Here is a 230,686-nt window from a genome sequence, read left to right as displayed (position 1 = left end):
TTGCTGAAGGTCACGCCACTGAGCAGCACATCCTTGTTGCTGCCGGCATTCTTGTCGGCAAAGCTGGCCGTCGCACCACTAGTGGACAGCGGCGACATACCGCCAGGCAGGGACGCGACCGTACTCACTGAACTGATGGTGGCGCCCAGAGTGCCGTCATAGGTCTTGCTGGCGATGCTGGCCGCAACATTCACGGCCATGTAGCTGGTCAATTGTGTGAGCTGGTTGTAGCCGATCAGGTAGGGCGTAAAGTCTTGCGGCGCGCTGTAGGAAGTCGGGGTGTAATAAATCTTCGCGGTCGTGGCTGCATCGCCCAGGCCGATATAAGTCCAGCCGTTGTTATCATCGAAGACGACGGTGCCTGATCCCTTGGCACTATTGTCTGCCTGCAGAATGGTCTTGGTGCCATGGCCCAAGGACATATCGACAGCCCCGCCGCTAGACTGGCTAGTGCCCGCGCCGACCGAAACGTAGTTCGGGGTAAACACGAAGCGCACGTTGTTGTAGGCACTCAGCGTGAGGGTATAGCTATTCGAATCCCAGTTGACGTAAGTGGCCGTGTGATTGGCGTCGTAGGAAGCGACTGCGACACCGATCGGGTCCAGCACGAGGATGTCGCCACTGCTGCCACTACCACTGCCGCAGGCGACGCCGCAGGAGGGGCCGCTGCGGGAAGTCTTGATGGTCACGTTGCCATTGTTGAGTGCGGCAGTGAGCACGGCCGAATCGACGTCGATACCGTAGTTGCTGCCCCAGAAGGCGATGGAGCCGATCTTGATGTCGGCAGGATCGAGCAACCAGTTGCCGGCACTGCCGCGCGGCGCCAGGGTATTGACCGAGGCGGTGGAGCCGATCTTCAGTTTCAACCCCGAGGTTTCCACTGCCCCGCCATTGCCGGACGCAGCCCCACCACGCGCCGTGATGCTGCCGTCAAAACGGGTCGTGCCATCGGACCACAGGGCCACACGGCCACCGTTGCCGCTGTTGACGGCGCTGGCATCGATGCTGCTTCCGGCCTCCACCGTGGTGGTGGTGGCGTTCTGTTCGGGACCGGCGCCCAGGAAGTTACCACCCACATAGGCCGTGCCGCCGCCGGCATCACCGGCCACGTCGATCCTGCCGCCGCTAGTCTGGGCCACGGTGCCACCCAGCAGCTTGACCGTTCCGCCGGTTTCACCGGCGTTCCGGCCGGAGGCGTCCAGGGTGCCGCTGTTGGTGGCGGTGCCATGGCTGCCGGCTTCCAAGACAATGGTGCCATTGACGTTCTGCACGCTGCGCGCCTGGATGATACCGGTGTTGTTAACCACGCTGGCCAGCACCGTATCGCGAGCCCCTGCCGACAACAATACGGTACCGCCATCGGCCTGGATCAGACCACCGTTGCCCGACAGGCTATCGAGCGTGCTCTGGTTCACGCGCAAGCTCACCAGGCTATTGCCGGCAAAGGAGAGCGTCACGTCGCTGCCGGCAGCCAGGGCGGTGGTACCGGCGGTGGTGGTGATGCTGCCCTGGTTGGCAACCTGCTTGCCGAGGAAGGCCACGTAGCCGCCATTGGCGCTGTTGATGCTGCCCTGGTTGACGATACTGCCGCTGCCCATGCCGCTGAAATTGCGCGTACTGCTGCCCAGCGCGGCATCGTTGATGTCCAGGGTCGAGGCCACCAGGCCACCGACGTTGACCTGTGCGCCGGCACCGAAGAGGATGCCGTTGGGATTGATCAGATAGACCTGGCCATTGGCATTCAACTGCCCCATGAACTGGGTGGCATTGACGTCCTGGATCCGGTTGACCGCAATCGCACTGGTCGAGGGCTGGACGAAATTGACCTTCTCAGCGCTGGTGGTGTTGAATGATTGCCAGTTCACCGACAGGTTCTGGCTGCCTTGCGTGATGGTGGTGGTATTGCCGGACTGACTGATGCTGCCGCTGCCGGCCGTGACCGCCCCTCCACTGGGACCGGCCATGGCCAGTGCGCTTGCCACCGACAAGGCAGCGGCGGCAGCCAGTCTTCGCGACACTTTCTTGCCCTGCCCACGCGTGCGTTCCGAGACGATGACCCAGGCCTGTTGCACGTGGCTCCAGACCAAGCGATAGATTCTGTTCATGGACGCATGGCGCATGATGTGTTCCCCCTGATGGCCGCGTTGCGCCGGATCGTCGAGTGGCGACCAAGCGCTGATGACGCGGTGACTACGGTCTATTGATATTGAATGTGGCCAGATGCTCGGCCACCCGACGATCCAGTTCGGGACGCCAGGCCGGCGGCATCACCGCCAGCACCAGTTGCGCGATACGCTCGATCTGGGCCTGCTGGTCCGCATCCTTGGTGGTAGCCTTGGCAGCGCTGTTCCACATGTAGATCCGAGCCAACTGGTCGGCGCTCAAGGCGCCGGTGGCAGGATCGGGCGCAGCGTTGGCATACAGGACGGCCACCGGCAGATAAGCCGGCGCATAACCTTCGGAGGCTGCCCGTTCCAGCCAGAACAAGGCCAGGCGCGGATCAGCTTGTCCCCCCTCCCCCTGACTCAACATAAGGCCCAGGTGAAACTGCGCCGCCAGGTTGTGGCGTTCAGCTGCTTGCTGATACCAGTAACGAGCGCGCTCCAGATCTTGTGGCACCTGCCTGCCCTCGCGGAAGTAATCGCCCAGCCGCAACATGGCCGGCGACGAATCGGCTTGCGCCGCCCGCACACACAGCGCGAGGCCTTGCTCAAGGTTGCGCGGCAGCAGACGTCCCTCGATGTAGATCTCTCCAGCCGAACACCAGGCATAGGCGATGCCGGATTGGGCCGCCTTGACGTACCAGCGGATAGCCGCTGCGCCATCGGCGGCGCGACCAACGCCACCTGCGTAGCAGTCTCCCAGGAATTGCTGTGCGGCCGGAATATTGGCCTGTGCAGCCTTCTCGAACCAGCGGCAGGCGGCGACCGGGTCCGATGGGCGCCCCCAGCCTTCGCGTTCGAACAAGCCAAGGTTGAACTGCGCCAGGGGATTATCCGCAGCAGCGCGGCTATAGAGCGCATGGGCAGAAGCGTAGTCCTTGGCGGCCAAGGCCTGATCGGCACCGACCAAGGCTTGGCCCAGATCACGCGTGGCAGACCACGCGTGGCAAGAGCAACCCAGTGCGACAAGCCACGCAAGGGCGCGAAAGAAATGCACGATGAAATTTCCTCAATCGATGAGCAGTGGGCAGCCCAGGCTGCGCACTGCTCATACCAACAACAACAGCGTGAACTTCAAGAATTGATGTAAGTTGCTTATTGATTACTTAATTGTCACGCGACGGATAGATGCCGTTGTTCGCAGCAATGTAATAAGTCATTGGCAGATAAGGCGGCAGCAAGTCAATGACGGCGCCAGAACCCAGCGTATTGGTCGTGGCCGGATTCGTGACACTGCTGCCACCAATGGTGGTATTGGCGTTGCCGGTCACAGTGACCGGTGCGGTGCTGCCGGCAGCTACCGTGAGCGTCATCGTGCCACCAAGGGCATTGTTGTTGAGGTTGCTGTCAGGCGTACCGTTGGCGTACAGGTTCGCTGTGGCGGCAGGAGGCTTGCCCAGGTAGTTCCCGGATGGCGTGCCTTGGCCGCCGCTGCCGGAGACGGTCTTGATCACCAGACCGGTGGGTGGACCGGAGACGGTGATGCCGGCCAGGTCGGCCGTCGCCGACAGGCTGCTGAGGGTGGTAGTGGCCGTGATATGGGAAAGATTGACCGTAAGCGCGGGAACGATGAAGTAATGCGGTGGCAGTTGGGCCATCGTCAGATTCATGCTGGCCTGCCCACCCTTTTTGCCGGCAGGATAAGTGCCGTCGGTATTGGCCCCGATGATCACGCGACCACGCAGGTCAGGCAGATTGAAATTGGTACGTGCATCACCACCGTAGGTAACGCCGATGAGCGAATACAAGGCAGTGTACTGATTGATCGAAAGCAGCTGTCCCGTAGCAGGAACATAGGTATTGTTGAAGCTGCCAAAGGTGGCCGGCGTGGCCATGATGCACACGCTGGCCAGGACCGGCGTATCAGAACAAGCATGGCTGCTGGCACTCCAGCACACTGCTGTGGCAGCCATCAGTCCAATGGTGGACCATTTGCGATAGATCGATTTCACCCCATACCCCCGTATAGTTATCAATGGAAAGAGGAAGTGGTCTTTTGCTATTTTTCTTTGTAGACTTAAACTCCCGAATCAATTCTGAAGGTAATTTTTAGTAAAGGCAAGAAATCTCACTCGCCGTTTGACACAAATCATCCACGCATGTTTTTCGGACAAGGTGGAACGCGTCCTCGGATGTCGTCAGAACGACGCTACATTCATCACGGTCGGGGCAAGCAATCGATCGTGTCGGACGGCTTGAATGTCCGACACGCCAGGCATTAACGTAGCTTTAACACAGCTTTAACACAGCTTTAACGCGGCTTTAACGCAGCTCTGCCGTAGCCCGTACCAGACTATCCTCATTGATATCGGCAATCTTGTGCGCCCCCGTCAAGGTCATGGCCACCTGCATTTCCTTGGCAAACAAGCTCAACAGGTTTTCCACCCCGGCCTGTCCTTCGGCGGCCAATGCATAGATGAATGCACGACCCAGCATCACCGTGTCGGCACCCAGCGCCAACATGCGCACCACATCCAATCCCGAGCGCACGCCCGAGTCCACCAGGATGGCCAGTTCGCCCTTGACGGCGCTGGCGATCTCGGGCAAGGCACGGGCGGTCGAGAGCACGCCATCGAGTTGCCGGCCACCGTGATTGGAGACCACGATGCCATTGGCTCCGAAGCTGACGGCCTGGCGCGCATCGACCGGGTCCAGGATGCCCTTGAGAATCATGTTGCCCTTCCAGGCGTCGCGAATCCACTGCAGGTCGTGCCAGCCAATACTGGGGTCGAAGTTGGCGCCCAGCCAGCCCACGTAATCCTCCAGCCCGGTCTTCTTGTTCAGGTAGGCCGAGACGTTGCCCAGGTCATGCGGACGACCCAGCAGGCCCACGTCCAACGCCCAGCGCGGATGGGTCACGGCTTGCAGGTAGCGGCGCATTGCGGCATTGGGACCGGACATGCCGGAATGACGATCACGATAGCGCGCGCCGGGTACCGGCATGTCCACCGTAAACACCAGGTTACGCACACCGGCCGCCCAGGCGCGATCAAGCACGTTCTTCATGAAGCCGCGATCCTTGAGCACATAGAGCTGGAACCAGATCGGCTGCTCCACCGCGCCCTGCACCTCTTCGATGGAGCACACCGACACCGTGGACAAGGTAAAAGGAATGCCGGCCTTGGTCGCCGCCCGCGCCGCCTGCACTTCACCGCGACGGGCATACATGCCGGTCAGGCCGACCGGCGAGAGCGCAATGGGCATGGCCAGCGATTGTCCCAGCAGCGTCGTGGTCAGATCGACCTGGCCAACTTCCTTCAACACCCGCTGGCGCAAGGCCAACTGCCGCAGATCGTGCGAATTGCGCGCCAGCGTGTCCTCGGCATAGGCGCCTCCATCGATGTAATCGAACAGGAAACGCGGCAGGCGGCGGCGTGCGGCTTCGCGGTAATCGAGCGTAGAAGAAATGATCATGATATGAAGGTCCTTGTGGAAAGAGAGGGTTATACCGATGCAGCGCGACGCGCACGGGCGGGGGCTTCTTCAAGGTCCAGCAAGCGGCGCTGGACGAATTCGAGATGGGCATTGGCATGGCTGCGGGCATCCTCGGCCCGCCCGTCCAGGATGGCGTCCAGGATCTGGCGATGCTGGCGGTCGAGAGCAGCGACGATATCGGGCAGGCAATAGAGCTGGCGCAAGGTGTCGGCGATGCTGATTTCCAGCAGCCGCAACAGGCCCGACATCACCTGGCGCAACACGACATTGCGCGACGCCTGGGCAATGGCGAGGTGGAACGCGGCATCGGTACGGGCCTGGGCCGCCAGGTCATCCAGCGGCGCCGTGGAGACCTCCAGATAGGCTTGCCGCAGGCGCCGCCGGTCCTGCTCATTGGCGCGCAGGGCGGCGAAATAGGCGGCATCGCCTTCCAGCGAAGAACGGATCTCGGCCACGTCCTTCCAATAGCCGGCATCGCTGCGCGCCAATGGTGCCAGCGGCAGCAAGGCCTCGGCGATGGGGTCGGTCAGCGCGGCACTGTCTTGGCCGGCCACGAAGGTACCGCCACCATGGCGCGCCACCAGCAGCCCCTGGCTGCTCAGTACCCGGATCGCCTCCCGCAAGGAGGAGCGCGATACCCCGAACTCGGCGGCCAGCGTGCGCTCAGAGGGAAGCTTGCGTCCTGGTGGCAAGGCACGCTCTGCAATGAAATGGGCCAGGCGATCGGTCAGGGAGTTAGCATTCATCATCGGCTCACGGATATGTGGTCGGACCACTTTTTCAGCTTCTTAGGAAGAAATTGCAGTCGATTGTAGTATTCATACCTTAGGCATCTCAAATCATTCGAAAAGTGGTCCTACCACTTATTTTTCCCCAGCCATGAGCAAGTTGATTTCCCCCTCGATGCAAAGCCGCCTGGCCGCCGATGCGCGACGCATTGCCCGGCGCCTGGAATTGCGCTCCTTCCCCTTGTTGCAGGAACAATTCAGCGCCGCCGAAGGTTTGCGCGCCGGGGTCGCCATCGCACTGCCCTTGGCCGCCGCCATGTTGAGCGGCCAGCGCTGGCTGGCCTGGGCGGTGTTCTCGGCGTTCTGGACCTGCCTGTGCGATGCACCGGGCCCGCATCGCCAGCGCCGTCAGTTGCTGGCCGGCTTTGCGCTGGCCGGTACGGTCGTGGCCTTCGTCGGTTCGTGGACCTCTTCCTGGACACCCCATGCGGCGCTGCTCACGGCGCCGCTGATGGTATGGGCGACCGTCACCCTGACCGGCCTGATCCCCTACGCTGCCCTGCTGGGTACGCTGCTGGCGGTGGTAGCCGTGGTGGCGGCGGGTTTCCCCCATGGGCCGGCGCTGGCGGCGCTGCAGGCGGCCTCGTTTCTGGCTGGGGCGGCCTGGGCCTGGATATTGATCAACCTGGCCTGGCGCATCGATGAAAGCGCGGCCCTGCGCCAGGCGGCCAGTGCGGCCCTGCTGCGCATGGTCGACATGGGCAGCGCCCTGCTGGCCGCACCGGAAGGACAGCACCGCGAGCAGAACTGGCACCCCGAACATGGTGAGCACCGCCGCGCCGTGCGGCTGGCGCTGGAGCGCCTGCGCGCCATGCTACAACGCCACGCCGACGGCTCCGGCTCGGGCGCGGCGCCATCGGCGCGCCTGCTGGAATCCTGCGAAATGATCTTCAGCGCCCTCATCGCACTGGAGCACGCCGCCATCCAGCAACTGGCCACACCTCGCCAACGACGTCGTGCCGCGCGACTGGCCTGTGTGGTGCTGCTGCGCGCCCATCGACGCCTGGCGCACGCCAAAGGCGATGCAACGGGTGCGGATCACCGACACCGCTTGCCCCTGCGCCCTCCCGCGCCGCTCTGCGACCCGGTGATGGCCGGCTGCCAATGGTCGCTGCTGCAGGCCGATACCCTGCTGCTGTCGGATCCAGACTGGGCCATCCGCGAAGCGGCCATCGCCAGCGCAGAAACCGCAGACAACGTTCCGCCGCAAGCCTGGAGCGTGCGCCTGCTCAAGAGCCTGCAACAGGGAGGCCGACAGGCGGCGGGCGTGGCAGCTGTGTTCTATGCGGCCGAAGCCTTCCACCTGGGCTACCCCTATTGGGCCACCATGGCCGTGGTGGTGGTGTTGCAAGGAGCGGCGCGCCAGACCTGGACCCGCTGCGTCGAGCGCATCCTGGGCAGCCTGCTGGGCGGTGCGCTGGCGCTGACGCTATTGCAATTGACCCAAGGGCTGGAGCCGGTACTGCCCATGATCGCGGTGCTGCTGGCCGGCCTGGCCATTGCGCTGCGGCTGGTGAACTACACGGTCTTCGTGGTGTTCCTGACCATGCTCTTCATCTGCGTGACCGAAATGCTGCAGCCGGGCGTAGGCATCGCCTCGGCGCGCGCGCTGGACAACCTCATCGGCAGTGCCGCCGCCCTTCTCGCGGCGCTGGCCCTGTGGCCCGACCTGGGCGCCTCGCCGCGTCAACGCATTGCCGATGGGCTCAAGGCCAATCGCGCCTACCTGGAGGCGGTGGTGACCCACCAAGCGCCAGCAGCACTGCGGCGCCTGCAACGCCAGGCCGGCCTGGCCAGCATCGATGCCGAAACCGCCCTGCACGACCTGGGCGGACTGCGCCGCCGTCGCGACGGCCTGACCGACAGCGAGATGGCCTCGCTGCGCGAACTACGCGAACTGGCCGGACGCGCCTCGGTGGAATGGCACCGGCAGCAGGCGCATCCGCAAGCCTGCTGAACCGGCCTTAGCGCGGCGAAACAAACCCCAGCTTGTCAAGGAACTCGCCGACGATGGGTTCCCAGATCTCGGTGCCGGCCGCAAAGAGCGTATGACCATTCTTGGCGAAGGGCGGCAACAGACGATATTGGGCCGTGCCTCCGGCCTTGACGAAAGCGTCATACCAGGCCTTGCTATGGGTCGGGCTGAAGTACAGATCGTTCTCGGTGTAGATCCACAGCATGGGTGCCTTGGCCTGCTGGCCGAACTGGGCATACATCTGTTCCAGGCGCTCCGGGGCGCAGGGATTGCCGGGACGCTTTTCCGGGTCGCCACCCGAGCCACCGGCAAAATTGATCGCCCCCACCAGGCCCGCAGGATTGCGTGCGGTGGTGGCCACGGTCAGGTAACCGCCGACCGATTGGCCCACCAGCAGGACACGCTTGGCATCGACGTAGGGCTGCTGCCTGGCATAGTCCAGCACGGCCAGGATTTCCGTGCTGCCGGCCGTGGCCATGGGGGCGTAATCCTTGCTGCTGCAACTACCGCTGTCTTCAGGATCGAACTGCGTCATGGCGGCGCCATAGCCGATACGGGTCGGCTCGAACACCGCAAAGCCGCGCTCGACGAAATAACGCACCTGCTTGGTGTAACGAAAACGCGGTGGCTCGCTGCGATTGGTAGGGCTGCGACCATGACTGAGAATGAGCACCGGGAACGGCCCCGGCCCGGCCGGCTTGAATTGCGTGATGACGACCTTGGCGCTTTCTTGCTTGCCGTACATATCCTTGACGGTGACGTCGATGGAACTGACGGATTCATTGATATCCGTGGCCAGTGACTGGGCCAGCACGGCAGAAGCGGGCAAGCACAGCGCCAGCACCAGCGACAGACCGGTGCGCAAGGAGGGAAGTGAGAATCGCATGAGATGAATGATGTTGGAAACGATGATGGTCAACGTCGGGACCAACACGCTACCGCCATTGTCGAGCTTGAAGCAAGCAATTTGCCGCCCGGCATGGCGGCCATGCGACAGCTTCACCGGAGCAGGCGCTGCGATCCGATATACTGCTGCCTTTACCCTGCCTTCATCAGGCGCCGGTCGCCCATGCCGGCCCCGTATCGACCATGTCCGAGCAAGCCCCCGAACCGATCTTCCCCCATGATGCCGTAGCCGGCGCCGAGACCATCCCTGCTCCACGTGCCTGGATCGTGCTGCAGAACGTGCAGGAAGTGGAAACCTGGATCGACACCTACAACCGCGAACTGCAAGCCGTGGTATTCCGCCACAAGATGAACACCGTCAACGCCGGCCAGGGCATCTGCTTCACGCTGGAACTGGGCGGCCAGATCTACCTGCACACCACGCCGGAAGGCCAGATCCTGCTGGACGTGAGCGAAGAAGCCGCGTGGGCGGCCCCAGTCATCAGCGCCGCTGCCAACGTGGCCGCGCCCGCAGGGAGCGTGTGGGTGCTGCCGCCCGATACGCTCACGCAATTGATCCTGGGGCTGTCGGGATTGATCGCCACTTCGCAGTTCGTGCTACGCCACGAATACCGGCTGGGCAAGTCGCAGCGCGCGTATTGAAGTCATCACCGCCCCCACGACCGCCTCTGCCTGTCTCCCATCCTGGAGTGACCCCATGAAAGAACGCACCCTGATCGCCGCCGGCGCCCTGAACATGTTCATGGCCGTAGGCTGCGGCGCCTTCGGCGCCCATGGTCTGAAGAAGATGATTTCCGAAGAGATGCTGGCCATCTGGCACACCGCCGTGACCTACCAGGTCATGCACGCGCTGGGCATGATCGCCATCGCCCTGCTGATGCCGCGCATGAACGGCGCCGCCCTGCGCTGGGCCGGCGCGCTCATGCTGGCGGGCATTGTCATCTTCAGTGGCAGCCTGTACCTGCTGGCGCTGACTGGCACCCGTATCCTGGGCGCGATCACGCCGTTGGGAGGCGTGGCCTTCCTGGCGGCCTGGCTGCTGGTGGCCTGGGCGGCGCTGCAAAACCGACCAGCCGCTCTATAGCAGCATTAAGCCCGCTTAAACGCTGGCTCAACCCGCCTTAAAGCACCATTAACGGCCGGGCAAGACGCTGGCTCAAGCCGCCGCACCACTCAAGGCTTCCTTGACCAACTCATCGATTTCACCGGTGATGTTGGACAACACCCCGGCCACTACCGAAAATTCCTTGCCGGCCTGCCCCGAGCGGGCCGCCACGATGCGCGCATTGAAGGCCACCAGCTTGGCCTGCCGGGCGATGGTCTCGATATCGGTCATGATGCCGCGCAACTGCTGGCGCATCAGACGCGCGTGCTTCTTAGATTGCGCTTCGTAGACCGCCGTGATCTCGTTCAACACCGCCAGCAAGGGTGTGGTTTCCTGCACCAACTGCTCCAGCAGGGCAGGGGCGGCCTTGAGCTTGTCTTCGATGGCGTTGAGCGTGCGTTGCGCCAGATCGGCAAAGGCAGTAATGCGGGCATCCCCACGCGCACGGCCGTAATACACCTCTTCCAGTTCGGCGCAGAAGACGCCGGGCAGATCACCGGAGCGCCTGACCAAGGCCGCATGGGCCTGGACGAACAAGGACAAGGCCTCGCGTGCCGTGGTGCTGGCCCCCTGCTGCCCTTGCGCGGCCAGCACGGCATAGAGCACCATGCGCTGCGAAGTGAAACGGCGACGCCCGGACAGATTGATCAAGGCGCCGAAGACCTCGCCGGAAAGCGGGACAGTCGGCTCCTCTGCCTCCTTGGGTGCAGGGACGGTGTCGGTCACGGCCAAGCTGGACATGGGATTTCCTTCCAACGATGAAACGATAAAGCGCTCTGACGCAAGAAACTCAGGCCGCCTCGCGCGCCGGATGAGCCTGCTTGCGGTAGAGGAATTCCAGCACCGTGGTGCGGTACTGGCCATACTGCGCATCCTGGGCCAGCATCACACGATCACGCGGGCGCGCCAGGTTCACCTCCAGCACTTCGCCGATGGTGGCCGCCGGGCCATTGGTCATCATCACGATGCGATCCGACAGCAGCACCGCTTCGTCCACGTCGTGGGTCACCATCACGACCGTGGATTCGGTCTTGGCCACGATCTTGAGCAACTCATCCTGCAGGTGGGCGCGGGTGAGCGCATCGAGTGCGCCAAAGGGTTCATCCATCAGCAAGACCTTGGGTTCCATGGCCAGCGCACGGGCGATGCCTACGCGTTGCTTCATGCCGCCCGAGATTTCATTGGGTCGCTTGTTCTCGGCCGCGGTCAGGCCCACCAGCGCCAGTGCAGCGCGGGTGCGGTCACGCAACTGGGTGCGATTTTCGCTGGCACCAAAGACTCGCTCCACCCCGAGATAGATGTTTTCGTAGCAGGTCAGCCAAGGCAAGAGCGAATGGTTCTGGAACACCACCGCCCGCTCCGGTGCCGGGCCGCCGATCTCGCGATTGGCGCACAAGAGCACGCCCTCGCTAGGCTGCAGCAAGCCCGCGATCAGGTTCAGCAAGGTCGACTTGCCGCAGCCGGAGTGGCCGATGAGGGTGACGAACTGGCCCTTGGCCACCGTCAGGTTGATCTCGCGCAGCGCGTGGAAGGCGCCCTTCTTGGTGTGGAACACCATCTCCACGCCGTGGATGTCGATGAATTTGCCGTTGAGGTTGTCCATGATCTGCGCCCCTTAGTGATTGACCTGCTCGTAGGTAAAGGCCTTGGCCAGCGCCACCAGCAATTGCTCCAGGATCAGGCCGACCACCCCGATGACGACGATGGCGATGATGATGTGCGGCACGTTCAGGTTGTTCCATTCATCCCAGACCCAGAAGCCGATCCCGACGCCACCGGTCAGCATCTCGGCGGCCACGATCACCAGCCAGGCAGTGCCGATGGACAGCCGCACACCGGTCAGCATGTAGGGCAGCACCGAGGGAAAGAGGATCTTGGTCAACACCTTCCATTCCGACAGATTCAACACCCGCGCCACGTTCATGTAATCCTGCGGCACGCGCTGCACACCCACGGCAGTGTTGATGATCATCGGCCAGATCGAGCAGATGAAGATGGACCAGATCGCCGCCGGATTGGCCGACTTGAATACCAACAGGCCAATAGGCAACCAGGCCAGCGGCGAGACCGGGCGCAACAAACTGATGATGGGGCCGAACATGCGCGCCAGGAATTCCACCCGGCCAATCGCAAAGCCCAGCGGAATGCCCACCAGCGCGGCCAGTCCAAAGCCCAGGCCGACCCGCTGCAGCGATGCCAGCACGTTCCAGCCTATGCCCTGGTCATTGGGACTGTTGCGATAGAAGGGATCGGAAAACATCACGCCCGCTTCCTTCAGGGTCACCCATGGCGTGGGGAAGCTGGCGGTCTTCAAGGCGATGATCTGCCATACCAGCACCAGCAGCGCCACACCCAGCAGTGGCGGCACCACGCGCATGAAGAGCCCGCCCGCGATGATCTTCTTGCGCAGGCTGCGTGGCTTCACGCTACCGGCAGCGCTGGCCGCAGGCACCACTTGCGCTTCGTTGGCGGCGGCTGCACGCAGCGGCTCGCTGGCCGCAGTCACGCCTGCGTGGCTGTTGCCGGCGGGCTTGGCGTTGTCACCCATGATGCTTTCTGCGACTGCACTCATCATCTTCCCCTTGCTCTATCACTTCACCTTGATGGACACGGCGCCTGGCCGTACTCGCTTACACCTTGATCTTGAACGACTGCGCATAGGCCGCCGGATTCTTGCCATCCCAGACCGTGCCATCCATCAGCTTGGAACTGCGCATGACGTCCTTGGGCAGCGGTGTCTTGGTCATGGCGGCGGCGTCCTTGTAGAGGTCGATCTGGTTGACCGACTTGGCCACGGCCAGATAATCCGGGTCGCTCTTCAACAAGCCCCAGCGGCGATGCTGGGTCATGAACCACATGCCATCGGAGAGGAACGGGAAGTTGACCTGGCCCTCTTCATAGAACTTCATATAGTTGGGATCGTCCCAGGTCTTGCCCAGGCCGTTCTGATAGCGCCCGAGGATGCGCTGGTCGATCACGTCCTTGCTGGTGTTCACATAGGACTTGTCGGCGATCACCTCGGCCATCTTGTTCTTGTTCACCAGCGAGGCATCGATCCACTTGCTGGCGTCGAGGATGGCCGCCATCATGGCGCGGCAGGTGTTGGGATATTTCTGCACGAATTCGCGCGAGGTACCGAGCACCTTCTCGGGGTGGTCCTTCCAGATGTCCTGGGTGGTGATGGCGGTAATGCCCACGCCATCGACAATGGCGCGATGGCCCCAGGGTTCGCCCACGCAGAAACCATCCATGTTGCCCACCCGCATATTGGCCACCATCTGCGGCGGCGGCACAGTGATGACCTTGGCATCCTTCATCGGATGGATGCCGTTGGCGGCCAGCCAGTAATACAGCCACATGGCGTGGGTGCCGGTGGGGAAGGTCTGGGCGAAGGTGTATTCGCGCTTGTCGCTTTGCATCAGCTTGTAGAGCGAGGCGCCATCGACAGCGCCCTTGTCGGCCAGCTTCTTGGACAGGGTGATGGCCTGGCCATTGTGGTTCAGGCCCATCAGCACGGCCATGTCCTTCTTCTGTCCGCCGATGCCCAGTTGCACGCCATAGATCAGACCGTAGAGCACGTGGGCCGCATCCAGTTCGCCATTGGTGAGCTTGTCGCGCACGCCGGCCCAGGAGGCTTCCTTGCTGGGGACGATCTTGATGCCGTACTTCTTGTCAAAGCCCAGCACCGAAGCCATCACCACCGAGGCGCAATCGGTCAGGGGGATGAAGCCGATCTTCACTTCTTCCTTTTCCGGCTTGTCCGAGCCGGCCGCCCACGCGCCGCCCGTGGCCAGGCCCATCATGCCGGCCCCGGTGGCCAGCGCCGCACCTTGCAGTAGCTGGCGACGCTTGCCGTCCACCGTCGCCGCTGCATTGATCTGTTCGCCTTGCGCGAGCCCGCCCACCTTGTCCGCCTGACCCTTGGATTTCATAGCACCCTTCCCCTTGCGTTGCAAATTGACGAAAGCCACAAACGACAAAAGGCGCATTCCGCCATGGGAGACCCATCACGGAAGACGCCTTTGTCCTGGACGGCGCGACCGCCATTGGTCACACCTTCACTTCACATCTGTTGCGCACTGTTGCGCTATGCCCTCCATTCAGCAAAGAGCGTGCCAGAAGCGGTGCATCCATCGCGAAGGCGCGCCGGCTCTGGCCCATCGCAGCCAACAGGAAGTCGGCAGCACGCCAACGCCAGGCCCTCGGCGCGACCTGAACGAGCGCTCATCGCACTGCCTTTGTGCTCTGCACCAAGTTGGCAGGGATTTGTCAGCTGGCACGCGAGCGCCTACCCCGACGTGCAGGATTTTCCTACAGCACATTGCGAGGGGCGCTGATCGCAGGGCCGGGCGGGCCGCACCTATGATGACCCCAGCATCAAATGAATGATTCGAACGCCCCGGCCTTGGCTCTTCTGGCGGGCAAGAACGACTTCAATAAGAAAGGAGAACCTCCATGACCCTCGGTACCATCCTGCTCATCGTCCTGATCCTGATCCTGCTGGGCGTGATCCCCGCCTGGCCGCACAGCCGCAACTGGGGCTACGGTCCCAGCGGTATCGCCGGCACCATCGTCATCATCCTGCTGATCCTGCTCTTGCTAGGCAAGATATAAGGGGGCCGGCGGCCCCCGCTGCCTGGACATCCCCTTCCCTCCCCAAGCCTGATACCATCGCGTGGCGGAGGGCAACACGGCGCGCACGGTGCCTTGCCACCGTTCGCGCCGTCTGCTTTGCGGCTACCTCCCGGCAACGAGGAGCCAGCCCACACAGGCGGCTGGCATCCCCGTAATCGTGATGAGGCCCACCCTGATGAACAATAAATTGCTCGCATCCTCCCTGCTGGGCGCCCTGGCGGCGCTGGCGCTGCATGTCGGTACGGTTCACGCCGCCGACCAAAAGCTGGTCAACGGCGACCCGGCGCGCTGGTACCAGGCCGACGACAGCCCCAAGGCGCGCCTGCGCAATCTCAACCAGGAAACCGCAGCCGCCTACGGCCAAGCCCTGCAAGACTGCAAGGCGCTGCGCGGCAAAGAGGCGCGCGCCTGCCGCCAGCAAGCCGGTGCCGCCCGCAAGGACGATGCGGCTCGCGCCCAACGCATCTACCAGGATTACAAGGCCGCCGCCGCCAAGTCGGGCAGTTGAACCCAGGTCCGCGCTGGCAAGGCCATCATGAAAAAAGCGCCGGGCGATGTGACTCGCCCGGCGCTTTTTTGCTCTGTTCCTTGATATCTGATGTCAGAGGTTTGACCTCTGACACGCCTGGCACCCAAGGTGCCAAGCCCGCGGGATCACTTGCCGACCTGGTTACCGATCACGCCCCCCACGGCGGCGCCACCCACGGTACCGAGGCCGCTGCCCCCGGTGAGTACGGCACCACCGACCGCACCGACACCGGCGCCGATGGCGGTGTTCTTGTCGCGCTGGGACATGTTGCTGCAACCGGTCAGGGTGGCAAAGGCACAGATGGCCACGGTACTGACGGCCAGTTTTTGCAGGGTATTCATGATGACTCCTTCCTCATGGTTGGATTCGGGGGAAGATTTTCAGGCGAACCCGCCGTCGCCCCCATGCGGGGCGATCTGGATCTGAATCTGGATCAGGTCGAGGGCCGCATGATCACGCGCGGGGCGGGCGCCGGCGCATCCTGGCGATACAACGGGGTCTGCGGGCCAGCCTTGGCCGGGTCGCGTAGGGTGTCACGGGCCGGGCGATCCACACCGCCGCCATAGACCAGCACCGCATTGCGCAACGACTTGGAGCGCTTGGCCTGGGCCATGTCCATGTAACGGAATTTCTGTTGGGCCAGCTTGTGCGGGCGGGTCGTCTCCAATGGCATGTGACGATCCATCGCCGACATCGACCAGCGCGCGGCGCTGTCGGGGGCGGCAGAAGTGTGGGCATTGCTCGCCGCAGTGGAGGCAGCGAAGGCAGCGGGAGCAGCCAACGAGGCCGCGATGGTCAACATGCAGATACCGACTGTTTTTTTCATGGTGTTCCCTTTCCGGGGTCCCTTCTTGACGGTGAGCAAACATTTCATGCGGGATCGGAGAACTCTTTGGCGTTTTCCCGATCTACCGCCATCACGAAGTCATGGTCGCGGAAATTGCCATAGAACAAAATCAGCCTCTTCCGATATCTGACGTAGGAGATTTCCTACACGGATGAGCTGGCTGCCCGGCTCATGCTCCCTTTTGCTCTTGAAATGACGACCAGCAGCAGCAGCCCGTGCTCCAGCCTTGCGCCTTGCGGCGCTCAGTGCTCAGTCCTTGGCCGCTTCCTTGGCATCGCCATAGGTCTTCTGGACGTTGCCTTGCACCTGCTTGGCCGCGCCCTTGACCTGCTGCGTCGTGTTGCCGGTCAGTTCGCCCGTCTTCTGCTGCACCTTGCCTGCGACTTCCTTCAAGCTGCCTTTGATCTGGTCCTGGTTCATGATGGCTCCTTGGTTGTTAAGCAGAGGGTTGGCGCCGCCCTGGGCCCGCCCGCTGGGCGGTGAGCGACGATGAATCCATGGTAACGATGAGCCTGGCGGGCCCCTATCAGAGAGCCGTCCTTTGCGCCGTAGGAAAAAGCGAAAAACCGTGCCGGAAAAATGCCTGTATGAACAATTTCACAAGAAAAACGCCAACAAAAATGCCGAAAGCCGCCAGGGAGGCGGCTTTCTGATTTGGCAGATGGCTTGTTACAAGTGCAATAAGTGAAGTTTATTGCTCTCCAGCCGCAGGCTCCTCGGTACTGTCGCGGCTGCGCCGGCCAGCGCTGTGGTCCTGGCCATTCAAGGGCAGGCTGATGCTGATGAGCGCGCCCTTGCCGGGGGTCGAGCGGATATCGACTTCGCCGCCGAAGAAGGTGGCGCGTTCGCGCAGGCCGCGCAGGCCGCGCAGGCCATAGGTCTTGTGGTTGTCGCGCCGCTCTTCGGGGATGCCCACGCCATCGTCGCGCACGGTCAGGGCCACATGGTCTTCATCGACATCCAGGATCACGTCGACCTTGCTGGCCTTGGCGTGCTTGGTCACGTTGTTGAGCATTTCCTGCAACATGCGGTAGATGGCGATTTCCATCTCATGGCCTACCTCCACGTCTTCATCGGGCAGGCTGGCGCGGCAGATGATGCCGGTGCGCTCATGCAATTCATCGAGCTGTTCCGAGATCGCCGCCTTCAGTCCGAACAGGTCCAGGGTATTGGGCCGCAGCTCGGTCTGGATGCGCCGGGTAGTGGCCACCAGCGACTTCATCAAGCCCTGCATCCGGGTCTTGCGGTCGGCCCATTTATCGTCGGCCGGCAGGATCTGGTAGACCCCTTCCAGGTGCATCGACAAGGCCGTCAGCGAGGCGCCCATGTTGTCGTGCAGCTCGCGGGCGATCGCCCGTTTTTCTTCCTCGCGCACCGTCTCCAGGTGGTTGGTCAGTTCGCGCAGCAGTGCGGTACGCTGGACCACGGTCTTTTCCAGCTGGCTCTCGCGCTGGCGCAGTTCATCCTCGGCCTGCTTGCGTTCGGTGATATCGGTGCTGATGCCGATCACCCCCTGCACGCTGCCATCCTTGCCGAACCAGGGCACCTTGGCGGTCTGGAAGGTCACCACGCCCTCCGGCAGGTGCAGCGTCTGCTCCAGCTTCTCGGGCTTGCCCGAGGCCATCACGCGGCGGTCGTCGCGGTCGACGGCCTCGGCCTCTTCAGGCAGCAGGAACAGCTCGCGGCTGGAGCGGTACATGGTCTCTTCCCAGGTCTTGCCCAGCTTGTGCAGGGTGGCCGGGTTGGCGAAGATCATCAAGCCCTGGCGATTCTTCACGAAGATCGGGTCGCTAGTGCTTTCGCTGACCGCGTTCAAGAGCGCGCTGGTCTCGGCCAGCTTCTGGGCATTGCGGGTGCGCTCGCCGTATTCGCTGTCGAGCCGGCTGGCCGAGCCCCAGAAGATGAAGAGCACGATCACGCCATTGATCAGGGTCAGCGTCGGCAGCACCAGTTCAGGCAGGATCCAGCCGTGGCTCATGCCCCAGTTCAGCAACAGGCTGAAGGCCAGCAGCAGGAACAGCGTCTGCGGCAGCAGGTGGCGCAGCATCTGGCCACCGGGTGCGATGCGCAGGATCACCGCCATGAGCGGATGGCCAGGCCGCGCCATCAACAGTGCCGCCCCCAGCAGCGCCAGCACCAGCGAGGACAGCAAAGACACCGGCAAGAGGAATTGCAGATAGATGAACTGACTTACGTCATACAGGTAACCCACCAGCGGAATGGCCGACAGGGCCATGAGCGTGAAGGCCAGGTATTCGGCCGGATAATAGCCACCCAGCAGACGCCAGTCATGCAGCAGGAGGCTGCCAGCCATCAGCACGAAGCCCAGTGACAGCAAGGGTGAGATGGCCAGCGGCGAGATCGGATGGGTGCTATCCAGCGGCAACCAGCCCAGTGCGTACATCAAAGCGTGCACCAGCGAGCCCAGACCCAGCAGCAGCAACAACAAGGCCAAGCCCAGCCTGACCCGACGCAGCGCCGGCGGCCGCGTTGGCGAATGCATACAGCTCAGATAGAGCGCCAGCGCGCCCAGGATGAAACCAGCTGCCGACAAGGGGCGCAGCGCCAGCAGGCCCGAGAGCAGCCGGCGGTATTCCTCGCCCAGCAAACTGGTCAACAAGACCACGAGGCCCAGCAGTATCACCGCCATGGACAAGCCCATGGCCAAGGTCACCATGCTGCTGTCATGCGCATGGGAGGCCGCAAAATACTCGACCGAAGCACTGTTCTGGATATCGGCGGATGACGGACGCAAGCCGTCATTGTTTTTCTTCATCGTCGCAAATCCCTTGCTCTTGTGCGACCCGTGCGGCACCTGGCCCTGCCGGCAAGGTACTCGCCATGATCGGTTCTGATTGTCTGCTCACATCAAGGTCGCGCCGAACTGCCCTGGCGACTGATGCCTGACCGCCCATCTCATGCCGCCGGAAAACGTCTCAAATGCCCCCGGCCTGGGCCGGTCCTTGCGGTGAATTGTTGCTCGACGATGTGCGTCCGGACTTGCCCGCCTTCTGCCCTGCCAATTCTTCCAGCAGATCGCACAGCAGCGGCAGTTCGGAAGACTTGTCGAAGAAGTGCTGCACCCCGCACTGCACGCCCACGCGCCGATAGGTCGCGCTGACATGGTTGCTGAAGACCACCTTGACCTCGCTCTGACGCCGCGTATTGGAACGCGCCAGCGACTGCAGCAGGCTCATGCCATTGCCCTGCTTCAACTGGATGTCCAGGATCAGTACGTCGTAGCTGTGCAACTGCAGATGGCGCAAGGCCTCCCGTTCGCTTTCGGCATGGCCCACCAGATGCACCCCGGCGATTTCCGCCAGGCTCTCCACGATCAGGTCCCGCACGTCCTCCGAATCCTCCACCAGGAAGATCTGCAAGGGCGTCCCGTCGCTGTCGCGCTGGGGCCTGCTGTTGAGAATGTCATCCATGATGCGCCGTACCACTCTTCCTTGCCCGGCGCCGCCCGGTCCTGCTGGCTCGGCACCTAGTCCGCCCGGAACGCCAGGCCTCAATCGATCAGGTTGTTCTTGATCGCGTAATAAATGATGTCCGCATTGTTGGTCATGCTCATCTTCTGCAGCACGCGCGAACGATAGGTACTCACCGTCTTGACCGACAGGCACAGTTCATCGGCGATTTGCGTCACGCCCTGACCCTGGCCCAGCTTGTAGAAGATTTCATACTCGCGCTGCGAGAGCGTTTCATGCAGCGGCTTTTCCGAATCCACCGGTTCGCTGGTGAGCAACTCGGCCACGCCATAGCTGATGTACTTGTGCCCGCGCAGGATGGTGTTGATGGCATTGACCAGTTCGGTGGCCAGCGCTTCCTTCTGCACATAACCGGAAGCGCCGCTGCGCAGCACCTGCACCGCATAGCGGCTCTCGGGGTGCATCGACAGCATCAGCACCGGCAACTCCGGTTTTTCACGCTTGATCTGCTTCAATACTTCCACGCCACTCTTGTCGGGCATGGCGATATCGAGCAAGACGATATCCCAGTCCTGGGTACGTACCAGGCGGATGGCTTCTTCGGCCGTACTGGCTTCACCGCCGATTTCCATCGACGGGATTTCCGAAATGAAGTGCTGCACACCTGCCCGCACGACCGCATGGTCATCGACTACAAGTATTTTTGTCATGGCATTTTTGAGCGGTGAATTGAAACTCCAGCGCCGTGGGCGCTGCTTGGTACGGTTTTGTCGTTGTACTCTGGTTGTGGATGCTGCATGGCTTTTCTTCCCTGCTACCGACATCTGCGCATGTCGGTAGCCCTGCATGGTGCTGTCCTGACAGGCCGGTGGCCTGCCCCTGCACGGCGGCAACGGCCTCCAACTATACCTGACACACCCTGCCCTGTCTTCTTGCAAAATGCACCGACGAACCGATGCACTTTGCAAGAAGCCCATTAAAAGCGGCAAAGCGCGGACCGGTCAAGAGACCGGTCACGCGCCCACAAGTTCCCGCCTTTATTGCTTCAGGCGCAGGTCATTACGTACCGAGACCACGCCCTTGACACCACGCGCCAGTTCGGTGGCACGGGCGGCCGAGGTCGAGCTGGAGACGAAGCCGGAGAGCTGGACCACGCCCTTGTAGGTTTCGACGTTGATCTCGGAAGACTTCAGGTTGGGTTCGTTGAAGATGGCGGCCTTCACCTTGGTAGTGATGACGGCGTCATCGACGTATTCACCGGTGCCTTCCTTGCCCGGGCTGGAAGCGCAGCCCACCAGGGAAACCATGAACAGGGCCAGGAAGAAACCGAGGAAACGCTTGGTCAGGGACATTTTGGTGAGGGACATATTGAACTCCTTGTCGTATTGAATCGTATTGAATTAAGCAATGAGGCGATGAAGCGATGAGATAGTCATGCGGCACGAGGCAGCATGACCCGCCATTACTTTTACTTGCCGTACTTGGACTTGGCGTTGGCCACGCACTTGTCCTTGGCCTCGCCGCTCATGGCATCACACTTTTCCTTGGCGACGTCATAGTTGGCGTCGTTCTTATCCTTTTGCGCATCCTTGTCGGCTTCCACGCCCTTGCGCTTGGCCTTGGCATCGGCGATGGCCGATTCATGGTCAGCCTTGGCCTGCTTCTCGCAGACATCCTTGTCGTTGCCCTTCATGGGGCTACATTTCTTCTTGGCCGCCTTGTAGTCGGCATCAGCCTTGGACTTGTCGGCCTTGTACTGAGTAGCGGCCGGATCAGCGGCCAGCGCTGCGCCCTGCATACCGATGGCGGCAGCGCCGAAGATCATGGTTGCGATGATTTTTTTCATTGTGTCCTTCCTCATGGTTTCTTGGATGACGTGACGACCTCGGGCCGTCTTCTTATGCAGGCCGCAAACTGCCGCGGCCTGCGTGCTGCGCACTCACACACTCACCTACTCCGAATGCGCTGCGGATTGCCGCCGAGCCGTCAATGCTTACTGACGCCAATCCTTGTTGCGATCCTCCCAGTCACGAATCTGCTTTTCGGCTTCGTCCTTGCTCACGCCATAGGCTTCCTGCACGCGGCCGGCCAGTTGATCGCGCTTGCCGGCGATGACGTCGAGATCGTCGTCAGTGAGCTTGCCCCACTGTTCCTTGGCCTTGCCCTTGAATTGCTTCCAGTTGCCTTCCACGATGTCCCAGTTCATGTCACTCTCCTTGTGCTAGTTGAGGGGGAAGATGGATTCTTGCTGCATGTTTGCTGATGGCGATCAGACTCACTGAAACTTACAGCCCCAGCAGATCGCTCATGTCATCGGCGTGTTCTTCTTCCTGCGCCATGATCTGGATGAGCAGGTGCTTGGTAGTCGGATCGTCATCGCCGATGCGTTCGATCATCTGGCGATAGGCTTCGATGGCGACCCGCTCCTCGACCAGGTTGGCGCGGATCATGTCCTTGATGTCGTTCGATTCGTCGTACTGCGCATGGCTGCGCTCGGCGATGGTCTGGGGATTGAAGTCCGGCTCGCCATTGAGTTGCACGATGCGCTCGGCGATCTGGTCGGCATGACTTTGTTCTTCCTGCGCGTGCTGCAGGAACTCGCCCTTGATAGCCTCGATCTCCAGGCCCTTGGCGGTGTAGTAGTGGCGCTTGTAGCGCATCACGCACAGCAGTTCGGTGGCCAGGGCATCATTCAACATGGCCACCACTTCTTCGCGGTTGCCGCGATAGCCTTCGGTGACGGCACCGTCATCGATCTTGCTGGCCGCAGCGCGAATGGCTTCTTTGTCGAGGTGGAAGCCGGGCTTCTTGCTCTGCTCGGTCTGGGGCGGATTCTTGGTCATGGTCATTCCTTTTCTCCGGTGTCTTGACTTCAGGAGCGGTCCGCGCAGCGGCCCACGGCCAGGCCGACCAGCAGGCCGATCCCGGTGCCGATGACCACTGCGCGCCACGGGTTCGAATGGACGTAGTCGTCGGTGCTGGTGACGATCTGGCGACTGGTATCGACCACTGCGGCTTGCGCATCCTGGGCGGTATTGAGAGCCTGTTCCAACAGCGCCTGGGCACCGGCGCGCAGCTCATCGGCTTTGGCGCCGGTCGCGGTGGCGGCTTCGGCGAACATGTCCTGGGCTTGCTGCAACAGCGATTGCACGTCGCTGCGGACGGTCTTGAACTTGGTGGTTTGCATGGCTACCCTCCTTCAGTGGATTGCTTGCGGGTTTCGGGGGAGACCTCATCACGGTGAGGCCGATCGCATTCACGCCAGGAGCTGCAGCACGATCAGCATCAACAGCGGCACACCCAGAAGCCATCCGAGCACGAGCTTGTCCATGATCTCCTCCTCCGTTGTTCTTGGTCTGCCGGACGCGATCTCCGGCGTCTCGTTGCTGCTTGCTTGCGCATCCTGCACAGAGCTCTTTCCTCTTGCTTGGCCAGTCAGGTGCAAGATACCGACGCCTTGTTGCGCTTTGTATCGGCGCCAGCCCGATTGCCATGTAGGACAAAGGGCCAGCGCCGTCAGCGCTTACGCCGATCCTGCCCGTTGCCGCAGCGAACGCTTGATGAGGTCTTGCGCCTCGCCCACGGCGTGCAGGATGCGGCCATCCATCTGGCGGCGCTGGGCAGCACGTTGCAGTTGCACATTGCCCAGCATCGCACCGACACCCTGCTCAAACTTGCCCAGGGCCAACTGCAACTGGCCGGTGATCGTCTTCTTGTTCATGGTGCCTCTCCTCGTGGTCAAGGTGGATCAATCAAGATGGACTGCAGCATGGAAAAAATGATAGCGATGCCCTATTGCAGGGCTCCATAGGACGGCGGCCGATTGTCTTGTAGGACAACGCGCAAAGGCTTGTCGGTATTGGGTTTTGGCAAATGTTGCTTATCCCGGCAGCGCTCCCGAGCGCGGCTGTTTCCTACATGCGCTTGCGTGGCCGTCCGATGGCCCGGGCAGTGTGGTCCTCCTAGGATGACACCGTGCCATCCAGGGCCGGCCTGCCGGCCCTCCACCCGAGTGCAGAAGAAAGGAGCGCAACATGACCAACGACCACCTGATTTCCACCCTCAACGATTTGATCCAGATTTCCATCGATGGCGAAAAAGGTTTTCGCGCCTGTGCCGAGGATGCCCAGGAACGCTACATCCCCTACAAGGAAACCTTCATGACCCGCGCCACCGAGTGTGCCCAGACGGTGCTGGACCTGCAGAACCTGGTGCAGCGCCTGGGAGGAGAGCCGGCCAACCACAGCACACTGGGCGGCACCCTGCATCGCCAGTGGGTCAACCTCAAGAGCGCCATCACCGGACGGGATGACGAAAGCATCCTGGAAGAATGCGAACGCGGCGAGGATGCCGCCGTCAATGCCTACCGCAAGGCCTTGAGCGAAGACTTGCCCAGCGATATCCGCCTGCTCATCGAGCGCCAGTACCAGGGCGTACTGGCCAACCATGACAAGGTGCGCAGCCTGCGCAATGAGGTGCGAGCGCGCAAGTCGGCATGAAGGAAGGATGCTTCATCTCGCTGAAGAGGTAAAACAGATGTAAAAAAAGCGCAGCCTCGGCTGCGCTTCTCATGGGCGATCTGAGCAAATGATTTATATCATTTACCTTTTTCTTCACAAGACCCTCAAACCACCCTCATCCATCACCCATCAACCCTCACCCAGATAAGCCGCCTTGACCCGCGGATCATCCAGCATCTGCTTGGCCTGGCCATTCATGGTGATGAGACCGGACTCCATCACGTAACCGCGATGCGCTGCCTCCAGCGCCAGCTTGGCGTTCTGTTCCACCAGCAGGATGGTGATGCCCTGCGCCGACACATTGCGGATCACTTCAAAGATCTTCTCCACCATGATCGGCGACAGACCCATCGAAGGCTCATCCAGCAACAGCAGCTTGGGATGGCTCATCAGCGCACGCGCCATGGCCAGCATCTGCTGCTCGCCACCCGACAAGGTACCGGCCATCTGCGCAGCACGTTCCTTCAGCCGCGGGAAGACCTCGAACCAGCGGTCGATGTCGGCCGCGATCTGACCCTTGTCATTGCTGGTGTAGGCGCCCATCAGCAGGTTTTCGTGGATGCTCATGCGGGTGAAGACGCCACGGCCTTCCGGCACCATCGCCAGCTTGTCCTTGACCAGCTCGAAGGACTTCTTGCCCTTCAAGGGATGGCCCAGGTAGTAGATGTGGCCATCGACTTTACTGCTGGGCAGCGTCCCGGTGATGGCTTTCAAGGTGGTGGTCTTGCCGGCGCCGTTGGCGCCGATCAAGGTCACCAGTTCGCCTTCGTTGACTTCCAGCGCAATGCCCTTGACGGCCTGGATGCCGCCATAGGCCACGCTCAGTTGTTCGACTTTGAGGATGTTGGTTGTCATGTTCTGTGGTCTCGCTTAATGTCCGGCGCCCAGGTAGGCTTCAATCACGGCCGGGTTCTTCTGCACATCGGCCGGTACGCCTTCGGCAATGGGCTTGCCGTAGTCCAGCACGGTGATGCGATTGCACAGGCCCATCATCAGCTTCACATCGTGTTCGATCAAGAGGATGGTTTTACCTTCGGCTTGGATCTTCACCAGCAGTTCGCGCAGGGCCAATTTTTCGGTAGCGTTCATGCCGGCAGCCGGTTCGTCCAGCGCCAGCAGTTGCGGTTCAGTGGCCAGGGCGCGGGCGATTTCCAGGCGCCGCTGGTCGCCATACGAGAGATGGCGCGCAGTACGCTTGGCGAACTGGCCGATGCCCACGAAATCCAGCAACTGCTGCGACTTGGCGCGGATCGCCGCTTCTTCATCGCGGGCCGCCTTGTGGCGGAACACCGCACCGAAGACGTTCTGCTTGGTGCGCACGTGGCAACCCACCATCACGTTCTCCAGCACGGTCATTTCACCGAAGAGGCGAATGTTCTGGAAGGTGCGGGCAATGCCGGCCTTGGCCACTTCGTGCGGGGCGCTCGGGGAATAGGGCTTGCCGGCCAGTTCGAAAGTGCCGGTGTCCGGTTGATACAGGCCTGTGATGACGTTGAAGAAGGTGGTCTTGCCGGCGCCGTTGGGGCCGATCAGGCCATAGATCTGGCCGCGCTCGATGGTGATGCCCACGCCGTTCAAGGCTTGCAGGCCGCCGAAACGCTTGCTGACGTCACGGATCTTGAGCAGTGTCTGACTCATCTTTTGTTCTCCTGCTTAGGCTTTGACTTCGCCGGTGGTACCGACTTTGGTATGGTCCACTTCGGGACGGTCTTCATGGCGCGGCGAGGGCCACAGGCCGGCCGGGCGGGTCAGCATGATGACCACCATGGCCAGGCCGTAGAGCAGCTGGCGCAGCACTTCGGCATCGATCCACACACGGCCGAAGATGGCCATCTGCAGCGGTTCCACCACGTGGCGCAGCACTTCCGGCAGCGCGGCCAGGATCACGCCACCCAGCACCACGCCAGGGATGTGACCGATACCGCCCAGCACCACCATGGCCAGCACGGCGATGGATTCGGTCAGGGAGAAGGATTCCGGCGAGACGAAGCCCTGGAAGGCGCCGAACATGGCGCCGGCCACGCCACCGAAGGACGCGCCCATGGCAAAGGCCAGCAACTTGACGTTGCGGGTGTTGATGCCCATCGCCTTGGCGGCGATCTCATCTTCACGGATGGCCACCCAGGCGCGACCCAGGCGCGAGTCCTGCAGGCGCGTGGAGAAGAAGATCACGAAGATGCACAGCACCAGGAACAGGTAGTAGTAGGCATTGACCGAGGGCAGGCTCATACCCAACACCTTGACCATCGAACCGGAACCCGGTTCGCCCGCCAGCGACACGCCAAAGACGCGAATCGGGTCGATCAGGTTGATACCCTGCGGGCCGTTGGTGATGTTGACTGGCGCGTTCAGATTGTTCATGAAGATACGGATGATCTCGCCGAAGCCCAGCGTCACGATGGCCAGGTAGTCACCCCGCAGCTTCAGGGTCGGCGCACCCAGGAGCGCACCGAAGATCGCTGCCAGCACGCCCGAGATCGGCACGATCAACCACAGCGAGAGGTGGATACCGTTCTGCACGATCTGCGGACCACACAACCACACCAGGAAATTGCCGATGGAGGGATAGGTGTTGATGAAGGACTCGATCACCGCGGCGAACTGCGGCGAGGCCAGCAAGCCGGCGGTATAGGCACCGATGGCGTAGAAGGCGATATAGCCCAGGTCCAGCAGGCCGGCAAAACCCACCACCACGTTCAGGCCCAGGGCCAGCATGATGTAGAGCAGCGCCATATCCATGATGCGCACCCAGGAATTGCCGAACTGCTGGGCGACGATGGGGAAGACGATCATCAGCGCCAACAGCGCCAGCAGGCTCAGTTGTGCCTGCCGGGGATTGCGCTTCATATCGAAGGTCATGAGAGCCATAGTGTTCTCTTCCGATTTTCCAAGTTCTTGATTTCTAAGTTTCTAAGTTTCTGTCTCTAAGTTTTTAAGGTTTACACGCTTAAAAACTTAGGCACGATCCGCCACACGCTCACCCATGATCCCGGACGGGCGCAGGGTCAGCACGATGATGAGCACCACGAAGGCGAAGATGTCCTGGTAGTTGCTACCCAGGAAGTTGCCGGTCAGGTCACCGATGTAACCAGCACCGAGGCTTTCGATCAGGCCCAGCAGGATGCCGCCCAGCATGGCGCCATAGATATTGCCGATACCGCCCAGCACCGCCGCCGAGAAGGCCTTCAGGCCCGGCACGAAGCCCATGGCGAATTGCGCGGTGGAATAGTTGGCGGCCCACATCACGCCGGCAATCGCTGCCAGCGCGGCGCCGATGGCGAAGGTGACGATGATGACGCGGTTGGCATCCACGCCCATCAGGCCCGCAATGCGCGGGTTCTCGGCGGTGGCACGCATGGCGCGGCCCATCTTGGTTTTTTCCACGATCAGCACCAGGCCGATCATCGCGGCCAGGGCCAGGATCAGCAGCATGATCTGGGTCGGCGAAATGAGGGCGCCGGCGATATGCACCGGATCAGACGGCATGACCTGCGGGAACGGCAGCGGGCTGCGGCCCCAGATCATCATGGCGAAGGTCTGCAACAGGATCGACACGCCGATAGCGGTGATCAGCGGTGCCAGGCGCGGCGCATTGCGCAGCGGGCGATAGGCGATGCGCTCGATCAGCAAGCTCACCACGATACACACCGGAATGGCGCCGACGATGGCAATGACCAGCTGCACGATGCCTGGCAGGTGCGGCGCCACCTGTTGCACCACTTTGAGGAGCGACAGGCCCACCATGGCCCCCACCATCAGGATGTCGCCGTGGGCAAAGTTGATCAGGTTCAGCACCCCGTACACCATGGTGTAGCCCAGGGCGATCAGTGCGTACATGCTGCCTAGCACCAATCCGTTGATGATCTGCTGGATGAAAATGTCCATGAATAACTCTTCGATCTGAATGAAAACAAGAAAAACACGTGGGTCTGCACCAAAGCGGACACCGCGCGAAAGCATGTCGATTAGCAAAATCCGTTCCCGACCGTCGGGAGCGCGTTATCACTCTGCATAACAGTCTTCATAAAAGAGCGATCACACTCTTCGCGCAAAAGGCTTGCGGGTCTGGAGAAGGAGGAAGGAATCAGCCACTGTCGCCGCCGGGGCGGCTCTGGCAAGGGATGGGACACCAGCGGGGCTGGTGCCCGGGAGGTCTTCGCCGGATGGACCGGCGCACGCCGGTACGCAGAAGGACTTGCATGGATAGGTCTCCCGTCTCTGATGACGCCGCGTTGACGACGCCCTGCCCTCTTTGGCGAGGGCTAGCGCTCGGCCGCCTTTTGGGCGGTCCGTCGATAATGGTGCGGAATTATACGCAGAAGATTCCTACAATCGGGCACAAACAGTCGCCTGTTACAGAAGAAAGTGCGGTAAGACCAATGAATTGCACCTTCTTGTTAAGAAAGGTCAAGAAAACGAAAAAGGCCTGCATTCAGCAAGCCTTTTTGCGCAAATGACGGGGCCAAGTTCAAATGAGCCGCCCTGATGTCCTCATTTCTTCATACGGTTTCCGCCGCCGGACGGGAACCCAAGCCCTTGGGCAGGGGGAAAGTGACGTTTTCTTCAATGCCATCCAACACCCGCACGCTGCGCGCGCCGATTTCCTTGATGCGGTCGATCACCGCCTGCACCAGCACCTCCGGGGCCGAGGCGCCGGCAGTGACGCCGATGCGCTGGCGGCCGACGATCCATTGCGGGTCGATCAGGGTGGCATTGTCGACCATGAAGGCCGGCACGCCCTTCTTTTCGGCCAGTTCGCGCAGACGGTTGGAGTTGGAGCTGTTGGGGCTGCCCACCACGATCACCACCTCCACCTGCGGGGCCATGAATTTCACGGCTTCCTGGCGGTTGGTGGTGGCGTAGCAGATGTCGCCCTTCTTGGGTTCGGCAATGGCGGGGAAACGCGCGCGCAGGGCGGCGATGATGTCGGCCGTGTCATCCACCGACAGCGTGGTCTGGGAGACATAGGCCAGCAGCGCAGGATCGGCCACCTGCAGGCGCGCCACGTCCTCGACCGTCTCCACCAGATGCATCCCGGCTTCGGTCTGGCCCATGGTGCCTTCCACTTCGGGATGGCCGGCATGGCCGATCATGATGATTTCGCGGCCTTCGCGCCGCATCTTGGCCACTTCCATATGCACCTTGGTGACCAGCGGGCAGGTGGCGTCGAACACGGTCAAGCCACGCTCTGCGGCTTCGGCCTGGATCGCCTTGGAGACGCCGTGGGCCGAGAAGATGACCGTGTTGCCGGCCGGCACGTCGGCCAGTTCTTCGATGAACACCGCACCCTTGGCGCGCAGGTCGTTGACCACGTAGGCGTTGTGCACGATTTCATGGCGCACGTAGATGGGCGCGCCGAATTGCGCCAGGGCGCGCTCGACGATTTCGATGGCGCGGTCCACGCCCGCACAGAAACCACGGGGCTGGGCCAGCAGGATTTCAGATTCGGCTTTATCCATGGTCATGGTAATTCCCTTGATTCTTCAACACTCTTCCAGGACGGTCTCGACAAATGTCGAGACGTTTACAGGATTCCTATGATTTTCACTTCGAACTTCAAGGTTTGGCCGGCCAGCGGATGATTGAAGTCGAAAATTGCGCCATCATCATCGATCGCACGCAGGATGCCAGCAAAGCGACCACCACCGGGGGCGGCGAAATCGACCAGGTCACCGATGCGGTATTGCTCATCCATGGCCGAGTTTTCGTCCAGGGTGGCGCGCGAGATGCGCTGGATCAGTTCATCGCTGCGTTCGCCAAAGGCCTGCTCCGGTGCCAGCTCGAAGGTCTGGTGCGTGCCTTCGGGCAGGCCCAGCAGGCAGGCTTCCAGGAACGGGGCCAACTGGCCCTGGCCGAACTGCAGCGTGGCCGGGTTTTCGTTGAAGGTGCTGACGATGTCTTCCCCTTCCTGTGAAGCCAGGCGGTAATGCAGCGTTAGGTAGGCGTTTTCGGTGACGACGGGGACAGTTGGGCTGGACATGACAGGCAATTCTAAGGTGCAAGGAACCCGCTATTGTAAGCCACGTTGGGCCGGCGCGCCGTGGCCGGCTGCTTCGATGACGGCTGGCAAGGGCGGCTTGTGCACTGTCATTGCGGCAGCGCAAGTGGGCGGCGGACTGCCTTGTGCGTCTTTTTCTGCAGGATCAACAGGAATCTCTCGATGACAAGGAGTGCAACATCATGACCATGACCACCACATTGACCCACTGGCCCAAGGATCAGCGACCACGCGAGCGCTTGCTGCAGTTCGGGCCGGCTGCGCTGTCGGATGCGGAACTGCTGGCGATCTTTCTGCGGGTGGGGATTCCCGGCAAGAACGTGATGGAGGTCTCGCATAGCCTGCTCAAACGCTTCGGCTCGCTGGAAATGCTGTTCGACGCCGCCCACAACAAGACCGACCTGGGCGACGGCTTGGGCCCGGCCAAGTGCAGCCAGTTGCGTGCCGCGCTGGAACTGTCGCGGCGCGTGATCCATGAGCAGTTGAAGACGCATTCGGTACTCAACTCCACCCGAGCCGTGGGAGATTATCTGAAGCTGCTGTTCAAGGGCCGCGAACATGAATGTTTCGTCGCCCTCTTCATGAACGTGCGCAACCAGTTGATCGGCACGGAAGAATTGTTCCGCGGCACGCTCAATCATTCAGCGGTCTACCCGCGCGAAGTGGTCAAGGCGGCGCTGCGCCACAATGCTGCCTCGGTGATCCTGGCCCACAACCACCCTTCCGGCGACCCCGAGCCCAGCGATCAGGACCTGGACATGACCGAGGCGCTGGAAGATGCCCTGGATCTGGTGGATGTGGAATTGCTGGACCATTTCGTGGTGGCTGGAACACGCCTTTATTCCTTCGCCGACCACGGCAAGCTCTGAGCCCGGCCCCGGCATATCGGCCGCAAACCCGCATGGAACAAGGCTTTTCCGTCAATCGAAGAGGCTTGCAAACGGAAGGCTTTCACAATTGTTAAATCACTATTTCGGACCAAGACACAATTGTTTTTCGCAAGTCATTGAAATATCTAAGTTTTTTCCCTATACTCTCGTTTTTCCCAAATTCGGAAATTTTTAAGGAGTCTCACATGGCACGTGTCTGCCAAGTCACCGGGAAGGGGCCGATGGTCGGCAACAACGTTTCCCATGCAAACAACAAGACCAAGCGTCGTTTTCTGCCCAACCTGCAGAACCGCCGCATTTTCGTCGAATCCGAGAACCGCTGGGTTTCGCTGCGTTTGTCCAACGCCGGCCTGCGCGTGATCGACAAGATCGGCATTGATGCCGTTCTGGCCGATCTGCGTGCTCGTGGCGAAAAAGTCTAATTAGCAGAGTAAAGGAAATCTATCATGGCGAAATCCGGCCGCGACAAAATCAAACTGGAGTCGACCGCAGGTACTGGTCACTTCTACACCACCACCAAGAACAAGCGTACTACGCCCGAAAAGATCAGCATCATGAAGTTCGATCCCAAGGCACGTAAGCACGTCGAATACAAGGAAACCAAGATCAAGTAATTGATCCCGGTATCCCGATGAAGAACCCGCAGAGTACTCTGCGGGTTTTTTATTGCCCGTGTTTCCGGGGGACACGGTAGTGATGGTGGAAGAAATCTTCACCATCCCGTTGAAGCCCCCAAAGAAAAATCCCCACAGATCGCTCTGCGGGGATTTTTTATTCATCTCCCGGTTTTTACCGGGTCAGCCAGCCAGGATCAGGCGTAGCTGCGCAGGCGCAAGGCGAAGTCGCGCAGGGCCTTCACGCCGGACGCCTCGGCGCGGGTGCACCAGTCCTGCAGTTGCTGCAGCAGTTGCTCGCGGGTGGAGTGCGAACGCTCCCAGATGGCGCTCAGTTCGATGCGCATCTCGTGCATAGTCTGCAGCGCCTTGCTGTGGGCGAACAGTTCCGAGAGTTGCTGCTTCTGGCCATCTTCCAGGCGGCCCGGCTCACGCTGCAGCAGCTTCTTGGACGACTTCAGGAAGCGCGATTCCAGCTTGGCCTTTTCGATCAGGTGATCCAGTTCATCCTTCCAGGCGCTCTTCAGGGAACGGGCGTACTTGGCGGTCACGTCATAGCGGTTGGCGATGACCGACTGCAGGGTGTCGAAGTCGATGACGGCCTTCTGGCGGTCGAACTTGGGCACCGGCAAGACCTTCTTGACCTTGGCCAAGCCAAAGGTTTCGAGGATGCGGATATACATCCAGCCGATGTCGAATTCATACCACTTGGCCGAGAACTTGGCCGAGGTGCCGAAGGTGTGGTGGTTGTTGTGCATCTCTTCGCCACCGATCAGGATACCGATCGGGAACAGGTTGGTCGATGCATCCACGCAGTCATAGTTGCGGTAGCCCCAGAAGTGGCCCAGGCCATTGACCACGCCAGCGGCCCAGAACGGGATCCACGCCATCTGCACGGCCCACACGGTCAGGCCGATAGCGCCGAAGAGCAGCACGTCGATGATCAGCATGATGCCCACGCCCTGCCAGCCGTACTTGCTGTAGATGTTGTGTTCGAGCCAGTCGTCGGGGGTGCCGTGACCGAACTTTTCCATGGTCTCGGCATTCCTGGATTCGGAACGGTACAGCTCGGCGCCCTGCCACATCACCTTCTGGATGCCGCGGGTCTGCGGGCTGTGCGGGTCTTCTTCGGTCTCGCACTTGGCGTGGTGCTTACGGTGGATGGCGGCCCATTCCTTGGTCACCATGCCGGTGGTCATCCACAGCCACAGACGGAAGAAGTGGCTGGGGATCGCGTGCAGTTCGAGCGCGCGATGCGCCTGGCAACGATGCAGGTAGAGAGTCACGCCCACGATGGTGATGTGAGTCATCACCAGGGTGTAAATGACAATCTGCCAACCGGACGCGTGCAGCAGGCCGTTGGCAACAAAGTCGAGGATCGCATCAAGGGTCATCAGTACAACTCCAAATAGAAAACAACTATCGGACTACAAAACAGGATTATTACTTGTTCCGTGAAAATGGTTTTATTTTCTTTTAATTGCCGGGCATTGTACGCGAATTCTGCGTCCCTGGGCCATCAGGATTTTCCTGGGCGGTACTTTGCCGGAAGCTGCGCTCATCCATGATGCGAATGTCGCGCTTGGGATGGGCGACCTGGACGCCATGGCGTTTGAAGGCAGCCCAGATGGCACGATTGACTTCTGACAAGACATTCAAGCGTCCGTTTTCCGGGTCGGTGATCCAGAACCCCAGTTCCAGCTCCAGTCCATCGGCGCCGATCTTGATCAGCAAGGCTTGCGGCGCGGTCTGCTGGGAGACCCGCTGTACCCCAAGTGCGGCCTGTTCCATGATGGACAAGACCGTTTCCACATCGTCCTGGTACAGAATTGTAAGCTGTGTGGACAAACGTACAATGCGATGGGTCAAGGAATAGTTTTGTACCGGATTGGAGACAAATAGTTCATTTGGCAATACGGTTTCAATGCCGTCCAATCCTTCCAGGATGGTGTAGCGGGTATTGATCTGGGTGACCTTGCCAAAGAATTTATCCACGGCAACCATGTCACCGATGACCATGCTGCGCTCCAGCAGGATCACGAAGCCGGAGACATAGCTGCTGGCGATCTTCTGCAAGCCCAGACCGATACCCACGCCCAGCGCGCCGCCGAAGACCGACAGCACGGTCAGGTCGATGCCCACCAGCGACAGGCTGACCAGGAAGGCGATCAAGATCAGCAAGGCCCGCATCATGCGCGCCACCACGGTGCGCAGCGAGGAATGCATCCCGCTGAACTTCATGAGCCGGTTTTCCAGCACCGTCCCTATCCACAGGGCAATGATGAGCGTGACCAGCACCGAGGCCGCGCCTTGCAACATGGTCAACAGCGATACCTTGTGGCGCGCCAGCGGCAAGGTGGTGCTGTCGAGGTAATCGACGAAGTCCGGCCACAGGCCGGTGATCCACAGCACCACGCACAGCCAGACCAACAGCGCGATGAGCTTTTCCGACAGGTGCAGCAGCGCCCCCACGGTGGCGTCCTTGACGAAGATACCGCGCAGCACGTAGAACACGAAGCGCATCGCCACCTGGGCAATAACCAGGGGAAACATGATTTCCCAGAGCGTGACGGCATGGTGGCCGCGCTTCAAGATGGTATAGGCCGCCGTCAGCAGACCCAGCGCCAGCAACGGCGAGAGCACGCGGGCAAAGCTCTTGACGCCAATCTGCATCACCAGCGACTGTTCCTCGCCATCGGCCGGCAGCACAAACCGCGCCCGCAGCCAGCGCGACAGGGCGATACCGCCCAACAGCGAGAGCGCAATCACCACCAGCTGGCGCAGCAGGTCAACGGTACTGATATCGGTGAAGAGGGAAAAAAAATGATCAGTCATGACTGGCCGGTATGAAGGGTCAGATCAGGGTGCCGCTTCGGCATCCTGGCGGTGGCGCTGCCAGTTGCTGGCGTAACGCGCCGCCAGCGGCGGGTTCTTGCCCAGGATGAGCACGTTCTCGGCATTCTTGTGCTGGGCCGACCAGGTGAAATTGTAGCTGCCGGTAATCACCGTGGCCGTAGGCAAGGCGGCATCGATGACGATGACCTTGTTGTGAGCATTGCGGTACTCGGTTTCCAGCCAGACCGGGATGCCGGCGGCGCGTAGCTGGCGCAGGCGGTCGGTGGCATTCTTGTCCAGCTGGCCGGCGTCCATCAGCACGCGCACGTCGATGCCGCGCTTGCGGGCCGCCACCAGCGCATCGGTGATGGGACGGCTGGTCAGCAGGTAGGCTTGCACCAGGATCTGGCGACGGGCGCCATCGAGCTGGCCGACGATCAGGGCTTCGATATCGTCCCAGGGCGCAAAGGCGGACTGGACCGTGCCTTGCGCGGCCATTACCGGCGGTGCCGGCAGGGCTTCCCTGGCCTGCAGGTTGCCCGCAGCAAGTGCCGCCAGCAGGCCTGCGGCCAGGCAAGGCCCGACAAGCCGACGCATCATGCCGCGCGACGCTCCATCACGGCGGCGAAGAAGCCATCGGTCTGGTGCAGATGCGGCAGCAGCTTGAGATAGTCGCCGGTGTCCAGGGCAATCTTCTGCTCGGCCAGCACTTCGCTCATGGGGCGCAGCGTAAAGTCCGGGTGCGATTGCAGGAATTCGGCGATGACTTCGTCGTTTTCTTCTTCCAGGAAGCTGCAGGTGCCGTACACCAGGCGGCCGCCCGGGCGCACCAGGCGCGCGGCGCTGGCCAGGATGGAACCTTGCTTGGCGCGCATCTCGGTGAGCGTCTCCACGCTCTGGCGCCACTTCATGTCGGGATTGCGGCGCAGGGTGCCCAGGCCGCTGCAAGGGGCATCGACCAACACGCGGTCGAGCTTGCCGGCCAGGCGCTTGACCTTGGCATCGTTCTCGTGGGCGATCACCACCGGATGCACGTTGGACAGGCCGCTACGGGCCAGGCGCGGTTTGAGCTTGGCCAAGCGCTTTTCGGACACATCGAAGGCATACAGACGACCGGTATTGCGCATCAGCGCCCCCAGCGCCAGGGTCTTGCCACCGGCGCCGGCACAGAAATCGGCCACCATCTCGCCGCGCTTGGCGCCGACGATCTGGGCCAGCAGCTGGCTGCCTTCATCTTGCACTTCGATGGCGCCATCCTTGAACAGCGGCAGGTTCTGCAGGGCCGGCTTCTTGAACACGCGCAGGCCCAGCGGGGAATACGGAGTCGGCTCGCAGGCCACCGGAGCCTTGGCCAGTTCAGCGATGACGGTATCGCGGTCGGCCTTAAGGGCATTGACCCGCAGGTCCAGCGGCGCCGGGCGGTTCATGGCATCGGCCAGTTGCAGGGTGGCGTCTTCTCCCATGCGGGCCACCAGCTTTTCCCATAGCCAGGGCGGCAGGTTGCTGCGCATCTGCGGCGCCAACTGGGTGCGGTCGATCTGGGCCACGCGTTCCAGCCAGTCGGCTTCGCCTTCCTGGAGCCCGGCGATGGATTCGGCGCCGACCGCATCGGCCAGGCCCAGCAGGGCCAGGCGGCGCATCATGGGGCCGCTGCCGGATTCGGCGAAATTGGTCAGTACCGTCTTGTTGCGCAGCAGGCCGTAGACCGCCTCGGCGATCACGCCGCGCTCGCGGCTGCCTAGGCGCGGGTTGTCGCGGAAGTAGCGCGACAGGGTGACGTCGGCCGGGCCGGTAAAGCGCAGCACTTCGCGCAGCAGTTCTTCGGTATGGGGGATGATCGCGGGAGGCAATCTCATGCTAGGTCCTTCAGATTCAATTCAAGATAAGGGTGGCGCAAACGACAGGTGGCAAGCGCCTCAATGCTCGGCGGCCAGACGCACGCGGGCACCATCCAGCGCCAGGCGGCCCTGCACGAACCAGCGCACGGCGCGCGGGTAGATCACATGTTCCTGTTCCAGGACGCGCTCGGCGAGCGTCTCTTCACTATCGTCCTCCAGCACCGGCACGGCAGCCTGGGCCACGATGGGGCCGTGGTCGAGGTCGGGCGTGACGAAGTGCACGGTGGCGCCATGCAGCTTCACCCCCGCCGCCAGCGCCTGGCGGTGCGTCGCCAGGCCGGGGAAACTGGGCAGCAGCGACGGGTGGATGTTGAGCATACGGCCCTGGTAATGATTGACGAAAGGCGCCGTCAGGATCCGCATGAACCCCGCCAGCACCACCAGGTCCGGCGCGAAGGTATCGATCTGCGCGCGCAGGGCGGCATCGAACTGATCGCGCGTGGGATAGTCGCGGTTGGCAATGACGGCGGTGGCAATGCCGTGGCTGGCGGCGAATTCGAGGCCGCTGGCGTCGGCGCGGTTGCTGATGACGGCGGCAATTCTGGCAGGCCAGCGCTCGGCCTGTGCGGCGCGGACGATGGCTTCCATATTGCTGCCACGTCCGGAAATCAGGATGACAATGCTTCTCATGGTGTGCGCATTGTACCTGCTGACGGCCTCTTCGCCCCCGCTTTTCACGATGTGAAAGCTACCGCGTGGCGTAAAAGATTTATCAAAATGTGAAGAAAATTTACTGGAAGGAATAGAAGACCCGGAACGGCACCTTCTTTTCGGCCCAGTAATCGGCGGCGTCGCGGAACACGTCGAGCAGGGTTTCGCGCGCTTCCTTGTCGAATTTCTGGGTATTGGGCAGTTGTTCCAGCACCACGACGAAGCCGATCTGCTTGCCGGCCTTGTGGGTCAGGTCGGTCAGGCAATCGTGCAGGGCGTCGAAGTTCTTGCCAAAGTGTCGCGGAAAGTGGAAGGCAGTGGCGATGGTAGTGAGCACCTGCTGCTTGGTGAGGGCATCGGCACAATAGGCGTAGAGAAAATGCTGCTGCAGGTGCGCGGCCTCCTGCTGCAGCTCGTTCACGCGAAAGGCGCGGATCGACTGCACGATATTGGGCGGCACCGTTTTGAACAAACTCATTTTCCCTTCAGTATCCATAGGCGGGGCAGTGTGGCTGTCTTGGTTATAGTGGCTGACTTGGCTGACCTGATGTTTGACGCTTGCTGCGGCAGGGCTTGCGCGCCTTGCCCTGCTCCTGGGCGCGATCAATCGCGGATGCGCCGGAAGGTCTTGTAATGATCGCTGGTGTAATAGTATTCGCCGGAAGAAGCGGGCTCGCCCCCGCTGATGATGCGGCGGGCGCCGCGATTGCGGGCACGCGGCGTCTTGACCGTGTATTCGCGATAATACCCGCGCTTTTGCTTGGGTAAAACCCCTTCATAGTTGCCGAAGACGGCACCATCCTTTTCATAGGGGAAAGGGCCGCCCTGACGGATCAGCGCCATGGTCTGCTGGGCTTCGCGCGGCAACTGGTCCAGGTTGACTTCCGGCAAGCTCCCCGGCGCCGGGCCACGGGCATGAACCGGCGCGGCCAGCATGAGGGCCGTCAGCAGGACCAGCCAGTAGCGGATGAAGAAAGAGAAAATGAATCGGACTCGCATTTGCATCGTCGGCATTGATTCTTTAAATTGCAATTTTGTCAACAGAGGACAACAGCACTCGGTAGATTAACGTGTTGCTTTCGGCGAGGCAACCACGGTGGGCATGGAGTTTGACCGGCAGCAAGTCAGGTAGGGGCTTGGAGTAGCTGGGCGGTATCCGGTTCAAAAAAGGCCAGCACTTCCTCGCGCTTGGCGTAGGTATCGCTTTGGCCCAGGGCGATCAGTTCGCGGGTGAAGCTTTGTTCGAACAGCAGATAGGAGGCCAGCGCCGAGCCACGCGCCTCGGTGGCACCGATGCCGCCCAGCATGGTGCGGATGGGGCGCGGCAGGTTGAGCACGTGGCGGCTGGCGATGCTGTCGATGCGATGCGAGGGCGAGATCACCAGGGTGCGGATGGGCTTCAAGGGAGTATGGCGGCGCTGCTCTTCATTCAATACGGACAGCGTCTGGTTGACCCGGTTGATGCGTTCGATATCGGCCGAGAGACCATCGAGGAAGATGCCCGACATGGCATGACCGGCCACCTGGGCCAGGCTGGGGTAATGCGGGGTATTGGTGGGCGCCTGTTCGCCCTTCTCGCCCATGCGTCCGGCACCGATGATGAGCACCTTGGTGGCGCCCAGGTGGATGGCCGGCGAGATCGGCGCGATCTGGCGCATGGAGCCATCGCCGCAATATTCGCAGCGGCCATCGATGTATACCGGAATGGCAGGAAAGATGAAGGGAATGGCCGAGGACGCCAGCAAGTGGTCGATGCCGATCTGGTCGCGCATGGCCAGGCGCTGGGTGCGGCGCCAGGGTTCGATTTCTTCTGCACATTGATAGAAGGTGATGTGCTGGCCGCTGGTGTAGGACGACGCCGTGACCGCCAACGCGTGCAACTGGCCCTGCTCCAGCGCCGCATCCAGCCGCGGCAGGTCCAGCAGGCGATGCAGCATACTCACCAGCGGCGTGTTGTCCAGCAAGGAATTGGGTGGATTGGCGCGCCATTTGCGCAGCAGCCAGCCGAAGGAAAACAGCGACAGCCAGCGCGCGCCCGAGCGGATCACGCCCAGCGAATCGGCACGGTACACCTGCTCCACCTTGAAATTGCTCCACACCGCCATCAGCTCGCGCACCGCCTCGCCGAAGTCATCGGCGCGGCACGCCAGGGCGGTGCCATTGATGGCGCCGGCCGAGGTGCCGCAGATGATGGGGAAGGGATTGCTGTGCACCGGCCAACCGGCTTCGAGCAGGATCATCGAGATGGCGTTGAGCACGCCCACCTGGTAAGCCGCCCGGGCGCCACCGCCGGTCAGGATCAAGCCTGTTTTATGTTCCATGGTCTCCATAGGGGGAGCTTATCAGCAGCGCCCCCCTGTGGAGAAGAGAATTGGCCGGCAAATGCGGCTTATTTGGGTGGCCTGCGCAGGGTGCCACCCAAGCCGATCAACTCGGCAGCGCAGGCAACAGCGGCACCAGCAGCAGCGCCACGATGTTGATGATCTTGATCAGGGGGTTGACCGCCGGCCCGGCCGTGTCCTTGTAGGGATCGCCCACGGTGTCGCCCGTGACGGCGGCCTTGTGGGCATCCGAACCCTTGCCGCCGTGGTGGCCATCCTCGATGTATTTCTTGGCGTTGTCCCAGGCGCCGCCACCGGTGGTCATCGAAATGGCCACGAACAGACCCGTGACGATGGTGCCCATCAACAGGCCGCCCAGTGCTGACGGTCCCAGCAGCAAGCCCACCAGGATGGGCACGATCACCGGCAACAGCGAGGGCAGGATCATCTCGCGGATGGCCGAGGAAGTCAGCATGTCCACCGCACGGTCATACTCGGGCCGGCCGCTGCCATCCATGATGCCGGCGATGTCGCGGAACTGGCGGCGCACCTCCACCACCACCGCGCCGGCGGCGCGCCCGACCGCTTCCATCGCCATGGCGCCGAACAGATAGGGAATCAGCCCGCCGATAAACAGGCCGATGATCACCGCCGGACTGGACAAGTCGAAGCTGGCCGTCTTGCCCACCGATTCCAGCGCATGGGTATAGTCGGCAAACAGCACCAGCGCCGCCAGCCCGGCCGAACCGATGGCATAGCCCTTGGTGACGGCCTTGGTGGTATTGCCCACGGCATCGAGCGGGTCGGTGATGGCGCGCACCGAATCGGGCAGGCCGGACATCTCGGCGATGCCGCCGGCGTTATCGGTGATGGGGCCATAGGCATCCAGCGCCACCACGATGCCGGCCATGGACAGCATGGAGGTGGCCGCAATCGCAATCCCGTACAGCCCGGCCAGCCAATACGACGCCAGGATCGCCGCGCACACCGCCAGCACCGGATAGGCGGTCGATTTCATCGACACGCCCAGCCCGGCGATGATGTTGGTGCCATGCCCGGTGGTTGACGCCTCGGCGATGTGGCGCACGGGCTTGAAGTCGGTGCCGGTGTAGTACTCGGTGATATAGACCATCAAGCCGGTCAGCACGATGCCCACCACCGCCGCGCCCATCAGCGGCAGGCGCAATTCGGGCGGCAACAGCAGCCAGGTGACCGCTGCAAAGCCCAGCAGCGACAACCCCGCCGCCCACCACAGGCCGGTGTAGAGCGCCGCCATGATCTTCTTGCCCGGCTGCGCCTTGACCATGGCGCAGCCGACGATGGAAGCCAGGATGGAGACCCCGCCCAGTGCCAGCGGATAGAGCACGGCCAGGGTTTCCATGCCCTTCAACATCAAGCTGCCCAGCAGCATGGTGGCCACCAGCGTGACCACGTAGGTCTCGAACAGATCGGCGGCCATGCCGGCGCAGTCTCCCACGTTGTCACCGACATTGTCGGCGATCACGGCGGGGTTACGCGGATCATCCTCGGGAATGCCGGCCTCGACCTTGCCCACCAGATCGGCGCCGACGTCGGCACCCTTGGTGAAGATGCCGCCCCCCAGCCGCGCGAAGATGGAGATGAGCGAAGCGCCGAAGGCCAGCCCGATCAAGGGTTGGATGGCGTCATGCAGGCTCGCCGCACGCCCTTGCCCGTAGACGAACAAGGCCCAGAAGAACAGCGACACCCCCAGCAGACCCAGCCCCACCACCAGCATCCCGGTAATCGCCCCACCGCGGAAAGCCACGCCCAGCGCCTCGTTCATGCCGCGTGTGGCGGCCTGGGCTGTGCGCACGTTGGCGCGCACCGAGACATTCATGCCGATGAAGCCGCAGGCGCCGGACAGCACTGCCCCCAGCAGGAAGCCGATGGCAGTGAGCCACCCCAGTCCGGGAATGACGGCAATGACGATCAGCAGCACCACCCCGACCATGGCGATGGTGCGGTACTGGCGCGCCAGATAGGCCGCCGCACCCTGCTGGATGGCCAGAGCGATTTCCTGCATACGGGGATTGCCGGGGTCTTGCTTGAGAATCCAGCTACGCGATACCAGGCCATAGATCACCGCGACCAAGCCGCAGGCAATGGCAAACCACAGGGCAAGTGCCATCTTCATCTCCTTTATTATCACGACTCATCAACAATCACGAACATCGGCCGCCTCGCCCGGGCCATGCTGCCCCGGTTGGTCGCTGCCGATACTGCGCCTGCAAATTGCGTCGCCCTTTTTATTGGAATTGTTCTGCCTTGCCGGGCCGCCGGTATCGCGCCCTCGGGCGGGCGTGATGACCGGTGATCGGTTTACTTAGTTTTTGCGGTCTGCCGCGCTGGATGCATGAAGCGCGACAGCATAAAAAAAGCGGACCGAAGTCCGCTTCACTTTACTCCGCCAGGGCGGCAAATGCACGATCCCTGATTTCTTCCACCGGACCCACGCCGGCGATCTTGCGATACTTGGGCGCACCGGGCTCGCCCGATTCAGCCCACTTGCCGTAGTAGCCCAGCAGCACTTCGGTCTGGTCGTGGTAGACGGCCAGGCGCTTCTTGACGGTTTCTTCCTTGTCGTCGTCGCGCTGGATCAGCGGCTCGCCCGTGATGTCATCCTTGCCCTCGACCTTGGGCGGGTTGAACTTGACGTGATAGCTGCGGCCCGAACCCGGGTGCACGCGACGACCGCTCATGCGCTCGACGATGGCGCTGTCGGGCACGTCGATTTCCAGCACGTAGTCGATGGCTACGCCGGCTTCCTTCATCGCATCGGCTTGACGCGTGGTGCGCGGGAAGCCGTCGAACAGGTAGCCATTGGCACAGTCGGCCTGCTTCAGGCGATCCTTGACCAGGCCGATGATGATGTCGTCGGAAACCAGACCGCCTGCATCCATCACCTTCTTGGCCGCAATGCCAAGCTCGGTGCCCGCGGCCACGGCAGCGCGCAGCATGTCACCGGTGGAGATTTGCGGAATGTTGAATTTTTCCTTGATAAAAGTGGCTTGCGTGCCTTTACCGGCACCAGGCGCTCCTAAAAGGATGAGGCGCATAAGGGTTCCTAATTGAGGTTTTTGAAATATGAATGCTTGAATTCTTTTGTGACGTGATGGCAGAGGATCGCTGCCATCTGGACGGTTATGCAGCTTGTTTGCGCGCCGTTTGCATCAACTCTGGGACGAAACTTACCACAAAATCTTACCTAACCATGACAAACGCCTGATTTTTAAGCAGTCTCCGGCTTTCGATTGTGTCGTGTCAGCTTGACATGGAACTTACAGCAAGCCGATCGGTGCCACCTTGCGCCGGATCATGCCTGCGGCCCGCCCATCAAAGCGCGGAGATGGTCTGGATCAGGGGGCTGTCGGGCGGCACCTCGAAATGCTTGCGCACGCGCAACAGATCCTCGGGCGTATCGACACCGGCCTCCGGCACCAGCGAGGTGACGTGCACCGCGATGGCATGTCCATGCCAGAGCACGCGCAACTGCTCCAGCGCCTCGATACGTTCCAGCGGCGCCGGCGCCAGCGTCGGGTAGAGCTGCAGGAAGCGGTTGCTGTAGGCATACAGGCCGATATGGCGCAGCGGCACGTATTCGTTGACGTGGTCGGGGCCGGTGGCGTCCGGCAACACCGCGCGCGACTTGGCAAAGGCATCGCGATGCCAGGGAATGGTGGCGCGCGAGAAATACATGGCGCAGCCTTCCTTGTTCAACACCACCTTGACCACGTTGGGATTGAAGGCATCCTCGGCGGTCTCGATGGCGTGCGCCGCCGTGGCCATGGGCACGCCCTCCTTGATATGGGCGGCGGTGGCCGCGATCAGGCCGGGATCGATCAGCGGTTCATCGCCCTGCACGTTGACCACCACGGCATCCTCGGCCAGGCCCAGGGCGGCGGCCACTTCGGCGATGCGGTCGGTGCCGGAGGGATGGTCGGCGCGGGTCATGACCACCTCCACGCCGTGTGCCTGGCAGGCGGCATGGATGTCGTGATGGTCGGTGGCCACGATGATGCGCGCCGCACCCGACAGCGCTGCGCGCTCGGCCACGCGCACGATCATGGGCTTGCCGCCGAGGTCGGCCAAGGGCTTGTTGGGCAGGCGCGTGGAAGCCAGGCGCGCCGGGATGATGACGGTAAAGGTCATGGTATCAACCGCAGCAGGAAGGCAGAAATCGGGAATCAAGGAACAGCAGCTGGCGTCAGGCGTCAGGCGGCTGGCGCGGCCGGGGCCGCGGTCAGCTCGCGCGCTTCATCGGCCCACATGATGGGGATGCCATCGCGGATCGGATAGGCCAGCTTGTCTGCCTTGCAGATCAGTTCCTGGGCTTTCTTGTCATAGTCCAGCGGCCCCTTGCAGATGGGGCAAACGAGGATATCAAGCAGTCGGGCGTTCACGGAGTTTCTCCACTATGTGTTGAGCCAGCGCGCTGTCGATGCGCGCCGTGACAGGCACGACCCAGATGCGCGGGTCGTTTCGGATGGCCTCGATAGCCCTGCATTTTACTGCATCCTTTTCCGTGATCAGGATGACATCGGCGGCCAGGCCGGCAAAGGGATCGATGGCGAAGTCGTAATGGTCGGGCAAGGGGTGGTGGCTGACCTGCAATCCGGCCCCCTCCAGGGTCGCGAAAAAACGCCCGGGGTTACCGATGCCGGCCACCGCCGCCAGCCGCAATCCGCCCTCTCCCATCTGCGCCAGCGGCTTGCGCGCGGCTGGCGGGGCCAGTTGCAGCGCGTAGTCGGCCTGCAATTGCATGGCATACACGCCGGCCGGGGCCGCCCCCTGCTGGCCGACGCCGACGTTGAGCACCGAGAAATCGCGCCGGCGCCAAGCCGGTTCGCGCAAAGGGCCGGCCGGCAGCAGCCAGCCATTGCCCACGCCGCGCGCATCCGAGAGCACGATCTCGATGTCGCGCGCCAACGCATAGTGCTGCAAGCCATCGTCGGAAATGATCACGTCCACCTCGGGATGGGCCGCCAGCAGCGCGCGCCCGGCCTGCACCCGGCGCCGCCCTACCACCAGCGGCACGCCGGTGCGCTGGACGATCAGCAAGGGTTCGTCGCCCACCTGCGCCGCCGCCGAGCCGGAATGGACCACCAGCGTCTGTTCCACACCGCCGCCATAGCCCCGGGAAATCACGCCCGGATGAAAACCGGCCGCGCGCAGCGCTTGAATCAACCAGATCGCAAAGGGTGTCTTGCCGGTCCCGCCCACGAACACATTGCCCACCACGATTACCGGCACCGGCAGCCGTTGGGCACGCTTGATGCCCAGTGCAAAGAGCGCGCGGCGCAAGGCCGCCACGGCGCCAAAGAGCAGCGACAGCGGCCACAACAGGCAGGCCAGCGGACCACGACCTTGCCAGGCGCGGCTCAGGATGGCTTCGGCGGAGGGCCTGGATTGGGCCATGATCTTGATCCAATGAATGAAAAGGCAACACGCCCAGCCCCAGCCTGGTCGTGCCGCCATTGAACAATTGGCGATATGAAGATTTCTTGAATCTTGCTACTTGCTGCTGGACTGCGCGGCGAAGGTCACCTTGGGATAGCCGGCCATGCGCGCCGCTTCCAGCACATTGATGACGGTCTGGTGCGTGGCCAGGGCATCGGCATTGATGATGACCACCGGGTCGAGCTTGCTGCCGCTGCCCTTGACAGCCGCCTGCATCTCATCGGACAAGCCCTGCGCATCGCGCGCGGCGATACGCTTGTTGTTGATGGCGTAGCGACCGTTGGCATCGACTGCGATACTGATCTCGAACGGCTGCTCCAGCGCCTTTTGCGCATCGGCCGTGGGCAGGGTGATCTGCAGCGCCGTGAACTTGCTGTAGGTGGTGGTCACCATCAGGAAGATCACGATCACCAGCAACACATCGATAAAGGGAATCAGGTTGATTTCCAGGTCTTCGCGGGGGCGGCCCTTGCGGAAGTTCATGATCGTCTCCGGCTATCGGCGGGCATCAGCGACGCACGTCGTGGACGATGTCCACGAACTTGACGGCCTGCTGCTCCATGTCCACCACGAAGCCATCGACCAGCGCCCGGAAGTGGCGATAGAACACCAGCGCCGGCATGGCAATGGCCAGCCCGAAACCGGTGTTGTAGAGCGCAATGGAGATGCCATGCGCCAGTTGCGCCGGGTTGGTGCCGGCCGCATTTTGCGAGGCGAAGATCTCGATCATGCCCACCACCGTACCGAACAGGCCCATCAGCGGCGCCAGCGAGGCAATCGTGCCCAGCGTAGTCAGGAAGCGTTCCAGGCGGTGCGCGGCGCCCTGGCCGGCCTCCTCGATGGCTTCCTTCATCACCTCGCGCGGCGCGTCCACGTTGCGCAGGCCGGCAGCCAGCACCTGGCCCAGCGGCGAATTCTGTTCCAGCTTGTCGATCACGTCCTCGGTGACGCGCCCGCTCTGGTAGACCCGCACCACTTCGCCCAGCAGGTCGGGCGGCAGGATACGGGCGCGGCGCAGGTAGACCAGTCTTTCGATGACCAGCGCCAGGCCGATGATGGATGCAATCAGCAAGGGCCAGATCGGCCAGCCGGCGGCGAGGATGATGGCGAGCAAAACGTACTCCTAATGAAATGCGGATGAATCTGATGAACGGATAACAGCGGATGCAGCTGGAGCAGCCCGACCGAGCGCTGGCGAACGGTCGTCTGCTGCGGTGCAGAATGTAGCCGGTTGTGCGCGCCTGGGCAAGCGGAGCCGGCTTGGCTTTACAATGCGGCATTGTATCGCCCCTGGAGTGCCTACGTCCCATGCCCGCCGACAAGTTTCCCCCCTTCCCCACTGCCCGCCCGCGCCCGGAAGCCATGCCAGCGGCCACTGCCACCGATGGAGGCCCGCCCATGCTGACGGTCTCGGCCTTGAACCAGGCGGTGGCGCGCATGTTGGAGCGCAACTTCCCGCTGATCTGGGTCAAGGGCGAGATTTCCAATTTCACCCGCGCCGCCTCCGGCCACTGGTATTTCAACCTCAAGGATGACGGCGCCCAGGTGCGCGCGGTGATGTTCAAGGGCCGCGCCCAGTACGCTGGCTTCATGCCGCGCGAGGGCGATAAGGTCGAGGTGCGCACCCTGGTCACGCTCTACGCCCCGCGTGGCGACTACCAGTTGAACGTGGAAGCGATCCGCCGCTCCGGCGTGGGCGACCTGTATGCGGCCTTCGTACAACTGAAGGAGCGCCTGGAACGCGAAGGCCTGTTCGACCGTGAGCGCAAGCGCGCCCTGCCGGGCTTCCCGCGCCGCATCGGCATCGTCACCAGCCCCCAGGCAGCAGCCTTGCGCGATGTCTTGACCACCCTGCGCCGCCGCGCCCCGCATGTGGAAGTAGTGCTCTACCCCACCCCGGTGCAGGGCGAAGGCGCGGCCCAGCGCATCGCCACGGCCATCCAGACCGCCTCGGCGCGTGCCGAATGCGATGTGCTGCTGGTCTGCCGCGGCGGCGGCAGTATCGAAGACCTGTGGTCCTTCAATGAAGAGGTGGTGGCGCGCGCCATCGTGGCCGCCGCCATGCCGGTCATCTCGGGCGTGGGCCACGAAACCGATTTCACCATCGCCGACTTCGCCGCCGACCTGCGCGCCCCCACCCCCACCGCCGCCGCCGAGCTGGCCGCCACCGCCCGCGAGGATTGGCTGGCCGAGCTGCGCAGTCACGCCTTGGACCTGACCCGCGCCCTGCGCCGCAGCCTGACCGACAAAGCCCAGAGCGTGGACTGGCTGGCACGGCGCCTGGTCAATCCCGGCGCGTATATACAGCATGAGCGAGTCAAGTTGGCAGCGCTGCAAACCCGGCTCTCGCACGCCACCCGCGTACCGCTGACCCGGATGCGCCACCGCCTACAGCAACTCTCCACCCATCTGGCGCACCAGATCCCCGACACCGCCCACGCCCGACGCGACCTGCTCGACCTGGCGCGCCGCCTGCAAGGCGCCCAGGCAGCCCAGCAACTGCGCCAGCGGCAGGTGCTGGCGGGCTGGCATACCCAACTCGAACTGCTCAACCCGCAACGCACCCTGGAACGCGGCTACGCCATCGTCAGCGACCGCCAGGGCCGCGTCCTGCACGCCCCGGCCGAACTGGCCGCGCGCAGCGAGGTCACCATCCGCCTGGCCCAGGGCAGCGCCGAGGTCGGCATTGCCAGCGTCCAGCCGCGGCTGGATTGAAGGCAGATGCAGGGTCGATGGCAGCGTCTATTGACCGCTGTGGCAGACTTTTTTCGCATAAGCTTTTTCCGTGCGTGAGGCTGACCAGACGCGACATCCGGCCTGCTGGAGCCAGCCATGGCGGCGCAGATGAGCTGGAACGTCTTGCCGGTGCTGGCATCTACGGACTTGCCTCCCGATACGGCACTGTGACGCCAACAGGAACCATTCGCATTGCCGCCCTGGCGGCGGACGCCAGCCTGATTGCCGTCGCATTTGATCGAGTGCAAAGAATTGTCTTCCGCTTTAGAATCTCAGGTTCGGAAAAGACCCCTTCGTAGCAAACCAACAAGACTGAAAGGATTCATCATGGCACATACCCTTCCGGCACTGCCTTACGATCTGGACGCGCTGGCGCCCACGATTTCCAAGGAAACCCTGGAATATCACTATGGCAAGCACCATCAGACCTATGTGACCAACCTGAACAACCTGATCCCGGGTACCGAATTCGAAAACCTGTCCCTGGAAGAGATCATCAAGAAATCTTCCGGCGGCATCTTCAACAACGCCGCTCAGGTGTGGAACCACACCTTCTACTGGAACGGCCTGACCCCCAAGGGTCAAGGCGCTCCCAGCGGCGCGCTGGCTGACGCCATCAACGCCAAGTGGGGTTCCTTCGACGCCTTCAAGGCCGAGTTCACCAAGCAGGGCCTGGCCAACTTCGGTTCCGGCTGGACCTGGCTGGTCAAGAAGGCTGACGGCACTCTGGACATCGTCAACACCACCGGCGCCGGCACCCCGCTGACCACCGACAGCAAGCCGCTGTTGACGGTCGACGTGTGGGAACACGCCTACTACATCGACTACCGCAATGCACGCGCCAAGTATGTCGAAAACTACTGGGGCATCATCAACTGGGACTTCGTGGCCAAGAACTTCGCCTGATCTTCAGCATCAGCGACGGCCTTTCCGGCAAGAAAAAACCACGCGCAAGCGTGGTTTTTTTTGGCCCGCAGCCATGCATCATGAGCAGGAAAGTACAAGATCGCGCAGCACGCCTGTGCCACAATCGGCCATCCCCTCACTTTCAACGAATGGAGAACCATGGCCCACGTCACCCTGCACAACGCCGCCGGCTACGCTCAGGACATCAAGGCGCGCAGCCACCAGCTCAAGTCCGACGAACCCGAAGACAATGGCGGCAAGGACAGCGGCCCGGCCCCCTATGAATTGCTGCTGGCCGCGCTGGCTTCCTGCACCTCGCTGACCTTGCGCATGTATGCCGACCGCAAGGGCTGGGAGCTGGGCAGTATCTCGGTGGATGCCCACTTCGGACGCGACGACAGCGGTCTGGAAACCATCACCCGCAAGATCAGCTTCGGCAATACGCTCACCGCGGAGCAGTTGACCCGCCTGGCCGAGATCTGCGAAAAGACCCCGGTCACCAAGACCATCCGCCAGGGCACGGCGATTCAGACGTCGATGGCGTAACCGGCCGCGCGCCAGGCATCGATGCCCCCGGTCAGCGGCCGCACGCGCGTGTAGCCGCGCCGCATCAACTGGCGCGCCACCAGGGCCGCCGAGGCTTCGTTGGGACAGGCGCAATAGACCACCACCTCGCCCTCTACCGGGCCATCGAAGACGAAGGTCTGGATTTCCTGGTTGGAAATCGTCACGGCCCCCGGAATGCGGCCATCCTGTTGCGACAGCGGCGAGCGCACGTCGATGATGGTGGGGGCATTGCCCTCTTCCAGCAGGGTATTCAACTCATCCACCGAAATACGCGCCATCTCCAGCGACTTACGGAAACGCCGCCGCTGCCACCACTTGTTGGCCACGAAGGCGGCCAGCGCCACAGCTATCATCAACATGCCGTAATGGCCCAGCTCGGCCAGCACGTTCAAGAGGTCATCCACGGCCGAGCTGAACAGCGAGCCCAGGAAAATCCCCAGCCCTGCCCACAACGCACTGCCCGCCGCATCCCACAGCACGAAGCTAAGGCGGCGCGTACCCATGGTGCCGGACAGAGCGCTGGCAATCGAGGCAAACCCCGGAATGAACTTGGCCAGCAAGAGCGAACGCGCACCCCAGCGCAGGTAGATCGATTCGGTCTGGCGCACGCAGGAGTCCGGCGAGAGCGAAATGCGGCACAGCCGCGACATGATCTGGCGCCCATAGCGACGGCCCGCGAGATACCACACGTAGTCCGCCATCAGTGCCGCGCACACCGCCAACAACAGCAACAGCGCCGGTGAATAACGACCGCTGGCCGAGAGCGCGCCGGTGATGATGAGGGTCGGATAGGCTGGCACCGGCGCACCCAGTTGCTCGACCAGCACGTTGACGAAAACGAGGATCAGACCGTATTGCTCGATGAGGTGGTAGAGGGTATCCATGACCAGGCCGCCTTGATGTCTTGCCGCAAGGGACGCGGCGACTGTTCCGCCGTGATGGCGGATTGCAGGGTGCCATTATAGTTTTGCCGGGTCCGGTATGCTCGGCGCACACCGAAGCAGGCTAATTGTTCATCGTAATTTATGGAGAATTCCCGCCGCAATCTTGCGATTGAAGAAACAGTCATCTGCCAGCCCGTATGCTCCCAAGCGCGATATTGATACTCGCCATGACCGCTGGCCCCTGCTCAGAAGTCATGTGAGAACCCACGTCAAGGAGCCGAGATGAACCCAAAAAGAAGCAACGAAAAAAACTGGCTGCTAGTGGCCATTCACGAGACTAAACCGGTGGGCGAGCGGGAGCCGACAATCGTTCGTGTGTGTCGAGATCCGAACGATGCGATTCCGGTGGCGCAATACATCGTGGCCGAAATGAAGAAAAACCCCTTTACGCCGGAGGGCAAGAAAATAACGTCAGCGAATCTGTTTGATCCAGCAGCAGAGATAAAAAAATGGAATGCACAGGCTTGGCACGCCAAGTTGGGCGGTATGCCGGACTACTACAATATCGCGACTGGACACAAGCTGGCTGCGTACCAGATGTGGACCATGCAGGTTGCGCCCGGCCAGCCGTGGGACCATAAACCGATCATCAAAGCCATGCTGATACAAAGAGGGATATTTCGTAAGGGCTGGCAAAGATACGCTCAGTACGATTATTTTTATGATATCTGGTCAAATATTCATTACGGCTACGTAGGAACGGCTGTCGACTTCAGTAAAGACGAGCTCCTTGGAGGGGCGGGCCTTGCACAAGCCCTTAGTGATGCGAAGCGTGACCTCCAGGAAAAAAAAAGATGGCCAGTCATGCAAAGCCATCCCGAAAATGGCGCATGGCCCAATAGCGCGGACGATGTACAAGATCACATTTCAATACAGCTAGGTATCGACCTTTATAGGTCGGCTAAACCGGATACGCTGTCTGCCGAACGCCTCTTGAGCGAAATCACCTCCGTTGCGTTACCGTGGGGTTCCAGCGGTGACAATCAGGCCAAGCGACCACATCAATGCAGTCGCTGATCAATACGAGTAACCGTCTATGACTCTTCGCTTCACAAAACTGGCCCTTTGGGCCTCCGTGATGATCTTTACTGCATGGTATTTAGCGCGACCGACTATCGCAATTCACTATGCCGCTGATGCTAGCCAGCCCGTTTCCTATTTTTACAATGCAGAACACAGCATCACCCGCGACCATCTCAACCCAGGCCAGAGCGTTCGCTTCTCCACGCCCATGTTTCCCGGAAAAGATTTCTGGGTCATTGTCAGCACACCTTTTGTCAACGACGAGGGCGTAGAAATTGGCCCTCCCTTCAGCCGGGTCGATGTCTACATTGATGCGCAAGCCCACTTCCGGATAGAAAAGCATCACGGCTTTCTGGACCGGTTCTGATCTGTATATACAAAGATGCCCCGGCCTCCGGCTGTGACCAGAGGCATGATGCAAACCAGGATAGGCAGCGCCGCCTTCAGCGCACCAGGCAAGGCTTCTTGTGATCGAACTTCCAGCCCGGAATCAGGTATTGCATGGCCACGGCGTCATCGCGCGCGCCCAGCCCCATGTTGCGATAGGTCTGATGGGCTGCCTCGATCTGCGCCATGTCCACTTCCACGCCCAGGCCCGGCTTGCTCGGCACCTGCACCTTGCCGCCCACGATCTGCAGCGGTTCGCGCGTCAGACGCTGGCCCTCCTGCCAGATCCAGTGGGTATCGATGGCCGTGATCTTGCCCGGTGCGGCAGCGGCCACGTGGGTGAACATGGCCAGCGAAATGTCGAAGTGGTTGTTGGAGTGCGAACCCCAGGTCAGGCCCCACTCGTTGCACATCTGCGCTACCCGCACCGAACCCTGCATGGTCCAGAAATGCGGATCGGCCAGCGGGATATCGACCGATTGCAGCGAAATCGCATGGCCCATCTGGCGCCAGTCGGTCGCTACCATGTTGGTAGCAGTCTGCAAGCCGGTGGCGCGGCGGAATTCAGCCATCACCTCGCGCCCGGAATAACCCTCCTCGGCACCGCACGGGTCTTCCGCATAGGCCAGCACGTCATGCTGGTCACGGCACAGGCGGATCGCATCCTTGAGCAGCCAGCCGCCGTTCGGATCGAGCGTGATGCGGGCCTTGGGGAAGCGTTCGGCCAGGGCAGTGACGGCCACGATCTCTTCCTCGCCGCGCATGACGCCACCCTTGAGCTTGAAGTCATTGAAGCCATAGCGCGCATAGGCTGCCTCGGCCAGGCGCACCACGGCTTCGGGCGTCATGGCGGCTTCGTGGCGCAGGCGCAGCCAGTCGTCGGCGGCATCCGGGGCCGAGAGATAGGGTAGATCGGTCTTGTTGCGGTCCCCTACGTAGAACAGGTAACCCAGCATCTCCACCTCGCTGCGCTGCTGGCCCTCGCCCAGCAATGCCGCCACCGGCACTTCCAGGAACTGCCCCAGCAAGTCCAGCAGCGCCGCTTCCAGCGCGGTGACGGCGTGGATGGCGATGCGCAGGTCAAAGGTCTGCAAGCCGCGGCCACCGGCATCGCGATCGGCAAAGGCGCTGCGCGCACGGTTCAGGATGCCCTGGACATTGCCGATGGACTGGCCCACCACCAGTGCGCGCGCATCTTCCAGGGTCTGGCGGATGCCCTCCCCACCCGGCACTTCCCCCACGCCGGTATGGCCGGCACTGTCGGTGAGGATGACGATGTTGCGCGTGAAATACGGACCGTGGGCGCCCGACAGGTTGAGCAACATGCTGTCATGCCCGGCCACCGGGATGACGCGCATCTCGGTCACGCGCGGGGCGCCCTTGTGCAGGGCGGCGGACGAATCGGGGACAGCGGCAGCGACGGCGGGCTGGTTCATGGCTAAGCCTTCTCTTTTAGTGAAAGGGAACTGAAGTATTGTGGAGTAAGCAGATTTGATTTGGTAGCGCTACCAAATTCAACGGGCAAATGGTAGCGGTACCAAATTCAAGTGTCAATGGTCTGAAAACTGCCTTTGGGCAGGACACAGATGAAGGAAAGAGACTGCGCCTCAGGCGCTCTCGCGCTCAATGATGGAAAAGCCCACATCGATGATGCGTTCAGCCACCTCGATGCCGGCGGCGCGGTCGATGATGAAACGCGCGGCACGCTGGCCGATGCCGGTGCCGTCGATGCGCACCGTGGTCAGGCGCGGCTGCAGGTCGCGCGAGAATTCCAGGTCACCGAAACCGACCACCGCCAGTTGCCGGGGAATGGCAATGCCACGGCTTTGGGCCTCGATCATCACGCCCAGCGCCAGCAGGTCAGAGCTGCAGAAGATGGCATCGATGTCCGGCTGGCGCTGCAACAACTCGGCCAGTCCCTGGCGGCCCTGCCCCAGCGTGGTCGGCGCGCTGACGTGATGCATGGCCAGCGGAGCCGACCCCTGGTGCATCCCCAGCGCCATGGCTTGCTGCGCAAAGGCATTCATGCGCCGCTGGCTGCGCTCATCGCGCCCGCCCACCACGGCCACTCGCTGGCGACCCCGTCCATGCAGGTAACGCGCCACCTCGCGACCGATGGCTTCATGCGAGAAGCCCACCAGCATATCGATGGGCGAGGCAGTCAGATCCCAGGTCTCCACCACCGGAATGCCGCTGGCCAGCAAGCGCTTGCGCGCCTGCGGGGAGCGCATGATGCCGGTCAGCACCACGCCATCGGGACGACGCCCGATGATGGCTTCCAGCAGCGCATCCTCGCGCGAATTCTCATAACCGCTCTGGCCCAGCATGACCTGGTAGCCGGCGGCGGCCAGGGTCTCGGTGAGGGTATGGACGATCTCCTGGAACACCGGCCCGATGACAGTGGGTACCACCACCGCCACCAGCCGGCTCTTGTTGGACGCCAGGCCCCCGGCCAGCAGGTTGGGCACATAACCGGTCTTCTCCACCGCCTCGCGCACCTTCTGCAAGACCTTGGGCGAGACCGCCGCCGGGGTATTGAGCGCGCGCGACGCCGTGATGGGCGCCACCCCGGCCAGTTGCGCCACATCGCGCAGCGTGACGCCACCGGCACTCTTGCGCGGACCACGGCGGCGCGGCTCGGCGCCGTCCTCCTCGCGGAGGTCGCGGTTGGGCTCGGGGGAAGACTCGGGGGGGAAATCGCGGGGCTCTGGCATGGCCGGCATTCTAGCATCGCCGCTGGTAGCGTTACCAAATCGCCAAGGTCAACGCCACTGCCGCGTGGATTATTGAGCGTGAGTCAATGATGTTTTGTGGCTGCGCTGGTTCTTGCAAGAAAGGAAGTGGCCGATACTTGTCGCTTATCTTCATATCCGGCAGCCCGGTTGACGTTATCGGGCCCGCCGTACCACTGGAAAGGACACATTCATGCATATCGCCTCGCTCCCACCTCTCGGCCTGGGTACCTTCCGCCTCAAGGGCCAGCAAGTGATCGACTCGGTGCGTACCGGCCTGGAACTGGGCTATCGCCACATCGACACTGCCCAGATCTACGGCAACGAAGCCGAAGTCGGCCAGGCCATCGCCGACAGTGGCGTGGCACGTGATGCCCTCTTCGTGACCACCAAGATCTGGACCGAGAACCTGGCCGGCGACAAACTCATCCCCAGCCTCAAGGACAGCCTGTACAAGCTGCGCCTGGGTCAGGTCGACCTGACCCTGATCCACTGGCCCGCCGCCGATGACGCATTGCCGGTGGCCGATTACCTGCACACCCTGGCGCAGGCCAAGGCCGAGGGACTCACGCGTCAGATCGGCATTTCCAACTTCACCATCGCCCACATGGAGCAAGCCATCGCGGCCATCGGCACCGAGCAGATCGCCACCAACCAGGTCGAGATCCATCCCTTCCTGCAAAACCGCAAGCTGGTCGAGTTCGCCCGCGCCAAGGGCATCCACCTGACCGCCTACATGCCGCTGGCCTATGGCAAGGTGATGCAGGATGCCACCCTGCTGGAGATCGCCGCCCGCCACGGCGTCTCGGCCGCGCAGGTGGCGCTGGCTTGGTCACTGCAGCAAGGCTTTGCGGTGATCCCCTCGTCCACCCGGCGCGAGAACCTGGCCGCCAACCTGGCGGCACAGACGCTGCGCCTGAGTCCAGCCGAGATGCAAGCCATCGCCGGCCTTGACCGGGGCGAGCGACTGGCCAATCCAGACTTTGCGCCTGCGTGGGATTGAGCCACTCCAGCAGGGCTGGAAACGATGATGCCGTGCACGGTCCCCCGCGCACGGCATCTTCTTGTTGAACCGACTGGCCGGGTCAGGGCTTCTTGCTGACCTGGCTCTGAGTCTGCCCCTGATTCTGATTCTGCAATTGCAGATGCAATCGCTCGATGGCGCTGCCCACCGGAATGAAGAAATTCATCCCGGCCAGCCCCTTGGCCCCCAGCCCGGCCACGGTGATGCCCACCACCTGTCCCGACTTGTCCAGCAAGGGCCCACCGCTGCTGCCGGGCAGGATGGCCACGTCGCTTTGCAGGAACTCCAGATCGCGCACCATGCGCACGCCACTCAAGATGCCGCGGGTGAGGGTGGTATTGAAGGCGTCACCCAGGGGCGAGCCCAGGGCATAGACATCCTCGCCCACGCCGGGCTCGCCGTTGCGCAACGGCATGGGCCGCACCCCTGGGGTCTCGGTCTTGAGCAGGGCGATGTCGCGCGCGGCATCGGCCCGCGCGACCTGGGCCACCAGTTCGCGTCCAGTAGGCAGGCGCACCCGCACCGACTGGGCGCCGCCGATGACGTGGTAATTGGTCAGCAGCCAGCCGGAACTGCCGATGTAGAACCCGGTACCGGAGCCGCGCTCGGTCAATACCGTCACCACCGCCGAACGCAGTTCGGGCATCACCTTGGCGATATCGCTGCCGGGATGTTCGGCGGGCTGGTTATCGATCAGTACCGGGCTGCCCGGCACCGCCGGGTCGGTCGTACCCTGCGGCAGGTTGGCATTGGCAGCAGCGGCCACGCTGTCATACGGCGCCTGCACGGCCAGCGCGAACTGCGGATCGGCCAGCAGGTTGTGTACCGCCACGGCAAATGCCTCTACCGGCATGGGCGGGACCGCGCCCTCGAAGTTCTTGTCGCGGGCGCGGTAGACGCCCTCGGTGGTGGTGCGATAGATCACCTTGCGTTGCTCGGGGGCGAAGACCTGCCATTCCAGGCGAACATAGGCTTCGCCGGTCCAGGTATTAGTACCCTTGAGACAGAGATTGGTCTGCACCTGCGACACGATCACCCCCACCTGTAGATTGAAATCCTGCGGCCGGGGCTTGTCGCCCGTGCCAGGTGCATTGGCGTCGGTCTTTTCCTGGAACAAGGGTTGCGCAACCGGCATCGGGACCGGATAGCCATACTGCTGCAACTCGCGGCGGAAGCGCGCAAACATGGCATTGGTCGGCAACAGCAGCTCGGAGCTTTTCTGGTTCCAGACGATGTCGTTCTTGCGTGAGCAGAACAGCCCGCCCTGCAACTCGCCGATGATCGGGCTAGTCGCGTCGAAACGTCGCTGGGAGCGCGCCAGGTAGGCGGGTCGGGCAGTCGCGTCGGCGGAAAGCTGCAGCGGTATCTTGGCTTCCACCGCGGGCATCACCGCCTCGTTGGCCTGCACCTGGAACGGCAACATGAACACGCACAGCAACAGTGACAACCGCAGAGGCAGCGCAACGCGACGCTGTCCGAATGGCTTGGTTTTCTTGTTCATCATAGGGCCAGGGAAATTAAGACCAAGCTGCGCCTGAGGACCGGCGCGCTGGACGTGTGCGGTATTCTCGCACGCCAATTCGCGCCGCGGCGATTGCCCCTAATGCCCGATATGAAAAAAAATGCAAGTCCTTAACAAGAAATGGGGCTTTGCGCACAAGTCCCATTCATGTTTATGCAGAAACTGGTAGCGCCTGCCCCTGCCCGCCCTTGATGCGCAACACCAGCACCGCCCCGATCAAGCAAGCCACCCCCATCATGATGGAAGACAAGGTGTAATTGCCCAGCGAAGCGCGCAGGTAGCCAGCCACCGTGGTGGCGGTCGCGGCGCCCAGTTGGTGCCCGGCCACGATCCAGCCGAATACGATGGGCGCAGCCAGGCGACCGAAGACGTCATTGGCCAGGCGCACCGTGGGCGGCACCGTGGCGATCCAGTCCAGGCCATAGAAGATGGCGAAGATGGTCAGTCCGTAATACTGCAGGCCGAAGGCATAGGGCAGGAAGATCAGCGCCAGCCCGCGCAAGCCGTAATACCAGAACAACAGCACGCGTGGATTGTAGCGATCCGACAGCCATCCCGAGAGCGTGGTGCCCACCAAGTCCAGCATCCCCATGGCGGCCAGGATGGAGGCACTGCTGACTTCATTGATGCCGTAGTCATTGCACATGGCGATGAACTGGGTACCGATGTAGCCATTGGTGGAGAGCCCGCAGACGAAGAAACTCATGAACAGCAACCAGAAGTCCGGCATCCGCACCGAGGTGCGCAGCGCGCCCAGGGCGATGGACAAGGGATTGCGGCGCGACTGGTCAGGGCCTTCATCCTTGATGTCGCTGGTCTGTCCCACCATCTTCTGGCCGATGGCCGCCGGGCTTTCCGGTAGCAGCAGCCACACCAGTGGAATGGCCAGCACCGCCACCAGCGACACCAGCAACGCCACCGAACGCCAGCCATAGCTCCCCACCATGGCCGCCATCAGCGGCAGGAACACCATCTGCCCGGTGGCCGCGCTGGCGGTGAGCAAGCCCATGGCCAGGCCGCGTCGGGTCTCGAACCAGCGGCTCACGATGGTGGCCCCCAGCGTATTGGCGGCCACCCCGGTACCGGCGCCCACCAGCAGCCCCCAGGACAGCAGCATGTGCCAGGGCATATGCATCAAGGTCGATAGCGCCGTGCCGCTGGCCAGCAGCACCAGGGCCCCCAGCACCACGCGACGGATACCGAAGCGTTGCATGGCCGCCGCCGAGAAGGGGCCGATCAGGCCATACAGGGCGATGTTGACCGAGATCACCACCGAGATGGTGGAGCGGTTCCAGCCGAACTCCTGCTCCAGCGGCAGGATCATCACCGAGGGCGTGGCGCGGATACCGGCCGAGCACAACAGCACCAGGAAGATCACGCCCACCACCACCCAGGCATAGTGGAAACGGGGGGTGACGGCATTGGCCAGAGATTGGGTCAGTTTGTTCATTGCGATCCTGGGTGGAGACAGACGCGCGGTTGATGGGCGGGCGGGACGGACATAACGGGTGAATTCATGTTCATTGGATGCTCAAACCAGGCAAGCCACGGCCTCAGTCATCCTGCAGCCGGGCATAGGCATCTTCGATGAGGTCATTGAATTGGCGCGCGAGCTTGGGACCGAGCCGGCGGTCGATCTCATCTTGGGCGCGGCGCCAGCGCGGGCGGGCTTGCTCCAGCTTGGCGCGGCCCGACCTGCTCAGTTGCAGCGCGAAGGAACGCTTGTCCAGCAGTTCATCCTCGGGCAGATCCACGGTCTCGATCCAGCCTGCCGCCATCAAGGGCTTGAGCGCTCGACTGAGCGTGCTGCGATCCATGCCCATTTCCTGCGCCAGCGTGATGTTGGCAATGGGCCCCTTGCGCCCGATGCGGCTGATCAGGGAATACTGGGTGATGCTCAGTTCGCTGTCCTGCAGGTGATGGTCATAGATGATGGTGATCCGGCGCGTGAGGCGGCGCAGGGGGGCGCAGGTACAGGTTTCCTTGCTCATGGGCATTCCGCTCGGGTGAGGATGACAGTTTAACTATGCATATGCATCGATGTATGCGCATCATAGGAGGCGGAGAGTTTGAAGTCAAGCGGGAAAACGGAGTGATAAACGTGGCCCTACCTGGAATTATTCGACGCTGGTTTTAAGGGAGGGTTACCCCGGATGGTGGCTAGGGTGAAAGGGGGACGGCCCCGCATGGCGATGGTCAAGTGGCAGTGCTGCAAGTGCGTGCCGCCATCTTGAACCGCTCAGTATGCAGGGCCGTCCGCGCACGGTGGCTGTGGTGTAAATCCGTTTGGGGAAAGGGGAGCCTCGCCCTGTTCAGGATTTATGCAACAGCGCCATCCACCATCTTCACATCACACTTGTAGGTATGGGTGCCTACAGTGAATTGGCCTTGGCCAGTCCAGTCTGCGCCCAGGCCGAAGCTAGCGGAGAACGGAGCGAGGTAGGTGCCGATCGCCGGCGGGGCGACGGACACAGCAGCTTCGCCATGAACGGCGCCGACCCGTGTGATGTGGCCAAAGCCAGTGCTATGCATGGCGCCGGTCGCCGGAGCGGTAAAGGTCGGGGAGTGCTGCGTGCCTTCCAGGATGGAGCCATGTGCTTGGCCATGCAGAGCGCCGGTGGAGGCATTGACCGTTACGGCCAGCGTCATGGAGCCTGCGCCAGTCATGCCTTTTTCGGGAGTGAAACTCAGCTTAAGCAAATACAGACCTGTCTTTTCCATAAGAAAATCTCCATTGAATTCAACAGCGTTGATGTGACTTCAAATCGTCGTTCCAAGCCAAGCAGGCGCCGATCAGGTCTGCTTGGTCCAGCCGGAACAAACGATACGGACCCCTCGTGCTGCGAATCTGAATCACATCAGTCACTCGCAGAGTGGCGATGGATCAAATTTTCTCCCCGAGGGAGGAGAGGTGGTTCGCTCCCTCGCTTATCGTGATTTCTCGTGATAAACGAGAGGGCATTTCTTGAACCCCTACTTAAAATTTGCGACGGGTCGGTAGCTATTTGGGTCGAAATAGTTTGGAAAGCCCCCCAGGCATTCACTCAGATCATCTTCGTAATAATTTTTTTGCGTGACGAGGTCTGTATGAATGCTTTGAAAAGAATCCAGAATCACGCTACAGCATATTTTGTAATTATTGATTAAAAACTATGCGTAATAATGGATTACGTAGAAAGTAAAGTCAATCATCTTTTCCTCGGTAAGCCGTTCGTGAATCAACCAGGGTTCTGATGCGATTCAACGGCTCCTCAGCAATCCTGAGGACGTCTCTTGCAAAAACGGCGACCAAAAAAAAAGCCTGCTCGCGCAGGCTTGGCATGGGGATGATGGATCACACCAGCGAATCGTCGTAACCACCGCTATCGTCCAGGTCGAAATTGCTCAGATCAGCCAGGTCGCTGCTCGAACCGAAGTTGTCGCCGTTGTCGTAGGTGTTGCTGTTATCACTGAAACGATCATTGCCGGCCAGGTTGGACTTGTTGTCACCATCGCTGCCGTAGTAATTGTTGACGGTGGTGTTCTCGATGTTTTCCACCGGCGCGCTCAAGCCATTCTGATGCCCCAACCCGGAACCGCTCCCGCCATTGAACAGGTGTTCGATCCCCTGGAACAGGAAGGCGCCACCGGCCACCCCGGCTGCCGTGGCGGCTACGCTGCCCAGCACGCTACCCATGCCGCCACCGAAGAACCCAGAAGACGGTGCCGGCGCCGGGGCCGCAGCCACGGGGGCAGCAGGAGCATAGGCCGGGTTATAAGCCGGGTTGTAGGTCGGCGCCGCTGCAGCGGGTGCCACGGTAGGCCGGGCCGCTGCCGCAGGCGCATTGCCCCAGACATTGCCATCCAGAAATCCCGAAGACCGGCCAGCGCCAGCCTGCAGGCTCTGGACCTGGCTTTGCAACTGGGCCACCTGCGCCTGCGAAGTCTTGAGCGCCTGCTCCATCAGCAAGGCGCGCTGCACCAGCAGGTAGGCCGCATCAGGCTGCTGCGCCACGGCCGCGGCGATCATCGCCTCGGCCTGGGCATCCTTGGCGATGCCGCGGACCTGGGTCAGTTGATTGAGAAAATCCTGAAGGGCTTGTGTTTCTTGCGGACTCATGATGCTTGCTCCCAACGAGTGTAGACACAACGTGCACGATGACAGCAGGAAAGTTCCCTACTGCAGACAAGTCCATTATGCGCGCACTCCTTCATATGATTTGTGTCCAGGATGAGCATTTGGAAACAGCTTGTAACAAGCACCCGCCCCGGATGCGGCTTGCAGGCCGATCGGCCTTGACGGGCCTACTTGCCCACCATCGCCGGCAAGCCCAGGACTTCACGCAACTCGGCCCGGGCTGCCTCGAAGGCGCGGCGGAAGTCGTCCTGCTGCTGCAGACGCGCGGCAATGAGGGTCCCCGCGATGCGACCGGCTTCAACATCGGAGCGATAGTGGACGCCGGCCACCACGCGGTTGTTGGCGTATTCCAGGCCGCGCGCCATGATCTCGGCGCGTTTTTCCGGGACCATGTTGGCCAGCACGATGGCCGTCAAGGTGCCATTGGTGGCATGGCCCGAGGGATAGGAACCGGAATGCGAGAGCTTGGTGGCCGGCTTGACCAGGTCGCTGTAGTCATAGGGACGCGGACGTTTCCAGACATTCTTGTAGGGATCGACCACCGCCCCCTCGGTAGCCCCCACCCGTTGGAAGAAGGCATCGGTGAGCGGCAGCTTGTCCTTGACGAAGCGCTCCCCCATGACATCGCCGAAGCGCCACACGTTTTCCACGCTGTCGGCCTGGGCGCGGGCCACCATGGCCGGGGTGCGGGTCACCTGCAGGCTCAGTATCTCGGCCAGTTCGGCCTGCATCTGCGGCGAGTTGTTGGCCGGCGGCGGGGCCAGCAAGGTGAGCAGGTCCAGTTGTGCGGCGTCGATGAAGGGTTGCCCCTGGTGCGCCCAGGCCGGCAGGCTGGCCAGCAGCGAGAAGGCCAGCAAGGCGCGCGCCAGCAAGGCCACCAGGTGGCGCGAAGAAGAGGTGAGAGAGGAAGTGGGGAATACTCGGGACATAACGATTCTTTCTGCGTTCCAGGTTCTGTTCAAGTTGGTATTCAATGAAGTTTGCGTATTGTGAATGATCGGCGCGGTTCACGCGTGCAATGTTCCAGTGTTCATCGCCTCAGCCGTTGAACTCGACCCACACTTCATAGAGCAAGTCACGCCCTTGCAGTTCGCTATCCGGGTGCGGATAGCTGGCATTTTGCACCGATTGCAGGGCCGCCCGATCGATCATGCCGATACCGCTGCCCACCAGTACCCTGGCCTGGCTCGGCACACCGTCGCGCAGATGGAAGGCCACCCGCACCCGTCCGCCAAAGTGCAGCGAGGCTGCCGCGGGCGGATAGACCAGCGCCGCCTGCACCGCCGCCCGCACCTTGCCGGCATAGGCGATGTTGGGGTCCGGCTTGGCCACCGCAGGCGCGGCCGGCGCCGGTGGCGCGGAAGCGACCGGCGGCGGCACTGGCTGGCTGAAGGCGGTTGGCTGCGCCACCGTCGTCACTGGCCGGTCCTCCACCGGAGCCGCAGCGGGCGCCACTTTGGGCGCCGTCGGATGCGGGACCGGCTTGCTTACCGTCTTGGGTACGCTCTTGTGCTCGGGCGGCACCACCGGCTTGGGCGGGGCTGCCACGGGGGGAGGCGGCGGCTCGGCCAGCAGGGCCAGTGCGACCGGCTCCGACAGGCTGGAGCGGGCAGGCGGCGTCGCCACCCTGGCCAGCAGCAAGGCGGCTGCGCCCAGCAAGACCAGTTCGATCAGCAGCGCCACGCCCAGCGAGGGCAGGCTCACGCCGGTTCGCAGGCGCGCGGTGGCGACCGTCATGGCGTCACTTTCCGCGTTGCCAGGGACAGCTCGGTGACGCCGCCATTCTTGATCGCATCGATGACCGCCATCACCTGCTGCAGCGAGGTGGCCTGGTTGCCGGCGATGGTCACGGCGGTCTTGCTGTTGTCGGCCTGGCGCAGTTGCGCGGTCAATTGCTCTGGCGTCATGTGATGCTGCGCTACCGTCACCGAACCATCGCCCTCGATTTCCACCAGCAACTTGGGCGCAGGGATGGTCACCGCAGTGGAGCTGGTCGGCAATTTGGTCAAGTGACCGGAAGCGGGAATCATGCGCAAGGTCAGCATGGCAAAGAACACCAGCAGAAACAGCATGATGTCGATCATCGGGATGATCTCGATGCGGGCTTTCTTGGTTTCCAGGTAGCGCATGTCAGGCCCTCGCCGGTTGCGCCCATACCCTGACGGCGGCAGGGGGGCTGCCTGCGGTGCTGGCCTGGGCCTGGTCGTGACGCTGTTCGTGGCGCTGTTCGTGACGATTGACCAGCATGATCTTGATGGTCTCCAGTTGATGCAGCACGATGCGCACGCGGGTATGCAAGGCATTGAAGAAAGCCAGCCCGATCATGGCGATGAACAGGCCCGAAGCCGTCGCCACCAGCGCTTCGGCGATGCCACCGGTGACCTGGGAGGCGCCATTTTGCACATCGCCCAGCACATGGAAGGCATTGAACATGCCGATGATGGTGCCAAACAGACCCAGCAGCGGGGCTAGCGTGACCACGGTATCGAGCAGCCACAGCGAGCGGTCCAGGCCCGGCACCTCGTGCATGATGGCTTCTTCCAGGTGGCCATCCAGGGTGGCGCGATCGACCTGTGCCGGTTCGCGCTGCAAGACCTCGAACAGTCGTGCATGAGGCAACGTGGCCTGGCGGGCGCTCAATGCGATATCGCCCTGCTGCGGACTCAAGCGGATGGCCTCGATGAGTTCATTGCCGCCGCGTTGCATGTTGGCCAGATAGCGGGTGCGTTCGACGATGACCGTCAGGGCCACCAGCAACAGCAACAGCATCAGGTAAAGGGTTCCGCCCGAGCCATTGGCCAGGCTCAAGAGATGCGAAATGTCCATCGGTTTGCTCCAGAGACAGAATCAAAGAAAATCAAAAAACCAAAGCACTGCGCTAGCGAACCAGGAAGGCGCCCGCTCGCGCAGAACCCGGGCCCGGATCAGAAATCCAGGTTCAGCGACACCGACAGTGCGCGCGCTGGCAAGAGCGTGAGCACGTCGCCCGGTGCCGGGGCCGAGGTGGTGGTCGAGGCCGGGTTGATGCCCACCACGTTATGCTTGTCGAACAGGTTGTTGACGCCGAACTGCAGCTTGGCCTGCTTGATCATGGCCCCCGGGTTCTTGATGGTGTAGTTGGCGAACAGGTTGGAGAGCATGAACGGCGAGATCCGCACCGCCTCATGGACATTGCCATTGTCCCCATAGGTGCTGCCCACGCGCTTGTTGAGCCAGCTGATGCCCCACGGCCCCTGGCCATAGTTCAGACCCACCGCTTCGGTGTCGCCAGGGGCGCCTGCCACCCACTTGCCGCTCTGGTACTTGGCGCTGCCATAGGTGGCATTGAGGTAGAGGCTAAAGCCGGAACCCAGCAGCAGCGTCGATTCAGCCTCGATCCCCTGGGTGGTCGAGCTGCCATTGGCGAAGTAGCTGGTGAAGCCATTGTTGTCGGTGAACGAGGAATAGGCATTGTCGAACTTGATGCGATAGGCATCCACGTCCACGGTGAGATGCTCATCCTTCCACACCGAACCGGTCTGCCAGGTCTTGCTCTTGATCGACGCCGGCAGCGCACTGACGCTGGCGTTCTTGGTATCGAACACGCTGGTGGGTGGAATTTCATCGCCGGCGGCGAACTGGGCATAGACCGACCAGTTCGGTCGCAGCATGTAATGCGCATCCAGCGACGGCAGGTAAGTGTTATAGGTCGCGGCATTCTTGACGAAGGGACGGCCGCCCAGATTGCCCACAGTCTTGCCGTTGTCGGCGAACTGAGTCAGGTCCTGGCGATAGCTCGAATACTTGATCCCAGGGGTGACCTTCAGCTCCGGCGTGACCTTGAATTCGTATTCGACGAAGGGTTGGAGGATGGTGCTGGTATAGCTCTCGCGGAAATTGGGCAGGGCCGTATCGATCCAGGTCAGCGGGCTGGACGGATACTGGTGGCGATCACTGTTGGAGACTTCCAGCCACAGGCCGCTACGCAGGGTACCCAGGCTGGACTCGTGGTTCAGGCGCAGCAGGTTGCCATAGGCGCGATAGGCATTGAGCTTGTCGGTGGCGCTGGTGGCGCTGATGGTGGAACCGTTGTAGTTCTGCTGGTTGTGGTAGGCATAGGTATAGACCTTGTCATCCAGCTTCCAGCCGCCGCCCAGATTGGAGCTCAAGCCCAGGTAATCGAAATCGGAAGTGACGTGATAGAAGTTGTAGCCGAAGTAGTTGGGATCCTTGGGGTTGCCGCTCAAGAGGTAGTCATCACCGAACTGGGCGATCTGCGCGCGGGTGGCGCCCTTGGTATTGGGGGTATTGGTCTTGAGGTCGATGTAGGACGCGAACAGGGTCAGCGCGGTATTGTCGCTGATGGCGAACTGGTACTTCAGCGATATCGCATCGCGTGCCTGCTTGTTGTAGCTCTGATAGCCATCCGACTTCATTTCATGAGCATTGATAAGCAGGTTGTGCGCGCCATCGATACCGAACTGTCCGGTTTCGAATTCAGCGCCATAGATGCGGGTATTGAAGGAGCCATAGGAGCCGAACACGCTACTGCGCTGCTCCGGCTGCATCACACGCGAGAGCAGGTTGACCGAGCCACCGAAGTTGGCCTGCCCCACGGTGGCCGCCGAGCCCGGGCTGCGGTCGACCACGGTACCGCCCAGGAACTGACTGGGGAAGAAGGCCCAGGAGTGATGGCTGGAACTGTTGGTGTCCGAGAAGGGGATGCCATCGAAGGTCATCGTGTAGTCACCGTCCGAAAAACCGCGGAATGAGGTCTTGGTATCGCCCAGGCCCACGCCATTGGGACTGACGCTATACATGCCCGGCGTCATCAGCAGCACCTGGCTGTAGTCGGCCACCGGCGAGACGTAGTTGCGGATGAATTCATCGCTCACTTCCGATTGCGCCGAGCGGGCTTCCAGCGAACCTTCGGCCGGGGCTTTCTTGTAGACCGCTTCGGCTGCGCGCAGACGCTGGCCGCTGTCGGCCTGGTCAGCAGTGCCAGTGGCGCTGACGGCGCCCAGGTCGGTGGCCTGCTGGGCATGCACCACCAGCGGCGCGGCCAGGAACATGATGGTCAGCGCGTGCATGACCTGCTGCACGCTTGGCTTCAAGCAAAGATGCTTCATGGAAATCATTCCTTAGGACAGAGTGGGGTAGCGAAATGGGGACGGTCGGCAAGCGAGAAGCGAAAAACAAGAAACGCCGCCATGCAGGAAGGCCGCCGTGCAAAGTGGGCCGAAGAATAAGCGCTGAACATTAAGCGAAAATGAGCCCGCCACAGCGCCGTTGTTTTTATTGTCAGAAGCACCAAGTTCATGCGCCTGTCATATTCGCTTGATAGCCTGCTCGGCCTGTCTTGATCGGGTTGACGGTCGTCCTGCACGCACCTGCGCACCACCCTGCCGCCCCGGATCATCGTTGCCGTCTGCCATTGGCACGGCGCTCTGCGCACTCCTGGATCATGCGATTACTTCTCGTGGAAGACGACTTCATGCTGGGCGACAGCGTCCGCAAGGGCTTTTATCCCCTGGGCTTCGTGGTGGACTGGATGCGCGACGGCATCAGCGCACAGGCCGCGCTGGAAGTGGAGTCCTATGCCGCCGTGGTGCTCGACCTGGGCCTGCCCGGACGCAATGGCCTGGAGGTACTCAAGAAGCTGCGCCAGGATCGGGACAACACACCCGTCATCATCGCCTCGGCGTGCGATGCCGTGCAGCAGCGCATCGCAGGACTCAATGCCGGCGCCGACGACTACGTCAACAAACCCTTCGACCTGGAAGAACTGGCTGCCCGCATCCGCGCCCTGCTGCGACGCGTCCAGGGACGACAGTCCTCGACCATGGTGCATGGCGAGGTCGAGTTCGATCCGGCCACCCAGGTGGTGCGGCATCGCGGCCGGCGCGTAGCCTTGAGCGCACGTGAAATGCTGGTGCTGTCAGCCCTGATCGAAAAACCCGAGGCCGTGCTCTCGCGCGCGCAGCTGGTCGAACGCATCTATGGCTGGAACGAGGAAGTCGACAGCAACACCATCGAAGTCCACATCCACGCCCTGCGCAAGAAGATCGCTCCCGATGTCGTGCGCAACATCCGCGGCCTGGGCTATACCATGGCCCATTGAGAAACAGCGTGTCGATCCGCAACCGTTTGCTGTGCTGGCTACTCTCGGGGCTGGCGGTATTGAGCCTGCTCTACATGCTGGCCGACTACCAGACCGACCATGCGCTCTTGACCGACATCTATGACGACCAGATGATTCAGGTCGCCCTCAGCGTGCCGGACGAACTGATCCAGGCCCCACAACGGGCCGATGCCGAACTGCCAGGCTATGAAAGCGACGACTGCATCCTGCAGATCTGGGCCCACAATGGCGACCTGCTCTACCGCACCAACCGCGACATCGTGCTGCCGCCCTTCAGCCAGGCCGGTTTCAGCACCGTGCACTGGCACGGCGCGCCCTGGCGCATCTATGTGCGCAAGACCGGCCAGCACCTGGTACAGGTGGCGCAATCACTGGATGGCCGGCGCGAGATTGCCATCACCCATGCCCTGCATTCGTTGCCGCCCTTGCTGCTGTTCCTGTTGCTGATGGCCTTGTTCATCCGCAGGACCGTCGATCGCAGCCTGCACTCCCTACATCTGTTGTCGCATCAAGTGGCCGCGCGCAGCCCGGACAGCCTGGAGCAGATCGGCGAACACGGCCATTGCAGCGATGTCCGACCCTTGGCCAAAGCGCTCAATAGCTTGCTGGAACGCCTGGGCATTGCGCTCAAAAGCCATCGCCATTTCATCGCCGACGCTTCCCATGAATTGCGCACACCCCTGGCGGCCTTGCAGATCCAGGCACTGGTAGTGGAACAATCTTTGGGCAGCGGCCAGGAACAGGCCGCCCTCAACGACCTCAAGCGCGGCATCCAGCGCACCAGCCACCTGGTGAACCAGCTGCTGACCGTGTCGCGCCTGGAAAATGGCGCGCTGGAAGAACATCACGCAGAAATCGACCTGCACGCCCTGGTACGCCAGGCCGTGATCGACCTGCTGCCGCTGGCGCGCAGCCACGCCATCAATCTTGGCGCAGAGCAACTCGATAGCACCACCGTCGTCGCGGCGCCCGACCAGTTGGGCATCCTGGTGCGCAACCTGATCGACAATGCAGTGCGCTATACCCCGACCGGCGGCCAGGTCGATGTCTCGCTGCACGTGGTGGAGGGCCGGGCGCTCTTGGAAGTGGAAGATAGTGGGCCCGGCATTCCCGTGGAGGAACGCCAGCGGGTGTTCGAGCGCTTCTACCGGCGCCAGGTGCAGCAAAGCGAAGGCAGCGGCCTGGGCCTGGCCATCGTGCGCGAAATCGCGCGCCAGCACGGCCTGCGGCTGGGACTGGACGACAGCCCCAGGCTGGGCGGATTGCGCGTGAGCGTGGCCTTCGAGATCAGCACCCGCCCTGCCCCCCGGTCGCTGGCCGAGACCGCCAGCACAAGCATCTGTACCCCGGAAAAAACCCGAATGGCCAAAATTTAGGTATCATCCCCCTCCCATCCCTCGCTCTGGCCGCCACAAGCCCCGGAGCAGATGGAGGCCAGCGAGGGGAAGCCGGCACCGGTTTCTCCCGCCCAATACGGATGGCGAAGAGTCAAGGCAGCTCGCCGACCCATCCGCCGCATTCAGACCAGGAAACCAGCACAGCGAAGCGAGCCTGCCTGTCGTTGCACCAGGCGCCCTTCTGTCGATCCCGTTTTTATCCCTCATCAAGATCATGACCCAACATATTTCCGCCGCCGAGCAACTCCTGCGTGACGCCGCCCGCGAATACCACCGCACCCCGACCCGCGGCAAGATCGAAGTCCGTGCCACCAAGCCGCTGTCGAACCAGCGTGACCTGTCGCTGGCCTACTCGCCGGGCGTGGCCTATCCCTGTCTGGACATCGAAGCCGATCCGCTCAAGGCCTTCGACTACACCTCGCGCGGCAACCTGGTGGCCGTCATCAGCAACGGCACCGCCGTGCTGGGCCTGGGCAACATCGGTCCGCTGGCTTCCAAGCCGGTGATGGAAGGCAAGGGTTGCCTGTTCAAGAAGTTTGCCGGCGTGGACGTGTTCGACATCGAACTGGCCGAGAACGACCCGGACAAGCTGGTGGAAATCATCGCCGCGCTGGAACCGACCCTGGGCGGCATCAACCTGGAAGACATCAAGGCCCCGGAATGCTTCTACATCGAACAGAAGCTCTCGGCCCGCATGAACATTCCGGTCTTCCACGATGACCAGCACGGCACCGCCATCATCTCTTCGGCGGCCCTGTTGAACGGCCTGGAACTGGTCGGCAAGGACATCGGCGCAGTCAAGATCGCCGTCTCCGGCGCGGGTGCCGCCGCCATCGCTTGCGTGGAAGTGATGATCGGACTGGGTGTGAAGCGCGAGAACGTCTACATGGTCGACAGCAAGGGCGTCATCTATGAAGGCCGCCCCGGTGGCCTGGACGCCTCCAAGCAACGCTACGCCATCAAGACCGAAGCCCGCACCCTGGCCGACGTGGTCAATGGTGCCGATGTCTTCCTGGGCTGCTCCGCCCCGGGCGTGCTGACCGCCGAGATGGTCAAGACCATGGCCGACAAGCCCATCATCCTGGCGCTGGCCAACCCGGAACCGGAAATCCGCCCTGAGCTGGCCAAGTCGGTGCGTCCAGACTGCATCATCGCCACCGGCCGTTCGGACTATCCGAACCAGGTCAACAACGTGCTGTGCTTCCCCTACATCTTCCGTGGCGCGCTGGACTGCGGCGCCACCAAGATCACCGAAGCCATGAAGCTGGCCTGCGTGCGCGAGATCGCCGACCTGGCCAAGGCCGAGACCAGCGCCGAAGTCAGCGCCGCCTATCCCGGCAAGGAACTGGTGTTCGGTGCCGACTACCTGATCCCGACCCCGTTCGATTCGCGCCTGATCTTGAAGATCGCCCCGGCCGTGGCCAAGGCCGCTGCCGAGTCCGGCGTGGCAACCCGCCCCATCACCGACTACGATGCCTACCGCGCCGAGCTGACCCGCTTCATCTACCAGACCGGCATGTTCATGCAGCCCGTCTTCAACACCGCCAAGCGCGCAGCGCAGCGCGTGGTCTATGCCGACGGCGAAGATGAGCGCGTACTGCGCGCGGTGCAGTTCGTGGCCGACGAAGGCTTGGCCGCACCGATCCTGGTGGGTCGCGCCGCAGCCATCGAAGCCGGCATCAAGAAGGCCGGCCTGCGCCTGAAGATCGGCCAGAATCTGCAAGTGATCGACCCAGCCTCGGATGACCGCGTAGCCCAGTATGCCGCCCAATACCAGGGTGGTAGCGAAGCTGACGTGCGCGCCAGCAGCAGCCTGCTGGCGGCATTGATGGTCAAGGCCGGCCACGCCGACGCCATGCTGTGCGGCCTGGATGGCAACTACGATGGCCACCTGGCGCATGTGGAAAAGGTGATCGGCTTAAAGGACGGCGCGCAGGAATTCGCGGCACTGAACGCCGTGCTGCTGCCCGAGCAGACCCTCTTCATCACCGACACCTACGTCAACGACACGCCGGATGCCGAGCAACTGGCCCGCATCGCCAAGGCCGCGGCCGAAGAAGTGGCGCGTTTTGGCGTGCCACCCAAGGTCGCCTTCCTGTCGCACTCCAACCATGGCAGTTCCTCGCGCCCCTCGGCGCGCAAGATGGCTGCGGCCCATGAAGCCTTCAAGAAGCTGGCCCCGGAAGTCGAATCCGCCGGTGAGCTGCACGGCGACGCCGCCCTGTCGGAAAAGATCCGCCACAATGCCGGCCTGACCGATAGCGGCCTGACGGGTGCCGCCAACGTGCTGGTCTGCCCCAACCTGGATGCCGCCAACATCCTCTTCAACGTCTTGAAGACCAGCAGCGGCCAGGGCACCACCATCGGGCCCATCCTGCTGGGTGCGGCGGCGCCGGTGCACGTACTGACCCCGTCGAGCACGGTACGCCGCGTCATCAACATGACCGCGCTGGCAGCGGCCAAGGCACAGGACGGCAAGTCCAAGGCCTGAGCCCGGTTGGCCCCATGAGCAACGCCCCGCTGTCGTGAGATGGCGGGGCGTTGTCACATCCGGGGGGCATCGGCGCCCAAGTGCAATACGAAACGACACAGCCCCTTGAGCCATGCATGAGCGCCATGTTTCGCCGGATAGGGCAAAAAAGGCTAGCAAGTGAATTTGATGCACATCTTATTACCGTAGCGGGCCGTCCTAAAGTAGTCATATGAATAATCTTGTATGACATCACGACCACGATCGATATCAATTAGCGCATTGCCTGCATGATTAATTTCATTGGCCGGAAGTCTTGCCGGTCATTAAGATCAAGTCCGATCCAGCCATGCGACCATCGAACAAGCAAGCGCCGGCGGCAAAGGGATGCCGTTGACAACAAGAGAGACAGGATGGGCAGGAAGCCTAGGCTTCGTGACGGCATGACAGCATGACTTCACCAGCACTTCATTGCTCCCGCGACCACGCTCCCTCGGTCGGTCGCAGCTCTTGATGCCCGCACGCCAAACGGGCAGCCTCGCTTGGACCGCATCGACCGGATCCGACACTGAAAACGATATAAATCGAATGCGAGGAAGACATGATCTGGTTCTACAACCTCAACATCGCCAAGAAACTGGCCCTGTCCTTTGCCGTGGTGATCGCGCTGACCCTGTTGCAGGGCCTGTTCGCCATCAAGGAACTCAAGCAGGTCAACAAGGCGTCCGGCGAAATCGTCAGCAAGTGGATGCCCACCATGGATGCCGCGCGCGAACTGCAGGGCTCGCTGCCGCCGCTACGCTTGAACGAACTGGAACTGGTCACCGCCGTCACGCCCCAGGAACGCAGCGCCGCCAACCAGGCCATCAAGGCCAGGCTCGATGCGCTGGCCAAACAGCGTACCGTGTTCGAACAGCGCATGTCGGAACCGGAAGAAAAAGAGCAATACGCCCAGTTCGGCAAGAACCTGGCGGCCTACATCAAGGTCGATGAGCAACTGGCCGAAATGGCGGCCAACCAGCAATACGATGAGACGCGTGCGCTCTTCAAGGGTGAGTCGGCCAAGCTCTATGCCGCCATGGTGGCCAATCTGAACGCCATCGTAAAGATCAACACCAGCGGCAGTGCCCAGGCCGATGCAGAAGCCTCGGGCGTGTTCCGCGGCGCACAGCGCTGGATCGTCGGCCTGCTGGCGGCCACGGTCGCCATCGGTTCGCTGCTGGCTTTCGTGGTGGCAGCCAATGTCTCGCGCCCGCTCAAGGAGGCGGTAGAGATCGCCCAGCGCGTGGCCCGGGGCGACCTCACCCTGCGCATCCGCCCGGCCGGCCGTGACGAAACCGGACGCCTCATGGAAGCCCTGCGCGCCATGAACGACAGCCTGCGCGACATCGTCAGCGAAGTGCGCCAGGGGACCGACACCATCGCCACCGCCTCCAACGAAATCGCCCGCGGCAACCTGGACCTGTCCAACCGCACGGAACAGCAGGCCGGTTCGCTGGAAGAAACCGCCTCGGCCATGGAACAGTTGACCTCCACCGTCACCCAGAACGCCGACAACGCGCGCCAGGCCAACCAGCTGGCGGCCACCGCCTCGGACATCGCCAGCCACGGCGGCGACGTGGTGGGACAGGTGGTGCAGACCATGGAAGGCATCACCGAAAGTTCGCGCCGCATTGCCGACATCATCAGCGTGATCGATGGCATCGCCTTCCAGACCAATATCCTGGCCTTGAACGCTGCGGTGGAAGCGGCCCGTGCCGGTGAACAGGGACGCGGCTTTGCCGTGGTGGCCTCCGAAGTGCGCTCGCTGGCGCAGCGCTCGGCGGGTGCAGCCAAGGAGATCAAGGAATTGATCGACGATTCGGTACAGAAGGTCAGCGCCGGCAGCGAACTGGTGGAACGGGCCGGTAGCACCATGACCGAAGTGGTGGCCAGCGTGCGCCGCGTGACCGATGTGGTGGCCGAGATCAGCGCCGCCACCCAGGAGCAGAGTGGCGGCATCAACGAAGTCAACCTGGCCATCACCCAGATGGATGAAACCACGCAGCAGAATGCGGCATTGGTGGAACAAGCCGCTGCCGCAGCCGATTCGCTCAAGGGACAGGCGGGCAACCTGGCGGCGGTGGTGGGAAAGTTCAAGCTGGAGTGAAGATCCAAGGCCATCATCACGTCATCTGCGGCTTGATGATGGCCTCCTGGCTCACTCTGGAGAGTGAGCATCCTGTACCGGGAAGCGGGAGCCAATCCCGCGTGCATCCTGACTGTCACCGTTGAGAACGAACGGAATTTGACTCGCACCGATCCCAAGGTCATTCAACTCGCGTGGCCCCATGCCATGCATTTCCCCCGCTGCGCCTTGCGCTGAACTTCCATGATCCCCGGTCACACGCGCGAGGATATGCCTGAACCTGTCCCACATGATGTTCTCCCTGGCTCCACTCGAATGGGAGCCATCATCGGGTATTCCTGCTTATTGGTAAAATTGAGTTTCATGAACCCAACTATCAGGAAAGCTGATGAGAGAACTGAGCCTGGACCAGTTGCGCACACTGGTGAGCATCGTCGACCTGGGAACATTTTCTGCCGCAGCCAACGCGCTGCATCTGGCGCAGCCGACAATCAGCCTGCATGTGAGCGAGCTGGAAGCACGCATCGGCGCGCCCTTGCTCATGCGCGGCAGTCGCCGGGCCCAGCCGACGGCACTGGGGACGATACTGATAGAACGCGCCAGACGCCTGTTGCGCGACGTCGATGATCTGCTCGACGTCGCCCAGAAACATGTGGAAGGCAAGGTCGGTCGCGTGCGACTGGGCACCTCCACCGGCGTGGTGGTTCACCTGCTGCCCCGCGTGTTGAAGAAGCTGGAGAGCGCGTTTCCGGGAATCGACGTCGAAGTCAACATCCTGGGCTCGGTAGAAACCATGGACCGGCTGCAACAAGGCACGCTCGACATCGGCCTGGTCTCCACCCCCATCCAGAAGACCAAGGAAATACGGATTAGCCACTGGCGTAGCGACAAGATGATGGCTTATCTTCCGGCCTCCTGGGATTGCCCTGCCACGATAAGACCGGCCTGGCTGGCGGACAAGCCGATGATCTTCAACGATGCGACCACCCAGATGTACCGCCTCACGATGGAATGGTTTGCCGCCGCCGGAGAAAATCCCCGCGCCCGGATCGAATTGAACTACACGGAAGCCATGAAAAGCCTGGTATCGGCCGGCTATGGAGCAGCCGTACTGCCGCTGGAACAACCGTTGGCGGCCGAGCTGGGCCGGCACAAGGACATCAGGATCGTGCCGCTCTCGCCCGTCCTGCGGCGCCACGTAGGCGTCGCGCATCGTGCCCTGGCCACCTTGGATCAAGCCACGGCCAACGTTTTGGAGACGATTCGGCAGTTTGATCAAACCTAAACCTGTGCAGGCGACAGCGACACCTTAAACCACGCTTAATGCTGGATTTATCCGGCATTAAGCACAGCTTGAGGCCAATCTCCTATAGTCAGTGCTCCGTACAGCGCAATCTTCAGGAGTTCAGCATGAATCTGGCATCCCTGCCTACCCCCGCCGCCTTGATCGACATCACCCGCATGGAGCACAACATCGCTCGTATGCAGCAGCGCATGGATGCGCTGGGCGTGCGCTTCCGTCCACACGTCAAGACCACCAAGTGCCGTGAAGTGGTGCAGGCTCAATTGCAGGCCGGTGCGCGCGGCATCACCGTCTCCACCTTGAAGGAGGCCGAACAGTTCTTCGCCGAAGGCATCACCGATATCGTCTATGCAGTGGGCATGGCGCCCACCAAGCTGGGTCAGGCGCTGGCCCTGCGCCGCCAGGGTTGCGCGCTGAAGATCGTGGCCGATAGCGTGGCCTGCGCCGAGGCCATCGTGCGCTTCGGGCAGGAGCACGATGAATGCTTCGAAGTCTGGATCGAGATCGATGTCGATGGCCACCGCTCCGGCATCGCCCCCGAGGACGCCACCCTGCTTTCCGTCGGCAGCATCCTGCACGAAGGCGGCATGAAGCTGGGCGGCGTGATCGCCCATGCCGGCTCCAGCTATGACTACGACAACGACGCCGACCTGGTGCGCGTGGCCGAACAGGAACGCGCCGGCTGCGTCCACGCAGCCGAACGGTTGCGGGCCGCCGGGCTGCCCTGCGAGGTGGTCAGCATCGGCTCCACGCCCACCGCGCTGCGCGCCCAGCATTTGCAAGGCATCACCGAAGTGCGCGCCGGGGTCTATGCCATGTTCGACCTGGTGATGCACAACGTGGGCGTCAACACCCTGGACGACATCGCCCTGAGCGTGCTGACCACGGTGATCGGCCATCAACAGGAAAAAGGCTGGGCCATTGTCGATGCCGGATGGATGGCCATGAGCCGCGACCGCGGCACCCAGGGCCGCAAGCATGACTTCGGCTACGGTCAGGTCTGCACCGAGGATGGCCGGGTGCTGGAAGGCTATCTGATGAGCGGCGCCAACCAGGAACACGGCATCCTGTCACGCCAAGGTGAGGCCGACCGCGACATCGCCGCGCGCCTGCCCATCGGCACGCGCCTGCGCATCCTGCCCAACCACGCCTGCGCCACCGGGGCGCAGTACCCGGAGTATCACGCCATCGCCAGCGATGGCAGCATCGCTACCTGGCCGCGTTTCAACGGCTGGTGAGATCGCTGCTGAAATACGACTGCGCCAGCGCCACCCAGTAACGCACGCCTTCTTCGATGATGTCATCGTTGAAGTCATAGTGCGGGTGGTGCAGCGAGTGCGAGGGGCGATCGGCTGGGGCATTGCCGATCAAGACATAGGTGCCGGGCCGCTCCTCGAGCATGAAGCCGAAATCTTCCGAAGTCATATTGGCCGGGATGCCGGTACGAATGCGCGCATCGCCAAAGGTCTGGCGGATGACACGCTCACAGAAGTCGGTTTCGGCAGGCGTATTGATGGTGGCCGGGTAGTACTGGAAGAACTCCACCTCGACCTGGGCGCCATAGGCCTCGGCCAGTGCCTGGCACATGCGGCGGATATCTTCCTGCAGCTTCTGTTGCAGCGTGGAGGAGAGCGTGCGGATGGTGCCGCGCAACTCGGCCCGGTCGGGAATGACGTTGTCGGTATCGCCGGCATGGAACATGCACACCGAAATCACCGCCGGATCCACTGGATCCTTGTGGCGCGCGGCGATGGTCTGGCACTGCAAGACCATGGAGCAGGCCAGCGGGATCGGGTCCAGTCCCAGGTGCGGCTGGGCCGCGTGCGCACCCTTGCCGGTGATGGTGATCTTCAGGCGCGAACCGGCCGCCATGATGGGGCCGGTGCGCAAGCCGAACTGCCCGGCCGGCAGACCCGGCCAGTTGTGCATCCCGAAGACGGCCTCGGTGGGGAATTGCGTGAAGAGGCCATCGTCGATCATCTTGCGCGCCCCTGCCCCGCCCTCTTCCCCCGGCTGGAACACAAAGTGCACGCTGCCCGGCAGTTGCGGCATCTGCTTCAACACCCGCGCCGCGCCCAGCAGCATGACGGTATGGCCGTCATGGCCGCAGGCGTGCATGATGCCGTGGCTACACGAAGCATGAGCGAACTCATTGGCTTCATGGATGGGCAAGGCATCCAGGTCGGCGCGCAGGACGATGCCGCGCTGCGGATCGGCGCCCGGCAGGCTGGCCACCACGCCAGTGCCACCCAGGCCGCGCGTGACCGCATAGCCCAGCGCCTGCAATTCCTTGACCACCACCTCGGCGGTGCGGTGTTCCTCAAAGCGCAGTTCGGGATGCGCATGAAGGTCACGGCGCAGGCTGGCCCAGTGGGCGCGGTGGCTACCCACACTAGCCGCGTCGTGTTGAATCTCCATCTGTTCTGGTGTCATGTGCTGGCCCTCGGGCGGTTCAGGCGTAATAGCCCAGTATCGATTTGACTTCCATGTATTCTTCCATGCCCTCCACGCCATACTCGCGGCCGTTGCCGGACTGCTTGTAGCCGCCGAAGGGAGCCTGCGGATCCCAGGCCGGATAGTTCAGGTGAACCTGGCCGGATTGGATGCGGGCCGCCACGGCGCGTACCTGGTCCTTGTCCGTACCTTGTACGTGCGCACCCAGACCATAGACGGTGTCGTTGGCGATGGTGATGGCTTCTTCCACGCTGTCATAGGGCAGGATGGCCAGCACCGGACCGAAGATCTCTTCCTGGGCGATCGCCATGTCGGTGTGTACGTCCGAGAAAATCGTGGGGCGCGCATAGTAACCTTGTTCCAACCCTTGCGGTCGTCCGGGGCCACCGGCCAGTAGCCGCGCGCCATCCTTCATACCGACCTCGATCATCTGCTGCACCCGCAGGAATTGCGCGCGGTTGGCCAGCGGGCCATGGGTGGTGGCTGCATCACTCGGATCGCCGACCTTCATCTGCGCCAGCGTTTGCAATGCCAGTTCATGCACCTGCGACAGCATCGCTCGCGGCACGATCAAGCGGGTGGGCGCACTGCAAGACTGGCCCATGTTGCGGAACGCCGCCGCCACACCGGGAGGAATGGCACGCGCCAGGTCCGCGTCAGGCAACACCAGGTTGGGCGACTTGCCACCCAGCTCCTGGGCCACGCGCTTGACGGTGGTAGCCGCCGCCTGCGCCACCAGCACGCCGGCGCGGGTGGAGCCAGTGATGGACACCATGTCCACCTGAGGATGCGAGGACATGGCTGCACCGACTTCGGCGCCATTGCCATTGACCAGGTTGAACACGCCCGCCGGGATGCCGGCGTCATGCACGATCTCGGCAAACAGCAGCGCCGACAGCGGCGAGAGTTCGCTAGGCTTCAAGACCACCGTGCAACCAGCGGCCAGGGCCGGGCCGACCTTGGCGGTGATCTGGTAGATCGGCCAGTTCCAGGGGGTGATCAAGGCACATACGCCGATGGGCTCGCGCACGATGGCGGTGGTGCCGCGCGGGCGGATGAAGGGGTAGTCGGCCAGGTTGTCGCGCGCCACGCGCAGGTGTTCGGCCGCCAGCGGCACGTGCGCAGTCCGGGCGTAGCTGATGGGCGCGCCCATCTCCAGAGTCAGGGCCTGGGCGAACAGTTCACTGCGCTCCAGCAGCAGTGCATGAACCCGGCCCAGGAAGGCGGCACGCGTCCACGGCGACGTCGCAGCCCAGTCGGGCAGCGCCCGACGTGCCGCCTGTACTGCGCGATCCACATCGCCCGCATTGCCCAGGGCGATCTCGCAGACCGCGGCTTCGGTAGCCGGGGAGATCACGGCGGCGCGATCGTTGCCCTGCGGCGGCACCCATTGACCATTGATGTAGAAATGGTCCAGCCGACCGGTCGCGGTCAGGTGGGCCAGGGGAGAAAGAGAAGTAGTCATGTCACAAGATCCTTGAGTCGTAGTCCGTGATGTGGCGTGCAGTGGGCCGATGGTGCTGCGCGCCAGCCCTGTTCAAAGCAGTGCGGTGGCTTCCACCTCGATCTGCAGACCAAAGTGCAGTGCCGGCACCGGCACCACCGCGCGCGCCGGCTTGGCTGCACCCGCCCAGCGTGCATAGAGCTCGTTGAACAGCGGCCAGTGCGCAACATCGGTGACATAGATGCGCACCTGCAAAAGCTTGCCGATCTCGCTACCGGCCCCCACCAGGGCGGCCTCGACGTTGGCCAGCACCTGCAGCGCCTGAGCCTCGAAGGAGGCCTCGGTGAGCTTGCGACCGCTGGCATCAATAGGGAGTTGGCCGGAGATGAAGACCATGCCATTGCCGGTGGTCACATGGCTATAGTGGCCGCCTGGCGTGGCCAGGCCGAGCGGGTTGATGGTGACGGGATAGTGCGAAGGGTGGGCGTCGTGGTTCATGAGGTCTGCGGGGCAAAGGTCAAGGGGCAAGAGGCTGTCTGAGCGGTCTGATGGGCCAGGAGGCCATCAATTTCCTGAGATGGACTGTAGCCAAAGCGCCATCATCCATGTTTAATATTCGTTCAATCCACCATTAAGAGGTTTTTAATGCTGCAACTCGACGACATGCAATTGCTGCGCGCGCTGGGCTCGGCCTCTTCGCTGGCCGCAGCGGCCCGTCTGCTGGACCTGACGCCGCCAGCGGTGACGGTGCGACTGCAACGCATCGAGGACCGCATCGGCGTGCGCGTGGCCAACCGCGCCACCCGTGGCATCGCGCTTACCGACGAAGGCCAGCGCCTGGTGCAGGAAGCCATGGACATCCTGGAGCGCATCGAGTCAATCACAGCACGCGTCTCGCACGAATCCGATCGCGGCGGCCAGGCCAGCGTCAGCGGTACGCTACGGGTGGTGGCGCCCTTCGGTTTCGGGCGCCGCTACGTGGCGCCGCTGGTGCGCGATCTGCATCGCACCCATCCCAACCTGGTCATCTCGCTGCTGCTGGCCGAGAGTCCCTTGGCAGTTGCCACCGGGGCCGATGCCGTCATTTCCATCGGCCAGGTCAAGGGCTCGTCCTGGATCGGCCACTTCCTGGCACCCAATGAGCGCTTCCTGTGCGCCAGTCCGGCACTGGCACGGCGCATGAGCCGCCTCAAGCACCCCTCGGAACTGACCGAGTATCCCTACCTGTGCCTGCGCGAGAACGATGACGATGTCAGCCGCCTGCGCTTTTCGCCGGTCGACAGCACTGGTCGGCGCCAGGGCAAGGCCTTGACCGTACGCCTGTCCGGCGCGCTCTCCTCCAACGATGGCACCATCACGCGCGACTGGGCCCTCGACGGGCTGGGCTTCGTGGCGCGCTCCGAATGGGATTGCGCACACCTGGTGGCCGAGGGCAGCTTGAAGCGCGTGCTGCCCGGCTGGCACCTGGAGCCGGCACCGATCATGGCGCTGCTGCCCAGCCGCCAGGGTCTCACCACCCGTCAGCGGGTGTTTCTGGAGGCCGCCAAACGGGCCTTCCAGCCGGTACCCTGGCGTCGCTGAGGCTGCACTCGGCTCAGAAGTCCGCCACCTTGCCCCAGGACGAATCGGAGAAACGATTCGGGTGATAGGGGCGCGGATCGACGATCGGTTCCACACCACTGGCCAAGTCGGCGATCAGGTGCCCGGCGCCTGGCCCGATGCCAAAGCCGTGACCGGAGAAACCGGCCGCCAGGATGAAGCCGGGAGTCTGCGGCAATTCACCGATGCCCGGCACGCCATCGGGGGTGCTGTCCACGTAACCGGCCCAGGTATGGGTGACTTCGGCCTTGGCCAGTTCGGGCAAGAGCTCAATGGCGCGACGCAGGGTGGCGCGAATGCTGGCCGGATCGGCAGAAGCGTCCAGGATGCGCATCTTTTCCATCGGCGTGGGCGCATCCATGCGCCAGCGCGAGAGCGTCTCATGACCACTGCGCAAGGCTTCCAGGCCACCCGGCGAAAGGCTGCGCCAGCGCTTGGCGAACATCGGCAGGAACTGCGGCGAGAAGCGCAGGAACTGCAGGGTCGGATCGACCTTGGCGCGACCACTGATGGCCAGTGCATAGGAGCCATCGCTGCGCCGCGTGACGGACACGCCCGAGGTGTACAACGCACCCGGCAAGTTTTGCTCCTGCGGCACCACGCTCATGATCGATTGCCGTATCGAGGCCTGCGGGAAGCGGATGCCCAACTGGTTGCAGAAGGACGAAGCCCAGGCGCCGCCGGCCAGGATGGCGACCTTGGTCTTGATGACACCAGCTTCGGTGATCACGCCCGAGACCCGGCCACCTTCGGTTTCGATGCCACGGGCGGCGCATTGCTGGATCACGTGACCACCCAGCTTCATGATGGCGCGCGCCACGGCGGGGGCGGCCTTGACCGGATCGGCGGTGCCATCGGTGGGCGAGAATACCCCACCCTTCCATTGGCGGCCGGTGACACGGCCACGTTCGGCGGCTTGCTTGCTGTCGAGCATGTAGGTGGTCACGCCTGCGCTCTTGGCGAACTTGCCCCAGTTGGCCCAGCGGTTGATTTCTTCATCGTCGTTGGACAGGTAGAGCAGGCCGCAACGGTTGAAACCGGTATCCTCGCCGGTCTCGGCCGAGAATTGTTCCCATAGATCGATACTCTTGGTGGCCATCGGCAGTTCGCGTGCATCGCGGTTCTGCTGGCGGCACCAGCCCCAGTTGCGGCTGGATTGTTCGGCGCCGATGCGGCCCTTTTCGACCACCACCACCGACACCCCGCGCTTGGCGAGGTAGTAGGCAGTGAAGATGCCGACGATGCCACCACCGATGACGACCACCTCGGCCGAGGCGGGAGGCGTGGTCGGGGTCTGAACGTGTACGAGTGGGGGCGACATGTTATTTTCCTTCCACGGCCGGCACGGTCTGCACTACGTAGAACTTGGCCACGCGTTGGCTGCTTTCCCAGCCGACGGCAGCCCCCTGCGGCACGAATACGGCATCGCCCTGGTCCACCGCCACTACGCTGCCATCAGACTCGGCAAAGCGCACCCCGCCATCGAGGATGTGCATGAATTCATTGACCGGATGAGCACGCACGATGCGGTGGTAAGGGGTGGAGTCCCAGGTGCCGATCTTGCAGTGGATGGAGCTTTCGTCCACCACGTTGTCGCTGCGGCAGGTCGGTACCTCGCCCAGCAGAATTTCCTTGGGCAGGGAATTGGCCGAGGGCTTGAAGTTGGCGTCGGCCACCAGCGGGAAGATGCCCGGCTGCACCGGCTGCGGGCAGTCGGCCGCGCAGAAGACGGCCAGGGTCGGGACTGCGGCCGAGATACGCACGGCCGCACCGGTAGCGATGACCACGCCGCTGTCGGGCTTGACGACCAGGGGCGCGGCCCCTTGGGTCTCGATGGTCAGCTCGCCTTGCACCACCACCAGGGTTTCCTGGTGCGGGAAGCGGGCGATATCGAGGCTGCCTTGCAGGCGCAGGCGTCCGGCACTCATGCCGCCAGGGCCTTGCCAGGCGATCTCGCGCGATGCGCCCAGGGGATCGGCCGCGCTCAGTGCGGCGGCATGGAACGGGGTAGACAAGGGGGCGCCAGAGGCACGGTACAACACCAACGCTGCAGTCATTTCTTCTCCTGGTAGGTCAGGCCCACGCGGGCCTGTTCACATTTCTGGCTAAACTGCCGGCTGGCGTACCAGGCCGGCAAGGACTCTGTCTTTATACGATACACACCTAAAGCTGCGGTTAATGCCCTGCAAATCCTGCATTAAACACGGTTTAATGTGATGGCCGCGATGGGCGCAGGCGGCAAGCACCTTACCGCACCATAGCAAGGGGAATTCAGACGGTAATGCCCTCCACCGGCACCAGCGGCGTCTGCGACTGCTGGAGGTCGGCGTCCGAACGGTGGCACAGGATCTCGCCGCCATGTTCCATGTTGCGACGGCGCGGCGGCACCACGTTGCACACGCCATCCACGCGCAACGAACAGCGCGGCAGGAAGGCGCAAATCTCCGGCGACGGGTCGACCGCGCCGATGGGTGGCAGCTTGTGCTGGCCAGCACCAGCCACCTGCTCCAGCCAGCCTTGCTGCATGGCCGGGACCGACGACAGCAGCAGGTGCGAATACGGGTGATAAGGCGGCGCCATCATGGCTTCACGCGGGCGGTTGGCGACCATGCGGCCGGCATAGAGCACCACGATGTCGTCGCAGATGGCGCGCACGGTGCTGATGTCGTGGCTGATGAACATGTAGGACACCTGCAACTCGCGCCGCAGTTCGGCCAGCAGTTCCAGGATGGCAGCCGCCACCACGGTATCCAGGGCCGAGGTCACTTCGTCGCACAGGATCAGATCGGGCTTGGCCGCCAGCGCCCGCGCCAGGTTCACGCGCTGCTTCTGGCCGCCCGAGAGTTCGGCCGGCAGGCGGTCAAGCACGCTGGAAGGCAGCTTGACCAGGTCCAGCAGTTCAGCCGTGCGACGGCGCATGGCCTCGCCTTTCAAGCCGTGATAGAAGGACAGCGGACGGTTCAGGATACGGCCGATGCTATGCGCCGGGTTGAGGGCGGTATCGGCGTTCTGGAACACGATCTGCACGCGGCGGAATTGCTCGCGGGTACGCCCTTCCAGGGTCGGCGAAAGTTGCTGGCCATCGAGCTGGATGCTGCCACGTGCCGGGGCGATCATGCCGGCCACCGCGCGTGCCAGGGTGGTCTTGCCGGAGCCGGACTCACCGATGATACCCACGGTGCTGCCGCGCTGGATGGTGAGATTGATGTCGTCCAGGATGCGCACGCCGGGCAAACCCAGGCGATCCGGCGCACCATAACCGGCTACCAAGCCGCTGATGCGCAGCAGCGGTGCCTTGGCTTCGGCCGGCACCGTGTCCGGCAGGATCTCGCGCAGTTGCACCACGCGCGCAGCCGGCGAGGCGGCGGCGATCAGGCTTTGGGTATAGCTGTCGGCGGGTGCGTGCAGCACCTGCTCGGTGGCGCCGATCTCGCGCACGGCGCCATCGCGCAACACGATAATGCGGTCGGCCATCTGCGCCACTACCGCCAGGTCGTGCGAGACGTAGACGGCAGTGGTGCCCAGTTTCTTGACCACGTTCTTGAAGGCGCGCAGCACTTCGATCTGGGTGGTCACGTCCAGCGCCGTGGTGGGTTCGTCCAGGATCACCAGTTCCGGGTCGGTAATCAGAGCCATGGCCGCCATTACGCGCTGCAACTGGCCACCGGAGACCTGGTGCGGATAACGCGCCCCGATATGATCGGGATCGGGCAGAGCCAGCGCGCGGAACAATTCGACGGCCTTGCGCATGGCACTGGCCTTGTCCATCACGCCATGCTGCAAGGCGCTCTCGATGACCTGGTCCATCAAGGTGCGTGCCGGGTTGAAGGCCGCAGCGGCACTCTGGGCGATGTAGGCCACGTGATGGCCGCGCATGGCCAGCAAGGCCTTTTCATCCATCTGGTCGATCTGACGTTGACCGATACGCACCTGGCCACCGGCGATGTGGCAACCGGAGCGCGCATAGCCCAACAGCGAGAGCGCAATGGTGGTCTTGCCGGAACCGGATTCACCGATGAGGGCCAGCACTTCGCCACGCGCCACGGTGAAGTTGACGTTCTTGACGATCTCGACTTGGCCACCGTCATCCTTGCGTGCATTGACCCGCAGGCCCTGGACCTCTACCAGCGGGCGCAGCGTCGCGCCGCCCGCTGCGGCGCCAGTGCCGGCGCCGCTTTCCTTGCCGAGGAAGATATCGAATTGCTTCACAGGCTTACTCCTTGGCAGCGCGCTTGCCGCGCAGGTTATCGATCAACAGGTTCACACCGATGGTCAGCGAGGCAATCGCCAGGGCCGGCATGATTACCGCCAGGGCACCTTCGCCCAGGCCGGAAATGTTTTCGCGCACCAGCGAGCCCCAATCGGCGTCCGGCGGTTGCACACCCAGCGAGAGGAAGCTCAGGCCCGACAGCAGCAGCACCACGTAGACGAAGCGCAGACCGAAGTCGGCCAGCACCGGGCGAATCATGTTGGGCAGCATTTCCACGGTCATGATGTACCACACGCCTTCGCCGCGAGCGCGGGCGGCCTGCACGTATTCCATGGCCTGTACGTTGACCGCCAGCGAGCGCGCGATGCGGAAGGCACCGGGCATGTAGGTGATGGCGGCGGTGAGCACCAGCAGCCCCATGGAAGAGCCGAAGGTGGCCACCATCATCAGCGCGAACATCTTGCTGGGAATGGAGATCAGGGCATCGAGCGCACGGCTGATGAGGGCATCGCGCCAGCCGCCCGAGAAGGCGGCAAAGAGCGCAATGGCGGTGCCGGACAGGCTGGCCAGCACCGTCGAGACCAGCGCCAGGCCGATGGTGGCGCGGGTGCCGAAGAGGATGCGGCTCAACATGTCGCGCCCGAGATAGTCGGTCCCCAGCAGGAACTTGTGGCTCATGCCGGTGAATACGTCGGTATCGACGATGGCGGTGGCGTCATAGGGCGAGATGCTGGGGCCGAGGATGGCCATCAGGATCCAGAAGCCGACGATGCCCATGCCGATCCAGGCCATGTTCGAATGGCGGCGCACGCGCTTGGGCGCAGTGGTGGGCGCGGGTGCGATGGCATCAGGTGTGGAGCCTGCGGCCTCGGTTGCGGTGGAGTCGTGGAGGGCTTTCATCGGGTCTTCAACCTTGGATTGGAAACAATGGCCAGCACATCAGCGGTGAGCACCAGCAGCAGGTAACCGCTGCAGAAGATCATCGAACAGGCTTGCACCACCGGCATGTCACGGGTGGTCACGGCATCGATCATGAGGGTAGCGATGCCGGGATAATTGAAGATGCTCTCGACGATGATGACGCCGCCCAGCAGATAGGACAGGCTCAAGGCCACTGCATTGGCAATCGGGCCGATGGCGTTGGGCAGGGCATGGCGCAGCACGATACGGGTGCGCTTGACGCCTTTCAACAAGGCCATCTCGGCGTAGGACGAACGCAACTGATCGATCACGGCCGCGCGCGTCATGCGCGTCATCTGGGCTACGATCACGCAGCACAGGGTCATCACCGGCATGGCATAGGCCTTGATGAAGGCGCCCAGGGTCGCAGCGTCGCCTGCGTGCGACAGCGCCGAGAGCCAGCGCAGCTTGACGGCGAAGATCATCACGGCGACCGTGGCCACCAGAAATTCCGGCACCGACACCATCGAGACCGCACTGACGTTGACGGCGCGATCAAAGAAAGAGCCGCGATACATGGCCGAGAAGATGCCCAGGAACAGCGCCAGCGGTACCGAGACCAGGGCCGTGACGGCGGCCAGCGTCAGCGAAGCCGGTAGGCGGCCGCTGATCATCTGCGCCACCGGCACATTGTTGACCAGCGACATGCCGGGGTTGCCCGAGAGCAGATTGCCCAGCCAGTGGGCATAGCGCACTGGCGCCGGCAAGTCCAGGCCGTACTGCAGGCGCAGCGCCGCCACCGTCTCGGGCGTGGCGGCCTGGCCCAGGGCGGTCTGGGCGGCGTCGCCCGGCAACAGGTTGGTGATGAAAAACACGCCGGCCGACACCAGCAATAGCGTCAGCACCGCCTGCAAGAGGCGGCGCCCAATCAGACGCAGGACCATTCCATTCATAGCTTTCCTCGGTAACACGTGGCGGGACCGCTGGGTGTTCCTGAGCGGTCCCGCACAACTTGCACTGACAACGGTCAGAGGTGAGACTTTCCCGTTCTCACGCGTCCAGCCAGACGTACTCGGCACAGGTGTAGTTCATGAACGCACCCAGCGGCACCGGGTCAATGCCCTTGACCTTGGTGCTGATGCCTTCCAGGTTGATGATGAATACCGGGATGCCCAGACCGCACTTCTCGTGGATCATGGTCTGCAAGTCGGCATACATGGCTTTGCGCTTGTTGAAGTCGGTCTCGCCGCGGGCAGCCACCACCAACTGGTCGAACTGCGGATTCTTCCAGCCAGACTCGTTCCACTGGGCGTCGGACTTGAAGAACTGGGTCAGCAGGATGTCGGCGCTGGGACGCGGGTTGATGTTGCCAAAGCCTACCGGTACCTTCATCCATTGGTTGGACCAGTAGCCATCGGGCGGCACGCGCTTGACATCAAGCTTGAGGCCGATCTTGGCGGCGCTCTGCTGCATCAGCACAGCCATGTCCACCGAACCGGTGGCGGCCACCGAGGCCACGATGGGAATGGTGCTGCCCAGCACGCCAGCCTTTTGCAGGTGGAACTTGGCCTTGTCCGGGTCATAGGGACGTTGCGGCAGGCCGGCGAAGTAGAAGCGGTTGGTGGGGTCGATCGGCTGGTCGTTGGCGATCACGGCAAAACCGCGGAAGGCAGCCATCTTGATCTGTTCGCGATCCAGCAGATACTTCATGCCCAGCGTGAAGTCCATGTTGTTGCCCGGTGCCACGTCCTGGCGCATCACCAGGTCGGTGTACTGGCCCGACTTGGTTTCCATGACGGTATAGCCCGGCGTGCTCTTGACGCGGCCGGTGGAACGGGAATTGACGTCGTTGATCCAGTGAACGTCGCCGGAGAGCAAGGCATTGACGCGCGCAGCTTCGTCGGGAATGCCGAACAGTTCGACTTCATCCAGGTAGGGCAGGCCCGGCTTCCAGTAATTCTCGTTGCGCACGGCAATGGTACGCACGCCCGGGGTGAATTCCTTGAGCTTGAAGGCGCCGGTACCGTTGGCGGTGCTGAAGTTGGTGGTGCCATCGCGCACGATGAGGAACTGCGCGGTGGACAGGATCACCGGCAGGTCGGCGTTGGCGCTGGTGAGCTTGATCTGGACTTCGTTGGGCCCGGTGGCCTTGACCGATTCGAACTGGTCAGCCACCACCTTGACCTTGGAGGCGGTCGCCGGATCCTTGTGGCGCATGATGGAATAGACCACGTCAGCCGGGGTCAAGGGCTTGCCATCGTGGAACACCACGCCCTTCTTCAGTTTGACGATCCAGGTGATGGCGTCGGTGGTGATCATTTCCTCGGCCAGCACCATCTGCGGGGCCAGCTTGCCATCGAGCTTGGTCAGGCCGTTGTAGAACATGTTTACCCGGGCGTAGTCGGTAGCGTGCCCGGTCTTGGCCGGGTCCAGGGTATCGGAGGTGGAACTGGTCTGGGTGGCCATGCGCAGCTTGCCACCACGCTTGCCGGTCTGCGCCATGGCATTGCCACTGGCGGTGAGCAGTCCGGTACCGCCCACTGTCATCAGGCTACCGGCCAACAGGGTGCGCATCATGTCGCGGCGGGTGAAGCCGCCGTGCGCGTGTTCCAGCGTATCGCCGGTGATGATGCAGCCCTCTTTGGGGGGTAGTCCGTTTTCCTGCTTGCTCATGAAAAGCCTCACGATAAAAGTTCAACCACGAAGACCACTGGCCGGCCCTGCCCTCTGCTGCCGCAGATCCCTCCGTCGGGGCGAGCCGCCTGATGGGCCCGGTCAACGTCACGCAACTTTGATACCAGCGCACGTGATGACCGGGGAAACACTGATACGGCGCGGGAGCTGCGCCCCCGTCAGTCTTACAGACCGAGCACGCCTGGCAGGCCGGAGATATCCTTGATCTCGGTGTAGCCGTAGTACGGGGTCGAGGGTTCATGGCCGCGTGCCACGAAGACCTTGTTCTTGATGCCCATGTCGGAAGCCGGCATGAGGTCGTAGCGCAGGCTGGAAGAGACGTGCAGCACATCTTCCGGGTTGCAGTTCAGGTTATCGAGCATGTATTCGAAGGCGCGCAGGCGCGGCTTGTAGGCTTGTGCCTGCTGGGCGGTGAAGACCTTGTGGAAAGGCGCACCCAGTTTCTCGACGTTGTGCATGATCTGGCTGTCGTCGGCATTGGAGAAGATCACCAGCGGGAATTCCTTGGCCACCTTGGACAGACCCTCGGGCACATCGGCGTGCGGGCCCCAGGTCGGCACGGCCTTGTAGAAGGCGCCGGTTTCTTCGTCATTGGTCTTGATGCCCCAACGTTCACAGGTGCGGGTGATGGCGTTCTTGCAGACCTGTTCGTAGGGCTTCCACTGGTCCAATACTTCATCCAAGCGATAGGCCGCGAACTGGCGCAGGAAGAACGGCATATCTTCTGCCGAGATGCGGTCGGCGTAGATCTTCTGCGCGGTTTCCGACATCTGGAAACGGGTCAGGGTGCCGTAGCAGTCGAAGGTGATGAATTTGGGCTTGAAAGTGCTCATGAAAAATCGTCCTGTCTAAAAAATATTCCTGCGTAGGGTTGCGGCGGGTTCGGGTGAATCGGTTCAATGCATGGGAAGGATTACAACATAGCGAAACCTGCGATTTATTCCTTTTTGACCGGGTCACGAAACAGAAATATGTGTTTTCGACGACCCAATCAGCATAGCTTGCCGAGCAGTGCAGCAATACGAAGCGCTTGCGCCGCTTTGGGGCGTTTTCACCAAGCTGGTGCGGAATTTTCTGCGCTGCCGGCACATCCCCAGGATGCCAATTGCGCACTCCCCGCAGTGAGTGAGCATGGAGAGCCTGCGGGGGCTGCACCATGCTACTGCCGATGCCGCCCAATTTTGTGCCGAGAACAGGGGAGAGATCGCCATAAGATTGCGAATTGGCGGCATGGAAAACCACCGCGCGATGCTGCACAAGGCGCATCATCGCTGGGGTATATCCGATGGTGCGGCCATGCGGCCCTGCCCCTGGCAGACCACCGGCATTGCACTGTACCCAGCCCTTATCAAGTACTTATACGAGGACACGCTTTATGCAAGCTGCAAGCACCCATTCCGCCCCACAGAACGCCCAGGCCACGCTGCGCCCGATGCGCGAGACCGACCTGGCCAGTTGCCATGCCCTGAGTCAACACTTGAAATGGCCGCACCGTCTGGTTGACTGGCAATTCCATCATCGCGTCAGCCGTAGCTGGGCGGTCGAACTGGAAGAAGCCGATGGCACCCAGTCGGTAGCCGGCAGCGGCATGTTGTACCTGGCCGGCGCTGATTACGCTTCGCTGGGCCTGGTCATCATCGCCGATGCACTACAGGGCCGTGGCCTGGGTCGCGCCATGATGCAACAGTTGCTGCGTGATGCCGGCACCCGCAGCGTGCTCCTCAATGCCACCGAAGCCGGCCGCCCGCTCTATGAGAAACTGGGCTTCGTGGTCACCGATACCCTGAGCCAGCACCAGAGCAGCAGTGCCCAGGCCAGCGTGACGCTGGCGCCGGGTACGCAGATCCGGGCGCTGCGAGCAGACGAAGCCCCGGCCCTGCTGGCACTGGACCGCCAGGCCAGCGGCATGGACCGCAGCGCCCTGCTGCAGGCTCTGCTGCAATTTGCCCAGGTGGCGGTGCTGGAACAGGATGGTCAGGTCAAAGGTGCAGCGATGCTGCGCGAATTCGGTCGTGGTCGCGTGATCGGTCCGGTGATCGCCAGCAACGTGGAGGATGCCAAGACACTCATCGCCTACTGGGTCAATCAGTATCCCGGCAACTTGCTGCGTATCGACGTACCCGGCAGGAGCGGCCTCAAACCCTGGCTGCAGGAGATCGGCCTGGTCTGCGTGGACGACGTGGTGAGCATGTGCCGCGGCACGCCGCCGCAGGCGCACGCGCAGTGGCGCACCTATTCCATCATCAACCAGGCGCTGGGATGAAAGGCGCGCCAGACATCATGACTTTTCTCTACAAAGCGGACCCGGTACGCGGCGCCGAATGGGCGCAATTGTTTGCACAGAAGGCGCCCGAACTCCCTTTCCAGATCTGGCCGCATGAAGGCGATGGCGCCAGCGTGCGCTACCTGGCCGCCTGGACGCCGCCGGAGGATATCGCGCAGCGCTTCCCCAACCTGGAGATCCTGTTCTCGGTGGGTGCCGGCATCGACCAGTTCGACATGTCGATCCTGCCCCCGGCGTTGCCGGTGGTGCGCATGACCGAGCCGGGCATCGTCGCCGGCATGGTGCAGTACGTCACCCATGCCGTGCTGGGCCTGCATCGCGAGGCCCGCCTCTATGCGCGCCAGCAGCGCCAACAGGTGTGGCAAGCCCACCGCGTGCGGCCGGCCTCGGCTTGCCGGGTTGGCGTGCTGGGCCTGGGAATGCTGGGTCGCGCGGTGCTGCAGCAGTTGCAGGGGCTGGGCTTTCCCTGCGCCGGCTGGAGCCGTTCGGCGCACCAGTTGGAGGGCATCACCTGCTATAGCGGCAGCGCAGGTCTACGGGACTTCCTGGCGCGTACCGATGTGCTGGTGTGCCTGCTGCCCTTGACCGATGACACCCGTGGCCTGCTCTGCCGTGAATTGTTTGCGCAATTGCCGCGCGGCGCAGCGCTGGTCAACGTGGGCCGCGGTGGCCACCTGGTCGAGGATGATCTGCTGGCAGCACTACAGGAAGGACAATTGAGCGCGGCCGTGCTGGACGTATGCCAGACCGAACCCCTGCCGGCCGACCATCCGTTCTGGAGCCACCCGGACATCGTACTCACGCCCCACATCGCCAGCATGACCCAGCCCGATGGTGCGGTCGACGCCGTGCTGGAGAACCTGCGCCGTCATCAGGCCGGCCTGCCCTTGCTGGGTCTGGTGGACCGGCAGCGCGGGTACTGAAACAGATCATGCTGCTCCATGGCAAACAAAATGCCGATTGCCCAGCCAAGAACGGCATCTCATGCCACTCGCCAGGTGCAGTTTGCGCCACCTGTCTGGCGCGGGCGTTCTATCCTTGATGACATGGCGTGTTGCGTCCTGTGGCGTACCGCCCTGCCCTTTATCCATTTACCTGCCCGATTGCCCCGACCATGAAGCTGGAATCCTACTGGAACGATTCTGCCCCGCTCTACATCTCCCCCTCCCGCGACCTGCCGGCGCAAGTCGATGTCGCCATCGTCGGTGGCGGCTTCACAGGGCTCTCAGCCGCATTGGCGCTGGCCAAGCGTGGGGCCTCGGTGGTCGTGCTGGAAGCCGGCCCGCACGTGGCGGCCGAAGCCTCGGGCCGCAACGGCGGTCACGTCAACAATGGCCTGGCGGTAGATTATGCAGAAGTGGCCGCCAAGGTCGGCGTGGAGCGCGCACGCGCCTGGTATCACGCCTATGACGATGCGGTCGATACCGTGGCGCGCCTGGTCAAGGAAGAACAGATCGCCTGCGACTTCCTGCGCCATGGCAAGCTCAAGATGGCGACCCGCCCCTACCAGATGGAAGCCCTGCAACGCAGCGCCGACCGCCTCATCGCCGATGGCGTGGACCGCGACGTGGAAATCCTGGATGCCGCACGCGTGCGCGCCGAGGTGCAAAGCGAACGCTTCCATGGCGGCCTGCTCTACAAGCGCAGCGCACAGATGCACATGGGCCAGTTCGCCTATGGCCTGGCGCTGGCCGCCGAGCGCCATGGTGCGGCCATCCACACCAGCACCGAAGTACGACGCCTGGAACGCATCGGCCAGACCCACGGCCATCGGGTACACACCGCGCGCGGCACGGTGCTGGCCAAGCAGGTCTTGCTGGCCACCGGCGCCAGCCGCCACGGCAGCTATGGCAGCTTCGGCTGGCTGCGCCGGCGCATCGTGCCCATCGGCAGCTTCATCGTGGTGACCGAACCGCTGGGCGCCGAACGCGCCGCCAGCCTGCTGGCCCGGCAGCGTACCTACACCACGGTGGCCAATATCCATCACTACTTCCGCATGACGCCCGATACCAGGCTGGTCTTCGGTGGCCGGGCGCGCTTTGCGATTTCCAGCCCGCAATCGGATGCGGCCAGCGGCGAAATCCTGCGTCAGGGTCTGCATGAGACCTTCCCGCAACTGGGTCAGGTGCGCCTGGATTACTGCTGGGGCGGCCTGGTCGACATGACGCGCGACCGCCTGCCACAGGCGGGCGAACGCGATGGCCTGTACTACTCCATGGGCTATAGCGGCCACGGCACCCAGATGTCGGTGCACATGGGCCAGTGCATGGCCCAGGTCATGGCCGGCGACGCCCAGGCCAATCCCTGGCGCGAACGTGAATGGCCGGCCATCCCCGGCCACTTCGGCCCGCCCTGGTTCCTGCCGATGATCGGCTTGTATTACCAGCTCAAGGATAAGCTGGCCTGAATGCTCCTTGTCTCCCGTATTAACTTTTACTGAATACCCGCCATGAATTCACTCGAACTGCAACGCCCGGACCTGATGCCCGGTACCCAATTGATCGGCGCCCAATGGCGCGCTGCGGCCGATGGTCGCGTGCTGGAGGTGAGCAACCCGGCCACCGGCCAAGTGTTTGCCACCGTGCCCGATGGCAATGCCGAGGATGCGCGCGCCGCAGTCGATGCGGCCGTTGCCGCCTTCCCGGCCTGGCGCGCTACGCCGGCCAAGCAGCGCGCCACCATCATCAAGCGCTGGAATGACCTGCTGCTGGCGCACCAGGAAGACCTGGGCCGTCTGATCTCGCGCGAACAGGGCAAGCCCCTGGCCGAGGCCAAGGGTGAGGTGGCCTATGCGGCCAGCTACGTGGAATGGTTCGGCGAAGAAGCCACGCGTGCCAATGGCGACATCATCCCGGCGCCGGTCACCGGTCGCCGCATGATGGCGCTGAAGGAACCGGTGGGTGTGGTGGCGGCCATCACGCCGTGGAATTTCCCGGCTGCCATGATCGCCCGCAAGATCGCCCCGGCCCTGGCCGCCGGCTGCACCGTGGTGTGCAAGCCGGCAGAGGATACGCCCCTGACCTCGCTGGCAATCATCCGCCTGGCGCTGGAAGCCGGGGTGCCGGCTGGTGTGATCAACATCGTCACCGCCTCGCGCGAACGTACGCCGGAAGTGGTGGACGTGTGGCTGGCCGATTCGCGCGTGCGCAAGATCAGCTTCACCGGCTCCACGGCAGTGGGCAAGCACCTGGCACGCCACTCCGCCGATACGCTCAAGAAGCTCTCGCTGGAACTGGGTGGCAATGCGCCCTTCATCGTCTTCGACGATGCCGACCTGGATGCGGCCATCGATGGCGTGATGGCGGCCAAGTTCCGCAATGGCGGCCAGACCTGCGTGAGCCCCAACCGCATCTACGTGCAAGAGAAGGTCTATGACGCCTTCGTGGCCAAGCTGGGCGCCCGCGTAGCCGCGCTCAAGGTCGGCCCTGCCACCGATCCGGCCTCGCAGATCGGCCCCATGATCAATGCCCGCGCCATTGCCAAGATCGACCAGCACGTGCGCGACGCCATCGAACGCGGCGCGCGCGTCATTACCGGCGGCAAGCGTCTGCAAGGTCCGGGGTTCGACAGCGACAACTACTACGCTCCCACCGTGCTGGCCAATGTCACCGGTCAGATGCAATGCAGCTGCGAAGAAACCTTCGGCCCGGTGGCGCCGGTGACGCGCTTTGCCACCGAAGAAGAAGTCGTGACCGCAGCCAATGCCACGCCCTTCGGCCTGGCGGCGTATTTCTATTCGACCGATGTGCGTCGCATCCATCGCGTCACCGATGCGCTGGAAAGCGGTATCGTCGGCGTCAATGAAGGTGCGCTGGCCGCCGAAGCGGCGCCCTTCGGCGGCGTCAAGGAATCCGGCTATGGTCGCGAAGGCTCGGTGCATGGCCTGGACGACTACCTGCATACCAAGTACGTCTGCCAGGGTCAGCTCTGAGTTGCATCCCCCTCATTGAACCGAACAGGAGCCCACATGCCTGCGCTGTCCCCCCCTGACACCCATCCCGGGCAGACCGCCCAGCAGGTCCGCCCGCCCTTGCCGGACCTGCTGTTGCGGCCCATGGCAGCCGATGACCTGGGGGCCTGTCACCGGCTTTCGCTGCGTTTCAAGTGGCCGCACCGTCTGGAAGACTGGGACTTCCTGCTGCAGATGGGGCAAGGCTATCTGCTGGAAGACACCGCCTCGGACGCCCCACTGCGCATCGTCGGTAGCGTCGTCTGTACCCCCTATGGCGAGCACCATGCAGTCATCGGGATGCTGTTGGTACAGGCCGAGCTGCAACGGCGCGGCCTGGGTCGACGCCTGATGCAACATGCGGCCAGCCAGGTCAGTGCGCACAGCCTGGTGGTCAATGCCACGGCCGCCGGGATGCCCTTGTACAAGCAACTGGGCTTCGTGCAGCAGGATGTGCTGCACCAGTTCCAGGGCGCTTCGGCGCAACCGGTGCTGGTGTCGCTGCCTCCGGGCGAACGGGTACGGCCGATGGGTAAGAATGACGTCGCCAGGCTGTTGGAGCTGGATGCCCAGGCCAGTGGCATGGACCGCAGCAAGCTTTTGCTGGCGCTGCTGGAAATCTCCGAAGGGGTGGCGCTGGATCGCGATGGCGAGATGCTGGGCTTTGCCCTGGTGCGCCGCTTCGGCCATGGCCGCGTGATCGGCCCGGTGGTGGCGCCCGACGCCGAACGCGCCAAGGGGCTGATCGCGCACTGGATCAATACCTATTCGGATTCCTTCATCCGCATCGACGTATTCGAATCGACCGGCCTGGCGACCTGGCTGGACAAGCTCGGCGTGACCTGCGTGGACCACGTCACGCGCATGTGCAAGGGCACCCCGCCGGTACACAACCCGGACATGCAGTTGTTCTCCATCGTCAATCAGGCACTGGGCTGAAGACTTGCGGGCGGCTGCCGCAGAAAATGCTATGGCCGCCCGCAAAACCCATGAAGATGCTTTTTCGGCCCTGCATCTTGCGCAGCGCCTGCGATGAGGCCGGCATAGCATAGAACACATGCCGGTTGTGCCACCTGCACTGCACTGCCTTGTTCAACGCCATCCTCAGCGAGTCCTCTTCTATGCAAACTTCTTCCCTGGCCGCCCTTGACCGCAGCCACCTGATCCACCCTGTTGCCAGCTTCCGCGAGCATGAAGAACTGGGGCCCATCATCCTCAAGTCCGGCCACGGCGCCTACCTGACCGACCAGCAGGACAAGCAGTTGCTGGATGCCTTCTCGGGCCTGTGGTGCGTCAATACCGGCTATGGACAAGAGAGCGTGATCCGCGCCGCCACCGAGCAGATGCAACGCCTGCCCTATGCCACCGGCTATTTCCACTTCGCCTCGGAGCCGGCCATCCTGCTGGCCAAGAAACTGGTGGACATCAGCCCGGCGTCGCTGCAGCACGTCTACTTCACGCTGGGCGGATCGGATGCGGTGGACGCGGCTATCCGCTACATCACGCACTACCACAACTCCATCGGCAAGCCCACCAAGAAGAACTTCATCTCGCTGCAGCGCGGCTATCACGGTTCTTCCTCGGTAGGTGCCGGCCTGACGGCGCTGCCCAATTTCCATTTTCATTTCGACCTGCCGCTGCCGACCCAGCATTACCTGCCCTCGCCCTATCCCTACCGCAGCGAACTGCAGGACGATGCAGCGATCATCGCGGCCTCGGTGCAGGCACTGCGCGAGAAGGTCGCCGAACTGGGCGCCGACAATGTGGCCGCGTTCTTCTGCGAACCGATCCAGGGATCAGGCGGTGTGGTGGTGCCGCCCAAGGGCTGGCTCAAGGCCATGCAACTGGCCTGCAATGAACTGGACATCCTGTTCGTGGTGGATGAAGTCATCACCGGCTTCGGTCGTACCGGTCCCATGTTCGCCTGCCTGGACGAAGACGTGCAGCCCGACCTGATGACCATGGCCAAGGGGCTGACGGCCGGCTATGCGCCCATGGGCGCGGTGATGATGTCTGATCGCGTCTATCAGGGCATCGCCGATGGCGCGCCGATGAGCACGGTGGTGGGCCATGGCCAGACCTACTCGGCCCATCCGGTCAGTGCCGCGGTGGCGCTGGAAGTGCTGCGCCTGTACGAAGAAGGCGGCCTGCTGGAAAACGGTCGGCGCCTGGAGCCGGTGTTTGCCGGCGGCCTGCGCGCGCTGCTGGATCATCCGCTGGTGGGCGACGCCCGCAGCCGTGGCCTGTTGGGTGCGCTGGAACTGGTGGCCGACAAGACCACCAAGGCGCGCTTTGCACCGGAGCTCAAGCTGCATGAGCGCATCTTCCAGGTGGCCTATCGCCACGGCCTGATCTTCCGTGCCTTCGGCGACAACATCCTGGGCTTTGCGCCGGCGCTGTGCTACACCGAGCAAGACTTTGCACTGATGTTTGCGCGCCTGCGCGCCATCCTCGACGAAGTGCTGGCCCAGCCCGACGTGCGCCAGGCCGTCAAATAAGACGCCTGAATGCGAGTAAAGCCCCTGACCGGATGCAGCAATACGGGCTTAAGGGGTTAAAATGCCCTGCAACAACCGGCCTGCCTGCGCTGTGGACGCCATCCCAGCAAGTCAGGCCGGTGCTGTCGAATAACCCGAGGCAAGATGATGACTAATGGCGCGTTGAAACTGGACCGGATCGATCTGAGGATTTTGTGTCACCTGCAGCAGAATAGCCGCATTACCAATGTGATCCTGGCCGATGCCGTGGGCCTGTCGCCCAGTCCCTGCCTGATCCGCGTCAAGCGCCTGGAAAAAGCCGGCTACATCAGCGGCTATGGCGCCTACATCCGGCTGGAAAAACTGGCCGATGTGCAGATCGTGTTTACCGAAGTGACGCTGTCGGACCATCGGCGCGAAGACTTTGCCAAGTTCGAGTCCTATATCCGCAATGTCGATGAAATCATCGAATGCCACCTGGTCAGCGGTGGCTATGATTACCTGCTCAAGTTCATGACCCGTAGCGTGGTGCATTACCAGAGCGTGATCGAGTCGCTGCTGGAACAGAACCTGCGCATCGAGAAGTATTTCAGCTACATCGTCATCAAGTCGCCCTTCGTCAAGCATCACTATCCTTTGGAAAAGTTCATACAGAGCTAAACCGGCTGGCAGGCACCGGCCTGCCAGCGGTATTTCCGGGCATGACGTGAAGTTTTGTACACTTTTCGCTTTATTTCTTGCCTGCCGGGTGCTCCGCGCGCCCTCCCTCCATCGCGCCACCGGCCTTTACTGACGGGCTCGCGCGCCGAATCTCCATCGAATCTCCATCAAAACTGCAGACAAAAGTCATTTCTTGTCAGCAAAATTACCCTTTACTTTTGTAAAGAGCTGCCGTTAACCTTCGGGAATCTGACGCTTCGTCAGATTCTTAAAATACAAGAAAAGCTCATCATTGTTCAGGGGTCATTCATGGCAACTTCCACCGGTACCATCTCGACATCGGCCGGTCCGCTTGATGTATCGACGCTGGTCAACCAGCTTATCGCCGTCGAAAGCAAGTCCAAGCTCACACCACTGCAGACCAAGCAGAGCGGCTTCAACACGCTCATCTCGGCCTATGGTTCGTTGAAAAACGCCCTGTCGAGCTACCAGACCGCCTTGAAGGCGATGACCGCGGCCAGCTTCAGCGCGCAGAAGAGCACGTTGACCAACGCCGGCACCGGCAGCAACCTGACCACCGATCCCTTCACGGCCGACGCCAACAGCGACGACTCGACCAAGGCGCTGGCGCAAAAGCTGCAGTCGCGCGGTTATTCCAGCGGCACCACCTTCAGTTCGGGCGACACGATTGCCATCAAGATCGGCACCAACCAGCCCACCTTCATCACCCTCAAGGCCGATGCCACGATGGCCGGGCTGCGCGATACGATCAATGCCTCCAAGGCAGGCGTGACGGCTTCCATTACCACCGATGCCAATGGCGACCACCTGGTGCTGGAGTCCAATAGCACCGGCACGGCCAATACCATCAAGGTCAGCGCCAACAACAGCATGTCCGACATGAGCTACGACCCCAGCGTGGCCGGCTCGACCACTCAGATCCAGGCGCCGCGCGACGCCACCAAGGCCGCCGCCGGCCAGTACAGCATCGGTGTGAGCCAGTTGGCGCAGGCGGTCAAGGTCAGCTCGGCCGGCATCGCCCCCGGCAGCACCTTCGACAATGGCGTGCTGGCTATCAAGACCGGCAACGGCTCGACCGTGCTGATCCAGCCCAAGACCAATTCCCTGGCCGGCGTGCGCGATGCGATCAATGCCAGTGAAGCCGGCGTAAATGCCTCCATCGTCAGCGATGGCACCAACGATCACCTGGTATTGACTGCCAAAGACACTGGCGCAGCCAACAACCTGCGGGTCAGCGGCACGGGCAATTTCTCGGTGTTCAACTTCGACCCCAGCGGCACGGTGACCAGCACCGGCGTCGACACCAGCAAGACCTACAGCAACGGCAATCTGGCGCTGCAGGTGGGTAACAAGTCCTTCACCATCACCCCTACCGACCTCGATGGCAGCGGCGCCATCGGCCTCAATGACGTGATGAAGGCCATCAACAACGCCAACACGGGCGTGACCGCCAGCATCAGCAACGATGGCAGCAAGGACCACCTGGTGCTCACCCCCACCGGCACCGACGCCATCCAGCTGACCGGTAACAACGACTATGCCGATCTGGTGGGCAGCAGCATGGGGCAACTGGCCAAGGCGCAGGATGCCAAGCTGACCATCGATGGCGTGGCCGTGACCAGCACCAGCAACAAGGTCAGCAATGCCATCTCGGGCGTGACCCTGAACCTGAGCAAGGTCACTACCGCAGCCGACAATTTCACGCTGGCCATCACCAATGACACCAGCGGCGTGTCCACTGCGGCCAACAACTTCGTGAGCGCCTACAACACCCTGGCCAAGGCGGTGGCCGGCCTGACCAAGCAGACCCCGTCCACCACCAAGGGCCAGGCCAGCACCGGTTCGCCGCTGGCGGCCGAATCCTCGGTGTTGAGCATGATGAACCAGATCCGCAGCACCATGCTGGGCGCACTGGGCGATGATGGCGGCACCAACCTGTCGCAGGTCGGCATTTCCTTCCAGAAAGACGGTACGCTGGCGCTGGACGCAAGCAAGCTGACCACGGCGGCGGGCAAGGACTTTGAAGGGGTCAGCAAGCTCTTCACCGGTAGCGGCGGCGTAGTGCCCAAGCTGCAGAAGCTGATGGACTCGATCCTGGGCGACAACGGCACGCTGGCCACCAAGACCAAGGGGCTGCAGGACAGCCTCAAGGTCGTGACCGACCAGCAGACCGCAGCCAATACCCGCCTGCAGAACCTGAAGGATGCCTATACCAACCAGTTCAACCGTCTCAATGTCACCCTGGCCACCATGCAGTCGCGCCAGAGCTATCTGACGGAACAGTTGGCCAAGTTGGCCAAGTCGTCCAATTCGTCCTGATCGTCACTGCGTCGAGAGCAAAAGGCCAACAGGCCGCAGCGGAGAAGTCCGCTGCGGCCTGTTGCTTTTCCGGTGTGTCGTTATACTGGTCCCTGCCTCACTCACAAAACAAGCATGTCCTCATGCGTAACGCCAAGGGAGACACAGTGAACGCACTCAACTATCTGGAAGACTTCCACCCCGGCCAGGTGTTCCGCTCGCCGGGTACGATCACCGTGGAGGCCGACGCCATCAAGCAATTCGCCGCCCAGTTCGATCCCCAGCCCTTCCATCTGGATGAGCAGGCGGCCCAGCAGAGCTTCTTCCGGGGACTGGCCGCCAGTGGCTGGCATACCGCCGCGCTGACCATGCGCCTGCTGGTCGATACCCTGCACATCCAGGGCGGGCTGATCGGTGCCGGCTTCGATGAATTCCGCTGGCCGCGTCCGACCCGGCCCGCTGACGTATTACGGCTGGAAGCCGAGGTGCTGGCCATCCAGACTTCGCAATCCAAACCCAAGCAGGGCTTCCTCAACCACCGTGTGACCACCTACAACCAGCACGATGAGCCGGTGCTGATCATGACCGGCAACCTGCTGGTGCCGCGTCGCCCCCAGGGCTGAACGCGGCCCACAGCGCGCTCAGGCGGCGTCCGGCTGTTGCGCCGGATGCGCCTGCTGGAAGGCCGGCAAGGCATTGCAGGCGGCGTCGATGGCGCATAGCGTGGGGTATGGTGCCATGTCCACCTCGAAGCGGCGGGCATTGAAGATCTGCGGCACCAGGAAGCAATCGGCCATGGTCGGGGCATCGCCCACGCAGAAATGACCGCGCGTGGTATCAGCGGCCAGCTGCTGCTCCAGCGCGCTAAAGCCGAGCTTGATCCAATGCTGGATCCACGCGGTTTTCTGGGCTTCGTCCACCGCCAGTTGGTGCTTCAGGTAACGCAGCACGCGCAGGTTGTTCAGCGGATGGATTTCGCAGGCAATGGCCAGAGCCAGTTCGCGGATGTGGGCGCGCTGGAAGGCGTCACCCGGCAGCAACGCGGGGGTAGGATAGCGCTCTTCCAGATATTCCAGCATGGCCATCGATTGCGTGAGCAAGCGCCCTTGATCAGCCAGCACCGGCACCAGCGCGTGCGGATTGACTTGCGTGAAGGCCGGCAGCAATTGCTCGCCGCCCTGGTTCAACAGGTGCACCGCGGCCGTCTCGTAGGCTACGCCCTTGAGATTCAGGGCGATGCGCACCCGGTAGGAGGCCGAGCTGCGGAAATAGCTGTACAAGGTAGTCATGCGCGGGCCTCCTCAGTCCAGGTGGCGTGCGGGCAGCACGGTGCCGGCCGCTTCGCCAAAGCCGATGATGGGTCGGCCAGCGCGACGTGCCGCCGCACGCAGGAAGATGGTGTCACCATCTTCCAAGAACACACGCTGCTGGCCATTGGCCAGGGTCAGTGGCGCCTTGCCGCCGGTGCTCAGTTCCAATAGCGATCCTGCTTCTTCGGGCTGGGGACCGGACAGCGTCCCCGTGCCCAGAAAGTCGCCCGGGCGCAGGTTGCAGCCATTGACGGTGTGATGCGTGACCAGTTGCGCCACGCTCCAGTAGGCATCACGATAGTTGCCCAGCGACAGCCGCTGCGGCGCAGTGCCGGCTTCACGCATGGCCGCGGTCTGGATCAGCACTTCCAGTTCGATATCCAAGGCGCCGCTCTCGCGCAGGGTCGGCGCATCCAGGTAGGGCAAGGGTTGCGGATCCTCGGCCGGACGGGTCCAGCCACAGCGGTAGGGCGCCAGCGCTTCGAGCGTGACGATCCAGGGCGAGATGGTGGAGGCGAAGCTCTTGGACAGGAAAGGCCCCAGCGGCTGGTATTCCCAAGCCTGCACATCGCGTGCCGACCAGTCATTCAACAGGCACAGGCCGAACACCTTGTCCTCGGCCTGGCTCATCGGTACCGGTTCGCCCAGGGCATTGCCGGTGCCGATGAAGATGCCCATTTCCAGTTCGTAATCCAGCCGCTTGCAGGGACCGAAGCTGGGGGTATCGGCATCGGGCGCCTTGGTCTGGCCCACCGGGCGGCGGAACTGCTGGCCGGAGATGGCGATGGAGGAGGCGCGGCCGTGATAGCCGATGGGTACCCACTTATAGTTGGGCAAGAGTGGATTGTCAGGACGGAACAGCTTGCCCACCGTGGTGGCGTGATGAATCGACGTGTAGAAGTCGGTGTAGTCGCCGATGGCCGCCGGTACGTCGTACTCGGCCTGGGCTTGCGGCACCAGGCAGGCAGCCAGTTCGGTCTGGTGCGGCGAGCCGCTGCGCAGCAGGCGCGACAACGCCAGCCGCAGGGCCGACCAGGCTGCCGTATCCAGGGCCATCAGCGCATTGAGGGTGCTGCCGCTGCAAGCTGCATGGGCGGCGGCGCGGGTGGCTTCGTCGTAGCCGGAGAAGGCACCGGCGGCCTGGGCCGCGGGCAGGTCCAGGATCTGGTTGCCGATGGCCACGCCAGCCCGGAAGTTTTCTTCACTGCCAGTGCGGCGAAACACGCCGTAAGGCAGATTCTGGAGCGGAAAAGGACAGTTTTCCGCATTGGCACTCTCTACCCAGCTACGCAGCTCGGTGTCGTGGGTTTCGTTCAGTTTCAGGCTAGGCAGGCTCATGCGCGCTCCGGGTTGAAGTTCTTCTGGATGCCCAGCCAGCAGTCCTGGTAATCACGCTGCAAGGTCGGCGTGTCCAGGGCATGGCGGGTCGGGCAAAGGATGTTGCGGGTCTCGAACATGAAGGCCATGGTGTGGTCCACCTTGTTCGGCTGGGTGGTATCGATGCGGCTGGCTTTCTCGAAGGTAGCCGCGTCCGGTCCATGGCCGCTCATGCAATTATGCAGGCTGCCGCCACCGGGCACAAAGCCGCCGCCTTCCTTGGCGTCGTATTGCCCGGTAATCAGACCCATGTATTCGCTGGCCACGTTGCGGTGGAACCAGGGCGGGCGGAAGGTGTGTTCGGCGGCCAGCCAGCGCGGCGGGAAGATCACGAAGTCGATGGTATCCACGCCGGGCGTGTCGCTCTGCGATTGCAGCACCAGGAAGATCGACGGGTCGGGATGGTCGTAGCTGATCGAGCCGATGGTGTTGAAGTGACGCAGGTCGTACTTGTAAGGCGCGTAGTTGCCGTGCCAGGCCACCACGTCCAGCGGCGAATGACCGATGCGGGCCTGCCACAGGTTGCCGCCGAACTTGGCGATCAACTGGAAGTCGCCTTCGCGGTCTTCGTACCAGGCGTGCGGGGTGGCGAAATCACGCGGATTGGCCAAGCCGTTGGAGCCCAGCGGGCCGAGATCGGGCAGACGCAGCAGCGCGCCGAAGTTCTCGCAGATGTAGCCGCGTGCCTCACCATCCGGCAGGCGCACCTGGAAACGCACACCGCGCGGGATGACGGCGATTTCCTGGGGTTCGATGTCGAGCACGCCCATTTCGGTGCGCAATTGCAGCCGCCCCAATTGCGGCACGATCAGCCACTCGCCATCGGCCGAATAGAAGAAGCGATCGGTCATCGAGCAATTGGCCGCGTACAGGTGGATGGCGCAGCCACTCTGTGCCTGCGGCGAGCCATTGCCGGCCACGGTGACCAGGCCTTCGATGAAATCGGTGGGGACCGTGGGCATGGGTTGCGGATCCCAGCGCAACTGGTTGGGCGGCGCTGCCACGTCGTCGAAGTGGCTCACCAGCAGACCGCGCGGCATGGCCTCGAAGGGATGATGCACGGCTGCCGGTCGGATGCGATATAGCCAGGAGCGGCGATTGTGGCCACGCGGGGCGGTGAAGGCGGTGCCGGAAATCTGTTCGGCATACAAGCCATAGGCCACCTGCTGCGGCGAATTCTGGTGCGCCGGCAAGGCGCCCGGCAGCGCTTCAGTGGCGAACTCATTGCCGAAGCCGGATTGGTAGCCACGGGTATGCACGTGATGGCTGACGGCGGAATCGGTGACGGTATTCATGCAGAAACTCCTTGGGAACGACGATGCAAGCGCGTGATGGTCAGCGCGGAAATGAGGGCCGGGATGGCGGCGGCGACGAACAGCGATCCATTGCTCCACTGCAAGGCGATCAATTGACCGCCGATGACCGGGCCCACCACCGAACCGATGCGGCCGATGCCCAGCGCCCAGCCGATGCCGGTGGAGCGCAGCGTGGTCGGGTAGAAGGTACCGGCCAGCGCATTGACGGCCGGCTGGCCGCCGACGATGCAAAAGCCGGCCACGATCACCGCCACGAACAGCAATTCCGGGATCGCAGCCACCTTGCCGATCAGAGCAATGGAAAGGCAGGCCAGCAGGAAGCACACACCCAGCACGCGGGTAAAGCCAAAGCGATGGATGAAGCGGCCCAGGGACAAGGTACCGATCACGCCGCCCACTTGCAGCGAGGTAGCGATCAGCACCGCCGTGCTGGTGGAATAGCCGGCGTCATGGATCAGCGTGGGCAGCCAGTTGGAGAGGAAATACAGGTTGATCAGGTTCATGAAGCTGATGACCCACAGCAGCACGGTCACCCCAGCGCGGCCATCGCGAAACAGGGCGGCCACCGGCATCCCTTCGGCCTTGGCTTCCTTGACCACGATGTTGCTCTTGTCATCGATGACGATGGCCGGATCGAGCTTGCGCAACCAGCGGGCCACCTGGGCGTGCGGGCGGCGATGCAACACCAGGAACTGGATCGATTCGGGCAGCCAGACCAGCATGGCCAGGCCCAGCACCAGCGGCACCGCGCCACCGACCCAGAACACCGAATGCCAGCCGTGGTGCGGGATCAGCGCGGCACTGACGAAGCCACCGGCAGCAGCTCCCACGGTAAAGCCGCAGGACACCAGCATCATGCGGGTCACGCGTGAAGACGAAGGACTGAACTCCCCCACCAGCGCCATCGCATTGGGCATGATGCTGCCCAGCCCGAAGCCGGTGATGAAGCGCACCACCAGCAGTTGATCCAGGCTGCTGACCAGGGGCGTGACCAACATGCAAACAGCAAAGAAGAGCGTGGACACGATCAGGACCGGGCGCCGGCCATAGCGATCACCCACCGGGGTCAACACCAGCGAGCCCAGCAACATGCCCAACAGGCCGGCGCCGAACACCGGCCCCAGGCTGGCCTTGCTCACGCCCCAGTCGGCGATGATGGCCGGGGCCACGTAGCCCATGGCCTGCACGTCGAAACCATCGATGATCAGGCACAGGCCGCACAGCAGCAACAGGCTGAACTGGAAAGCGCCGAACCGGCCCTGCTCCACCACCTGGTCTACATGGACCGTGGGGAGAGCGCCACTTGCGTGGATACTCATGTCTTGCTCCTCGTCTGTCTTTACATTGTTTTAGTTTTTTGTCTGCCCTCTGCGCGCCGATGCGGCTGAAAATGGCAGTTTGCGCAGTCTGCGTGGCCGTGTAGGCGGGCGGGCCGCGTGGCCCTAGTGTGACTGGCGACGTCACTGTAGTGCAATCGCCCATCTTTTACGATATAAATACGAAAATACGATCCATTCATTTCATGAATATTGCAGCGCGCGCAGGTCCACTGCCGAGCTGCCCCGACCATGGCCCTCATCGAACCGCGCGACATCGACCTCAACCTGCTGGTGGTCTTCCAGGAAGTCTTCCAGGAACGCCAGATTTCCTCCGTGGCGCGCCGGCTGGGCCTGTCGCAGCCAGCGGTGAGCAATGCCCTGGCCCGACTGCGGCGCAGCTTCGGCGATGAGCTCTTTGTGCGCACCGCCCAGGGGATGCAGCCCACACCCTTTGCCGAGCACCTGGCCGAGCCGGTAGCTGCGGCGCTGCAACAGGTGGCACGCGCTCTCAATCTACAGGAAGGCTTCGCGCCGCAGGACAGCGAGCGGCGTTTTACCATCGCCATGACCGATGTCGGCGAGGTCTATTTCATGCCGCGCCTGATCGAGGCTTGCGCCTGCGTGGCGCCCGGGGTGCGCCTCTCCACGGTGCGGGCCGGCAACATCGACCTCAAGAGCGAGATGGAAGCTGGACGGGTGGACCTGGCCATCGGCGCCTTCGACAATCTCTCGGAAGCGCTCTACCAGCGACGGCTGTTTCGCCAGGAATACGTGAGCATGTTTCGCCTCGGCCACGCGTTGGACAAGCGCGGCGAGGTGAGCTTGAAGGAGTTTCTTGCCGCCGAGCACCTGATGGTGTCGTCGCAGGAAAGTCCCTACGACCGCATCAACCAGAACCTGGAAAGAGCCGGCATCCTGCCCAGCGTGCGCTTTCGTGTGCCGCACTTCACGGCCGTGCCCTACATCGTCAGCAGCACCGCGCTGGTGGTGACGGTGCCGCGCAAGCTGGCCGAGAGTGCCGCCGCCCCCTTCGGACTGCGCTACATCAAACCGCCGCTACGCCTGCCGGCCCTGCAGACCAACATGTTCTGGCATCGCCGCTACAATCAGGACGAAGGCAATGTCTGGCTGCGTAACCTGATTTCCGAGCATTTCGCTGAATGAACCGAGAAGAACTGGCCTGCAAGGCCAAGGGAGGAGAGGCATGAACATCTATCGCGACTATGACCGCCAAGCATTGGACCGGCAATACAACGTGCGCCTGGGCATCAGCGATTTCCAGGCCTACTTCGACCGCTTCGCTAGCGAAGGCCAGGCTGCACGCCAGGCGCATCCGCACCTGGCGGACGTCCCTTATGGCGAGGACGCACTGCAGACCCTGGATTTCTTCCCTGGTCGCAGCAATGGACGACCGCTGCTGGTCTTCATTCACGGCGGCTACTGGCGTTCGCTGGACAAGCACCAGTTCAGCCAGGTGGCTCTGCCCTACCTGGCGCAGGACATCAACGTGGCCCTCATCAATTACCGCCTGGCTCCACAGGTCAGGATGGGCGACATCGCCGCCGACTGCGGCCGTGCGCTGCGCCTGTTGTACGCCAAGGCGGCGGCGCTGCGCTTCGACCCGGACGCCATCTGGCTCATGGGCCACTCGGCCGGCGCCCATCTGGCGGCCCTGATCGCCTCGCTGGGCGCAGCACCGGTGCGGGGCCTGTGCGGCATCAGCGGCATCTACGATCTGGAACCGGTGCGCCTGTCCTACCTCAACGAAGTGCTGCACCTGTCGCCCTCGGACGCCCTGCAAGCCAGCCCGCAATTGCTAGCCCTGCCCAATGGCGTGCAGGCGCTGCTGTGCGCGGGTGGTCAGGAATCGGCAGAATTCCAGCGCCAGCGCGACCTCTATGCGGCCACGCTGCGCCAGTCCGGTCATGCAGTGGAAGTGGTGTCGCTGCCGCAGGCGCATCATCTGGATGTGGTGGATGTGGCTGCGGATGCGCACAGCGTACTGACGCGCACGATGGTGAAGATGATGCTGGGCTGAATGTCTGCAGGAGGATCAAGGCCTCACCTGCTCTCGTGCTTGCCATCTGCTTCACACGCCAAGATATCAATAAGAATCATTTTCATTTGATCTATAATACCGGGCTGACCCACCCAGCCCGCGCTGGCGGTCATTGACGCGCCGGCCGCCCCCTGCGGCACGGCAGACAAGATCAACAAGGCGCCCCCGCGCCCGCCGCCCTACTGATACATGTTCAAGAAAATCTGGTTCCAGTTGCACTGGTTCATCGGCATCACTGCCGGCACCCTGTTGATGACCATCGGCGTGACCGGCGCCATGCTGGCTTTCCGCGAGGAAATCCTGGAAGCCATGAACCCCGGTGTGATGCACGTGCAACTGCGCCAGCAGGCCACGCTCACGCCGCAGCAGATCCTGGATCGCTTGCGCCAGGCAAGGCCCGAGCAACGTGTGACCAACATGCTGCTGTCCTCGGAATCGGGGGCCTCGGTGCGCGTGATATTTGCGCCGCCACCGGGCGTACATCGGGGCGAGATACGTTATGTCGATCCCTATACCGGCGCGCTGCTGCCGCCGCTGAAGGGGGCCGCGTTCTTTGAATTCACCGAACGCTTCCACCGCTGGCTGCTGCTGCCCACCGAGATCGGCAAGATCGTGCTGGGTACGCTGGCGCTGTCGCTGCTGATGCTGGCGCTGTCGGGCCTGTACCTGCGCTGGCCGCGCCGGCCCTGGTCGCTGCGCGCCTGGCTGAGGCTGGACTGGCAGTTGCAGGGGCGCTCCTTCTTGTGGAACCTGCATTCGGTCATCGGCACCTGGTTGCTGGTGATCTATGTGCTGTTGGCGACCACCGGTGCTTACTGGGCGCTGGACTGGTTCAAGGATGGCCTCAACACGCTGGCCGGCGAGAGCCGCCGAGCGCCCATGCAGCGCGACGCCGGCAAGAAGAAAGAGGCAGCACATGCCGCCGTACCGCTGGAGCTGACCAAGGCCTGGAACAGTTTCCTGGCGCTGGCCCCAGACTATCAGAACGCCCAGTTGCGCCTGCCCGAGCAGGGTTCGCAACCGCTACAGATCTTCTTCCTCGGACACGATGCTCCGCATGAGCGGGCGCGCAATCGCATGGTGGTACTGCCGCAAACCGGCGAGGTCAAGCAGCTGGAGCGCTACGAAGACAAAAGCCGTGGCGGCAAGCTGCTCACCGCCATCTATCCGCTGCACATGGGAACCTACTTCGGCCTGCCGGGCCGCATCATCATGGCCATCGCCAGCCTGATGATGCCGCTCTTCGGCATCACCGGCTGGATGCTCTACCTGGACCGTCGCCGCAAGAAGACGGCCCTGCGCGCTGAACGCGAAAGCCTGGGCGAAGCCACCCGCAACGCGGCCGACTCCACGCAGGGCGATCCAGTGCTGGTGGTACACGCCTCGCAAACCGGCCAGGCCGAGCGCATCGCCCTGCATACCGCTGCCGGCCTGCGCCGCAGCGGCCTGTCCGTGAGCCTGCAAGCGCTGGCGCAGACCACGCTGGAGAGCTTGCGTCATCATCGCCGCATCCTCTTCATCGCCAGTACCTTTGGCGAAGGCGATGCTCCCGACAGCGCGCGCGGCTTCGAAAAGCGTCTGCGCCAGGCGGCCGGGCAATCGCTGTCCCATGTACAGTACGCGATCCTGGCGCTGGGTGACCGCCATTACACCCAGTTCTGCGGCTTTGGCCACACGCTCGACCACGGCCTGCGCCAGTGCGGCGCCACGCCCCTGTTCCCGCTGGTGGAAGTAGACCGCATGGCCGCCTCGGCGCTGCGCAAATGGGATAGCGAACTGGCCGCCCACGGCCTGCAAGCCGGCGTCGCCGAGCTCCTGCCCACCAGCGTGCCGACCTGGCAGAGCTGGACCCTGCGCCGTCGCGTACTGATGAATCCGGGCAGCCAGGGCGAACCGCTGTATCACCTGGAACTGCAACCGCAAAGCGGCCCCCTGCCCGCCTGGCAAGCCGGTGCGCTGGTGCAGGTGCAACCGCGCCATGCCCCCGATCGCATCGCCCTGCTGCTGCAACGACTGCAGCTTGATCGCGCTACGCGGGTGCGCCACCAGGGCGCCGAGTACACGCTGGCCGAGGCCCTGGCCGGCAGCATCCTGCCGCCGCATCCGGCCAACGATGCGCAAGCCCTGGCCGACCAGTTGCAGCCGTTGGCCGCACGTTCCTATTCGGTGGCCTCGGTGCCCCAGGATGGTGCCTTGCACCTGCTGGTGCGCCAGGTGCAGCATGAAGACGGCCTGGGCATGGCTTCCGGCTGGCTGACCGAATACGCCCCCCTCGAGGGAGCGCTGCCATTGCGCCTGCTGGACAATGCCGGCTTCGCCCCGCTCGACACCGATGCCCCCGCCATCTTCATCGGCAATGGTTCCGGCCTGGCCGGCCTGCGCAGCCATTTGCGCGCACGCGTGCAGGCCGGGCAGAAGCGCAACTGGCTGCTCTTTGGCGAACGTAACGAACGTTACGATTTCCTCTACCGCGAGGAATTGCTTCAGTGGCTGGAACAAGGCCAGTTGGCACGCCTGGACCTGGCCTTCTCGCGCGACCAGGCCGAACGCCTCTATGTACAGGATCGCCTGCGCGAAGCCGCGCCTGAACTGCGCCAGTGGATCGCCCAGGGTGCCGTGCTGTATGTCTGCGGCAGCCTGGAAGGCATGGCCGCCGGCGTGGATGCGGTGCTCAACGCCACCCTGGGCGAACAGACCGTGCATGCACTGATCGAACAGAACCGCTATCGCCGCGACGTCTATTGATGCGTCTGACCGGATGGGCCAGCCGGCCTATCCGCCTCCCTCCTTCTGCGCCAATGCAACAGCCGCGCACCCATCCTGTAGGCAGCTCCCGCTTTCCTTTGTAGGACAGCGCCGGTTCATGCATCGGCGCACGCCAATGCGTCGATGGCCGGGCATATACTCGACCGCACAGCGTTGCCTTCCCGACGCCGGACAGCCTCCCGGACCCTGGCAGCGCCCAACCGGGATCCTTCCATGCGCGATAACAAGATCAATGATCCACACAAGTCCCCCGCACGACGCTACGGGCTGGCCTGGCTGCTTCTGGTACTGCTGTCACTGACGCTGGCAGCCTGCAGCTCACTGCCCACCATCGTGCCCGACATGGATACGCAGTCGGCTCGCACCATCCAGATGAAGGGTGGCCGTGGCGTACTCAGTGCGGCGCAGTCCAAGGCGGTGCTGGACAAGCTGCGCGCACAGAACGCCGACAACACCATCCTGGACCGCCACGTAGCCATCGAAGGCGCCATCACCGGCTCCCCCCTGGTGACCGGCAACAAGGTCACGCTGTTGATCGACGGCCCCGCCACCTATGCCTCCATGCAGCAGGCCATCCAGGCTGCGCGCTACCACATCAACATGGAGACCTACATCATGGAAGACGATGAGGTCGGCCGCCAGTTCGCCGACCTGCTCATCGCCATGCAAAACAAAGGCGTCCAGGTCAACCTGATGTATGACAGCGTGGGCGCGCTCAACACCCCGCGCGCATTCTTCCAGCCCATGATCGACGCCGGCATCCACGTGCTGGAATACAACCCGCTCAATCCCACCCAGTTACGCAAGGATTGGGAAGTCAACCAGCGCGACCATCGCAAGTTGCTGGTGGTCGATGGCAAGACCGCCTTCGTCGGCGGCATCAACATCAGCAGCGTCTATTCCAGCTGCTCCTTCAGTTCCCGCCAGAAAAAACCGCGTGTGAACCAGCAAGGCCAACAGATCCCCTGGCGCGATACGCAAGTGCGCATCGATGGCCCGGTGGCGCTGGAATTCCAGAAGCTCTTCATCAACACTTGGCAGCAGCAGCGCGGCCCCGACCTGGGCGAACACCGCTACTTCCCGCAGGTCGCTGTGGCCGGCAATGAAATCGTGCGCGCCATCGGCAGCTCGCCCGATGACCCCTACAGCGTCATCTACGCCACCTTCATCTCGGCCATCCAACATGCCGAAAGTACGATCTATCTCACCAATGCCTACTTCGTGCCCGACCCGCAACTACGTGATGCACTCAAGGCCGCGGCCAGACGGGGCGTGGATGTGCGCCTGATCTTGCCGTCCCACAGCGACTCCTCGTTGGTGCTGTATGCCTCGCGCTCCTTCTATGCCGAACTGCTGGAGGCAGGCATTCGCATCTATGAGCGTCAGGATGCGCTGTTGCATTCCAAGACCGCGCTCATCGATGGCGTCTGGTCCACCATCGGATCGACCAATCTGGATTGGCGCAGCTTCGTCTACAACCAGGAAATCAATGCGGTGATCCTGAGCCCGGCCTTCGGCGTGCAGATGAAAAGCATGTTCGAGCGCGACCTGGGCGCTTCGCGTGAAATCACCAGGGAACAATGGGGTCAACGCCCGATCAGTGAACGTATGAAGGAATTCGGCGCCAGCCTGTGGGCGCGCCTGCTGTGATCCTCATTCATCAAGGAGTTGCTCGTGCCAAGCAAGCTGTCCCGTTTCCTTTCCCGCTGCATCGGCCCGGTCGCACTAGCACTGCTGCTTTCCGGCTGGAGTCACGCACAGACGCTCAACGGCGCCAATGCCATGAAAACGCGCTACACGGAGCTGCAGGGCGAACTTCATCACAATGTCTATCAGCGAGCGCTCTACCTCAATTCACGGGACGACAACGGCACGGCCAAAGGCGACATCTTTGCCGTGATGAACTATCCCTTTGCGCAAGTGCGCCAGGCACTGGACAGTCCCGACCACTGGTGCGACATCCTGATCCTGCACCTGAACACCAAGTACTGTCGCCTCGCACGTGAAGGCGGCAAGACCACGCTGCACATGCAGGTCGGCAAGAAGACCGAACAGCAACTCAAGGATACCTACCAGGTGGACCTGCGCTACCAGGGCGGGAGCAGTGCCGCCGATTATTTTTCTTCCTCGATGCTGGCTGACAAGGGACCGCTGGATACCTCCGACTACCACATCGAGATCGAAGCCATTCCCGTCGATGAGAACCGCTCCTTCCTGCACTTCAGCTATGCCTACTCCTATGGCATGGCCAGCAAACTGGCGCTGCGTGCCTACCTGATGACGGTGGGCCGCGACAAGGTGGGCTTCAGCATCGTCAAGCGCGACGCCAATGGCCAGCCGCATTACGTATCCGGCAGCCGCGCCACCGTCGAGCGCAATACCATGCGCTACTACCTGGCCATCGATTCTTATCTGTGGGCACAGCAAGCGGCTCCCTCAGAGCAACTGGAAAAACGCCTGGCGCACTGGTATGACGCCACCGAACAATATTCGCGCCAATTACACGAAGTCAGCCGCGACGACTATCTGTCCATGAAGCGCAAGGAAGTGGCGCGCCAGCAGAAGGCAGGCAATTAAACCCGGCTGCCCTGCTCGCGCAGCCATACATGGTTCGCTTAGGGACGGACGAACGGGAAGATCGAGGTAGCAGAAATTAAAAAGGAGACCGCAGTCTCCTTTTCTCATGACGTGCTACCCAGCCTCACTTCAGGCTCAGGATCCACTTCACCAACTGATGCGCCTCGGCCTCGGTCACCTGGCCCTTGTTGGCCGGCATGGCCACCGGGCCCCAGACGCCGCTGCCGCCGTCGAGCACCTTCTTGACCAGCTTGGCTTCGGCATCCTTCTGGCCGGCATATTTCTTGGCCACTTCCTTGTAGGCGGGGCCGACGATCTTGGCATCCACCGAATGGCAGGCCATGCAATTCTTGGATTTGGCCAATTGCTCATTGGCCATGGCTTGGGCCGACATGGCCGATCCGGCCACCAAGGTGGCGATCAACAACAGGTATTTCATTAGGGGCTCCTCAGCAAGCGGTGAACGGACTGGCCTGCAGCAGCATTCTCAAGGCGCTTCACAGGCGGGGCTATTCTACCCGGCTTGCCGTGCGCATCCCTATCTACCGTGGCGTATATCTGTCATAGATCAAATTCCATGAGGGAAATACCGCGTCTTGCCGCGAGCCAATGCCGGGGATATCATAGACGCCCGACTCATTCGGATCCGCTATCAGTCCATGTCCGACTATCCCCGCCTGGAACTGCGCCAGCTCCGCTACTTTGCCGCCGTGGCCGAGGAAAAGCACTTCGGCCGCGCCGCCGCCCGCCTGCACATGACCCAGCCGCCGCTGTCGCAGACCATCGCCGCGCTGGAAGAGCAACTGGGCACGCCACTGTTCCAGCGCACCAAGCGTAGCGTCGCGCTGACCCCGGCCGGTGCCGCATTGCTGCCCGAGGTGCAACGCATCCTGCAACAGGCCGCGGCCCTACCCGACCTGGCTCGGCGCGCCGCCAGCGGGGCCTCGGGGCTCTTGTCACTTTCCTTCATATCCAGCGCCGACTACAGCATCCTGCCCCCGCTACTACAGCGCTTTCGGGCGCGTTATCCGCAGGTACAGATCGAATTGCGCGAAGCCACCACCGATATCCAGCTCGACGACCTGATTCAGGGCAAGATCGACGCCGGCCTGCTGTTGCCGCCGCTGCCGGAAAAAGCCGCCGCGCTGCTGGATGTGCGGCCGGTGCTGTCGGAGCCACTGATTGCCGCCCTGCCCGAAGGCGCCGTCAAGAGACGCGGGCCGGTCTCCTTGAAGAGCCTGCGCGAACTGCCGCTGATCATCTTCCCGCGCCGCATCGCCCCGGCCTTCCATGACACCATCCTGTCCTGCTTTCGCGACGCCGGGGTGACGCCTCACATCGACCAGGAAGCGATCCAGATGCAGACCATCGTCGGCCTGGTGTCGGCTGGCATGGGAATGGCGCTTGTGCCACAATCCGTGTCGAATCTGAAACGCCCGGGCGTGGACTATCGCCGGCTCTCGGACGCGGCACCGTCCATCCAGACCGGCCTGGCTTGGCGTCGCGACAATCCCTCTGGTGTCTTGCGCGCGCTGCTGGAATTACTGGACGCCCCGGACTGATCCCGCCGCCTGGGAACCGGAGCCGGCGAACTTGCGCCGTCGGCCGTGTTCCAACCGCCGTTCCGCCTAACAACAGAAAGATCAAACTCATGCTCGTTCATCCTATGCCCGACCCGGTTGCCTTCCACATCGGGCCGCTGGCCGTCCACTGGTACGGCCTCATGTACCTGCTGGCATTCGCCCAATTCATCGCCGTGGGCCGCCTGCGCATCAAGCAACCCCACATCGCCGCGGTAGGCTGGAAGAAGGAGGACCTGGACGACATGCTCTTCTATGGCGTGCTCGGGGTCGTCTTGGGCGGGCGGTTGGGCGAGATCCTGTTCTACAACCCGGCCTATTATTTCGCCCATCCGGCTGACATGATCGCGGTCTGGAAGGGTGGCATGTCCTTCCACGGCGGCTTCCTCGGGGTATTGCTGGCGATGTACCTGTGGGGGCGCAAGCGCGGGCGCAACCTGATGGACATCATGGATTTCATCGCCCCGCTGGTGCCGCTGGGCTATGCAGCCGGCCGCCTGGGCAACTTCATCAATGCCGAACTGCCGGGCCGTCCGGCCGATCCTTCGCTGCCCTGGGCCATGATCTGGCCCAATGTGGACAACATCCCGCGCCATCCCTCGCCGATCTACCAGATGCTGGTCGATGGCATCCTGCTGTTCATCATCCTGTGGATCTACGCGCGCCACGCCCGCCCGCGCATGGCGGTGGCGGCCATGTTCTCGCTGCTGTACGGCTGCGCGCGCTTCTTCACCGAGTATTTCCGCGTGCCGGACTATGAAGTGCACTTCGGCGGCATCACCATCTCGGCCGGACAGATGCTGTCGGTGCCCATGATCGTGCTGGGCATTATCCTGCTGGTGCTGGCTTACAAGTTGAAGCAGCAGGCGCAGGGGCCGGTGGAGCCGACGGTGGCTGCCAAGGAATAAAAAAGTAAAAGCAGGCAAAGGAAAAGGGCGGGTAGCGAATCAATCGCTCCCGCCCTTTTTCTTGAACTCGAGCTTGATGCCATAACCGATATTTTTCGAAAGTGCTGCCTTTGTTCTCAAGTTGAAGGGCTTTTTCTGGTTGGCGAACCGTACACTCGCGCCTCTGTTCGCATGCTGAAGATCGCATGCTGTCCTGAGATTTTGTGATGGCTGCATTCGCTGATAACCGGAAAGAGCAAGATGAAATACGAGGCATTCGCGGGAGGGCTGCAAATTGGCTAAGCGCCCTATAATCCGCTACGGCGACCGAACCACGCATGGCGGGACAGTCATCAGCGCCGATCATACATTCGCTGTTTATGGCAAGTCCGTAGCACGTATCGGCGACTTGGTGTCTTGCCCACACTGCAAAGGAACATTTCCCATCGTCACAGGAGCTCCATCTATGTGGAGCAGCCAGAACGTCGCCAGACAGGATGACATCACCTCATGCGGCGCAAAACTGATTGCCAGCCAAAGCACCGCTACCATTGACGACGATTCTGCGGTTTCCGCGTCGTTTGCAGAAGCCTCGGCGTATCTCTCACCACTCGCCCCCGCACTCCCTGATGACGATCAACCCTGTGCAATCAGGTTTCAGGCACTTGATCCAGAAACTGGAGAGCCGGCCCCAAAATGTATCTACATACTGACGCGGGAAAACAGCACACAGCATGGCGGCATCACGGACCGAAAAGGCTACACCGAAATCATTGAGACCAAGCGACCCGAGCACGTCGGGGTCCACTTCATGTTCAAGTCGCCCAAGGGGAGCAATATCGATCGGGAGGATTTGGCAGTATGAGTAATACAAATCACGACGACCTCAAGAAGGGGCCCTTCGACACCTGGGCTACCACGGAAGCCAGGCGAGGAGCGGAAATCAAAACGGTACACGTGAAGGTCAATTCCAAAGCAGCTACCAGACAGGCTATCATCGCGGATATTAGACGCAAGAAATTCGACTTCAGAACGCATTCCGATTGGAAAGCAAAAGAACCGGCAAAGAATCCCGGGGCAGACTGGGACTATAAGGCGATTGCAATACACCATGCCGGAAATAGCTATAACTGTGCTGCAGATGGGTTGACAGAATTGCGAAGAGCCGAAACAACGGACATCAAGTCATTCGGGAATCTCAGTTACCACTATGCAATCGACTGCCAAGGCGTGATTTATGAAGCCCTTGATATTCGCTTTCTAGGCGCGCACATCGAGGGCGGCAACTCCGGAGTGATTGGAATCGTTTTCTTGAATGACCTAAGTGTCCGTGGAGAAGCTGCAAAACATGGACCAGGAGCATGGAGCGTCATGAAGAAACGTGGCTTCAGAGCCGGGGTCGCCGAATGGATAGGGGAGCAAAAGGACAAATTAGACGTCACCCAGGACGACCCGACTGAAAATCAGCTTGATGCAGCAGCCGCATTGATCACAACACTACTTCAGTTTTTCGAGATTAAGATACTTGGCGGCCATCGTGAGTTTGCGAAAACTCATGGCAGCAACCGACCATGTCCTGGCGTCTATGGAATGATTGTCGTGGAAATGATGCGTCGAGATTTCAATTTGATGCCGCCATGAGAAGCCTATCGTTCAAGAAGAAGCTCGCAGTAGTGGCAGCACTTTTCGTGTGGCCATTTGTCGGTATAGAGCGGATCGTTGGTGATCACGAAATGGGAGTCTCTTGGGAACCATTCTTTAAGCATCGCCCCTCCTTGCAATTCCGTTTCTCAAATCCCGCACAAAAAGGGCTTGATATCATCCCGGTCGATGAACTTTCAATTTCAGAGCGGGCAGACTTCAAACAATATTGTGAACAGCGCTTCGGCGAAGCCGATCCATACGAATGCTACGCAAGGCTCGCTGACCGAGCCATCTAAAACTTAGAACACAGCCTCATCTTGATACTCGTGGGGACATGATCTGTCATAAGCAATGGATTAGCTTGGCGCCGCTCAACGCAAACATATCCCAACTTATCAATGAAAAGACTCATCATTATCGCGACATGCTTCATATTGATCGTCATGACATGTCTGCTGGGCACCGTGCTGACCGGCCTGTTCGATGACATCCAGGTGAGCGATGTAGGCATCGTACTCGGATCCAAGGTCATGCCGGACGAAACGCCTTCTGACCGCCTGCGCGCAAGGCTGGACAAGACCGCCGATCTGTATCGGCAAGGCATGTTCCGGCACATCATCGTCAGCGGAGGCACAGGCAAGGAGGGGTTCAACGAGGCTCAAGTCATGGCAGCCTACCTGAGCGAATGGCGATCCGTGCCCCGCTCGGCCATCCTTCTTGATGAGCAAGGCAACACCACCAGGGCAACGGCTGTCAACAGCGCAGCCATCATGCAGGCCCATGGTTTCAAGAGCGCCCTGGTCGTCACGCAGTTCTTCCACGTTGCGCGAAGTCGTTATGCGCTGCGCCTTGTCGGCATCGATACCGTTCATTCGGCACATGCCGACTACTTTGAAACCCGTGATTTCTATTCACTGGTACGCGAAATGATCGCACTACCGGCCTACTGGCTAAGCACCAGGAAATGACCACAACAAAAAACCTCGGCTGCAAACCGAGGCTTTCCGGGTGAATCAGACGATATGTGAAATACACTACCGTCTTCTCTCAAGGCTGCAGAAAACTCAACCCTTCTTCAACGCAGCCGCCGCCTTGGCAATCTCGGTGATCTTGTCCCAGTCACCCGCCTCAATGGCGGCCTTCGGGGTCAGCCAGGAACCGCCCACGCACACCACATTCTTGCAGGCCAGGAACTGCGGTGCGGTCTCTTGCGTGATGCCACCGGTCGGGCAGAAGGAGACATCGGCCAAGGGCCCTGCAATGCCGTTGAGCATACCGATGCCGCCTGCCGGCACGGCCGGGAACAGCTTCAGTTGGCGGAAGCCTGCCTCGCGTGCGGCCATCACTTCGGAGGGCGTCATCACGCCCGGCAGCAACGGCAGACCGCTGCGCTTGGCGGCTTCGATCAACGCCGGGGTCAGGCCGGGCGATACACCGAAGACGGCGCCGGCATCACGCGAGGCCGTGAATTCTTCCGGTGCAGTCAAGGTGCCCACGCCGACGATGGCCTCAGGCACCTGCTCGGCAATGGCGCGGATGGCCGGCAGGCCGTGTTCAGTGCGCAGCGTGACTTCCAGCACGCGGATGCCGCCTGCCACCAAAGCGCGCGCCAGCGGCACGGCGTGTTCGAACTTGTCGATGGCGATCACCGGAATGACCGGCGAGGCGCGCATGATTTCCAGTGTGGTCTTCATACCGTGGCTTTCTCTTTCTCAAAAATCGGCGGCAGGCCGAAGGTGGCGCCGCCCTCTTCTGCGGTTCCCACCGCGTTGCGGAACAGGCTGAACAATTCGCGGCCCATGCCGTGCTGGTTACCCGACAGGTCAGCGCTGTCCTGCGCACGGGCTTCCCATTCGGCGGCTTCGACCTTGGCCTGCAGGGTACCGGTCTCGGCATCCAGGCGGATGATGTCGCCATTGCGCACCCGGCCCAGCGGGCCACCGCCCAGCACTTCGGGCGTGACGTGGATGGCCGCCGGCACCTTGCCCGATGCGCCCGACATGCGACCATCGGTGACCAGCGCCACGTGACGGCCCTTGTCCTGCAGGATACCCAGCGCCGGGGTCAGGGCGTGCAGCTCGGGCATGCCGTTGGCGCGCGGGCCCTGGAAGCTGATCACGGCCACGAAATCGCGGTCCAGCTCGCCCGCCTTGAAGGCCGCCATGAAGGCTTCCTGCGAGTGGAACACCACGGCCGGGGCTTCCACCACGCGATGCTCGGGCTTGACCGCCGAGATCTTGATGACGGCACGGCCCAGGTTGCCTTGCAGCAGTTTCAGGCCACCGTCTGCGGCGAAGGGCTTGGCCACCGTGCCCAGCACGCCTTCATCACCGCTCTGGGCGGGGGCGTCATGCCAGGTGACGATGCCGGGACGACCGTTCTCGCCTTCGGCCGCCAGCATCGGCTCCTTGCAGTGCTGGCGCAGACCCTGGCCGAGGATGGTGGTGACGTCGTCATGCATCAGGCCGGCATCGATCAGTTCGCGCAGCACGAAACCGGTGCCACCCGCGGCGTGGAAGTGGTTCACGTCGGCGCTGCCGTTGGGATAGATCCTGGTGATCAGCGGCACCACGGCCGAGAGCTTGTCGAAGTCGTCCCAGTCAATCACGATGCCGGCCGCCTTGGCGATGGCCACCAGGTGCAGGGTGTGGTTGGTGGAGCCGCCCGTGGCGTGCAGCGCGACGATGGCGTTGACGATGGCCTTCTCATCGATCATGCGTCCTACCGGGGTGTATTGCGAACCGAGGTCGGTGATCTTGGCGGCCTGCTTGGCAGCGGCCGCGGTGAGCGCATCGCGCAGCGGGGTGTTGGGGGTGATGAAGGCGGCGCCCGGCAGGTGCAGGCCCATGGCTTCCATCAACATCTGGTTGCTGTTGGCGGTCCCGTAGAAAGTGCAGGTACCGGCGCCGTGGTAGGACTTCGCTTCGGCTTCCAGCAGTTCGGCGCGGCCGATCTTGCCGGACGTGTAGAGCTGGCGGATCTTGACCTTGTCGCTATTGCTCATGCCGCTGGTCATGGGGCCGGCCGGTACGAACACGGCCGGCAGGTGACCGAAATGCAGTGCGCCGATCAACAGGCCCGGCACGATCTTGTCGCACACGCCCAAGTACAGCGCGGCGTCGAACATGTTATGCGACAACGCCACCGCAGTGGCCATGGCGATGGTGTCGCGCGAGAACAGCGACATTTCCATGCCGCTCTGGCCTTGCGTGACGCCATCGCACATGGCCGGGGTGCCACCGGCGAACTGCGCCACGGCGCCGGCTTCACGGGCGGCTTCCTTGATGATCTGGGGGAAACGCTCGAAGGGCTGGTGCGCCGAGAGCATGTCGTTGTAGGCCGAAACGATGGCCAGGGAGGGTGCCTTGTCTTCCTTCAACTTCAGCTTGTCATTGGCGGGGAAGGCGGCGAAGCCGTGGGCCAGATTGGTACAGGCCAGCGCGCCGCGCTGTGCGCCCTTGCGGCGGGCCGCTTCCAGGCGTTCGAGATAAGCGGTCCGATAGGGACGACTACGTTCGGCGATGCGTTGGGTGACGCTGGCTAAGGTAGCGTTGAGAGGCATTGTCGGTTTCCTGTTAGCGTTAACACTGTAATTTTACTACACAATTTTGGCCGAATGAAATCATACACTTAGACCCTCGCAGCAGGCCAGCGCCGCGCGTCTTTTCATTGGTCGCGAACAATCCGCTTCAAAAGCCTTATCACTTCGGACTTTAATCAACGCCGCGACCATGCCCGCCGGCAATGTAATAGGGGCGTCATAAACTGTAGTGAAACTACCACTTGGGCGCTAATTGATGTATAGTCTGCTACGTTACTCCGAGAACATGAACGCGGCCAGCAGTGTGTCCTTGTATCACGCACTGCGCATCGCTCGTACTGATGACTCGTATTACACGCATTGATGAGCCAGGCCACCACAGCCAACCGACATCCAACTCATGCATACCACCGCCCTGACCGACACGGCCGCCTACCAGGCATTGCAAGCCCATCATGCCACGGCAGTTCAATGGCACCTGCGCGATCTGTTCGCCCAGCAACCCGACCGCTTCGAACGTATGCACGTGCGCGCTGCCGGGCTCTTGCTGGACTATTCCAAGAACCGCATCAACGCCGACACGCTGGCGCTGCTGATGAACCTGGCGCGCGAGCGCGGGGTGGAAGCACTGCGCGAGGCCATGTTCAGCGGCGAGAAGATCAACTTTACCGAACATCGCGCGGTCTTGCACACCGCACTGCGCGCCCCGCTTGATGCCTGTGACACCCAAGTGGACGGACAAGCGGTGGCGCCGGAGGTTCATCGGGTCTTGCAGCACATGCGCAGCTTTTCCGAGCAGGTGCGCAGCGGTGCCTGGCGCGGCTATACCGGACGCGAGATTACCGACATCGTCAACATCGGCATCGGCGGCTCCTTCCTCGGCCCGCAGATGGTCTGCACGGCCCTGCGCGACTACCAACATGCGCGCCTGACGGCGCACTTCGTCTCCAACGTGGATGGCCACGACCTTGATGAGGTGCTCTCGCGCATCGATCCCGAGACCACGCTGTTCATCGTCGCCTCCAAGACCTTCACCACGCAGGAAACCATGCTCAACGCCAAGTCGGCGCGCGCCTGGTTCTTGCAATACGGCAAGCAGCAAGATCTGGCCCGGCACTTCGTGGCAGTCTCCACCAATGCCGCCGAGGTCGCTGCGTTCGGCATCGATACGGCCAACATGTTCCCCTTCTGGGACTGGGTCGGCGGCCGCTACTCCGTATGGTCGGCCATCGGCCTGCCGGTGGCGCTGCTGATCGGCTACGAACATTTCGCCCAGTTCCTGGCCGGTGCCCACGACATGGACCGCCACTTCTGCGAAGCGCCACTGGAAACCAACATGCCGGTGATCCAGGCTCTGGTGGGCATCTGGAACCGCAACTTCCTCGATAGTGCCTCGCTGACCATCGCGCCCTATCACCAATGGCTGCGCTTCTTCCCGGCCTATCTCCAGCAGCTGGACATGGAGAGCAACGGCAAGCGCATCACGCGTGACGGCACACCGGTGTCGGTACAGACCTGTCCGGCCATCTGGGGCGACGTCGGCACCAACGGCCAGCACGCCTACTTCCAGTTGCTGCACCAGGGCACGGACATCACGCCCATCGATTTCATCGCCGTACTCAAACCTTCACACAACATTGCCGAACATCAGGCCACGCTGCTGGCCAACTGCTTTGCACAGTCCGAAGCATTCATGCGCGGCAAGGACGCCGCCGAAGTGCGTGCCGACCTGCAGGCACAAGGCGTGCCGGAAGTGGAACTTGCGGCACTGGTCCCGCACAAAACCTTCACCGGCAACCGCCCCAGCAATACCCTGCTGCTGCCCGAACTGAGCCCGCACGCCCTGGGTGCGATGATTGCGCTGTACGAACACAAGACCTTCGTCCAGGGGGCGATCTGGGGCATCAACAGCTTCGACCAGTGGGGGGTGGAACTGGGCAAGGTCCTGGCCAAGACCATCCTGGCCGAACTGAAGTCCGATGCCGCACCCGATGCAGCACGCCACGATGCCTCCACCAGCGCGCTGATCGCGCTGGCGCGCCAGGCATTGCAGGAAAACTAACGTAGCGCGGCAAGGCGCTACTTCACGCACACAGAGACAACACACGACATGGCTACTTCTGATTTCGATCTGGTTTTATTCGGCGGCACCGGCGACCTCTCCATGCGCAAGCTGCTGCCGGCGCTCTACGCGCGTGACCGTGGTCGCGACCTGCCCCCCAATGCACGCATCATCTGCCTGGGCCGCGAAGAAAAATCACGCGAGGATTTCCTGAAGCTGGTGGAAAAGGATTCCAAACCCCACGTCCCCCCCTCCAACCTGGACGCTGCTGTCTGGGAACGCTTCACCAACCGCCTGCAATACGCCTCGGTCAATGCCAAGGACGCCGCCAGCTTCGCTCATCTGAAGGAAGCCCTGCGCGATATCGACGGCCTGGCCCGCGTGTTCTACTTGGCCACGCCGCCCAGCCTGTTTGCCTCGATCTGCGAGCACCTCTCCAAGGCCGGACTGGTCACTCCGAGCGCGCGCGTGGTGCTGGAGAAACCGCTGGGCCGCGACCTGGAAAGCGCGCGCGACATCAATGCGCAAGTGGGTCGCTTCTTCCAGGAATCGCAGATCTTCCGTATCGACCACTATCTGGGCAAAGAAGCGGTGCAGAACCTGCTGGCGTTGCGCTTTGGCAATGTGCTGTTCGAACCGCTGTGGCGGCGTGAATGGATTTCCGATGTGCAGATCACCATCGCCGAAGAACTCGGCGTAGGTGGCCGCTTCGACTACTACGACACCTCCGGCGCGCTGCGCGACATGCTGCAGAACCACCTGTTGCAACTGCTGTGTATCGTCGCCATGGAACCGCCCGTCTCCAATTCGGCTGACGCCGTGCGGGACGAAAAACTGAAGGTGCTGCGCTCACTGAAACGCTTCACCCCGACCACACTGGCCATGAACGTGGTGCGCGGCCAATATCGCGCCGGTCACGTCGATGGCGTGGCCGTGCCCGCCTATCGCAAGGAAGCCGACGCCAATCCCGATTCGCGCACCGAAACCTACGTCGCGGTCAAGGCCGAGATCGATACCTGGCGCTGGGCCGGCGTGCCCTTCTACCTGCGCACCGGCAAGCGCATGGCCGATTCGCTGGCCGAGATCGTGGTGCGCTTCAAGAGCGTGCCGCACTCCATCTTCGCGCACCAGAACGACACCCCCAACTGCCTGGTGATCCGCCTGCAGCCCGATGAAGGGCTGCACATGAACCTGATGGCCAAGCAGCCGGGCGACGGAATGCGCCTGCGTCCGGTCGAGCTGGAACTGGACTTCCGCGAGAAGTTCAAGACCCCGCGCATGGATGCCTACGAGCGCCTGCTGCTGGACGTGCTGCGTGGTCACCTGACGCTCTTCATGCGCAGCGACGAACTGGAAGCCGCCTGGGAATGGGTGGAGCCGATCCTCAATTATTGGGACCAGCAGGAAGCTGACCCGGTGCCCTACAACGCCGGCACCTGGGGACCGGCTGCGGCCAGTGCCCTGATCGGTCGCGACGGCCTGCAGTGGCGTGAAGAAGCCTTGCCAGAGGTCTGACCTCCGCCTCATCGCCTCACCAGGTCAACCTCATGTCCATGCTGCTCGACTCCATTCGCACCCACATCAACTCCCTCTCCAAGTCGGAGAAGAAGGTGGCGGCGACCATCCTCGCCAATCCACAACTGGCGCTGGCGGAGAACCTGACGGCGCTGGCCAAGAATGCGGAAGTGTCGGAACCGACCGTGATCCGCTTCTGCCGCGCCATCGGTTACGAGGGCTGGCATGACTTCAAGCTCAAGCTGGCACAGAGCCTGGCGCTGGCCTTGCCCGGCGCCGACGAGACACTGGCCCAGGATGACCTGGCCGCCGATCTGGTCAACAAGATCTGCAGCCGTTCCATCAACACCCTACTGGACCTGCGCAACCACCTGAACCCGGATGCCATCCAGCTGGCGCTGGACGTGCTGGCGCGCGCCAACAAGATCGAGTTCTACGGCCAGGGCACCTCCGGCATCGTGGCCAACGACGCCCAGCACAAGTTCTTCCGCTCGGGCGTGCCCACCGTGGCCTACTCCGACCCGCACATCCACAGCATTGCCGCCTCGCTTCTGAAGGCCGGCGATTGCGTGGTGGCCATTTCGCAGCGCGGCGGCAACGCCGCCCTGCTGCGCTCGATCCAGTTGGCGCGCAAGGGTGGCGCCGACATCATCGTGCTGGGCCCCTCCGGCACCCCGCTGGCCGAATTGGCCACGGTACTGGTGCCCATCGATCTATCCTTCAACATCGATCCCTACACGCCGATCTCGGCGCGCCTGGCGCATCTGGTGGTGATCGATATCCTGGCGGTGGGCCTGGCCTTGCGGCGCGGACCGGAATTCCGCAAGAAAATGCAGAACGCGCAGAAGTCGCTGCAGAAGTTCGACATGCAATTCGACTCCTTCTTCCGCTGAGGTCAACATCAGAAGCAGTAGATCAAGGATCAGTGATTCAACGACAGACAAGGGATGACCATTGCGTACAATGTCACCCACATTCTTCACCTCCAGCAACAGGATTTTCCATGAGCCAGCTTGAACAGTTGAAGCAGTACACCACCATCGTGGCCGACACCGGCGACTTCCAGGCGATGAAGGCCTTCGCACCCCAGGACGCCACCACCAATCCCTCGCTGATCCTGAAGGCTGTACAGAAGGCCGAGTACCAGCCGCTGCTGGAGTCCGTCGTCAAGGCGCACGCCGGCAAGAGCACCGATGAGATCATCGACCGCCTGCTGATCGCCTTCGGCCTGGAAATCCTCAAACTCATCCCGGGACGTGTCTCCACCGAGACCGATGCGCGCCTGTCCTTCGACACCGAAGGCACGGTCGCCAAGGGCCGCGAACTGATCCGCCTGTATGAAGAAGCCGGTATCGCCCGCGAGCGCGTGTTGATCAAGATCGCCTCCACCTGGGAAGGCATCCGCGCCGCCGAGATCCTGGAACAGGATGGCATCCGCTGCAACCTGACCCTGCTGTTCTCGCTGCCGCAAGCCATTGCCTGCGCCGAAGCCCGTGTGCAACTGATCTCGCCCTTCGTCGGTCGCATCTACGACTGGTACAAGAAGTCCACCGGCCAGGAATACACCGGCAGCGACGACCCGGGCGTGCAGTCGGTCAAGGCGGTGTACAACTATTACCGCAAGTTCGGTTACGCCACCGAAGTGATGGGCGCGAGCTTCCGCAATACGTCGCAGATCGTCGAGCTGGCCGGTTGCGACCTGCTTACCATCAGCCCGGACTTGCTGCAAAAGCTGGCCGACAGCGATGCGCCAGTCGAGCGCAAGCTCAGCAAGGAAGCCGCTGATGCCGCCGACATCAAGCGCATCTCGCTGGACGAAAAGGCCTTCCGCCTGGCCTTGAACGCCGATGCCATGGCGACCGAAAAACTGGCCGAAGGCATCCGCCAGTTCGCCGCCGATGCGGTGAAACTGGAGCAGATCGTCGAAGCGCTGCGCTGAGTCGCGCACGACCACCCCCTGGGCCGCCGTCATGGTGGCCCGACCAACGACAAGGCCGCATCGATGACGATGCGGCCTTGTCGTTTGCCGAGCGCGCTTCAGCGCGCAGCCTGGCGGGTCGCCTCTTCCAAGGTCAGCAAGGTATGCGCAATGCTGTCGGTGGTAGCCAGGGTCTTGATCGTCCCGGTGCGCAAGGCGCCCAGCATGGCACTGGCCTTGCTGCTTTCGCTGGCCACCGCAATGACGTCGGGAATGCGCCGCAGGTCATCGACCGTCAGCCCGATGACACGGGAATGGGTCTCGGTGCGGGTCGGTTCACCCTGGATATTGATGAAGTCGTAGCCCATCATGTCGCCCACCGCCCCCTGGCGCTTGAGTTCCTGGATTTCCTGTGGCGTGAACCAGCCCATCCTGACCATCTGGCTGTCTTCATTGATATCGCCCACGCCGATCAAGGCCACATCGGCGCGCCGCGCCTTGTCCAGCGTGGGCCGCACCGCATCATTGGCCAGCAGCGCATCGCGCACGGCGGCGCTGTTGACCACCGCAGGCGCATAGAGCGTCTCGCTCTCGCCACCGAAGCGCGAGGCCAGGCGGCGGCAGATGTGGTCTGAATTCATCGTCTCGCCACCGCGATAGTAACCGCCGATACCACAGACGAAGGTGACGCTGCGTCGTGTGTTCGACACCGCATGTTCGGAAACGGCGTTGATGTTGCGGCCGATACCCACGGCCACGATGCTGTCATCGGTCAGGCTGCGGTCCAGGTGATTGGCGACCAGACCGGCCAGCATGGCGCGCTGGCGATCCTGGTCGTTGTGGCTCACCGAAATGAGCGCCCGCTCGATACCGAAGCGCTGCATCAACGCGTGCTCCAGTTCCAGGGTCTGCCCCGGATGATGGCGCACGCGGATCTCGACGATGCCCTCATCCTGGGCACGTTTGAGCATCCGCGCAATGGAAGCACGCGAAATCGAAAAGCGCTCCGACAACTCCTGCTGCGTCAGGCCATCGACGTAATACAAGGTGGCCAGACGCGTCAATTCATCCATGGACATGGAATCCCCCCTTTGCTCGCACCAGCATGAGCCTCGGGACTACGCCCGGTACGCGCCATGCAATGCCACGCCTACAGGCGCTTGGCATTGTGCAGATTGTGTTCATACGCTTTGATGCGCTCCAGTTTTTCGGTCGAGCGCCCACCTGAAAACTCCGCCGCCAGCCAGGTATCGACGATGGCCTTGGCCAACTCGGCCCCGACCACGCGCGCACCCAGCGTAATGATCTGGGCGTCATTGCTCTTGCTGGCGCGTTCGGCCGAATACGTGTCGTGGCATTGCGCCGCGCGCACACCCGGCACCTTGTTGGCCGAGATGGCCATGCCGATGCCCGTGCCACACAGCAGGACGGCACGCGCTATCGTCCCTTGCCGGATCTGTTCGGCCACCGCAAAGGCGATGTCGGGGTAAATCACGGGCTCCGTATCATGGGTGCCGAAGTCCACCACGTCAAGGCCTTTGGCCAGCAGATGGGCCCTGATGATTTCCTTGAGCGCATACGCCGCTTCATCACATCCGATCGCAATTTTCATCCTGATCTCCTCCTGTCGATGGTCTGTCTTTGATGTAAGCCACAAATATATTTAACCATCATTGATCAATTGTTCAACAGAAGACTAAAGCAAAAACGTCCTGACCACCACAAAAACCACGATTATTTGGCACATATTCTAATTTTTTACATAATTACAGCGCAATAAAGAAGAAAAAGTTATTTATCGTCGTGAACAAATGACCGTTGACAGCAAAAAGATTCTTTGCAATGATGCCCCCACAACAAACATTTAATCATCGCTGGACATTTGATCAGCGCATGAATGGAGACAGCCATGGCAGAGCTATTGCTGGAGGCACACGGGGTGAGCAAGGCCTTCAATGAGGTCGCCGCGCTCACCGATGGTCGCCTGCAACTCAAGCGCGGCAGCGTCCACGCCCTGTGCGGCGGCAACGGTGCCGGCAAATCGACCTTCCTGGGCATCCTGATGGGCTTGCTGCGGCGAGACAGCGGCGAGGTGAGCCTGAAGGGCAAGTCGGTGGATTTCCACTCGCCGGCCGAGGCGCTGGATCACCACATCGCCATCATCACGCAGGAGCTGTCACCGATTGCGGGCATGAGTGTGGCGGAGAATCTGTTTCTCGGTCGCGAACCGCGCATCGGCGGCATCTGCGTCAATACCCGCGCCATGCAACGGCAGGCCCAGGCCCTGCTGGACCGGCTGCAATTCCAGGTCGATGCCCGCGCACTCATGCAGGACCTGAGCCTGGCCCAGGTGCAACTGGTGGAAATCGCCAAGGCCTTCAGCCACGACTGCGACGTCATGATCATGGACGAACCCACCTCGGCCATCGGCGAGAAGGAAACCGAAGTGCTGTTTCGCGCCATCCGCAGCGTGGCCGCCCAAGGGGCCGGCATCATCTACGTCTCGCACCGGTTGTCGGAGATTTTCCAGATCGCCGACAGCTACACGGTGTTTCGCGACGGTCGCTACGTGCAGAGCGGACTGATGCGCGACATCGATCGCAGCGAGCTGGTCAAGGCCATCGTCGGCCGCACCCTGCAAGGACGGGAACGCAACCGCCGCCAGGGTGGCGCACCGGTACTGGCCACCGACACCTTGAGTCGTCATGGCGAATTCGAAGACATCTCCCTGCGCGTCCACGCCGGCGAAGTCGTAGGCATCTATGGCTTGATGGGGTCCGGTCGCAGCGAATACCTCAATTGCATCTATGGCCTGACCCGCGCCCACCGTGGCAGCGTCGCCCTGGCCGAGCGCCCTCTGCCCGCAGGCAAGCCTGCCGCCAGCATCGCCGCCGGGCTGTCGCTGGTGACCGAGGATCGTAAGGAAAGCGGCCTGGTGCTGTGCGCCTCGATCCAGGACAACATTGCCCTGGCCGCCTACCGCCGCCTGTCGCGCCTGCCGCTGATCCGGCGCCGCCGGGTCGAGACGCTGGTCGGACAGATGATCCAGCGATTGCAGATCAAGGTCAGTTCGCCCCATCTGCCGGTGTCATCGATGAGCGGCGGCAACCAGCAGAAGGTCGTGCTGGCGCGCTGCCTGTCCACCCAGCCGCGCTGCCTGCTGTGCGATGAACCCACGCGTGGCATCGATGAAGGGGCCAAGCGCGAGGTCTACCAGTTAATCGACCGTTTCGTCCACGAAGGCGGCGCGGCACTGGTGGTCTCTTCCGAAGCCCAGGAAATCCTCGACCTGTGCGACCGCATCGCCATCTTCAAGTCCGGTCGCATGGTGCAGGTGGTCGATGCCCATCGCACCACCCAGGAAGAACTGCTGCACCTGGCTTCGTGAGGCGATACCGCAGTGATGTGATACCGCCCTGCCGAAATGTTGTCCCGATGATGCTGAACCACTGAAGACACCATGATGACCAAACCCACCTCGCTCTCGGCCAATCGCCTGGCCTCGCCTTCCCTGACCAGCCTGCGCCAGGCCACTGCGCGCTACGGCGTGCTGGCGGCGCTGATCGTGCTCTGCCTGGCCCTGTCGCTGGCGACGCCCTACTTCATGACGCTGGAGAACTGGACCGACATCCTGCGCCAGACCTCCATCAACGGCATCCTCGCCATCGGCATGACCTATGTCGTGCTCACCGGCGGCATCGACCTGTCGGTGGGCGCACTACTGGCCTTCTCCGGCATGGTCGCGGCGTGGCTGGCCACCGGTGGCGGCTATTCGCCGGCCGTGGCGGTGCTGGCCGGACTGGGTGCCGGTGCCGGGCTGGGCGCCATCAGCGGCCTGTTGGTGGCGCGTCTGGCAGTGCCTTCCTTCGTGGCCACGCTGGGCATGTTGAGTGCGGCCCGCGGGGCCACCTACATCTACAACGATGGGATGCCGGTATCGGACCTGCCATCTGGCCTGCTGGCCATCGGTAGCGCCCAGATCCTGCACGTGCCGGTACCCATCGTGATCTTCGGCGTGGTCATCGCGCTGTCCTGGTTCGTGCTGCGCTTCACCGTCTATGGCCGCTACATCTACGCCGTGGGCGGCAATGCCAAAAGCGCCAAGACCAGCGGCATTGATCCCCGCAAGGTGTTCTTCGCCGTGTACGTGGTCAGCGGTCTGCTGGCCGGACTGGCCGGCGTACTGCTGGCTGCGCGTACCACCGCCGCATTGCCCCAGGCCGGCGTGTCCTACGAACTGGATGCGATTGCCGCCGTGGTCATCGGCGGCACCTCGCTCTCGGGTGGCACCGGCACTCTGGGCGGCACTGTGGTGGGTGCATTGCTCATCGGCGTCATCAACAACGGGCTCAACCTGCTCGGCGTGTCTTCCTATTACCAGCAAGTCATCAAGGGCGTGATCATCGTCGGCGCTGTCCTGCTGGATTCCTCGCGCAAGAAAAATTGAAGTCCAACAACAACCAACACGGAGACGATTCATGATCAAGAAAACCCTCGCCAGCCTGCTGCTCATGGCCGTGGCTACCGGTGTGAGCGCCCAGAACAAACCCCTGCGCATCGGCGCCGCCGTCTATGGTCTCAAGGGCGAATTCATGCAGATGTGGAGCAACCAGTTGAAGGCGCATCCGGCGGTGCAGGATGGCAGCGTCCAGGTGACCGTGTTTGACGGCAACTACGATGCCCTCACCCAGAGCAACCAGTTCGATACGATGATCCTGCAGAAGTACGACGCCATCATCTTCGTGCCCATTGACCTCAAGGCCGGCGCGGCACCGGTGCAGAAGGCAGTCAAGGCCGGCATCCCGGTGATCGGCTCCAATACTCGGGTACAGGGTGACGTGCTGACTTCCTACGTGGGCAACGATGATGTGGTGGCCGGTCGTCTGGAAGCGGAAGCGCTGATGAAGGCCATCGGCGGCAAGGGCAACATCGTCATGATCGAAGGCCCCATCGGCCAGTCGGCCCAGATCGAGCGCGCACGCGGCAACGATGAAGTGCTCGCGCGCTACAAGGATGTGAAGGTATTGGCGCGCAAGACCGGCAACTGGTCGCGTGCCGAATCGATGGCCTTGATGGAAAACTGGCTGACCGCCCATCCCGGCCAGATCAAGGGCGTGCTGGCACAGAACGACGATGAAGCACTGGGCGCGCTGCAGGCCATCAAGGCCAAGGGCATTGATCCCAAGACCATTGCGGTGGTGGGCATCGATGGCATTGCCGACGCCATCGCGGCGGTCAAGCGCGGCGAGATGGTGACCCAGTTCCAGGATGCCCAGGCGCAGGCACAAGGCGCGCTGGACGTGGCGCTGCGCGCCATCAAGGGGCCTTCCTATCAGCCCCGTTCGACCATCTGGGCCGAGTATGGCGACAAGCTGCCATGGAAGGGCGGTGCCGAAAAATCCTATACCGTGCCCTGGACCACCATCATGCCCGAAAACGCCGACGCCTTCCTGAAAAAGGTCAAGAAATGAGTACAGCACCCCACGCGCCGGCCATCACTCAGCCTGATGACTTCGCTGGCCGGGTGGCCATTGTCACGGGTGCCGCGGCCGGCATCGGTCTGGCCACCAGCCAGTTGCTGGCCCGCTGTGGCGCGCAACTGGTGCTGGTGGACCGCAGCCAGGCCGTGCTGGAGCTGGCCAAGCGTCTGGAGCGCGACAGCCAGCACCACCTGGGCTGCGTGCTCGACGTCTGCGACGAGGCCGCCATTGGACGCTGCATCGCCCAGATCGAAGCGCGCTACGGACGCATCGACATCCTGGTCAACAACGCCGGCGTGGCCTTGTTGCAGGAGGCCGAAGTGGCGAGTTCGAGCGACTGGGACCGCACCATGGCCATCAACCTGAAGGCGCCCTTCCTGCTGGCCCAGGCGGTGTTGCCGATGATGCGACGCCAGCAATGCGGACGCATCATCAACCTCGCCTCGCAAGCCAGCGTGGTGGCGCTGGAGCGCCATGCCGCCTACTGCGCCAGCAAGGCCGGCTTGGTGGCCCTGTCGCGGGTACTGGCGCTGGAGTGGGCCTGCCACGGCATCACCGTCAATGCCATCTCGCCCACGGTGGTAGAGACCGAACTGGGCAAGCAGGCCTGGGCGGGACCAGTCGGCGTGGCCATGCGCGCGCGCATCCCGGTGGGACGTTTCGCCCAGCCCGAGGAAGTGGCCCATCTGGTGGCCTATCTCGCCAGCCCCCAGGCGGCCATGATCACCGGCGAGAACATCCTCATCGACGGTGGCTACACGGTGGCCTGAAGTGCTGTTTTTTGTTGCGTCTGACGTTTTTCCAAGGACTGATTCATGACTCTCAATCGCATCGTCAACCATCCCGATCTGGTGGTCGAGGACATGCTGCGCGGCGTACTGGCCGCCCACCCTGGCCTGCAGGGCCACCCCGACAATCCTCGCGTGATCGGCCACCGTCAAGCCGGCACGCCCGGTCGCGTGGGCATCGTCACAGGGGGCGGCTCGGGCCACGAACCGGCCTTCCTCGGCTATGTCGGCCAGGGGCTGGTCGATGCCGTGGCCGTAGGTGAAGTATTTTCCTCGCCCACCGCCAAGTCCTTCATGGATGCCTTCCAACTGGCGCATGGCGGCCAGGGCATCGCCTGCCTCTACGGCAACTATGCCGGGGACAACATGAATGTGAAGATGTCCATCAAGCTGGCCGAACGGGCCGACATCCAGGTGCGCACCGTGGTAGCCAACGATGATGCCGCCTCCGCCCCGCCCGAGCAGGCGGCCAAGCGCCGCGGCGTGGCCGGTGAAATCCTGATGTGGAAGGTCGGTGGCGCAGTCGCGGCGCAAGGCGGCACACTGGACCAGGTGATCCAGGCCGCCCAGAAAGCCATCGACCAGACCCGCTCCATCGGCATCGGCCTGTCGGCCTGCACCATCCCGGCCGTGGGCAAAGCCAACTTCACCATCAAGCATGGCGAGATGGAAGTGGGCATCGGCCACCACGGCGAACCAGGGGTTGCGGTACAGGCCGTGGTACCGGCCCGCGACATGGCTCGCATGATGCTCGACAAGCTGCTACCGGACCTGCCTTTCGCGCGCGGCGACAAGGTGGCGGTGCTGCTCTCGGGACTGGGCGCCACGCCCCTGATGGAGCAATACATCCTCTATGCCGATGTCGCCGAGGGCCTGCGCGCGGCGGGACTGGAGGTGGTACACAGCTTCGTCGGCAATCTCTTCACCTCGCTGGAGATGATGGGCGTGAGCCTGACCCTGATGCGCCTGGACGATCAACTGGACCAATGCCTGGCCGCCCCCTGCCACAGCATCGGCCTGCGCCAGGGAGCCCAGCCATGAGCGCCGGCTTCGACATGCAGCAGGCCGGCTGGGTGGTGCAGGACCTGGTATCGACCATCAACCAGCACCGCGATTACCTCAGCGAAGTCGACGGGGCCATCGGCGACGGCGACCACGGTATCAACATGAGCAAGGGTTTCAGCCTCTGCGGCGAGCGCCTGAAGCAGGCGCCCGCGCCATCGCTGGCAGCGGCGCTCGATACGCTGTCCATCACCTTGATGGAAGGTATCGGCGGCTCCATGGGCCCACTCTACGGCAGCTTCTTCATGGCCATGAGCACGGCACTGCAAGGCCATGCCACGCTGGACCGGCAGCTCTTCCTGCACGCGCTCGATGAAGGCATCGCGGCAGTCCAAGCCATCGGCGAGGCCAAGGTCGGCGACAAGACCCTGATGGATACCCTGGTCCCGGCACGCGATGCCTTTAGGCTGGCATTGGACCATGAGCAACCCTTCGCCGCCTGCCTGCAGGCGATGCAACGCGGCGCCGAGGCCGGACGTGATTCGACCCGCGCCCTGCAGGCACGCATCGGTCGCGCCAGCCGCCTGGGCGAACGCTCCATCGGCGTGCTCGATGCCGGCGCCTGTTCCTGTGCCCTGATCCTGGACAGCCTGGCGCAATCGCTGCAGGCCGGCCTGCGCCATTAACCCTCTGATGCAAAGGACAGCTCATGCATTTCCATGAAGACGACATGCTGGCCGTGGTCTGCCACGCGCCCCGCGACTATCGCCTGCAACGGGTCAAGCGCCCCGCCGCCGGTCCCAACGAAGTCATCATCAAGATCGCCTCCTGCGGCATCTGTGCCGGTGACTGCAAATGCTTTGCCGGCGCGGCCCGCTTCTGGGGCGACCAGGAAAAGAACAAACCCGCCTACGTCAAGCCGCCCGTCATCCCCGGCCATGAATTCTGGGGCCACGTGGTAGAGATGGGGCCGGGCGCGGCAGAACATCACGGCGTGGCTCTGGGTGACCGAGTGATCGCCGAGCAGATCGTCCCCTGCGGCAAGTGCCGCTACTGCAAGACCGGCTACCGCTGGATGTGCGAGGTCCATGATGTCTATGGTTTCCAGCGCCAGGTGGCCGAGGGCGGCATGGCCGATTACATGCGCCTGTCGGCGCGCGCAGTGATCCACAAGATTCCCGAGCACATCAGCTTCGAGGACGCGGCCGTGACCGAACCCTTGTCCTGCGCCATCCACGCCGTCAACCGTGGCGACATCCAGCTGGATGACGTGGTGGTCATCGCCGGGGCGGGAACGCTCGGCTTGCTGATGGTACAGGTGGCGCACCTGAAGACCCCCAAGAAGCTGATCGTCATCGATCTGTCCGACCAGCGGCTGCAACTGGCGCGCGAGTATGGTGCCGACATCGTCATCAACCCGAGCCGCGAGGATGCCCAGAAGATCGTGCGCGCGGCGACCGGGCAATATGGTTGCGACGTCTACATCGAGACCACGGGCGCACCGGCCGGCGTGACGCAAGGCCTGGACATGATCCGCAAGCTGGGACGTTTCGTCGAGTTCAGCGTCTTCGGACGCGACACCACGGTGGACTGGTCCATCATCGGCGAAGAAAAGGAACTGGACCTGCGCGGCGCCCATCTGAGCGGCGATTGCTATCCGATTGCCATCGACCTGCTGGCGCGCGGGCTGGTGACTTCACGCGGCATCGTCACCCATAGCTATGCACTCTCCGAATGGGAAGCAGCCATCAAGATGGCCGACTCGATGGACTCGATCAAGGTCTTGCTCAGGCCCCAGCCCTAAGCCTGCTTACATGCCCCCTGCCCCAGCTCGCACTGGAAAAAACCCACCGTCGTCTGCAGCAACACCGCACGGCGGTTGAGTTCTTCCGAGGTCACCGCCAGTTCTTCCGAACTGAGCGAATTCTGCTGGATCACCTGGGCCAGTTGCGTGGCGGCCTGGCTGATCTGGCTGACCGCTGCCGATTGCCGGGCCGAGGACTCGACGATTTCCTGCACCAGCGATGAGGTACGCGTGATCGTTGGCACCATGCTGTTGAGTTGCTCTTCGGCCGTGCTGGCCAAGGCCACGTTGTGGCGCGCGACTTCGTCGATTTCCTGGGCGGCCGCCTGGCTGCGCTCGGCCAGGCGCCGCACTTCGGCAGCCACCACCGCAAACCCGGTGCCGTGTTCTCCCGCGTGCGCCGCTTCGATGGTGGCGTTCAAGGCCAGCAGATTGGTCTGGTAGGCGATGTCATCGATCACCACGATCTTGCCGGCAATCTGCTGGATGGCTGCGACCATCTGCTTGACCGTGGCCGCACACGCGCGCGCTTCGACCGCGGCGGCGGCGGCGATCTGGTCGGTCAACCTGGCATTCTGCGAAGTGCTGAGGATGGACCCATGGATGCGCTCCAGCGCCTCGCTGGTCTGTTCCACACCCGTGGCCTGCTCGGTGGAGGCGCGCGAGAGTGCTTGCGCGGTGACGCTGACCTCTTCGGCGGTGCTGACCAGACTCTCGGCATTGCTGCGCACCTCGGTCACCACCTGGCACACCCGCTCCACCATACGCTGGATGGCGTGCATCATACTGTCGCGACAACCGGGCTTAAGCGTGATCTGCTGCTGCAGATCGCCTTGCGAGATATGCCGCATTACCATCACCACGTCACCCGGTTCGCCGCCCATCTGGCGCAGCAGGGTGCGTGTGAGCCACCACCCTACCCCCATCATGACCAGCATCACACCAGCGGCCAGCATCAACACCGTATCGAGGGCATTGGCGATGATCTCGCGTGCAGTCAGGGCACTGGCATCGCCCAGCGCAATGTCGTAGGAGCGATGACGGGCGAAGCTGGCCTGCACACTGTCGATGGCGGCGCGCAGCTCCAGGATCACCAGGATGCGCTCATCGGCACTCTGCTCTTGCCCGGCCAGCCCGAGCAGGCGCTGCACCACTTCCTCGAAGGCGGCAATGTGGGCATAGTCATCGGCCAGCATGGCGCGGTCGGCATCGTCGGAGACATGCACCTCGGTATAGGTCTTGAGTTGCTTGTTCATGCGTGCGCGGTGCACTGCCATCTCCTGCATCAGGCGGCCGCGGTCATTGGCATCGGGATTGGTGAGATAGTTGTAGACCCGTCCCTGGATGGCATTGAAAGCACCCAGCGCATCATCCAGCGTGGTCACGCTGGGTACGGTCCTGGCCTGGGCATAGCTGGCGGCCTGAAAGACGTTCTCGATCTGGCGCATACTGACAACGGCCGTGGCGACCAGACCCAGCATGGCCAAGAGGATCAGCACGAACAAACGCTGACCCACGGTCAACGTGCGAAACCCAGGCCTGGACATGATTTCCTCCCCCCAGAGGTACAGCGCGGTGCATTCAGGATGACATCGATGCTGTTGCAAGGACGCCAAGTAATGGCAAGCAACTTATAGCGCGCGGCAGAGCTTGTCAATCGATGCGCGGCATTACTGCAGGGCGATAAAGACAGAATGCCGTCCGGCAAGGTGCGGGACGGCATTCCTGGTAGCTGATGTGAGGCGATTACCCGCCCCGTCCCAGTATTTTCAGTCGAAGCTGATCTGTACCTTCATCATCTGCGAGCGGTCGCCAGCGATCTCGAAGGCGTCCACCGCCTGGGAAATCGGATAGGTAGCCGAGATCAACGGCTTCACATCCACCAGCTTGCGGTTCATCAACTCCACGGCCATGGCGAACTCTTCATGGAAGCGGAAGGCGCCGCGCCAGTCCAGCTCCTTGCCCACCAGCAGGTTGGCCGGGAACTGGATATCGCCGCCCAGGCCGACCTGCACGATGATGGCTTGCGGACGCAAGGCTTCCAGCGCACCGACCAGGGCCCGCTCGTTGCCGCTGGCCTCGAAGAGCACATCGAAGGTCCCCTTGTCGGCGGCATAGGCCTTGAGCGCATCGGGGGTCTCGGCCATGTTGACGGCACGGTCGGCACCGACCTTCAACGCCGTTTCCAGCGGCATCCTGGCCACATCGGTGACCACCACTTCCAGCGCCCCGGCGCGGCGCGCCGCCACCACTACCAGCGCGCCGATCGGGCCACAGCCGGTCACCAGCACCCGCTTGCCCACCAACGGACCAGCGCGACGCACCGCGTGCAGCGCTACCGACAATGGTTCGGCCATGGCGGCTTCGCCATCGCTGACGTGGTCGGCCACGATGTGGGCTTGCGAACGTTCGATGATGATTTCCTGGCGGAACGCGCCCTGCACGTGCGGGGTGCGCATGGCGCTGCCGTAGAAGCGCATGTCCAGGCAGTGGTTCTGCTTGCCTTCCTGGCAGTATTTGCACAGGCCGCAGGGACGGCTGGGGGAAATGGCGATACGCGTGCCAGGAGCGATGTCGGTGATGGCCGAACCCACTTCGGCGATCTGGCCCGACACTTCATGGCCCAGCACCATGGGTTCCTTGATGCGCACCACGCCGAAACCGCCGTGGTGATAGTAGTGCAGGTCCGAGCCGCAAATGCCGCCGGCCTTGACCTTGACCTTCAGCTGTTGCGGCTGCAGCGCGCCGGTATCGAGTGGTTCGATGCGCAGGTCGTGCGGCGCATGAATGACGAGGCCTTGTTGCATGGTCTTCTCCGAAAATGAGGTAAATGATTTACAAGGTCGCGGTCACGCCACCATCCACGTAGAGGATATGGCCATTGACAAAGCGCGAGGCGTCGCTAGCCAGGAACACGGCTGCGCCCACCAGGTCTTCGACGTCGCCCCAGCGGCGCGATGGCGTGCGGCCCACCAGCCAGTCGGTGAACTTGGCATCATTGACCAGGGCCATGTTCATCTCGGTCTTGAAGTAGCCCGGCCCCAGGCCGTTGACCTGGATGCCGTACTTGCCCCAGTCGATGGCCATGCCCTTGGTGAACATCTTCACCGCGCCCTTGGTGGCGGTATAGGGAGCAATGCCGGGGCGACCCAGTTCGCTCTGTACCGAGCAGATGTTGATGATCTTGCCGGCGCCACGCGGGATCATGAGGCGGGCTACCGCCTGGGCGGCATAGAAGACGCTGTTCAAGTTGGTATTGATGAGGTCGTGCCAGTCCGATTCCTTGAACTCTTCCAGCGGATTGCGGCGCTGGATGCCGGCATTGTTGACCAGGATGTCGATGGCGCCGATCTCGCTTTCGATCTTCTGCACCGCGGCCTTCACGTCTTCGGCGGAAGTTGCATCGAAGCTGGATTCATGGATGGTATGTCCCTCGGCCCGCAGTTGCGCGGCAACCTTGGCGAGCTTGCCGGCATCGCGCCCGTTGAGCACGATGGCCGCGCCCGCTTGCGCCATGCCGCGCGCCAGCGCCAGGCCGATGCCACCGGAAGAACCGGTGATGAGGGCCAGCCGACCTTCCAGAGAAAAGCCCTGCAAACCTGCGGGCAAGGGGGTGGTCTTGATGGTCATGAGGTGTCTTTCTTCTTGTCGGAAATTTCATTGTCAAAACCTGCCTTGCCCGCACGGGTGCAAAACAGGACTCAGTGCTGCTTGCCGGTCTCGCGCTGGAACGCGGCGATAGCGTGATACTCCGCCTCCAGCCTGGCCGGAATGGCTGCAAAGATGGGTTGCAGGCGGCCATAGACGGCCACCGCGTCAGCCTCGGGGGCATGGTGATTGGTGGAACCGACCATGCCCGAGATCACCGACAGCGACGGCACCAGGCCCAATGCCCAGGCCCCCAGCACGGCGGCGCCCAGGCAGGACGATTCCACGCTTTCCGGCACCACCACTTCACGGTTGAAGATGTCGGCCATCATCTGACGCCACAGCGCCGAGCGAGCGAAGCCGCCGGTGGCCATCATGCGTTTGGTGGGGCCGACCAGTTCTTCCAGTGCCGGCAGGATGCTGTAGAGATTGAAGATCACGCCTTCCAGTGCAGCGCGGATCATGTGGTGCTTGCCATGATGCAGGGCCAGGCCGAAGAAGGAACCGCGCAGGTCGGCATTCCACAACGGCGCACGCTCGCCGGCCATGAAGGGATGGAACAGCAAACCCTCCGCGCCGGGGCGCACCTGCTCGGCGATGCGGGTCAGGGCCTCATAGGGATCGACACCCTCCTCGCGTGCTGCGGCCGCTTCTGCGGTCGCCAGTTCATCACGCACCCAACGGAAGATGTTGCCGCCATTGTTGACCGGACCGCCCACCACCCAGTGCTTTTCGGTCAAGGCATAGCAGAACAGGCGGCCATGCGGATCGGTCAGCGGTTCATCGATGACGGTGCGCATGGCGCCGGAGGTGCCGATGGTCACCGCCACGTGACCGACCTCAATGGCGTTGACGCCCAGGTTGGAGAGCACGCCATCGTTGGCGCCGATGATGAAGGGGGTATCGACCGCCAGGCCCAGGCGCTGCGCCATCTCCGGCGAGAGCGCCGGCAGCCGGTGGGTGGTAGGCACTGGCGTGGGCAATTGCTCGGGCTTGACGCCCAGCAGTGCCAGCGCCCCCTGGTCCCAGGCCAGCTCGCGCAGGTTGAACATGCCGGTGGCCGAGGCGATGGAGTGATCCACCACCCATTGACCGAACAACTGGTACAGCAGATATTCCTTGATGCCCACGAAGCGGGCCGCCTGCTGGAAGACTTCCGGCTTTTCATGACGCAGCCACATCAGCTTGCACAGCGGCGACATCGGATGGATGGGCGTACCGGTGCGGCGATAGATGGCATTGCCATCGTGCTCGTGCTTGATGCGCTCGGCCCACACCGAGGCGCGGATATCGCCCCAGGTGATGCTGTTGCATAGCAGCCGGTTGTCGGCGTCCAGCGCGATGACGCTATGCATGGCCGCGCTGAAGGAAAGCAGCGCGATATCCTCGGGCAGCGCCTTGGCGGCCTTGACCGCGCCGCCAATGGAGGCCAGCGCAGCCGCCACGATCTGATCCGGGTCCTGCTCCGCCATGCCCGGTTCGGTGCAGATCACCGGATATTCCTCTGCATACTGGGCAACCACCTTACCGTCGAGCGTGAAGACGACGGTCTTGGTGCTGGTGGTACCGATATCGACACCGAGCATGTAGCGGGCGCAAGAGGACATGTGAATTTTCCTTATCAGGCAAAGCAAGACGCCCGGACCAGCCGGGCGTTGCGGGGTCTTAGACGACCAGGTTGAGCAACATGATGAAGATGATAGCAACAACCGAGATCAGGGTTTCCATCACCGTCCAGGTCTTGAAGGTCTCACCGACGCTCATGTTGAAGTATTCCTTGACCAGCCAGAAGCCGGCATCGTTGACGTGCGACAGGATCAGCGAACCGGCGCCGGTGGCTAGCACCAGCAATTCCTTGTTGGTACCGGGGATCAGCGCCACCAGCGGCGCCACGATACCGGCCCCGGTGATGGTAGCCACCGTGGCCGAACCGGTCGCCACGCGAATCACGCCGGCCACGAACCAGGCCAGCAGCAACGGCGAGATCTGTGCATGGACAGCCAGTTGGCCGATGGACGTGCCCACGCCGGAATTGACCAGCATCTGTTTGAAGCCGCCACCGGCGCCGATGATGAGCACGATGGCCGCAGTCGGCGCCAGGCTCTGATCGACGAACTTGAGCACTTGCTGGCGGGTGAAACCGCGGGCGATGCCGAAGGTCCACATCGCCAGCAGGAGTGCGGCCAGCAGGGCCACGATGGGGTTGCCGATGAAGTCCATCAGGTCGCGCAGGGCGTGGCCGTCAGGCAGGGTGACATCGACCAGGGTCTTCAACAGCATCAGGAACACCGGCGCCAGTACCGTCACCAGCGTGGTGGTGAAACCCGGCAGATTGGTGGTCTGCGGTTCACGCGCCAGTTGCGCCATCAATTCCTCGGACGGTTTGATGTCGACGTAACGCGAGATGAAGGCGCCGAACAGGGGACCGGCAATGATGACCGTGGGCAGGCCCACCAGCAATCCATAGAAGATAGTCTTGCCGATGTCGGCACCGAAGATACCGATGGCCAACAGCGGCCCCGGATGCGGCGGCACCAGGCCATGCATCACCGACAGGCTGGCCAGCATGGGCATCCCGATCTTGAACAGCGGCACGCCCGAGCGACGCGCCACGATGAACACCAGCGGAATCAGGAGCACGAAGCCGATCTCGAAGAACAAGGGAATGCCCACCAGGAAGGCGCCCATCATCATGGCCCAGTGCACCCGCTCGCGGCCGAAGGCGCGCACCAGCGTCTGCGCAATCTGGTCGGCTCCGCCGGACTCGGCCATGAGCTTGCCCAACATGGTCCCCAGGCCCAGCACGATGCCCACGAAACCGAGCACGCCGCCGAAGCCGTCCTGGAAGGACTTGACGATCTTGGGCAGAGGCATCCCCGAGATCAGGCCGAGCAAGCCCGACGTGATGGTCAAGGCGATGAAAGGATGGATGCGCAAGCGCGTGATCATCAGGATCAGCGCGAGAATCGCAATGACTGCATTGAACAGCAAGGTGGCGTCGTGGCTCATGCCCAGCATGGGATCTCCGATTGCCGATAGCCGATGCCGCGCGGCCCGCGGCAAGACCGCAGCCACGCGCCCGCAGCGATGCGAGGCGAACGTCTCCTGCGGGCCGGCCTGGGTGGCACGAACACCTGCACTATCTGCGTAGTGTTATCTGATTGTCCTGAGTGTGGTATGTCGCGACCAGCACCGCCGCCGTGTGCCCGGAGGTTCGGATGTTAGCGTTAACATGCGGCGCGATGATAACGCTAACATTTTGCGCGGGTCAAACACTTGTTGTGTTGCGGTGCGCAAGACGATGCACACCGCAGGACGCAGCGTCGAGAAAATTGTTTTGCAGAAATACGGCTTGGCACTTCGCCGTCGCCAACAGTAGCGCGCAAGCAGGTATCATGTGGCCACCTGAAAAGACCGCCCTCCTCCTCGATCCATGACCCAGCGCGCAGCACCCAAGTCCAAGCCCAAAGCGACCACCCCCGCCGCCAAGTCGGCCAAATCCGCCGTGCGCGGCAGTCGCGCCACCGGGCGCGTGACGATCATGGACGTGGCTGCCGAGGCGGGCGTGAGTTCGATGACGGTCTCGCGTGCGCTCAAAACGCCCGCGCTGGTGCAGGAGCAATCACGCCTGCGCATCCAGCAAGCCATCCAGAAGCTCGGCTACGTCCCCAACCAGGCCGCTTCCACGCTGGCCTCGGCACGCTCGCAGGTGGTGGCCGTGCTGGTGCCGTCCCTGACCAATGCGGTCTTCATCGAAACCCTCTCGGGCATTCGCGATTACCTGGCCCAGGCCGGCTACCAGTTTCTCATCGGTGAAACCGGCTACGTGCGGGCCAAGGAGGAACAACTGATCGCCACTTACCTGGCCCATGCGCCAGCCGGCTTTCTGCTCTCCAGCAGCGAACAGTATGAGATCCTGCAAAGCCAAGCTGCCAGCCGCCACATCCCTGCGGTGCGCATGTTCGACCTGGGGCGCAGCCAGCAGGATTATTCAGTGGGGTTTTCTCAGACCCGCGCCGGCCACGCGGTGGCGCGGCATCTGGTGGAACGCGGCTATCGACGGCCGGCCTTTCTGGCGGCCCAGCTCGATCCGCGCATGATGAAGCGCCGCGAGGGCTTTCGCAAAGGTTTGCTGGAAGCCGGTATCGCGCCCGATATCGAAGTGCTCCTGCCCCAGCCGACCACGGTGGACATGGGGGCGCAACTGTTGCGCTGCGTGCTGGAGCAGCACCCGGATTGCGATTCGGTGTTCTGCTGCAATGATGACCTGGCCCTGGGTGCGCTGTTCGAATGCCAGCGCCAGGGCATCAGCGTGCCGCGCGAAATGGCCATCGCCGGCTTCAACGATCTGTCCTGGGCGGCCTGCGCCACGCCCTCCATTACCACGGTGGTCACGCCGCGCTATGAGATCGGCTACCAGTCGGCCGAGATGCTGGTGCGCCAGTTGAAGGGCGAGGCCATTCCTAAAGGTCGGCTCGATCTGGGCTTTGAACTGGCGCTGCGCGAGAGCACCTGAAGCGCTACCCTAGCGATCCACACCATCGGTGGACGAATCCACATCAATCATCCATCCATTGCCAGTCCCTGGATCTGGACAGAAAAGCTCCATTCTCTACAATCTCCCGGTGTCGTCCCTGCCCGCAGTTGCATCAGGGTGCGGTCGGCATTCCTATAAATAATATGCACATTCACCAGTCCAGATCATCAGGAGCATCCCTCATGCAGACATTCACCGGTCTTTGCAAACCCGCCCTGGCGCTGCTGCCACTGTGCGGCGCGCTGGCTTTGCTGCCAGCCGCCGCCCAGACACCGCCGCCGGCGGCCCCCGTGGTCAAGTACGACCTGACCTATGACATCATCAGCCCGGTCCACAGCCAGCACGGCATGGTGGCCACCGAACAGGCGCTGGCCACCCAGGTCGGCGTAGACATCCTCAAGAAGGGCGGCAATGCGGTTGACGCTGGTGTCGCCGTGGGCTTCGCGCTGGCGGTGGTGCTGCCTAATGCCGGCAACATCGGCGGCGGCGGCTTCATGATGATCCACGATGCCAAGACCGGCAAGAACGTGGCCCTGGACTTCCGCGAGATGGCCCCGCAGCGCGCCACCCGCAATATGTACCTGGACGACCAGGGCAACGTGGTGCCGGGCCGCTCGCTCTATACCCACCTGGCCGTGGGCGTGCCGGGTACCGTGGCAGGTCTGTCGCACGCGCTGTCCAAGTACGGCACGATGAAGCTGTCGCAGGTGATCCAGCCGGCCATCGAACTGGCCGACAAGGGTTATCCGGTCAGCCGCAGCCTGGCGCTGATCCTGTCGGCCGAGCGTGAACACCTGGGCCAGTGGGATTCTTCCAAGGCCATCTTCTTCAAGCAAGGTCGCCCACTGCAGGAAGGCGAGATGCTGGTCCAGAAAGACCTGGCCAAGTCGCTGCGCCTGATCGCCAAGGAAGGCCCCAAGGCTTTCTATGAGGGTGCCATCGCCAAGAAGATCGTGGCCGAGATGGACAAGCACGGTGGCCTGATCAGCGAGGCCGATCTGAAGAACTACAAGGTGGTCGAGCGCGTGCCGGTGTCGGGCAACTATCGCGGCTACCAGGTCATGTCCATGCCGCCGCCGAGCTCGGGCGGGGTGCACATCATCCAGATGATGAACATTCTGGAACGCTATCCCCTGAAGCAGTACGGTGCCGACAGCGCCCAGACCATCCACCTGATGGCCGAGGCCATGAAGCTGGCCTATGCTGACCGCTCCGAATACCTGGGCGACCCGGACTTTACCAAGGTCCCGGTCAAGGGCCTGACCTCGCGCGCCTATGCCGATGAGCTGGCCAAGAAGATCAACCCGGACCGTGCCACCCCGTCTTCCGAAATCAAGCCGGGCCAGCCGCAGCCGTATGAAAGCGACCAGACCACCCACTTCTCGGTGGCCGACAAGGACGGCAACCTGGTGGCCACCACCTACACGCTGAACCTGAACTTCGGCAGCGGCATCGTCGCCACCGGCACCGGCATCACCTTGAACAACGAGATGGATGACTTCGCCGCCAAACCGGGCGTACCCAATGCCTTTGGCCTGATCGGTGGCGACGCCAATGCAGTCGGTCCCTACAAGCGTCCGCTGTCGTCGATGTCGCCCACCTTCGTGCTCAAAGATGGCAAGCCCTTCCTGGTCACCGGCAGTCCGGGGGGCAGCCGCATCATCACCACCACGCTGCAGACCATCCTCAACGTGATCGACCACGACATGAACGTGGCCGAAGCCACCATTACCCCGCGCATCCACCACCAGTGGGCGCCGGATCAGTTGCGCGTGGAAAAAGGCTTGTCGCCCGATACCATCAAGATCCTGCAGGACAAGGGCCAGAAGATCAGTGTGCAACCTTCCATGGGCCGCACCCAGACCATCCAGATCAAGGCGGATGGCTTCGATGGGTTCTCGGATCCGCGCAATCCCGATGGTCGCACCCTGGGGTTCTGAAGCATTGAGCCCCTGAAGCGATGAAGCATTGAAGCAATGAAGAAAAAGCTCCCGATCACTTTCGGGAGCTTTTTTTATTCAAGCTCGCCAACTTCGCACCACCAAAAGCCGCACGTTTTCTTTCACTTCAAGTGGATCAGCATCAGGAACTGGCATGGGACTTCGACATGTAGATTCATCTATTACGCAGTCGATCTGAATCGCGCGTACCTAAATAAAAACTTATCTTCAATCCACCACAACAAATTCTCCAGTAATCCAATAATTTTTCGCCTTCCATATTCAAGCGCTTTTCATAGATCGAAAGAAGAACGGCAAAACCCTCTACCAGAGCGGATTCCCGCCAATCACGCCTCCTCTTGAATACCTGATTCAGAACATATTCGAAAAAATAAAAGAAATAATTCGATATAGATATCGAAATATGAAGAGGCATATTTCGTTAATTTTTTGGTTTTACCTCTTATTCCACTCATCCCCTTATCAGGACAAATTCGCGCCATCACTATGGCGGGTATTTGTCACTGAGCACGAATTCCATCCCGTTTCGATCTACGCAACCTGAAGTGGCATGACGAGCGCAAATCGTCATGCCACGGCAGCTTTTTTTCGACGGCAAGTCCACGCATCGCCCCGGCGCGATGGCCGACGCGAACAAAAGTTCACCTGATCGAATACGCAGCGCCTGCGCACCTGGAGGAAACCATGTTCCGACCCGATTTCGATTAGCCACTTTCTAGGGAGTACCACCATGACCATCACCGTCCTGAAGCTTTCCGACGCCGACGCCTATCTGAAGAACATCTCCATCAAGACCATCAAGGACGTACGTGCCCTCGATGTCGACCTGTTGCTGGTCCTGGTCAATGGCGACCGCATCATCATCAACAACGGCGCGGTCAATGCGCTCAGTTCGCCTGACTCGTCACTGCAGTTCGCCGATGGCAAGTTGCCGTTCTCCACCATGTTCCAGCAGATCGAAAAGATCGATGTCTCGCCGGAAGCCAACCTCACCGTCAGTTCCAAGGAAATCACCCGCTACAACCAGAACAACGCCAAGAACAAGAAGGCCCGCAAGGAAGAAGAGGAGGACGGCGACAAGCCGGTGCTGGTGGAACCCGGCGAGCGCGAACCCAGCGCCGCCACCGAGAGCCACGGCAGCAGCGGCAACACCGAGCAACCCAACTTCACGCCCACCAAGGCTCCCGATCACCAGAGCCAGATAGCCGATGCAGAAATCAACTCACAACATGAAAAGAACTGGGGCGTGCAATGGCCCCTCGCAGCCGGTGCGCTGGCCTTGCTGGCTGCGGCCGGCGGCGGTGGCGGAGGTGGCGGAGGTAGCTCCGGCAACGCTGGCAACAGTGGTAATAGCGGCGGCGGCAGCAATATCAGCAATGCTGGCAGCGCTGCTAACGGCGGCAACAACAGCACAGGTACTGGCACTGGCCCTGCAGCCGCCGGCGGCGGTGGCGGCGCCGGCACGATCGACCCGTCCGCGGCCGTCATTCGGGGCAGCGCCACGCTGGGCACCATCAAGAACGCAAAAGTTACGGCCTATGACCAGTTGGGCAATGCCTTGAGCGACACCGTTGAAGTGGTCGACGGCAAGTACACCCTGACGCTGAACCGTCCCCTCTACAAAGGCCCGTTGCTGCTGGTGGTACACGACAACACCCCGGGCGTGGCCGACAACTACGTCGACGAAGCCAGCTTGAAACTGACCGACCTGGGCGCAATACCGCTGCGCGCCGTGGTCATGGCCAGTGGCGTGAACCAGACCATCAACGTCACGGCTCTGACCGAACTGGCCGCACTCAAGGCCGGACTGGACCAAGGCGTGCTGCGGCTGGCCGACCTGCCCGAAGTGACCGAAGAGCGCATCACCGCGGCCAACAACGCGGTGAGCGGCTTCTTCAAGGTCGATGCCATTGGTGGCGAAGTGGTGGCCACCACCGAAAAAAGCTTCAACAACGCCCTGAGCGTGCAAACACAGAACTACGGTGCCGCCCTCAAGGCCATTGCCAACCTGGTGCGCCTGGACAGCAAGACCTATCCCAACCAGGCCGTCGTGCTGGCCCGCCTGGCCGATAACCTGAAATTCCTGGATGACGCCGGTAGGATTGGCCCCTACTCACGCACTTCCCCCACCTTCGGATACACCTTCACCAGCACGATCTTGGGCCCCGACATGCGCTTGATGACTACGTCGAAGGCGGCGAATTCGATCTTCTGGCCTTCCTTGGGCAGGTCGCCCAGTTTTTCCATGACCAGGCCACCGACCGAGTCGATGCTGTCGTCATAGTCGATATCGATGCCCAGCATGTTTTCCAGCGTGACGATGGGCAGGCTGCCCTTGCCCAGCAGAGTGCCATCATCCTGGCGGCTCCACTCACCGGTGTTATGGCGGAATTCGTCGCGGATCTCGCCCACCAGGAGGCTCAACATATTGTCCAGGGTAATGAAACCCAGCGGCGACTGGCCCTTCTTGCCGATGATGGCGAAGTGCGGCATCCCGGTGCGGAAGCGTCGCAGCAGGTCCAGCGCCGGCAGGGCCGGGGAGATGAATTGCACCGGGCGCAGATAATCCTTCAAGTTGCTGATGGCGCGCCCATCCTGCTGCGCCAGGAACACATCCTTCAAATGCACCAGGCCCAGCACCTGCTGGCGCTCGGCATCGAAGTAGGGATAGCGGGAATAACGGTTGCGGTAGATGATGTCGAGGTTTTCTTCCAGGCTCTTGTCATCGCCCAGGGCCACGATCTCGCTGGCCGGACGCATGATGTCGGCCACATCCAGCTCGGCAAAGTTCAGGCTTTGCACCAGCACGTTCCATTCGTCGCGGGTGAACTTGCCGCTCTTGCCGCTCTTGCCACCGGCACGCAGGATGAGCTTGAGTTCGTCCGAAGAATAATGGGCGTCATGCCCATGCGCCGCACCCAGGCCGGCCACGCGCAAGAGCCAGTTGGAGCTGGCGTTCAAGACCCAGATCAGCGGATACATGCCCCAGTAGAAGCCATACAAGGGCACTGCGCACCACAGGCCAAGCTTCTCGGGGCTGCGGATGGCCATCGATTTGGGGGCCAGCTCGCCGGCGACGATGTGCAGGAAGGAAATGACGAGGAAGGCAAACACGAAGGAGATACCGTGGATCAGCTCCTGGTTGCTCACGCCGAGCAAGGTGAAGATCGGTTCGAGCAAGCGGGCGAAGGCCGGTTCACCGATCCAGCCCAGGCCCAGCGAGGCCAGGGTGATGCCCAATTGACAGGCGGAGAGATAGGCATCCAGCTGATTGTGGACCACGGCCAGGATACGGCCGCGCAAGCCTTGTGTTTTTGCGATGGCCCGGATGCGCGTTTGACGCAACTTGACCAGACTGAATTCTGCTGCAACGAAAAAACCGTTCAACGCAACCAGGAAGAAGGCTGCGACGATCAGCAATATGTTTTCCAACGAGGGTTCCTATCGGGGTTGTCAAAGGGCCCGGACACCATGACCCGGCCCGGACTCCGTAATTTAACATGGGTGGCGACAGGAACCGAATTTATTGTCACATCGATAATCACCCGTGCAAATGAAGCTCAGGCATGGCTCAAAAACCCTCCAGCACGATCTTCCCCTTCGCCTTGCCCGACTCCAACAGCGCATGTGCCCGTCGCAGGTTCTCGGCGCTGATGCGTCCGTAATGCTCACCGGTGGTGGTGCGCAACAGGCCGTTGTCCAGCAGTTGCGCCACCCGTTGCAGCAGTTCCCAGGCGGTGATGGCGGTCAGCGGGATGGCGGCGGCATCAGCATGGCCGAGGCTTGCATGGAAAATCCTTTTATATGAAGCAAAAAGATGGGCACAGGCGATACACGCTGCGCACCGGCTTGGCCTCGTAGCGCGATATGAAGCTAAATGTTAGGCAGCACGAGGGGCCACAACCAGCCCCTGGCGGCAGAAAGACTTTCATCGTGGGGACGAAAATGCGTGGTGACATCAGACAAAACACGCAACAACGACACAATGCGTATTTTAATTTGAATTAATTTGAATTAAATACGCATTGCGTATACCATACGCGCATGAACCTGCCCCAACAAGTCTTCCTGCGCGACGCAATGCGCATCCTCAACCTGACCCGGGAAAGCCTGGCCCAGCGCATCGGCTGCACCAAGCGGGCGCTGGACACCTGGCTGCTGCCCGAGGACTCCGGCGAATTCCGCGCCATGCCGGAAATGGCCAGGCGCTTCATTTCCGAGATCCTGGCGGCCAGCCATCCGGGCGGGTCGGCAATTGCAGAGGCCACCGCAGCAAGCACCGCCACCCCCGAGCCCTTCGGGCGTCTCAGCCACCTGCTGTCGGTGGACCAGTTCAGCCGCGACTCGGCCGAGCACCTCTTCATGCTGGCCGACGTCATGCAACCCATTGCCCGGCGCCGCAAGGTGTCGCGGGTGCTGGAGGGGGCGGTGCTGGCCAATCTGTTCTTCGAGGCCAGCACCCGTACCCGCCTGAGCTTCGCCTCGGCCTTCATGCGCCTGGGCGGCTCGGTGTGCGATACGACCGGGTTCACCTATTCCTCCATGGCCAAGGGCGAGTCCATCGCCGATACCAGCCGCACCGTGAGCGGCTATGCCGATGTGATCGTGGTGCGTCATCCCGAGCAGGGATCGGTGGCGCAGTTCGCGGCGGCCACGCAGGTGCCGCTGATCAATGGTGGCGATGGCGCGGGCGAACATCCGACCCAGGCCTTGATCGACCTCTATACGGTGCAGCGCGAATTCTCGCGCCTGGGCAAGCTGGTCGATGGGGCGCACATCGTCATCACCGGCGACCTGAAATACGGTCGCACCGCGCACTCCCTGATCAAGCTGCTGTCGCTGTACCGAAACATGCGTTTCACCCTGGTCTCGCCGCCCTCGCTGGAGATGCCGGCAGAGATCGTCAAGCGTATCGCTGCCCGCGGCCACACCGTCACGTCGACCGATGTGCTGGCCCATGCGCTGCCCGACGCCGATGTGATCTACACCACCCGCATCCAGCGCGAACGCCTCACCGGCGAGAAGATCGATGACTTCCTGGCCGCCTTCGAGATCAATAAGAAACTGGTCGACCAGCATGGCCGGCCCGATATCATCGTGATGCATCCCCTGCCGCGCGACAGCCGGCCCGGCGCGCACGATCTGCATACCGACCTGGATGGCGATGCGCGCCTGGCGATCTTCCGGCAAACCGATAACGGCGTGCCGGTGCGCATGGCCATCTTTGCCACCCTGCTGGGGGTGGAGAACCAGGTCCAGCGTTCCCTGCGCGATGCCCTGTGGGCCGTGCCTGCTACGCTGGGGCCAAACGACTTCCCTGCGGAAGACCTGGACCTCTGAGGCGAGCAATAGCCGCTTCGAGCGTCACCCTGCGCCTGCCAGATGCGGCTTGATCACTGCGGCCAGCTTGTCGAAGGCACGCGCGATCTCATCATTGGGCACGCTGGCATAACCCAGCAACAGCCCCCGCCGCGCGCCGCGGGCGTGCATGTAGTAGCGCGACAGCGGGCGCACCACGATGCCGGCCTGCAAGGCCTGTTCACAGATGAGCACGTCATCGCACTCCTGCGGCAGGCCCAGCACCAGGTGCAGTCCCGCTTCGCCACCGGTGATGGTCATCTTCTCGCCGAAGTGACGGTTGATGGATTGCTGCAGCAATTGCAGCCGCTCGGCGTAGAGCACGCGCATCTTGCGGATGTGCGAGGCGAAGTGGCCTTCGGCCATAAAGTCGGCCAGCGTGGCCTGCAGGAACACCTGGCCGTTGCGATACAGCTCGGCGATGCCGGTGGCAAAGGCCTGGGCCAGCGACTCCGGCACCACCAGGAAACCGATGCGCAAGCCAGGGAACATGATCTTGCTGAAGGTGCCCATGTACAGCACCCGGTGCTGGGTATCCATGCCCTGCAGCGAGGCCAGCGGGCGGCCACCGTAGCGGAATTCGCTGTCGTAGTCATCCTCGATGATCCACACCTTGTGGGTGGCCGCATACTCCAGCAACATGCGCCGCCGCGACAGGCTCATCACCATGCCCAGCGGATACTGGTGCGAGGGCGTGGTACAGATGAAGCGCGGTGGCCGGCGCAGGTTGGCCAGGCGCATCCGCATTCCTTCCTGGTCCACCGCGATGGGCACCGATTGGATGCCCAGTGAATTGAGCACGCTACGTGTGCCCCAGTAGCAGGGATCTTCCACCCAGGCGGTGTCGCCATGTTCACCCAGCAGCTTGACCACGATGTCGATGGACTGGTGGATGCCGGTGGTGATGAGCACCTGCGAAGGGGTGCAGTTGACCGAGCGCGCCACCCGCAGGTATTCGGCGATCTGCTCGCGCAGGCCGGTATAGCCAGCGCCGGGGCCGTAGGTCAGCAGGTCGGAATTGGAACGACGCCAATGCTTGTTCTGCAGGCGACCCCAGATCTTGTGCGGCACGCAGGTCACATCCGGCACACCCGGCATGAAGGCGCCCCATTGGCGTTCCCCCACCCCAGCCTGACGCGTGAGCAGCGCGCCCCGTGCGGACAGTTCGGATTTGCCGGACGGGTCGGTCAAGGGCTCGACCCGCTCTACCGCTTCGGGGATCTGGTCCGGCGCCGTGTCGGCCACGAAGGTGCCGGCCCCGGTGCGACTCTCCAGGTAACCCTCGGCCAGCAATTGCTCATAGGCGTAGGTCACGGTGTTGCGCGAGGTGCCCAGCTCCAGCGCCAGGTCGCGTGAAGAAGGCAATTGCATCCCGGCCGGCAGGGTATGGGCCAGGATGGCTTCGCGGATCAACTGGTAGATCTGGCGATTGACGGGGGTGCTGACGCCGGATGTCTTGGCGGTTTTGGTAATTTTCGCCGCACTGCTTTCGCGGGCACTGGCGGCCTTGCCCTTGCCCGGTGCGGCCTTGGCGGGGGGACGATTGATGCGCAGCAGCAGATAGTCGGACAAGGAGGCGAGTTTCAAGTGGCACCATCAAATATTTGAAATTGGCTCTATATTACAGTGCCACTGGGGTTTTATATTGTTTCCGAACTCAGCATTCGGCAGTAATTTCCTGCGCCGCCGCGGCGCCACTCAACGAAGCAAGAACGGAGCAAGCTATGACCAGCAAGGCCAACAACCAAGAGCTGCAACAACGAAAGAATGCCGCGACCCCGCGCGGCGTGGGTGTGATGTGCGACTTCTACGCCGAGCGCGCCGCCAATGCCGAGTTGTGGGACGTCGAGGGTCGCCGCTTCATCGACTTCGCCGCGGGCATCGCCGTGCTCAATACTGGCCATCGCCACCCCAAGCTGCTCGACGCCATGCGCGCGCAGATGGAAAAATTCACCCACACCGCCTACCAGATCGTGCCCTACGCCAGCTATGTGGAACTGGCCGAGCGCATCAACGCGGTGACCCCGGGTAACTATCCGAAGAAGACCGCCTTCTTCTCCACCGGCGCCGAAGCCGTGGAAAACGCCATCAAGATCGCCCGCGCCTACACTGGCCGTCCGGGCGTGATCGCCTTTGCCGGTGGCTTCCATGGCCGCACCATGATGGGCATGGCACTGACCGGCAAGGTCGCGCCCTACAAGCTGGGCTTCGGTCCCTTCCCCGGCGACGTGTTCCATGCGCCCTACCCGAGCGCCTTGAACGGCATCAGCACCGAGGATGCGCTGGAAGCGGTCAAGGGTCTCTTCAAGAGCGACATCGAAGCCAAGCGCGTGGCCGCCATCATCCTGGAACCGGTGCAGGGCGAAGGCGGTTTCTACGCAGCGCCAGCCGACTTCATGCGCGGCCTGCGCGCCATCTGCGATGAGCACGGCATCCTGTTGATCGCCGATGAAGTGCAGTCCGGCTATGGCCGTACCGGCAAGCTGTTTGCCATGGAACACTACGACGTGCTGCCCGACCTGATGACCATGGCCAAGAGCCTGGCCGGCGGGATGCCGCTGTCGGCCGTCAACGGTCGTGCCGAGATCATGGATGCACCGGCCCCGGGTGGCCTGGGTGGCACCTATGCCGGCAACCCGCTGGCAGTGGCGTCGGCCCTGGCCGTGCTGGACGTAATGGAAGAAGAAAAGCTGGTGGCCCGTGGTCAGCGCCTGGGCGACAAGCTGCAGGAACACCTCAAGGAATTGCGTTCGGCCGTGCCGCAGATCGCTGAAGTGCGCGGCGTGGGTGCCATGGTGGCGGTGGAGTTCGCCGATCCGGTCACCGGCAAGCCGGATGCTGAATACACCAAGAAGGTCCAGCAACACGCCCTCAGCAATGGCTTGCTGCTGCTGTCCTGTGGCAGCTACGGCAACGTGATCCGCTTCTTGTTCCCGCTGACCATTCCCGATGCCGTCATGGATGAAGCGCTGGGCATTTTGGCCAACGCCATCAAGCTGGCCTGAGTCTTGCATTGCACGGCAGCTATTATTCTGTAATTACGTAGTAATTGGGTAGACGGGCCGGACCATGCATCCGGCCCGCGTAGCAAAGAGAGGATCGATGATGGCAGCTCATGCAATGAAGCAATCGGCGCAAGCATTCGCGCCAGAGGCCAGCAGCAACAGCGACGTGCTGGTGCAATTCTGCGGTGTGAAGAAAACTTACGACGGCGAAAACCTGATCGTCAAGAGCCTGGACCTGGACATTCGCCGCGGCGAATTCCTGACCCTGCTGGGCCCCTCCGGTTCCGGCAAGACCACCTGCCTGATGATGTTGGCCGGTTTCGAATTCCCCACCGGCGGCGAGATCCGCTTAGATGGCCAGTTGCTCAACCGAGTGCCGCCGCACAAGCGCAACATCGGCATGGTGTTCCAGAACTATGCGCTGTTCCCGCACATGACCATCGCCCAGAACGTGGCCTATCCGCTGTCGGTGCGCAAGATGGATCGCGCCACCCGCGAAGCCAAGGTCAAGCAGGCGCTGGACATGGTGCAGATGGGTAAATTCGGTGATCGTTATCCGACCCAGCTCTCCGGTGGCCAGCAGCAGCGCGTGGCGCTGGCGCGCACGCTGGTGTTCGATCCGCAACTGGTGTTGATGGACGAACCGCTGGGCGCGCTGGACAAGCAATTGCGCGAACACATGCAGCTCGAACTCAAAGCCCTGCACAAGCGCCTGGGCGTGACCTTCGTCTACGTCACCCACGACCAGAGCGAAGCGCTCACCATGTCCGATCGCGTGGCCGTGTTTGACCAGGGCGTGATCCAGCAACTGGCGCCGGTGACCGAACTGTACGAATATCCCGACAATCAATTCGTCGCCAACTTCATCGGTGACAACAACCGCTTCAAGGGCAGCGTCGAATCGGTGCAAGGCGAACACTGTACGGTGCGCCTGGCCGATGGCACGGTAGTCACCGGCCTGAATGTGCATCGCGCCCATGCCGGCCAGGCCATCACCGCCTGCGTGCGCCCGGAACGTATCCGCCTGGCCGCCGGTGGTAGCGCCGAACCCAATGCCATCCGTGCCAGCATCGCCGGCCTGATCTACTTTGGCGACCACGTGCGCGTGCGCTGCTCGGTGGCCGGGCAGGAAGATTGCTTCGTCAAGCTCTCGCTGTCGGACCCGGCGCTGTCGGGCTTGACCGAGGGTAGCAGCGTGGTGCTGCATATTGCACAGGATCGCCTGCGCTGCTTCCTGTAAGCGCATCGCCCCCGTTTACTTAGTTTTTGTTTTTTGTTTTTTTGTTTGCCGTACCTGGTGTTTGCAGTACCGCGAGCCAGGCAACCGCAGATTGCCGCTCGCGTTTGTCCTAGTCCAATATAAAGTCAACACAGTCAATACGCACGATAACCAACGAGGAACAACAATGAAACGCCTGTCACCCGCCCTGCTGTCCCCGCTCGCCCTGGGCCTGCTGTTTTCCGGCGCGGCTTCTGCCGCTGAACTGACCGTGGTCAACTTCGGCGGCGCCAATGCCAATGCGCAGAAGGTCGCCTACGTCGATCCGTTCCAGAAGAGCACCGGCACCAAGGTCGTGACCTCCGAATTCAACGGTGAACTGGCCAAGGTCAAGGCCATGGTGGAAACCAAGAAGGTCAGCTGGGATGTGGTGGAAATCGACGGCGGCGACCTCACCCGCGCCTGTGACGATGGCCTGATCGAAAAGCTGGACCTGGCCAAGACCATCAAGAAGGAAGACTTCATCCCCCAGGCGACGGTGAGCGAATGCGGCATGGGTGCCTTCGTCTGGTCCACCGTGCTGGCCTACAACGCCGACAAGCTCAAGACCGCACCGACTGGCTGGGCGGACTTCTGGGATACCAAGAAATTCCCCGGCAAGCGCGGCATGAAGAAGAGCGCCGAGTACAACCTGGAGTTCGCCCTGATGGCTGATGGCGTGCCGGCCAAGGACGTCTACAAGGTGCTGGCCACCAAGGAAGGCGTGGACCGTGCCTTCAAGAAGCTGGACCAGTTGAAGCCCAACATCCAGTGGTGGGATGCCGGCGCGTTGCCGGCGCAGTTCCTGGCCTCGGGTGACGTGGTCATGGCCAATGCCTACAACGGCCGCATCGATGCCGCCCAGCGCGAAGGCAAGAACCTCAAGGTGGTCTGGAACGGCAGTGTCTACACGCTGGACTACTGGGTCATCCCCAAGGGTTCGCCCAACAAGGCTCTGGCCGAGAAGTTCATCAGCTTCGCCAGCCAGCCGGAAACCCAGAAGGTCTACGCTGACAACATCGCCTACGGTCCGGTCAACAAGGGCGCCCTGAAGCTGCTGGACGCCAAGACCCTGGCCAACCTGCCGACCTCCCCGGCCAATGCCAAGGACGCGCTGCAACTGAGCCTGCAATTCTGGACCGACCACGGCGAAGAACTGGAACAACGCTTCGCAGCCTGGATCGCCAAGTAAGTCTGTAAGCCGCACCGACAACGGTCCTGCCTTGCCAGGCGGGACCGTTGCCTTGAACTTCCGCTGCCCCCGGATTACCGAGACATGACCACCATCGCCACCCGCTCCGCCGCCATGCCCCTGGCCGAACCCGACCCGCAGCAACTCAAGCGCGAACTGCGCGCCGCCCAGACCCGCAAACGCCTGGGCGCCCTGGCGCTGATCGCTCCGCTGGCCATCTTCCTGCTGCTGACCTTCGTGGCGCCCATCGTGGCCCTCCTGCAGCGCGCCATCGAAAACCCCGAAGTCGCCACCACCCTGCCGCAGACCGTGGCCGTGCTGTCCAAGTGGGACCGCAAGTCGGCCCTGCCCGACCAGGCGTACTCGGCTTTGGCCGAAGACCTGGCCCGCGCCAAGGAAGACACCACCGCCGGCAACCTGGCACGTCGTCTGAACATCGAAATACCGGGCGCACGCTCGCTGGTGATGGGCACCACACGCGCCATGCCGCTGCGCGATGAGCAAGGCAAGCCGCTCTCGCCAGCCGCAGCGCGCGAGGCCATCATCGCTCTCAATGCGCAATGGGGCCAACCCGATGTGTGGCGCGTGATCGCCCAGAACGGCTCGGTGTATTCCCCCTATTACCTGCTGGCCTCGCTGGACCTGCGCCAGAACGTGTTTGGCGATATCGAAGCAGCCAGCCCCGAATCGGCCATCTACCGCACCATTTTCGGGCGCACGCTGTGGATGAGTGCAGTGGTGACCTGCTTCGCCCTGCTGCTGGCCTATCCGCTGGCCTACTGGCTGTCCACCATGCCCGAGCGCCGCGCCAACCTGCTGATGATCCTGGTGCTCATTCCCTTCTGGACTTCGATCCTGGTACGCGTGGCGGCCTGGATCGTGCTGCTGCAATCCGAAGGGTTGGTCAACAAGGCACTGATGCTGGCCGGTCTGACGCAGTCACCCTTGGAGCTGGTGTTCAACCGCGTGGGCGTGTACATCTCGATGACCCACATCCTGCTGCCCTTCATGATCCTGCCGCTCTACAGCGTCATGAAGTCAGTCCCGCCGACTTACCTGAAAGCCGCTGTCTCGCTGGGCAGCCATCCCTTCGCCGCGTTCTGGCGGGTGTACGTGCCGCAGACCTATCCGGGCGTGGGCGCGGGTGTGCTGCTGGTGTTCATCATGGCCGGTGGCTACTACATCACCCCGGCGCTCTTGGGCGGCCCCAATGAACAGATGGTGAGCTACTTCATCGCCTACTTCATCAACACCACCATCAACTGGGGCATGGCCTGCGCTCTGGGCGCCCTGCTGCTGGCGGCGACCCTGGTGCTGTATGGCGTCTATCGCCGCTTTGCCAAGGTCGATGTCGGCATCAGCTGATGCCATTGAAGAATCCACGGAAGAATTCAGGAAACAAGCCATGCACAAACCGCCCCTCTTTCCGCCCTACACCTCCTTGGTCGAGCGCGCCTGGTTCTTTGCCTCGCGCAGCTTCAACCTGCTGGTGCTGCTGTTTCTGGTGTTGCCCATCCTGGTGATGATCCCGCTGTCGTTCTCCGACAGCAGCTTCCTGATGTATCCCATCCAGGGCTTCTCGCTGCGCTGGTACCAAAACCTGTTCACCTCCGATGACTGGATCCGTGCCGCCCAGAACAGCTTCATCGTGGCCCCGGCGGCTACCGTCATTGCCACCGTACTGGGCACGCTGGCCGCGGTGGGCCTGAACAAGGCCGACTTCCGCGGCAAGGGCATCCTGATGGCGATCCTGATCTCGCCCATGATCGTGCCGGTGGTAGTGGTGGGCGTGGGCGTGTACCTGTTCTTTGCCCGCATTGGCCTGTCCGACAGCTACCTCGGCCTGATCCTGGCGCACGCCGCGCTGGGCGCGCCGTTCGTGGTGACCACCGTGCTGGCTACCCTGCAGGGCTTCAACCACAACCTGGTGCGCGCCAGCCTGAGTCTGGGCGCCAGCCCCTTGCGCACCTTCTTCCGCATCACCTTGCCGGTGATCGCACCGGGCCTGATCTCGGGCGCCCTGTTCGCGTTTGCAACTTCCTTCGATGAAGTGGTTCTGACCTTGTTCGTCGCTGGCCCCGAGCAAGCCACCCTGCCGCGCCAGATGTTTGCCGGCATCAAGGACAACATCAGCCCGACCATTGCCGCCCTGGCGACGATCCTGATCCTGTTTTCGACCTGCCTGCTGCTGGCCCTGGAATGGCTGCGCGGGCGCAACAAGGCCGCGGCGCGCTTCTGAACCCGCAGCGCCGCCCCAACCCACGGAGACCCGATATGCTGCATCAACTCAAAGACCCTTCCCTGCTGCGTCAGCAGGCCTACCTCAACGGCGCCTGGTGCGATGCCGACAGCGGCGCCAAGCTGGAAGTGCACAATCCGGCCAACGGCCAGTTGCTGGGCCACGTGCCCCTGATGGGCGCCACCGAAACGCGGCGCGCCATCGACGCCGCCAATGCCGCCTGGCCGGCCTGGAAAAAGAAGACTGCCAAGGAGCGCAGCGCCCTGCTGCGCCGCTGGTATGAGCTGATGCTGGCCAATGCCGACGACCTGGCCCTGATCATGACCGCCGAGCAAGGCAAGCCGCTGGCCGAGGCCCGTGGCGAGATCGGCTATGCCGCCTCCTTCATCGAATGGTTCGCCGAGGAAGGCAAGCGTACCTATGGCGACACCATCCCCTCGCCCTCGCCGACCAACCGCATCGTGGTCATCAAGGAAGCCATCGGTGTGTGCGCGGCCATCACGCCGTGGAATTTCCCGGCGGCGATGATCACCCGCAAGGCCGGCCCGGCGCTGGCGGCTGGCTGCCCGATGGTCTTGAAGCCAGCCGAAGCCACGCCCTTCTCGGCGCTGGCCCTGGCGGTGCTGGCCGAGCGCGCCGGCATCCCGGCAGGCGTGTTCAGCGTCGTCACCGGCACGCCCAAGGAGATCGGCGGCGAGATGACCTCCAACCCCATCGTGCGCAAGATCAGCTTCACCGGCTCCACTGGCGTGGGCAAGCTGTTGATGCAGCAGAGTGCATCGAGCATCAAGAAGCTGTCGCTGGAACTGGGCGGCAATGCGCCCTTCATCGTGTTTGACGATGCCGACCTGGATGCCGCCGTGGAAGGCGCCATCGCCTCCAAGTACCGCAATGCTGGCCAGACCTGCGTGTGCGCCAACCGTATCTACGTGCAGGATGGCGTCTATGACGCCTTTGCCGCCAAGCTGGTGGAAGCGGTCAAGAAACTGAAGGTGGGCGATGGCATGGAAAATGGCGTGACCCAAGGTCCGCTGATCAATGAACAAGCCGTCAAGAAGGTCGAGCAGCATGTGGCCGACGCCCTCGCCAAGGGGGCGCGCGTGCTGCTGGGTGGCAAGCGCCATGCCTTGGGCCATGGCTTCTTCGAACCCACCGTGCTGGCCGATGTGACCCCGGCCATGCAAGTGGCGCGCGAAGAAACCTTCGGGCCGATGGCGCCGCTGTTCCGCTTCAAGACCGATGACGAAGCCCTGTCCCTGGCCAACGACACCGAGTTCGGCCTGGCCAGCTACTTCTACTCACGCGACATCGGCCGCATCTGGCGCGTGGCCGAAGGCCTGGAGTCGGGCATGGTGGGCATCAACACCGGCCTCATTTCCAACGAAGTGGCGCCGTTTGGCGGCGTGAAGCAATCGGGGCTGGGACGCGAGGGATCGCACTATGGCATCGATGATTATCTGGTGGTGAAGTATTTGTGCATGGGTGGAATCTGAGGAATTCAAGCCGGCTTCTGCGCAGCTTGAAGCCGTCCTTCTTCGCTCTTGCTTCGCATCTCGATGAGCAATGACACGCGCCGCATCGCTGATTTTTCAGCCGTGCGGCGTTGTGCATTGTTGGGCGCCTGCACAAGCGTGGCGCAAGGCTGCGCACGGTTTTATCGCATAAGGAAATCAAATACAAAGAATTAGAAATAATAATTTTTTTTATGCCCGACGCAGTCGTATAACTCCAGTTCCCCTCACCTCAACATGCCTACCGGGAGACTGCACCGTGCCTACCACCCCACCCCGCCACCAGCCCGTGCGCGCCTCGCTGGCCGCCTTCGTCGGCACCATGATCGAATGGTACGACTTCTACATCTATGCCACGGCCTCGGCCCTGGTGTTCGGCAAGCTGTTCTTTCCTACCACCAACGGCTTCTACGGCACGCTGGCGTCCTTCGGCACCTTCGCCGTGGGCTTCCTGGCGCGGCCCTTGGGCGGGGCCGTGTTCGGGACCATCGGCGACCGCCTGGGACGCAAGAAATCGCTGGTCATCACGCTGTTGATGATGGGATCGGTGACGGTGGTCATCGGCCTGCTGCCGACCTATGCCAGCATCGGCATCTGGGCGCCCATCGCCCTGGTGGCGCTGCGCTTCATCCAGGGCATTGCGGTGGGCGGCGAATGGGGCGGGGCCGTGCTGATGGCCAGCGAACATTCGCCCGACCGCAGCCGCCGCACCTTCCTGGCTTCCTTCGCGCAACTGGGCAGCCCGGCCGGCCTGATCCTGGCCACCCTGATGTTCAAGCTGGTCAGCGGCATGGACAATGCGGTCTTCCTCGACTGGGGCTGGCGCCTGCCGTTCCTGATGAGCGCGCTGCTGCTGGTGGTGGGCTTTGCGATCCGGCTGTCGGTACAGGAGTCGCCCGATTTCCTGGATGAACAACGCCGCCGTGCCAGTGCGCCGCTAGCGGCCAAACCCGCCAGCGCACCACTGGCCGAAGTGTTGCGTGGCGCGCCCGGACTGCTGGTGCTGGCCATCGGCGCCAACGTGCTGGGCATTGCCGGCTTCTACTTTACCAATACCTTCATGTTGGTCTACACCACGCAATACCTGCAATTGCAGCGGGGGCTGGTATTGAACGGTTTGCTGGTGGTCTCGGTGATGCAATTCTTCATCACCCCGCTAGCCGCCCATCTGGCGCGCAAGGTCGGCAACCACCGCTTCCTGGTGATGATGTCGGCGCTGTCCATCGTCTCGCCTTACGCGATGTTTTCGCTGGTCGATCTGGGCTCGCTGGCCAGCGTCACACTGGGCGTGGCCATCGCGGTGCTGTTCATCGGCGCTTACTATGCGGTCATCGCCGGCTTCGTCAGCGATGCCTTCCCCACCCGCATCCGCTATACCGGGATCTCCATGGCCTACCAAGTCTCGGGTGCCCTCTTCGGTGGTCTCACGCCCTTGCTGGGCACGGTACTGGCGGAAAAATTCCAGGGTCACTGGTGGCCCTTGGCCTTGCTGTTCTCGGGTATTTCGCTGCTGTCGATGCTGTGCGTGGCGCGCCTGAGCCGCCAGCGCCAGGTGTCGCCCAATCACGGCATGGCCGCGCAGGAGGGTTGATGAAAACCTTTTACCACCCCGAGCAGAAACTGCATCATCCGCAAAGCTACTATTCGCGCGGCAAGATGCGCGTGCCGCAGGAAGTCCCGGAGCGCCTGGACCAACTGGCGGCACTGGCCACGCGCCTGGGCTTCGAGGTACAGCCGCCCCCCGATACCGGAACCGCAGCCATTGGCGCGGTGCACGCGCTGGATTACCTGCAATTCCTGCAGGAGGCCCATGCGCAGTGGATGGCCTTGCCCGAGGACTGGGGGCAGGAAGTGGTATCCAACATCTTCGTGCGTCAACCCAATGCCCTGCGCGGGGTATTGGCCAAGGCGGCGCGTTATCTCGCCGATGGCAGTTGCCCGGTGGGGCCGCAGACCTGGCACTCGGCCTACTGGTCGGCCCAGTGCGCCATTGCCGGCGCCCAGGCGCTGCTGGATGGACAGCCGCGCGCCTATGCCCTGTGCCGCCCGCCCGGCCATCATGCAAGGCGCGATGCGGCCGGCGGCTTCTGCTATCTCAACAATGCCGCCATCGCCGCGCAGATGTTGAGCCAACGTCATTCTCGGGTGCTGGTGCTCGATACCGACATGCACCACGGCCAGGGCATTCAGGAACTCTTTTATACCCGGCGCGACGTGATGTATGTCTCCATCCATGGCGACCCGGAGAATTTCTATCCAGTTGTGGCCGGCTTCGAAGACGAACGCGGCAGCGGCGAAGGCCATGGCTACAACCTGAACCTGCCCATGCCGCACGGCGCGCCGGAGGCGGTGTTCTTCGAGCGCCTGACCCAGGCCTGCCGCGCCATCACGCTGTACCAGCCCGAGGTACTGGTGTTGAGCCTGGGATTCGACATCTTCGAAGACGACCCGCAATCGGTAGTGGGCGTGAGCACGGCCGGCTTCGAGCGGCTGGGGCGCGAAGTCGCAGCGCTCGGGCTACCCACCTTGGTGGTGCAGGAAGGCGGGTACCATATTGCCGGATTGCAGGCCAATGCCGAGCGCTTCTTTGTCGGACTGGAGCCTTGCTGAAAGAAACCTTCATATCGCCAATCATGCGCCCCGACTCCTCCGCCAGCCCTCGCCCGCCCCTGTCGCCGCTCTCCTCGGAACGCATGGACTGGAACCTGTTACGAACCTTCATGTTCGTGGTCCAGGAGCGCGGTGTCGGGCGTGCTGCCAGCACCCTGTGCCTGAGCCAGCCCGCAGTCAGCCAGGCGCTGCGGCGCCTGGAGGAAGCCGTGGGCGGGCTACTGCTGCATCGCCGTCACGGGGAGTTCCGCCTCACGCCGCTGGGGGAGGAAATCTACGCCGTGGCGCGCGAGATGTATGGCATGGTGGCGCGCATCGATGGCGCCGCCGGTCACGCCGGCGAGGACGTGGCCGGCCACCTGCGGCTATTGTTGATGAGCCGGGTGCAGAGCGCGGCCTATGACGATTTCCTGGCGCGCTTTCACCGCCGTTATCCGCGCGTGGAATTTCGCATCGAGGTCATGCAAAGCGCCACCATCCTCGACACCCTGGCCAAGGGCAGCAGTGGCCTTGGCTTGTGCCTGTGTCGCAAGCCGGTGGAAAAGCTGGAGCGCCGGCTGTTTCTGCGGCATCGCTATGTGCTGGTGTGTGGCCGCCATCATCCCCTGTTCGCCCAGCGCAGCGTGAGCATGGCCGAGTTGCTGGAGCAGAATTTCGTCTGCTTTGCCAGCGACCAACTGGGCGACACCCTTTCCCCGCTGACCGTGTTTCGCGACCAGCAGGGCTTCACCGGCCACATTGCCGGTACCTCGCCGCACGTCGAAGAAATCCGGCGCATGGTGGTAGCAGGTGTGGGACTGAGCTTTTTGCCGGAACACCTGATCGGCCAGGATGTGACCGATGGCCTGTTGAAAGTGCTCCCCCTGGGCGCTCCGGTGGCCGAGATCGATGTGTTCCTGACCTGGCATGGCCAGCGCAAGCTGTCGGCCCCGGAGCAGGCCTTCCTGGGCTCGTTCGAGCGGTTTTTGCAGCGGGTGCCGTTGGAGGCGAGGACGGCGTGAGCAGGCAATCCATAGGAATACTGACGCGGTTTCTTGATCGATTGCCCCTCGGCAAAAATTGCCTGGCCGCATCGTGGGCAAAATTACCGCACGCTGGCGTGGCGATTTTGTTTATAATGATAGTCATTCTCATTAAAGGCATTCCGCCTCTTTTTTCTTCTCGACGCCGGCCATGGAAGACCTGCATGTGGAACAGGTTGAAACGCTTTACCGCGACCATCACCGCTGGTTGCGTGGCTGGCTGCGCCACAAGCTAGGCTGTACTGAGCAGGCCGCTGACCTGGCGCATGACACCTTCCTGCGCCTGCTGTCCACACGCGATGTGCTGACGGCGCTCAACGAACCGCGCGCCTATCTGCTCACCGCCGCCCGCAACCTGTTGATCGACCGTGCACGGCGGCATCGCATCCGCCAAAGCTATCTGGAGCAGCTGGAACGGCAGATTGAGGCTGCCCCCGAGCTACTCCATGCTCCTTCGCCCGAAACCATCTTGCAGGCCGTGCAAGCGATCGAAGCGCTGGGTCGAGCCTTGCTGGGCGTGCACGCCGAGGCCGCCCAGGCCTTCATCCTGCACTACGTGCAGGGGCAGCGGCAGGAGGAACTGGCGCAGCACTTCGGCGTTTCGCTGCGCAGCGTACAAGGTTGGCTGGCCCAAGCGCTGGTTCATTGCCATCGTCAACTGGCGAGTTGAAAAGATGACAGAGAAGGCTTGCGCCCCCTCCGAGGAAATCACCATCGAGGCGGCACAATGGATCGTGCGCCTGAGTGCTGGCAACGCGGCCCAGCAACGGCAGGCCGCAGAAGAATTCGCCCGCTGGAAGAGTGAAAGTCGGCAGCACGCCCAGGCGGCGCACGAACTGCATGGCGTACTGGAGCAGATCAATAGCTTGCTCGATACCAGCAACGGCGATCCCGTCCCCTTGTGCGCCGGCCTCAAGACGGCCATGACGCAGCCCCGTTTGCCGGACCGGATGCGCCGCGCGGTGGCGACACTGGCCCTCATCTGTGGCATCGGGCTGCCACTGTGGCTGACCTACCAAGCCTATCCGGCCGACTACCTGCTGGCCGATATGCGCACCGCAACCGGAGCCTGGGCAGCGCAGACCCTGGAGGACGGATCACGCATCACGCTGGGCACCCGCAGTGCTGTCAACTTCCGCTTCGATGCACGGCACCGTACCGTCGAACTGGTCAAGGGCGAAATACTGGTGGAGGTGGCTCGCGACCGTGCACGCCCCTTCCTCATCCAGACCACCGACGGCAGCATCGAGGCACTGGGAACCCGCTTCCTGGTGCGCCGCGACGACAGCGGCACCGTCGTCAGTATGCTTGAATCGAAGGTCTCGATCCACGCTGCGGGCCAGCAGGCGCAAACGCCCGTTATCCTGGCGGCCGGGCAACGCATCCGCCTTCACGGCGATACTGTGGGGGTACCGGAGCCCATCGATGCGGCAGCGCTGGAACGCGCCTGGCGCAGCCACCAACTGGTAAGCCGCCAACGACCCTTGACGGAGCTGCTCGATGAGCTCAACCGCTATCGACCCGGTCGCATCCTCTACGATCAGGCGCAGTTGAAGGGGTTGGAGATGACCGTGGTGCTGCCGCTGGACGATACCCAGCGTGCCCTGCAATTACTGGTGGACTGCATACCTGGCTTGCGAGTGCGACAGTTCACGCCCTATCTGACCTATATCGATTTGGTTCCTACTCCCTGAACCTGCAGTAGCACTCTGTTTTTTTCAATTGCGCTGCGGGTTTCGTTTTCTGGTGCGTCATGCCTTGTGAAGTCCCCAAAAAACAGGGAAGACGCACTGCACCGAGGCGCAGATCGCTTCCCAGTGCACTGATCAACCAGAAACGGAGAGGAAAAAATCAGCATGAGCTTGTCCAAGCCCACCCGCATGTCCCCCATGTTGCGCCAGCCCTTGATCATGAAACTCGCGCTGGCCCAGGCGCTCATGAGCACCACTGCACTGTATGCCCAGCCGGTGCAGCAACGTTTCGATATCCCGGGTGGCCCGCTGGAAGACGTGCTGACCCGCTTCGCCCAGGCCGCCGATGTGCCATTGGCCCTGCAAGCGGGCAAGTTGCAGGGCCTGCGCTCGCCGGGCTTGGTGGGCAGCTACAGCGTAGAAGCGGGATTCCACGCCCTGCTGGCAGGCAGCGGCTACCGCATCGGCAAGACCGCGGCCGGCTATGTATTGATGCCGGACACCGGCGGCGCAACGCCAACTGCGACGCCCCTTGCTTCGGCCCAAGGCAGCCTGCCCACCATCAATGTCAGCGCCAACGCCGAGAGCTGGTCTGCACGCACAAGTAGCAGCACCACCAAGACCGAGACGCCCCTCATCGAAGTACCGCAGTCGATCTCGGTGGTCACCGCTGAACGCATCGCTGCATTGGGCGCGACCACCGCGCGCGATGCCCTGGGTTACACCCCAGGCGTCAACATTTCTCCTTACGGTGCCGACTCTCGCTATGACTGGATCAACCTGCGTGGCTTCGACGCCTACAGCCCCGGCTTCTACCTGGATGGCCTGCCGCTGCGCAATGCCAACAGCTTCGCGGTCTGGCGTACCGAAAACTATGGTATCGACCAGATCGCCGTGCTGCGCGGACCAGCCTCGGTACTGTTTGGCCAGGCCGGCCCGGGAGGGGTGGTCAACGTGGTCAGCAAGCTGCCCAGCGCCGAAACGCAGCGCGAACTGCAGGTGCAGCTCGGATCGAATCAGCGACGCCAGGTAGGCGGCGACTTCGGCGGCGCGATGGATGCCGACGGCAAGCTACTCTATCGTTTCATCGGTGTGATACGCGATGCTGAAATGCCCGCGGGTGGGATGAAGAATGACCGCATCTACCTTGCCCCGTCGCTGACCTGGAAGATCAGCCGCGATACCTCGCTGACCCTGCAAGCCTCGCTGCTGCGCGACAATGGCGGTGTGTATACCCGCACCAGACCGCTGGTGGGTTCACTGGTACCAACGCCCATCGGCACGACCATTCCCAGTGGCTTGTACATCGGCAATCCCAACTTCGACCATTTCAGTCAGAACCAGGAACTGCTGGGCTACCGCCTGGAACATCGCTTCAATGAGGCCGTGGTCTTTCGGCAGAGCGCGCGCGTGGGCCACATGAGCGTGGACTATCACGCCCTGCAACAACCGAACTTCATCACCGTCGATGCGACCGTTCCCAACGATCCGGCCAACTTCCAGAGCCTCTCGCGCAATCTGTTCGGCAGCCGCGAATCGGCCACCATGTTCAGCATCGACAATCAGCTGCAGCTTGACTTCAGTACCGCAGGGATACGCCACACGATGTTGCTGGGGGTGGACTTCCAGCGCAGTCGCTTCGACGCCCTCAGCTTCAGCGGCGGCAGCGCACCACTACTCGACATCGCCGCCCCGACCTATCCGAATGGCCCCTTCGTCGTGCCAGCCCCCTACAACGACACCCGTGCCGTGCTGACCCAGACCGGCTTCTACCTGCAAGATCAAATCAAGTGGGACAACGGGGTAGAGCTGACTCTCGGTGGCCGCCATGACAGCGCCGACAACACAGTGGACAATCGCCTGGATGGCACCCGTACCAGCAGCACCGACCGCAAGTTCACCGCACGCGCGGCACTGCTCTACCGTGCGCCCAATGGCCTGGCACCCTATGTCAGCTATACCGAGTCGTTCAATCCGACCGCTACCGTCGATCCGCTGACCAATCTGCCCTTCGGGCCCGAGACCGGCAAGCAGACCGAAGTCGGCCTGCGCTACCAGCCATCTGGTACGCGCGACCTCTACAGCGCAGCGCTGTTCGACCTGAAGCGCCAGAACTACATCAGCTACGACGCCAACTTCATGCCGACCCAGAAAGGCGAAATATCGGTGCGCGGCCTGGAGCTGGAAGCCGTCACCGAACCGCTGCCCTCTCTGCGTCTGACTGCTGCCTACAGCTACACCCCGCGCGCCGTGGTCACCAACAGCAGCCGTCCAGCCGAGATCGGCAAGCAGGCGACGGCCGTTCCCCTGCATCAGCTCTCGCTGTGGGGTGATCATCGCCTGCACAATGGCATCAGGCTGGGGCTGGGAGCACGCTATGTCAGCGCCACCAGCGGCAATGGTGGGGGGACGCCGGTCAAGGTGCCGGGATATACGCTGTTGGATGGCCTGGTCGGCTATGACCTCGCACACTGGAGCCTGGCCTTGAATTTGCGCAACCTCACCAACAAGACCTATCTGACCAATTGCGATACCGCTGCGGCCACGTGCTATTACGGAGACCAGCGCAGCATCCTGGCCACGGCCACCTATCGCTGGTGAGGACCAGAGCCTGTTCACGAGGAACATCGGGACCAGGCACCTTGCGCTTTACAGCGCGTTTACACAAACCCCTGCAAATACAACCCGCTTTTTACGCCCCAGCTCCTACATTGAGGTCTTCTCCACTACGGGCCGGCTCGCGCCGGCCCTGACCTCATGAGACCGATTGCCATCTTCCAGCATGAAGCCACGCAAGGCCCGGGTGTCTTGCTCGAACATCTGCAACAGCACGCACTACCCTATCGCCTCTACCACTCCGCCGCTCAGGACGATGTGCCGCGCGACGCCAGCCAGTTCGCCGGCATCGTGATACTGGGCAGCGACCATAGCGTCAACGATGCGCTGCCCTGGATCGCAGCCGAGAAATCCTTGCTGGAAGATGCGCTGGCGCGCGATGTGCCGGTGCTGGGACACTGCTTCGGCGCGCAATTGCTGGCACGGGCGATGGGCGCCAAGGTCACGCGCAACATCTGTCCCAATATCGGCTGGGGCCAGGTCTGGATCACACCACCGGCGCAACAGCGCATGAGGCTGCCGCGCCTGGCGTGGCTGTTCAACTGGCACTACGACACCTTCGAGATTCCCACCGGGGCGATACGCACCATGTATGGCAGCCATTGCCTGAACAAGGGCTTCCTGCGCGGTCGCCAGTGGGGTTTCCAGGGGCATATGGAAGTGACTGAAGAGAGCATTCGCCGCTGGTGCGCCAGCGGACGCGAGGAACTGCTGCGCGCCGATGGCCCGGCGGCACAAAGCGAGGCACAGATCCTGGCCGGCTTGCACGAACGCGTGGCCGCCCTGCGCTTGATCGCCGAGCAGACCTATGGCGCCTGGACCCGCCAACTGGACCGGCCCATCCGGGTCGCTCTGCGTTCGACCAGTTACGCGTAAGCTAGGGCCTTCACATTTAAGCTGCGAGATGCCATACCAACGCTGCATGGCGGGTCGGCGACTCCCTCAAAAAACCAATTGCAAGCGCATCGTGAAGGTACGCGCACTGAGGGTGGCATTGCTGCCGAACAGGTAGGCCGCCTGGTACTTCACGAATTGCTGGCCGATGTGGAGTGTGCCGAAGATGGCCGGGCCGGCGCGGTGCGACTGGTTCTGCCGGTTGGCCCAATGATCCCAGCGCCCCAATTCGCCGAATCCCTGCAGGCCGACGTTGAACCAGGGCCGCCAATGCTGGCGCACCTGCCATTGATACACCAGTTGCGTGGGACCACCCTGCGGGCTCAGGCCGCTTTGCAGGCTGGAGACCGCCGGCTGCCCGCCGCCCTGGTCGATGCGGTAATCGCGCTGGAAGAACAGGTTGGCATTGAACTGGGTGCGCCACCATTCGGTCTGCAATGCCGGGCCCCATTCCAGCGAATAGCCCTGGCGCGCCTGGTTGCGGTATTGGCCGATGTCGGTGTGGATGGCCAGGTCGAAGGGATATTCCCCCTGGGTCAGCAGCACATCGTTCTGCCAGTTCAGGCTCATCATCTGCGTACCCTGGATGGCGTCCTGCTGGGTCACGCCATAGAGCTCGGTATACCAGCGCGAATTGACCCCATAACCCACGCCCAGCTCGGGCGCACCGATCGGTATCATGCCGCTGGACTTGGCGTTCCAGTACTTGTAATCCAGCGTCACGCGGCCGGGATCGGAATAGACCTCGACCAGGTAGTAACCGGTGGCCGCACCGGCCGGCATGGTCAGCGCAGCCAAGAGGCCAGCCACCAGCAGCCGGCCGCCCCGCCCTACTCGCCCAAGCATCCTGCGCTCCTATCTCAAGGTTGCGGCAGCGATTGCAGGAACTGCGCCAGCTCACGTGCATAGAAGCGCGCCATGCCGGTGGTACCGTGGCCGCGTGTCTCGGCGCTGGCCGGGATGAGCAGCAGGCGCGCCGTGGGCACTTGCTGGAGGGCCGCTTGCATGATGCCGGTCTCGGGCGGGTTGCGTTCATCGTCGGCAGAGTTGATGGCCAGCACCGGCACCTTGATGCGGGCCAAGCCTGGGGCGGCATCGTAGTCGGCCGAGGAACCCCACTGGTAGATGAAGTCATTGGCATCGGCCGTGACCGGCGCGGCCAGGCGATCATCGACCAGCTTGTCGGCTTGCGCATGGGTGCCGGCCAGGGCCTGGTAGGCCAGCGTGCCGCCATTGGTGGCAAAGACGAACATGTTGTTGGCCAGGCGCAGTGAAGGCGGCTGGCTGGTGTAGTTGCCATGGTTCCAGGCCGGATCCTGCTTGATCGACTCCACCAGCATCCGGCGCATCATCCAGTTGCGGCTGGCCATCTCGGTGGGCTGGGCGGCCATCGGCACCAGGCCATCGGCAAAGCCCGGATAGCTGCCGCCCCACAGCCAGGTCTGCATCCCGCCCATGGAATTGCCGATGATCAGGCGCAGGTGATGGATGCCCATGCCTTCGGTCAACATGCGGTATTGCGCCAGCACCATGTCGGCGTAGTTGTATTGCGGGAAGGCCGCGCGCAGGCCATCGGAGGGCTTGCTCGACTTGCCCACGCCGATACCGTCGGGAATGATGATGAAGTACTTGCTGGCGTCCAGCGGCTGGCCGGGGCCAAAGAGCTGGCCGCCAAAGTCCTTGGACAGCATCGCCCCGGCACTCTGGTAGGTGCCGTGCAGCACCAGTACCGCCGGGTTGCTGCGCTCACCCAGAGTGAGGTAATGCAGACGCAGATGGTCCAGGGTCTGGCCGGTGTGGAACTGGAAACTCGGCGCCACCCAACTGCCTTCGACCGGCTGGGGCGGCTCGACTGCCTGGGCAGCGACACTGGCGCACCAGGAAAGGCTGGCGGAAATCAGCAGCAGGCGGGCGGCCTGGCGCAGGCGAGATGTCAGGATCATGAGGTCTCTCTGGTCGGTTCATAGTCGGAAAACGGCGCCTCCTACCCTTTTCCCACGGGTTGGAACAACGCAGGCGAGAGTATGTAACAACTGTAAGAGATCGTGTTGCAACTCGAATTTTTTCTAGATCGCTCTGGTCTATTGCCATACCAGCTCCCGCTGACCCGCAACGCGGGCAGCATGGACGGGCCGGACCCTCATTCTCAGGAACCCATTTGAACGATCAGAACGATCAGGAAAAAATCATGAAAACACTGCACAAGATCGCTGCCATTTCTGTGACTGCCATTGCGCTGACCGCCATGAGCGGCTGCAGCAACATGAGTACCCGCGACAAGAACACTGCCATCGGCGCCACCATCGGTGCCGTAGGTGGCGCCATCCTGACCGGTGGCAGCGGCATCGGTACCGCCGGCGGCGCAGCGGTGGGCGGCGTGATCGGGCACCAGATCGGTCGCTAACGCATCAAACTTCCCGTTGGGCCTGCGCAAGGGCGACCAGTTGGTCGCCCTTGTTGCATCTTGAACAGGCCCTAGACCGCCAGGAAACCGCCATCCACCGGCACCACCGCGCCGGTCATCATGGCGGCATCCTCCGAGAGCAGCATGGCAATGCTGCGCGCCACGTCCTCGGCCGAGGCAAAACGTTGCAGCGGATGGCGCACCATCATCGGTGCCGACTTGGCCGGATCGCTCCAGGCCGCCTCGGCCAGTTCGGTCAGGGTGATGGTCGGCGCCACCGCGTTGACGCGGATGCCATGCGGCCCCAGTTCCCGCGCCAATACCCGCGTAGCCCCTTCCAGGCCGGCCTTGGAGGCGGCATAACAGAGATGCTCGGCAAAGCCGCGATGGCCGGCAATGGAGGTGATGTTGACGATGCCCCCCCCGCCCCCGGCGGCAATACGGGCCTGGGCGAAAGCCTGGCAAGTGATGAGGGCGGCGCGCAGGTTCACGCCTAGCACCGCTTCATAGGCATCGTCACTCATGGCGAGGGTGGATTGCAGCACATTGATGCCGGCACTATTGATGAGGTAGTCGGCGCATCCCGCTTCGGCCATGGCGCGCCGTGCGGCAGCCGGGTCGGCCAGATCGACCTGCACCGAACGACCACCGATCTCCTCGCGCAGACTCTCCAGGTCGCTGGCCGTGCGCGAGAGCGCGATCACCTCGGCTCCGCGTTGTGCCATCAGCCTGGCGCAGGCCCTGCCAATGCCTTTGCCGGCGCCGGTGATGATGACCGATGTTCCTGCAAATTGCATATGCTGCTCCTGTTCAATGTCGTCCTGCGGCCTGGGCGGCCAGCAGGGGCGCCAGGCTGTCGCGCACCTCGCGCGCCAGTTGCTGGCTCTTGATGAAGGCCTGGTAACGCGCCTGGTGCAGCCGTGCGATGTCGCCACCGACCGGCTCGTTGCGTCCGGCCAGGGCGGACATGGCCGGCATGGCGCTTTGCAGGTCGGGATAGCTGCCGGCGGCGACTGCGGCCAGCATGGCCGAACCCAGCAACACCGGTTCGGGGCAGGCGGTCATCTCCACCGGCAGGCCGGTGGCGTCGGCCAGCAACTGGCGCGTCAAGGGATGGGTACCGGCGCCCCCCGAGACCGAGATGCTGGCGATGCGCACGCCACACGCCGCCTGTGCCTCGATGATCTGGCGCAGCCCGTAACCCAGGCTGCACAGCCCGGCCACGTACAGCGCCACCAGGCTATCGATATCGTGTTCCATGCCCAGCCCCAGCAGCAGCGCCCGCGCCTCTGGATCGGCCAGCGGCGAGCGATTGCCGAGGAATTCCGGCACCACGTTGAGCTGGCCGGCCAGCCATACCGCCTGCGCCGGCTGGCGCACCGCCGCCAATGCCCGCTGCGCCAGCCACTGCGGCAACTCCATGGCTGCGCTGGTGGCCTGCAGGCGCGCCTGAGGAGTGGCTGGATGCAGCCTCAGCAAATGATCGATGGCCGCGCCGGCCGCCGACTGGCCACCTTCGTTCAACCACATGCCAGGCGCCATGGCGTTGTAGTACGGCCCCCATACGCCGGGTACGAACACCGCTTGGGCATTGCTGGTCATGGTGCAGGAAGAGGTGCCGAACACATAGGCCATGCAGGCCGCGGCATCTTCGGCCCCCCCGCGCGCAGCCACCGTGCCCACGCCACCGGCATGGGCATCGATGAGCCCGGCCGCCACCGCGATGCCCGGTCGCAATTGCAGCGCCTGCGCCGCCTCCGCGCTCAAACCACCGTCCAGGGCAGTGCCGGGCCAGACCACTTCCTGGCCGATGCGGGCAAAGCCTTGTTCGGCCAGGTCACCCAGGCCGATGCGCTGGAAATAATCGGCATCCCAGCGCCCTTCGTGGGCCAGGTAGGTCCACTTGCAGGTCACCGTGCAGGAAGAGCGCTGCAGCGAACCGGTGGCCTTCCAGGTCAGGAAGTCGGTCAGGTCGAAGAAATGCGCGGCGCTGTGGTAGACCTCGGGCAGATGTTCCTTCAGCCACAGCAGCTTGGGGGTTTCCATCTCCGGCGAAATCACGCCGCCCACATAGGACAGCACCGCATGAGCGGTGGCATTGATGCGCTGCGCCTGTTCCAGCGCCCGGTGATCCATCCAGACGATCACATCGCGCTCGGGATGGTCCGCATCGCCCACGCCACCTTGCGCGCCCTGCACCACCAGCGAACAGGTGGCATCCACGCCAATGCCGACGACGGCTGCCGGGTCGATACCGGCCTGCTCCACCGCGGCGCGCACCGCCTGGCACACCGCATCCCAGATCTGGGCGCTGGATTGTTCGACGCGCGCGCGGCGTTCGTCGCGAAACAGGGCAATGTCGTGGCGGGCACTGGCCTGCAGATTGCCACTACGGTCGAACACGCCGGCCCGGGCCGAGCCGGTGCCGACATCGATGCCGATCAGATAGGTCTCCATCTTTCCTCGCTGGTTGCTGGTAGGACGCCCGCGCCGGTTCAAACCCGGTCGAAATTGGTGGGCAGCACGAGCATATCGCGGATGGTGACGTTGCGGTTACGGGTCAGCATGTACTCGACCGCATCGGCCACTTCGGAAGGCTCGATGAGGCTGCCCGATTCCTTGGCCTTGCGCAGGTTCTCTTCCGGCCAATCGGCCAGCAATGCCGAGATCACCGGCCCCGGCGAGACCTGTCCCACGCGCACCCCATGCGGGATCATCTGGCGCCGCATGGTCTGCACGAAGCAGGTGATGGCCCATTTGGAACCGGCGTAGACCGGCTCCCAGTAAGTGGGGAAGTGACCGGCCACCGAGCAGGTGACGATGATGTCGCCGGTCTTGCGAGCGATCATATGGGGCGCCACCGCATGGACGTTCTTCATGACGGCATTGACGTTGAGATTCAACATCTTGTCGATGGCTTCGGCGCTAGTATCGACCAGTTCGCCGCCGATGTAGGTGCCGGCATTGCAGTAGAGGATGTCGATATGCGCGACCTTCTGCAAGACCTCCGGCACCATCGCCGCGCAACTGTCGGCGTCGAGCAGATTGGTGACCTGCGGAATGGCCTTGGGGCCGAGGCGCGCAGCCAGTTCCTCCAGGGCCTTGGCGTTCCAGTCCACCATGACCACGGTGGCATCATTGGCCAGCAGTTTTTCGGTAGTGGCCAGGCCGATGCCGGAAGCGGCACCGGTGATGACGGCGATCTTGCCTGCCAGGGATTGGGTCATGTCATGTCTCCTTGTAGATAAGTAAGGGATAGATAAGGGATAAATCCGCAGTCGACGAAGTATGAAAAAAAGGAATGAAACCGCTCAACGCCATTCCCGGGCGATATAGATGGCCAGCAGGATGATCACGCCGCGAACGATGTCCTGCAGATAGGGATTGATCCCCATCAGGTTCAAGCCATTGTTGAGAATGCCCAGCAACACCGCCCCGATGAGCGTGCCCACCACCAGCCCGCGACCACCGGCAATGGCGGTGCCACCCAGCACCACGGCGGCAATCGCATCCAGTTCAAAACCGACGCCGGCATTGGGTTGCCCCGACATCAGACGGCCGGTCAGGATGATCGCCGCCAGGCCCGAGGTGAACCCGGAGATGGCATACACCCCCAGCTTGATGCGCGTGGTCTTCACCCCGGACAGGCGCGCGGCCATCTCATTGCCACCGATGGCATAGACGTGGCGACCGAAGGGGGTGCGCTGCAACAGCACCCAGGCCATGGCATAGACCAGCAGCATCAGGATCACCGGCACCGGGATCATGCCGATGCGGCCCACGCCGAACCAGGCGACCCAGCCCGGCAACCCCGAGATCGGATAACCGCCCGAATAGATCAACCCGACACCTCGCGCCACGCCCATGGTGGCCAGCGTGACGATGATGGCCGGCATCCGGCCCCAGGCCACCAGTGCGCCATTGAGCAAGCCGATCAGCGCCGCCAGGGCGATGCCCGCCACCAGGGCCAGCCAGGCCGGCCAGCCGCTGTTGACGATGAGCCCGGCCGAGAGCGTGCCGGCCAATGCCATGGCCGCGCCCACCGAGAGATCGATGCCCCCGGTCAGGATCACGAAGGTCATGCCCACGGCCAGGATGCCGACGATGGACACCTGGCGCAGCACGTTGAACCAGTTGGAGACGGTGAAGAAATTGTCCGAGGCCAGCCCCATCAGGAGCGAGACCACCACCAGCCCGGCCAGTGGCAGCGCCAGGGGTGAATGGATCAGGGCGCGCCAGCGCGCCTGGGAAGTGGCGCGCACGGGGGCCGCGCCGAGGGCGTTTGCATCATGCTGCATGTTGGAGTCTCCCGGAGGTGGCGTGGGTCATGATTTCTGCGGCGGTGACGGCGGAGCCCTCGACGGTGGCGACGATGCCGCCGCCCTTGAAGACACACACCCGGTCGGACATACCGACCACCTCCGGCAACTCGGAAGAAATCATGATGATGGAATAGCCCTGCGCGGTGAATTCGCGCATGAGCTGGTAGATCTCGGCCTTGGCGCCAACGTCGATGCCGCGCGTGGGTTCGTCGAAGATCAGCACCTGCATGTGGTGGTTGATCCAGCGCGCAATCACCACCTTCTGCTGGTTGCCGCCCGAGAGCGTATCGACCCGGGCATGGGCATCCGGCGCCTTGACGCCGACCCGCCGCATGGCCGCCTGCGTGGCCTCGGCTTCGCGCCGGCGGTCCAGGAACAGGCCACCCTTGCGGTACTTGCCGTAGTTGTTCAACGAAATGTTGTGCAGAATCGGAAAGCTGGTGATGAGCCCTTGCTCCTTGCGACTTTCCGGCAGCAGGCCGATACCGGCCTGCAAGGCTTGCGCCGGATCGGCAAAGCGTAGCGGCACGCCGCGCATGGAGAGCTTGCAGCGTAGCGCAGGATGCGCCCCCAGCATGGCCAGCACGGTCTCGGTGCGGCCAGAACCGACCAGGCCGGCAAAGCCCAGGATCTCGCCGCGCCGCAACTGGAAGCGCGACACCGGCGCATTGCGCTTGAGCTGCAACTCCTGCACCTCCAGCACTACCTCGGCAGCGGCGGCGGCAGTGGTGGCAATGGTAGTGGCCGACTTGGGCGGGAAGCAGTTCTCGATGCGTCGCCCCACCATCATCTCCACCAGCCGCGCCTGATCCACCTCGTTGACCGCACAGCTGGCGACGTAGGCGCCATCGCGCAACACCGTGATGCGATCACAGATCTCGAAGATTTCTTCCAGGTGGTGCGAAATGAAGATGATCGCCACGCCCTGCTCGCGCAAGCCGCGCATGACCCTGAAGAGATGTTCGACTTCGGCTGGCGTGAGCGTGGCCGTGGGTTCGTCCAGCACCAGGATGCGGGCCTCCAGCGCCAGTGCCTTGGCGATCTCGACGAACTGTTGCTGGGCCACCGAGAGCTTGCACACCGGCACATCCAGCGCTATCTCCACGCCCAGTTGCGCAATGATCCGGGCCGCCCGACGCCGCATCTCGGCACGCTTGAGCAAGCCCAGTGGAGTGCGCAGCTCGCGCGCCAGGAACATGTTGTCCACCGCGTCCAGGTAGGGAATCAGCGAGAACTCCTGGAACACCACACCGACACCGGCGGCGATGGCCTGGTGGTAGCTGTCGAAGCGGCAGGGCTGACCATCGATGCGGATCTCGCCCGCATCGGGGCTCACGATGCCGGAAAGAATCTTCATAAGGGTGGATTTGCCCGCCCCGTTCTCACCCAGCAAAGCATGGACTTCGCCTGCGCAAACCTTCATATCGACCCCGCGCAGTACGGTCACCGGGCCAAAGTTCTTCTTGATACCAGTCAGTTGGAGCATGGCTGCCTCCATCAAGGAAAAGGAAGGCGCGGCAGACGGTTCCCGCCGCGCCTGCGGCTTACCAGCTGAAGCCGGCGGCGTTCTTCTTGGTCACCGGCATGACGTCGATGGGCACTTCCTTGGGCACCACGCGGGCGCCCCACTTCTTGGCCAGCGCCATGGCCAGGCCCACGCGCACCTGGTCGCGCGGGAATTGCGCGGTGGTCTCGACGAACGGGCCGCCATCGGCAATGGCCTTGATGGCCTCCGGCGCGCCATCCACCGAGGTCAGCTTGATATCCTTGCCGCTGCCCTGGATGGCCGCCAGGGCGCCCATGGCGCCGCCGTCATTGACCGAGAAGATGCCCTTCAGGTTAGGCCGCGACTGGATCATGTTTTCCACCACGCCCAGCGCCACCGAACGGTCCTGGCGGCCGTTCTGGGTGGCCACCAGCTTGATGTCCTTGTACTCGGCCAGGGCCTGCTTGCACCCTTCCACGCGTTGCAGGATGGGCACCACCGGGATGCCGTCGAGAATGGCCACCTCGCCCTTGCCGCCGATGGCGTCGGCCAGCGCGCGGCAGGATTGGTAACCGGCATCCTTGTTCTTGGAACCGACGAACATATCCACCGGACCCGAGGCATTGGCGTCCACCGCCACCACGATCACGTTGCGCGCCTTGGCCGACTTGACCGCCGCTTCCACCCCGGCCGAGTCGGTCGGATTGATGAGCAGGATGTCGATGTTCTGTTGCAGCATGTCTTCGATGTCGGCGATCTGCTTGGCCACGTTGTGGGCGGCATCGGTGACGATGACCTTGGCGCCGAAGGTCTTGGCGGCATCGTCCAGGGCTTTCTTCATCGACACGAAGTAGGGGTTGTTCATTTCCTGGAAGCTCATGCCGATCTTGAGCTTGGACAGTTCCTGGGCACCTGCCGGGGCGGCAGTGAGGGTGGCCAGGGTAGCCGTGGTCAGGGCCAGTACAGTCAGTGCTTTCTTCATTGCAGTCTCCATTGTTGTTGATCGTGTACGTGATGACGGAATTGCTCGTTGGGGGTGACAGGCAACACCTGTCCTGTTCTGGAAAGCGGGGGCTTTCCTGAATGCTGTTTTCCCTGCCGGGAGGATCGGTGATCGGTGAAGGGAAACCGCCGCGACTATCCGGTGGCGGCAAACACGCCATTGGTGGCGAAGGTATGGCGAAACTCCGAGGGCGACATGCCCTTGATCTTGTGGAAGTGACGGTTGAAGTTGGACAGGTTGGAAAACCCGGTCTCGTAGCAGATATCGGTGATGCGCGCCTGCGGCCGCGTCAACAGCGCCAGGCAGGCCAGGTCCACGCGCAACTGGTTCTTGTAGCGCACCAGGGTGGTCCCGGTATGCCGCTTGAAGGCCCGCGAAAAGCTGCTCAGGTTCTGCCCCACCATGTCGGCCAGGTCCTGTTCGCCGATGTCTTCGGTGAGATGCTCGCGCAGGTAGGCGATGGCACAGTTCAGGCCGCTGCTATTGAAGCCGGACAGGTCGAGCTTGTAGGAGAGGCTGGCCAGCACTTCCGGTTCGGGCGAATTGGCCAGCACGTCGAGGATTTCCCAGAACAGGGCCAGGCGCTTCAAGCCGCGCTGGTCGATCAGGCGCTGCATCAACGGACGCACCGTGTCGCTGGTGGCGGCATCGAACAGCAGGCCGCGATGGCTGCGCTCCAGCAACGGCATGATGGCTTCCATCTCCGGGATGTTGGCGGCGCACTGGTTCACCAGTTGCTCGGGAAACTGGATCACCAGCGAGCGCACCGGCACCATCTCATCGGCGGCAATATCGGAAATCCAGTTCTGCGGCAGATTGGGACCGGTCATCACCAGTTGCCCGGGTGCGAAGTCGCCGATGTGGTCGCCCACGTAGAAACGCCCGGACGTGGCCACCACCAGGTGGATCTCGTATTCCGGATGGTAATGCCAGCGCACGGTACGGAAGGGGTAGCCGTGCATCCATGCCGCGAAGGATTCACCCTTGCGGATATGGACCAGTTCCAGGTCGGGCTGCATCGTGTCTCCTCTCGATCGAGAGCATTTTCTTTGTTGAAACTGACAATTCGATGTTGGCAGTTTCCGTCGTTTGCAGCATCTTAGTGCCCCACTGGCTGCGGGTTCTACATCACCAGCGCAGGCCGACTGATACTTTTTTGCACTCTCACGCGCAGAGAATGAAGTACGATGCACGGCAGCAAAGCCAGTCGCTCAGGCGCTCGGGGCAGCCGGGCTTGTCACAAGCCTGTTGCATTTCTGCCCCATCATCGCGCAACATTGCGCAGCCCGCCGCCCCGGTTTTAACTGTTTTTGCCCTGTTGACCTCGATAGTCCACCATCGCCCATGCAAATCCTCGCCAACATCAATCTCGATTCCCTGCTCGACACCTTCATCAGCCTGGCGGCCGCCTTCATCCTGGGTGGCCTGATCGGCCTGGAACGCCAGTACCGGCAACGCACCGCCGGGCTGCGCACCAATGTGCTGGTGGCGCTGGGGGCGGCGGTCTTCGTCGATATGGCCAATCGCCTCAACGGGCATGAAGGGGCGGTCCACGTGGTGGCCTACGTGGTCTCGGGAGTGGGTTTCCTGGGGGCGGGCGTGATCATGCGCGAGGAAGGCAATGTGCGCGGCATCAATACCGCCGCCACCTTGTGGGGCTCGGCCGCAGTGGGTGCGGCCGCTGGCGCCGACCTGATCCTGGAAGCGATCCTGGCCACCATCTTCGTGCTGGCCGCCAATACGCTGTTGCGCCCGGTGGTCAACACCATCAACCGCAAGCCGCTGGACACGCCATCGGTGGAAGTGACCAACACCATCCACCTGATCGTGGAAAGCGCGCACCAGAAACGCGTACTGACCGCCGTGACCGACATGCTGGAACAAAGCCGCCATCCCACCCACGACCTGGATGTGCGGCCCTTTACGGACGACGAAGTGGAAATCGAAGCGACCCTGGCCGCCACCTCGGTCGATGGCGATGAGCTCGATGCGCTGGTGGAACGCCTGCTGGCCTTGCCGGCGGTAAAGCAGGCGTTCTGGAGCCCGAGTACGACTGACTGATGGCCTGCTGGAGGCTGGCGGCGCGCTAGGATGTAGCCCGGAATTTCCCGCGCAACCACTTCACCGGCCCGCCGATGACCGGCAGCTTCTGCCACAGCTCTTCGGCAGCATCCCAGTAATCACGATGCTCGGTGACAAGGCCCGCGGCATCGAAGCGCAAATGCGTGGCCCCCAGCACGGTATAGCAACGTCCCCTCAAGCCGAACTCGAAACGCCAGGTGGCAAAGGCCTGCTGGCCCTGCCCCATGCGCTCCAGGATGATGAAACGCGGCGCATCGGTGGCCTCGAACATGTGTTCGAAGATGGCGCGGATGGAGCGGATGCCCTTGATGTCGTTGAAGGGATCCTTGAACAATGCCTCGGGCGAATAAAATTCGCCAATGCGTTCCAGGCTGGCGCGGTCCAGCGTGCCATACCACTGCAACAGTCGGTCCAGATTCTGCATGGTCAATTGAGCAGGAAGCGCTGAAACAGCAGGAAGCGCAGGCGGAACGGCAGCAAACGCAAGAGCTTGAGCCAGGCCGTGAAGCGCAGCGGGAAATGGATTTCGAAGCGGCCCTCGGCAATGCCGCGCCAGATGGCGCTGGCAGCCTGTTGCGGGGTCTGCATGGCCGGCATGGCGAAGTCGTTCTTGTCGGTCAGCTCGGTCTTGACGAAGCCGGGATTGACCAGATACACATTCAAACCCTTGGGCCGCAGATCGCTGTAAAGAATTTCCGCCAGGTTGATCAACGCCGCCTTGCCCGGTCCATACACGGAGGCCCCCGGCAAGCCGACATAGCCGGCTACGCTGGCCACCAGGGCGATCCCGCCGCTGCCGCGCGCCAGCATGTCGGGCAAGGCCGCGCCCAGCGCCGAATAGACACTGGCGAGGTTGGTGCGGATGGTGTGCTCGGCTTCGTCTTCCTGAACTTCCCAACTACGTTCGGGACGATACTTGGCCACACAGAACACCAGCAGATCGATGCCGCCGAAGGCTGCCACGACGCGGGCGTGCTGGTCGCGCCAGGCGTCGTGGCAGAGCACGTCCAGCGGGGCGATGAAGGCATCCTGGTGCCCGGCAGCGATCTCTTGCAGGGCATCGGCCCGGCGTGCCGACAGCGCCACGCGTGCACCGGCGGCCAGCGCCTGACGGGCCAGCTCGGCGCCGATGCCGCTGGAGGCGCCCACCAGCCAGATGCGCAGGCCGCGCAGGTCACTCACAGGTTGATTCATCGGACCGAACAGCACGGCCGCTCGCGAGGCCGGTGCGCCTGGCTGGGCGGCTTGCTTGGGCAATGACTTGGCATGGATGTTCATACACCCTCCTTGCGGAAGAACAGCGTGACCTGCCCCACTTCCACCCCGAACTTGCTCATGCTGGTGCGGTTGATGAGAGTGTGCTCATCCATCTGGTACATCCAGTCATCCATCTGGACTTCGTATTGCTTGTCATCGACCGGCAGCAGCAGGGTGTAATTCCAGTGCAGCGCATTGCCGGCGGTCTGGCCGATGGCTTCGCCGATGACGTCGCCGGCACGGCCGCGCCAGCTATTGTCGCTCTGGCGCACCAGGGTCCAGATGCGGGTCTGGGTCTGGCCATCGTCGTAGCGGAAGCGTTCGTCCAGCGTCAGGGTATTGCCTTCCACCGTCCCGGTGACCACCACGTGGAAGCGCCGCGCCACTTCGCCGCCGCGCTTCTGGAACATGCCCCAGGCCTCGGTCTTGCCCTGGAAGAAGATGGCCGGGTCGAACAGCGGCGTCTTGCTGGCGTAGTCGGACAATTGCTGCGAGGCGCAGCCACCCAGTGCTACCGCCAGCAGGGCCAGGGCCAGCCAGCGCCACAGGTACCTCAGATGGGTCTGCATGACTCACTCCTTCTGCAAGAGGAATTGCACCACATCAGTCTGGCCTTCGTCGAAGCCGACTTCGCAAAACACGTAATACAGTTGCCACAGGCGACGGAAGCGTTCATCGAAACCCTGGGCGGCGACGCTCTCGCGTTGGGCCTGGAAGGTCTCGTTCCAGCGGCGCAGGGTTTCGGCATAGTCGCGGCCGAAATGGAAACGCTCGCGGGTGGCCAGACCAGCACGCTGGGCGCCGCGCGAGAAGCGTTCGTGGCTGGGCAACATGCCACCGGGGAAGATGAATTCGCGGATGAAATCGGCGCTGTCGCGGTAGCGTTCGAACACCGCTTCATCGATGGTGATCGATTGAATCAGCGCGCGACCACCGGGCTTGAGGCGAGCGGCGACGGTATCGAAATAGGTTTGCCAGAAGCGCTCACCCACGGCTTCGAACATCTCGATGGAGACGATGGCATCGTACTGCCCATCCAGGTCGCGGTAGTCACACAGTTCCAGGTGCGCCAGGTGATCCAGTTGCTGGCGCTTCATGCGCTGCTGACCGAAGGCCAGTTGCGATGGCGAGATGGTCACGCCATGCACGCGGATGCCCAGGCGCGCCGCATGTTCGGCAAAGCCGCCCCAGCCGCAGCCGATCTCCAGCACCCGGTCGCCCGCCTGCAAGCCCAGTTGGTCGACGATGCGCTGGTACTTGGCCGCCTGCGCCGCGGCCAGGCTCTGGCCGGGATGGCTGAAGATGGCGCTGGAATAGGTCATGCTCGGGTCCAGCCACAGGGCATAGAAATCATTACCCAGGTCATAGTGCGCATGGATATTGCGGCGGCTGCCGCTGCGCGTATTGGAGCGCAGCAGATGGCGCAGGCGATACCACCAGGAGGCCAGGCGCCCGCCCTCGACGGCGCTGGAGAGCGCACGGCGGTTGCGCATGGCCAGACGCAGCAAAGCCGCCAGGTCGGGGGTCTCGACCCAGCCATGGCCGTAGGCTTCGCCAAAGCCGATGTCACCGGCGCGCAGGATGGCGCCGCAGGCACGCCAATCGAGGATGCGTAATTGCGCACTGGGCGGCTGGCGCAGGTCGCCAAAGGTCAGCGTGGTGCCATGCGGCGTGATCAGTTCCAGGTGGCCATGGTCGAGGCGTTCTAGCATCGCCAGGAACAGGCGCGCCGAAATCGGACCGGCGCGACGGCCGGTGCTCTGCAATGCGGGGCTGCGGTTCACGAGAGGGTTTCCTTTCCAGAAGTGGTCCCTGCGGCGGCTGCACGCGCGGGCTTGCTGAACCAGGGCACGCGCTTGCGCCACAGCAGCAAGGCTTGCCAGTGAATGCGGGCGACCACGCCCAGCGTGAGCAGAGGCTGGGCGCACAGCGCGGCAAAGGCGGAGGCGGCTGTGAGCGGGTGCAGGTGGCCGCCGATGGCGGTACGTATCAGAGGTTGCTGGGGTTGCTGAGGCTGCATCGCCTCGGCCGGATGGCCGTGGTCGTAGTAGTCGATGCCGACGAAGGCGGTGTCGGCGCGCGTAGCGTCACGCCGCACCTGGTCGCGAAACCGGAAACGATAGAAACCGCGCACCTCGCAGAACGGCGAGACGTGCATCAGCTTGTTGCAGACCAACCGCGTGTGTTCGCCGATCGCGCCTTGATCGGGCGCACACAGCAGGTAGTGCTGGGTCTGGCCGAAGGTATTGTTGACCTCGGCCAGTACGGCGCGCAAGGCCCCTTCGCGGTCGTGGCACAGGAAGAAGCTGACCGGATTGAAGACGAAGCCGAACAAGCGCGGGAAGGTCTGCAACCAGATCGCGCCATCCTGCGGCAGGCCGGCCTGCTGCAGATGCGTGCGTACCCAGCGCGATAGATCACTGCCGTCACGCGGGCCGTAGTCGCGGGTGCGCACGCACATCAGGCGACGCCGATCCACGCCGAACCAGGCATTGTTGGCCTCGGCCAGGCGCGCCAGGTCGAGCCGCACGCAAAATACCGGGTAGACAAATTTGTGCACTACCGGGCGCAGGCGCTGGTGCATCACCTGCCCGGAGAGCAGCAGGGCCGGGGCCTCGGTACGGGACGCGGAAGACATGTTCATATCGTTGCCCAATCCGGCATCACCCCGAAGTCCTGCACCACGCGCAGTGCCGACTTCAGGCCATCTTCATGGAAGCCATAGCCGGTCCAGGCGCCGGCGAACCAGGCGCGCTGCCGGCCCTGGATCTGCGGCAGGCGCTGCTGGGCGTCGATGGCGGCCTGGTCGAAGACCGGATGTTCATAATCGAAACGCCCCATCACGCTGGCCGGATTGGGTGGCTGCGGCGGGTTGAGCGTGAGGATGACCTCGCTCTGACAGGGCAAGTCCTGCAGGCGGTTGAGCCAATAGCTCACGCACACGGCGCGGCGGCCATCGCTGTGGCGCGAGCCCAGGTAGTTCCAGGCCGACCATACCTTGTCCAGGCGCGGCATCAGGGACAGGTCGCTGTGCAGCCAGGCGGTATTGGCCTGGTAGCGCACCGCCGCCAGCACCTGGTGTTCTTCGATGGTGGCATCCTGCAACAGCGCCAGGGTCTGCGGCGCGTGGGTGGCGAAGACCACCGCATCGAACTGTTCCTCGCGCGGCGCGGGGCCGGCGCTGCGCACCAGCACGCCCTGCTGGTTGCGGGTAACGCTGCTCAAACGGCTGCCCAGGCGCACATCGTCGAGGGTGGCGGCGATGCGTCGCACGTACTCACGCGAACCACCGCGCACGGTGCGCCAGCGCGGGCGGTGGTTGACCTGCAGCAGGCCATGGTTGATGCAGAAGCGCAGGAAGGTCGCCGCCGGGAAATCCAGGATGTCCGAGGGTGAACTGGACCAGATGGCCGCCGCCATGGGAATCAGGTAGGCATCGCTGAACAGGGCGCCATAGCCGCCCTCCTGCAACAGCTGGCGCAGGCTCACCGGGCGTGCCTGGCAGGCGGCGAGGTTGGCATGGGCGGCGCGGTTGAAGCGCAGGATATCGCGCAGCATACCCAGGAAGGCAGGCTGCAGCAGCCGCTTGCGCTGGGCGAAGACGGTATCCAGATTGGTGCCCGCCCATTCGAAGGCGCCCTCATCCATGGAGACACCGAAGGACATGTCGGTGTCGTAGGTATCCACCTTCAGCTCGTCGAACAAGGCGATCAAGTTGGGATAGGTCCAGTCATTGAAGACCAGGAAACCCGTATCGACCGCAAACGGCACGCCCTGCGGCGCGATATCGACCGTATTGGCGTGCCCGCCCAGGGTAGGCGCGGCCTCGTAGAGCACTACCTGGTGCCGGCGCGCCAGCAGGTAGGCACTGGCCAGGCCGGAAATGCCGGCGCCGATGACGGCGATGCGCTGTCCTGCTGCCTGAGCGTTGGCTTGTGCACTTGGAATCATGAAAACTTGCCCGCCTATGTCTTTGTTATTTGTTATTTGTTATTGAAGTTCTGCCGTGATGGCCCTGGGCAGCGCTTATTTGCGACTCATCTGCCATTTAGGTGCTAAGATTACTACCAAAGAAAAATAAAATCTACCAATTAGTAACTTAAACTACCAATGAGTATTTTCGGCAAACTGAGCTTTAAGGACCAAGCCTTCAAATTACGGGAGAACGCCATCCTGGATGCGGCCACGTCGGTACTGGGCAGCAAGGGCTATGACCTGATGACCATGGACGACGTGGCCGGTGCGGTGGGCATTTCCAAACCCAGCCTGTACAAGCACTTCAAGTCCAAGGAAGAATTGATCGGCGAGACCATGCTGCGTCTGATCGACGGCGCCATCGACCAGCTGGCGCAGCTGGATCACATCGCCAGCCCGCGCGGCAAGCTCGAAGCGATGCTGGAATGGGCGCTGCGGGTGCGGCTGGAAGGGGGGCTACCCTTCCTGCCCTCCACCAGCGCGCATGTGCGCGAGATGTTGATGCGCAACGTCAAGTACGTCATGCGCGTCTTGAAGCTCAACGGGCAACTGGAAAAGCTGGTCAAGGATGCGCAGAAGAACGGCGAGCTCGATGCGGAGCTGCCCAGTGATGTGGTGTTGTACAGCTATTACGCACGCACCTGTGACCCGGCGGTGGATTACCTGCAAAAGTTCAGCAAGATGAACAATGAAGAGATCGTGAAGTACATGCTGCACGTGGCCTTCAACGGCTTTACGCGCTAGGGTTCAGGCCAGCGCGTAGCAGCGCGCCGCCGTCGCTCCCCACACCTGCTCCTGTTCCTGTTCCGACAGCCGCGTGGCAGCCCACTCCCGCACCACGCCCGTCACGGTGGCATAGGACGCCGCCAGCAGGCACACCGGCCAGTCCGAGCCGAACATGAGGCGCTCTGGACCGAAGGCTTCCAGGGCGGTATCCAGGCACAACACGATGTTGTCGTAATCCTTCTTGCGCAGACCGCGCAGCCAGTCGGCCTCGGTGACCAGGCCCGAGAGCTTGCAGGCCACATGCGGCATGGCCGCCAGTGCGCGCAACTGGCGCTTCCATGCATCAAACACCACCTCGCCGCGCCCGAACTCGGCCAGGGCCGGCTTGCCCAGGTGGTCCAGCACCAGCCAGTGGCGGTCATGGCGGGCGCAGAAGGCCTGCACTTCCGGCATCTGCCGGGCATAGATCAAGACGTCATAGACCAGCCCCTGCTGTTGCAGCCACTTGATGCCGGCATTGAAGGCCGGCGCCTCGATGAAGGCGGTGACATCGGCTTCATCCTGGACCTGGTGACGAAAGCCCAGCAGCTTGTCGCGTCCCCACTGCGCCACGTTGGCGGCCAGGTGCGGCGAGGACAGGTCTTCCCATCCCACCACCCCGGCAATACGCCGGTCACCGCGCGCCAGGTCCAGCAAGAAACCGGTCTCTTCGCGCCCGGCGCGTGCCTGCACGGCAATCGAAGCGTGCAGGCCTTCGGCGGCCAGCAAGGGATGCAACTGCCCCGGCAAACGGTCGCAGGCCAGCAGCTCCATGCCCTGGCCTATCCAGGGATAATCCTCGGCGCGATAGCGCCAGAAATGCTGGTGGGCGTCGATGCGAAGGGGCTTCATGATGCGGTCTCAGGGGGAATGTAGGGAGGGAGGCGTTACCGGAATTGCTTAGTTTTTTCGAGACGAAAACTTAGACACCGGAACCGGAAAACTTAGACTCAGGCGCGTCCGACGACGCCCACGGTTTCCCGCAGCCAGGGCTGGGGAAACCGCAATACCGGATCAGTCGTAGAGCACGGCGGCGATCTTGGGATCGTCGATGTTGCTCTTGTCGTACCAGTAGAAACCGGTATCGATGACCTTGGGCAACTTCTCGCCCTTGATCGCCTTGACCGCCGCTTCCACGGTCTTGTAGCCGATGCCCACCGGGTTCTGGGTGATGGCGCCGGCCATCACGCCTTCGCGGATGGCATCCTTCTGCTGCTTGCCGGAGTCATAGCCGATGATGATGATCTTGCGCTTCATTTCCCTGACACCATTGACCACGCCGATGGCCGAGCCTTCATTGGTACCGAAGATGCCCTTGATCTTGGGATAGGCCTGCAGGATGGACTTGGTCACTTCAGTGGACTTCAACTGGTCGCCGGCGCCGTATTGGACGCTGACCACCTTGATCTTCGGATAGTTGGCCTTGATGCGTTCCAGGAAGCCATCGCGACGGTCCACGCCGGTGCGGCTGGTCTGGTCGTGGGCGACCACGGCGACTTCGCCTTCCTTGCCGATCAGCTCGGCCATCTTGTCGGCCGCCAGCGCGGCAGCGGCGCGGTTGTCGGTGGTGGCAGTGGTGACCGGGATGTCACTATCGACGCCCGAGTCGAAGGCGACCACCGGAATCTTGGCGGCTTGCGCCTTCTTCAGCAGGGGAATGGCGGCCTTGCTGTCCAGGGCGGCAAAGCCGATGGCCTGCGGCTTCTTGGCCAGGGCGGCGGAGAGCATGTCGATCTGCTTGTCGACCATGGCTTCGGTTTCCGGGCCTTCGAAGCTGACCTTCACTTTCAGATCCTTTCCGGCCTGGTCGGCGCCGGCTTTGACGGCTTGCCAGAACTGGTGCTGGAAGCCCTTGGAAATCAGCGGCACATACACTTCCTGCGCCTGTACGGCCGAAGTGCCGACTGCGAAGCTCAGACCCAGGGCTGCGGCCAGTAACTTGTTCTTGAACACGGTAAGTCTCCTTTTGTTTTCGATGATGGAGTGCCGCAGTGGCGTCTGCGGCGGGGCTTGCATTGCGACGAAAAAACCAATACCAAGCAGGCGATACGCAATCAGGCGCGGCGACGGCGGCGCAGGATGTCCAGATACACCGCCAGGATGATGATCACGCCGGTAACCACGGTCTGCCATTCCTGGGCAACCGACATGATACGCAAACCATTGACCAGCACGCTCATGATGAAGGCGCCGATGATGGTACCGAGGATGGTGCCGGTGCCACCCGAAAGCGAGGTGCCACCGATAACTACCGCGGCAATCGCGTCCAGTTCATAGCCCTGGCCCAGCGCCGGCTGCGCCGAGTTCAGGCGGGAGGCGATGATGAGGCCGGCGATGCCGCAGATGGCACCGGAGAAGGTATAAACCGCCACCTTCCAGAAATCCACCTTCACACCCGACAGGCGCAACGCTTCTTCATTGCTGCCCAGGGCGAAGGTATAGCGGCCGAAGACAGTCTTGTTGAGGATGATGGAAGCACCGATGGCCACCAGGAACAGGATCAGCACCGCATTGGGAATCGGCAGCGAGGGGATCAGGTCGCCGATCAGGGAATCCTGGGCAATCGCCGAGAAGCCCTCGGTATCGTTGAAGTAGATCGGGCGAGTGCCGGAGATCACCAGCGACAGGCCCTTCAACAGCATCATCATACCCAGCGTGGCAATGAAGGGCGGCACCTTGAGCTTGGCAATGACCATGCCCGAGACCCAGCCCGAAAGCGCACCGAAGAAGATGGCCGCAGCAATGCCCAGCGGCAGCGGCAGCCCCCAGTTGGTCAGCACCACCCCGGCCATGACGGCGCAGAAGGTCATCATGGTACCCACCGACAGATCGATGCCGGAGGTGATGATGACGTAGGTGCAGGCGATGGCCAGCACGCCATTGACGGCGGTCGATTGCAGGATGCTGACCAGGTTGTCGACCTCCATGAAGTTAGGCGAGGCGAAGCTGAAGAACACGATCAGCAGCAACAGGCTGGCAAAGGCCAGCAGCTTCTGGCGGGCGGCCGGGTTGAACAAGCGGGCGCGCAGGCCCGAGGGGGAAGCGGGATTGACCATGGTGGATGCGGGCGAGGCGGAGTGGATGTTGTTTGCCATGATGGGTCTTGTCTCTCTTGGTAGGTCGCGCTGGTGGTGGCCTGTAGTGGCCTGGTCGTAATGGCCTTCAGGCCACGGCCGACTCACGTTGCGTGGCCAGTTGCATGATGTTTTCCTGGGTGGCGTCGGCGCGCGCGAGTTCACCGGTCACGCGCCCTTCGCACATGACCAGGATGCGATGACTCATGCGCAGCACCTCGGGCAACTCCGACGAAATCATCACGATGGCCTTGCCCTGTTCGGCCAGGGCGTCGAGCAGCTTATAGATCTCGCTCTTGGCGCCGATGTCGATGCCACGCGTGGGTTCGTCGAAGAACAGGATGTCGCAATCGCGCAGCAGCCACTTGGCAATCACGATCTTTTGCTGGTTCCCCCCTGACAACAGCCTTGCCTGCTGTTCCACCGAAGGCGTCTTGATGGCCAGTTGCCGCACGTAAGCCTGGGCCACTTCGCGCATGGCGCGCTGGTCCATGAAACCGGCCCGGGTGAAACGCCCCATGCTGGAGAGCGCGATATTGGCCTGCACATCCATGCCCACGGCCAGCCCGAAGTGCTTGCGGTCTTCCGAGAGGTAGCCGATGCCATGCGCCACCGCATCGGCCGGCTGGCGGATCACCGCCTTGCCGCCATGGATGAAGATCTCGCCCGAGTCCAGCGGATCGGCGCCGAAGATGGCACGCGCCACTTCGGTGCGGCCCGCCCCCATGAGACCGGCGAAACCGAGTATCTCTCCGCGGCGCAACTGGAAGCTGACATCGCGGATGGCGCGACCACGGTTCAGGCCACGCACCTCCAGCACCACTTCGTTGCGGGAGGTATCGGGCGGGGTCCGCTGCTCGCCATCGAGAGCCCGGCCCACCATCATGGAAATGATGGTGTCCATGGAGGTGCCTTGCATGGGAACGGTGGCGATGTACTTGCCATCGCGCATGACGCTGACACGATCGGCGATCTGGCGCAGCTCATCCATCTTGTGCGAGATGTAGACGATGCCCACGCCCTGCGCCTGCAGGTCGCGGATGATGCGAAACAGCTCGGCGATCTCGGCGTTATTGAGCGCAGCGGTGGGTTCATCCATGATCAGCACGCGCGAATCGAAGGACAAGGCCTTGGCGATTTCCACCATCTGCTGGCGCGCTACGGTCAGCTCGCCCACCGGGGTGCGCGGGTCCATGTCCAGGCGCATACGCTCGAAGATGGCGGCGGCCTGACGGTTCAACTGGTCTTCATCGATGATCAGGCCAAAGCCCTTGCGCGGCTCGCGGCCGATGAAGATGTTTTGCGCGGCGGACAGGTGGTTCATCAGGTTCAGTTCCTGATGGATGATACCGATGCCCAGCGCCTGGGCCTGGCGCGGCTCGCCGATCTCCACCGGCTTGCCATCGAGCAGGATGTCGCCGCTGTCGCGCTGGTAGACCCCGGACAGGATCTTCATCAAGGTCGATTTGCCGGCACCGTTCTCGCCCATCAGGGCGTGTACCTCACCGGCGGCCAGCTCGAACTGGCAATTGTCCAGCGCCAGCACACCGGGAAAGCGCTTGCTGACGTTGCGCAGCGCAATCAGCGGGGGGGCTGACGCGGCTGCCTTGGCTTGTGTCTCTTGGTCTTGTTGCATACTCACCTCGGATGCGGATGCATTGCCGGCCTATAGCCCGGAGGTCCATATGGCCATCGTGTGCGCGACTCTGCGGTCGCTGCATGACTACCTTGCTGCTTCTATTGCCTGCTTCTATTGCCTGCTTTTATTGCCTGCTTTCCCTGCTTGCTTGCCGCTCACCGGCCACTGTACAGCCTGGCGAAAAACTTAGAAAGCGGTTCACAAAAACTTATTTTCTGCTGGTTGAAAACTTAATCTTGCTGCGCTGACAGATCGAAGATGCGCGTCATCGGCACCCACTTCTGCCCGGCCGGGGTCCACGGTGTAGCCGCCTGGAAACGCCACATCAGGGCTTCCCATTCGCAGACGTGGGGGTCACTCTGGCTGGCCGCTGCCATCGCTGCGGCATCGTAGAGGGCGTCATCGGTCTGCATCACCATCATCATGCGCGTACCCAGGCGGTAGATTTCCATCTCGATCACGCCATGCCGTCGCAGATGCTGGGCGATCTCGGGCCAGATGCGCTGGTGGTACTGCTCATACTCGGCGATCAAGGCGGGATCGTCCTTCAGGTCCAGGGCCAGCACGGTACGCATGATGGCCTCAGGTCAGGGCGCGGTCGAGATGGGTATAGCCCCCATCGACGAACACCCATTGCCCGGTGGTATGCGAGGAGCGGCCCGAGAGCAGGAACACCGCCATGTCGGCCATTTCCTCGGAGGTGGTGAAACGCTTGCCCAGCGGAATCTTGCTGGTGATGGCGTCGAGCTTTTCCTGGGGATGCTCGAAGGTGGCGATCCATTTTTCGTAGAGCGGCGTCATCACCTCGGCCGGGATCAGCGCATTGACGCGCACGCCATCGTCGCGCAAGGCCGCCGCCCATTCGCGGGTCAGCGACAGTTGCGCGCCCTTGGAGGCGCAATAGCCGCTGGTATTGCCTTGGCCGGTGAGCGCGGTCTTGGAAGAGACATTGAGGATGGCGCCGCGCGTGGCCTTCAGGTGCGGCACGCAGTAATGCGCCATCACGTAGTAATGGATCAGGTTGCGTTCCAGCGAGGCGACGAATTCATCGCGCCCGGCGTCCAGCCCCACGCTGTCGTTGACGCCGGCATTGTTGACCAGGCCATCCAGACGACCGAAGCGCGCCACCGTCTGCGCCACGGCCTCGCCGCAGCGGGCCGCATCCTGCAATTCCAGCTGGAACAACGCCGCGCGCGGCTGCAGGGCGGTCAGGCGCGACCAGAACTGCCGCTCCGGTTCGCTGCGGGCAAACACCACGGGAATGGCGCCTTCTGCGGCCAGTTGCATACTGATCGCGCCGCCGATGCCGGAGGCACCGCCGGTGACGATGACCACCTTCTCTTGCAGGTTCAGATCCACTTCAGTCTCCGTTTTTGTTCATCTTTTCGTGGGGGAATGCAGCCTAGCCCCGGAATCTGTACTGTTCCAGTGAAGCCGGCTTCATTTCGATCGAGAACCCCGGCAGGCTGGGCGGCATGTAGGCCGCATGGCGGATCACGCAGGGGTCCACGAAATGCTCGTGCAGGTGATCCACATACTCGGTCACGCGCCCTTCCTTGCTGCCAGAGATGCACAGGTAGTCGATCATCGACAGGTGCTGGACATATTCGCACAGGCCCACGCCACCCGCGTGCGGGCAGACCACCTTGCCATACTTGGCGGCCATGAGCATGACGGCCAGGATTTCATTGACACCACCCAAGCGGCAGGAATCGATCTGCACCACGTCGATGGCGTCACGCATGATGAATTGCTTGAACAGGACACGGTTCTGGCACATCTCACCGGTGGCCACCTTGACCGCACCGATGCCGGCGCGAATCTTGCGGTGGCCTTCGACATCATCCGGGCAGGTCGGCTCTTCGATGAACCAGGGCTGGGCGAAGGCGAGCTCATTGACCCAGGCGATGGCCTGGTCCACTTCCCACACCTGGTTGGCGTCGATCATCAGCTTGCGTTGCGGGCCCAGCACTTCGCGGGCGATGCGCACGCGGCGCTTGTCGTCTTCCAGGTCACGACCGACCTTGAGCTTGACGTGATTGAAGCCCTGGTCGATGGCTTGCTGGCACAGGCGGCGCAACTTGGCATCGTCATAGCCCAGCCAGCCGGCCGAGGTGGTGTAGCAGGGATAGCCCTCTTGCTCCAGGATGCGCAGGCGCTCGGCCTTGCCGGCCTCCTTTTCGCGCAGCAGCGCCAGCGCTTCCTCGGGGGTGATGCAATCGGTGATGTAGCGGAAATCGATGGTGCGGACCAGTTCCTCCGGCGACATGTCGGCCACCAGCTTCCAGACCGGCTTGCCTTGCGCCTTGGCCCACAGGTCCCAGGCGGCATTGACCACGGCGCCGGTGGCCAGGTGGATGGCGCCCTTGTCCGGGCCGATCCAGCGCAACTGGCTGTCGGAGGTGACGTGGCGCCAGAAGCGGCCCATGTCGGCGGCGATCCATTCCAGCTCCAGGCCCACCACCAGATGCTCCATGGCGCGGATGGCGGCACAGCAGATCTCATTACCACGACCGATGGTGAAGGTCAGGCCGTGGCCCTTGAGTTGTTCATTGTCGGTATCGAGGATGACGTAGGCGGCGGAGTAATCCGGGTCTGGATTCATCGCATCCGAACCATCCAGCGATTGCGAAGTGGGGAAGCGCACGTCCAGCACGCGCAGGGCAGTAATCTTGGTCATCGGTCTCTAGCGTGGATGCCGCTGCGGCCGGGGCGGTGCCACTGGCACTGCCGCACATTGCCGGTGCTCGGCGGGACAGTCCGTGGCGACAGACTATCCGGGGTGATCGTCTCCGGGGCCTGGGCCCCTCTTTTGGTTTTTACTCACAAATAAAATGTAATTTCATCTGTGAGAGCCAGAGCATAACCTTGATTATCCTCCTCATGGAGCGCCAGACCGATGAAGTTTCCGACAGAATTGATATCAATTTCGAGATGACGTTTCGACATGCCGCAGCAATATATGAAAAATAATTTTACGGATAAAATGCCGAAATAGCCGAAATCCCCTACAATCCGGCCCCAAGACCAGCTACAGCACGCCAGGCCGCCATGCCCAGAACCCGGAAAATCAATCCCGCCGACGCCCCCGCCCTCCAGACTGCTGCCGAGCATGAGGATGAGCAAGGTGGCGGCAAGACGCGCTATGCCGCCCCGGCGCTGGACAAGGGCCTGGACATCCTGGAGCTGTTAAGCCGCTCCGAGCAGATGCTGACCCTCAATCAGATCTCCCGCCAACTGGGGCGCAGCGTCAACGAAATCTTCCGCATGGTGGTCACGCTGGAGCAACGCGGCTACCTGATCGCCGACAACGATCACTACCGGCTTTCGCTCAAGCTCTTCGAACTGGCCCATCATCACCAGCCGATCCGCTCGTTGGTCAGCACCGCCCTGCCGCACATGCGTGAACTGGCCCAGCGCTCGATGCAATCGACCCACCTGACGGTCTATGAAGCCGGGCGCGTGATCGTGGTGGCGCAGGTGGACAGCCCCGAACGCTGGGCCTTCGGGCTCAAGGTGGGCGCACTGGTAAGCCTGACCGATACCGCCTCGGGCCACGTGCTGCTGGCCTTCCGCGACGAAGCCGAGCGCGCCAGTATGCTGGCGGCCCACGTGCGCATGGATGGCGAACAGGAAATCGAGATGGCGCAACTGATGCGTCAGATCGAGGAGACGCGCAAGCGAGGTCACTCGCGCATGGAAAGCCGGCAGATCCGCGGCGTGGTCAACCTGTCCTATCCGGTCATGGGCGCCAACAACCGCATGTTGGCGGCCTTGAACGTGCCCTATATCGAGCGCATCGACAAGAAGGTCAATCCCAGCCTGGATGAAGTCCAGGGCATCGTGCAGGAAGTCTCGGCGCGCCTGTCGCGGCTGATGGGGGATTCCAGCTTCGGATCCTGATGTGTGGATCAGAATATGAAGAAGTACAGCGGGCGTGGCGCAGATACGACACGCCCGGCTGGCAAGCCTGAATAATTTTGCGACTAGGCAGCGAAACGCACTTCGGGCAAGCCACGCACACCGATCTGCGGCACCGCGAACACCGCACCGGCCAGGGCATCCTGGGCGCGCTGTTGGGCTGACATACCTTCATGGGCCGTGGTCACGAACAGGGTATCGAGTGCCGCACCGCCGAAGGCCACGCAGGAAGGCTGCGCCGTAGACAGGTCAATGATGCGGTCGATCGCGCCATCGGGAGCGAAGCGCACCACCCGCGAGCCGCCCCATTGGGCGTTCCAGACATAACCCTCGGCATCGACCGTGGAGCCGTCCGGCCCACCGGGCTGCTGCGCCAGGTCGGCAAAGACGCGCTGGCCACTGACGGTGCCGCTGACCGGATCGTAGTCGCACACCATGATCTTGCCGGCCATGGAGTCGCAGTGATACATCAGCTTGCCATCAAGGCTGAAGCAGATGCTGTTGGAAATGGCGATCCCCGGCAGCGCCAGGCGCTCCAGGCTGAGATCGGCATTCAAGCGATAGAAGCTGGCGATGGGCTCGCGACTGGCGTCTTCGTTCAAGGTGCCGAAGACGAAGCGCCCCTGGCGGTCGCAACGGCCATCATTCAAGCGGGTGCTGGGCAGATCATCCTCGATGCGGCAGATCGGGGTGATGGCAGCGGTATTGAGGTTGAAGAAGGCCAGGCGCGATTCCAGACCGATCAGCAGACGCTCAGGATCGGCCGTAAAGGCGAAGCAGCACAGCCGCTCAGGCATGGACCAGCTACGCGTGGCGCCGCTGTGCGGATCGTGGTTCCACAGACGGGAGGCATGGATATCGGTCCAGAAGAGCGATTGCGAACGCTCACACCACAACACACCTTCACCCAGTTCATGATGTCCATCGACCAGTAATTGCGCATTCATCGGGGCTCCGCCTGCAAATCAAGTAAATGAAATAAACGATATAAATCTTTTTCGTGACACATTAATGCGCCGTCACAACGACAAAAAAGGGTGGGCTTGCGCCCACCCTCAACTACATCAAGACCACCTCAGGAAGGATTACAGATACTACTGATCGTTACATCAGAACGAGTGGGCGATACCGAAGTAGCCGCCGTTCTGCTTCAGGCCGGAAACACCGTTGTCGCCGTTGGTTTCCAGGGTATGACCAGCACCGGTATTGTTGCGAACCGTGCCGATGTCAACATACAGCAGAGTGCGCTTGGACAGGAAGTAGTTGACACCTGCCATGTACAGGTTGGCCGTACCACCGCCGTTGCCCTTGCCGGTCACAGGATTGACGGCAGCATTGTTGGCATTGACGTGGAACCAGGCAGCCACCAGTTGCAGTTGCGGGGTGACGTCATAGTTGGCACCCAACCAGTAATGGTTGGCACGGTCCGGCGCACCCACAGCGGCGTTCGGAGCACGCAGGTTTTCGTAACCGGCGAACATCTTGAGCTTGTCGAACTTGTAGGTACCGCCCAGGATCAGCTCCTTGGAATGGCCCCAGATGTCGCTGTAGTTACCGTTGGCGTCACGCACCACGTCATAGATGGCGCGCAGTTCCAGGCCGTTCTTCTGGTAAGCCAGCGAGATACCGTCCTTGCGACCATCGCTGCTGCCAGCGTTGGGCACACCACCGCTGAACGAACCGGGCTTTTCACCCAGGCTGGTCTGCAGATTGGCAGTGAAACCGCCCATGTCCGGGCTGTTGTACTCGATGATGTTGCTGGCACCCGGCCAGTTACGACCATTGACCAGGGTGGAAGTACCGATGGCCTGTTGGCCGGTCGGGTCCAGGAACCAGATATCGTTGTTGATGAACAGGTTCTTACCGAACTTGATGGAACCGGCGCTGGCCGAGGACAGACCGACGTAGGAACGACGATTGAACAATGCCGTACCGTTGCTGGTGTCAGAACCGTTGAACTGACCCTTGGTCGAGTTGAAACCGGATTCCAGCAGGAAGAAGGCATTGGTACCGCCGCCCAGGTCTTCCGTGCCCTTGAAGCCGATCATGCTGGTGCCCCACTGGTTGTTGGCAGCGCTCCACTTGGAACCTTGACCGTTGGTACCGGCGTTGGTCTGGAAGTCGACACCGGCCACAACACGGCCGTAGATGGTGACACTGCTTTGCGCCTGCGCCTGTGCCGAGAACGCACCCATCAGCGCGAGTGCGCACAGGGTCTTTGCTCCAATAAAGGATGGCTTCACTTGCTTCATGAATAGTCTCCGTGGATATTGCCGTTTAAAATTTTTTTCGTCGGTGGGCTTGGCCGTGCAGCGTTGCACTTCAGACCCCTGGATCCTGACGGACTCCTGACAGTCTCCCAACTTGTTGTTTTGATGCTGCCCGACCTTCTCTTCTTTCATCCCGGTACTGTGCCGGTTGTCTCCTGTACAGCCCGGAATGTGGCTAGATACTAAGTATTCGGTTCATGTCTTTCCAATGAAATCTTTAGCAATTCCGATATGCGATTTGATATCATCAATTTCTAATAAAAAAATCATTGAAAAAATTTAGAAAACCGTCCCCGGAGACTTATGAAAAACAGTGACCCGAACTGGTTTCTGCGGGCCCGCTTGAAGACTCGCCAGCTTCTTCTGCTGATCGCTCTCGACGACACCCGCAACATCCACCGCGCTGCCAGCGAACTGAACATGACGCAGCCGGCCGCTTCCAAGCAACTCAAGGACCTCGAAGACATGCTGGGCGTGTCGCTGTTCGAGCGCCTGCCACGCGGAATGCGGCCCACCATCTATGGCGAAGCCATGATCCGTCATGCGCGCATGGCCTTGACCAGCCTGTCCAAGGCGCATGAAGACATCGTGGCCCTGAAGTCCGGCCTGTCCGGCCAGGTGGACGTGGGCGTGATCCTCTCGCCGGGCATGGCACTGTTGCCGCCAGCCATTGCGCGCGTCAAGGAACAGGCGCCGATGTTGCGCATCGGCGTCGAAGTCGAAAGCAGCAACATCCTGCTCTCGCGCCTCTTGCATGGTGAACTGGACTTCATCATCGGCCGCATCCTGGATGAAGAAGCGCGCGGCGGCCTGCTCTATGAAGAGCTGGCCGACGAGCCGGTGTGTGCTGTCGCGCGCGTGGGACATCCCTTCCACACCCGCACCGACCTGACCCTGTCCGACCTGGCCAGCGAAGCCTGGATCATGGCGCCCAAGGGCAGCATCCTGCGGGCGCGCTGCGATCAGATGTTCCGCGAACAAGGGCTGGCGCCGCCGTCCAACGTGGTCGACACCACCGCTATCCTGTTCATCACCAGCCTGCTGCAGCAGACTGATTTCATCTATGCGATGCCCACCGAAGTGGCGCGTTATTACACCCAGGCGCGCTTGATGGACATCCTGCCCATCGACCTACCCTGCCGCATGGCGGGCTTTGGCATCATCACGCGCCAGGACAGCTTGCTCTCGCCGGGCGCCAACCTGGTCCTGCAGGCAATCCGTGAAGTGGCGAAAATGATTTACTGATGAGCTCTGCCGGCCCGGCATCGGGCGATGCCGGGGTCGCCCGGACTCACCGAGTTTTATTAAGAAATGTAAGCTAGCGTAAGCCAATCTGATAATCACTCGAAAATGGCCGCGCCAATCCCCTTCCCACATTTCTGCGCAATAAAAAATCACTGCAAAAAAACAACACTTCAAGGTCTCAAAAAACTAAGTTTTTAAGAGATGTCATACAGCTTTTCTGGACTTGCGATTCTGCCGGAACGCATAAATGTTGTTTTTCACTATCCCACCCAAACAAGACGCGTAAAAAAAGAGTCGCTGAACGGCGACTCTTTTTTTACGCGTCTTGTCTTGCAACGGTATGCCAGGGCAGCAAAGCCGCCCCGGCAAAGACATCACACCCAACCGGCGTCGACGATGAATTCCTGTGCGGTACACATGGCGCTATCGTCCGCAGCCAGGAACAGTACCATGCGCGCCAGGTGCCAAGGCAGCAGGTCGCCCTGCAGGCATTGATTGCGGGCGATGGACTTCTTGCCTTCCTCATCCAGCCACAGCTTGATCTGGCGTTCGGTCATGACCCAACCCGGTGTGACGGTATTGACGCGGATCTTGTGCGGACCGAGGTCGCGCGCCAAGCCACGCGTGAGGCCCAGGGTCGAGGCCTTGGCCGTGGTATAGACCGGGAAGCCACCACCGGATTGGTGCCAGCTGATCGAACTGAAGTTGATGATGGAGCCGCCGCCACGGCGCTTCATGCCCTCCACCACCGATTGCACGGCGAAGAAGGAGGGGCGCTGGTTGATGGCGATGCGGTCGTTCCAGTATTCCAGCGTCACCTCTTCCAGCTTGTGACGCTGGTCGTTGGCGGCATTGTTGACCAGCACGTCGAAGTCGCCCAACTGGCCTTGCAGCTCGGCGATGGTGGCCTGGAAAGCCGGGATGTCACGCAGGTCGCAATGACGGAACAGCGGCTTGGGATGACCGGCTGCTGCCACTTCATTGCACAGCGCTTCGCTGGCTTCGGTGGCGATATCGACAAAGGCCACGTGTGCGCCTTGTCGCGCAAATGCTTCGACGATGGCCGCACCAATGCCGGTGCCGCCGCCGGTGATGAAGACGCGCTTGCCCTTCAGGCTGGGAAAGCTCGCCAGTTGTACGTCGTGGGGAGTGTTGCTCATGAAGTTTCCTTGCTCTGCGATGCCGACGCTGGGCGTCGACACCGGTTCGAATGAGGGGGAAGTGAAGATCAGTGCGAATGCTTGGGCACGGCGGCGCCACGGCAGCCGACCAGGAAGTCGAAGTCGCAGCCTTCGTCGGCCTGCAGCACGCGGTCCACGTACAGGGACTGGTAGCCACCGGCCATCTCCGGCTTGCGCTCGGCCAAGACCTTGGCACGCGCTTCCAGGCGGCGCGTCATCTCTTCCTCGCTGATGTCCAGCTGCAGCTTGCCGGCATAGGCGTCCAGCTCGATGAAGTCGCCATCCTGGACGATGCCCAGCGGACCACCGGCGGCCGCTTCCGGCGCCACGTGCAGGATCACGGTGCCATACGCGGTGCCGCTCATGCGGGCATCCGAGATACGCACCATATCCTTCACACCGGTGGCCAGGATCTTGGGCGGCAAGCCCATGTTGCCCACCTCGGCCATGCCGGGGTAACCCTTGGGGCCCACATTCTTCATCACCAGCACGCAGCTGGCATCCACATCCAGATCAGGATCGTTGATGCGTTCCTTGTAGTGGTTGAAGTCTTCGAACACCACGGCGCGGCCGCGATGCTTCATCAGTTCGGGGGTGGCGGCCGAGGGCTTCAACACGGCACCGCGCGGGGCCAGGTTGCCACGCAGGATGCAGATGCCGCCATCTTCGATCAGCGGCTTGGCCAGCGGGCGCACCACTTCATCGTTGTAGATCGGGGCATCCTTGACGTTGTCCCACATGGTCTGGCCGTTGACGGTCAGTGCATCCTTGTGTGGCAGCAGGTCGGCTTCGCCCAGGCGGCGCAGCACGGCGGGCAGGCCACCGGCGTAGTAGAACTCTTCCATCAGGAAGCGGCCCGAAGGCTGCAGGTCGACGATGGTCGGGGTGCCACGACCGATACGGGTCCAGTCTTCCAGTTCCAGATCCACACCGATACGACCGGCGATGGCCTTCAGGTGGATCACGGCATTGGTGGAGCCACCGATGGCGGCGTTGGTGCGAATGGCGTTTTCGAAGGCCTTGCGGGTCAGGATCTTGGACAGGGTCAAGCCTTCCCAGACCATGTCGACGATACGCATACCGGATAAGTGCGCGAGAACATAGCGGCGCGCATCAACGGCAGGAATGGCGGCATTGTGCGGCAGCGATACGCCCAGCGACTCGGCCATGCAAGCCATGGTGGAAGCGGTGCCCATGGTGTTGCAGGTACCGGCCGAACGCGACATGCCGGCTTCGGCGGCCATGAAGTCGTGAATCGTGATCTCGCCAGCCTTGACCTGCTCCGACAATTGCCACACCACGGTACCGGAACCGATGTCGCGGCCCTGATGCTTGCCGTTCAACATCGGGCCACCGGTCACGACGATGGCCGGCACGTCGCAACTGGCCGCCCCCATCAGCAGGGCCGGGGTGGTCTTGTCGCAGCCGGTCAGCAGCACCACGGCGTCGATGGGGTTGCCGCGGATCGATTCTTCCACGTCCATGCTGGCCAGGTTGCGGGTCAGCATGGCGGTGGGACGCAGGTTGGACTCACCGTTGGAGAACACCGGAAACTCCACCGGAAAGCCACCGGCCTCGATGATGCCGCGCCGCACGTGTTCGGCGACCTTGCGGAAGTGGGCGTTGCAGGGCGTCAGTTCGGACCAGGTGTTGCAGATACCGATGACCGGCTTGCCCTGGAACTCATGGTCGGGAATGCCCTGGTTCTTCATCCAGCTGCGGTACATGAAACCGTTCTTGTCGGCAGTACCGAACCAGCTGGCCGAGCGCAAGGTGCGGCTCTTGTCTTTTTTATCGCTACTCATTGTTGGATTCCTGAATGACAGAAAACGAAGGATGGTTGGATGCCGAATGCAAAAGGCGGGCAATGCTGCCCGCCTGCATGATCCGGATTACTTGTTCTTGTTGTAGACGTCGAAGCACACGGCCATCAACAGCACCAGGCCCTTGATCATCTGCTGGTAATCGATACCGATACCCATGATGGACATGCCGTTGTTCATGACGCCCATGATGAAGGCACCGATGACCGCGCCCATGACCTTGCCCACGCCGCCCGAAGCCGAGGCGCCACCGATGAAGCAGGCGGCAATCACGTCCAGCTCGAAGCCCAGACCGGCCTTGGGCGTAGCGGTGTTCAGACGGGCGGCGAAGATCAGGCCGGCCAGCGCAGCCAGCACGCCCATGTTGACGAAGGTGAAGAAGGACACGCGTTCGGTCTTGATGCCCGACAGCTTGGCGGCCTTTTCATTGCCACCCACCGCATAGACGCGACGGCCCAGGGTGGTGCGGCTGGTGATGAAGGTGTAGAACACCATCAGCGCAAACATGATGATCAACACATTAGGCATACCGCGATAGGTCGACAGCAGATAGCTGAAGGCGATGATGGCGGCAGCGAACAAGGCATTCTTCAGCAGGAAGAACAGCACCGGTTCATCTTCCATGCCATGCTTGGTCTGCTTGCGGCGGCCGTGCAGCTTGACCAGGATCAGCACCACGGCCGCGATCACACCGACGATCAGCGAGGTGGTGCGGAAGGTGGGGTTGCCGGTCAGTTCAGGAATGAAGCCCGAGGACAGCATCTGGAAGGTCTGCGGGAAGGGGCCCAGGGACTGGCCTTGCAGCAGCGCCAGCGCCATACCCTTGAAGACCAGCATCCCGGCCAGGGTGACGATGAAGGACGGGATCTTGAAGTAGGCGATCCAGTAACCCTGCGCCGCGCCGATCAGGCCGCCGGCAATCAGGCAGACGATGGAAGCGGGCACGAAGCCCCAGCCATAATCGACCATCAACACCGCGGCCAGCGCGCCGATCAGACCCACCACCGACCCCACCGACAAGTCGATGTGGCCGGCCACGATCACCATCAACATGCCCAGGGCCATGATGACGATGTAGCTGTTCTGCAGCACCAGGTTGGTCAGGTTCAGCGGACGCATGAGCGTGCCGTCTGTCATGATCTGGAAGAAGGCCATGATGGCCACCAGCGACATCAACATGCCATATTCGCGCATGTTGTTCTTCAGGAAGCTGCCGTAATCCTTCTTTTCGGCGGCGCCGCTGGCGACGGCCGGTTTCTTGCTCATGTCAATGCTTTCCATTGTTTTGCTCCTCTGCTGCTCTCTGGTCTTGATGGACTTTATGGGTGGCTACCGGTTTGGCTCCGGCTTGATGGTTTGCGTGTTTGCGTTCAGCTTCAGGCAGCCTTGGACAGGCCCGGATCATCGATGCGCTTGTTACGCATGATGGCGCGCATGATGCTTTCCTGGGTCGCTTCAGCCTTGGACAGATGGCCCACGAACTGGCCTTCGTTCATCACATAGATACGGTCGCACATGCCCAGCAGTTCCGGCATTTCCGAAGAGATCATGATGATGCACTTGCCCTCGGCAGCCAACTTGCTGATGATGTTGTAGATCTCGAACTTGGCACCAACGTCGATGCCGCGCGTGGGTTCGTCCAGGATCAGCACTTCCGGCTGCGAGAACAGCCACTTCGACAGCACCACCTTTTGCTGATTGCCGCCAGAGAGGTTGACCACCTTCTGCAGCACGCTGGAACAGCGGATACGCATCTGCTGCTTGAAGTCGGCAGCGATCTTGTACTCGCGCGCCTCGTCGATGACGGTGCGTTCGGAGACGCCGCCCAGATTGGCCAGCGAGATGTTCTTCTTGATGTCCTCTTCCAGCACCAGGCCGTCACCCTTGCGGTCTTCGGTAACGTAGGCGATGCCCTTGGCGATGGCCTTCTCGATGGTCGACAGGTCCACTTCCTTGCCGTGCAGGAAGGCTTGGCCGGTGATCTTCTTGCCATAGGCACGGCCGAAGATGCTCTTGGCCAGTTCGGTGCGGCCCGCGCCCATCAAGCCGGCGATACCGACGATCTCGCCGGCGCGCACGGTCATGTTGACGTCCTTGATGGCCAGGCGATCCGAGTGCAGCGGATGGTGTACGCGCCAGTCACGCACTTCAAAGATGACCTCGCCGATCTGCGGATCACGCTGCGGATAGCGGTCGGCCATTTCGCGGCCCACCATATGCTGGATGATGCGGTCTTCGCTGATCGGTTCAGCGCGGCAGTCGAAGGTATCGACCGTGGTGCCGTCGCGCAGCACGGTGATGGAATCGGCCACCTTGGAAATTTCGTTGAGCTTGTGCGAGATCAGGATCGAGGCAATGCCCTGGCGCTTCAACTCCAGCAGCAGTTCCAGCAGGGCATCGGAGTCGCTTTCATTGAGGCTGGCGGTCGGCTCATCCAGGATCAGCAGCTTGACTTCCTTGGAGAGCGCCTTGGCGATTTCGATCAGTTGTTGCTTGCCCACGCCCAGATCGCCCACCAGCGCCTGAGGCGACTCCTTCAAGCCGACCTTGGCCAGCAATTCCTTGGCGCGCACATAGGATTGTTCCCAGTCGATCACGCCGCCACGGGCTTGCTCATTGCCCAGAAACAGGTTTTCCATCACCGACAGCAGCGGCACCAGCGCCAGCTCCTGGTGGATGATGATGATGCCCAGGTGTTCGCTGTCGCGGATATCCTTGAAGGCACGCACCTCACCCTTATAGACGATGTCGCCGGAATAGGAACCGTGCGGGTAGACCCCCGACAGCACCTTCATCAGCGTGGACTTGCCAGCGCCGTTCTCGCCGACGATGGCATGGATCTCGCCTTCGCGCACTGCCAGGTTGACGTTGTTCAACGCCTTCACACCCGGGAAGCTCTTCTCGATGCCGCGCATTTCCAGAATGTTGCTCATGATGCTGACCTCTCTTTTGCCGGTCTTGCGTGGATGACGTAGCCGGACTTGTCTGTCTCGTTTGCGTTGCACAGGTGCAAGCGCAAATGCTGAAAGAATTAGTCCCGCACAGAGCGGGACCATGCTGTTCTTCTTGCGCTTTTCTTGCTTTGTTGTTTTTGTTGGGTGCTGCGATGGTACTGCGGGCGGCGCCGACATCGAAGATGCCGGGCGCCCGCGTATTACACCAGGAGGACGCTTACTTCAGTTGGGCTTCGGTGTAGTAACCGCTGCCGACCAGGATTTCCTTCCAGTTCGACTTGTCGACCACGACCGGCTTCAACAGGTAGGACGGCACGACCTTCACGCCGTTGTTGTAGGTCTTGGTGTCGTTGATCTGAGGCTGCTTGCCACCCAGCAATGCATCGACCATACCAACGGTGACCTTGGCCAGTTCGCGGGTGTCCTTGAAGATGGTGGAATACTGCTCGCCACGGATGATGGACTTGACCGAAGGCACTTCCGCATCCTGACCCGAGACATACGGGAAGGGCTGCTGCGGGGTACCGTAGCCGACGCCGCGCAGCGAGGACAGGATACCGATGGACAGGCCGTCATACGGGGACAGCACGGCGTTGACCTTGGCGTTGGTGTAGAAGGCCGACAGCAGGTTATCCATACGGGCTTGGGCGGTAGCCGGATCCCAGCGCAGGGTGGCGACCTTGTCCATGCCCATCTGCTTGGAACGCACCACCAGCTTGCCGCTGTCGATGTAGGGCTTCAACACCGACATGGCACCGTTGTAGAAGAAGAAGGCGTTGTTGTCGTCCGAGGAGCCGCCGAACAGTTCGATGTTGAACGGGCCCTTGCCTTCCTTCAGGCCCAGGGCCTTTTCCAGCGACTGTGCCTGCAGCACGCCGACCTGGAAGTTGTCGAAGGTGGCGTAGTAGTCGACGTTCTTGGAACCACGGATCAGACGGTCATAGGCGATGACCTTGACGCCCTTGTCGGCGGCCTTCTGCAGCACGTCGGTCAGGGTGGTGCCGTCGATGGCGGCGATCACCAGCACCTTGGCGCCCTTGGTCAGCATGTTCTCGATCTGGGACAGCTGGTTGGGGATGTCGTCTTCCGCGTATTGCAGGTCGGTCTGGTAGCCCTTTTCCTTCAAGACCTTGACCATGTTGTTGCCGTCGGCGATCCAGCGGGCCGAAGACTTGGTGGGCATAGCCACGCCGACCAGTGCCTTGCTCTGTGCGCTCACCTGTGCGCTGATGGACATCAGGGTAACGCCCAGGCCGAGGGCGATACCGCCCAATACGGATTTGATTTTCATGCTTCGAGTCTCCAGTCTCTATTTATGGAATGGCGTGTTGTAGTTATCTCTAAAACAGCGCCGCGATTTCTGATGAATGTCATGCAGAGCAACTGTTTTGCGGGCTCTACATTAATTGCTTTACCAATACATTTCTAATGATTTTTTGAGCGTAATGGATATGTTTTTCGGTATAACTCCCTCTATGTAAAGTTATCTTAATTAAGCTTAAAAAATCCCGCCTAAGCCCCGGCTGGCGCGGCTTTCGCCGATCCGGCCGGTTTGCCTCGCAGGGCGCCCAGTGAAATGACACGTTGCGCGACACAAAAGACGAACAACAGCGCGCCGATGAAGATCTTGGTCCACCAGGAACTGAGGCTGCCATCGAAGGCAATCAGGGTCTGGATCACGCCAAGGATGAGCACACCGGTGAGGGTGCCGGCCACGTAGCCATAGCCACCGGTGAGCAGGGTGCCGCCGATGACCACAGCGGCAATCGCATCCAGTTCCACCCCTTGCGCGTGCAACCCATAACCCGAGAGCATGTAGAAGGAAAACAGTACCCCCGCCACTGACGCGCAGAAGCCACTGAAGGCATAGACAAGTACCTTGGCCCGCCCCACCGGCAAGCCCATCAGCATGGCCGATTGCTCGCTGCCGCCGATGGCATAGACGGCGCGCCCAAAGCGCGTGCCATGCGCCATCCAGATCGCAGCGACCAGTACCAGCAAGGCAATGACCACGCTGGGCGAGATGAACAGGCCGGCAAATTCCAACCGGGTCTGCGACATGGCCACGAACAGCGGATCATCGATGGTGATGGAATTGATACTGATGAGGTAGCACAGCCCACGCGCCAGGAACATCCCGGCCAGGGTGACGATGAAGGCCTGCAACTTGAAGTAATGGATCATCGCGCCCATCACTGCACCAAAGCCGGCCCCCATCAACAGCACCGTGGCAACAACCAACAGCGGTGGCCAGTGCCAGCTCTGCAGCAGGAAGGCCGCCACCATGGTGGTCAGCGCCAGCACCGATCCGACCGACAGGTCGATACCACCGGAAAGGATAACGAAGCTCATGCCGATGGCCACCACCAGCAGGAAGGCATTGTCGATCAACAGGTTCAGCATCACCTGCGGCGACAGGAAACCATCGTAGCCGAAGGCGCCGGCCAGCAGCATGACCACCAGCAACACCACGGTGACCATGGAGGTAAACCACGGCGCGTGCGAAGCGCGCCGCAAGGAAGAAGCAAGCATCATGATTTGGACATCCTCAACATACGGCGGAATTCCGGCGACTGCGACAGGCAGACCAGGAACACCACGATGGACTTGACCACCATATTGACTTCAGGTGGCACTCCCAGCGAATAGATCGTATAGGTCAGGGTCTGGATGATGAGCGCACCGATGACACTACCCACCAGACTGAACTTGCCCCCCGCCAGCGAAGTACCGCCCAGCGTGACGGCCAGGATGGCATCGAGCTCCAGCAAGAGACCGGCATTGTTGGCGTCGGCGCTCTTGATGTTGGAGGCGATCATCAACCCGGCCAGACCGGCACAGGCGCTGCAGAACATGTAGACGAAGAAGATCAGCGCCGCAGTGCGGATGCCGGCCAGGCGCGAGGCTACCGGATTGATGCCGACCGATTCGATGAACAGGCCCAGCGCGGTCTTCTTCATCAACAGTGCCAGCAACAGGAACATGGCTCCGGCGATGTAGAGCGAGAACGGCAAGCCGAACAGGTAACCGCCTCCGAGGAAGAAGAAGGGCTTGTAATAGACCGTGACGATCTGGCCATCGGTGAGCAACTGCGCCAGCCCGCGCCCGGCCACCATCAGGATCAGCGTGGCGATGATGGGTTGCAAGCCGAGACCGGCCACCAGCAAGCCGTTCCAGGCGCCGCACAGCAACGCTGCGGCCATCGCCGCGCACAGCGCCCAGAGCATGGGCACATTGCTGACGTATTCCGGTACGCCGTTGACCACCACCATCTTGCCGCCGATCAGGATCGCCGCGACCGCACCGGAAATGGCCACCACCGCCCCCACCGAAATGTCCACGCCACGGGTGGCGATGACCAGCGTCATGCCCAGCGCCGCCAGCATCAGCGGGGCGGCGCGGTTGATGATGTCGATCAGCGCGCCATACAGGTGACCGTCCTTGATCTCCAGCTTGAAGAAGCCCGGTACCAGCAGGAAATCGATCAACAGCAACAAGGCCAGGGCCGCCAGCGGGCGCACCAGCGGATGACGCAGCAGCGCCGCCAGCATCGGCGCCGGGCTGCCGGTGCTGCTCTCGGGAATCAGTTTGGAATCCATGGATGCACTCATGCGGCCTCTCCTGCGATGACCTGCAAGACCGATTGCTCATCGAGTTCGCCGCGTCGGTATTGACCGCAGGCACGCCGATCGCGCAGGACCAACATGCGGTCACTGCAACGCAGGACCTCGGGAATTTCCGAGGAGATGAAAAGAATGGACATGCCTTTGCGGCACATGGCGATGACGAAATCCATGATCTCCTGCTTGGCGCGCACGTCGATGCCGCGCGTGGGTTCGTCCAGGATCAGCATTCCCGGATCGGTGGCCAGCCAGCGCGCCAGCAAGGCCTTCTGCTGGTTGCCGCCGGAAAGCAGGCCGATGGGCGTTTCCAGGTCGGCAGTCTTGATGCCCAGCCACTTCACGTAATCGGCGGCGATCTGGTTCTGGCGCTTGCGTGGCAGCACGCGGAACAGACCCTGACGCGCCTGCAGCGCCAGGATGATGTTTTCACGCACCGACAGTTCCAGGATCGCGCCTTCCTTCTTGCGATCTTCCGAACAGAAACCGATGCCGGCGGCAATCGCATCGCGCGGTACATTAAGCTTCACACTGCGACCTTCGATACGCAACTGCCCGCAATCGGCGCGGTCGGCACCGAACAACAGGCGCGCCATCTCGGTGCGCCCGGAACCCAGCAGGCCGCACAGACCAAATACTTCACCTCGCCGCAACTCCAGGTCCTGCGGGGCCAGTACGCCGCGCCGACCGAAGCCATCGGCCTGCAGGAAGACTTCGCCCGTGCCGGTTTCATCGGTAGACAGCTCGGCGGCCAACGCCTCGGCGCCGGCCTCGACCTTGCGATGATCGACTGCGGTCACGCCCACCATCTTGTTGACCAGGTCCAGTCGCGACAGCTCCGAGACCAGGTATTCGCCCTCGCGCACGCCATTGCGCAGCACGGTGATGCGATCCGAAATCTCGTAGGTCTGATCCAGGAAGTGGGTCACGAAGAGAATCGCCATGCCCTGCTCGCGCAGGCGGCGCAGCACCTTGAAGAGTTGCTGTACCTCGGCCTCGTCCAGGCTGGACGTGGGTTCATCGAGGATCAATACCTTGGCCGAGACCGACAGTGCGCGCGAGATCGCCACCATCTGCTGGATCGCCAACGGATAGGACGACAATTGCGCGCCCACATCGATATCGATCTGCAACTGTTGCAGCAATTGCTTGGATTGCGCGTGCACGCTCTTCCAGTCGATGCGTCCGAAGCGGCGCGGATAGCGGCCCACGAAGATGTTCTCGGCCACCGACAGGTTGGGACACAGGTTGACTTCCTGGTACACCGTGCTGATGCCCAGCGCCTGCGCCTCCAGGGTGGAGGCCGGCGCAATGGCGCGGCCATCCAGTTCGATCTTGCCTTGATCGGGTTCATGCACGCCGGTCAACACCTTGATCAGCGTGGACTTGCCTGCGCCATTCTGTCCCATGAGGGTATGCACTTCCCCCGGGAACAACCGCAAGCCGACATCGGTGAGCGCCTTCACGCCCGCGAATGCCTTATGGATACCACTCAATTCCAGCATGGGACGCGCCTGCGCCCCGACAGACATCGTCATCGCAACTCCATCAGAACCATGGGAACTCTGATGCACGCACAGCAACCGCGCGCGCCCTGCGAGAGACAGTGCGCGCGCGTGGCTGTCATGCCGCCATCAATCCATCAATACTTGCGGTTGGGGAATTCCTTGGCCGCCACTTCAGCCGGGAAGACGCCTTCCTCGGTGGTGATGCGCTTGGGCACTTCCTTGCCGGCCTTGATGTCCTTGGCGATCTGCATCAGTTGCGGACCCAGCAACGGGCTGCACTCGACGGTCACGTTGAGCTTGCCGGCCATCATGGCTTCGAAGGCACCCTTGACGCCATCAATGGAGATGATGGTGATGTCCTTGCCCGGCTTCAAACCCGCTTCCTCGATGGCCTGGATGGCGCCGATGGCCATGTCGTCGTTATGGGCGAAGAGCACGTTGATCTTCTTGCCCTCGGCCTTGAGGAAGGCTTCCATCACTTCCTTGCCCTTGGCGCGGGTGAAGTCGCCGGTCTGCGAACGGATGATCTTCAGGCGCGGTTCGCTCTTGATGATTTCCTCGAAGCCCGCCTTGCGGTCGATGGCCGGAGCCGAACCCACGGTGCCTTGCAGTTCCACGATATTGATGTCACCGGCCGGCATGGACTTGGCCTTCTCCAGCAGCCAGCGGCCGGCACGACGACCTTCTTCCACGAAGTCCGAACCGATGAAGGTGACATACAGCGACTTGTCACTGACGTTGACCGCGCGATCGGTCAGGATCACCGGGATCTTGGCCGCCTTGGCTTCACGCAGCACGGTTTCCCAGCCCGACTCCACCACCGGCGAGAAGGCGATCACATCGACCTTCTGCGCGATGAAGGAGCGGATTGCCTTGACCTGATTTTCCTGCTTCTGCTGGGCGTCGGCGAACTTCAGATTGACGCCGGCGGCTTTGGCGGCTTCCTTGATCGATACCGTATTGGCGGTGCGCCATTCGCTCTCGGCGCCCACCTGCGAGAAGCCCATGGTCAGTGGTTTGTCGGCGGCCAAGGCCGAAAAGCTCAAGGCGCTGCTACCCAGGCTCATGCAAATGGCTGCGCCCAGAAGCGCTCTTCTCTTCGAGTTCATTGTCAGTCTCCGTTGACGGGGAATTGTGGACTTCCCTTTGTTGTATGCGTGGGGTGCGCTGCGCCGGACTACGTTTGACTTATAGGTGTGAATTGGAAGCGGCGCGGTGCGGTTGGAATCGCGGACAGCCCTGATCGTCCTTGATTCGCGCTCCATATTAGGCAAGCGACCAATCCGTATCCAATGAATTTTTAATGTTTTTCGATACCGTTTCGCACATCGTTGGGGCACAGCGCCCTGCCCATGCGTCACGCTGGCGCATCCCGGGCAGCCTGTCGGCTGCCGCTGCGGCCCTCGCGCAATTTTGATATCGTTTGCGATGTTTTTTTCATTATTCCCTATCGGAGTGCGGTGATAGCATCGGCCTGATTTTTTTTGAAGCGCACAGCCTGAAGACCGAGCGCGACCCTCGTGAGCCCACTCCTTCTTCCTGCCGCCGACTTCACTGTCCCCACGATGGGACGCCGCACGTCAACGCCGATGATGCGCGCTGCACTTCATAACAAGATACGAGACACCATGCCATCCCGAGCAAGCGATGCCCACCGCAGCAGCCCCCCGGGGCTACCGGAAATCCATACCCTGCAATCAGGGCGCCAGCGCCTGCACGTGTTGCCCACGCTGGGTGGCGCACTGGCCGGTTGGGAATGGCAACGCGAACACAAGTGGCTGCCACTGTTGCGTCCCTGGAGCGCCGACCCGGCCGCCCTGTACGCGACCTCCTGTTTTGCGCTGCTGCCCTGGTCCAATCGCATCACCGGTGGCGGCTTCGACTTCAATGGCAAGCACTACCCGCTGGCGCCCAACCGCGCCGGCGAACCCTATCCCATCCATGGTGATGGCTGGCGCCAGGCTTGGAGCATCGTGGCCCAGGCCGAAGACCGCATGACCCTGGAACTGGACTCGCAGCGCTGCGACGGCAACCCGTATGTCTATCACGCACGCCAGTTGCTGACGCTGCGCGAAAACGCACTGGAAATCGAGCTGCGCGTGACCAACACCGGTGACGAAACCCTGCCCTATGGCTTGGGCCTGCACCCCTATTTCCTGCACGATGCCCAGACCCGGCTGCAGTTCCGCTCGCGCGGCGTGTGGCTGTCCGGGCCGGATCGCATCCCCACCGGCTTTACGCGGCAGTTGCCGGCCGGCTGGGACTACAACCGCGCCGCCTCGCTGCAAGGTGGCCTGATCGACAATTGCTTCGAAGGCTGGGATGGTCTAGCCATGATCGAGGATCCCACGCGCGGCTTGCGCTTGCAGATGCATACCACCGACCGCAGCGGCTACGTGCTCATGTTCCGCCCCAATGGCTTGCCGTATTTCTGCCTGGAGCCGGTCACGCATCCCATCGATGCCTTCCACCAGCCCAAGCAACCCGGCCTGATCGCGCTGGCGCCAGGCGAAGACATGGTGCTACTGACCCGCTTCACGGTCTGCGACATCGCCCAGGAACAGGCGCAGACCGACACCCAACACACCAGCCTGGCGCGCTGACGCCGGCAAGCAATGACGATGAACCAAGAGCACAACCAAGACTGCGCCCTGATTGCCCTGGACTGGGGCACCTCCTCGCTGCGCTGCTATCGCTTCGATGGCCACGGCCAGGTCCTGGAGCGCCGCGCCCATCCCTGGGGCATCATGAACCTGCCGGCAGTAGAACACGGCGATGATGCGCAAGCCCCTTACCGTGCCGCGCTGGAAGCGGCCTGCGGCGACTGGCTCAAGGCGGCCCCGCAAGCACCGCTGATTGCCGCCGGCATGGTCGGCAGCAAGCAGGGCTGGCGCGAAGCGGCCTACCTGAACGTGCCGCTGGCGCCGCACAGCATCGGCAGCAAGCTGACCCAGGTCGATACCGGCCTGGGCCGCGTGCTGTGGATCGTGCCCGGCCTGCTGGAAAATTCGGCGCTGCCCAATGTCATGCGTGGCGAAGAAACCCAGGTCATCGGCGCCCTACAGACCCGTCATGAACATGAACTGCTGATCGGCCTGCCCGGCACCCATTCCAAGTGGGTGCGCGTGATCGATGGTCGCATCGAACATTTCGATACCTTCATGACCGGCGAAGTCTATGGCGCCCTGTGCGGCCACACCATCCTGGGCCGCACCATGCACAAGCCCGAGCAGCCCGACGATGCCGCCTTCCTGCGCGGCGCCCGCGTGGCGCAGGGACCGCAAGGCAGCCTCGGCGTGCTCTCCAACATCTTCAGCAGCCGCACCCTGGGCCTGACCGGCGAACTGGCGGCCGAGGCGCAGCCTGACTATCTCTCGGGTCTCTTGATCGGCCACGAGATCGCCGCCCTGAAGAATCTGACTGCAGCGAACGCGCCGGCCATCGTGCTCATCGGCGACCCCGGCCTGTGCCGCCGCTACCAGCTGGCGCTGGACCTGTTCGGCCTGGGCCCGGTCAGCCAGGCCAGCGAAGCCACCGAAGTCGGTCTCTGGGTGCTGGCGCGCCATGCCGGCCTGGTCGGCTAAAGTGCAGCACATCGAACGTATGACGGAAGAGAACATGACAACCCACACTCAACGATTCCACGACGCCCTGCGCAATACCGGCATGATCGCCATCCTGCGCGGCGTGCGCAACGACGAAGCGCAAGCCATCGGCGCCGCCTTGTATGAAAGCGGTTTTCGCATCATCGAAGTGCCGCTCAATTCTCCCGAACCGCTGGCCAGCATCAGCATCTTGCGCAAGAGCCTGCCGGCTGACTGCATCGTCGGCGCCGGCACGGTCTTGAAGCCGGCCCTGGTGCAAGAGGTCAAGGATGCCGGTGGCGAACTGATCGTCATGCCCCACAGCGATGGTGCCGTGATCCGCGCCGCACGCGACGCCGGCCTCTACAGCGCGCCGGGCGTGGCCACCGTGACCGAAGCCTTTGCGGCACTGGACAACGGTGCCGACGTACTGAAGATGTTCCCGGCTGAACAGCTCGGCCCGCAGGTGGTCAAGGCCTGGCGTGCCGTCATCGCCCGCGACATCGCGCTCTTGCCGGTGGGTGGCATCACCCCCGAGGGCATGGCGGTATTCCATGCTGCCGGCGCATCCGGTTTCGGCCTGGGTTCGGCCCTGTACACGCCGGGCCTGTCCGCCGATGCCGTACGCCAACGTGCGCAAGCCTTCGTGGCCGCGTGGAAGGCGCTGGGCTGATTTTTCGCCACCGAGATTCATCGTTTCAACAGATCAAATCACGATCATCCATCTGCATAACAGATCAAACGCGATTAACCGCATAAACGTATCAACGCATAAACGGACAGAACAATGAAAATCACCAAGATCTCTACCTTCATCGTGCCTCCACGCTGGTGCTTCCTCAAGATCGAGACCGACGAAGGCATCGTCGGCTGGGGTGAGCCCATTGTCGAAGGTCGTGCCCATAGCGTGGCGGCCGCCGTGGACGAACTGGCCGACTACCTGATCGGCAAGGACCCGCGCAACATCGAGGACCACTGGACCGTGCTCTATCGCGGCGGCTTCTACCGTGGCGGGGCCATCCACATGAGCGCACTGGCCGGCATCGACCAGGCGCTGTGGGATATCAAAGGCAAGGCGCTGGGTGTGCCGGTGCACCAGTTGCTCGGTGGCGCGGTGCGCGACTCCATCCGTGTCTATTCCTGGATCGGCGGTGACCGCCCGGCCGATACCGCTGCTGCTGCCAAGAATGCGGTGGCGCGTGGTTTCACCGCCGTGAAGATGAACGGCACGGAAGAACTGCAATTCATCGACAGCCACGACAAGATCGAACTGACCCTGGCCAACGTGCAAGCCGTGCGCGAAGCCGTCGGCCCCAACGTGGGCATCGGCGTGGACTTCCATGGCCGCGTGCACAAGCCCATGGCCAAGGTGCTGATCAAGGAGCTGGAGCCGTACAAGCTGATGTTCATCGAAGAGCCGGTGCTGTCGGAAAACTCGGAAGCCCTGAAGGAAATCGCCCACCTGACCTCGACCCCGATCGCCCTGGGCGAGCGCCTGTATTCGCGCTGGGACTTCAAGCGCATCCTGTCGGAAGGTCACGTGGACATCATCCAGCCCGACGTCTCGCACGCTGGCGGCATCACCGAAACGCGCAAGATCGCCATGATGGCCGAAGCCTACGACGTGGCGCTGGCGCTGCACTGCCCGCTGGGTCCGATCGCCCTGGCGTCCTGCCTGCAGGTGGACGCCGGCAGCTACAACGCCTTCATCCAGGAACAAAGCCTGGGCATCCACTACAACGAAAGCAATGACCTGCTGGACTACATTCGCGACAAGAACGTGTTCGCCTATGAAGACGGCTACGTCAAGATCCCGCAAGGCCCGGGCCTGGGCATCGAGATCAATGAAGAATATGTCCGTCAGCGCGCCGAAGTCGGCCACCGCTGGCGCAACCCGATCTGGCGCCACAAGGACGGCAGCTTTGCCGAGTGGTAATGAAGTAAGCCAACCCCGTCTCCTCGGTAGTCCCTCAGCCCGGTCCGGCGCAAGCTGGCCGGGTTTTTTTTGCGGTTTCGCAATGGCTCGGACGAAAGCTGACGAAACTTTCATTCATCTTCAGAACCGATCAAGCTCATTTGAATATTCCATTTAACGAATGAATCAAAAACTGGCACAGTCACGGTCTTTGATTCATTGCGCAGGATATTCATGCATTCAGACAGCTCATCCGTACCCGCTTCCGAAGCACACCGCATCCGCAACGCTACCCGCGCCACCATGGCGCAATTCTTCGTCAACGGCGCCACCTTCGCTACCTGGGGCGTGCTCATTCCCTCGGTGAAGGAACGCTTCGACCTGTCCGACGCGGTGCTGTCGCTGGCCATGCTGGCCGTGGCCGGCGGCGCCTTGCTGACCATGGGCCAGTCCGGCAAATGGATCGCTCGTGTGGGCAGTGCGCGCGCCCTGCGCCAAGTCGGCATCCTCTATGCCGCTACCCTGCTGCTGATCCCGCTGGCACCGCAGTTCTGGATGCTGGTGGCGCTGTTGCTGGTGTTCGGCAGCGCCATGGCGGCCTTCGACGTGGCCATGTCGGTCCAGGCCGCGCTGGTGGAGGGGCGCCGCACACGGCCCATCATGTCCACCCTGCACGCCATGTTCAGCATCGGCGGCATTGCCGGCTCGGCCCTGGGCGCCGTGCCCGGCCTGTCGCCGCTGGCGCACGCGGCGTTGGTGGCGGCGATGACGCTGGCCGTGGCGCTGTCCATCGGTCCCTTCGCACTGCCCGACGATACGCACGATGACACGTCGGCCACGCCCGAGGGCGATCACTCCGCCCGCCGCATGGTGCTGGTGCTGGGCGTGATTGCCTTCCTGGCGCTCATGTGCGAGGGAGGCATGTATGACTGGGCGGCAGTGTACATGCGTGACATCGCCCAGTCCCCTGTAGCCTGGGTCAGCTACAGCTACGCCGCGTTTTCCACCGGCATGGCGCTCGGGCGCCTGACCGGCGACCGCATCCGCGAGCGCATCGGCGGCCTGCGCACGCTGGCCTGGAGCGGTGTGGCCGGCGCCACAGGCATCGCGCTGGCCGCGGCCTGGCCGTCACCGCTGGCGACCATGGCTGGCCTGCTGTTGGCCGGGCTGGGCATCGCCAACCTGATGCCGATCTTCTTCCTGGCGGCGGCCCGCGTGCCGGGCATGGCCGCCGCGCAGAGCATTGCTGCCGTGGCGCGCTTCGCCTATGTCGGTATGCTGCTGGGGCCGGTATGCATCGGCGGCGTGGCCGAGCATCTGGGCCTGCGGGTGAGCTTTGTGGGCGTGTCGCTGGTGATGATGATGGTGGCCTTGTTCGGGCCGCGCGCGGTACGACGCTTCATCTGAGCGCAACTGAGCCAACGGAAATCGAACAAGTCAATGACGCAAGCGCGGCCACACACGGCGCCGATACTGGGCGGCGCTCTACAGGACGTGCCACTTAATCTCGCATCCCGACACCGTCCTGACCCACTGGCTTCTCCAGCGCCAGCAATAGCGTAGACAGGTGGGCATCCAGGCCCGCTACGGCATCGGCCGACAACGCCGACAGCAGCCAGCGCTCATTTTCGACATGCGCTTTCACGGCGCGATTGATCAGCGCCAGCCCTTTACGCGTGAGTTGCACCAGCATACTGCGCGCGTCTTCTTCATTGGCGACGCGCTCGATCCAGCCCTGGGCTTCCAGGCGCTTGAGCCGGTGGGTCATGGTGCCGGAGGTCACCATGAGGGTCGAGAACAGTTCGGTCGGCGTCAGGCGATACGGACTGCCCGAGCGCCGCAACGCCGCCAGCATGTCGAACTCCCAGAGCGTCAAGCCGAATTGGGCGAAACCCGCCTCCACAGCCTGCTCCAGCAGCACCGCACAACGCTTGAGACGACCGATCGGCCCCATCGGACTGGCATCCAGGTCAGGACGTTCACGTCGCCATTGTTCCAGGATCACATCCACCGCGTCGCGCGGCCGTTGTGCGCTTGTTTTCTTCATTTGTCTTGACTTCAAGATAGTTGACTCATTAGACTCATATTATCTTGAAATGAAGATAAAGTCATGCCTACCACCCATCCATTGCGCCACTGGAGCGATGTCGTACTGACCGCGCTGGCCCCTGCCATCTGGGGCTCGACCTATATCGTAACGTCACAATTGCTGCCGCCAGACCGCCCCTTCACGGCGGCCTTGCTACGCTCCTTGCCGGCGGGCTTGCTTTTGCTGCTCATCACGCGTGAGCTGCCGGCACGACGCCACTGGTGGCGCCTGTTGGTACTGGGAGCATTGAATATCGGTATTTTCCAGGCCTTGCTGTTCGTAGCGGCCTATCGCCTGCCGGGCGGCTTGGCAGCGGTACTGGGCGCCATCCAGCCATTGCTGGTCATGATCCTGGCCTGGGTGGTGGATGGTCGCTCACCGGCACAGATCACACTCTGGTCTGCTGTGGCGGGAGTGGCGGGAATGGCCATCCTGCTGCTATCGCCGCAGACGCACTTCGAGCCGGTCGGAATAGCCGCCGCCTTGGCAGGTGCAGCCTGCATGGCCAGCGGCGTATGGCTGACGCGCCGCTGGCAATTGAAGCTGCCGGTACTGGCGCTCACCGGCTGGCAATTGCTGATCGGTGGCCTGATGCTGGCACCGGTGGCCTGGCTGGCCGACCCGCCGCTGCCAGCGCTGGACATGACGCAATACGCGGCCTATGCCTACCTGAGCCTGGCCGGCGCCCTGCTGGCTTACGCCCTCTGGTTCCGCGGAATCACCCGCTTGCCCACGGTGGCCGTGGCTTCGCTGGGCTTGTTGAGTCCGCTTACTGCGGTGCTGCTGGGATGGGCAATATTGGGCCAGGCCATCTCCGGCATCGCGTTGGTCGGGTTGGTGATCGTGCTGGCCAGCGTGTTTGCGGTGCAATGGACGGCTACGCAAAAAAATAGCACGCATTCCACCGAAAATTCGCAATGAACGTATGCCGGCGAGGCAGGCAAGCGCCGCCCCGGATAAAATAGTCGGCCGAACGACCGCCGCGCCCTGCGCGGCACACCGAGATCAGACAAGCATGAGAAAAGTAAAGCTGCGCAGCGCCGCAGAAATCGCCCAGGCCCGCGTGGCCGGTCAACTGGCAGCCGAGGTGCTGCACATCGTGGCCGAGCACGTCAAGGCTGGCGTCACCACCGATGAACTGGACCGCATCTGCCACGACCATATCGTCAACGTCCAAAAGGCCACGCCGGCCAACATCGGCTATCACGGTTTTCCCAAGACCATCTGCAGTTCCGTCAATGAAGTGATCTGCCACGGCATTCCCGGTCCCCAGGTGCTCAAGGACGGCGACATCATCAACATCGATGTGGCCGTCATCAAGGATGGCTGGTACGGCGATTGCAGCCGCATGTACATGGTGGGCTCACCCAATGCCACCGCGCGCAAGCTGGTCAACACCACCTATGAAGCCATGTGCGCCGGGATTCGCGCCGTGCGCCCCGGCGCGACCCTGGGCGACGTGGGCCATGCGATCCAGACGGTGGCGCAGCGCGATGGATTTTCGGTGGTCCGCGAATATTGCGGGCATGGCATCGGCACCGTCTATCACGACGAACCGCAGGTGCTGCACTACGGCCAGCGCAATGCCGGCCTGCCGCTCAAGGAAGGGATGATCTTCACCATCGAACCGATGTTGAACGCCGGCAAGCGCCACACCCGCCAGCTCGACGATGGCTGGACCGTGCTCACCGCCGATGGCTCGCTGTCGGCGCAATGGGAACACATGGTGGTGGTGACCGCCAAGGGCTACGAAATCCTCACCCCCTGGCCGGAAAAATTCGGCGACTATCCGACCATTGCCACGCGCAGTTGAGCGGAGTTGATCACGACCGGCGCAGGACTCAGCCTGCCACCACCTCGATAGGGAAGTCCGAGAACAGGTCCAACTGGTCCTGCTCGGGCGTACCGCCCACCACGATCCCCGAAAACACCTCCAGCGTGCTGTAGAACGCCGGCCGGAAGCGCCCCAGCTTGCTCTGGTCGATCACCACATAGCACTCGGCGGCGCTGGCAATGGCGGCCTGCTTGATCGGCACTTCATGGAAGTTGGAACAGCTCACGCCGCGCCGCGGATCGACTCCGCCGGCCGACAGGAAAGCCTTGTTCACCCCCAGCCGCCTGAGATAGGCCACGCCTTCTTCGGAGGCAAAGGAAGCCGATGATGGGTGATACAAGCCGCCCAGCAGGATGACCTGGGTATTGGGTCGCTGACTGACGATGTTGGCAATGTTCAGGGAGTAACAAATCACGCTCAAGCCGATATCCACCGGCAAGGCTTCAGCCAGGTGGGTCATGGTGGTGCCACAGTCGATGAAGAGGCTATCGCCCTCCTCCACCCGCTGCGCCGCGCGCTGGCAGGCCAGGCGCTTGCGCTGGGCGTGTTGGTCCACTTCGCGGTCAATGGAGTAACGACTCTCGCCGGCACCCGGGCTGGCTTCCAGCACGTGGCCGCCCAGGCAGATCAGTGGTGCATCCTCGGCGGCCAGGTCGCGCCGCACCGTCATCACCGTCACCCCCAGCACTTCGGCAATGCGCGCCAGCGGCGTGGGCCCCTGGTCGCGGATCATTTCCTGCATACGGGACAGCCGCAGCGAGCGCGAACGCTCGCCCAGCGTGGGTTGTGCGGTCTTGGCGGAAGGGGTCGGTGTGATCGATGCCATGAGGCGTTTTCCTGAAGGGAAAAATATTTCTGATAAAAAATGGTTGCGCACCAAAAGTTATGGATGTAACGTTACATCCATTAAATGTTATTTGCAAAACATTTAGCAGCGCTGGCACAAGATTGTAGCGAGGCCGCCCGGAGACGTCGACGCCTGCGGGCAACCAGCCTGATCCAGCGCAAGGCAGCACAGGCAGTAAGCATCAGCAGCACATGGAAGAGACACTGCCCGGCCCGACAACAGGCCGGTAACTAACGAAAAAAGTTAAGCAGCCATGAACATGACCCGCAACACCCCTTCCCTGCGCGCTACGCAGGGCGAGGCCGCTGCCGCGCCCGTCGAGGTTGCCGCCGCCGGCCATACGCGCAATAGCGTGCAGCCCTATGACGCGGCAGCCTTCGAGCATCTGCGCATCAACCTGAGCGCGGCCGAAAAGCGCGTGTCCACCCTCAAGGGCCGGCGCTCGGTCAAGAAGGATGCGCAGGCCGCCTGGTTGCTCAAGGCCATCACCTGCATCGACCTGACCACGCTGTCAGGCGACGATACCCCACAACGCGTGCGCCGCCTGTGTGCCAAGGCCGCCAACCCGCTGCGCGCCGATCTGCTGGAGGCGCTGGGGATGCAGGAGCGTGGCCTCACCACGGGCGCGGTGTGCGTCTATCACCGCTTCGTCAAGACCGCGGTGGAAGCCTTGCAGGGCAAGTCCATTCCGGTGGCAGCGGTGTCTACCGGTTTTCCTGCGGGCCTCAATCCTCATGCCTTGAAGCTCAAGGAAATCGAAGCCTCGGTACGCGATGGCGCCGCCGAGATCGATATCGTCATCACCCGCGAGCACGTGCTGACCGGCAACTGGGAAGCGCTGTACCGCGAGATGCGCGACTTTCGCCAGGCCTGTGGCGAGGCCCACGTCAAGGCCATCCTGGCCACCGGTGAACTCAAGACCCTGCGCAATGTGGCCAAGGCGTCGATGGTGTGCATGATGGCCGGCGCCGATTTCATCAAGACCTCCACCGGCAAGGAAAGCGTCAACGCCACCCCGCTGGTGTCGCTGGTGATGCTGCGCATGATCCGTCAGTACCAGGAGATGACCGGCATCAAGGTCGGCTACAAGCCCGCTGGCGGCGTGGCCACGGCCAAGGACGTACTCGAATATCAGGTGCTGATGAAAGAAGAACTGGGTGACCACTGGTTGCAGCCGGACCTCTTCCGCGTCGGGGCATCGAGCCTGCTGGCCGATATCGAACGCCAGTTGGAACACCACGTCACCGGCCGTTACTCCGCCTTCAACCGCCATGCCATCGGCTAGGCCACCTGCACGGACAAGCACAATGAGCGTTTCCACCTACTTCGACACCATGGATTACGGCCCCGCCCCCGAGAGTGACAAGGATGCCCGCGCCTGGCTGGCCAGCCACGAAGCTTCGTTCGGCCACTTCATCGGCGGCCGCTTCACCCGGCCCGGCGCCCAGCTGGAAGACGTTGATCCGGCCAGCGGCAAGCTGCTGGCCCATCTGACACAAGGTTCGCCAGCCGATGTCGAGGCGGCCGTCAACGCGGCCCAGGCCGCCCTGCCCGACTGGCAGGCGCTGGGCGGCCATGGCCGCGCACGCCATCTGTATGCACTGGCGCGCAGCGTACAGCGTCATGCGCGCTTGCTGGCAGTGCTGGAGACCCTGGACAACGGCAAGCCGCTGCGCGAATCGCGCGACATCGACGTGCCGCTGGTGGCGCGCCACTTCTATCACTACGCCGGCTGGGCGCAATTGCAGGAGCGCGAGTTCCCCGACCATGTGCCGCTGGGCGTGGTCGGTCAGATCGTGCCGTGGAATTTCCCGCTGCTGATGCTGGCCTGGAAGATCGCCCCCGCCCTGGCGCTGGGCAATACGGTGGTGCTCAAGCCGGCCGAAACGACGTCGTTAAGCGCCCTGCTGTTTGCCGAACTGGCCCAGCAGGCTGGCCTGCCGGCCGGGGTACTCAATATCGTCACCGGCGATGGCGCCACCGGCGCGGCCGTGGTGGCGCATCCGGGCATCCAGAAGATCGCCTTTACCGGCTCCACCGAAGTAGGTCGCCTGATCCGTCAACAGACCGCCGGCAGCGGCAAGTCGCTGACCCTGGAACTGGGTGGCAAGTCGCCCTTCATCGTCTTCGAGGATGCCGACATCGACGCCGCCATCGAAGGCGTGGTCGATGCCATCTGGTTCAACCAGGGCCAGGTGTGCTGTGCCGGCAGTCGGCTGCTGGTGCAGGAAGGCATCCATGATCTGTTCATCGCGCGCCTCAAGACGCGCATGGAAAAGCTCAAGGTCGGCGCGCCCCTGGACAAGTGCAGCGACATGGGCGCACTGATCTCTGCCGAGCAACTGCAACGCGTCAAGCGCCTGGTCGAACAGGGGGTGCGCGAGGGGGCGCAATGTCATCAGGTGGCGCTGCAAACCGATCCCGCCGGCTGCTTCTATCCCCCTACGCTCTTGACCAGCGTACATCCGGCCTGCACCGTAGCCACCGAGGAAATCTTCGGTCCGGTGCTGGTGGCGATGAGTTTCCGCACCCCCGACGAAGCGGTACAACTGGCCAACAACAGCCGCTACGGCCTGGCCGCCAGCATCTGGAGCGAAACCATCGGCCTGGCCCTGGGCGTGGCCCCGCAACTCAAAGCAGGCGTGGTCTGGATCAACAGCACCAACCAGTTCGATGCGGCGGTGGGCTTTGGCGGCTATCGCGAATCGGGCTATGGGCGCGAAGGTGGGCGCGAGGGCTGCTACGAATACCTGAAGCCGCGTCACCGCCTGGGCCGTGCCTTGCGTCAGGCCGTAGCACCACGAGCGGCACGCCAGGATGGGCCGCTGCAGACCAGCCACATCGACCGCACCGCCAAGCTCTACATCGGCGGCAAGCAAGTACGACCCGATGGCGAAGTCTCCATGGCCTGCTTCGGTGCCCAGGGCGAGCGGCTGGAGGATGTGGGGCTGGGCAATCGCAAGGATATCCGCAATGCCGTGGCCGCTGCCGTCAAGGCCGGTGGCTGGAGCAGCGCCACCGGGCATCGCCGGGCGCAAGCTCTGTACTACATCGCCGAGAATCTATCGGCGCGCTCCGCGGAATTCGCCCGCCGCATCAGCGCCACCAGCGGCGTGTCGCCAGAAGAGGCAAACGCCGAAGTGGACGCTGCGATCCGTCGCTTGTTCTCCTATGGCGCCTGGGCCGACAAGTTCGAAGGCGCCGTGCACCAGCCCCCCATGCGCGGCGTGGCGCTGGCCATGCCGGAAGCCATCGGGGTCATCGGCGTGGTCTGCCCCGAGGAAAAGCCGCTGCTGTCCTTCATCAGCCTGGTGGCGCCGGCCATTGCCATGGGCAACCGGGTGGTGGTGGTGCCCAGCCAGCAGGCCGCGCTGGTGGCGACCGATCTCTATCAGGTGCTGGATACCTCTGACCTGCCTGCCGGGGTCATCAACATCGTCACTGGCAAGAGTGCCGAACTGCTTACGGTGCTAGCCGAACATGATGAAGTCGATGCCCTGTGGGTGCGTGGCCCGGCAGAGTTCTCGGCCACCGCCGAGCGCTTGTCCATCGGCAATCTCAAGCGCTGCTTCGTCGACTATGGCCAGGTCACCGACTGGCATGACATCGAACAGGGCGAAGGCAGCGAATACCTGCGGCAGGCAACGCAGATCAAGAACATCTGGATTCCTTACGGCGAATAAGAAAATCTCGCAGCACAGGAAGATGTATCGATTATTAATGAATCTATCCTGAAAAAATTAGATTTTTTCAATGAATACTCAAGCTGGACAAGGAATCACAGACATTCACCATTAGATTTTCACCATAAGCATACTTATAAAATCCATAGGAGACGACATGCTTAAGAACCTTCATCCGCTGCTCAACGCCGACGTGCTCCATGCACTGCGCGCCATGGGCCATGGCGACGAACTGGTATTGTGCGACGCCAATTTCCCGGCCGACTCGGTGGCCCGCCAGACCGTGCTGGGCAAGCTGCTGCGCATCGACGGCGTGGGCACCACCGAAGCTGCGCGCGCCATCCTCTCGGTGCTGCCGCTGGACAATGCGGTGGAACAACCGGCCCGGCGCATGGAAGTCATGGGGGAACCCGACACCATTCCACCGGTGCAGCAGGAACTGCAACTGGAGGTCAATCACGCCGAAGGCCGGGAGCGTGCGCTGGGGTCCATCGAGCGCTTCGCCTTCTACGAGGCCGCCAAGAAAGCCTATTGCGTCATCGCCACCGGCGAGCGCCGCTTCTACGGCTGCTTCCTGCTCAAAAAAGGTGTGCTGCCCCCGGAGGCGTGAGCATGACTACCCTCTCGCAAAAACAGGGCGTGGCCGTGCTCGGCATCTACGTCGCCGACCTGGCCTTTCGCGCGCCCGCCATGCCCGGCCTGGGTCAGACCATCGCCGGCAACGGCTTTGCCATGGGGCCGGGCGGCAAGGGCTCCAATCAGGCCGTGGCTGCGGCCCGGGTGGGTGCAGCGGTGCGCTTCATCTCGGCCATCGGCAAGGATTCCTTCGGCGACTTCGCGCTCTCGCTGTGGCGCCAGGAAAGCATCGCCCCGCACGTGCGCGTGATCGACGGCGCGCCCACCGGTGCGGCCTTCATCTACGTCAACGACGCCAGTGGCGACAACGCCATCATCGTGGTGCCGGGCGCAGCCTCGCAGTTGTCGAGCCAGGACGTGCAGCGCGAGCACCAGGCCATTGCTACCGCCCGCGTGTTCGTCACGCAACTGGAACAACCGCCCGAGGCTGCGCTGGCAGGTCTGCAGATCGCCCGTGCAGCGGGCACCACCACCGTCTTCAATCCCGCTCCGGCACTGGATTTCCCGTCCCAGATCTATGGCCTGTGCGACTTCATCACACCCAACGAACATGAAGCTGCACTATTGACCGGCATCGCCATCGACAGCGTCGAGGATGCCCGCCGCGCCGCCGATGTCCTGCTGGAACGCGGCGTGGGCTGTGCCTTGATCACGCTGGGTGCGCAGGGTTCGCTGTTGCACAGCCGTTCGCAGTCGCTGCACCTGCCGGCGTTATGCGCCGGCACCGTGGTGGAGACCGCAGGCGCCGGGGATGCCTTCAATGGCGCCTTCGCCGCCGGCCTGGCCGAAGGCATGGCGGCCGAACAGGCGGCGCGCCTGGCCACGGCCGTGGCCGCCATCTCGGTCACGCGGGCCGGCACCGCGCCCTCCATGCCCAGCCGGCAGGAAGCGCTGGCGCTGCTGCAGGCCAATAGCGGCGCACTGGTGCAGGCGCAATGACATTCTCCAGCAAGGTGAATTGACGATGAAACTGAAGATCTCCGATCCGCAACTGCTGTTCCTGCTGCTCATCAACCTGGCCATCCTGCTGGTGGCCACGGTGTTTTCGCATGGCGAGTTCCTGGACATCTACAACTTCCAGTCCATGGCCAGCCAATTGCCCGAGCTGGGCTTGCTGGCCATCGGCGTGGCGCTGGCGATGATTTCCGGCAATGGCGGCATCGACCTCTCTGGCATCGGCCTGGCCAACCTGGCCGGGGTGGTGGCGGCAGCCACCATGCCGCTGCTGGTGGCGGCGCCCGATGCCGCGCCCTGGACCTATACGCTGGGCTTCGTAGCAGTGGCGCTGGTGACCGGCCTGCTGGGCGGTGCGCTCAATGGCTGGTTGATTGCACGCGGCAATCTCACGCCCATCCTCTGCACGCTGGGCACGCAGATGATCTTCACGGGCCTGGCCGTGGTGCTGACCAATGGGTCGAGCCTGCGTATCAACGTGGTCGATCCGATCTCGGCCATCGGCAACGAGTCGGTGCTGGGCGTACCGATTCCTTTCATCATCTTCGTGGCGCTGCTGTTGCTGGTGGGCTGGCTGATGCGCTATAGCCTGTTCGGCATCAAGCTCTATCTGCTGGGCACCAATGCCCGTGCGGCACGCTATGCGGGCATCTCGCAGAACCGCTTGCGCTTTGCCACCTATACCTTGAGTGGGGTGCTGGCTTCGGTGGCCGGCATCATCATCGCCGCCCGCACGGCCAGCGTGAAGGCCGACTATGGCAACTCCTACCTGTTGATCGCCATCCTCATCGCGGTGATGGCCGGCATCCGTCCACAGGGTGGCTATGGACGCATGGTCTGCCTGTTCTTCTCGGCACTGGCGCTGCAGTTGCTGTCCTCCACCTTCAACCTGCTGGAGATTTCCAACTTCTTCCGCGACTGCGCCTGGGGCTTGCTGCTGCTGTGTTTCCTGGCTTCGGCGCGGATCAGCTGGCGTGACTTTTTCCCGAATTCCAAGGCGCAACTGCGCAAGTCTTGAACAGCACCCCGCCTGTCAAGATCCATCCAACTTAGTGGGGAAACTGGAGACATGATGAACAAGAAATCGGCTTGCGTACTGGTGTCGGCCCTGGCGGCCGTCGGCTTTGCCAGCGCCCTTCAGGCGCAGAACAAACCCATCGATATCGTCACCGTGGTCAAGATCACCGGCATCAGCTGGTTCAATCGCATGGAAGTGGGCGTCAAGGAATTTGCTGCCGCCAACCCTGGTGTGACCACCCGCCAGATCGGCCCGGCACAATCGGATGCAGCCCAGCAGCAGCGCCTGGTGGAAGACCTGGTGGCCAAGAAGGTGGATGCCATCGCCGTGGTCTCGATGGACCCGCCGACCCTGGAACCGGTCTTGAAACGCGCGCTGGACCGCGGTATCAAGGTGGTCACCCATGAAGCCGACAACCAAAAGAACACTCTGGTCGATATCGAAGCCTTCGACAACACCGCCTATGGCGCCCGCCTGAACGACCGCCTGGCCGCCTGCATGGGCCAGAGCGGCAAGTGGTCTTCGCTGGTCGGTTCGCTGGGCAGCCAGTCGCAGGTGCAGTGGGCCGATGGTGGTGCTGCCAATGCGGCCAAGAAGTATCCCAAGATGACCCTGGTGGACGCCAAGAACGAATCGGCCAACGATGCCGAAAAAGCCTATGCCAAGGCCAAGGAAATCCTGCGCAAGCATCCCGACATCAAGGGCTTCCAGGGTTCTTCCTCGCTGGACGTGCTGGGCATTGGCCGGGCCGTCGAAGAAGCCGGCCTGCAGGGCAAGGTCTGTGTCTATGGCACCGGCCTGCCCAGCGAAGCGGCCAAGTTCCTGGAGTCGGGCGCAGTGGGCGGCATCGCCTTCTGGGATCCCAAGGATGCCGGCCTGGCCATGAACAAGGCAGCCCTGATGCTGGTGCAGGGCAAGAAGATCACCGATGGCATGGACCTGGGTATTCCCGGCTACAACAAGGTCAGCGTCAAGAAGGGTCCGGGCGTGGGCGTGATCGTCACCGGCCAGGCCTGGGTCGAAGTGGACAAAAAGAACTACAAGCAATACGCGTTCTGATCGCGTCCTGATCAGACCCACCGGGACACCCGCTGCGGGTGTCCCCTGTCATCGCGTTTCATCATGACCAGTCAAACCACATCCAAGCCACCTGCCCTCGCCCAGGAATTCCTGCGCCTGCAGGGGGTACACAAGCGCTTTGCCGGGGTCCACGCCCTGCGCGGCATCGATCTGACTATCCACGCTGGCGAGATCTATCACCTGCTGGGCGAGAACGGTTGCGGCAAGAGCACCTTGATCAAGATCATCGCCGGCGCACAGCCACCCAGCGAGGGCGAGATCTACATCCAGGGGGAACGGGTCGAGCAACTCACGCCGCTGGCCTCGCTTTCGCTGGGGATCGAAACGGTGTACCAGGATCTCTCGCTGCTGCCCAACATGAGCGTGGCCGAGAACGTGGCCTTGAGCGAGCAACTGGTACGCCACCAGGGCCGGCTGGCCCGCCTGTTCGACCGCAGTGCATTGAACGACACTGCCGGGCGCGCACTGCGGGCGGTGAACCTGCCGGCCAGCGCCGAATTCCTCGACACCCGCGTCGACGAACTGCCCATTGCCACCCGCCAGTTGATCGCCATTGCCCGCGCCATCGCCACCAGCGCACGCATGGTCATCATGGATGAGCCGACCACCTCGCTCACGCAAAAGGAAGTCGATGCGCTGGTGAAGGTCGTCAACGGCCTGCGCGCCAATGGCGTAGCGGTGCTCTTCGTCAGTCACAAGCTCGATGAATGCTTTGCCATCGGCGGCCAGGCCATCGTCTTTCGCGATGGCGAAAAAGTGGCGCAAGGCCCGATCCAGGAATTCACCAAGGCCAGGCTGGGCCAACTGATGACCGGCAAGCAGTTGAGCGAAGAACGCTACCGGGTCGATGCACAACTGCACAAGACCCGACTGGAAGTACGCGCGCTCACCCGTGCGGGCGCCTTCGAGGATGTCAGCTTCGCGCTGCGCGAAGGCGAAATATTAGGCATCACCGGCCTGCTCGATTCCGGCCGCAATGAGCTGGCGCTGGCATTGGCCGGCGTGGCACCGGCCCAGACCGGGCAGATCGTGCTGGACGGCCGGACGCTCAAGCTACAGACCCCGGGAGACGCCATCACCCACGGCATCGGCTACGTGCCCGAGGATCGTATCAGCGAAGGCCTGTTCCTCGACAAATCGATCCGCGACAACATCATCACCACCATCCTGCGCAAGATGCGCGGCAAGTTCGGCGCGCTCGATGCGGCGGCCTGCGAACGCTTCTCGGTCGATACCGTCAGGCAGTTGCAGATCGCCACACCAGACGTAGAGCGACCGGTGCAGTCGCTCTCGGGTGGCAACCAGCAACGCGTGCTGATCGGCCGCTGGCTGGCCATCAATCCGCGCGTGCTGATCCTGCACGGGCCGACGGTGGGGGTGGATGTCGGCTCCAAGGACATCATCTACCGCATCATCCAGGATCTGGCACGGCAAGGCATGGGCGTCATCCTCATCAGCGACGACCTGCCCGAACTGCTGCAGAACTGCGACAACCTGCTGCTGATGAAGCGCGGACGCATCGTGCGTCGCTTCGAGGTGGAAGGCTTGTCCGAAAGCGATCTTTCCCACGACCTGGTCTCCGAACAAAGCCAAGAGAATTGAGCATGGACGCAAGCACCCTGACCCGCCAGAACACCCGCAGCGACCACGCCGGGCACAGCCTGCCACCGCGCAGCACCCGTGCCAGCGCGGCGGCACTGCTCAAGAAGCATCCTTCCATCTTCACCCTGGTCTTGATCCTGCTGGTGGTGTTGACGGTGGCCCTGATCAACCCGGCCTTCTTCCAGCTCGCGGTGCTGTTCGACATCGTGCGCGCCTGCACTACGCTGGGCCTGTTTGCGCTAGGCGTGATGATCGTGCTGGCCGCCGGCGGCATCGACGTCTCCTTCGCCGCCATTGCCGCACTGACCATGTATTCCATCACCAAGGTGGTGATGACCTATTTCCCCGAGACCCACATTGCCATCATCCTGTTGGCCGGAGCGGTGGGCGGCACCGCGCTGGGCGTACTCAACGGTCTGCTGGTGGACTGGCTCAAGGCGCCCTCGCTGATCGTCACCATCGGCACCCAATATCTCTATCGCGGCATCCTGCTGACCTTCGTGGGAACGGTGTTCTTCATGAACATCCCTCATGCGATGGACAACTTCGGCAAGCTGGCGCTGGCCCGGCATGACACCGCCAACGGCTTGCACGCCGTCTTGCCGGCCACCGTACTGGTGCTGGTCCTGGCCAGCATCCTGACCTGGTGGCTGCTCAACAAGACCCTGATGGGCCGCGCCGTCTACGCCGTCGGCGGCAGCCTGGCCATCGCCGAGCGGCTGGGCTACAAGCTGCGTTCGGTGCATCTGTTCGTGTTCGGCTATGCCGGCTTCCTGTCGGGACTGGCCGGCATCGTCCACGTCTCCAGCACGCGCCTGGCCAATCCCTTCGACCTGGTGGGCAGCGAGCTGGATGTGATCGCCGCCGTGGTACTGGGCGGAGCGCGCATCACCGGTGGCCATGGCAGTGTGGTGGGCACCTTGCTGGGGGTGCTGCTGGTGACGCTCATCAACAATGTGCTCATCCTGGCCGGTGTGCCCAGCACCTGGCAAAAGGCCATCATCGGCGGCTTCATCGTGCTGGCCGGGGCGGTGTTTGCGCTGCGTCGGGAAAAGTAGGCTGGTGTGGTGCAACAGGTGAAGCAATGTGCATCGCTTCTGCCTTTGCGCGATATTGATGCCCTATGACGTGAAGCTTTACGCCAAAAAACCAGGCCGGCTTCTACCACCTTCTGGGAAATTCCGAGAAAACCCGACCCAAAACAACAAGCAAGGAAAAAAACCAAATAAGGAAACCGGGTTTTAAATTAAGCTGGCGCGAAATAATTTCTTTTCGAGCAATGAATCGCAAAGTCTTCCGGCGCGCTTCCTCCTGGAAAATCCTTCTCTGGGCCTGTACCACCATGGTCGGCGGCGTCATCCTGGCCCAGCTTGCACTGACCCTCTCGGAGATTCGTCATATCGATGCCTCTTCGATCCAGGCACTACAGCGTGCCGAGGACGCCAGCCAAGCCACCCTGAATGCATTGCAGCGGGCCGAAGCCAGCCCCTTCGAGGCTTGTTCCGATGGCGACCTGGCGATGCTGCGCAACATCGCCTACGCCAACAACTACGTGGCCGATCTCGGTCGCATCGACCAGGGCCTGGTACGCTGTACCGCGCTCTGGGGCAAGCTGGAAAAAGCCATCCGTCTGCCGCTGCCCCACTACGAGGCCAAGGGTGGCTATAGCGTCTGGAGCCAGCAGCAAGTGCTGCAGACCCATTACCTGAGCGACCTGGTGGCCCTCAATCGCAGTCTGGCCCTGATTTCACCGTCCACCTTCGACCTCAATCGTTACTACCAGGATGTCGCGCTGCGCATCACCAATGGCAGCGGCACGCATACCTATGCCCAACGCGACGGCGTGCGCTATCACCCGGCTGGCACCACCGACCTGCTGCCCAGTATCGATATCAAGGAGTGCAGCCGCGACATGAACCTGTGTGCGCAGGCCTCGGCCCATCTGCACTGGTATGCGCTGGCCCATCCGTTGGCCTTTCTGGCGCTACTGGCCAGCAGCCTGCTCATCGGAGCGCTGGCCTGCCTGCTGTACCTGCGCTTGCGCCGCAATCAGGGAGTGCTGGAAAAACTGCGGGACGGGATCGCCAATGATGAAATCGTGCTGTTGTACCAACCCATCGTCTGCGTACGGGATCTGAGCCTGAAGGGTTACGAAGCACTGGCACGCTGGCGCCCGCTCGACCAGCCAGAGATCGGCCCCGACGTCTTCGTCCCGCTGGCTGCACAGAATCGCCTGAGCACTGCCCTGGCCAAGGTAGTGCTGGCACGCGCGCTGCGCGAGATGCGCGAATTGCTGCAGGCCAATCCAGCATTGATCCTGACGATCAACACCGAAGTGGCCGATATCGAAGATGCGGACTTCATCCAGTTCGCGCTGGAGATCACCGCCCCTACCCCGGCGCTACGCACGCAACTGCATCTGGAGGTGACCGAACGCGCCGACATCCGTTCGGCCACCTTCACGCGCAACATCGAGCAGTTGCGCCAGGGCGGTTTTGCCATCTGGATCGATGACTTCGGCACCGGCAGCGCCAACCTGTCGCATCTGTCGTATGCGCAGTTCGATGGCATCAAGATCGACCGGCTCTTCACCGCTGCACTGAGTACCGGCTCACCGCTGCGTTCGGTGGTTCCCAACCTGCTGCGCCTGGCCACCGAGCTGGACCTGCAGGTGGTCATCGAAGGCATCGAGACCGAAGAGCAATTGCAGCTCATTTGCGCCATTGCGCCCGGCATCCATGCCCAGGGATGGCTGTTCAGCAAGGCGATGGAATTGCGTGATGTGCTGCAGCAGCAACCTTATACCTTGGCGCAATTCGGGCTGGCGGCCTCATGCGCATAGGGCGCCAGCGCGCGTCGCACCAGTTGCTCGGCCGTGCCATCATCCTGCAATCCCAGGCGTCGCGCCGCACTGTCATCCAGCACGGGATATCGCCCGAACACCGCCTCCACCCGTTCCTGCGGCACATATTGCACGAGTGCCTGGCCATCGACGCGATACATGGCCGACAGGGTCTGGACCAGTTGACCGATGGACAGCCGC

General features: G+C 62.5%; 209 protein-coding genes and 2 pseudogenes (2 of these 211 running past the window's edge). 91 read left to right on the top strand and 120 right to left on the bottom strand.

Annotation, left to right across the window (positions count from 1 at the left end; all coding sequences use genetic code 11):
* From RC54_RS05485 to RC54_RS05465, 5 genes are all read right to left on the bottom strand, one after another.
* A protein-coding gene (locus RC54_RS05485; protein WP_244216447.1) for a YDG domain-containing protein crosses the window boundary here: on the bottom strand, positions 1-2,105 show its 5' end (the start). It extends 2,785 nt beyond the left edge of the window; 2,105 of the gene's 4,890 nt are visible here — the first part of the coding sequence; the start codon lies at positions 2,103-2,105; its stop codon lies off the left edge, out of view.
* An 85-nt stretch (positions 2,106-2,190) separates the two neighbouring features.
* Entirely contained in the window at positions 2,191-3,072 is an 882-nt protein-coding gene (locus tag RC54_RS05480; RefSeq protein ID WP_244216446.1) for a tetratricopeptide repeat protein, read from the bottom strand.
* A gap of 196 nt (positions 3,073-3,268) precedes the next feature.
* A complete protein-coding gene (locus tag RC54_RS05475; RefSeq protein ID WP_231738980.1) occupies positions 3,269-4,114 on the bottom strand; it encodes a phage tail protein in 846 nt (281 codons plus the stop codon).
* 310 nt (positions 4,115-4,424) lie between these two features.
* The gene (gene lldD / locus RC54_RS05470) at positions 4,425-5,576 is read right to left on the bottom strand and encodes an FMN-dependent L-lactate dehydrogenase LldD (RefSeq protein ID WP_061790582.1); all 1,152 of its coding nucleotides are present in this window, start codon (positions 5,574-5,576) and stop codon (positions 4,425-4,427) included.
* A gap of 29 nt (positions 5,577-5,605) precedes the next feature.
* Positions 5,606-6,343, bottom strand: coding sequence for an FCD domain-containing protein (locus RC54_RS05465; protein ID WP_061790586.1), 738 nt, complete (start codon positions 6,341-6,343; stop codon positions 5,606-5,608).
* A 133-nt stretch (positions 6,344-6,476) separates the two neighbouring features.
* On the opposite strand from RC54_RS05465, the gene RC54_RS05460 reads away from it, so the two are divergent.
* A complete protein-coding gene (locus tag RC54_RS05460) occupies positions 6,477-8,342 on the top strand; it encodes an FUSC family protein (RefSeq protein WP_061790581.1) in 1,866 nt (621 codons plus the stop codon).
* Positions 8,343-8,349: 7 nt separating this feature from the next.
* Here RC54_RS05460 and RC54_RS05455 read toward each other — a convergent pair whose 3' ends face one another.
* The gene (locus RC54_RS05455) at positions 8,350-9,246 is read right to left on the bottom strand and encodes an alpha/beta hydrolase family protein (RefSeq protein ID WP_231738977.1); all 897 of its coding nucleotides are present in this window, start codon (positions 9,244-9,246) and stop codon (positions 8,350-8,352) included.
* A 203-nt stretch (positions 9,247-9,449) separates the two neighbouring features.
* Between RC54_RS05455 and RC54_RS05450 the strand changes: the two genes are divergently transcribed.
* Together RC54_RS05450 and RC54_RS05445 are read left to right on the top strand one after the other, a co-directional pair.
* Positions 9,450-9,908, top strand: coding sequence for a hypothetical protein (locus RC54_RS05450; protein ID WP_058894521.1), 459 nt, complete (start codon positions 9,450-9,452; stop codon positions 9,906-9,908).
* Between the two features lie 55 nt (positions 9,909-9,963).
* A complete protein-coding gene (locus tag RC54_RS05445; protein WP_061790580.1) occupies positions 9,964-10,350 on the top strand; it encodes a DUF423 domain-containing protein in 387 nt (128 codons plus the stop codon).
* Between the two features lie 72 nt (positions 10,351-10,422).
* Here RC54_RS05445 and RC54_RS05440 read toward each other — a convergent pair whose 3' ends face one another.
* Genes RC54_RS05440 through RC54_RS05425 form a run of 4 tightly spaced genes read right to left on the bottom strand, consistent with a single transcriptional unit; the run spans position 10,423 to position 14,303 of the window.
* Entirely contained in the window at positions 10,423-11,112 is a 690-nt protein-coding gene (locus tag RC54_RS05440; RefSeq protein WP_058894519.1) for a methyl-accepting chemotaxis protein, read from the bottom strand.
* Between the two features lie 49 nt (positions 11,113-11,161).
* Positions 11,162-11,974, bottom strand: coding sequence for an ABC transporter ATP-binding protein (locus RC54_RS05435; RefSeq protein ID WP_058894518.1), 813 nt, complete (start codon positions 11,972-11,974; stop codon positions 11,162-11,164).
* A 12-nt stretch (positions 11,975-11,986) separates the two neighbouring features.
* Positions 11,987-12,943 carry a nitrate ABC transporter permease gene (gene ntrB, locus RC54_RS05430; RefSeq protein ID WP_058897492.1) on the bottom strand — a complete coding sequence of 319 codons (957 nt, stop codon included), beginning with the start codon at positions 12,941-12,943 and terminating at the stop codon, positions 11,987-11,989.
* Positions 12,944-13,001: 58 nt separating this feature from the next.
* Positions 13,002-14,303: a CmpA/NrtA family ABC transporter substrate-binding protein gene (locus RC54_RS05425; protein ID WP_058897491.1), complete on the bottom strand. Its 1,302-nt coding sequence runs from the start codon at positions 14,301-14,303 to the stop codon at positions 13,002-13,004.
* Positions 14,304-14,826: 523 nt separating this feature from the next.
* Between RC54_RS05425 and RC54_RS05420 the strand changes: the two genes are divergently transcribed.
* Both RC54_RS05420 and RC54_RS05415 read left to right on the top strand, forming a co-directional pair.
* Positions 14,827-14,985: a DUF3309 family protein gene (locus RC54_RS05420; RefSeq protein WP_017453079.1), complete on the top strand. Its 159-nt coding sequence runs from the start codon at positions 14,827-14,829 to the stop codon at positions 14,983-14,985.
* Positions 14,986-15,181: 196 nt separating this feature from the next.
* Complete coding sequence (locus RC54_RS05415; RefSeq protein ID WP_061790579.1) at positions 15,182-15,514, top strand: hypothetical protein; 333 nt, start codon at positions 15,182-15,184, stop codon at positions 15,512-15,514.
* A 146-nt stretch (positions 15,515-15,660) separates the two neighbouring features.
* Here RC54_RS05415 and RC54_RS05410 read toward each other — a convergent pair whose 3' ends face one another.
* From RC54_RS05410 to RC54_RS05355, 13 genes are all read right to left on the bottom strand, one after another.
* On the bottom strand, positions 15,661-15,876 hold the full coding sequence (locus RC54_RS05410; protein WP_058894517.1) for a glycine zipper 2TM domain-containing protein: 216 nt from the start codon (positions 15,874-15,876) through the stop codon (positions 15,661-15,663).
* Positions 15,877-15,968: 92 nt separating this feature from the next.
* Complete coding sequence (locus RC54_RS05405) at positions 15,969-16,361, bottom strand: hypothetical protein (protein ID WP_244216445.1); 393 nt, start codon at positions 16,359-16,361, stop codon at positions 15,969-15,971.
* Between the two features lie 270 nt (positions 16,362-16,631).
* Complete coding sequence (locus RC54_RS05400) at positions 16,632-16,802, bottom strand: CsbD family protein (RefSeq protein WP_058894515.1); 171 nt, start codon at positions 16,800-16,802, stop codon at positions 16,632-16,634.
* 271 nt (positions 16,803-17,073) lie between these two features.
* Positions 17,074-19,158, bottom strand: coding sequence for a PAS domain-containing sensor histidine kinase (locus RC54_RS05395; protein ID WP_061790577.1), 2,085 nt, complete (start codon positions 19,156-19,158; stop codon positions 17,074-17,076).
* Positions 19,159-19,318: 160 nt separating this feature from the next.
* Positions 19,319-19,813: a response regulator gene (locus tag RC54_RS05390; RefSeq protein ID WP_231738971.1), complete on the bottom strand. Its 495-nt coding sequence runs from the start codon at positions 19,811-19,813 to the stop codon at positions 19,319-19,321.
* An 80-nt stretch (positions 19,814-19,893) separates the two neighbouring features.
* Complete coding sequence (locus tag RC54_RS05385) at positions 19,894-20,523, bottom strand: response regulator (protein ID WP_017453072.1); 630 nt, start codon at positions 20,521-20,523, stop codon at positions 19,894-19,896.
* A gap of 327 nt (positions 20,524-20,850) precedes the next feature.
* Positions 20,851-21,180, bottom strand: a complete 330-nt coding sequence (locus RC54_RS05380; protein WP_006464714.1) for a BON domain-containing protein — start codon at positions 21,178-21,180, stop codon at positions 20,851-20,853.
* Positions 21,181-21,281: 101 nt separating this feature from the next.
* Positions 21,282-21,659, bottom strand: a complete 378-nt coding sequence (locus RC54_RS05375) for a hypothetical protein (protein ID WP_058894512.1) — start codon at positions 21,657-21,659, stop codon at positions 21,282-21,284.
* A gap of 147 nt (positions 21,660-21,806) precedes the next feature.
* Entirely contained in the window at positions 21,807-22,019 is a 213-nt protein-coding gene (locus RC54_RS05370; protein ID WP_058894511.1) for a CsbD family protein, read from the bottom strand.
* Positions 22,020-22,098: 79 nt separating this feature from the next.
* A complete protein-coding gene (locus RC54_RS05365) occupies positions 22,099-22,662 on the bottom strand; it encodes a ferritin-like domain-containing protein (protein WP_058894510.1) in 564 nt (187 codons plus the stop codon).
* A gap of 23 nt (positions 22,663-22,685) precedes the next feature.
* Entirely contained in the window at positions 22,686-23,000 is a 315-nt protein-coding gene (locus RC54_RS05360) for an ElaB/YgaM/YqjD family protein (protein ID WP_044529642.1), read from the bottom strand.
* Between the two features lie 69 nt (positions 23,001-23,069).
* Complete coding sequence (locus RC54_RS25025; RefSeq protein ID WP_156481349.1) at positions 23,070-23,258, bottom strand: hypothetical protein; 189 nt, start codon at positions 23,256-23,258, stop codon at positions 23,070-23,072.
* 78 nt (positions 23,259-23,336) lie between these two features.
* Complete coding sequence (locus RC54_RS05355; RefSeq protein ID WP_017453068.1) at positions 23,337-23,534, bottom strand: CsbD family protein; 198 nt, start codon at positions 23,532-23,534, stop codon at positions 23,337-23,339.
* A 313-nt stretch (positions 23,535-23,847) separates the two neighbouring features.
* Between RC54_RS05355 and RC54_RS05350 the strand changes: the two genes are divergently transcribed.
* A complete protein-coding gene (locus RC54_RS05350; protein WP_058894509.1) occupies positions 23,848-24,312 on the top strand; it encodes a PA2169 family four-helix-bundle protein in 465 nt (154 codons plus the stop codon).
* 150 nt (positions 24,313-24,462) lie between these two features.
* On the opposite strand, the gene RC54_RS05345 is transcribed toward RC54_RS05350, so the two are convergent.
* From RC54_RS05345 to RC54_RS05320, 6 genes are all read right to left on the bottom strand, one after another.
* Positions 24,463-25,188 (bottom strand): ABC transporter ATP-binding protein, encoded by a 726-nt coding sequence (locus RC54_RS05345; protein ID WP_017455455.1) that lies wholly within the window; start codon positions 25,186-25,188, stop codon positions 24,463-24,465.
* Between the two features lie 15 nt (positions 25,189-25,203).
* Positions 25,204-25,971 carry an ABC transporter ATP-binding protein gene (locus tag RC54_RS05340; protein ID WP_061790744.1) on the bottom strand — a complete coding sequence of 256 codons (768 nt, stop codon included), beginning with the start codon at positions 25,969-25,971 and terminating at the stop codon, positions 25,204-25,206.
* Positions 25,972-25,986: 15 nt separating this feature from the next.
* The gene (locus tag RC54_RS05335) at positions 25,987-27,201 is read right to left on the bottom strand and encodes an ABC transporter permease subunit (protein ID WP_058893898.1); all 1,215 of its coding nucleotides are present in this window, start codon (positions 27,199-27,201) and stop codon (positions 25,987-25,989) included.
* Between the two features lie 87 nt (positions 27,202-27,288).
* Positions 27,289-28,218: a branched-chain amino acid ABC transporter permease gene (locus tag RC54_RS05330; protein WP_058893897.1), complete on the bottom strand. Its 930-nt coding sequence runs from the start codon at positions 28,216-28,218 to the stop codon at positions 27,289-27,291.
* A gap of 614 nt (positions 28,219-28,832) precedes the next feature.
* Positions 28,833-29,798: a 4-hydroxy-3-methylbut-2-enyl diphosphate reductase gene (gene ispH, locus RC54_RS05325; RefSeq protein ID WP_058894508.1), complete on the bottom strand. Its 966-nt coding sequence runs from the start codon at positions 29,796-29,798 to the stop codon at positions 28,833-28,835.
* A gap of 59 nt (positions 29,799-29,857) precedes the next feature.
* On the bottom strand, positions 29,858-30,313 hold the full coding sequence (locus RC54_RS05320; RefSeq protein ID WP_017454373.1) for an FKBP-type peptidyl-prolyl cis-trans isomerase: 456 nt from the start codon (positions 30,311-30,313) through the stop codon (positions 29,858-29,860).
* Positions 30,314-30,513: 200 nt separating this feature from the next.
* Here RC54_RS05320 and radC point away from each other — a divergent pair, with 200 nt between their 5' ends.
* The 3 genes from radC to rpmG all read left to right on the top strand — a co-directional run bounded on the left by radC (position 30,514) and on the right by rpmG (position 31,835).
* A complete protein-coding gene (gene radC, locus RC54_RS05315) occupies positions 30,514-31,200 on the top strand; it encodes a RadC family protein (RefSeq protein ID WP_017454372.1) in 687 nt (228 codons plus the stop codon).
* Between the two features lie 206 nt (positions 31,201-31,406).
* On the top strand, positions 31,407-31,643 hold the full coding sequence (gene rpmB / locus RC54_RS05310; protein ID WP_006463730.1) for a 50S ribosomal protein L28: 237 nt from the start codon (positions 31,407-31,409) through the stop codon (positions 31,641-31,643).
* A gap of 24 nt (positions 31,644-31,667) precedes the next feature.
* Positions 31,668-31,835 carry a 50S ribosomal protein L33 gene (rpmG, locus tag RC54_RS05305; protein WP_006463731.1) on the top strand — a complete coding sequence of 56 codons (168 nt, stop codon included), beginning with the start codon at positions 31,668-31,670 and terminating at the stop codon, positions 31,833-31,835.
* 197 nt (positions 31,836-32,032) lie between these two features.
* On the opposite strand, the gene RC54_RS05300 is transcribed toward rpmG, so the two are convergent.
* From RC54_RS05300 to RC54_RS05230, 15 genes are all read right to left on the bottom strand, one after another.
* Positions 32,033-33,229 carry a DesA family fatty acid desaturase gene (locus RC54_RS05300; RefSeq protein ID WP_058894507.1) on the bottom strand — a complete coding sequence of 399 codons (1,197 nt, stop codon included), beginning with the start codon at positions 33,227-33,229 and terminating at the stop codon, positions 32,033-32,035.
* Positions 33,230-33,311: 82 nt separating this feature from the next.
* Positions 33,312-34,670, bottom strand: coding sequence for a mechanosensitive ion channel family protein (locus RC54_RS05295; RefSeq protein WP_058894506.1), 1,359 nt, complete (start codon positions 34,668-34,670; stop codon positions 33,312-33,314).
* Between the two features lie 24 nt (positions 34,671-34,694).
* Positions 34,695-35,270, bottom strand: coding sequence for a phospholipase D family nuclease (locus RC54_RS05290; RefSeq protein ID WP_058894505.1), 576 nt, complete (start codon positions 35,268-35,270; stop codon positions 34,695-34,697).
* Positions 35,267-36,526 (bottom strand): RsmB/NOP family class I SAM-dependent RNA methyltransferase, encoded by a 1,260-nt coding sequence (locus RC54_RS05285; protein ID WP_061788934.1) that lies wholly within the window; start codon positions 36,524-36,526, stop codon positions 35,267-35,269. Before RC54_RS05285 ends, RC54_RS05290 begins: the two co-directional genes overlap by 4 nt.
* Positions 36,527-36,586: 60 nt before the next feature.
* Complete coding sequence (gene purN / locus RC54_RS05280; protein ID WP_026052251.1) at positions 36,587-37,198, bottom strand: phosphoribosylglycinamide formyltransferase; 612 nt, start codon at positions 37,196-37,198, stop codon at positions 36,587-36,589.
* 100 nt (positions 37,199-37,298) lie between these two features.
* A complete protein-coding gene (locus tag RC54_RS05275) occupies positions 37,299-37,826 on the bottom strand; it encodes a barstar family protein (RefSeq protein ID WP_231738968.1) in 528 nt (175 codons plus the stop codon).
* Positions 37,823-38,218, bottom strand: a complete 396-nt coding sequence (locus RC54_RS05270; RefSeq protein WP_058897490.1) for a guanyl-specific ribonuclease — start codon at positions 38,216-38,218, stop codon at positions 37,823-37,825. Before RC54_RS05270 ends, RC54_RS05275 begins: the two co-directional genes overlap by 4 nt.
* 125 nt (positions 38,219-38,343) lie before the next feature.
* Complete coding sequence (locus RC54_RS05265; RefSeq protein WP_061788933.1) at positions 38,344-39,549, bottom strand: patatin-like phospholipase family protein; 1,206 nt, start codon at positions 39,547-39,549, stop codon at positions 38,344-38,346.
* A 97-nt stretch (positions 39,550-39,646) separates the two neighbouring features.
* Complete coding sequence (locus RC54_RS05260; protein ID WP_174526068.1) at positions 39,647-41,689, bottom strand: sodium-translocating pyrophosphatase; 2,043 nt, start codon at positions 41,687-41,689, stop codon at positions 39,647-39,649.
* A 271-nt stretch (positions 41,690-41,960) separates the two neighbouring features.
* Entirely contained in the window at positions 41,961-42,617 is a 657-nt protein-coding gene (gene adk, locus RC54_RS05255) for an adenylate kinase (RefSeq protein WP_017454362.1), read from the bottom strand.
* A 277-nt stretch (positions 42,618-42,894) separates the two neighbouring features.
* Complete coding sequence (kdsB, locus tag RC54_RS05250) at positions 42,895-43,710, bottom strand: 3-deoxy-manno-octulosonate cytidylyltransferase (RefSeq protein WP_061788931.1); 816 nt, start codon at positions 43,708-43,710, stop codon at positions 42,895-42,897.
* A 62-nt stretch (positions 43,711-43,772) separates the two neighbouring features.
* The gene (locus RC54_RS05245; protein ID WP_017454360.1) at positions 43,773-43,961 is read right to left on the bottom strand and encodes a Trm112 family protein; all 189 of its coding nucleotides are present in this window, start codon (positions 43,959-43,961) and stop codon (positions 43,773-43,775) included.
* Complete coding sequence (lpxK, locus tag RC54_RS05240) at positions 43,942-44,976, bottom strand: tetraacyldisaccharide 4'-kinase (RefSeq protein WP_174526067.1); 1,035 nt, start codon at positions 44,974-44,976, stop codon at positions 43,942-43,944. The genes RC54_RS05245 and lpxK overlap by 20 nt, the downstream gene beginning before the upstream one ends.
* Before the next feature lie 96 nt (positions 44,977-45,072).
* Positions 45,073-45,501: an ExbD/TolR family protein gene (locus tag RC54_RS05235; RefSeq protein WP_058894498.1), complete on the bottom strand. Its 429-nt coding sequence runs from the start codon at positions 45,499-45,501 to the stop codon at positions 45,073-45,075.
* Between the two features lie 25 nt (positions 45,502-45,526).
* The gene (locus RC54_RS05230) at positions 45,527-46,132 is read right to left on the bottom strand and encodes a MotA/TolQ/ExbB proton channel family protein (RefSeq protein WP_017454357.1); all 606 of its coding nucleotides are present in this window, start codon (positions 46,130-46,132) and stop codon (positions 45,527-45,529) included.
* 194 nt (positions 46,133-46,326) lie between these two features.
* On the opposite strand from RC54_RS05230, the gene xseA reads away from it, so the two are divergent.
* The 3 genes from xseA to RC54_RS05215 all read left to right on the top strand — a co-directional run bounded on the left by xseA (position 46,327) and on the right by RC54_RS05215 (position 49,206).
* Entirely contained in the window at positions 46,327-47,733 is a 1,407-nt protein-coding gene (gene xseA / locus RC54_RS05225; protein ID WP_061788930.1) for an exodeoxyribonuclease VII large subunit, read from the top strand.
* A 348-nt stretch (positions 47,734-48,081) separates the two neighbouring features.
* On the top strand, positions 48,082-48,660 hold the full coding sequence (gene sodB, locus RC54_RS05220; protein ID WP_013233193.1) for a superoxide dismutase [Fe]: 579 nt from the start codon (positions 48,082-48,084) through the stop codon (positions 48,658-48,660).
* A 159-nt stretch (positions 48,661-48,819) separates the two neighbouring features.
* Positions 48,820-49,206 (top strand): OsmC family protein, encoded by a 387-nt coding sequence (locus RC54_RS05215; protein ID WP_061788929.1) that lies wholly within the window; start codon positions 48,820-48,822, stop codon positions 49,204-49,206.
* Here the strand turns inward: RC54_RS05215 and RC54_RS05210 are convergent.
* Positions 49,188-50,111, bottom strand: coding sequence for a DedA family protein/thiosulfate sulfurtransferase GlpE (locus RC54_RS05210; RefSeq protein WP_017454354.1), 924 nt, complete (start codon positions 50,109-50,111; stop codon positions 49,188-49,190). The genes RC54_RS05215 and RC54_RS05210 overlap by 19 nt on opposite strands.
* A gap of 282 nt (positions 50,112-50,393) precedes the next feature.
* Here RC54_RS05210 and RC54_RS05205 point away from each other — a divergent pair, with 282 nt between their 5' ends.
* Both RC54_RS05205 and RC54_RS05200 read left to right on the top strand, forming a co-directional pair.
* Complete coding sequence (locus tag RC54_RS05205) at positions 50,394-51,188, top strand: polymorphic toxin type 44 domain-containing protein (RefSeq protein ID WP_061788928.1); 795 nt, start codon at positions 50,394-50,396, stop codon at positions 51,186-51,188.
* A gap of 19 nt (positions 51,189-51,207) precedes the next feature.
* Positions 51,208-51,561: a hypothetical protein gene (locus RC54_RS05200; protein WP_061788927.1), complete on the top strand. Its 354-nt coding sequence runs from the start codon at positions 51,208-51,210 to the stop codon at positions 51,559-51,561.
* Between the two features lie 76 nt (positions 51,562-51,637).
* Here RC54_RS05200 and gudD read toward each other — a convergent pair whose 3' ends face one another.
* Positions 51,638-53,017, bottom strand: coding sequence for a glucarate dehydratase (gene gudD, locus RC54_RS05195; RefSeq protein ID WP_058894493.1), 1,380 nt, complete (start codon positions 53,015-53,017; stop codon positions 51,638-51,640).
* A 171-nt stretch (positions 53,018-53,188) separates the two neighbouring features.
* On the bottom strand, positions 53,189-54,304 hold the full coding sequence (locus RC54_RS05190) for a LacI family DNA-binding transcriptional regulator (protein WP_061788926.1): 1,116 nt from the start codon (positions 54,302-54,304) through the stop codon (positions 53,189-53,191).
* A 202-nt stretch (positions 54,305-54,506) separates the two neighbouring features.
* On the opposite strand from RC54_RS05190, the gene dkgB reads away from it, so the two are divergent.
* Positions 54,507-55,316, top strand: a complete 810-nt coding sequence (gene dkgB / locus RC54_RS05185; protein ID WP_061788925.1) for a 2,5-didehydrogluconate reductase DkgB — start codon at positions 54,507-54,509, stop codon at positions 55,314-55,316.
* 82 nt (positions 55,317-55,398) lie between these two features.
* On the opposite strand, the gene RC54_RS05180 is transcribed toward dkgB, so the two are convergent.
* From RC54_RS05180 to RC54_RS05170, 3 genes are all read right to left on the bottom strand, one after another.
* A complete protein-coding gene (locus tag RC54_RS05180) occupies positions 55,399-56,838 on the bottom strand; it encodes a S1C family serine protease (RefSeq protein WP_244216444.1) in 1,440 nt (479 codons plus the stop codon).
* Positions 56,839-57,010: 172 nt separating this feature from the next.
* Positions 57,011-58,309 carry an MFS transporter gene (locus RC54_RS05175; protein ID WP_058894489.1) on the bottom strand — a complete coding sequence of 433 codons (1,299 nt, stop codon included), beginning with the start codon at positions 58,307-58,309 and terminating at the stop codon, positions 57,011-57,013.
* A gap of 103 nt (positions 58,310-58,412) precedes the next feature.
* Positions 58,413-58,850 carry a MarR family winged helix-turn-helix transcriptional regulator gene (locus RC54_RS05170; RefSeq protein ID WP_061788923.1) on the bottom strand — a complete coding sequence of 146 codons (438 nt, stop codon included), beginning with the start codon at positions 58,848-58,850 and terminating at the stop codon, positions 58,413-58,415.
* A gap of 173 nt (positions 58,851-59,023) precedes the next feature.
* Between RC54_RS05170 and RC54_RS25955 the strand changes: the two are divergent.
* Positions 59,024-59,139 (top strand): annotated as a pseudogene (locus RC54_RS25955) (IS5/IS1182 family transposase); the annotation flags it as partial.
* A gap of 39 nt (positions 59,140-59,178) precedes the next feature.
* Here RC54_RS25955 and RC54_RS05165 read toward each other — a convergent pair.
* From RC54_RS05165 to RC54_RS05135, 7 genes are all read right to left on the bottom strand, one after another.
* Positions 59,179-59,508 carry a DUF1842 domain-containing protein gene (locus RC54_RS05165; protein ID WP_231738963.1) on the bottom strand — a complete coding sequence of 110 codons (330 nt, stop codon included), beginning with the start codon at positions 59,506-59,508 and terminating at the stop codon, positions 59,179-59,181.
* Positions 59,509-60,193: 685 nt separating this feature from the next.
* Positions 60,194-60,958 (bottom strand): DUF2076 family protein, encoded by a 765-nt coding sequence (locus RC54_RS05160; protein WP_061788921.1) that lies wholly within the window; start codon positions 60,956-60,958, stop codon positions 60,194-60,196.
* Positions 60,959-61,143: 185 nt separating this feature from the next.
* A complete protein-coding gene (locus RC54_RS05155) occupies positions 61,144-61,905 on the bottom strand; it encodes an acid phosphatase (protein ID WP_061788920.1) in 762 nt (253 codons plus the stop codon).
* A gap of 109 nt (positions 61,906-62,014) precedes the next feature.
* Positions 62,015-62,713: a TonB family protein gene (locus RC54_RS05150; RefSeq protein WP_061788919.1), complete on the bottom strand. Its 699-nt coding sequence runs from the start codon at positions 62,711-62,713 to the stop codon at positions 62,015-62,017.
* Entirely contained in the window at positions 62,710-63,105 is a 396-nt protein-coding gene (locus RC54_RS05145; RefSeq protein ID WP_058894483.1) for an ExbD/TolR family protein, read from the bottom strand. The genes RC54_RS05150 and RC54_RS05145 overlap by 4 nt, the downstream gene beginning before the upstream one ends.
* A 1-nt stretch (position 63,106) precedes the next feature.
* Positions 63,107-63,802 (bottom strand): MotA/TolQ/ExbB proton channel family protein, encoded by a 696-nt coding sequence (locus RC54_RS05140; protein ID WP_061788918.1) that lies wholly within the window; start codon positions 63,800-63,802, stop codon positions 63,107-63,109.
* Positions 63,803-63,900: 98 nt separating this feature from the next.
* On the bottom strand, positions 63,901-66,084 hold the full coding sequence (locus RC54_RS05135) for a TonB-dependent receptor (protein ID WP_061788917.1): 2,184 nt from the start codon (positions 66,082-66,084) through the stop codon (positions 63,901-63,903).
* 335 nt (positions 66,085-66,419) lie between these two features.
* Here RC54_RS05135 and RC54_RS05130 point away from each other — a divergent pair, with 335 nt between their 5' ends.
* The 6 genes from RC54_RS05130 to RC54_RS05100 all read left to right on the top strand — a co-directional run bounded on the left by RC54_RS05130 (position 66,420) and on the right by RC54_RS05100 (position 75,633).
* Positions 66,420-67,076: a response regulator transcription factor gene (locus RC54_RS05130; RefSeq protein ID WP_058894480.1), complete on the top strand. Its 657-nt coding sequence runs from the start codon at positions 66,420-66,422 to the stop codon at positions 67,074-67,076.
* Positions 67,077-67,084: 8 nt separating this feature from the next.
* Positions 67,085-68,473, top strand: coding sequence for an ATP-binding protein (locus RC54_RS05125; protein WP_061788916.1), 1,389 nt, complete (start codon positions 67,085-67,087; stop codon positions 68,471-68,473).
* 235 nt (positions 68,474-68,708) lie between these two features.
* A complete protein-coding gene (locus RC54_RS05120) occupies positions 68,709-70,985 on the top strand; it encodes an NADP-dependent malic enzyme (protein WP_058894478.1) in 2,277 nt (758 codons plus the stop codon).
* 580 nt (positions 70,986-71,565) lie between these two features.
* A complete protein-coding gene (locus tag RC54_RS05115; protein WP_058894477.1) occupies positions 71,566-73,113 on the top strand; it encodes a methyl-accepting chemotaxis protein in 1,548 nt (515 codons plus the stop codon).
* Positions 73,114-73,480: 367 nt separating this feature from the next.
* Complete coding sequence (locus RC54_RS05105; protein WP_058894476.1) at positions 73,481-74,377, top strand: LysR family transcriptional regulator; 897 nt, start codon at positions 73,481-73,483, stop codon at positions 74,375-74,377.
* Positions 74,378-74,502: 125 nt separating this feature from the next.
* Positions 74,503-75,633: a DSD1 family PLP-dependent enzyme gene (locus tag RC54_RS05100; protein ID WP_061788915.1), complete on the top strand. Its 1,131-nt coding sequence runs from the start codon at positions 74,503-74,505 to the stop codon at positions 75,631-75,633.
* On the opposite strand, the gene RC54_RS05095 is transcribed toward RC54_RS05100, so the two are convergent.
* The 3 genes from RC54_RS05095 to RC54_RS05085 form a co-directional block, all read right to left on the bottom strand.
* Entirely contained in the window at positions 75,620-76,813 is a 1,194-nt protein-coding gene (locus RC54_RS05095; protein WP_058894474.1) for a M20 aminoacylase family protein, read from the bottom strand. The two genes, RC54_RS05100 and RC54_RS05095, sit on opposite strands and share 14 nt — an antisense overlap.
* 34 nt (positions 76,814-76,847) lie before the next feature.
* The gene (locus RC54_RS05090; protein ID WP_061788914.1) at positions 76,848-78,314 is read right to left on the bottom strand and encodes an aldehyde dehydrogenase family protein; all 1,467 of its coding nucleotides are present in this window, start codon (positions 78,312-78,314) and stop codon (positions 76,848-76,850) included.
* Between the two features lie 72 nt (positions 78,315-78,386).
* Entirely contained in the window at positions 78,387-78,791 is a 405-nt protein-coding gene (locus RC54_RS05085) for a RidA family protein (RefSeq protein WP_058894472.1), read from the bottom strand.
* Positions 78,792-78,938: 147 nt separating this feature from the next.
* On the opposite strand from RC54_RS05085, the gene RC54_RS05080 reads away from it, so the two are divergent.
* Positions 78,939-79,874 carry a LysR substrate-binding domain-containing protein gene (locus tag RC54_RS05080; protein WP_058894471.1) on the top strand — a complete coding sequence of 312 codons (936 nt, stop codon included), beginning with the start codon at positions 78,939-78,941 and terminating at the stop codon, positions 79,872-79,874.
* A gap of 13 nt (positions 79,875-79,887) precedes the next feature.
* Here RC54_RS05080 and RC54_RS05075 read toward each other — a convergent pair whose 3' ends face one another.
* The 7 genes from RC54_RS05075 to RC54_RS05045 form a co-directional block, all read right to left on the bottom strand.
* Positions 79,888-81,213 carry an NAD(P)/FAD-dependent oxidoreductase gene (locus RC54_RS05075; RefSeq protein ID WP_058894470.1) on the bottom strand — a complete coding sequence of 442 codons (1,326 nt, stop codon included), beginning with the start codon at positions 81,211-81,213 and terminating at the stop codon, positions 79,888-79,890.
* Position 81,214: 1 nt separating this feature from the next.
* Entirely contained in the window at positions 81,215-81,949 is a 735-nt protein-coding gene (locus RC54_RS05070; RefSeq protein ID WP_058894469.1) for a cupin domain-containing protein, read from the bottom strand.
* A gap of 214 nt (positions 81,950-82,163) precedes the next feature.
* Positions 82,164-84,101 (bottom strand): ABC transporter ATP-binding protein, encoded by a 1,938-nt coding sequence (locus RC54_RS05065; protein ID WP_061788913.1) that lies wholly within the window; start codon positions 84,099-84,101, stop codon positions 82,164-82,166.
* Between the two features lie 4 nt (positions 84,102-84,105).
* Complete coding sequence (locus RC54_RS05060; protein WP_061788912.1) at positions 84,106-85,002, bottom strand: ABC transporter permease; 897 nt, start codon at positions 85,000-85,002, stop codon at positions 84,106-84,108.
* On the bottom strand, positions 84,999-85,955 hold the full coding sequence (locus RC54_RS05055; protein WP_061788911.1) for an ABC transporter permease: 957 nt from the start codon (positions 85,953-85,955) through the stop codon (positions 84,999-85,001). Before RC54_RS05055 ends, RC54_RS05060 begins: the two co-directional genes overlap by 4 nt.
* 97 nt (positions 85,956-86,052) lie before the next feature.
* Complete coding sequence (locus RC54_RS05050) at positions 86,053-87,675, bottom strand: ABC transporter substrate-binding protein (RefSeq protein WP_058894465.1); 1,623 nt, start codon at positions 87,673-87,675, stop codon at positions 86,053-86,055.
* A 185-nt stretch (positions 87,676-87,860) separates the two neighbouring features.
* Positions 87,861-88,529 carry a haloacid dehalogenase type II gene (locus tag RC54_RS05045; RefSeq protein ID WP_058894464.1) on the bottom strand — a complete coding sequence of 223 codons (669 nt, stop codon included), beginning with the start codon at positions 88,527-88,529 and terminating at the stop codon, positions 87,861-87,863.
* A 542-nt stretch (positions 88,530-89,071) separates the two neighbouring features.
* Between RC54_RS05045 and RC54_RS05040 the strand changes: the two genes are divergently transcribed.
* The 9 genes from RC54_RS05040 to RC54_RS04995 all read left to right on the top strand — a co-directional run bounded on the left by RC54_RS05040 (position 89,072) and on the right by RC54_RS04995 (position 100,008).
* Positions 89,072-89,959: a GNAT family N-acetyltransferase gene (locus tag RC54_RS05040; protein ID WP_058894463.1), complete on the top strand. Its 888-nt coding sequence runs from the start codon at positions 89,072-89,074 to the stop codon at positions 89,957-89,959.
* A gap of 17 nt (positions 89,960-89,976) precedes the next feature.
* Positions 89,977-90,903 carry a 2-hydroxyacid dehydrogenase gene (locus RC54_RS05035; protein WP_061788940.1) on the top strand — a complete coding sequence of 309 codons (927 nt, stop codon included), beginning with the start codon at positions 89,977-89,979 and terminating at the stop codon, positions 90,901-90,903.
* Between the two features lie 191 nt (positions 90,904-91,094).
* Positions 91,095-92,387 carry an NAD(P)/FAD-dependent oxidoreductase gene (locus tag RC54_RS05030; protein ID WP_061788910.1) on the top strand — a complete coding sequence of 431 codons (1,293 nt, stop codon included), beginning with the start codon at positions 91,095-91,097 and terminating at the stop codon, positions 92,385-92,387.
* A 42-nt stretch (positions 92,388-92,429) separates the two neighbouring features.
* The gene (locus tag RC54_RS05025; protein ID WP_058894460.1) at positions 92,430-93,911 is read left to right on the top strand and encodes an NAD-dependent succinate-semialdehyde dehydrogenase; all 1,482 of its coding nucleotides are present in this window, start codon (positions 92,430-92,432) and stop codon (positions 93,909-93,911) included.
* A gap of 36 nt (positions 93,912-93,947) precedes the next feature.
* A complete protein-coding gene (locus RC54_RS05020; protein ID WP_058894459.1) occupies positions 93,948-94,868 on the top strand; it encodes a GNAT family N-acetyltransferase in 921 nt (306 codons plus the stop codon).
* A 182-nt stretch (positions 94,869-95,050) separates the two neighbouring features.
* Positions 95,051-96,427 carry an aspartate aminotransferase family protein gene (locus tag RC54_RS05010; RefSeq protein WP_058894457.1) on the top strand — a complete coding sequence of 459 codons (1,377 nt, stop codon included), beginning with the start codon at positions 95,051-95,053 and terminating at the stop codon, positions 96,425-96,427.
* A gap of 144 nt (positions 96,428-96,571) precedes the next feature.
* Positions 96,572-97,066 (top strand): Lrp/AsnC family transcriptional regulator, encoded by a 495-nt coding sequence (locus RC54_RS05005; RefSeq protein ID WP_017453840.1) that lies wholly within the window; start codon positions 96,572-96,574, stop codon positions 97,064-97,066.
* Between the two features lie 309 nt (positions 97,067-97,375).
* Positions 97,376-99,406: a flagellar filament capping protein FliD gene (gene fliD / locus RC54_RS05000; RefSeq protein WP_061788909.1), complete on the top strand. Its 2,031-nt coding sequence runs from the start codon at positions 97,376-97,378 to the stop codon at positions 99,404-99,406.
* 146 nt (positions 99,407-99,552) lie between these two features.
* A complete protein-coding gene (locus RC54_RS04995; protein WP_061788908.1) occupies positions 99,553-100,008 on the top strand; it encodes a MaoC family dehydratase in 456 nt (151 codons plus the stop codon).
* Positions 100,009-100,026: 18 nt separating this feature from the next.
* Here the strand turns inward: RC54_RS04995 and maiA are convergent, their stop codons facing one another.
* Genes maiA through RC54_RS04975 form a run of 4 tightly spaced genes read right to left on the bottom strand, consistent with a single transcriptional unit; the run spans position 100,027 to position 104,707 of the window.
* The gene (gene maiA / locus RC54_RS04990; RefSeq protein ID WP_058894454.1) at positions 100,027-100,674 is read right to left on the bottom strand and encodes a maleylacetoacetate isomerase; all 648 of its coding nucleotides are present in this window, start codon (positions 100,672-100,674) and stop codon (positions 100,027-100,029) included.
* 12 nt (positions 100,675-100,686) lie between these two features.
* Positions 100,687-102,033, bottom strand: a complete 1,347-nt coding sequence (gene fahA, locus RC54_RS04985; RefSeq protein WP_061788907.1) for a fumarylacetoacetase — start codon at positions 102,031-102,033, stop codon at positions 100,687-100,689.
* Positions 102,030-103,367 carry a homogentisate 1,2-dioxygenase gene (gene hmgA / locus RC54_RS04980; protein ID WP_058894452.1) on the bottom strand — a complete coding sequence of 446 codons (1,338 nt, stop codon included), beginning with the start codon at positions 103,365-103,367 and terminating at the stop codon, positions 102,030-102,032. Before hmgA ends, fahA begins: the two co-directional genes overlap by 4 nt.
* A complete protein-coding gene (locus tag RC54_RS04975) occupies positions 103,364-104,707 on the bottom strand; it encodes an MFS transporter (protein WP_058894451.1) in 1,344 nt (447 codons plus the stop codon). The genes hmgA and RC54_RS04975 overlap by 4 nt, the downstream gene beginning before the upstream one ends.
* 249 nt (positions 104,708-104,956) lie before the next feature.
* Here RC54_RS04975 and RC54_RS04970 point away from each other — a divergent pair, with 249 nt between their 5' ends.
* The 5 genes from RC54_RS04970 to RC54_RS04950 all read left to right on the top strand — a co-directional run bounded on the left by RC54_RS04970 (position 104,957) and on the right by RC54_RS04950 (position 112,109).
* The gene (locus RC54_RS04970; protein ID WP_061788906.1) at positions 104,957-105,871 is read left to right on the top strand and encodes a LysR family transcriptional regulator; all 915 of its coding nucleotides are present in this window, start codon (positions 104,957-104,959) and stop codon (positions 105,869-105,871) included.
* A 40-nt stretch (positions 105,872-105,911) separates the two neighbouring features.
* Entirely contained in the window at positions 105,912-106,745 is an 834-nt protein-coding gene (locus RC54_RS04965; protein WP_058894449.1) for an alpha/beta hydrolase, read from the top strand.
* 210 nt (positions 106,746-106,955) lie between these two features.
* Positions 106,956-109,511, top strand: a complete 2,556-nt coding sequence (locus RC54_RS04960) for a PepSY domain-containing protein (RefSeq protein ID WP_061788905.1) — start codon at positions 106,956-106,958, stop codon at positions 109,509-109,511.
* 234 nt (positions 109,512-109,745) lie between these two features.
* Positions 109,746-111,182: a cardiolipin synthase gene (gene cls, locus RC54_RS04955; protein ID WP_061788904.1), complete on the top strand. Its 1,437-nt coding sequence runs from the start codon at positions 109,746-109,748 to the stop codon at positions 111,180-111,182.
* A 24-nt stretch (positions 111,183-111,206) separates the two neighbouring features.
* Entirely contained in the window at positions 111,207-112,109 is a 903-nt protein-coding gene (locus RC54_RS04950) for a hypothetical protein (protein ID WP_061788903.1), read from the top strand.
* 124 nt (positions 112,110-112,233) lie between these two features.
* Here the strand turns inward: RC54_RS04950 and RC54_RS04945 are convergent, their stop codons facing one another.
* Complete coding sequence (locus RC54_RS04945; protein WP_058894446.1) at positions 112,234-112,548, bottom strand: c-type cytochrome; 315 nt, start codon at positions 112,546-112,548, stop codon at positions 112,234-112,236.
* A gap of 220 nt (positions 112,549-112,768) precedes the next feature.
* On the opposite strand from RC54_RS04945, the gene RC54_RS04940 reads away from it, so the two are divergent.
* From RC54_RS04940 to RC54_RS04915, 6 genes are all read left to right on the top strand, one after another.
* Positions 112,769-113,671 (top strand): LysR family transcriptional regulator, encoded by a 903-nt coding sequence (locus RC54_RS04940; protein WP_174526066.1) that lies wholly within the window; start codon positions 112,769-112,771, stop codon positions 113,669-113,671.
* Positions 113,672-113,760: 89 nt separating this feature from the next.
* Entirely contained in the window at positions 113,761-114,597 is an 837-nt protein-coding gene (gene lgt, locus RC54_RS04935) for a prolipoprotein diacylglyceryl transferase (RefSeq protein WP_058894444.1), read from the top strand.
* A gap of 274 nt (positions 114,598-114,871) precedes the next feature.
* A complete protein-coding gene (locus tag RC54_RS04930; protein WP_082685980.1) occupies positions 114,872-115,441 on the top strand; it encodes a PAAR domain-containing protein in 570 nt (189 codons plus the stop codon).
* Complete coding sequence (locus RC54_RS04925; protein WP_061788901.1) at positions 115,438-116,217, top strand: peptidoglycan recognition protein family protein; 780 nt, start codon at positions 115,438-115,440, stop codon at positions 116,215-116,217. The genes RC54_RS04930 and RC54_RS04925 overlap by 4 nt, the downstream gene beginning before the upstream one ends.
* A gap of 32 nt (positions 116,218-116,249) precedes the next feature.
* Positions 116,250-116,516 (top strand): hypothetical protein, encoded by a 267-nt coding sequence (locus RC54_RS04920; RefSeq protein ID WP_169803997.1) that lies wholly within the window; start codon positions 116,250-116,252, stop codon positions 116,514-116,516.
* Positions 116,517-116,618: 102 nt separating this feature from the next.
* A complete protein-coding gene (locus RC54_RS04915) occupies positions 116,619-117,188 on the top strand; it encodes a YdcF family protein (protein WP_058894440.1) in 570 nt (189 codons plus the stop codon).
* 96 nt (positions 117,189-117,284) lie between these two features.
* Here the strand turns inward: RC54_RS04915 and RC54_RS04910 are convergent, their stop codons facing one another.
* Together RC54_RS04910 and edd are read right to left on the bottom strand one after the other, a co-directional pair.
* A complete protein-coding gene (locus tag RC54_RS04910; protein WP_044530296.1) occupies positions 117,285-117,914 on the bottom strand; it encodes a bifunctional 4-hydroxy-2-oxoglutarate aldolase/2-dehydro-3-deoxy-phosphogluconate aldolase in 630 nt (209 codons plus the stop codon).
* On the bottom strand, positions 117,911-119,782 hold the full coding sequence (gene edd / locus RC54_RS04905) for a phosphogluconate dehydratase (RefSeq protein ID WP_058894439.1): 1,872 nt from the start codon (positions 119,780-119,782) through the stop codon (positions 117,911-117,913). Before edd ends, RC54_RS04910 begins: the two co-directional genes overlap by 4 nt.
* Positions 119,783-120,161: 379 nt before the next feature.
* Between edd and pgi the strand changes: the two genes are divergently transcribed.
* From pgi to tal, 4 genes are all read left to right on the top strand, one after another.
* Positions 120,162-121,823 (top strand): glucose-6-phosphate isomerase, encoded by a 1,662-nt coding sequence (gene pgi / locus RC54_RS04900; RefSeq protein ID WP_061788900.1) that lies wholly within the window; start codon positions 120,162-120,164, stop codon positions 121,821-121,823.
* Between the two features lie 48 nt (positions 121,824-121,871).
* Complete coding sequence (zwf, locus tag RC54_RS04895) at positions 121,872-123,338, top strand: glucose-6-phosphate dehydrogenase (protein WP_061788899.1); 1,467 nt, start codon at positions 121,872-121,874, stop codon at positions 123,336-123,338.
* A gap of 38 nt (positions 123,339-123,376) precedes the next feature.
* On the top strand, positions 123,377-124,231 hold the full coding sequence (locus RC54_RS04890; RefSeq protein WP_034310514.1) for an SIS domain-containing protein: 855 nt from the start codon (positions 123,377-123,379) through the stop codon (positions 124,229-124,231).
* A gap of 110 nt (positions 124,232-124,341) precedes the next feature.
* Positions 124,342-125,277 carry a transaldolase gene (tal, locus tag RC54_RS04885; protein ID WP_058894436.1) on the top strand — a complete coding sequence of 312 codons (936 nt, stop codon included), beginning with the start codon at positions 124,342-124,344 and terminating at the stop codon, positions 125,275-125,277.
* 98 nt (positions 125,278-125,375) lie between these two features.
* On the opposite strand, the gene RC54_RS04880 is transcribed toward tal, so the two are convergent.
* Both RC54_RS04880 and rpiB read right to left on the bottom strand, forming a co-directional pair.
* Positions 125,376-126,335, bottom strand: coding sequence for a sugar-binding transcriptional regulator (locus tag RC54_RS04880; protein ID WP_017453809.1), 960 nt, complete (start codon positions 126,333-126,335; stop codon positions 125,376-125,378).
* A 71-nt stretch (positions 126,336-126,406) separates the two neighbouring features.
* Positions 126,407-126,868 (bottom strand): ribose 5-phosphate isomerase B, encoded by a 462-nt coding sequence (rpiB, locus tag RC54_RS04875; protein WP_058894435.1) that lies wholly within the window; start codon positions 126,866-126,868, stop codon positions 126,407-126,409.
* Positions 126,869-127,165: 297 nt separating this feature from the next.
* On the opposite strand from rpiB, the gene RC54_RS04870 reads away from it, so the two are divergent.
* The 7 genes from RC54_RS04870 to RC54_RS04840 all read left to right on the top strand — a co-directional run bounded on the left by RC54_RS04870 (position 127,166) and on the right by RC54_RS04840 (position 134,330).
* On the top strand, positions 127,166-128,644 hold the full coding sequence (locus RC54_RS04870) for a sugar ABC transporter ATP-binding protein (protein WP_061788898.1): 1,479 nt from the start codon (positions 127,166-127,168) through the stop codon (positions 128,642-128,644).
* Between the two features lie 72 nt (positions 128,645-128,716).
* Complete coding sequence (locus tag RC54_RS04865; RefSeq protein WP_061788897.1) at positions 128,717-129,703, top strand: ABC transporter permease; 987 nt, start codon at positions 128,717-128,719, stop codon at positions 129,701-129,703.
* A 31-nt stretch (positions 129,704-129,734) separates the two neighbouring features.
* Entirely contained in the window at positions 129,735-130,727 is a 993-nt protein-coding gene (locus RC54_RS04860; protein WP_061788896.1) for a substrate-binding domain-containing protein, read from the top strand.
* Positions 130,724-131,506, top strand: coding sequence for a GolD/DthD family dehydrogenase (locus RC54_RS04855; RefSeq protein ID WP_061788895.1), 783 nt, complete (start codon positions 130,724-130,726; stop codon positions 131,504-131,506). Before RC54_RS04860 ends, RC54_RS04855 begins: the two co-directional genes overlap by 4 nt.
* A gap of 45 nt (positions 131,507-131,551) precedes the next feature.
* A complete protein-coding gene (locus RC54_RS04850) occupies positions 131,552-132,565 on the top strand; it encodes a dihydroxyacetone kinase subunit DhaK (RefSeq protein ID WP_061788894.1) in 1,014 nt (337 codons plus the stop codon).
* Entirely contained in the window at positions 132,562-133,212 is a 651-nt protein-coding gene (gene dhaL, locus RC54_RS04845; RefSeq protein ID WP_058894430.1) for a dihydroxyacetone kinase subunit DhaL, read from the top strand. Before RC54_RS04850 ends, dhaL begins: the two co-directional genes overlap by 4 nt.
* Before the next feature lie 23 nt (positions 133,213-133,235).
* Positions 133,236-134,330, top strand: coding sequence for an alcohol dehydrogenase catalytic domain-containing protein (locus RC54_RS04840; RefSeq protein ID WP_061788893.1), 1,095 nt, complete (start codon positions 133,236-133,238; stop codon positions 134,328-134,330).
* Here the strand turns inward: RC54_RS04840 and RC54_RS04835 are convergent.
* The 5 genes from RC54_RS04835 to RC54_RS04815 all read right to left on the bottom strand — a co-directional run bounded on the left by RC54_RS04835 (position 134,327) and on the right by RC54_RS04815 (position 140,996).
* Positions 134,327-135,877 carry a methyl-accepting chemotaxis protein gene (locus tag RC54_RS04835; protein WP_174526065.1) on the bottom strand — a complete coding sequence of 517 codons (1,551 nt, stop codon included), beginning with the start codon at positions 135,875-135,877 and terminating at the stop codon, positions 134,327-134,329. The two genes, RC54_RS04840 and RC54_RS04835, sit on opposite strands and share 4 nt — an antisense overlap.
* Before the next feature lie 222 nt (positions 135,878-136,099).
* Positions 136,100-137,137, bottom strand: coding sequence for an L-idonate 5-dehydrogenase (locus RC54_RS04830; protein ID WP_061788892.1), 1,038 nt, complete (start codon positions 137,135-137,137; stop codon positions 136,100-136,102).
* A 28-nt stretch (positions 137,138-137,165) separates the two neighbouring features.
* Positions 137,166-137,960 carry an SDR family NAD(P)-dependent oxidoreductase gene (locus RC54_RS04825; RefSeq protein ID WP_061788891.1) on the bottom strand — a complete coding sequence of 265 codons (795 nt, stop codon included), beginning with the start codon at positions 137,958-137,960 and terminating at the stop codon, positions 137,166-137,168.
* Between the two features lie 71 nt (positions 137,961-138,031).
* Positions 138,032-139,585 carry a gluconokinase gene (gntK, locus tag RC54_RS04820; RefSeq protein WP_061788890.1) on the bottom strand — a complete coding sequence of 518 codons (1,554 nt, stop codon included), beginning with the start codon at positions 139,583-139,585 and terminating at the stop codon, positions 138,032-138,034.
* Positions 139,586-139,643: 58 nt separating this feature from the next.
* The gene (locus RC54_RS04815; RefSeq protein ID WP_058894425.1) at positions 139,644-140,996 is read right to left on the bottom strand and encodes a GntP family permease; all 1,353 of its coding nucleotides are present in this window, start codon (positions 140,994-140,996) and stop codon (positions 139,644-139,646) included.
* 415 nt (positions 140,997-141,411) lie between these two features.
* Between RC54_RS04815 and gntR the strand changes: the two genes are divergently transcribed.
* Positions 141,412-142,494 (top strand): HTH-type transcriptional regulator GntR, encoded by a 1,083-nt coding sequence (gene gntR, locus RC54_RS04810; protein WP_058894424.1) that lies wholly within the window; start codon positions 141,412-141,414, stop codon positions 142,492-142,494.
* Between the two features lie 203 nt (positions 142,495-142,697).
* Positions 142,698-144,455, top strand: a complete 1,758-nt coding sequence (ggt, locus tag RC54_RS04805) for a gamma-glutamyltransferase (protein WP_058894423.1) — start codon at positions 142,698-142,700, stop codon at positions 144,453-144,455.
* A gap of 2,130 nt (positions 144,456-146,585) precedes the next feature.
* Here ggt and RC54_RS04795 read toward each other — a convergent pair.
* Both RC54_RS04795 and RC54_RS04790 read right to left on the bottom strand, forming a co-directional pair.
* A complete protein-coding gene (locus RC54_RS04795) occupies positions 146,586-147,908 on the bottom strand; it encodes a hemolysin family protein (protein ID WP_058894419.1) in 1,323 nt (440 codons plus the stop codon).
* 139 nt (positions 147,909-148,047) lie between these two features.
* Positions 148,048-148,206, bottom strand: a pseudogene (locus tag RC54_RS04790) (zinc-binding dehydrogenase); the annotation flags it as partial.
* 314 nt (positions 148,207-148,520) lie between these two features.
* On the opposite strand from RC54_RS04790, the gene RC54_RS04785 reads away from it, so the two are divergent.
* Positions 148,521-149,816, top strand: a complete 1,296-nt coding sequence (locus tag RC54_RS04785) for an aspartate carbamoyltransferase (protein WP_061788887.1) — start codon at positions 148,521-148,523, stop codon at positions 149,814-149,816.
* Between the two features lie 24 nt (positions 149,817-149,840).
* Here the strand turns inward: RC54_RS04785 and pdxR are convergent, their stop codons facing one another.
* The gene (gene pdxR, locus RC54_RS04780) at positions 149,841-151,421 is read right to left on the bottom strand and encodes a MocR-like pyridoxine biosynthesis transcription factor PdxR (RefSeq protein ID WP_061788886.1); all 1,581 of its coding nucleotides are present in this window, start codon (positions 151,419-151,421) and stop codon (positions 149,841-149,843) included.
* A gap of 137 nt (positions 151,422-151,558) precedes the next feature.
* Between pdxR and RC54_RS04775 the strand changes: the two genes are divergently transcribed.
* The 13 genes from RC54_RS04775 (at position 151,559) to RC54_RS04715 (ending at position 167,854) form a co-directional block, all read left to right on the top strand.
* Complete coding sequence (locus RC54_RS04775) at positions 151,559-152,839, top strand: 4-aminobutyrate--2-oxoglutarate transaminase (protein WP_061788885.1); 1,281 nt, start codon at positions 151,559-151,561, stop codon at positions 152,837-152,839.
* Positions 152,840-152,936: 97 nt separating this feature from the next.
* Positions 152,937-154,079, top strand: coding sequence for an ABC transporter ATP-binding protein (locus RC54_RS04770; protein ID WP_061788884.1), 1,143 nt, complete (start codon positions 152,937-152,939; stop codon positions 154,077-154,079).
* A gap of 166 nt (positions 154,080-154,245) precedes the next feature.
* A complete protein-coding gene (locus RC54_RS04765; RefSeq protein ID WP_058894414.1) occupies positions 154,246-155,289 on the top strand; it encodes an ABC transporter substrate-binding protein in 1,044 nt (347 codons plus the stop codon).
* An 84-nt stretch (positions 155,290-155,373) separates the two neighbouring features.
* A complete protein-coding gene (locus tag RC54_RS04760; RefSeq protein ID WP_017451214.1) occupies positions 155,374-156,654 on the top strand; it encodes an ABC transporter permease in 1,281 nt (426 codons plus the stop codon).
* 40 nt (positions 156,655-156,694) lie between these two features.
* A complete protein-coding gene (locus RC54_RS04755) occupies positions 156,695-157,528 on the top strand; it encodes an ABC transporter permease (protein ID WP_058894413.1) in 834 nt (277 codons plus the stop codon).
* Positions 157,529-157,563: 35 nt separating this feature from the next.
* A complete protein-coding gene (gabD, locus tag RC54_RS04750; RefSeq protein ID WP_167470401.1) occupies positions 157,564-159,021 on the top strand; it encodes an NADP-dependent succinate-semialdehyde dehydrogenase in 1,458 nt (485 codons plus the stop codon).
* A 277-nt stretch (positions 159,022-159,298) separates the two neighbouring features.
* The gene (locus tag RC54_RS04745) at positions 159,299-160,630 is read left to right on the top strand and encodes an MFS transporter (RefSeq protein WP_058894412.1); all 1,332 of its coding nucleotides are present in this window, start codon (positions 159,299-159,301) and stop codon (positions 160,628-160,630) included.
* The gene (locus RC54_RS04740) at positions 160,630-161,649 is read left to right on the top strand and encodes a histone deacetylase family protein (RefSeq protein ID WP_061788883.1); all 1,020 of its coding nucleotides are present in this window, start codon (positions 160,630-160,632) and stop codon (positions 161,647-161,649) included. Before RC54_RS04745 ends, RC54_RS04740 begins: the two co-directional genes overlap by 1 nt.
* Positions 161,650-161,672: 23 nt before the next feature.
* Positions 161,673-162,650, top strand: coding sequence for a LysR family transcriptional regulator (locus RC54_RS04735; protein WP_174526064.1), 978 nt, complete (start codon positions 161,673-161,675; stop codon positions 162,648-162,650).
* Positions 162,651-162,822: 172 nt separating this feature from the next.
* Entirely contained in the window at positions 162,823-163,341 is a 519-nt protein-coding gene (locus RC54_RS04730; protein WP_017451221.1) for a sigma-70 family RNA polymerase sigma factor, read from the top strand.
* Between the two features lie 4 nt (positions 163,342-163,345).
* Complete coding sequence (locus RC54_RS04725) at positions 163,346-164,365, top strand: FecR family protein (protein ID WP_058894410.1); 1,020 nt, start codon at positions 163,346-163,348, stop codon at positions 164,363-164,365.
* Positions 164,366-164,527: 162 nt separating this feature from the next.
* A complete protein-coding gene (locus RC54_RS04720) occupies positions 164,528-166,963 on the top strand; it encodes a TonB-dependent siderophore receptor (protein WP_058894409.1) in 2,436 nt (811 codons plus the stop codon).
* Between the two features lie 156 nt (positions 166,964-167,119).
* Entirely contained in the window at positions 167,120-167,854 is a 735-nt protein-coding gene (locus tag RC54_RS04715) for a type 1 glutamine amidotransferase (RefSeq protein ID WP_061788882.1), read from the top strand.
* Between the two features lie 66 nt (positions 167,855-167,920).
* Here the strand turns inward: RC54_RS04715 and RC54_RS04710 are convergent, their stop codons facing one another.
* Complete coding sequence (locus RC54_RS04710) at positions 167,921-168,718, bottom strand: hypothetical protein (RefSeq protein WP_061788881.1); 798 nt, start codon at positions 168,716-168,718, stop codon at positions 167,921-167,923.
* A 14-nt stretch (positions 168,719-168,732) separates the two neighbouring features.
* Positions 168,733-169,815, bottom strand: coding sequence for an alpha/beta fold hydrolase (locus RC54_RS04705; RefSeq protein WP_058894406.1), 1,083 nt, complete (start codon positions 169,813-169,815; stop codon positions 168,733-168,735).
* A 245-nt stretch (positions 169,816-170,060) separates the two neighbouring features.
* Between RC54_RS04705 and RC54_RS04700 the strand changes: the two genes are divergently transcribed.
* Entirely contained in the window at positions 170,061-170,276 is a 216-nt protein-coding gene (locus tag RC54_RS04700; protein ID WP_058894405.1) for a glycine zipper 2TM domain-containing protein, read from the top strand.
* 71 nt (positions 170,277-170,347) lie between these two features.
* Here RC54_RS04700 and RC54_RS04695 read toward each other — a convergent pair whose 3' ends face one another.
* From RC54_RS04695 to RC54_RS04665, 7 genes are all read right to left on the bottom strand, one after another.
* Entirely contained in the window at positions 170,348-171,073 is a 726-nt protein-coding gene (locus RC54_RS04695; RefSeq protein WP_061788880.1) for an SDR family oxidoreductase, read from the bottom strand.
* Between the two features lie 13 nt (positions 171,074-171,086).
* On the bottom strand, positions 171,087-172,733 hold the full coding sequence (locus tag RC54_RS04690; RefSeq protein WP_061788879.1) for an FGGY-family carbohydrate kinase: 1,647 nt from the start codon (positions 172,731-172,733) through the stop codon (positions 171,087-171,089).
* Between the two features lie 38 nt (positions 172,734-172,771).
* Entirely contained in the window at positions 172,772-173,503 is a 732-nt protein-coding gene (locus RC54_RS04685) for an SDR family oxidoreductase (protein ID WP_017451234.1), read from the bottom strand.
* A gap of 84 nt (positions 173,504-173,587) precedes the next feature.
* Complete coding sequence (locus RC54_RS04680) at positions 173,588-174,574, bottom strand: ABC transporter permease (RefSeq protein WP_061788878.1); 987 nt, start codon at positions 174,572-174,574, stop codon at positions 173,588-173,590.
* Positions 174,564-176,084 (bottom strand): sugar ABC transporter ATP-binding protein, encoded by a 1,521-nt coding sequence (locus RC54_RS04675; RefSeq protein ID WP_061788877.1) that lies wholly within the window; start codon positions 176,082-176,084, stop codon positions 174,564-174,566. Before RC54_RS04675 ends, RC54_RS04680 begins: the two co-directional genes overlap by 11 nt.
* Positions 176,085-176,142: 58 nt before the next feature.
* Positions 176,143-177,066, bottom strand: coding sequence for an ABC transporter substrate-binding protein (locus RC54_RS04670; protein WP_017451237.1), 924 nt, complete (start codon positions 177,064-177,066; stop codon positions 176,143-176,145).
* A gap of 155 nt (positions 177,067-177,221) precedes the next feature.
* Positions 177,222-178,106: an AraC family transcriptional regulator gene (locus RC54_RS04665; protein WP_017451238.1), complete on the bottom strand. Its 885-nt coding sequence runs from the start codon at positions 178,104-178,106 to the stop codon at positions 177,222-177,224.
* Positions 178,107-178,431: 325 nt separating this feature from the next.
* On the opposite strand from RC54_RS04665, the gene RC54_RS04660 reads away from it, so the two are divergent.
* A complete protein-coding gene (locus RC54_RS04660; protein ID WP_058894400.1) occupies positions 178,432-179,148 on the top strand; it encodes an MgtC/SapB family protein in 717 nt (238 codons plus the stop codon).
* A gap of 25 nt (positions 179,149-179,173) precedes the next feature.
* On the opposite strand, the gene RC54_RS04655 is transcribed toward RC54_RS04660, so the two are convergent.
* From RC54_RS04655 to RC54_RS04630, 6 genes are read right to left on the bottom strand one after another with little or no spacing between them, the layout of a single operon-like run.
* Positions 179,174-179,593: a nuclear transport factor 2 family protein gene (locus tag RC54_RS04655; protein WP_061788876.1), complete on the bottom strand. Its 420-nt coding sequence runs from the start codon at positions 179,591-179,593 to the stop codon at positions 179,174-179,176.
* Between the two features lie 2 nt (positions 179,594-179,595).
* On the bottom strand, positions 179,596-180,447 hold the full coding sequence (locus RC54_RS04650; protein WP_058894398.1) for an SDR family NAD(P)-dependent oxidoreductase: 852 nt from the start codon (positions 180,445-180,447) through the stop codon (positions 179,596-179,598).
* Positions 180,444-180,995 (bottom strand): DUF3833 domain-containing protein, encoded by a 552-nt coding sequence (locus tag RC54_RS04645; protein ID WP_061788875.1) that lies wholly within the window; start codon positions 180,993-180,995, stop codon positions 180,444-180,446. The genes RC54_RS04650 and RC54_RS04645 overlap by 4 nt, the downstream gene beginning before the upstream one ends.
* A 3-nt stretch (positions 180,996-180,998) precedes the next feature.
* Positions 180,999-182,210 carry an SAM-dependent methyltransferase gene (locus RC54_RS04640; protein ID WP_017451243.1) on the bottom strand — a complete coding sequence of 404 codons (1,212 nt, stop codon included), beginning with the start codon at positions 182,208-182,210 and terminating at the stop codon, positions 180,999-181,001.
* A complete protein-coding gene (locus RC54_RS04635) occupies positions 182,207-183,070 on the bottom strand; it encodes a DUF1365 domain-containing protein (RefSeq protein ID WP_058894396.1) in 864 nt (287 codons plus the stop codon). Before RC54_RS04635 ends, RC54_RS04640 begins: the two co-directional genes overlap by 4 nt.
* Positions 183,067-184,377 carry an NAD(P)/FAD-dependent oxidoreductase gene (locus RC54_RS04630; protein WP_061788874.1) on the bottom strand — a complete coding sequence of 437 codons (1,311 nt, stop codon included), beginning with the start codon at positions 184,375-184,377 and terminating at the stop codon, positions 183,067-183,069. The genes RC54_RS04635 and RC54_RS04630 overlap by 4 nt, the downstream gene beginning before the upstream one ends.
* A 159-nt stretch (positions 184,378-184,536) precedes the next feature.
* Between RC54_RS04630 and RC54_RS04625 the strand changes: the two genes are divergently transcribed.
* Positions 184,537-185,145 (top strand): TetR/AcrR family transcriptional regulator, encoded by a 609-nt coding sequence (locus tag RC54_RS04625; protein WP_017451246.1) that lies wholly within the window; start codon positions 184,537-184,539, stop codon positions 185,143-185,145.
* Positions 185,146-185,148: 3 nt separating this feature from the next.
* On the opposite strand, the gene RC54_RS04620 is transcribed toward RC54_RS04625, so the two are convergent.
* The 7 genes from RC54_RS04620 to RC54_RS04590 form a co-directional block, all read right to left on the bottom strand.
* Positions 185,149-186,018, bottom strand: coding sequence for an L-fucono-1,5-lactonase (locus RC54_RS04620; RefSeq protein ID WP_061788873.1), 870 nt, complete (start codon positions 186,016-186,018; stop codon positions 185,149-185,151).
* 162 nt (positions 186,019-186,180) lie between these two features.
* Positions 186,181-187,119, bottom strand: a complete 939-nt coding sequence (locus RC54_RS04615) for an ABC transporter substrate-binding protein (RefSeq protein WP_058894393.1) — start codon at positions 187,117-187,119, stop codon at positions 186,181-186,183.
* Positions 187,120-187,220: 101 nt separating this feature from the next.
* Positions 187,221-188,222 (bottom strand): ABC transporter permease, encoded by a 1,002-nt coding sequence (locus tag RC54_RS04610; RefSeq protein ID WP_373281434.1) that lies wholly within the window; start codon positions 188,220-188,222, stop codon positions 187,221-187,223.
* 106 nt (positions 188,223-188,328) lie between these two features.
* Positions 188,329-189,876 (bottom strand): sugar ABC transporter ATP-binding protein, encoded by a 1,548-nt coding sequence (locus RC54_RS04605; RefSeq protein ID WP_061788871.1) that lies wholly within the window; start codon positions 189,874-189,876, stop codon positions 188,329-188,331.
* A gap of 233 nt (positions 189,877-190,109) precedes the next feature.
* Positions 190,110-190,454 carry an L-rhamnose mutarotase gene (locus RC54_RS04600; protein WP_061788870.1) on the bottom strand — a complete coding sequence of 115 codons (345 nt, stop codon included), beginning with the start codon at positions 190,452-190,454 and terminating at the stop codon, positions 190,110-190,112.
* Between the two features lie 7 nt (positions 190,455-190,461).
* A complete protein-coding gene (locus RC54_RS04595) occupies positions 190,462-191,238 on the bottom strand; it encodes an SDR family oxidoreductase (protein ID WP_061788869.1) in 777 nt (258 codons plus the stop codon).
* A gap of 43 nt (positions 191,239-191,281) precedes the next feature.
* A complete protein-coding gene (locus RC54_RS04590) occupies positions 191,282-192,559 on the bottom strand; it encodes an L-fuconate dehydratase (protein WP_061788868.1) in 1,278 nt (425 codons plus the stop codon).
* Positions 192,560-192,930: 371 nt separating this feature from the next.
* Here RC54_RS04590 and RC54_RS04585 point away from each other — a divergent pair, with 371 nt between their 5' ends.
* Positions 192,931-193,782 (top strand): IclR family transcriptional regulator, encoded by an 852-nt coding sequence (locus RC54_RS04585; RefSeq protein ID WP_061788867.1) that lies wholly within the window; start codon positions 192,931-192,933, stop codon positions 193,780-193,782.
* 83 nt (positions 193,783-193,865) lie between these two features.
* Here the strand turns inward: RC54_RS04585 and RC54_RS04580 are convergent, their stop codons facing one another.
* Positions 193,866-194,747 carry an SMP-30/gluconolactonase/LRE family protein gene (locus RC54_RS04580; protein ID WP_061788866.1) on the bottom strand — a complete coding sequence of 294 codons (882 nt, stop codon included), beginning with the start codon at positions 194,745-194,747 and terminating at the stop codon, positions 193,866-193,868.
* Between the two features lie 162 nt (positions 194,748-194,909).
* Positions 194,910-196,052 (bottom strand): porin, encoded by a 1,143-nt coding sequence (locus RC54_RS04575; RefSeq protein ID WP_061788865.1) that lies wholly within the window; start codon positions 196,050-196,052, stop codon positions 194,910-194,912.
* A 321-nt stretch (positions 196,053-196,373) separates the two neighbouring features.
* Here RC54_RS04575 and RC54_RS04570 point away from each other — a divergent pair, with 321 nt between their 5' ends.
* Entirely contained in the window at positions 196,374-197,315 is a 942-nt protein-coding gene (locus tag RC54_RS04570) for a LysR family transcriptional regulator (RefSeq protein WP_058894386.1), read from the top strand.
* 374 nt (positions 197,316-197,689) lie between these two features.
* Here the strand turns inward: RC54_RS04570 and RC54_RS04565 are convergent, their stop codons facing one another.
* From RC54_RS04565 to RC54_RS04525, 9 genes are all read right to left on the bottom strand, one after another.
* On the bottom strand, positions 197,690-198,475 hold the full coding sequence (locus RC54_RS04565) for an SDR family NAD(P)-dependent oxidoreductase (RefSeq protein WP_061788864.1): 786 nt from the start codon (positions 198,473-198,475) through the stop codon (positions 197,690-197,692).
* Positions 198,476-198,543: 68 nt separating this feature from the next.
* Positions 198,544-200,301 carry an IlvD/Edd family dehydratase gene (locus RC54_RS04560; protein ID WP_061788863.1) on the bottom strand — a complete coding sequence of 586 codons (1,758 nt, stop codon included), beginning with the start codon at positions 200,299-200,301 and terminating at the stop codon, positions 198,544-198,546.
* A gap of 87 nt (positions 200,302-200,388) precedes the next feature.
* Complete coding sequence (mmsB, locus tag RC54_RS04555; protein ID WP_058894384.1) at positions 200,389-201,600, bottom strand: multiple monosaccharide ABC transporter permease; 1,212 nt, start codon at positions 201,598-201,600, stop codon at positions 200,389-200,391.
* Positions 201,601-201,695: 95 nt separating this feature from the next.
* On the bottom strand, positions 201,696-203,252 hold the full coding sequence (gene mmsA, locus RC54_RS04550) for a multiple monosaccharide ABC transporter ATP-binding protein (protein ID WP_058894383.1): 1,557 nt from the start codon (positions 203,250-203,252) through the stop codon (positions 201,696-201,698).
* A 238-nt stretch (positions 203,253-203,490) separates the two neighbouring features.
* Positions 203,491-204,564, bottom strand: coding sequence for a multiple monosaccharide ABC transporter substrate-binding protein (gene chvE / locus RC54_RS04545; protein ID WP_017451262.1), 1,074 nt, complete (start codon positions 204,562-204,564; stop codon positions 203,491-203,493).
* Between the two features lie 221 nt (positions 204,565-204,785).
* Entirely contained in the window at positions 204,786-205,808 is a 1,023-nt protein-coding gene (gene yjfF / locus RC54_RS04540; protein ID WP_061788862.1) for a galactofuranose ABC transporter, permease protein YjfF, read from the bottom strand.
* Positions 205,805-206,884: an ABC transporter permease gene (locus RC54_RS04535; RefSeq protein WP_017454850.1), complete on the bottom strand. Its 1,080-nt coding sequence runs from the start codon at positions 206,882-206,884 to the stop codon at positions 205,805-205,807. The genes yjfF and RC54_RS04535 overlap by 4 nt, the downstream gene beginning before the upstream one ends.
* A complete protein-coding gene (locus RC54_RS04530; RefSeq protein ID WP_058894380.1) occupies positions 206,881-208,431 on the bottom strand; it encodes a sugar ABC transporter ATP-binding protein in 1,551 nt (516 codons plus the stop codon). The genes RC54_RS04535 and RC54_RS04530 overlap by 4 nt, the downstream gene beginning before the upstream one ends.
* Positions 208,432-208,535: 104 nt before the next feature.
* Positions 208,536-209,510, bottom strand: coding sequence for an ABC transporter substrate-binding protein (locus RC54_RS04525; RefSeq protein WP_061788861.1), 975 nt, complete (start codon positions 209,508-209,510; stop codon positions 208,536-208,538).
* A 519-nt stretch (positions 209,511-210,029) separates the two neighbouring features.
* Between RC54_RS04525 and RC54_RS04520 the strand changes: the two genes are divergently transcribed.
* The 5 genes from RC54_RS04520 (at position 210,030) to RC54_RS04500 (ending at position 215,307) form a co-directional block, all read left to right on the top strand.
* Positions 210,030-211,004, top strand: coding sequence for an aldose 1-epimerase (locus tag RC54_RS04520; RefSeq protein ID WP_058894378.1), 975 nt, complete (start codon positions 210,030-210,032; stop codon positions 211,002-211,004).
* An 18-nt stretch (positions 211,005-211,022) separates the two neighbouring features.
* On the top strand, positions 211,023-211,985 hold the full coding sequence (locus tag RC54_RS04515; RefSeq protein WP_061788860.1) for a 2-dehydro-3-deoxygalactonokinase: 963 nt from the start codon (positions 211,023-211,025) through the stop codon (positions 211,983-211,985).
* Between the two features lie 34 nt (positions 211,986-212,019).
* Positions 212,020-212,658, top strand: a complete 639-nt coding sequence (locus RC54_RS04510) for a 2-dehydro-3-deoxy-6-phosphogalactonate aldolase (RefSeq protein WP_174526063.1) — start codon at positions 212,020-212,022, stop codon at positions 212,656-212,658.
* A gap of 114 nt (positions 212,659-212,772) precedes the next feature.
* A complete protein-coding gene (dgoD, locus tag RC54_RS04505; protein ID WP_061788859.1) occupies positions 212,773-213,921 on the top strand; it encodes a galactonate dehydratase in 1,149 nt (382 codons plus the stop codon).
* A gap of 213 nt (positions 213,922-214,134) precedes the next feature.
* On the top strand, positions 214,135-215,307 hold the full coding sequence (locus RC54_RS04500) for an MFS transporter (RefSeq protein WP_058894374.1): 1,173 nt from the start codon (positions 214,135-214,137) through the stop codon (positions 215,305-215,307).
* Positions 215,308-215,401: 94 nt separating this feature from the next.
* On the opposite strand, the gene RC54_RS04495 is transcribed toward RC54_RS04500, so the two are convergent.
* Entirely contained in the window at positions 215,402-215,947 is a 546-nt protein-coding gene (locus tag RC54_RS04495; RefSeq protein ID WP_061788858.1) for a MarR family winged helix-turn-helix transcriptional regulator, read from the bottom strand.
* Positions 215,948-216,010: 63 nt separating this feature from the next.
* Here RC54_RS04495 and RC54_RS04490 point away from each other — a divergent pair, with 63 nt between their 5' ends.
* Positions 216,011-216,910 (top strand): EamA family transporter, encoded by a 900-nt coding sequence (locus RC54_RS04490; RefSeq protein WP_061788857.1) that lies wholly within the window; start codon positions 216,011-216,013, stop codon positions 216,908-216,910.
* A 94-nt stretch (positions 216,911-217,004) separates the two neighbouring features.
* Entirely contained in the window at positions 217,005-217,802 is a 798-nt protein-coding gene (gene map, locus RC54_RS04485; protein ID WP_061788856.1) for a type I methionyl aminopeptidase, read from the top strand.
* A gap of 28 nt (positions 217,803-217,830) precedes the next feature.
* On the opposite strand, the gene RC54_RS04480 is transcribed toward map, so the two are convergent.
* Positions 217,831-218,649 carry a DeoR/GlpR family DNA-binding transcription regulator gene (locus RC54_RS04480; protein WP_058894371.1) on the bottom strand — a complete coding sequence of 273 codons (819 nt, stop codon included), beginning with the start codon at positions 218,647-218,649 and terminating at the stop codon, positions 217,831-217,833.
* 274 nt (positions 218,650-218,923) lie between these two features.
* Between RC54_RS04480 and deoC the strand changes: the two genes are divergently transcribed.
* The 9 genes from deoC to RC54_RS04435 all read left to right on the top strand — a co-directional run bounded on the left by deoC (position 218,924) and on the right by RC54_RS04435 (position 230,485).
* Positions 218,924-219,955 (top strand): deoxyribose-phosphate aldolase, encoded by a 1,032-nt coding sequence (gene deoC / locus RC54_RS04475; protein ID WP_061788855.1) that lies wholly within the window; start codon positions 218,924-218,926, stop codon positions 219,953-219,955.
* A gap of 22 nt (positions 219,956-219,977) precedes the next feature.
* Positions 219,978-222,353: an aldehyde dehydrogenase family protein gene (locus RC54_RS04470; protein WP_058894369.1), complete on the top strand. Its 2,376-nt coding sequence runs from the start codon at positions 219,978-219,980 to the stop codon at positions 222,351-222,353.
* A 157-nt stretch (positions 222,354-222,510) separates the two neighbouring features.
* Positions 222,511-222,963 (top strand): RbsD/FucU family protein, encoded by a 453-nt coding sequence (locus RC54_RS04465; protein WP_058894368.1) that lies wholly within the window; start codon positions 222,511-222,513, stop codon positions 222,961-222,963.
* Between the two features lie 2 nt (positions 222,964-222,965).
* Positions 222,966-223,928: a ribokinase gene (gene rbsK, locus RC54_RS04460; protein WP_058894367.1), complete on the top strand. Its 963-nt coding sequence runs from the start codon at positions 222,966-222,968 to the stop codon at positions 223,926-223,928.
* A gap of 19 nt (positions 223,929-223,947) precedes the next feature.
* Positions 223,948-224,961, top strand: coding sequence for an ABC transporter permease (locus RC54_RS04455; protein WP_017451284.1), 1,014 nt, complete (start codon positions 223,948-223,950; stop codon positions 224,959-224,961).
* Positions 224,962-225,012: 51 nt separating this feature from the next.
* The gene (locus RC54_RS04450) at positions 225,013-226,020 is read left to right on the top strand and encodes an autoinducer 2 ABC transporter substrate-binding protein (protein ID WP_017451285.1); all 1,008 of its coding nucleotides are present in this window, start codon (positions 225,013-225,015) and stop codon (positions 226,018-226,020) included.
* A 63-nt stretch (positions 226,021-226,083) separates the two neighbouring features.
* Positions 226,084-227,643: a sugar ABC transporter ATP-binding protein gene (locus tag RC54_RS04445; protein WP_174526062.1), complete on the top strand. Its 1,560-nt coding sequence runs from the start codon at positions 226,084-226,086 to the stop codon at positions 227,641-227,643.
* 2 nt (positions 227,644-227,645) lie between these two features.
* Complete coding sequence (locus tag RC54_RS04440) at positions 227,646-228,701, top strand: ABC transporter permease (protein ID WP_061788854.1); 1,056 nt, start codon at positions 227,646-227,648, stop codon at positions 228,699-228,701.
* A gap of 221 nt (positions 228,702-228,922) precedes the next feature.
* A complete protein-coding gene (locus RC54_RS04435; RefSeq protein WP_231738956.1) occupies positions 228,923-230,485 on the top strand; it encodes an EAL domain-containing protein in 1,563 nt (520 codons plus the stop codon).
* On the opposite strand, the gene RC54_RS04430 is transcribed toward RC54_RS04435, so the two are convergent.
* Positions 230,443-230,686 carry the 3' portion of an NAD-dependent epimerase/dehydratase family protein gene (locus RC54_RS04430; RefSeq protein WP_061788853.1) on the bottom strand. Its footprint extends 761 nt past the window's final position, so the window shows 244 of its 1,005 coding nt (coding positions 762-1,005); its start codon lies off the right edge, out of view — the gene reads right to left on this strand; the stop codon is at positions 230,443-230,445. The genes RC54_RS04435 and RC54_RS04430 overlap by 43 nt on opposite strands.

Source organism: Herbaspirillum rubrisubalbicans (assembly GCF_003719195.1).
Classification (GTDB): Bacteria; Pseudomonadota; Gammaproteobacteria; order Burkholderiales; family Burkholderiaceae_D; genus Herbaspirillum; species Herbaspirillum rubrisubalbicans.
Note: the sequence above shows the minus strand (reverse complement) of the source record. Positions and strands in the feature narration are given on the sequence as shown.

Bases quoted from the DNA above. Each gene is read 5' to 3' on its own strand.
- RC54_RS05375 (WP_058894512.1), bottom strand. From the start codon at position 21,659: ATGAAAAAAATCATCGCAACCATGATCTTCGGCGCTGCCGCCATCGGT.
- RC54_RS04450 (WP_017451285.1), top strand. From the start codon at position 225,013: ATGATGAACAAGAAATCGGCTTGCGTACTGGTGTCGGCCCTGGCGGCC.
- RC54_RS05380 (WP_006464714.1), bottom strand. From the start codon at position 21,180: ATGTCCCTCACCAAAATGTCCCTGACCAAGCGTTTCCTCGGTTTCTTC.
- RC54_RS04695 (WP_061788880.1), bottom strand. From the start codon at position 171,073: ATGCAATTTGCAGGAACATCGGTCATCATCACCGGCGCCGGCAAAGGC.
- mmsB (WP_058894384.1), bottom strand. From the start codon at position 201,600: ATGGAAAGCATTGACATGAGCAAGAAACCGGCCGTCGCCAGCGGCGCC.
- zwf (WP_061788899.1), top strand. From the start codon at position 121,872: ATGGCTACTTCTGATTTCGATCTGGTTTTATTCGGCGGCACCGGCGAC.
- RC54_RS05070 (WP_058894469.1), bottom strand. From the start codon at position 81,949: ATGACTGCAGCGTTGGTGTTGTACCGTGCCTCTGGCGCCCCCTTGTCT.
- RC54_RS05455 (WP_231738977.1), bottom strand. From the start codon at position 9,246: ATGCGATTCTCACTTCCCTCCTTGCGCACCGGTCTGTCGCTGGTGCTG.
- RC54_RS05090 (WP_061788914.1), bottom strand. From the start codon at position 78,314: ATGACTACTTCTCTTTCTCCCCTGGCCCACCTGACCGCGACCGGTCGG.
- RC54_RS05365 (WP_058894510.1), bottom strand. From the start codon at position 22,662: ATGACCATGACCAAGAATCCGCCCCAGACCGAGCAGAGCAAGAAGCCC.
- RC54_RS05020 (WP_058894459.1), top strand. From the start codon at position 93,948: ATGCCTGCGCTGTCCCCCCCTGACACCCATCCCGGGCAGACCGCCCAG.
- RC54_RS05205 (WP_061788928.1), top strand. From the start codon at position 50,394: ATGAACCCAAAAAGAAGCAACGAAAAAAACTGGCTGCTAGTGGCCATT.
- RC54_RS05030 (WP_061788910.1), top strand. From the start codon at position 91,095: ATGAAGCTGGAATCCTACTGGAACGATTCTGCCCCGCTCTACATCTCC.
- RC54_RS04645 (WP_061788875.1), bottom strand. From the start codon at position 180,995: ATGCAGACCCATCTGAGGTACCTGTGGCGCTGGCTGGCCCTGGCCCTG.
- RC54_RS04860 (WP_061788896.1), top strand. From the start codon at position 129,735: ATGATCAAGAAAACCCTCGCCAGCCTGCTGCTCATGGCCGTGGCTACC.
- RC54_RS05120 (WP_058894478.1), top strand. From the start codon at position 68,709: ATGACCCAACATATTTCCGCCGCCGAGCAACTCCTGCGTGACGCCGCC.
- RC54_RS05410 (WP_058894517.1), bottom strand. From the start codon at position 15,876: ATGAATACCCTGCAAAAACTGGCCGTCAGTACCGTGGCCATCTGTGCC.
- RC54_RS05440 (WP_058894519.1), bottom strand. From the start codon at position 11,112: ATGTCCAGCTTGGCCGTGACCGACACCGTCCCTGCACCCAAGGAGGCA.
- dhaL (WP_058894430.1), top strand. From the start codon at position 132,562: ATGAGCGCCGGCTTCGACATGCAGCAGGCCGGCTGGGTGGTGCAGGAC.
- RC54_RS05035 (WP_061788940.1), top strand. From the start codon at position 89,977: ATGACTTTTCTCTACAAAGCGGACCCGGTACGCGGCGCCGAATGGGCG.
- RC54_RS04815 (WP_058894425.1), bottom strand. From the start codon at position 140,996: ATGCTGGGCATGAGCCACGACGCCACCTTGCTGTTCAATGCAGTCATT.
- RC54_RS05360 (WP_044529642.1), bottom strand. From the start codon at position 23,000: ATGCAAACCACCAAGTTCAAGACCGTCCGCAGCGACGTGCAATCGCTG.
- RC54_RS05450 (WP_058894521.1), top strand. From the start codon at position 9,450: ATGTCCGAGCAAGCCCCCGAACCGATCTTCCCCCATGATGCCGTAGCC.
- RC54_RS04775 (WP_061788885.1), top strand. From the start codon at position 151,559: ATGACCAGCAAGGCCAACAACCAAGAGCTGCAACAACGAAAGAATGCC.
- RC54_RS05050 (WP_058894465.1), bottom strand. From the start codon at position 87,675: ATGAGCAAGCAGGAAAACGGACTACCCCCCAAAGAGGGCTGCATCATC.
- RC54_RS04565 (WP_061788864.1), bottom strand. From the start codon at position 198,475: ATGAGCAACACTCCCCACGACGTACAACTGGCGAGCTTTCCCAGCCTG.
- RC54_RS04940 (WP_174526066.1), top strand. From the start codon at position 112,769: ATGTCCGACTATCCCCGCCTGGAACTGCGCCAGCTCCGCTACTTTGCC.
- edd (WP_058894439.1), bottom strand. From the start codon at position 119,782: ATGCCTCTCAACGCTACCTTAGCCAGCGTCACCCAACGCATCGCCGAA.
- RC54_RS05355 (WP_017453068.1), bottom strand. From the start codon at position 23,534: ATGAACAAGAAGACGATCACCGGCCAGTTGCAGTTGGCCCTGGGCAAG.
- RC54_RS05075 (WP_058894470.1), bottom strand. From the start codon at position 81,213: ATGTCGCCCCCACTCGTACACGTTCAGACCCCGACCACGCCTCCCGCC.
- adk (WP_017454362.1), bottom strand. From the start codon at position 42,617: ATGCGCCTCATCCTTTTAGGAGCGCCTGGTGCCGGTAAAGGCACGCAA.
- RC54_RS05265 (WP_061788933.1), bottom strand. From the start codon at position 39,549: ATGGAGACCATGGAACATAAAACAGGCTTGATCCTGACCGGCGGTGGC.
- RC54_RS04670 (WP_017451237.1), bottom strand. From the start codon at position 177,066: ATGAAGAAAGCACTGACTGTACTGGCCCTGACCACGGCTACCCTGGCC.
- RC54_RS05055 (WP_061788911.1), bottom strand. From the start codon at position 85,955: ATGAATGGAATGGTCCTGCGTCTGATTGGGCGCCGCCTCTTGCAGGCG.
- RC54_RS05170 (WP_061788923.1), bottom strand. From the start codon at position 58,850: ATGAGCAAGGAAACCTGTACCTGCGCCCCCCTGCGCCGCCTCACGCGC.
- RC54_RS05425 (WP_058897491.1), bottom strand. From the start codon at position 14,303: ATGAAATCCAAGGGTCAGGCGGACAAGGTGGGCGGGCTCGCGCAAGGC.
- RC54_RS05005 (WP_017453840.1), top strand. From the start codon at position 96,572: ATGATGACTAATGGCGCGTTGAAACTGGACCGGATCGATCTGAGGATT.
- RC54_RS05235 (WP_058894498.1), bottom strand. From the start codon at position 45,501: ATGAACTTCCGCAAGGGCCGCCCCCGCGAAGACCTGGAAATCAACCTG.
- RC54_RS04525 (WP_061788861.1), bottom strand. From the start codon at position 209,510: ATGAACTCGAAGAGAAGAGCGCTTCTGGGCGCAGCCATTTGCATGAGC.
- RC54_RS05330 (WP_058893897.1), bottom strand. From the start codon at position 28,218: ATGGACATTTTCATCCAGCAGATCATCAACGGATTGGTGCTAGGCAGC.
- RC54_RS04740 (WP_061788883.1), top strand. From the start codon at position 160,630: ATGAAAACCTTTTACCACCCCGAGCAGAAACTGCATCATCCGCAAAGC.
- cls (WP_061788904.1), top strand. From the start codon at position 109,746: ATGCGCGATAACAAGATCAATGATCCACACAAGTCCCCCGCACGACGC.
- RC54_RS04975 (WP_058894451.1), bottom strand. From the start codon at position 104,707: ATGAGTATCCACGCAAGTGGCGCTCTCCCCACGGTCCATGTAGACCAG.
- RC54_RS04520 (WP_058894378.1), top strand. From the start codon at position 210,030: ATGCCATCCCGAGCAAGCGATGCCCACCGCAGCAGCCCCCCGGGGCTA.
- pgi (WP_061788900.1), top strand. From the start codon at position 120,162: ATGCATACCACCGCCCTGACCGACACGGCCGCCTACCAGGCATTGCAA.
- rpmB (WP_006463730.1), top strand. From the start codon at position 31,407: ATGGCACGTGTCTGCCAAGTCACCGGGAAGGGGCCGATGGTCGGCAAC.
- RC54_RS04880 (WP_017453809.1), bottom strand. From the start codon at position 126,335: ATGTCCATGGATGAATTGACGCGTCTGGCCACCTTGTATTACGTCGAT.
- RC54_RS05140 (WP_061788918.1), bottom strand. From the start codon at position 63,802: ATGGACATTTCGCATCTCTTGAGCCTGGCCAATGGCTCGGGCGGAACC.
- RC54_RS04570 (WP_058894386.1), top strand. From the start codon at position 196,374: ATGAAAAACAGTGACCCGAACTGGTTTCTGCGGGCCCGCTTGAAGACT.
- RC54_RS04600 (WP_061788870.1), bottom strand. From the start codon at position 190,454: ATGCGTACCGTGCTGGCCCTGGACCTGAAGGACGATCCCGCCTTGATC.
- RC54_RS04635 (WP_058894396.1), bottom strand. From the start codon at position 183,070: ATGAACATGTCTTCCGCGTCCCGTACCGAGGCCCCGGCCCTGCTGCTC.
- RC54_RS05180 (WP_244216444.1), bottom strand. From the start codon at position 56,838: ATGAACAAGAAAACCAAGCCATTCGGACAGCGTCGCGTTGCGCTGCCT.
- RC54_RS04925 (WP_061788901.1), top strand. From the start codon at position 115,438: ATGAGTAATACAAATCACGACGACCTCAAGAAGGGGCCCTTCGACACC.
- RC54_RS04465 (WP_058894368.1), top strand. From the start codon at position 222,511: ATGCTTAAGAACCTTCATCCGCTGCTCAACGCCGACGTGCTCCATGCA.
- RC54_RS04660 (WP_058894400.1), top strand. From the start codon at position 178,432: ATGCAAATCCTCGCCAACATCAATCTCGATTCCCTGCTCGACACCTTC.
- kdsB (WP_061788931.1), bottom strand. From the start codon at position 43,710: ATGACCTTTACCGTCATCATCCCGGCGCGCCTGGCTTCCACGCGCCTG.
- RC54_RS04850 (WP_061788894.1), top strand. From the start codon at position 131,552: ATGACTCTCAATCGCATCGTCAACCATCCCGATCTGGTGGTCGAGGAC.
- RC54_RS05130 (WP_058894480.1), top strand. From the start codon at position 66,420: ATGCGATTACTTCTCGTGGAAGACGACTTCATGCTGGGCGACAGCGTC.
- RC54_RS04675 (WP_061788877.1), bottom strand. From the start codon at position 176,084: ATGCTCCAACTGACTGGTATCAAGAAGAACTTTGGCCCGGTGACCGTA.
- RC54_RS05460 (WP_061790581.1), top strand. From the start codon at position 6,477: ATGAGCAAGTTGATTTCCCCCTCGATGCAAAGCCGCCTGGCCGCCGAT.
- RC54_RS04825 (WP_061788891.1), bottom strand. From the start codon at position 137,960: ATGACCATCAAGACCACCCCCTTGCCCGCAGGTTTGCAGGGCTTTTCT.
- RC54_RS04890 (WP_034310514.1), top strand. From the start codon at position 123,377: ATGCTGCTCGACTCCATTCGCACCCACATCAACTCCCTCTCCAAGTCG.
- RC54_RS04755 (WP_058894413.1), top strand. From the start codon at position 156,695: ATGCACAAACCGCCCCTCTTTCCGCCCTACACCTCCTTGGTCGAGCGC.
- gudD (WP_058894493.1), bottom strand. From the start codon at position 53,017: ATGAACCAGCCCGCCGTCGCTGCCGCTGTCCCCGATTCGTCCGCCGCC.
- dgoD (WP_061788859.1), top strand. From the start codon at position 212,773: ATGAAAATCACCAAGATCTCTACCTTCATCGTGCCTCCACGCTGGTGC.
- RC54_RS05200 (WP_061788927.1), top strand. From the start codon at position 51,208: ATGACTCTTCGCTTCACAAAACTGGCCCTTTGGGCCTCCGTGATGATC.
- RC54_RS05435 (WP_058894518.1), bottom strand. From the start codon at position 11,974: ATGGACAACCTCAACGGCAAATTCATCGACATCCACGGCGTGGAGATG.
- RC54_RS05270 (WP_058897490.1), bottom strand. From the start codon at position 38,218: ATGCGAGTCCGATTCATTTTCTCTTTCTTCATCCGCTACTGGCTGGTC.
- RC54_RS04685 (WP_017451234.1), bottom strand. From the start codon at position 173,503: ATGACCCAATCCCTGGCAGGCAAGATCGCCGTCATCACCGGTGCCGCT.
- lpxK (WP_174526067.1), bottom strand. From the start codon at position 44,976: ATGGCCCAATCCAGGCCCTCCGCCGAAGCCATCCTGAGCCGCGCCTGG.
- rpmG (WP_006463731.1), top strand. From the start codon at position 31,668: ATGGCGAAATCCGGCCGCGACAAAATCAAACTGGAGTCGACCGCAGGT.
- RC54_RS05340 (WP_061790744.1), bottom strand. From the start codon at position 25,971: ATGAGTCAGACACTGCTCAAGATCCGTGACGTCAGCAAGCGTTTCGGC.
- radC (WP_017454372.1), top strand. From the start codon at position 30,514: ATGACCATGACCACCACATTGACCCACTGGCCCAAGGATCAGCGACCA.
- RC54_RS04960 (WP_061788905.1), top strand. From the start codon at position 106,956: ATGTTCAAGAAAATCTGGTTCCAGTTGCACTGGTTCATCGGCATCACT.
- RC54_RS04970 (WP_061788906.1), top strand. From the start codon at position 104,957: ATGGCCCTCATCGAACCGCGCGACATCGACCTCAACCTGCTGGTGGTC.
- RC54_RS05465 (WP_061790586.1), bottom strand. From the start codon at position 6,343: ATGAATGCTAACTCCCTGACCGATCGCCTGGCCCATTTCATTGCAGAG.
- RC54_RS05390 (WP_231738971.1), bottom strand. From the start codon at position 19,813: ATGGATGACATTCTCAACAGCAGGCCCCAGCGCGACAGCGACGGGACG.
- RC54_RS05040 (WP_058894463.1), top strand. From the start codon at position 89,072: ATGCAAGCTGCAAGCACCCATTCCGCCCCACAGAACGCCCAGGCCACG.
- RC54_RS05405 (WP_244216445.1), bottom strand. From the start codon at position 16,361: ATGAAAAAAACAGTCGGTATCTGCATGTTGACCATCGCGGCCTCGTTG.
- RC54_RS05160 (WP_061788921.1), bottom strand. From the start codon at position 60,958: ATGAGTCCGCAAGAAACACAAGCCCTTCAGGATTTTCTCAATCAACTG.
- ntrB (WP_058897492.1), bottom strand. From the start codon at position 12,943: ATGAGTGCAGTCGCAGAAAGCATCATGGGTGACAACGCCAAGCCCGCC.
- RC54_RS05385 (WP_017453072.1), bottom strand. From the start codon at position 20,523: ATGACAAAAATACTTGTAGTCGATGACCATGCGGTCGTGCGGGCAGGT.
- RC54_RS04630 (WP_061788874.1), bottom strand. From the start codon at position 184,377: ATGATTCCAAGTGCACAAGCCAACGCTCAGGCAGCAGGACAGCGCATC.
- RC54_RS04830 (WP_061788892.1), bottom strand. From the start codon at position 137,137: ATGCAACAAGGCCTCGTCATTCATGCGCCGCACGACCTGCGCATCGAA.
- RC54_RS04580 (WP_061788866.1), bottom strand. From the start codon at position 194,747: ATGAATGCGCAATTACTGGTCGATGGACATCATGAACTGGGTGAAGGT.
- dkgB (WP_061788925.1), top strand. From the start codon at position 54,507: ATGCATATCGCCTCGCTCCCACCTCTCGGCCTGGGTACCTTCCGCCTC.
- chvE (WP_017451262.1), bottom strand. From the start codon at position 204,564: ATGAAAATCAAATCCGTATTGGGCGGTATCGCCCTCGGCCTGGGCGTT.
- RC54_RS04705 (WP_058894406.1), bottom strand. From the start codon at position 169,815: ATGATCCTGACATCTCGCCTGCGCCAGGCCGCCCGCCTGCTGCTGATT.
- RC54_RS05260 (WP_174526068.1), bottom strand. From the start codon at position 41,689: ATGGCACTTGCCCTGTGGTTTGCCATTGCCTGCGGCTTGGTCGCGGTG.
- lldD (WP_061790582.1), bottom strand. From the start codon at position 5,576: ATGATCATTTCTTCTACGCTCGATTACCGCGAAGCCGCACGCCGCCGC.
- RC54_RS05285 (WP_061788934.1), bottom strand. From the start codon at position 36,526: ATGAGATTGCCTCCCGCGATCATCCCCCATACCGAAGAACTGCTGCGC.
- fliD (WP_061788909.1), top strand. From the start codon at position 97,376: ATGGCAACTTCCACCGGTACCATCTCGACATCGGCCGGTCCGCTTGAT.
- RC54_RS04715 (WP_061788882.1), top strand. From the start codon at position 167,120: ATGAGACCGATTGCCATCTTCCAGCATGAAGCCACGCAAGGCCCGGGT.
- RC54_RS04480 (WP_058894371.1), bottom strand. From the start codon at position 218,649: ATGGCATCGATCACACCGACCCCTTCCGCCAAGACCGCACAACCCACG.
- RC54_RS05350 (WP_058894509.1), top strand. From the start codon at position 23,848: ATGACCAACGACCACCTGATTTCCACCCTCAACGATTTGATCCAGATT.
- RC54_RS05105 (WP_058894476.1), top strand. From the start codon at position 73,481: ATGAGAGAACTGAGCCTGGACCAGTTGCGCACACTGGTGAGCATCGTC.
- RC54_RS04945 (WP_058894446.1), bottom strand. From the start codon at position 112,548: ATGAAATACCTGTTGTTGATCGCCACCTTGGTGGCCGGATCGGCCATG.
- gabD (WP_167470401.1), top strand. From the start codon at position 157,564: ATGCTGCATCAACTCAAAGACCCTTCCCTGCTGCGTCAGCAGGCCTAC.
- RC54_RS04500 (WP_058894374.1), top strand. From the start codon at position 214,135: ATGCATTCAGACAGCTCATCCGTACCCGCTTCCGAAGCACACCGCATC.
- RC54_RS04515 (WP_061788860.1), top strand. From the start codon at position 211,023: ATGAACCAAGAGCACAACCAAGACTGCGCCCTGATTGCCCTGGACTGG.
- RC54_RS05370 (WP_058894511.1), bottom strand. From the start codon at position 22,019: ATGAACTGGGACATCGTGGAAGGCAACTGGAAGCAATTCAAGGGCAAG.
- RC54_RS05045 (WP_058894464.1), bottom strand. From the start codon at position 88,529: ATGAGCACTTTCAAGCCCAAATTCATCACCTTCGACTGCTACGGCACC.
- RC54_RS05080 (WP_058894471.1), top strand. From the start codon at position 78,939: ATGCTGCAACTCGACGACATGCAATTGCTGCGCGCGCTGGGCTCGGCC.
- RC54_RS04760 (WP_017451214.1), top strand. From the start codon at position 155,374: ATGACCACCATCGCCACCCGCTCCGCCGCCATGCCCCTGGCCGAACCC.
- RC54_RS04785 (WP_061788887.1), top strand. From the start codon at position 148,521: ATGAACCTGCCCCAACAAGTCTTCCTGCGCGACGCAATGCGCATCCTC.
- tal (WP_058894436.1), top strand. From the start codon at position 124,342: ATGAGCCAGCTTGAACAGTTGAAGCAGTACACCACCATCGTGGCCGAC.
- RC54_RS04915 (WP_058894440.1), top strand. From the start codon at position 116,619: ATGAAAAGACTCATCATTATCGCGACATGCTTCATATTGATCGTCATG.
- RC54_RS05295 (WP_058894506.1), bottom strand. From the start codon at position 34,670: ATGACTGATCATTTTTTTTCCCTCTTCACCGATATCAGTACCGTTGAC.
- RC54_RS04535 (WP_017454850.1), bottom strand. From the start codon at position 206,884: ATGAGTGCATCCATGGATTCCAAACTGATTCCCGAGAGCAGCACCGGC.
- RC54_RS05300 (WP_058894507.1), bottom strand. From the start codon at position 33,229: ATGACCCTTGATGCGATCCTCGACTTTGTTGCCAACGGCCTGCTGCAC.
- RC54_RS05155 (WP_061788920.1), bottom strand. From the start codon at position 61,905: ATGTCCCGAGTATTCCCCACTTCCTCTCTCACCTCTTCTTCGCGCCAC.
- RC54_RS04605 (WP_061788871.1), bottom strand. From the start codon at position 189,876: ATGCAACAAGACCAAGAGACACAAGCCAAGGCAGCCGCGTCAGCCCCC.
- RC54_RS04650 (WP_058894398.1), bottom strand. From the start codon at position 180,447: ATGAACATCCATGCCAAGTCATTGCCCAAGCAAGCCGCCCAGCCAGGC.
- RC54_RS05210 (WP_017454354.1), bottom strand. From the start codon at position 50,111: ATGGATACCCTCTACCACCTCATCGAGCAATACGGTCTGATCCTCGTT.
- RC54_RS04445 (WP_174526062.1), top strand. From the start codon at position 226,084: ATGACCAGTCAAACCACATCCAAGCCACCTGCCCTCGCCCAGGAATTC.
- RC54_RS04530 (WP_058894380.1), bottom strand. From the start codon at position 208,431: ATGACGATGTCTGTCGGGGCGCAGGCGCGTCCCATGCTGGAATTGAGT.
- gntR (WP_058894424.1), top strand. From the start codon at position 141,412: ATGACCCAGCGCGCAGCACCCAAGTCCAAGCCCAAAGCGACCACCCCC.
- RC54_RS04620 (WP_061788873.1), bottom strand. From the start codon at position 186,018: ATGAAGCCCCTTCGCATCGACGCCCACCAGCATTTCTGGCGCTATCGC.
- RC54_RS04490 (WP_061788857.1), top strand. From the start codon at position 216,011: ATGCCTACCACCCATCCATTGCGCCACTGGAGCGATGTCGTACTGACC.
- RC54_RS04680 (WP_061788878.1), bottom strand. From the start codon at position 174,574: ATGCAGCATGATGCAAACGCCCTCGGCGCGGCCCCCGTGCGCGCCACT.
- RC54_RS05165 (WP_231738963.1), bottom strand. From the start codon at position 59,508: ATGACGCTGGCCGTAACGGTCAATGCCTCCACCGGCGCTCTGCATGGC.
- ggt (WP_058894423.1), top strand. From the start codon at position 142,698: ATGCAGACATTCACCGGTCTTTGCAAACCCGCCCTGGCGCTGCTGCCA.
- RC54_RS05335 (WP_058893898.1), bottom strand. From the start codon at position 27,201: ATGGCTCTCATGACCTTCGATATGAAGCGCAATCCCCGGCAGGCACAA.
- RC54_RS04585 (WP_061788867.1), top strand. From the start codon at position 192,931: ATGCCCAGAACCCGGAAAATCAATCCCGCCGACGCCCCCGCCCTCCAG.
- RC54_RS04840 (WP_061788893.1), top strand. From the start codon at position 133,236: ATGCATTTCCATGAAGACGACATGCTGGCCGTGGTCTGCCACGCGCCC.
- RC54_RS05150 (WP_061788919.1), bottom strand. From the start codon at position 62,713: ATGACGGTCGCCACCGCGCGCCTGCGAACCGGCGTGAGCCTGCCCTCG.
- RC54_RS05400 (WP_058894515.1), bottom strand. From the start codon at position 16,802: ATGAACCAGGACCAGATCAAAGGCAGCTTGAAGGAAGTCGCAGGCAAG.
- map (WP_061788856.1), top strand. From the start codon at position 217,005: ATGAGAAAAGTAAAGCTGCGCAGCGCCGCAGAAATCGCCCAGGCCCGC.
- RC54_RS04435 (WP_231738956.1), top strand. From the start codon at position 228,923: ATGAATCGCAAAGTCTTCCGGCGCGCTTCCTCCTGGAAAATCCTTCTC.
- lgt (WP_058894444.1), top strand. From the start codon at position 113,761: ATGCTCGTTCATCCTATGCCCGACCCGGTTGCCTTCCACATCGGGCCG.
- RC54_RS04590 (WP_061788868.1), bottom strand. From the start codon at position 192,559: ATGACCAAGATTACTGCCCTGCGCGTGCTGGACGTGCGCTTCCCCACT.
- RC54_RS05345 (WP_017455455.1), bottom strand. From the start codon at position 25,188: ATGACAACCAACATCCTCAAAGTCGAACAACTGAGCGTGGCCTATGGC.
- RC54_RS05190 (WP_061788926.1), bottom strand. From the start codon at position 54,304: ATGCCGGCCATGCCAGAGCCCCGCGATTTCCCCCCCGAGTCTTCCCCC.
- purN (WP_026052251.1), bottom strand. From the start codon at position 37,198: ATGAGAAGCATTGTCATCCTGATTTCCGGACGTGGCAGCAATATGGAA.
- RC54_RS04510 (WP_174526063.1), top strand. From the start codon at position 212,020: ATGACAACCCACACTCAACGATTCCACGACGCCCTGCGCAATACCGGC.
- RC54_RS04835 (WP_174526065.1), bottom strand. From the start codon at position 135,877: ATGTCCAGGCCTGGGTTTCGCACGTTGACCGTGGGTCAGCGTTTGTTC.
- RC54_RS05420 (WP_017453079.1), top strand. From the start codon at position 14,827: ATGACCCTCGGTACCATCCTGCTCATCGTCCTGATCCTGATCCTGCTG.
- RC54_RS04710 (WP_061788881.1), bottom strand. From the start codon at position 168,718: ATGCTTGGGCGAGTAGGGCGGGGCGGCCGGCTGCTGGTGGCTGGCCTC.
- RC54_RS04910 (WP_044530296.1), bottom strand. From the start codon at position 117,914: ATGAAGACCACACTGGAAATCATGCGCGCCTCGCCGGTCATTCCGGTG.
- RC54_RS05290 (WP_058894505.1), bottom strand. From the start codon at position 35,270: ATGATGCGTCGGCTTGTCGGGCCTTGCCTGGCCGCAGGCCTGCTGGCG.
- RC54_RS04770 (WP_061788884.1), top strand. From the start codon at position 152,937: ATGATGGCAGCTCATGCAATGAAGCAATCGGCGCAAGCATTCGCGCCA.
- RC54_RS04870 (WP_061788898.1), top strand. From the start codon at position 127,166: ATGGCAGAGCTATTGCTGGAGGCACACGGGGTGAGCAAGGCCTTCAAT.
- ispH (WP_058894508.1), bottom strand. From the start codon at position 29,798: ATGACCATGGATAAAGCCGAATCTGAAATCCTGCTGGCCCAGCCCCGT.
- RC54_RS04495 (WP_061788858.1), bottom strand. From the start codon at position 215,947: ATGAAGAAAACAAGCGCACAACGGCCGCGCGACGCGGTGGATGTGATC.
- RC54_RS04655 (WP_061788876.1), bottom strand. From the start codon at position 179,593: ATGCAGAATCTGGACCGACTGTTGCAGTGGTATGGCACGCTGGACCGC.
- deoC (WP_061788855.1), top strand. From the start codon at position 218,924: ATGAACATGACCCGCAACACCCCTTCCCTGCGCGCTACGCAGGGCGAG.
- RC54_RS05025 (WP_058894460.1), top strand. From the start codon at position 92,430: ATGAATTCACTCGAACTGCAACGCCCGGACCTGATGCCCGGTACCCAA.
- maiA (WP_058894454.1), bottom strand. From the start codon at position 100,674: ATGACTACCTTGTACAGCTATTTCCGCAGCTCGGCCTCCTACCGGGTG.
- RC54_RS05320 (WP_017454373.1), bottom strand. From the start codon at position 30,313: ATGTCCAGCCCAACTGTCCCCGTCGTCACCGAAAACGCCTACCTAACG.
- RC54_RS04560 (WP_061788863.1), bottom strand. From the start codon at position 200,301: ATGAGTAGCGATAAAAAAGACAAGAGCCGCACCTTGCGCTCGGCCAGC.
- RC54_RS04690 (WP_061788879.1), bottom strand. From the start codon at position 172,733: ATGGAGACCTATCTGATCGGCATCGATGTCGGCACCGGCTCGGCCCGG.
- RC54_RS05215 (WP_061788929.1), top strand. From the start codon at position 48,820: ATGGCCCACGTCACCCTGCACAACGCCGCCGGCTACGCTCAGGACATC.
- RC54_RS04575 (WP_061788865.1), bottom strand. From the start codon at position 196,052: ATGAAGCAAGTGAAGCCATCCTTTATTGGAGCAAAGACCCTGTGCGCA.
- rbsK (WP_058894367.1), top strand. From the start codon at position 222,966: ATGACTACCCTCTCGCAAAAACAGGGCGTGGCCGTGCTCGGCATCTAC.
- RC54_RS05445 (WP_061790580.1), top strand. From the start codon at position 9,964: ATGAAAGAACGCACCCTGATCGCCGCCGGCGCCCTGAACATGTTCATG.
- RC54_RS04865 (WP_061788897.1), top strand. From the start codon at position 128,717: ATGATGACCAAACCCACCTCGCTCTCGGCCAATCGCCTGGCCTCGCCT.
- RC54_RS05395 (WP_061790577.1), bottom strand. From the start codon at position 19,158: ATGAAGAAAAACAATGACGGCTTGCGTCCGTCATCCGCCGATATCCAG.
- RC54_RS04610 (WP_373281434.1), bottom strand. From the start codon at position 188,222: ATGGTCAATCCCGCTTCCCCCTCGGGCCTGCGCGCCCGCTTGTTCAAC.
- RC54_RS04735 (WP_174526064.1), top strand. From the start codon at position 161,673: ATGCGCCCCGACTCCTCCGCCAGCCCTCGCCCGCCCCTGTCGCCGCTC.
- RC54_RS04765 (WP_058894414.1), top strand. From the start codon at position 154,246: ATGAAACGCCTGTCACCCGCCCTGCTGTCCCCGCTCGCCCTGGGCCTG.
- RC54_RS05095 (WP_058894474.1), bottom strand. From the start codon at position 76,813: ATGGAGATTCAACACGACGCGGCTAGTGTGGGTAGCCACCGCGCCCAC.
- RC54_RS04665 (WP_017451238.1), bottom strand. From the start codon at position 178,106: ATGCAGCCCGACCTGGAACTGGTCCATATCCGCAAGGGTGAATCCTTC.
- RC54_RS04700 (WP_058894405.1), top strand. From the start codon at position 170,061: ATGAAAACACTGCACAAGATCGCTGCCATTTCTGTGACTGCCATTGCG.
- gntK (WP_061788890.1), bottom strand. From the start codon at position 139,585: ATGTCCTCTTGCGCCCGCTACATGCTCGGTGTCGATATCGGTACCACC.
- mmsA (WP_058894383.1), bottom strand. From the start codon at position 203,252: ATGAGCAACATTCTGGAAATGCGCGGCATCGAGAAGAGCTTCCCGGGT.
- RC54_RS04625 (WP_017451246.1), top strand. From the start codon at position 184,537: ATGAGTATTTTCGGCAAACTGAGCTTTAAGGACCAAGCCTTCAAATTA.
- RC54_RS05135 (WP_061788917.1), bottom strand. From the start codon at position 66,084: ATGAAGCATCTTTGCTTGAAGCCAAGCGTGCAGCAGGTCATGCACGCG.
- RC54_RS04470 (WP_058894369.1), top strand. From the start codon at position 219,978: ATGAGCGTTTCCACCTACTTCGACACCATGGATTACGGCCCCGCCCCC.
- RC54_RS04730 (WP_017451221.1), top strand. From the start codon at position 162,823: ATGGAAGACCTGCATGTGGAACAGGTTGAAACGCTTTACCGCGACCAT.
- RC54_RS05115 (WP_058894477.1), top strand. From the start codon at position 71,566: ATGATCTGGTTCTACAACCTCAACATCGCCAAGAAACTGGCCCTGTCC.
- fahA (WP_061788907.1), bottom strand. From the start codon at position 102,033: ATGAGCCTGCCTAGCCTGAAACTGAACGAAACCCACGACACCGAGCTG.
- yjfF (WP_061788862.1), bottom strand. From the start codon at position 205,808: ATGATGCTTGCTTCTTCCTTGCGGCGCGCTTCGCACGCGCCGTGGTTT.
- RC54_RS05010 (WP_058894457.1), top strand. From the start codon at position 95,051: ATGCAAACTTCTTCCCTGGCCGCCCTTGACCGCAGCCACCTGATCCAC.
- xseA (WP_061788930.1), top strand. From the start codon at position 46,327: ATGCCCGCCGACAAGTTTCCCCCCTTCCCCACTGCCCGCCCGCGCCCG.
- RC54_RS04855 (WP_061788895.1), top strand. From the start codon at position 130,724: ATGAGTACAGCACCCCACGCGCCGGCCATCACTCAGCCTGATGACTTC.
- RC54_RS04720 (WP_058894409.1), top strand. From the start codon at position 164,528: ATGAGCTTGTCCAAGCCCACCCGCATGTCCCCCATGTTGCGCCAGCCC.
- RC54_RS05085 (WP_058894472.1), bottom strand. From the start codon at position 78,791: ATGAACCACGACGCCCACCCTTCGCACTATCCCGTCACCATCAACCCG.
- hmgA (WP_058894452.1), bottom strand. From the start codon at position 103,367: ATGAATACCGTCACCGATTCCGCCGTCAGCCATCACGTGCATACCCGT.
- rpiB (WP_058894435.1), bottom strand. From the start codon at position 126,868: ATGAAAATTGCGATCGGATGTGATGAAGCGGCGTATGCGCTCAAGGAA.
- RC54_RS05100 (WP_061788915.1), top strand. From the start codon at position 74,503: ATGAATCTGGCATCCCTGCCTACCCCCGCCGCCTTGATCGACATCACC.
- RC54_RS04965 (WP_058894449.1), top strand. From the start codon at position 105,912: ATGAACATCTATCGCGACTATGACCGCCAAGCATTGGACCGGCAATAC.
- RC54_RS05415 (WP_061790579.1), top strand. From the start codon at position 15,182: ATGAACAATAAATTGCTCGCATCCTCCCTGCTGGGCGCCCTGGCGGCG.
- sodB (WP_013233193.1), top strand. From the start codon at position 48,082: ATGGCACATACCCTTCCGGCACTGCCTTACGATCTGGACGCGCTGGCG.
- RC54_RS04725 (WP_058894410.1), top strand. From the start codon at position 163,346: ATGACAGAGAAGGCTTGCGCCCCCTCCGAGGAAATCACCATCGAGGCG.
- RC54_RS05060 (WP_061788912.1), bottom strand. From the start codon at position 85,002: ATGAAAGCCCTCCACGACTCCACCGCAACCGAGGCCGCAGGCTCCACA.
- RC54_RS05145 (WP_058894483.1), bottom strand. From the start codon at position 63,105: ATGCGCTACCTGGAAACCAAGAAAGCCCGCATCGAGATCATCCCGATG.
- RC54_RS05175 (WP_058894489.1), bottom strand. From the start codon at position 58,309: ATGAACAAACTGACCCAATCTCTGGCCAATGCCGTCACCCCCCGTTTC.
- RC54_RS04440 (WP_061788854.1), top strand. From the start codon at position 227,646: ATGGACGCAAGCACCCTGACCCGCCAGAACACCCGCAGCGACCACGCC.